Here is a 230,686-nt window from a genome sequence, read left to right on the forward strand (position 1 = left end):
TTTATGGCATTTGTCTCATCGATTGATTCGTAAAATCCTGTCACACAATCTGTGCTTTGTACTCAACAAAAAACTTGGTAATCCGCCTCTTCAGTTTGATTTGCTTATTTCAAGTTGAGAGTGGGGTAAAGTTATATGAATAAATACTAACAGTTGCTATGCGTTGAACGCCAATAAGCGTATACCGTGATACATTGCCACCTATGCAAATTATAACTGGCATTGGCATAAAAGAGTCACGCATCGTGTACCTTTTCAGTTAGTGTATTTGTCTATTATTTTTCTACTAACCCTTACAGCTTACTCGTTAGCAGCAGTCTCGCTGCTAGATTTTGCTGTTAACTCGAGGGTTTTATAATTGTGCTAAAATCTCCGTAATAAAATTAAGCCCAAGGAACCGTCATGCCCTATAAAAACTCTGCAACTAGCTCAGAAAACCAGCCAGCCTCTCAATCAGCCTCTCAATCAGTAACCGCGCAAGCCTTAGTGCAGTTTTGTGATGAGTATTTATCGAGCGCCGCCTTTAAAGACTATGCTCCTAATGGGTTACAAGTTGACGCAGGTCAGCCTATCAAAACTATTATCACTGGGGTCACCGCTTGTGAGGCGCTAATCGATGCCGCTATCGCTGCAAAAGCTGATGCTATCATGGTACACCATGGTTATTTTTGGAAAGGTGAGCCTGAGGCTATCGTTGGTATCAAAGGCCAACGTATTCGTAAGCTCATGCAGAATGGTATTTCGTTAATCGCCTATCATTTGCCTCTCGATGCCCATCCGCTAATAGGTAACAATGCCAAACTTGCTGAAATGCTAGGCCTGACCATCAGCGGCCCATTGTATCCGCATGAGTCTCATCCAGTCGGTAACATCGCTACTTGTGCAGCACAGAGTGCAGAAGATTTAGCGGCAACTATTAGCCAAGTGTTAGGACGGGTACCACTATATATCTCCAGTGACTATAGTTTTACTGATAATCAAAGCTTATTAGACAGTACAACTAATAAAAAAATCAAACGTATCGGCTTATGCACAGGCGGCGCGCAAGATATGATTGAGCAAGCCGCTATTATGGGTTGCGATGCTTATCTATCAGGAGAGATATCTGAGAGAACCACGCATAGCGCGCGTGAATTAGGGCTAGATTATTTTGCTTGTGGTCATCATGCTACCGAACGTGGCGGTATTCAGGCTTTGGGTGAATTAATCGCTGAGCAGTTCAAGCTAACGGTGACATTTGTCGATATAGATAATCCTGCCTAATGGTTAAGATTTTTCACTGTTTTGTTAACCCTACTTGAATGATAATTATATAGACCGCATACAAAGAGATAGTAAGAGACTGTTTTGTCATGAAACTTTTCATCAATGGTAGCTTCCGGTTATAGCATCAGGGGCTCTAGGGCTGGGTGGTTAACTGTTATTTTTTAACAGTAATTTCAACAGTGGCATGGCCCTATAACTATAGAAATAAAGTCAATTTTAACAGCGACCATTTCTATACACCTGATGTTGCAATTGCCCTGTTAGTTTTTATAATCTTTTATACTTGCCTGTACCTAGTTGAGCGTTAACTACATTATTAGCAGGCACTATAGAGGTTTTAGTAGCCAACTTAAAGCAATTCTGGACAAGATCACACTGCTCGAACCTTAATGTTTTTGACTTTTAAGCATCTTATGATAAATATCTTGTTAAAAGTTAACCGCCATTACTGGTCAGTAGCCGGACAACAAATTCGATTTTAGTCATTAATGACAGTAAATCGATATTATTGCCTAGATCTTTGTTTCAATAATTTATTCATGACCTTACCTAAGTAATATACAGCTGTCTGATAGTTATTATTAACTAGTAGTGGCTTTTATATTACCAAATAGTACTACATTCATTGATTCGATGGCCTTAAAGTCGATTGAGGAGTGGTCTACTGTTTAACAGCGTCGTTCAACTGGGCATTTATAATAAGCTCAATAAGTTGAATATCTGTTTAGGGTGAGCAGGATGGCTAAAATTAGGAGACCTCTATGCAGCGTATTACTTATCGTGTCAAAGTATCTGCGCAAAGTGCTAAACGCCGTATTGGTTATTTACTGCGTCCAGCCAAGCGTGAACTTAACACTAAAAGTAACTTCGTTCCTCTCGTTCCTTTCATTCCGCCAAGCCGTTTTTCTAAAACCAAAAAGATCATGCAAGTCACTAGTATTGCCTTGCTGTCCTTGCCTGCTGAAAGTCTGACAACGATGAATAATCAAGTCTCTACTTATGACCATGTCATGATAGATAAGACTTTGACTATTGCTGCTGTGCCTGGCGATAGCACTTATTTCGCTACTGATGGTTTCCAACATGGTTTTGGCTACGACTTAGTACGTAGCTATGCCGATGAGCTGGGGGTCACTATTACGCTAAAAGCTTATGCTAATGAACAAGATGCTTTAAAAGCGTTAAAATCAGGTACTGCTGACATGGCTTTGACTACAGCTAGCACTGAGCTTAGAAATGAGTTGGCCCTACCCTCAATCAATGTCAGCTGTGGTTATGATACTAGCTTAACTAAAAATGGCCTAAACCCTAAAGTTAATTGGTCATTCAAAAATTCTGATGATCCATTGTCGCAAAAAGCCAGTAACTTTTTATGTGACAGTATCAAGCTTGATAATACTCAAAAGCTAGCCTCATTTTATAATCAAGATTTATTAAAAGATGCTTATAGCCAGCAACATTTTCAACAGACTTTGACCGAAAAGCTCCCTGACTACCAGTCATCATTTAAACAGCAAGCTCAGCAGTACAATCACGACTGGGAGTTACTAGTCGCTATGGGTTATCAAGAGTCGCATTTAGACGCTAATGCTGTTTCACCAACTGGGGTGCGCGGTATTATGATGCTAACTAATAGCACCGCAAAAGCTATGGGCGTTGCTGATCGTATTGATCCTTATCAAAGTATCGGTGGCGGTGCTCGTTACTTAGAAGAAATGAAGTCTGATTTTACTGATGTGCCCAAAAGTGATCGGGTTTGGTTTGCCCTCGCTGGCTATAATATGGGTCCCAATGCTGTCAAACGTATTCAAAGCGAGTTGCGTGCACAAGATATCGATGATAAGAGCTGGGCCAATGTCTATGCCTATTTATCTGAGAACAAAGCGGCAAATAGTCGTTATGAACAAGCTATGCACTATGTCAGTAATATCAGAAGCTATTTAGAAACTATCAAAACTACGGCTACTTAAGAACCGTTAACAAGTAAAACTGTTAATAAATAAAACCTGCAATAATTAAAAACTGCCCATAAAAAAGCTGCCCTTATAGATAAGAGCAGCTTTTTTGTCACTAGGTTTTTAGTTCAGCGCTTAAATTAACTTTTAACGATTGGGTACAGTCAAGCGTTGACCACGTTGTATCATCGTATTCGCTGGTATTTTGTTCATATCAGCAAGCTCTTGGGTCGATACCCCATATTTACGAGCTAAGCTAATTAAGTTGTCACCAGAACCGACGGTATAGCTAACTGTCAGTTTAGGTACTTTGATAGTTTGCCCACGTTGCAGTTGCGCATTAACCGCTAGGCCATTAGTAGCCGCTAGATCTTCAACTGATACTTTAAAGCGACCCGCTAAAGCAATTAAGCCGTCACCAGGTTGTACTTTGTAGTTTTCAGTATTGCCTAACTTTTTGCCACTATTACTTGAGCTACTATTACTACTGGCAGCGCTACTACTGGCGCTACTATTAGAGCTGCTGCTAGTACTGGCCGAGCTACTACTACTGCCACCAGCAGGAATAGTAATACTGCGACCTAGTATCAAGTTTGAAGTCGTCGTCAAGCCATTGGCTGATGCTAAGTCACTAACGCCGATGTTATAGCGTTTGGCAACCCCAGTTAACGTATCACCTGATTGGATTTTATAGCTGATTGGCTTATCGTTTAACTTATTATCAACTTGCGCTTTAGAAGCCGGCACTTTGATAGTCTGTCCACGTTGCAAGCGAGCGTTGGCATCAAAGCTGCTGTTAACTGCTGCGACTTGCTCAGCACTAACGCCAATACTATTAGCGATGCCAATCAAAGTATCGCCAGATTTGACAGTATATTTGCTAGTAGCTGCTGAACTTGAGCTGCTGCTAGTATTTGCCGAGCTGCTACTGCTACTGGCACTACTGACATTAGTATTAGCGTTTGCAGGAATTTTTAAGGTTTGACCGACATACAATGAGTCTGTAGTGCCAATATTATTCAAGCTAGCTAAAGCTTCGGTAGAGATATTGAACTGGCGAGCCAGAGCAATAAGGCCGTCACCTGGTTTTACTTTATAATTTTTGGTCGCTACATTAGCCTTGCTAGGCTTAGTCGATGGCGCCGCAGGAGTACTGATTGGAGGCGTCACTTTGCCAGGAATTAACCAAAGTTTCTGACCTCTTAGTAAGTCAGCACGGCTGCTTAGATTATTATAAGTAGCTAGCTGAGTAACCGACAAACCAAAGCGATTGGCAGTACCGATCAGGGTGTCACCACTTTGTACTACGTAGCTGTCAGGCTGGCTGGCAGCACTGCTACTCGTATCACTAATAGGGGCGATAGTTTTAGCGTTGTATAGATATAAAGTACTACCGGATAATAAATTTGTATTAGCATCTATCTGGTTCCACTCGGTAATATCACGCCAGCTAACCCCTGCTCGGCTAGCAATGTTAGATAAGGTATCACCACGTTTTACTGTATAAGTAGTACGTTGACCTTGTGGTTTTGGTTTGCTTGCCGCTTTGGTTGGGAAGCTTAGTTTCTTCTCTTTACCACTAGCTTCTAATATAGACTGCTGCGTCTGTATCGCTGATAACTTAATATTACCATCAATGGAGCTAACAATATCACGCTGCTCAGGAGTCTGCATTTGAATCTGCTGGGCGATAAAGTCACGCTCTTCTTTACTCAGTGGCGGCTCTTGAGTAATAGTGTTGTTGCGAGTAATCTGTGCTGAAGTGGTGGGCAAACTATTACTGCTCTTAAGCTCAGCATTGATTTTGTTAGTCTCTCTACTGGTAATAGGAGGCTCAGTATTAAACGAGGTATTATTACCATAAACAGAGCTACTAGTCGGATTTGGTGTCGGTGTGATATAGCTAGTGGTTTGCTGCGGCACACTGGCGCTAGACGCATATGCCGCTAAGCCGCCACCAGTCGCAGGCAATGAAGAGCTAGGATAGGGCTTACTGTTATAATTAGGAGTGCTAGGCGTTGAGCTAGTGGTTGGGCTACTATTATTAAAAGTAGTCGTAGCAGCGATCACATTACTACTGCCATTGCCTCTTAAGCTACTAAGCTTGGCATCAATATTGACATCGACATCATTAGGAATAATGATCCGCTGTGGACCTGATGAATCAATGCGCGAAGACGTTAACGCCGTATTGAGTCTTTCAAGCTCATCGTAACTCACGCCTGTCACTTGGGCAACTTCAGCCAGACTGACACCATAGTTAGCAGGCACACTACGGAAATGCTGACGGTTAGCGATAGCTGGGAGATAAACCCCAAACTTTTCTGGATTGGCGACAATCTCAGCAACCGCCAAGAAGCGTGGCACATAGTTCATGGTCTCAGTCGGTAATCTAAGCGACCAATAATCGGTAGGTAAGCCTTGCGCTCTATTGGCATCAATGGCTTTTTGTATACGTCCTGGACCCGCATTATAAGCGGCTAAGGCTAGCTCCCAACTGCCAAACTGATTATGTAGCGCCGTCAAAAAGTCATAAGCGGCACGTGTAGATTCGATAACATCACGGCGACCATCATAGGTGCTGCTCTGGTTTAGACCATAGATACGACCCGTACTAGGAATGAACTGCCATAACCCTGCGGCTGCAGCGCTACTAGTACCACCTGGATCATAGGAGCTTTCGATGACTGGCAACAGAGCCAGTTCAGTTGGAATATTACGGCGCTCAGCTTCACGTACCGTATGATAAAGATAGCGACTTGCCCGTGCCGTTAGACGATTTAGATAGTCTTGTCGGCTAGTAAACCAACCCTTTTGACCTTCAATACGTTGATTATAGACTGGATTGCCGCTATTCATGCGATAACCAGCTCGCAAGCGACCCCACAAATCACCGTACTGCTGAATGGCAAGCTTGTTACCTTCAACCATTGTCATATCACTGGCTTCAAGCAAATCCGCTAACTCATCTAAGCTTTCCGCATCTAAATAAGCAGTTGAATAGTCACCACCAGCATTGATATTTGGCTGAGTAGTAGCTGCTGTTTGATTAGCAGGACGCTTAGTAATGACTGGCGATGAATTAGTAGCACCAGTATTTTTGACTGCTGAAGTATTACTACAAGCGCTGATAAGTAGCGTTGATACCGCGAGCGTCAAAGGCAGAGCGATAAATGAGCGAGATTTTACGAACACATTAGACATGATAATTGGCGTTTCCTAGCAGCTAGTATGAGTACCGATATTAATAATTGACAGTATTTATAGTATTGACAGTATAGTATGCAAAGCGAAGCAAAAACCATAGCTATCTTAAAGATATTTAAAAAATGATAACGCTCATTAGGAGCGTAGAAGATTTATAATAATGGTATTGAGCAGTCGACCACAGCAGCGTCTACTTATTACGCTTCAACACCTGTTAGTATAAATCTATTATTACAAATCAATATAAGGCCACTTTAGTATTGCTCAGCTAATCAGCACTAGCATAACTAAGCCACTTTATATTTGAACCCTTTTTATTTTAATAGCTATCGTTCTAATCAATAGTGACTTGTGATACAGCTCGTAGCAGTACCGCATTACCGGTAGCAACCGTTAAGGTCACTCGTGAATTAGTAACGAAAGATACACTCTGGCCATCTTTAACCCAGCTCTCAGTAGTCGTCACGTTAGCTTTGGCTTGTTCTCCAGTAATCACTATATTATTGATACTGATCTCGTAGCGGTAATTTGAAGTTTGATTCCATCCAGTCTGTAACAGTCTTAAATAAGCCTCTTTATCCAAGCTAGTAGACTTGCCCTTTCTAGATAAAGAAATGAGCGCATCATCAGAGACTAGACGTGATACTTGACTGAGGTTTTTACTATTAGCTGCCGCTTTCATAGCCGCAGAATAATTCTGTACTAAGCTTTCATTCATAGTTGCCGCTTGCACACTAACAGAGAACGCACTAGCTACCGCTGCTACTGCAGCAATGCTCGTACCTCTGACTATCACCGTCAGCAATCGTTTTACCCATATATTTTGCATCGTAATCCTTAGCGATAATAGTAATATTAACTATTGATAGGTCGTTAAAATCAATTGGTATCGTTGTGAGCTTATAAAATTTTATTATTAACTGACTGTTATTACTAACTAATAGCGAGCAATGGAACGGATTTTTATAAGCTTCTATTGCTAAATACTAGAGACTTGCAGTCAGTTGAGTAGGCCTTAAGTCATTATTGTTTTAGCCTATCACTAATTTCTAACACTCATGTAACGCCCTAGATGACTATTGATAGGTCATAGCTATAACTACTGTAACATTTTGAAATAAATGCCTATAGACTAGCCGCTATAACCTCAGCATTAGTCTATTAGCAGCTGTATATTTAATTGCTTGTAAGATAAATAGTAATAGGCTTAATTATTATAATCTTCATCATCACTAAGCTTCATACCTAAGCGCTCTACTCGTCTGTCCATCATCTGTCGTGCTAGCGCCTGCATATCCTCAACCCGATCAATCTCATCGACAATCTCTAAGCCCAATAGAGTCTCAAACACATCCTCTAAAGTAACCAAGCCTTTGACTTCACCATACTCGCCTACGGTAATGGCAATGTGAATACGGTTCTTTAACATCAATTCGAGCAGATCAAAAAGTTTCATCTTGGAGAATACAAAGCTAATTTCACGTTGAAACTGAGTTAAAGGCTTGTGTACGGCATGATTTACTTTTGCCAGTAACATGTCTGTTTTTAACACAAAACCCGTTATGTTGTCCAAGTCACCTTCATATATAGGTAAGCGAGAAAAAGTTAATTTTGGTCGATCCGCCATCACTTCAGCGACTGTTTTGCTTTGCTCAAACGCTAGCATAACCGAACGTGGAGTCATAATATCTTCGACTTTTATCGCCCCAAAGGCTAGCAAGTTACGAATAATGCGGGCCTCTAACGGATCGATTTGGCCAGCCTCTTCCCCTATGCTAGTTAAAGCGGCGAACTCACGACGACTAAACACATTGGTATCTTTGCCACCAACCAAAAGTTTAGTTAATCGCTCAGACAACCAAATAATCGGATACAGTAAGATGATAATACCGCGGACGAAATAAGCTACTAACCCGCTTAACTGCCGCCAATAGACCGTCCCTAAAGTTTTGGGTATGATTTCAGAAAAGGTCAAAATAGCCAGAGTCATTAAAGCTGAAAACAAGCCAAACCAAGCACTACCGAATACGATAGTGGCTTGCGCACCAGCACCAATAGAGCCCAAAGTGTTGGCAATCGTATTTAAAGTTAGGATAGCGGCCAAAGACTGATCAACACTATCTTGTTTTAAGCGTTTGAGCATTTTAGCTTTTTTGGGATTGCTCTCTTGTACATCTGCAATGTATGACGGAGTCATGCTAAGCAAAACAGACTCGGCCATTGAACAGACAAAAGACAAGCCTATCGCCATACTGATAAAGCCTATGAGCAGCATGACGTTGCTAGTGCTTGGTTCAGCAAGGGCTTCGGCAGCAAAAGCCGGATAAGGGAACAGCAACAATAGCGATAACAACAACAGCGCAACTATAGTTAAGGGCTTACTAAAAAGCCTAAGATAACTATACTTGCCGCTATGCTGATATGAATAGTTGCCTAAATAGGCAAGCGTCGTCGGGGGAGGTTTCGCGGACGCGGGTTCACTATGAGCGCGCTGACGACATAAACGAGGTACAAACAAAAAAATGGGCAACAAGGTAGGTAACCTGAATATTAAGAGGACTTAAAAAGGATTAAACAATCTACTATTATCGTTCAATATAGACCATTTTAACGTTCTGATAGTAGCATTGATGTTGTGCTTTCACAATAATTTGTCATTTTATCTGAATTTTATTTTTTCAAGTTTCACTTTCACTGTTGCGTATAGAACGACTAATCCTTATATCTAAGTCAAATTGCCTGTCAATATCTTTCAAAACTGTCTGTCTTAGCGTATAAATATACCCTCAGCTTATGATTAACAGTTACCAAGTGGAAGAATTTTTGTTACTATGCGTCTAATTTTATTGTTATCTGCAACTCACTGAGAGAATTTATGAGCTTTTTTATCCAGTCAGCCCACGCTGCTGAAACTGCTGGCGGCGCTTCGATATTCGGTCAAATCTTACTTCCTGTAGCCTTTTTTGCTATCTTTTACTTTTTGGTGATTCGTCCCCAATCTAAACGTACTAAAGAGCATCGCGCTATGGTTACTGCCCTTACTGTCGGTAGCGAGATTATTTTCGCTGGTGGACTAATGGGTCGTATCAAAACTTTAGAAGGCGATTATGCTATCGTTAGTTTGAATAACAATACTGATATTAAAGTACAACGTGCTTCGGTCATCTCAGTATTGCCTAAAGGCACTATTGAAAGCGTTTAACTTGTGTCAACAACGCTGACTATCTAGAAACTTTATTACTGTATTAGCCTGCTCTTATATAATCCTATAAAATGACCGTTCATTACTTACGGTCATTTTGTGCTTACTTGTGGCCCGCATCGCCAATATTTTATTAACATAAAGAAGTGATTATGCAATATCCTGCTTGGAAATACTTCGTCATTATTCTCGTGCTTATAGTCGCTGGTCTTTATGCAGCGCCTAATCTTTATCCTGATGAGCCAGCAGTACAAATTACTAGTGCTGCGGCTGGGACACAGCTGTCTGAAAGTGTGTTGACTCAGTCTCAAAGTCTGCTCGATGAAGCTAAAATAAGCTACAAAGGCGGTAGCTTTGAGGGTAATAGTGCGCTATTACGTCTCGATAACTCTGTTACTCAGCTAAAAGCCAAAGAGGTTTTAATTCAGAACTTAGGTGATGACTATGTGGTCGCCTTAAACTCAGCGCAAACAACACCGCAATGGCTGCGTGATATCGGTGCTAAACCGATGAAACTGGGCTTGGATTTGCGTGGCGGAGTACGTTTTGTCTTAGAAGTAGACATGGATGAAGCGATTAAACAGCGTCTGAGTAGTGCTAGTCGTGATGCACGTAGTAGCTTGCGTGCTGAACGTGTGGCTATAAAAGGTATCAAAACTGAAAAGCGAAGTATCGCTTTGCATTTTGCTGATACTGATACTCGTAATCGTGCTCAGAATATTCTACAAGCAGCGATGGGTAATGACTTTAACTTGCAATCGTCTATCGATGAGCAAGGTCCATCCCTAATAATGGCCTATAACGATGCTAAGCTAGATGAGATCAATAGCTATGCGGTCAATCAAAACCTGAATACTCTACGTAACCGAATTAGCGAGCTTGGCGTTTCGGAAGCTTTAGTACAGTCACAAGGCTCTAGCCGTATCGTTGTTGAGCTGCCTGGTATTCAAGATCCTGCAGAAGCTAAGCGTGTACTAGGTCGTACCGCTAATCTTGAATTCAGAATGGTTGCTAAAGGCAGTGAAAACTTCACTGGTGGTATTGCTCCTGCAGGCACTGAAGCGTTTCCTTTTGAGACCCTCGATGGTCCTCCAGTACTATTAGAGCGTAAAGCTATTGTTACTGGTGAAAAGGTCACGGATGCACAGACCAATATCGATCCAGAAAGCGGTCAGCCTGAAGTCAGTATCACCTTGGATAGTGCTGGTGGTAAGCTGATGCAGAATGCCACTCGTACGGCTGTTGGCGATCAAATGGCGGTATTGTTTATTGAAAATAAGCAAAGAATTACTTATGAAGAAAACCCTACAACGGGTGAGTTGACTGAAATACGTACCCCTTACTCTGAAACTAAAGTAATCAATCGTGCCAATATTCAAGCGGTACTAGGGTCTTCATTCCGTATTACTGGTCTCGATAGCAGTGCTGAAGCTGCAGAGCTGGCACTACTGTTACGCTCAGGTGCACTTGCAGCGCCTATGTATTTCGTTGAAGAGCGTACTATTGGTCCCTCGTTAGGGCAAGAAAATATTGATAAAGGCTTATTCTCAACGCAAGTAGGTTACTTGCTTGTATTCGCCTTTATGATTATCTTCTATCGCTTGTTTGGGGTCATCGCCAATCTTGCTTTGGCAGTGAACGTGATAATTATTATTTCAATTATGTCTATTTTAGGCTCGTCACTAACCTTGCCTGGTATTGCCGGTATTGTATTGACTATAGGTATGGCGGTTGATGCCAACGTGCTGATCTTTGAGCGCATACGAGAAGAGCTAGCCAACGGCGTCCGGCCAAAGAGTGCTATTAGTGCCGGCTTCGATCGTGCTTTTAGTAGTATTTTTGATGCCAACGTCACTACCTTAATAGTTGCTTTTATTCTATTTGCCATCGGTACCGGTCCGATCAAAGGTTTTGCGATTACATTAGCTATAGGTATCATCAGCTCGCTATTCACTGCTATTTTGGTCACGCGCGCATTAGTACAACTTGCTTATGGTAAGCGTAAATCACTCAAACGTTTGAGCATCGGTTAGGAGAAACACATGGCGATTGAAAGTAATAATCCCACCAGTAAAGAAAACACACCGACTTCAAACAGTTCAGGTGGTGGTCCAGACGGCAATAATGGCAATCCTAGTGAAAAAACACGTCGCCGTCGTAATAATCCGCGTCGTGATGGTAAGGGTAGCAACACCCAAACCAATAAATCGACTAGTAAAACAGTAGATCAAACCAATGCCAAGTCTGCTACTAGCAAAACTCGTGGTGAAAAATCTAGACAAGCGCTGACAGCATCGTCATCAGTAGCTAGTACTGATACTAATTACGATCCTATTGAAGCTAGAGATAGCACCGCTGAGCTTGAAGCGGCTAATGCTGAGGGCGGTATCAAATCCCTTGGTGATCAGCGTATCATTCCCTTTATGAGTATAGAAAAGCCGATGGCGATTCTATCGATAATATTGGTTATTGCTAGTATTATTGCTATTGCAGTCAACGGCCTAAACTTCGGTCTTGACTTCACTGGCGGCGTATCAGCTGACATAAAATATCAGCAGCCTGTTGAACAAGCCACCGTAGTAAACGCATTGGCTGACAACGGCTTTGACGATGCGGTAGTGCAGTACTTAGGGACACGTGATGAGCTGTTGATTCGCTTACCGCCTCAGTCGGACGATGTTAGTGGACTCAATACCAATCTCGAAAAAGCCTTAGCATTGCCAAATAACAATGTTGAAATCAATAATGTTAATATTATTGGTAGTCAAGTAGGTAATGAGATTTACCTAAATTCCATTATGGCTTTAGCGTTAGCGTTACTTAGTATGCTGGGTTACGTGGCTTTGCGCTTTCAGTTCAAACTGGCACTTGGGGCTGTGATATCGCTATTTCATGATGCTGTGGTCACGATTGGTGTGTTTGCGCTGTTCGGTTTTCCGTTTGACTTAACAGTGTTAGCGGCTATTTTGGCACTGATTGGTTATTCATTGAATGATACTATTGTCGTCTATGACCGTATTCGTGAGAACTTCCGCCGCGTCCGAGGTATGACTCCACGTCAGACGGTCGATCTATCATTGACTGAGACTCTACGCCGTACCATTATGACTATCTCAACTGTACTGCTAGTAGTATTAGCTATGTTGTTCTTAGGTGGTGATGGTCTATACTGGTTCTCAGTAGCTCTATTTATAGGGTTAATAGCGGGTACTTACTCTTCTACTTATATCTCCAGCTCTATTCCATTGGCGATGGGTCTATCACGTGATGACTTCATAGTAAAAGTAAAGCCTGAGTTCGAAGAAGAGATCGTAAACTTCAATGATCCAAAAATGTTCGAACAAGACTAGATATTGTTTCTTGAGTGTCTAGAGCTAAGCGTTATTGATTATTGATTACTACTTGCCAATCACTAGTCATCAATCACTAGTCATCAATCATTAGCTCTTCATAACCGATATTGATAAAAGCACCTAACTTATAGGTGCTTTTGTCTTTTTAATAGAGTTTATTTTAACAGTATTTTAACTAACAGCTGTTAGAGTGATCGTTTTTATTATGCATTCAATAACAGTTTAAATAGTCATTATTAGCAGCACTTGTGCAACAGCAATTACTTATCAAGTCGCACTATCATTGAGGCTCAAAATAAGATGATAGGCCGTCTATTTTATGTTTTTATCTAAGTGATTCTTCTATGTCCTCTATTCCAGTATCACCCACATTAGCCCCTATAGATACTCGCTATCGGCATATTATCAGTATTGCCGTGCCAGTTATGCTTGCTAACTTGGCTATGCCGCTACAAAGCGTTATTGATACTGCTATTGTCGGTAATATGGATGATGCGGCAAAGCTTGCTGGTATGGGTCTGGCTATTCAATTACTGTCGTTGTTATTAGTAAGTTTTAACTTCTTGCAATATGCCTCCTCTGGCCTATCTGCTCAAGCGTTGGGGCAAATGGCTGATAACCATCATCTAGCTTCTAGTGCTGGCAACAGCACTGCAATTACCCCTTCTCCTCTATTGGCTATACTACAACGAGCGTTGCTATTAGCTTTTATTATTGGCGGCGTATTATTGCTTGCCAAGCCTTGGCTAATTGACTTAGGTTTACGGGCCTTATCGGCTAACCCAGACAGTGCTCTAGCTGCAAAAACTTATCTAGATGTGCGTTTTTGGGGAGTAATAGCTGAGCTGATGAACTTTGCTTTTATTGGCTGGTTTGCAGGGCAAGGTAAAACTCGCTACATGCTCTATCAGCAAGGGTTTATTGCTGTCGCTAACATTATTTTGACCTTGTTCTTTGTTTACGTAATGCAGATGGGTATAGCAGGTGTGGCTTTAGGAACTGCTATAGCCTTTTGGTCAGGGATACTATTAGCGCTATGGCTTAGCAGAAAAAACCTAAAAATAAGCTGGCAACAGCTATTTACCATTGATCCAGAGCACTTTACTAAGTCTAAGATGCTTAGGCTATTTTCGTTAAATAAAGATATCTTTATTCGCACCTTAATACTGACCTTGAGCTTTGCTTGGGTCACTCGCTTGTCGGCACAAAGTGGCGATTTAGTACTAGCAGCCAATGCCATCTTATTGCAGATACTCAGTATTTCAGCTTTTGCCTTAGATGGTGTAGCGGTATCTGGTGAGACTCTAACTGGTCAAGCGGCAGGACGACGTGATTGGCAACGCTTTAGTATTATCGTCAAACGTACTGGTATAGTCAGCTATGGATTGGCAATAGTTCTCAGTCTAATTTGGTGGCTTTTTACACCGATGTATTTGGAGTTAATGACTAATATTGAGCCAGTCCTAACTTTAGCAAATACTTATAAAAATTATGCCATATTATTACCGATAATAGGCGTAGGGGCTTACTGGCTTGATGGAATATTCTTTGGTTTAACGGCTGGCAGTGTGATCCGCAATGCAGCGTTAATATGGGCCGCTATCTTCTTCCCTATTAGCTGGCTGCTGTATCAGCAGTACGCTATGGCTGGTATTTGGCTAAGCGTCTGGTGCATACTAATACTACGTATGCTAGTACTTGGAGTGTATCTATATCGCGCCCAACGATCAGGTAATTATGAGATTTTGCAGCCTGACTTATAGATAAACTAGGTAACCCTTTAAGTTGTAATTTAAGTAGCAATTTAAGCTATGGCTATTAAAAACTAAGCACTAAAACTAAGCACTAAAACTAAGCGGTAAAATAAGTCGTAAAAATAACAAGCCACAGCTAGCGGGCTACCAGACTAACAAGCAATTGATAATCATGATTGGTTTTTTAGTGAAGCATACTGTTTATGAAATTATTAGCACTTAGGACATTCTGTGGATACTTATTCTCAAGGGCAGCCCAGTTATCAATGGGCTGCAGGTTTTAAAAAAAGCGTTCCTGTAGCTATGGGTTACTTACCAGCCGGTATCGCATTTGGGGTACTAGCTCAAGTCGCAGGCGTGCCTATCTGGGCCACTATTATGCTCAGTATTATTCTGTATGCTGGCGCTGCACAGTATGCTTGCTTGCCGATGCTAAGCGCAGGCTTACCTATAGGTAGTATCGCCACTAATATCGCCGCCATCAATCTGCGCCATATATTTTATGGGGTGCCCCTGTTAAAGTATTTGCCCACCAATAGACTGGCTAAAGCCTACTGTTTGTTTGCCTTAACCGATGAGACTTTTTCGGTAATGACAAGCTTACCTGCTGAGTCTCGGCATGCGCTGATATTACCAATAAGCTTATTTAATCAAAGCTGGTGGGTGCTAGCAAGCATCGTTGGGGTGCTGATAGGCAGTGCTCTTGATGATCTAGTACCGCATTTAGATTTTGCCTTAGTTTGTTTGTTTGTCATTTTGGCTTATGAGCAGTTTCAAACTATCAAACGCTACTTCCCTATCGGTATCGCGGTCATCGGCTTAGTGGTTGCCTCGCTATTCACTAGTAACTGGCTATTACTAGTCGCTATCATGATTTGTATGCTGCTAATATTGGCACGTGGTTATTGGCTCAATAAAACTCTTGGAGAGGCTAATGATTAGTAGTTATTTAATAGCGGCAACCCTAGCGATGGCAGCGGTCACTTTTATTACTAGGGCTGTTCCAGCGTTAATCCCGCAAAAATTGATGGATCAGCCTTGGCTGCATCGACTCAATGAGAGTCTACCGTTATCCGTCTTAGTATTATTAGTTCTAACTAGTATTAGCTACCAAGATTTAAGCCTAGCTACAGCCATAAATAGTGCGCAACTGCATTTAGTCTTAGCGCAAATAGGAGCACTGGCTTTAGTGCTATTAATCTATCATATCAGCCGTCAATTGCTAGTTAGTATGGTAGTTGGTATCGCTGCTCTAAATGGTTTGCTGTGGTTATTTGATCGTTTTTTAAGCTAACAGCAGCACAAATAAAAAGGCTGGATTCATATCGAATCCAGCCTTTTTGTTATAACTGCTAATAAAAGCTAATCATTGAGACTTAATCATTAAAACTTAACCATTAAATTTTAAAGCTTAAGTTTTACAGCTCAGCTACTCCCATCATGTCTACTGAGGTATCGGCAACTATTTGCATACCTTTTTTACTAGTTTTAGCGCTTTCGCTACGCTGTTCTTGTAAATGGTCAAGATAAGCTTCATTAATCTGACCAGTGATATAGCAGCCGTTAAATACCGCACAATCGAAGCCTTCAACTTTACTATGCTTAGTGTCTTTTACCGCATCGATTAAGTCGTCTAAATCTTGGAAAATCAAGCGATCAGCACCGATGATCTCGCGTACTTCCTCCACAGTATGACCCGCAGCAATAAGCTCACTACGCACTGGCATATCTATGCCATAGACATTAGGATATATCACTGGAGGCGCTGCACTAGCAAAGAATACTTTGCGTGCACCAGCATCGCGTGCCATTTGAATGATTTCATGACAAGTGGTTCCACGCACGATAGAATCATCCACTAATAACACGTTTTTACCTTTGAACTCTAACGGTACTGCACTGAGCTTTTGTCGTACTGACTTTTTGCGTTGCTGCTGACCGGGCATAATAAAAGTGCGGCCAATATAGCGGTTTTTCATAAAGCCTTCACGATACTTAATATTCATCATCAGCGCCAGTTCCATCGCTGAAGTACGTGAAGTATCAGGAATAGGAATGACCACATCGATATCGTGATCCTCACCCCACTCTTTAAGGATTTTTTGTCCTAACTTCTCACCCATACGTAAGCGTGATTTATAGACCGAAATATTATCCATAATAGAGTCAGGACGTGCAAAGTACACATACTCAAAGATACATGGCGTGTACTCTTTTGGCTCTACGCATTGATGAGTATGCAACTGATGATTAAGGTCAATAAAGATCGCCTCACCAGGTTTAACGTCACGAACAATCTTAAATCCTGAGCTTGATAACGCTACTGACTCTGAGGCAACCATATACTCAGTACCCCCATTAGCGGCTATACGCTCACCAAAGATCAAGGGTCGGATACCATTAGGATCACGGAATGCTAATAGACCATGACCGGTGATCAGTGCTACTACCGCATAAGCCCCTTCAACACGACCATAAACTTCTTTTACTGCAGAAAAAATATCTTCAGCCGTTGCATGGGTTTTGCCTAAACTTTGCATTTCATGAGCAAATACATTTAGCAAAACTTCAGAGTCTGAATCCGTATTAAGATGGCGACGATCTTCAATATACAGCGACTTAGCCAGACTCTCAGCGTTAGTCAGGTTACCATTGTGCGCCAGAGTAATACCATAAGGAGAGTTGACATAGAAGGGCTGGGCCTCAGCACTACTTGAAGTCCCCGCAGTCGGATAACGCACGTGACCAATACCGAACTTACCCACTAGCTTAAGCATATGACGGTTCATAAACACATCGCGAACCATACCATTTTCTTTACGCAGATATAGTCGTCCATCTTGCAAAGTTACGATACCTGCCGCATCTTGACCGCGATGCTGTAGCATAGTTAACGCATCATAAAGAATTTGGTTGACTGGCTCATGAGCTGCAACTCCAACGACTCCACACATAGATATATCCTGTTATTAAACAAATAGTAGTAATGAGGTGATTGTCAATTTGATCACAAAGTAGTGACAGTTGAATCGCTTACTGATTAGGGCTTAGGATTGGTTGATTTGATCCCAAGCAGCCCCTAATACATCAGCAGCTAAAGCCTTACCTATAGGAGCATAAGGCAATAGTTCAGGGGCTATAACTGAAGCTTGCCACTGCGGCGTTTGTACTAATAATGGGGCGCTAATACTTAGTATAACTAAGATAACTAACACGTTTTTTGCGGCGCCTAATACACCGCCTGCCATCTTATCGACTATGCCTAAACGCAAAGTTTTCAGCGCACTTGAGAATATAAAGGCTAGCGAGTGCATCACTGTCAAAATGACAATGACTACTATTAAAAATGCTAAGGCTGTTTGTAAAACTGGGTTTTGCACTATCGCTGATAACTGAGGGGCAACCGAGCTTGCTAAACGAGTGGCGGCGATCAAAGCAATAAACCAGCCAGCTAGACCAACTGCGGTTTTTATTAACCCTACCTGAAAACCGCGCCATAAACCAATTAGCACTACTACGGCAATGATAATATCTATGCCACTCATAACCACCGCCTTATTGTGTTATTGCCTTGACTGAGCATTAGGATAACTCGGTTTCCAACGCATCATAATAACCGCCAATAGCTTGAATACAAGACTGTACTAGACCCGGACCTCGGTATATCAAACCAGTATAAAGCTGTACTAACTCAGCACCTGCAGTGATTTTTTTCACCGCTTTTTCACCGCTATCGATCCCACCGACACCGATTAGTGCTACTTTACCTTCTAATTGATCCGAGAATTGTCTTAATATCTGGGTACTAATGTGACTGACTGGACGCCCAGATAGACCGCCCATTTGATCACCATCACGTAGATCTTCAACCCCTACTCGGCTTAAGGTGGTATTAGTAGCAATCAGACCGTCAATCTCAAAATCTAATAGTTGTTGCGAGATATAATCGACTTGTAACGGCTCTAAGTCAGGGGCTACTTTTAATACTAGCGGTACATAGAAGCCATACTCTGTAGCCAGTTGGCTATGGCGGTTTTTTATACGCTCTAACAGATGAGTCAGTGCTTCACCGCTTTGTAAATCACGCAGATTTTCAGTATTTGGCGAGGAAATATTCACCGTAATATAGGAAGCATGAGGATAGACACGCTCTAGACAATAGACGTAATCATCTGCCGCTTGCTCTACAGGAGTACTAGCATTCTTGCCAATATTAATACCTATATTGCCTTTATATTTGCACTGTTTAACTTTTTCAATCAGATAATCAACGCCATGATTATTAAAACCCATCCGGTTAATAATAGCGTTCGCCTGTTTTATTCGAAACATACGTGGCTTATCGTTACCTAACTGAGGTTTTGGCGTCACTGTACCTACTTCAATAAAACCAAAGCCGAGCTCAGCAAGTGCATCGATATAGTCGCCGTTTTTATCTAACCCGGCTGCCAACCCTACTGGATTGGAAAACTGTAAGCCCATACAAGTGGTCGGCTGCATATGTTGGCCATAGATCAAGCCCAAAGTCCGTGCTCGATGAGCCTTATCCAATAAGGATAGCGTAATATCATGAGCGTTTTCAGGATCCATCTTGAATAACAGCGGGCGTAATAGAACGTAGGACATAGCAACAGTTAACCTAATTAAAAAAAGACAAGACAAATAATATTTGATGCATAACTATAATCGCAGCGATTATATCAGCTAAACAGAACGAAGACTAAAGTTTCATACTCAGCATTGTCAATCAGCATCGGCTGATGAGCCATTCGTTTATAGATAAGAGGTGCTATGGGGTATTAAGGAATAGGACGGTTATCAGTAAGCGCTATCCAACCACGTATAATACGATACAAGTGCCAAATAAAAGCGATGCCAATGATAAATAATCCTAGGCCTGCTATAAAAAACGACCCAAAAGCCATGTTATTGCTTTCAGCCAACATACCAACGCCTAGCACCCCAAAGGCTGATAACACCATGACACTGCCAATAATAAACCAGAAGATGCTGTACCAAAAAGTCTTGATCTGCCAATCAAAATGTGTGGCAAGCCAAGTATTATCAGCATCATGGCGCTTAATATAGTTCATTACTATAGGCACAATCCACAATAGACCAGCTGTAAAGTAGCTCAGTATATACAGCAGATAAGTAATATGATTATAACCAACCAACGAGCGTTGTTGGCTATCAGTCAGATTAGAGCCGGGTTGTTGCGACAAGTCATGGGTGGTTTGCGATCTTATAAAAGAATCATTATAGGCTGGGGTGTGCTCAGCATTGAGCTCAACGTTAGTATCCGGTCGACGATCAAGATGAGGATCAGAATTATTGTTCATAGCGAACATCCCTAGTAAAGTTTCATAGTAAGTTTCAATAGCAAGGTTTAATAGTCAGCGGCAATCACTAATTAGTTTTACCCTTGAGGGCTTTTTATAACTAGTAGCTTTTTATTATTATCTGCAAGGACCAATTGTGGTTGTATGACAATTTAGTTGTATTGCGATTGATGTTGCTACTTTCAAGATCAGCACTAAAAAGAGACCGTCGCTTGCACCTGAATCTGTTTGCTGGCCAGATCTTGCTGCATAGTTAATTGGTTGAACTGTAATCCTTGTTGCTCAAGCTTAGCTAACGCTGCACTCACTAGCGCTTGACTGTCATTAGTGAAACTTAATTGCACTTTGTCACCCGCCGCTACTACTTGTGCATTATCGATCCCCGAACCATTTAATAAAGTATTAACTCTACTAGCGGGTGGCTGAGCACTGCTATCATTTTGGCTGTCGAGCGCTGCTAGTGCCGTACTGTCTATATTCGCAGCTTGCGAGCGCAACCAAAAATAATCTGTGACTTGTTGTTGATAGTCCTCTTTACTGGCTTTAGCGGCTTGATGAACCGTATAGCCGCCATAACCGCCAACAAATAGGATCAAAAACACCATTAAAATACTCAAGGCCAGCTGATCACGGCTTGATAGCGCTTGCCAGCGTGACCATAGCAGATCCTGCTGAAGACTTAAACGTGTTGACCAATTGCTTGCCACTGGCATACTCCTTTTAGTGCGACGCAGTAAAACACTCATCACCTAGCCTAGTGAATGATAGTAAAGACTATTAACACTTTTTCAAATAGTTATTTATAAACCATAAATCTTAGCCAATGCCCTTTTAATAGTCATAACTTTTACTCTAGGGGGCAGCTCTTGCCTAGCGCTTTTAACAACGGCTAGTTTGAGGCCCCCATCAAGAGGCAGTAGCATTGCCTGCTGTGGCTGGAGTAGCTAGAGACTCATTGGCTGAGTTATCCACTATATTGACAGTAATTTGACCACTAAATTGTCCCTGCTCATTGCTACTGATCCGCTCTAAATTAGCATTTAATCCTTGTTCATTCAAAGTAGCGGCGAACTGATCTAAGCTATTACGATCGGGCGCTAGCAAGGTAAAACTCAAAGCTGTCGGCTGTATACTCAGAGATTGCGCCTGTAATGATGATTGCTTGATAAGGGGCGATATCCGTGCCAAAGCCGCCATAGAGGAAGACGCTTGCGTATCAGTGCGTAATTTCGGGCGCAGCTGAGTTTCAAGTTTAGTACGTGGATTTAGACGCTCTTGAGGAAACCAAGCTTGATACTGGGTGCCAATCGTTTGCTGAGTAGCGGTAGCGGCCGCATCATAGCGATACCACTGTACAGCATCAGTGGCGATTTGTAGTACTAGCGCTGATAAAGCCACCATAAGCGCTACTCGTAAATACGGTGAAAGTTTAGCATCTGACGATTTAGTAAAAAAATTAAGGGTATGACGTTGAGGGTGCTCGACAGGTTTAGGCTTGGCTGCTAGTGGGGTTAACAATAGCTGCTGTTCAGCAATAAGCTGGGCGGTCTCAGCTGACACATTGGAATTATCGTTGCCCATAGTAGACAGCGCTAACGGCAAGTCGGTGTTCACTAGTTCAGTTGGGCTATCACTATCAATGATCGGCATAGCGCTGTTAGGATCAACTGAGCTTGCAACAGAGTGGTTAGGAGCATCATTAGTAGCGTTATTAGTAGCGTTATTACTTGCCTCGCTGTCAGACTCAATAGCCGACAGAGTACAAACTTCGCTTAAATGCGCTAATCGATCAAATATTAATGGCAAATAGCTAACGGCTACGCCTTGATAGTCAGCTTGTCGCAATAAAGTGGTAAAGCGGTCTTGATAAAGCACTACTTGCTGTCCGGCACCCTCTTCTGGCGTCGGCAATAATAAAAAGTCTGGTAATAAGGCACCAATAGATAAGTCGGCAAGAGTGGCGCTTTGTTGCCAAGCTTCAATGTCGTGCTGAGCCAAGGCATAAAGATAAGACAGATTAGCTTGAGTGGTCTGCCGTAATACTAACTGTTCTATCGGCGTTAACGAAGTTTCTTCAAACAAGTACTGTTTGCCAGTATTGCCCAACTGCTTAAGCTGCGTGGGGTTTAACGCCGTATCGACTTGTAGCATATGGCTAGTAGGAAAATATAAGCACAAGGTCTTGCTGCTATTGGTCTTATAACCGTTATAACCAACGTAATCCTGCAGTTGCTGCCAGCCCTCAAGCGTTTGCCATTGACTAGTTGCCTCATGCCAAACAGCAAGCGGACTGTGCTGCGCTCTTAACCATACGTGTAACACCAAGCGCATCCTTAAATCAATTTATCAAAACATCCGGTGTAGGGTACGCTATGCGCATCGAATTTTGTCTATAAATCTGTCATAAACAACGTCTTTATAATCTTAACCCTATCAACGCACTTTATCAATCAAAGCCACTTATTATCATTAGCTAAGACTTATTATTGCTAGTTATGACTGATTAAGGCGGCTCAAGGTTGCATAGGAACGAATCGATCACTCTCTGTGGCCATGCCAGTCATAACAAACTCCATCTCGAAGATTCGTGCCTCTGCCAAAGAGAAACTCTCTGGACTATCGCCGGTCAGCAAGCTGGCGATATAAGCCACAATAGACATATGGCAGACTACTACTAAGCACTCAGCGTCAATAGTAGCCAGTGCCGCCAAAGCAGTATGCGCATCATCAGCGGGAGTAATATTGTTCTGGATTTTTACTGGCACATCGATAGCGCGTGACTGTAACTGCGCCAACGTTTGCTGGGCTCTAGTGTAAGGACTGACCACTAGATAATCTGGCGTATAGTTGGCGGTAATATACTCAGCTGTTTGTGCCGCTTGTTGCTGACCAAAATCAGTCAATTGGCGCGCACTATCAGGACGAGTTTCATCTTCTGCTTGACCATGACGCATCAATATAATCTTCATAACTTTCCTTCTATATCACTTGCCAACATTTAACACTTTAGCATTTACGGCTATTTATCATCAGCATCATCGTCATTATTATCTTGTGCAGCTGCTTGCATTTGTGCGCTAAGCGCAGCATTGCTGTGATCATGCGCCATGACGAACTCTACGTCACTACGAAAGCCTGCTTCCATGAGGTGTAAAGCCACCCCTAAGGCTGCTTTGTCTTCATAAATAACCGCATATAAAGCATGAGTAATAGGCATATAAATACCTTGCTTACTGGCCTTTTCATGCACTTGCTGAATAGTATTAACCCCTTCAGCAGTTTGGCCCAGTTTTTTGACCGCAGCATCAATATTCATACCACGACCAAGCATATTACCTATTCGATAATTACGGCTCAACTCAGAGCTACAAGTAGCGTATAGATCGCCAACACCGGACAGTCCTAAAAAAGTCAACGGATTAGCGCCTTCCTCTACCCCAAAGCGACTCATTTCTGCCAGTGCTCGAGTCAATAACATCGCTTTAGTATTCTCACCGACATCGTAAGCGGCAGCCATGCCCATAGCAATAGCATAGATATTTTTGAGCGCGCCGCCTAGTTCCACACCCCGTATATCATCACTAGCAAACACCCGAAAAAAAGCACTGTGTAAAGCGGCTTGTACCGCATGACGTAGGGGTTCTGAATGACTAGCAATGACAGTCGCTGAAGGCATATTCTTCATGATTTCAATAGCTAAGTTCGGCCCTGACATTACCCCAAAGTTCACTTCTGGTAACTCTTCTTTGATGATATCACTCATCATCGCAAAGGTATCTTTTTCCATACCTTTAGTCAGCGACACGATCGATTGACCAGTAATATACGGGGCGATATTCTTTAGCGTCTCGCGAAAGGCTGAACTTGGCACCGCAAGGAATATAATGTCTTTGTCTTTGACGGCAGCGGCTAAGTCATGATTAAACTTGAGGCGGTCATCTAACTTAAATCCAGGGAGATACTTTTTATTCATGCGCAGCTTAGCCATAGATTTTACGATGCGCTTATCTCTTACCCAAAGCGTAGTATCACAGCCATTGCGCGCGGCTAAGTTTGCCATAGCCGTACCAAAACTACCGCCACCCAAAAACGCTAAACGTAATTGTGTTGGACTCTTATGGATTTCTGCCATATTTTTGGCTACTGCTGCTTCTACTTTGCTTGGGACCAGCTTTTTGCGCCCTCGCCCTGACTTCGTAGCACGCTCAATAATGCTAGCCAGCAAGCCACCTTGTTTTTCAGTACTGCCACTAGTGTTATCGTCACTAACATCAGTATCGGTATCGATACTATTAATCTCATTAGCATTAGCATCTTGGCTAGCCGTTAGTTGTTTGGCGGTATTTTTTTTACTAGAGCTTGTCATATCTCATTATCCGATCATCTGATGTTATTTATGCAGCTTATAGAATTGCCATACAAAGGTATAGCTTTATATTAACGCTTTAATCTGAACTTGCAAAAGATAAACTGTCAACCAAGGCTAAGATTCAAAACGTAGTAAAGGCTCTATATCGATAGGCTTGCGCAAATGTTTATCGACAGGACTAGTACCAGTATAGACAAAAGCGGTGACATAATCGTCGGCACCAACGCCAAAGTAAGCCTTTACCGCAGGCTCATTGCACAATAACCCAGTCCGCCATACCGTACTAAATCCTTGCGACTTTAACGCTAAGATTAAGTTCTGTACCGCCGAACCAGCGCTAAGCATTTGCTCGAAGGCTGGCACTTTTTTGTGTTCGTGCATATGGGTGACGACCGTAATAATCATTGGTGCTCGTAGTGGTAAGTTAGCGGTTTTATGCAATGTTTTCTCAGATAACTCTTCACCATCTATGGCCGCTTTATGTTGCGCAGCAGTGACTAAGGCGCGACCCAGCTCAAGGCGAGCATCCCCTTCTGTAACGATAAACCGCCATGGACGTAGTTTTTTATGGTCAGGAGCAGTAGCAGCGCAGCCTACAGCAGCTCGAATTTGCTCGTGAGTCGGTGCAGGAGTATCTAAGTTACCAATACTGCGTCTAGAATTAATCCATTCAATAAGGTCAATATCATTCCCTTGGTTTTCACCTACATCCTGATTGGTTACTTCAATTTTATTTGACTTATCTTTACTATTTTCAATGTCATCAATATTTTTAATTTCAACTATGCTCATTATTTATCCTTAGCTTTAATTTTTAATTAGTCGTTATTATTTGTTGATAGTTATTCTGTCTTAATTAAACAATAAAGCCATACAAAAATTGCTAGTTTTTGTATGGCTTTTGCTGACTATCCTTACCTATTACGGTAACAATGGCTCAATGCTTTGTTCGCTTAAGCGACATCATCAAGGCGATGCTTCATTTTTAGATAGTCCTCTGACTGCATCTCAAGCAAGCGCGAACGCGTACGTTCAATCTCAAAAGCCAGTTTTTCTCCTTGATATAAGTCAAGAATAGACTGCTCGGCTCGAATCAACAGCTTTACTCGCCGATCATAAAACTCATCCACCATATAAATAAACCGGCGGGTAGGATCACGTAAGTCGTCGGTCAAGGCCGGTACCGCATTGACTAGCACGGTACTATAACGATTGGCAATCTCAATAAAATCTGCCGCTGAACGTGGTTGCATACACAGATGACGAAAATCACAAAACAGAATAGTTTCAGTACGGGCATTTATTTTGATCTCCCGTCCATTGACCTCGATAGGCTCACTACTAATCTTAATATTAGCCGATAGACTAGCAAAACGGTTGGCCAACCAGTTATGGTTTTCTCGCGTCATCGGTGATTTATATAACTCAGCTTGCTGTAGCACTCGTAACCGATAGTCTATACCCGCATCGATATTCATCACGGTGGTATTAGTTTCAACCTCAGCAATCGCCGGCATAAAGCGATCACGATGTAAGCCATCTTTATACAATCCTGATGGCTCGATGTTTGATGTGGCTACTAAGGTTACGCCGCGATTAAATAACATGGTAAATAAGTCGCCCAAGATCATAGCATCAGAGACGTTGGAGACAAAAAACTCATCGAAGCAGATCACTACCGCTTCTTTATAGATGATATCAGCCACTTTTTCTAATGGATCCGCTTCCCCATGAATCAGATTAAGCTCTTTATGCACACGTTGCATAAAATGGTGGAAGTGCTGACGCATTTTGCGATCGATAAGCAAGGAATCATAGAACATATCCATCATCCAAGTTTTACCACGTCCTACACCACCCCACATATACAAGCCTTTTGGCGCAGCAGGCTTAGCTTTTAAAAAGCTAAAAAAGCTTTTCTTTTGCCCAGCACTTTCATTGAGCTGATTATACAAATCATCGAGATAACTCATAGCAAGGTACTGCTGCTCGTCTTTAGTAAATCCATCTTTTTCAATGGCTTGCTCGTAACGCTGCAATGGAGATAGACTCATAATGCGACTCATCATTAGACAAAATAAATAACAAAATAATGTGTTGATACCAATAGCCGCTACTAACTTATGACTTTTACACTGAGTGTTGCACTGAGTATAGTCACGGCTACTTTATCAGAATGATCTGGGCCGGTTTTGAGCCTCAGATAGTAATAATACTATTTATACACCCATTCTTTAGGTTAACACGGCTTAAGCTTAGCACCCAAACTTATACTAGGCTGCTATAAATACATACTCGTCAAAGCTAATATTTTAACTAGTAGTAACTAATTACTACTATGCTCAGCTAGCAACTTTTTCAGCTCCGACAAGCGACCGTGAAAAAAGTGCCCCGCTCCGTCTACTACACTAACGGCTATCCCTAAATGTTCAGCAAAGGCTTGCATATTAATAGGGTCAATCACCTCATCAGCACTGCCATAAATCTCAAAAGTTTTATCAATAGGCAAGCTGATATCATCACTAGCGTTTTTCTCTATTGAAGGAGAGATCAGCGCCACGTTGGCTATTTCAAAGTCGCTTAAACCCCAAACGTGTGCCGACATCAACACCTGCTCAGCGACTCGCGCCGTCACGTAACCACCAAAAGAAAAGCCACCTAACCATAATCTACGGGCATTGGTTTGTCCTGCCAGCCATTGTAGCACGGTCATAGCATCCAGCACTTCGCCATCTGCATAATCATGCTCGCCAGTAGATTGACCCACACCGCGAAAGTTAAAGCGCACCACATGCATGCCACTATCACGAGCAAAGCGGTACATAGTCGTCACTACTTTATTATTCATCGTGCCTTCAAATAAAGGGTTCGGATGACATAATAAAGCCACAGTGTCAGTGCTAGCATCATTAGGATTGTCGTTTTGCCAGAGCGCATCGACTTCTAACACGCCAGCAGGAGAAGGAATTAAGAGCATAGGTATGACTACGGGTTAGGAATATAGGGTCAATTATCCTAGAAATAGTTTATATTTCAAGTAATTTACTATTTATATTGTTGATAATTAGGATGTAAAAAACATAAATACCCAGCGCTGCTATTAATTTACTGATACTGCTACGCTTCAGTCATCGTGCCAGTGGTTAAAGCAACGCTTTGACCAGATTGCTTAAGCATAGGCAACACAAGCGTAACACCGAACACAATTGCCCTCTAGACCTTAAGGACACAAATCGGCTACATTCATCTTGTTTTTCGTATAACTTTATCTCATTTTGTGCCATCTATAGGATATGACCCATGAATACTTATTCCAATAAAGCTATCAGTAGTAAAAAAGCTACTAAAACCTTAGCACTAACCTCAAGCCTAGCCGCCGCATTGCTATTGAGCGCCTGTCAAAGTACGCCTTCATCACCAGTAATCCAACGGGCTAATTCTACTTTTGAGACCACAGGAATGGGGGTTACTAAAGTCAAAGCGCAACAAAATGCTATCGATAGCGCCGGCAAGACTTGTCGCAGTAAACAAGTCGTCATCGTTGAAGATAAAGTTAAATATAACGGTATCTTAGATGAGCGTGCTGGACGATTGCTTGGACAAGTTGGCTCTGTTGTTGGTTCAGTATTAGGTAAAGCCTCACCGGATCTATCACGTAATGATGACTACGAATACACTATCAATTTCCGCTGCCAATAAGCGACTAGTAACTCTATAAAACAACTGGCCAATAACTCTATTTTACAATAGGTTTATTGGCTTTTTTATGAATAGTCTTTTTGTCAGCCTACTTTTACGCTAAGCTATTACTCTAAAGCCTCAACGCTAATGTCTATCTGGTCTAATATTATGCGCAAACCCAAACTTATATCGCTTGATAGTATCACTCGTAACAAAGTAATAGTACCCGCTAAAGACTTGGCCACTTTAGAGGCTGAGCTTGCTGAGCAGGAACATAGTCTAGAAAACAGCCTTGAAGATACCGTGCTGCGCCTCAGCGACTATTTAGCAGCGGTAGAGATGGTGATTAAACAAACCTTTGAACATCGGGTATGGGTCAAAGCGGAGATTCGCAATCTATCGACTAAAGGCGGTCACTACTATTTTGAGCTAGCAGAAAAAGACGATGACGGTAAAGTAGTCGCTAGCTGTCGTGGTAATCTATGGCGCTTTAAGGCGACGCGCGTTTTAGCGAAGTTTGAACGAGCAACGGGTATGCCTCTCAATCGCGACTTAACTGTACTGCTAAAAGTCTCGGCCAGTTTTCATGCGCAATATGGCTTCGCTCTTACTATTGAGGATATCGATCCCAGTTACACTCTCGGTGATTTGGCACGCCAGTATGCACAAATGGTCGATCGCTTAACTGGTGAGGGACTGATGACTCTCAATAAGCAGCTGCCAAAACCTTTTGATATTGAGCACGTGATCGTTATCGCCCCTGAAAAGGCGGCTGGACTTGGCGACTTTCAAGCTGATGCTGATCGACTCGCCAGCACTGGGGCTTGTCATTTTCATTATCATAATGCTACGTTTCAAGGCAATCACGCCCCTGCCGAGATACGCCAAGCGATCGTCAGTGCCCAGCAACAATTCTATGCTAGCTACCAGCGCTTACCTGATTTATTAGTTATCATTCGTGGTGGCGGTGCCGTCGGTGATTTGGCTTATCTTAATGATTATGAGCTGGCGGCTATAGTTGCCGAGCAGCCAGTGCCAGTATGGGTAGGTATTGGTCATGAGCGTGACAAAGTCATCTTAGATGAAGTGGCGCACAGCAGTTTTGATACCCCCTCAAAAGTCATAGCGGCTATTAGTGCTCATCTAGCGAATCTAGTCAGCCAAACTTTGCATTATAAAGCGCAAATCAAGCAAGCAGCACAACGTCAGCTCAAGAGCGCTGAACAACAAGCCATACGTCAACTGAGTCAGCTACAATCGCAAACCGTGGGTCAGCTAACCGCACTACAAAAAGACAGTGACTATGCTTGGCGTAGTATTCAACAGAGTGCGCAGCGCCAAGTCAAACAAGCCGAACGCTTAAGCGCTGAGTGGCGAAACCAAATACAAACGGCCGCTTATCAACAGCTGACGACTGCTCGCCTTGATAGCAGTGATTATAAAAAAACTATTATCCAAACAGCTCAGCAGCAGACTCTACAAGCACAACGCCATAGCGCCCATTTACGTGATATCGTGCTGTTACATCGACCTGCACGTGTCCTCAAGCAAGGCTACGCTATGCTCACTAGCCAATCAGGGCAGCAGACTCTAACCAGCAGTGCGCAGCTACATGCGGAGCAGACTATCAACATTATTATAAAAGACGGTAAAGCAACGGCGCGTATCTTAGCAATAGAAACCACTATTAACTACTAACTATTAACTATTAACTATTAACTATTAACTACTAACTAAATATTAGGATCTGTTATGACTACTGAAATCGCTAAACCCGCTACTCGCAAACGTAAAAAAGCCGCCCCAAAGACCTTTAAGGCGGCTTATGATATTCTAAAAACTAATGCTGCCGAACTGCAGCAACAAGAAGAACCCGATATCGATAACTTGATGACTACTGTTGAAGAGTCTATCGCTGCTTATAGAGTCTGTGAGACCCGTATCAATGCTGTACAGCAAGCATTAGATGCCGCATTTGCTGAAGAACAAACTATTACTAGCACTGATGATTAGCAATGAATTAAATAGTCTATAGGCGGCGGTATTTTGAATTGCAGAGTGTGAACCGCTCACTTACTTCAATTCATCGACCTCAAATACTTGACGTAAATAGGCTAGATAAGTATCGTTATTGATCATCGTTTTGCCTGGACTATCAGACAGTTTAGCGACCGGCTGACCATTACATTCAACTAGCTTTAGCACTATATTTAGGGGCGTTAGGCCCATATCATTAGTCAAGTTGGTACCAATACCAAAGCTGGTCTTGATCTGCTCCTTAAAGTATTGATGCAGCTCCCAAGCCTTATCCAAATCTAAGCCATCGCTAAAAGTTAAGATTTTAGTCTTTGGATCTATTTTTAGTTTTTTATAATGAGCAACGGCTTTATCACCCCAGATATAAGGGTCGCCACTATCATGACGTAAGCCATCGAATAGCTTGGCAAAATACAAATCAAAATCACGTAAGAAGGCATCCATGCCCACCACATCGGTCAGTGCGATCCCTAGATCACCACGATACTCATGAACCCAAGCTTCAAGAGCAGCCTTTTGTGAGTCGCGCAGGCGCACATCTAGAGCCTGAAATGCCTGCATAAATTCATGCGCCATCGTGCCTATCGGTGTCATCTCTAAATTCTTAGCGAGTAGTACATTAGAGGTGCCACTGACGATACTTGGCTCAGCTAGATGCAAAGTCTCAACCACATGCGCTTGCCACTGCTTACTAAAGCGGCGGCGAGTACCGAAATCTGCCACGATAAAGGGAGGTGCATCTACCTTTGGATTAGCGGCCTGCTGCTTAGCATAATGATGTAATAGCGCAACTTTAGCCTCTAATCTTCGCTGTCCTTCCTCAATAACCCTAGGATCTGATAGAGCATTGAAATATAGCTCATTGACGATAGCCAATACAAAAACTTCAAAGAACATCGCTTGAATCATCGGTCCTTCAATATCGATGAACAGCCGACCTTTACTATCAGTGCTGACGGTAATAAATCGGCGTTTTAATTTGAATAATTCTAAATAATCGACAAAATCTGAGCGCATAAAGCGCAAGCTACGCAAGTAATCCAACTCATCTGGCAAAAAACGTAATTCACATAAACTATCCAATTGCTGTTCAAGCGCTTCTTTGATAGTCGCTAATGGATAAGCAGCATCACTATTATTACGGCAACGGAACTTATAGACGCCGTGAGTTTGCGGGAACTGATGCAGCATCGCTTGCAACATAGTAAATTTATATAAATCATTATCGAGCAATGAGGTGATGATAGGGGCATAAGTAATAGGGGTAGAAGTGATGCTCATGCAATAACCTTAAATAAATATAAAACTGTACAAAGAGACGATAACAATATTATCTTACGAGTAAATCATAACCATAAGCAATATAGCATTGCATAGGGGCTAATCTTAACTGCCGCTGCATTATCAATAAATCAATAAAGTGCTTAGTATAACTAAGTTTGGTATTGTTTGTGATATTCGCGCCCCATAACAGCAAAAAGCCTACGTTTGATAACAGCTTTTAATACCCTTCAATAGCCTTTAATAATGACAATTAGCATGTTTTTAATGAGGCCACTAACAAAGATAACTCATAAAAAAAGACGCTAAGCTTATCCTTAACGTCTTTTTTTAGATTAAATGATGCTTATGTATAACAGTACTAATAGACAATATTAACTACTGTTACTACTTCACTAATTTGACTAGTGGGCCGTAACCTGACTGGGGCATAACGGCTACTGGAATAAACTGTAAGGCCCCGCCGTTAATGCAATAACGCAAGCCGCCACGGTCTTTTGGTCCATCAGGGAATACATGGCCTAGATGGGAATCAGCGACTCGTGAGCGGATTTCTGTACGCACCATATTATAAGCCATATCATCATGCTGAGTGATCACTTGCATATCGATAGGTTTAGTAAAGCTTGGCCAGCCACATTGAGAGTTGTACTTATCTGTTGACAAGAATAACGGCTCACCGCTGACTACATCAACATAAATACCTGGTGCAAATAGATTGTCATATTCATGACTAAAGGCACGCTCTGTTCCCGCATCTTGAGTAATATTATACTGCTCTTTCGTCAGAGTATTCTTTAGTGCATTCTTATCAAAGCCAGCATAACGCTTAGCTGCCAAGGTCTCTGCTACGGTGTTAACCGGAGCAAGCTTAGTAGTGGCCGTACCGGCAGGCTTATCATCAGCCAAGCTTAAATCGACATGGCAATAGCCATTAGGATTTTTGGCCAAGTAATCTTGATGATACATCTCAGCCAAGTAAAAGTTATCTAACGACTCATGCTCAACTACTATTTTTTGCTCATATTTATCTTGTAGCTTGGCAACCGCTGCGTCTACTACGGCTTTATCCTTACTATCAGTATAGTATATACCTGAGCGATATTGGACGCCACGATCGTTGCCTTGCTTGTTAAGGCTAGTGGGATCAATCACTCGGAAGTAGTACTTTAAGATAGTATCAAGATCGGTTTTATCCGCATCATAAGTGACTTTTACCGCCTCAGTATGCCCTGAACCACGAATAACTTGCTCGTAACTTGGGTTCGGCTGCTTGTCATCGCCATTAGCATAGCCTGAGACCGCATCAATAACCCCTTCAACACGCTCCATATAGGCTTCAACGCCCCAGAAGCAACCGCCAGCCAAGTAGATCGAGCGAGTGTTAATCGCCTTGCCTTTATCATTGTAATAAATACCATCTTTTTGCTTAATAGTTTCAATCTTACTATTATTGTCTAGCGCTTGCGTTGCCACAGGTTTAGCGTTACCCGCTTTTAGTTCAGCGAAATCATTACCTGCATTCTGAGCTAAGGCATAAGCTTGTTCAGCAGTCATATTGCCTTTTACTAAATGTACTAGATTGCCTTTTTTATCCAATATAGCCCAACTGGGATACACTTGTACGCCAAGCTTAGTAATCAGCCCACCAGAAGCATCGACTAATACTGGTAATTTTGGATAATCACCTTGCACGCCAGCATACCACTTTTCAAATTCACCAGAGGCTTTTTCATTAAGCTGGCCGGGACTAGCGACAGTCACTACATTTAGGTTAGCGAACTTTGGATCAGTGCGCCACTGTTCAGTCTCAGCAAGCGTGCCTAAACATAGTGGACACCAACTGGCCCAGAATTTTACTAATGTAGGCTTATTTGGATCTATAACTGCTGCGCCATTCTTACCTAGGCCTTTAGTCAGCTGCGGTAAAGCTTGTATTTGCTTTAGCATATCTGACGGCAACATATCGCGTGAGTTAGTTACGCCGCTGTTTTGATTATTGATTTTTTTGCTAGTGCTAGTGCCATTTTCAGCATTGCTCATCTGACCGCATGCTATCAATAATCCAGCACTTAATACACTAGTCACCCCAAAGGCGCTAACGTTCTTTAACCAACCTGATGGCTTTGAGCTTGTCGCTGAGCCATTATCATGGTCTCTGGGAGTATTATTATTGAGCATAAGAGGTCCTGTTTACGAGAGATAGTATACTGTCTATTTCATTATATTCATTGATAATCAAACTTACTCAAAGGCGCTGTCTATACAGCGATATTGGCTATGTAACGACATTAGTTAATAAGTGCCGGTTAATAGAGGCCATACTACTGATAAATACAGGCTTAAAATAATAGTTGCAAATGCCGCTAATCAATACTAAGTATATCTTAGGAAAAATTAAAGCAAGCTATCATAAAAAGCCGACTATAACGAAATAATTGCTGAGCTAATAATAAATAGGCTCAGAGCTAGACTTTAGAGTGATGGAGAGTGGCGAGATACGTTTGAACTTCAGTAACTTTAGACTAATAATAAAGTTATTATAGAGTAATTACAATTAGATTTTATTAACAATAACTATTTATTATTTAGATAATGTTAATAATTAGTAAGATAATGATACTGTTGTTTACACAGCTGTTAGACAAGAAATAAATAGGGAATAAAACAGTCACTTTAATAACTAAATAGCTATTAAAGCGGCTTGTTTATTACCTATTAACTAGCAGCCCTTATAGTCAGTATTAGGCTCGACTGCTATTAGTCTATTGACCATTAGCAGAGGTCATTGCGGTCAGAATCAGCACTCTAGCTAGTAAAGTGCAGGATTACAGGATTACAGGAACAGACAGGTTTAGCCCTGCTAATGCTTAGCACGCATAAACTGCGCCACATAATCATCAGCTGGATGCTGACGTAGCTCTTCAGGAGTACCAGTCTGTACCAACCGCCCGCCATTTAAGATACTAATACGCTGCCCCACTTTAATGGCCTCATCAATATCATGAGTAATAAAGACGATAGTTTTATTAAGACGTGCTTGTAGCTCAAGCAATTGATCTTGCAGCTGATTGCGAATCAGAGGGTCAAGTGCAGAGAATGCCTCGTCCATGAGCAATATAGGAGTATCAGTAGCTAAAGCTCGGGCCAGCCCAACCCGTTGTTGCATTCCACCCGATAATTCATCAGGATAGCTGCTTTCTAAGTTAGGTAAGTTGACTTCATTAAGCCAATGCTTAGCAGTTTCATGGCGCTCACTGATACTCATCTTACGTACTCGCAGTCCATAAGCGACGTTTTGTAGCACTGTCATATGCGGCATCAAACCAAAATGCTGAAATACCATACTGATAGTTTGCTGACGATACTGCTGTAGCTCTTTATCATTGAGCTGCAAAATATTGATAGTTGACTCTGCAGTGTGCAGCGTCTCTGTTTTTATCGAGGCTAATGGTGTTGTACTATTAATAGCCGTATCCACCCATATTTTGCCACTAGTAGGATCGATCAGGCGATTAATATGACGTATAAGTGTCGATTTCCCCGAACCTGACAAGCCCATAATACAATGCAATTCGCCAGCTTTTATAGTCAGATTGATATCATAAAGACCTACTGAATAGCCAGTCTGAGCTTTGACTGCTACGCTATCCATGCCTTCAGCCAATAGTGCCAACGCTGACTGTGCTTGGCTATCCGTGGCATTATAGATTTTGCTGATGTTCTCTAGTTGGATATGATTCATTATTATTCTCTTTTAAGCAAACCTTTAAGACAGTAGTGTCGGCACCCAAATTTTAGCTATTACCCTGTAGTAGCCGAGCGCTTAGCCAATATGATGACGACCAGCTGCGATGGTTTTTTGCCTTGCACGGCGACCTTGACCGAACGCTTGGGTAATGCGGTCAATAATAATGGCCACGATCACAATAGCGGTACCAGCTTGTAGACCCTGACCAATATTGAGGGTTTGAATCGATTGTAATACATCTTCGCCTAAACCTGGCGCACCAATCATAGAGGCCAATACTACCATGGCCAATGACATCATGACTGCTTGGTTGACACCAGCCATAATACTTGGCAAAGCTTGCGGCAACTTAATCCAAATTAACAACTGCCAATGGGTTCTACCAAACGAGCGTCCCGCTTCAACCATCTCATGATTAACTTGCGTGATACCCAAAGTGGTCAAGCGAATCAGTGGCGGCAGGGCATAAATAATAGTAGCGAATAACGCTGGGACTTTACCAATACCGAACAGCATAAGCACCGGTATTAGATATACGAAGCTGGGCATAGTCTGCATCACATCTAGTATTGGGGTGACTATTTTGCGCAGTAGATTACTGCTCGCCATAGCGATACCAATAGGGACGCCGATCACCACCGTCACCAATACCGATACGATCAATAGAGCAAAAGTAGCAATCAAAGCTGCCCATAAACCGAACGAGCCAATCAAAAACAACCCTGCGCCACAAGCAAGCGCAAACCATATTTTACGCACCCCAAACCAAGCCAATATCGTCACTGCCAAGATAATTAGCCAAGGCGGAATCACAGTTAATAAGCGCTCAATAGGCAATAATAGATAAGTTAATGCCAAATGACTGATACTGCGAAAAACATCGCCATAGTTTTTGACCACAGCGGACAAGGAGCGGTTTAGCGGACCTTCAAGCGACCACGAAGGAAAAGTGGATGACCATCCTAATAAGGTATTAGGAGCAGGTGAATTAACCGAACGGGTGCTGCTGGTATTATTAGAGCCGTCCTCGCTAAGACTAATGCCCAATTCGCCCGCAAGCTTGTTAGCGGCAGTTTCAGACAGCCAAGCTTGCCAGACATTAGGATTATCACGTAAAAACTCAAGCGCCTGCTCATCCCCACTACGCTTGTTCTCGCTCATTGCTAAGATAGCACCGTTGAGCTGATCAGCAGTGAACTGTACTTTTTCATAGACCGCGGACAACTCTGGATTGGCGCTAATAAAAGGCGCAGAGACAGCAATCGCTAATGGGGATACTGGCGCACCAGTGACACAATCAGAGCTACCATCGGACAGTAACAAGTCTTGCCAGCAGGCATCATCATGAGCGGGAAACTCTATCTGAGCGAAGTCATATTTAGCGATTAAACCTGTAGGCTGCCAGTAGTAGAACAATAACGGCTTACGCTGCTCAAAAGCCGAAGCAATCTCTGCATCCAAAGCGGCACCAGTACCAGGATGAACATTATTAAAAATGCTGTCTAGGCCCGTATTCTTCAGCAGACGAGTATTAAAAATCTCACAAGCCCAGCCAGAGGGACAATTCATAAAGCGTGATTTACTAGGGTCTTCGGGGTCTTTAAATAGGTCTTTATATTTAGGCAAGTCTTGATAACGGCGTAGACCTGGATTGTCATCCATCACATACTGCGGCACATACCAGCCTTGAGTAGCACCGCCTTTGAGCGTATCGCCAATGACCATCACTTTATTATCAGCAATAGCTTTTTCCATGATAGGAGAACGCCCTACCCACTGCTCACCAATGATTTGAATATCATTTTGAGATAAGGCTGTCTCTAACGCTGGCCCGGCTCCAGGTACTTCTTCGATCTGACAACCATAACCACTCTCAGTTATATACTTGAGCACGCCAGTAGTAAACTGACCACTCTCCCAAGTCAAAGCACCAAATTTTATAGGAGTGCTACACGCTGCTGCTGATGCGGTTAGCGGTATTAGTAATGAGCTTAATAATAATAAGCTTAGCGCAATCCATTGACGCATAAATTATCCTATTTATTGATATTCCGGTGGTCAGCGTTAGTAGGCTGTAGCTGTTGAACCATAACAAATAAAGCTTAATAAAAATAATAACTGCTCGCAGCACTTATAGAAGCGCCCTAATAAAAGCAGCCTAAACATAAAGATAAAAATTAATATTCACTTTAGTTACTATCGTAGCTCTTACTCAGGATTCTAGCTGCTTATGCTGTTGATAACCAACCTTTATTTGGTAACCAACTGGCTACCGATGTTATTAGCACCGACTTGCTTGCTAAAAAGCTCATCAAAAATTATAAAGATTCATTACAAGTGGTTAAAAAAATATCAAAAAAAGCGCCTATGGTAATAAGCGCTTTTACAGTTAGCAAAATAAGGGTTATGCAATATCAGCTGTTTCAAGAGACCATTACTTTACACGGTTACTTTAGAAATATACCCATAGCTCTTTTAAACAATCCCTCATAAGGCGGTAAGAACAGATTCAGACCGTTTATTTTAGCTTGCACAAACACTGGCTTCATATGACTTAAACGTTCAAAGCCAGCCTTGCCATGATAAGAGCCCATGCCTGAATGACCAACCCCACCAAAGGGTAAGTCGTGTTGCGCCACATGGATAATCACTTCATTGATGCAGACGCCTCCTGATACGGTATGTGTCCGTAATTTTTCAATGCTGCGATCATCATTACCAAAGATATATAGCGCCAAAGGACGTGGACGAGCATTAACAAACTCAATCGCCTCATCTAGGGTCTCATAATGCATTAAAGGTAATACTGGTGCAAAGATTTCATTCTGCATCACTTTGCTATCAGCTGCCGGCTCGGTGATAATCAGTGGTGGCATTAATCGACTGTCATTATTAGCATCAACATCGGTAATCTTGTGCACTTGATCGGTAGGTAAGCCTGCTACATACCCTTGTACTCGGTTAAACTGCTCTTTATTAATGATATAACTATAATCTTGGTTATTGGCGATATTTGGATAGTGCTGTTGCATCCAAGCAGTGGCCAATTCAATAAAGCGCTGATGATACTTACGATGAATCAACACATAATCAGGGGCTATACAAGTTTGGCCGGCATTGATGGTCTTGCCCATCATCACTCGATTAACTGCTGACTCTAGATTGACGTCATCTAAGACAATCACTGGTGACTTACCACCCAACTCTAGGGTCACTGGTGTCAAGTTTGGTGCAGCGGCCGCCATTATTTTTTTGCCCACTTCTGTAGAGCCGGTGTAGAGTAAATGGTCAAAAGGCAGCTTACTAAAGGCTTCGGCAATATCGACCTCCCCTAATACGACACTTACCATATCTGAGGAGAAATAATGAGCCACTGCTTTAGCAAAAGCTTCAGCAAATTTAGGGGCGGCTTCACTCATCTTCACCATTATTCGATTACCAGCAGTCAAAGCATCGATCATCGGCCCAATCGCCAAATATAGTGGATAGTTCCAAGGCACTATAATACCGACAACCCCTAAAGGCTGAGGTTGAATCTCATTGTGAGCGGGCAAATATAAAGCTGAGATAGAAGCTCGGCGCGTTTTCATCCACGATTTGCCATTCTTTTTGGCATGACTGATACCGGTAAAGCTCGGAAATAGCTCAGCGAACTGGGTTTCAGAAGTACTGCGATAACCAAAATCAGCGCTGATAGCTTGCGCCAAACTGTCTTGATTATCGCTTAGTAGCGCCTCTAAGTTATCCAGCTGATCGAGGCGAGTGCTCCACTCTATTATAGGCTGGCTACGACTCAATTTTTGTAGATGTAAAAACTGCTTTTGCAACTCATCTATGCTGGCTATAATGCTTGGGTTATGTTTAGTCACCGCTTGGCTGCTGGTATTTGAGCTATTGGTAGCTTGGTCATTGAGCGGTTGCTCGTCAGTGCTTTGGGTATTATCAATCATTAGTAATCCTTGTGGTCATAAACTATAGAGCCAATATATTATGGGGTTAGTCATTCATTAAGAAGGCCAGTAAAAGACGCTCAACTCATGACAAATGTTATTTGGATGCCGTTTAATGTAGCCTATTGATTAGCCAATGAAAAGCCTATTTAGGATACTGATAGGTTTGGCATAAGTTACAAATGCTACAGGCTCGCTCGCTGCAACGTCATGATTAGCTAATAGACCCTCGACTTATTCTATAGTCAGTCCTAAGTAAAACAAATACAATGACCTACTACTAGGATTAAAAACTGCTAAACTAGAGGCTCAATGATTACTTCTTATCTGTGGCACAATCCACGCTATTTATTATCACAGCAAAATCATAAGACGCTTACGCTCATGACCTCATCAGCCCTACCTACCCTTTTAGCTACTGACCCCAGCATAGTTGACCTTGCCATTGCTACGAGCATCGCTATTAATGGCACTGTTGCTAATAATACGGTTATTAGCGAGACACTTATCAGTAGATCTTTGAGCGCGGCTGAGTACAACTCTACTCATGAAGCGATGCTGGCGCGCACTCTACAGCGTATCGCCGTCAAAAAAGAGCAAGGGCTACGCAGTCCTGACGAGCTATGGATTGTCGATCATAATGATGTCTATACTTTAGGACAAGCGAGTAAAAAAGAACATATCTTGCAGCACACAACCACTCCTATTATTCAAACTGATCGCGGGGGTCAAGTGACTTGGCATGGGCATGGGCAGTTGGTGATTTATTGGTTATTTGACTTGCACAGTCTGGGCTGGAGTGTGCGCCATTTAGTCTCTCATGCTGAACAAGCAATTGAAGATGTGCTTAATGACTGCCTAAAGGCAACTGAGTCAAATGCGGCTGTCAGTACTAATACTATTAGTGCTCATGCTCGCCGCGATGCCCCTGGGGTCTATCTATATAGTAATGCTGGCCCTGATGCTGATACTGATACTGATACTGATACTGATAAAGACAACACTATTATGCTCGGTAAAATTGCCTCTCTAGGCTTCAAAATCAAGCATGGTTTTAGCTATCACGGCATTGCGCTGAATATCAATTGTGATCTAGCAGCGTTTAATGCTATCAATCCTTGTGGCTATGCTGGCATGCAGATGTTACGAATAGCTGATTTTATTAGTATGACTGATAGTATTGACGACGCTGTTGCCAACAGTGCTAATAAGAACAGTAATGAAAGCGATAAATCATTGAGCTATGAGCAAGTGACCCAAAAGCTTATTGATAACATTGCTCAACGCCATGCCGGGCTGATAGAACTACGGGCTATTGGTACAAAATAATTTTTTGCTACTAATAACAGCTAATAATGACTAATAAGAAGCAATAGCTGATAATCATAACTTATAAGCAGATAAGGTCTGTTACCTTGTTATTATAAGGTCTTTAAGTCCCATAAACGATAACCTGTTAATAGCTTAGTTAGCCATTGAGTCCAATTTTGCATAATATCGTGCCTGCTTTGACTTAAGCATAACAAGAAAAACCTACTCAAACTTGCTATACTCGCACCCGATATATTAATAACCCTTGTTGTTTACTGCATTCTTACTATTTTGTGTAGTCGACGACGAAAAATAGATAACCTTATCTTCAGTAACCAATAAAAATATAGGAGCCTCTTATGGCAGATTTTAATAAAATTTTGGACGCAGGTGATGTTGACGGCGGTATTATTAATGTAGTCGTTGAGATTCCAACTGGCAGCAGCCATAAAATAGAATGGAATCGTGAGTTGGCAGTATTTGAGCTAGATCGTATTGATCCACAAATATTCGCTAAGCCTTGTAACTATGGTTTTATTCCACAAACTCTAGACGAAGATGGTGATGAGCTGGATGTGTTGATCATCACTGAGCAACCTCTGACTACTGGCATTTTCTTAAAAGCTAAAGTTATTGGGGTAATGAAGTTCGTCGATGATGGCGAAGTTGATGACAAAATCGTCGTTGTGCCTGCTGATGATCGCAATAACGGCAACGCTTATAACTGCTTAGAAGATTTGCCAAAACAAATCATCGAGCAAATACATTTCCACTTTAGCCATTACAAAGATCTAAAGAAAAAAGGCACTACGGTAGTAGAGTCTTGGGGTGATGTGAGCGAAGCTAAAGAAGTGATCAAAGAGTCTATCCAACGTTGGAAAGATTTATAAGACGCGACTTACTAAGATCAATAGAACTACTAGTGAGTTAGTCAAAGATTTAGCTAGTAAAATATTCGGTTGGTAAGAGACCAGTGTTATAAAAACCGCAGTCATATCAATGAATGCGGTTTTTTTACGTTCATTTTTTAATTATAAAATTGCTATAATATAAAGATACTTTTGCCTGTACTCTATATATCGCACTAAAGCTGTCCATTAATAACCGCTTGTTATCAATAAGGATTTTTATGTTTGACTCCGACCCTAGTGCCAAATCAGTGAACGCTAAACTGCCTCGTGCGGTCGTTATGATGATCGAAAAAAACAATCTAGTGATGGCGATAAAAACTTTAGCGGCAGAAGAAAAAATAAGCATGGAGGAGGCAAAAGCACGTATCGATGCTTATGAAACTAAGCTAAAGGTCAAACAACAACAGAAACTAACCATTATCGCCAATAAACAAGGCATACCTAGCAGCGCTCTTAACTTCGATACAGAGCAAATTGAAGACAAGTTTGAGCCGCTATCTAAAGATTGTGTCAAGACCACACCAAGCCAACAAGGCTTTAAGAGTCTGCAAGCTGGGCTCGATAGTCAGCTCGACAGTTTAGGTTATAAAAAACCTCTACTACCTCATTGGGCCAAGCGTTTGCTGGTTATTGGCATTGTCATGCTAGGAATTTTTTGGATTCTATGGCGGATTTTTGCTCAATAGCCTCATTAATAACAGTAACGGACTGGTCTGGACTTAAGATAAAATAATGCTAAAAAAAGGATGCCGAAGCATCCTTTTTTATGACCATAGCGCTAGTGATAGACAAGTACTTAGTGATGTTCACCTGGTAATATTTTGGCAAAAGCACGCTGGGCTAGATTGGGTTTAATACCAGTAATCTGCGCCGCTGATGAGCTTGGGAAAATACGATAGCCGATAGACTGCACACTAACGTTGAATGCTGGAATTAGCGAATAGGTAGCCGAGGCAAATTTGCCCATACTACTAGCTATGCTGTGCGGCTGATCAACGATGGCTTGAGCTACCATTAATGCTGCCTCGTCAGGCATAAGCGCTGGCATATAACGATATAGTTTAGTAGGGGCAATCATCGGGGTACGTACCAACGGCATAAAGATATTAGTCACTTTAATATTATGACCTTTCACTTCAGCAGCTAAGCAACGGCTAAAGGCATCCAACGCGGCTTTTGAGGCCACATAAGCTGAAAATCTTGGGCTGTTTGCTAATACTCCAATGGAGGAGATGTTGACGATTTGACCAGATTGTCTGGCGATCATAGTCGGCAAAAAGCCAAGAATAATTTTGACGGCGCCAAAATAGTTAATTTCCATAGTCCGCTCAAAATCATGAAAACGGCTAAACGATTCATGAACTGAACGACGGATTGAACGTCCGGCATTATTCACTAATACATCGATATGATCGAAGTCTGCTAATATTTTATTACTGGTGGTTTCGATGTCATCCATATCAGTCAAGTCACAAGGATAGTAGCTGGCTTTGCCGCCAAGCTCCTCGATAGCCTCTTTGACAGCTTTTAATTTTTCTTCAGTACGGGCCAATAAGATAACGTGCGCGCCACAGTCGCTAAGTAAAAAAGCGGTACGTTCACCGATACCACTTGACGCCCCAGTGATGAGAATAACTTTGTCTTTTACCGCTTTAGTGATTGCTGCTTTTGAAGGAGTAGCCATAAAAATTCCCTTTTAATTATTCAAGTTCCATGAATGTTTAATATCAGTATAGCAACAATGCCTCTTACCTACCTAGCAGAAGCACTAGATGCCTAGGAGTGGCTTGTAACTTGATTCTAACCCCAGACTACTACAAAGCTAAGAGCATATATTATCACTATCACAAAATGAGGGTTAGTCTATTATGCCGTTATTCATAAGCCGTCAAAAAGGTCTCAACCGCTCTAAATTGTCCAGCAGTACTCTCCTCGCTATACATTGCTTGTCGAAAAGCGTTAGAGTTAGGAATACCAGTGGTATACCAAGCTATATGCTTGCGAGCAATGCGACAGCCAGAGTATTCACCATAAAATTCATAGAGCTGTTGTAAATGAGCTAAGACGATTTGTTTGATTTCACTAACCGTTGGTGCAGCTAAGCTCTCACCAGTGCGCAAGTAGTGCTCAATATCACGAAATATCCACGGTTGGCCTTGTGCCGCACGTCCGATCATTACTGCATCGCAACCCGTCAACTCATAAACACGTTGGGCCTTTTGCGCGCTATCAATATCACCATTAGCAATCACTGGGATACTGATACTTTCTTTAACCTCACGGATCAAATCATAACGCGCCTCGCCGTTATACATATCTTCACGAGTACGCCCATGAATAGCGATAGCAGCGATACCTGCTTGCTCAGCACGACGCGCCACTCGTAAAATATTCTCACGACCATTCTCATACCCTAAACGAGTCTTTAAGGTTACTGGGGCATTGACGGCATTGACGGCTGTATCGAGTAATCTAGCCACTAAGTCTTCATCCTGCAACAGCGCTGATCCTGCCAGCTTACGACAAACTTTTTTGGCTGGACAGCCCATATTTATATCGATAATCTGCGCCCCATTATCGATTTGATAACGAGCAGCTTCGGCCAGTTTATCGGGCTCAGCCCCTGCTATTTGCGCTGATATTGGCGCAATCTCACCATCGAAATTGGCACGATAAAGCGACTTTTTGCGCGCATAAAGAGCAGTATCGGCGATAATCATTTCACTGACCGCATGACCAGCACCAAATGATTTGCACAATTTACGAAAAGGATTATCAGTGACCCCAGCCATCGGGGCCACCATTAGACGGTTTTCGATAGTCAGGCCACCTATAATTAATGGCTGCAATAAGGGATGATGAGGGTTATTCATTACTGGGGAAGCGGCAGCATTAGCCCTAACTTCCCGACTCACTAAAGTATCTATAGACATAAATAACCACTTGCATCCTGATGAAAATCAAGCGGTTATTTTAAGCGTTATTACTGTTATTGCAAGGTATTAACCTCAGCAACTTAGATAAACCCCTATTAAGCATCAATAGCTAATCAGTCTCAATGAGCTAATAGAAGAAGCTATTTATCAAAAACGCTACCTTGTTCCACAGTGATATCATCATCGTGAACTTGCATGCGCCATGGCAGGCTATTAGGAGACTCATTCAAAAAGTGCAAGTATTTTTCGAACTGGTCAATGATATCATTAATAATCGATTCTGCTTGATAGCCATACAAATCGTAAGTTTGTGCGCCCCGACGTAGATACACTTGCGCTCGATAAAAGTGCTTTTGCGACAAGTCACTTTTGGTGTCTTTTGCATAGTAATTGGGCTGGTCACGATGTGATAAGCGCACTTCATACCAGAACTCTACATCATCACCGCGCTGTAGCTCTAGTACCGCTCGATTATTAGTATCATCATAATTGACTTCAGGTAGCCACCCCGTTTCGGCAAACTTCTCCGCCACCTCTGTCATTGCTGATATTACCGTGCCTTGAATATAGCTCAATACTTCCTCACGGCTTGGCTGTTCAGTAATGTAATCGATACGTTCACGCCATGAGTCCAGTTTCAGCAAGTGCGGTGGCAGATGATTGTCATTCGCTAAACTCTGATTGCGATGACCCTCAATACGTAGTGCCCGCCACATCCCAAACATAGCTATTAAGATGATAATAGTGAATGGTAGCGCGCTGACGATAGCCGCTGTCTGTAGTGCTTTGAGGCCACCTGCAAGTAAAAGTACCGCAGCAACAATACCTAATGTTACCACCCAAAACGTTCGCTGCCATGCAGGGGTATCACTTCGGCCTCCTGCTGCTAGTGAATCGATCACTAATGAGCCTGAGTCAGATGAAGTGATAAAAAAGGTCATGATAAGCACTACGGCTAGCGCAGATACTACTTGGGTAAAGGGTAGATTCTCTAGTAGTTTGAATAAGGCAATCGCTTGGTTATTCTGTACTTCGGTAATTAAGGAATCATAGCCTTGAACCATAATCATATTGAGCGCTGTATCACCAAATACTGCGAACCAAAAGAAGGTGAATAAAGTTGGTACTAACATCACCCCAGCGATAAACTCACGAATAGTACGACCGCGGCTGATTTTGGCGATGAATATACCTACGAATGGCGACCATGAAATCGTCCATGCAAAGATAAATAACGTCCAACTAGTGATCCAATCACCTTGCTGATAGGCCTGCAAGCTAAAAGTACGCTCAACAATATTACCAAGATAACCGCCAGTATTTTCCATAAAAGCATTTAAGATAAATACTGTCGGACCAACGATGAACACAAAAGCCATCAACGCTGTTGCCAGTGCCATATTGATAAGCGACAGCCTTTTCACCCCTTTATCCATTCCTGCTAGTACCGATATTAGTGCCAGTCCGGTAATAACTGCAATCGCAATAACTTGTACTGTAGTATTTACTGGGATACTTGGTAATAGATAATTTAGACCCGTATTGATCTGCGAGACTGAAATACCCAGACTAGTTGCTAAACCAAATAAAGTGCCCAAAATCGCAAACACATCGACGGTATGGCCTATGGGACCATAGATTTTGTCGCCAATGAGTGGATAGAGTGTTGAGCGCATCGATAAGGGCAAACCATGACGAAAAGCAAAATAAGCTAAGCTCAAGGCTACTACCCCATTGATTGCCCAGATATGAAAACCCCAATGAAAATACGCAATCTGCATCGCCTCTTTAGCAGCAGCAATAGTCTCAGGCTCTGAGAGAGGCGGCAGCGCAAAATGAGTCACTGGCTCCGCCACCCCATAGAATAGTAACGCTATGCCATAGCCTGCCGAAAACAACATGGCAAACCATTCGATAAAGTTATATTGCGCATCGCCATGATCAGGACCAAGCTTGATATTGCCATAAGGAGAAAAAGCCAAAGCCACAATAAATATCAAAAATAGCGCCGTTGCCAGCATATAAAACCAACCGAAAGTCTCAGTGGTAAATTCAAGCACTTGCTGAAACAATCCGCTAGCGGCTTCTGGGCTAACTGAGGTGCCAATCACTAATAAAATCATTACCACTGCTGTGGGTATAAACACAGGCATTAGGATAGTAGAGCGTAGCTTATTACTCATAAAACGGTCTCGTAAAACAGACTTTTGAAGTGAAAGTTTGGAAGGGATCTTTAATATAGGTCTCTATAACTTTAACAGACTTGCTAAAAGCTAATAACTAATAACTAATAACTAATAACTAATAAATCGTAACTGGAAACAATAGTCTTTAGTTATAGCGAACAATAAAAAAGGCGACTTATTCGCCGCCCTCGGTATATATTAGAAATCCTAGGGCATTTAAGGCTAGGCATTTAACACTAAAATTTGTAAAAAATCAAATAAATAGCAATAAAATCAAAGCTTAGTCAGCACTTTGTTACTTAATAATTATTACTCAGCAATGGCAGCTGCAAGCTGCTTGGCGGTCTCAGCAAGCTCTACATGGTCCGCAGGTTTAGTGGCATGACGCCCTAATTCATGAATACTGTTTGGAATAAGGTGCACGTGATAATGAAATACCGTCTGCCCTGCTTGCGCACCATTTAACTGCATTTGAATAATACCTTCACGCTCAAACACTTGACGTTGCGCTTGCATCACCTTTTTACAAGTCATCAATACTGCTGCTGCATACTCAGGTTCAAGATCAGACAAATCAACTGCTTTTTGCTTAGGAATGACCAATACATGACCTAATGCTTGCGGCATGATATCCATAAAGGCGAGGGTTTTATCGTCTTCATAGACCTTATGGCAAGGGATATCACCATTAAGCATCTTGGCAAAGATGTTATTGTCGTCATAAGTGTTTTGTACTTTAGCCTGACTCATTGTTTTACTCCTTTAGTGAATATTGGGGTTAAGATGAGAGTTTACATTCTACGATATAGTGAAGCAAAGGCGGATTGAGTACAAGTTATCGTCCGAACATAATTAGCCAGTCGTAAATGAGAGAAACACCATAAGGCACTACTAGGATTAATTTTTCTTGCTCGCTGTGTTTGAGTAGACAGAGGCTATCAATCTCAGTAGCACGCTCCTGTTTTAAACACAAATCGCCTATGTCAGTGCCGATTAAGCGCTTATTTGAGAAACTAAATTCTATTTTTATAATGAAAGCTTATACTTTACCGCTAAAACATCAAAGCTCAATAAAATATAGCTTTGCCGAGCAAAAAACACTAAACTCTTGGCGAGATCGAAGACAAAAAATGTTATATTAGTAGCCTACCATTTATAATAGCAAGCTTATGGATTTGACTACTTTGCCAACTCAATCATCAGATTATACTGACGCTTCTACAACTAACGCTATTGCTGGCAGTAGCACTCATGATGAGACATTGCAGGCTACTATAGACGATAGCCCAGCTATAACCCTTAGCCCCAATACTATGGTTTTGGCTGAAGTCTTGAGCGATGAAACCCTCAACTGGCGTATTCATAACTGCAAAATCAGCGAAAAGACGGTCACTCAAGACTTGCCAATGCTGTTTTTATACCATTATGATAGTCTAGATGACAGTATTAAGCAGGCTTATCCACTAACTCCCTCCTTACTTGCCAAGTTCAATACCCCAATGACTGCCAGTGAGGCAGCAACTTTTATTGGTATTGATAGCAAGTTAATAGCTAGCCCTTGGCAGGTAAAAGTTATTGGCTCATTAGTGGTATTTAGTGAAGCGTTACAACTGGCAGTGCGTCTGCATTGGACTAATACTGGCAAAACCACCGAACAGCTTTATACCAAAGACGCCGCTGAGGCACTAATCGCTGCCTTTAAAGAATGGCAGTTCTTTGGTCGTATTGATGTACTGTATAAAAACCAACAGCAGACCTTAGTCAGCATCGACGAGCACAACGCCAGTGATCAGCCACTTCTGACTTTCAGTCCCAGTACTGAGTATCACTACTTGCCAGCAAGCCACGCCTTAACCATTATCGCTAAATTAGAAGCGGATAAAGTACAGCTACCTTGGTTTGAATCAGCAATTCTAGAGCGGCTTGGGTAGCACTTTGTGCTGATTGTTTGATATTATCTGCGTATTATTTTAGCTACCTTCCAGTTACCTATAGCTAATGGTATGGTAGCGACCTAGTATTATTCACTAGTACTCACTGTTGATAAAAAGCACACTATTACTATCCCCCTACTGCTGCACACTTTAATAAATCTCGACTAATTGTAAGGACTATCGCATGGACTATCGCTCAAAAACCTCTACCGGCGGCCGTAATATGGCAGGTGCTCGGGCATTATGGCGCGCCACTGGCATGACTGATGGCGACTTTGGTAAGCCAATTATCGCTATTGCCAACTCTTTTACCCAGTTTGTGCCGGGTCACGTGCATCTAAAAGACTTAGGTCAACTAGTCGCCCGTGAGATTGAGCGCGCTGGTGGCGTGGCCAAAGAGTTTAATACTATTGCGGTCGATGATGGTATTGCGATGGGTCATAGCGGTATGCTGTATTCCCTACCAAGTCGCGACTTGATTGCTGATTCTGTAGAATATATGGTCAATGCTCACTGCGCCGATGCGCTAGTTTGTATTTCTAACTGTGATAAAATTACCCCCGGTATGTTAATGGCGGCGTTGCGCCTTAATATTCCAGTAGTATTTATCTCAGGTGGCCCTATGGAAGCCGGTAAAATTCTAGCCAGCACTGTTGCCAAAAGCCACAATAATGATGATGACAGTAGCCCTAGTGCAATTCGTAAACTGGATCTCGTTGACGCGATGATGGATGCTGCAGACGATAACATCAGTGACGAAGATGTCGCCGCTATTGAAGCCTCAGCTTGTCCTACTTGCGGTTCTTGCTCTGGTATGTTCACCGCCAACTCTATGAACTGCTTGACTGAAGCCCTAGGTTTAGCATTACCAGGCAATGGCTCGCTATTGGCGACTCACTCACTTCGTCGCGAGCTATTCTTAGAAGCGGGTCGCACTATTGTAGCGCTTGCCAAGCGCCGCTATGAGCAAGATGATGATTCAGTGCTACCACGTTCAATTGCTACAAAAGCGGCTTTTGAAAATGCGATGACCTTAGATATCGCAATGGGCGGCTCAACCAATACTATCCTGCATTTACTAGCCGCTGCTCATGAAGCAGAAGTAGACTTTAAAATGCACGATATTGACCGCTTAAGTCGTGGTGTTCCGTGTTTAGCTAAAGTTGCCCCAGCTTCGCAAAAGTATCATATGGAAGATGTGCATCGTGCAGGTGGAGTGTTTGCGTTATTAGCAGAGCTAGATCGTGCTAATTTACTCAACACTGATATACCAACTATTCATAGTGCTACTATGAAAGAAGCGATTGATAAGTGGGATATTATGAATCCTGACAATCTCGAAGCGCGTGCACGTTATATCGCCGCCCCAGGTGGCGTACGTACTACCGAAGCTTTCTCACAGTCAAAAGAATGGTCAAACTTAGACGTTAACCGTGAGTCAGGCTGTATCCGTAGTGCCAAGCATGCTTATTCAGAAGATGGTGGTTTAGCGGTGCTGTATGGCAATATCGCTGAGCGCGGCTGTGTGGTCAAAACGGCTGGGGTTGATGATAGTATCTTAGTCTTTACTGGACGCGCACGTATTTTTGAATCGCAAGACGATGCCGTAGCCGCCGTACTTAATGATGATATCATCGCTGGAGATGTCGTTATTATCCGTTATGAGGGGCCTAAAGGTGGTCCAGGTATGCAAGAGATGCTCTATCCGACTACTTATTTAAAGTCCAAAGGCTTAGGAAAAAAGTGTGCACTACTAACCGATGGTCGCTTCTCTGGTGGTACTTCAGGCTTATCAATTGGACATGCTAGCCCAGAAGCGGCTGAAGGTGGCGCTATTGGACTGGTTCACGAAGGCGATACTATCCATATTGATATCCCTAACCGTACCATCAATATGCAAGTGAGTGACGCTGATTTAGCTGAGCGACGTCGCGAGATGGAAAGCCGTGGTAGCGCTGCTTGGAAGCCTACTAATCGTGATCGCCATGTTACTCCTGCCCTACGCGCTTATGCCGCTATGACTACTAGCGCCGATACTGGTGCCGTACGTGATGTGAGCCAAGTTGAGCGCTAAATGCTGACAGTTATTGTTCGCTAATCTCACGATTTCTATTTAAAACGTCCTCTAAAAAGCCAGCTAAATGCTGGCTTTTCCATCAAAAAAATACCAAAAAACAACGTTTTTTTTATTATGATAACGATTATTTGCGAAACGACTTATATTTTCCAGTCATTATAAGCGACTTTTAATTTTTATAAAAACTACTGGTGCTCATAAATCTTATGATCGACAACTATAACTTACTTTTATTAGTCTGTGGCATTGCATTCTTGTTCGGTGCCTTGTTTCCTATTATATTCGGGCGCACGCCTATCTCGTTGCCTATGCTGCAAGTAGTTTTTGGTATGGCTGTAGGTTACTGGTGGACCTCGTTATCATTTTTAGATCCTATAGACAATGGCATAGCTATTGAGAAGCTCACAGAAATAGTAGTGTTAGTCTCTTTAGTTGGTGCCGGTATAAAGATTGATACTCCGCTACTTTGGCGGCTCTGGCGGCCTACCTTACGTTTATTGCTAATCACTATGCCCATCTGTATATTTGCAATGGCAGTGTTAGGTTACTATGCCTTTGGCCTCAGCTTAGGTGCTGCTATCTTACTAGGAGCAGTGCTTGCCCCTACTGATCCCGTATTGGCCTCTAGTATTCAAGTAGGGCCACCGAACACTGGCGGTGAAGACACTACGCGCTTTGCCTTAACCTCAGAGGCTGGTCTCAATGACGGCTTAGCCTTTCCGTTTGTGTATTTAGCTATAAAAATAGCCGAGGCCTACGGTCAAGGGCAAGATTTTACTACTGAGATGCTTTGGTCATGGTTTACCCACGATGTACTATGGCAAATCGGTGCCGGAGTGGTCGTTGGTGTGATAGTGGGTAAAATTTTGGCAAAGCTAGTGTTCTCTAAACACACGCTTAATACCACTATATCTCAAGGTTATGTGGTGATTGCCCTTACGTTATTAGCTTACGGCTTGGCGGAATATATCCACAGCTATGGTTTTATAGCGGTGTTTATAGCAGCGTTCACTTTCCGGCGCTCAGAATGCGAACATGACTATCATTACAAGCTACATGACTTTGCCGAGCAGTCAGAAGGCTTACTAATGTCTCTAGTATTAGTAAGTTTCGGTATCTTGATTGGTCAAGGCTTACAGTCTGGAGTGGAATTGACTTGGCGCGTCTATGCTGTCAGTTTTGCTTTTTTAGTACTCATACGTCCCTTAGCTGGCCTCCTTGCCCTATCAGGGTTAAAGATGCATCGAACAGAAAAATATGCTGTGTCAGCTTTAGGTATTCGGGGCATCGGTACTCTGTATTACTTGTCTTACGCTATTAATCAAGGCTATTTCAATGATCAAGATGCACTTAAACTATGGATAGTATGCTCTATCGTCATATTGGCTTCGATATTTATCCATGGCATAAGTGCCCCATGGCTACTAAAAATGACCCCTAATAAATCCCACCATTGATTGTCATTATTGAAGAATTTTAATAGTGCAGTTTAATGATGAGGCTAACTGGCTATTGATCAAATAAAGCCAATACTGCTTCCGTCAAAGCGAACTGTCTAATGTCATTGAGCATAGTGACATCGAAATTATGCACAAAGGCAAAAGACAGTTGTCGAGTAGGCTCACACCAAGCTACTGAGCCGTTATAACCCATATGGCCAAAACCTTGTTGTATAGTGTTAGGGTTATTGCTATGACTAACGCTATTTTTACAAACACTAAACAAGCGATGATAGCCCAAGCGCCAATTCATCCTAGCTGGCATGACCGCATCCATACCTGTCTGTTGTACTATTGATAGCTGCTCAAAGGTTTGACTATCTATCAGGATTTTGCCTTGCCAGACACCACCATTAGCGAGCATGGCATAAATAGTCGCTAACGCCTGTGCTGACGCCACACCATTAACCGCTGGCATAACTGCTTGTAGAGTCTGCTGGTCATAGTAATCGATAGGCTGCTTGCTGGCAGGAAATAAAGCTAACTTATAGTTGCTAGCATTTATACTACTAGGATCAAAATAAATAGCATTAATTTGACTAGAAGTTAAGGCCGTTTTATCACCCATTGCTAGTCTTTGCCAGCAACCATAACTTGCTAACTTTTGATAAGTAGCTAAAGTAGCTATAGAATCCGCTCTTAAGGTGGGTTTACGGCGTTTACTACTCGGTTGTGACGGTGACGGGCTAGTATCAGGAGCTGTAAAGTCTTTAGCCAACTTAGCTACCTCGTTCACTCGCTCGGCTGGTACACCAAAATAACAACTATCTGCTATACCTAAAGGCTCAGTTAAATAATGGCGTAGCGCTGCAGCTAAGCTCATATCTGTAACTTTTTCTATCAATGCCCCCAATATCCAGCCATAGACTAAGGCACTATAAGCACTGTCATAAGCTTCGGCATTATCAGGCTTAGTGATTGCCATGGCAGCAACTTTGCCAACCATCTTATCCCAATCAAGCAAAGTTGCAATGTCCGCCTCGATAGTGTTAATAGCGAATAAGCCCGCTTGATGTGACATCAGCTTTCGTAGGGTAATATCAGCTTTGCCATTGACCGCAAAGGCTGGCCAGTAACTAGCAATCGTCTGGTCATAGTCAAGCAATTGCTGTGAGACTAAAACATGAGCCAAAGTAGCGAGTACTCCTTTGCCAGTAGAAAAATTCAACGCCAAAGTAGTGGGTTGCCAAGGGACATTTTGTTGGGCCATACCGACACTAGCTTGCGCTATACAGCTACCTGCATGATAGACCGCTAGTGCGCCCCCTGCTGGCGCATCATCTAGTTGCAGATCATTCAATAACTGCTGCAAGCCTTTCTCGATTTTGAGCTGAGTTGCTTCAGCAACTGTACTAATGTCATTATCAATATTGCTATGGCTAGTTTTATTATCGATCATCATCAAGGCCTTATAGTGTGCAAATAGTATTGAAGCAATAGGGAAGCAGTATTTAAGCAGTATGGAAGAAATATTTTTAAGGTTAGCACTAGCTATCAATTACGGTTAACGATGGACCGTTAATAGTAAAACAGGCCACCCAAAGGTCACCTGTTTTATAACTAATTCACTACGCGCTATCGCCAACTATTACCGAGGCACTAATAAGCGCTCGTGAGTCTCTTGTTCTAGCATTTTCGTCAACCCGTGACTATAGCCTCTTGCCATCGCCGTTTCCATCTTACGACCACGCAACCAGCCAGCACGTAGAGCAGTTGCTGCACCGACTCTACCACCAGACTTGCAATGCATGGCTATTTTTTTACCTTGATACTGACGCAAGATATTATCAAAGGCTAGTATTTTGAGCTGCTTAAGATCAGCAGCACCATTGATCGCTAACTGCTCATAAGCCATGCCGGCTTGAGTAACTGCTGCACCCTCATCAAAGCTTAACTCCTCATCAGGCTGCAAATTAACGACTAGCTCAACCCCAGCTTTAGCCAACGCTTGAACTTTTTCCTCATCAAGCGCCCCGCAAACGATAGTCTGCTCATCAGGACGATAATAAGGCGTCAGTATAGAGGCCAGATCGATAGAGTTATCCGTGTCAAAATGGTCAGTTTTAATATCCGCAGTTTGCGGACTGCTGGTTTGCCAATCATTATTAGGGTCTTCGTTATTAAGGGCACCATTAGCTAGAGTACTCGTAACAGCCTCAGGGTTAACCTTAGCTTCAGTATTACTTGGGGTATTAGCAGCAGTATCTTGGCTTGGCGAATAGTCTGAGCTTTGGGCAGAATTATAAGGGGTCATAATCATAGTTTTCATGATGGCTAATGGAATTTAAGGCTAATAGCGCCGTGTTTGATTACACAATTGTGGCGCTACTAAGGTAATTATATGAGCATTTAAGCTTTTTTCTCGTCCACTAGAGTCACATGACCGGCAAGATGGGGTTTGTCATTTTTGGCACTGTACAAGCCAAACACACAACTGTCATCAGTACTCTCAAGCTTAGCAATAGGTTCAGCGATCAGCTCTACTTCCGCTGGCAAGAAGATCGGTAGCTTAAAGGATACTTGGGCAGAGCAAGCTTCTGGCAACTCGCCCATCATCGCCAAGCATTTGGCTTTAGACCACATACCGTGAGCGATAGCTTTAGGAAAACCAAACGCACGTGCTGATAGAGGATGTAAATGAATCAAATTAAAGTCACCTGACACAAACGCATAACGGCGACCGATATCTTCAGGAACTTCAAATATTTTATGTACGCCTTTCTCATCTACCATCGGCTTGACGGTTACTGGACGCGGCTTACTCTTAAGGCCAGCATTGTCCTTTTTATCACTACGAGCTAGATAAGTAGAAGTACCTTCCCAAATCACATCTTCTTGCGATTTCACTGTAGTGACAAAATCAAACTGTTGACCTTGCGCATGGTCACGTAGATTATCAAAAGTAACTGATAAGCTAACCGTCTCACGCTCGCCAATCTTACGATACTGAGTGACTAAATTGTCGACATGAACTAAGCCTAACATCGCAAATGGGAACGGCTCTTTGACCATCATATTCATCTGCAGGGCTTGGGATAGCACTGAAAAGTAAGTAATAGGAATCTTACCATCGTCCATAAAACCACAAATCTTGCGGTAGTCGTCAAGGTTGTTTTGGTCAATATGTAAGTTATCGACAGAGTAAGTCGCTTGTGGCAATTGATCTTTGCTAACTTTACCGCTATTACCAATAGGTAATAAGCTTTTTATAATATTGGCATAAGTAGTATGCGCTTTTGGTAGTGCATCAAAATGTTTATCTGACATAAGTTAATCCTAGATAATACGAAGTAAATTTTAGGGCAGCTGGTTACTGACCAGTTGTTAAAAGCTTATCCAATAGTTATTAGCGGGCAATTAGACTGTTATGGTACTCATTTTACAGCATTTTATAGTAGTTTTCATACTAGGTTTTATAGTACGACCGTGCGCATTACTCAGTCATTAGCTTAGCTATAAAGTGCTCGCTAAGCCTTTAAAATAAAATATAACTATCATCAATAACAGCCGTTCGGCCAGCTATCGAGTAGTTTATAGCTTGCAATAATAAACCTAAATACCTACTAGGCTCAGTCAAGCTAAAGGCTTTTTCATCTTTATAATAGTATTAATTTTTATCTTTATAATTATATGAAAAAAGCCACCCACAGGCAGCTTTATCAATATTAATTAACAAATTTTTGGTAAGTATTTATTACTACTAGAGCCATTTTAAGCAATGATAATCCAATCAGTTACTCAAAATCTGGGCTCAGCAGCGTTTAGCTAAGTGCGGTAAGACTAGGCACCTAACAAGCTTTGACCACAAACCCGTACTGTATTGCCATTGAGACCACCAGAAGCTGGAGAAGCTAACCAAGCGATAGTTTCAGCAACATCTATTGGTAGTCCGCCTTGACTCATAGAGTTCATCCGGCGACCCGCTTCACGGATAGCAAAAGGAATCACTTCAGTCATTTGAGTCTCAATAAAACCTGGGGCTACTGCATTAATAGTAATACCTTTATCACCACTTGCTAACTGTTTAGCAGTAGCATCTACTAAGCCGATAACGCCAGCTTTTGAGGTAGCGTAGTTAGTCTGACCTAAGTTACCAGCGATACCTGAAATTGATGAAACGCAGACTATACGGGCATCTTGATTGACAACGTCATGGCTAAGCAGATATTTATTAAGTTTGGCAATACTAGCCAAATTAATATTAATAACCATATCCCACTTTTGCTCATCCATATTGGCTAGAGTTTTGTCACGCGTGATGCCAGCATTATGGATAATAGCATCCAGTCCGCCACGCTTTTGTGCTGCATCTGCGATCTGCTCTCCAGCATCATCAGTAGTAATATCAACCAATAAAGTTGAGCCACTAATCTCGCTGGCTACTTTTTGTAAGTCCGCTTGTTGTTGTGGGACATCTAAACAAATAACGTGTGCTCCTTCACGAGCTAGTACCCGAGCGATAGCTTCACCAATACCACGACTGGCACCAGTCACAAGCATAGTCTTGCCGCCTAACGGTTGAGTCCAATCGATATCGATAGCGGTGCCATTACCCACTCGGATCACTTGACCTGATACATAAGCTGAGCGCGCTGAAGTAAAGAATCTTAAAGTTGAATCTAAATTCTGTTCAGCACCTTGAGCCACATAGATAAGTTGAGCAGTAATACCGCGTTTGAACTCTTTACCTACTGACTTGATAAAACCTTCAAGTGCTCGTTGAGCCAAAGCCGTTTCGATATCGTCGGCAGCTTCTGGCGGACGACCGATAATGACTACTCGTCCTGAACGTTCAACGCGACGCGCAACGGCATGAAAGAATTCATAAACTTGCTTAAGCTCACTAGCGTTACTGATATTACTAGCGTCAAATAATAGAACTTTGTACTTGTCTTCACCACTAGTGCTGGCTTTAGCTTCCATGCCAGCATCAGCAAGCGCCTCTTTAATACCATCGTCGCTATTAACAAAAACTTCGACATGCATCTCTGATAAAATTCGAGCGATAGCTTGGCTGACACGACTATCATCGCCAGTAGCTGAACCAATCAGCGCACTACCACGTACCAAACGCTGACCACTCTCAAACCTATCTAAACCTACTGGTAGTGGTAATCCTAAATTTTTTGCAACTTTTTTGCCAATAGACGATTTAACAAAATTGCCATAACGGTCTGACATAACATAATCCTGTGGTTGAGATCAAAAGGGTGAACATTAAGGGGCTAAACATATAAAGGTGATGGTTAGGCTCTGTTAAATACTGACAAATTTATATGGCTAATAGCAGATAGCTTAGCAAATTTATATTTCACAAGAGCGACAAAACCCAGATAATTATAATAATAATTTGTAAAAATTTTTGATAAACGACTTTTTACTAATTAGGGTTACTGGGGCGTATGCAACTTTTGCTAGCAACTACTGCTAAATAAAGCTGTGGAGTAATCAATACTGGTGAGTGAGTTTTAAACTTTATCAACTATACACGCCCCTACTAGACATGTCCAAAAAACAGCCTTGTCTATAGCAATCTGTAAACAAACCAGTATACAAGATAGCCCACTAGCTTATCATCACCTTAGCAAGGCTTGTGTTAAAATCAAGCCTATAGGTTATAGCTTATGTGAATAATGATAACAATATATTATCAAAACTGCCATTATGCAACTTTGGTTATAGATACTGAGTAGTTCTGTAGCGCTATATTTTTACTCTCTCCTAAGGATCATTTTTTTGCAGTGTTAATTTATGGTTACTTACAGCACTACAGCCGTTACTCGATTTGCTAAAGACCTACAATAGCATGATAAAAACTTATTATTATAGGCAACTATAATATTCACCATTATTAGTGCTGCTCAACGTTTGCTATTCCATTAATCCGACTATTATGTTTATTTTGGCTTATGAACGTTTTTAACAAGCCATCTTTGGTTTACTATTAATGATATGCAAAGCAAAATATTGGATACCTACTGGATACTTAATGGCTTGATGCTAGCAACTTACTGTTGACCAGTTGATTTATAATGCTAAGCGTAGCGCCCTTATCTATACTACTGTTTACTTTATAAAACTAGAAGCATAGCGCATGACTTAGTAGCTTTATATATTTTTTGTATGACCTGATATACAGCCTGCATTTTTTAACTTTGTACAATTAACTATATCTATATACCTAAGGAACCTATTATGAGTAACCCAAAAGACAGTCCAGTCATCGACAGTACCGTAGTAAAAAAAGGGGCCGTAGCTACTGCTAGTAAAACGGTTACTACCCCAAAAACTGAAGATAAAGATAATAGCGCCCATTACGACTCTATTGCTGAACTCAAAAAAGCTACTGATATTGTTGATGCTGTTGGCAAACCGGTGCAAGAAACTGCTGAAAGTGATCAAGCGGCTAAAAAAGCCAAACTAAAAGACCAATTGATCAGTGAAGCTAAAGAGCTTGAACAAAATACTGCTGTTGAGAGTGTTAATAAAGCAGCGAAATCAAGCGCAACTGACACTGACAAAGATAGTCAAACCACTGATACAGTAGATGCTGATAAAAAAGCCAGTGCAAAACCTGACAGTAACAGCAATGATGAAAAACAACTAAAAAAAGCTAGCGATAGTAAAGAAGAGCCGAAACCAGCAGAGAAAGCAGAGCCGAAACCAGAACAAAAAGACGATAGCAAGCAACAAAAAACTACCGCTACTGATAGTTCTGCGACTAAGCGTTCTACTGAGGAAAGTGCTACGGATAAAAGTACGGCTACTAAGAGCCCTGCCGCTAAGAAAAGCACTGCAAAAGTGGTCTCAGGCCAGCATCGTGTAGCTATCTTAGGTGGTAACCGTATTCCTTTCGCACGCTCTAATGGTGCTTATTCAGAGGCTAGTAATACTGATATGCTTACTGCGGCCTTTAACGGCTTAATCGAGCGTTATAACTTACAAGATGAGTTATTAGGTGAAGTAGTTGCTGGGGCAGTCATTAAGCTTAGCCGTGATATTAACTTGACTCGCGAAGCCGCCCTAAATACCGCATTAAATCCACAAACACCTGCTTATGACATCTCACAAGCTTGTGGTACAGGCGTACAAGCAACCTTCGCTTCAGCGAACAAAATTGCTTTGGGTATCATCGATTCAGCCATCACTGGCGGTGTGGATACTACCTCAGATGCCCCTATTGCTATTGGTGATGGCTTGCGTAAAGTCCTACTAAAGCTGGGCTCTGCCAAAAATATGAAGCAGCGTCTTCAAGCATTAAGCAAGTTTGATCCGAAAGATTTAATCGATGCGCCACAAAATGGTGAGCCACGTACGGGCCTATCTATGGGCGACCATCAAGCGATTACTACGCTTGAGTGGAATATCAGCCGCGAAGACCAAGATGAGCTAGCCTTTAACAGTCATAAAAACTTAGCACGTGCTTACGATGAAGGTTTCTTTGACGATTTATTAACGCCTTATAAGGGCTTAACTCGTGATAATAACTTACGTCCCGATTCAACTATAGAAAAACTGGGTAAATTGAAGCCAGCCTTTGGTAAGAACAATGCCAATCCAACTATGACAGCGGCCAACTCAACCCCATTAACTGATGGTGCTTCTTGTGTACTATTATCTAACGAAGATTGGGCTAAAGAGCGTGGACTTAAGCCGTTAGCTTATATCGTTCATCAAGAGACCGCAGCGGTAGATTTCATCGGTAAATCTGGTGATAAAGAAGGCTTATTGATGGCTCCTGCCTATGCAGTGCCACGTATGCTTGAGCGTGCAGGTCTGACTCTACAAGATTTTGACTTCTATGAGATCCATGAAGCCTTTGCCTCACAAGTATTGTCTACTATGGCAGCTTGGGAAGATGAAAGCTTCTGTAAACAGCGCTTAGGTCTTGATGCACCTTTAGGCTCGATAGACCGTAGCAAACTAAACGTTAACGGCTCATCACTTGCTGCCGGACATCCTTTTGCCGCTACGGGTGGTCGTATATTAGCCACTGCTGCTAAGCTACTTGATCAAAAAGGCTCAGGCCGTGCGCTAATCTCAATCTGCGCTGCTGGTGGCCAAGGAGTTACTTGTATCTTAGAGAAGTAAGCTTTTAAGATAGAATATTCGCCTACTGTTATTTACCCTTTAATCGCCTGATTAGAGGGTATTTTTTTGTCTACGGTTGAAGCTGTCATCGCTTGATGGTTATACTAATTAGGCGTTAACAGACAAGCGCTTATTACACAGCAGCTTTGAAGGTATACTATATAAGTAGAGCTGAAAACCATAGACTAAGTCTAAGTCCGCTATTAGGAGTTTATTATGGCTAAGATACCCTCATCCATTGATCCAAAATCATTGACCGTACAAGAGCTTAGCGAACTAAGCGCCGCTGAATGTGATAACTTTATTGAACGAATGGATAAGGAAGTTTTTGATGATGAGCTACGCCGTAAGATGCATCAGGATTTGATCGATGATTATGATGAAGAGCTCGAAAACGAGATAGATGACTACATAAATGACTCTCGTTTTGATGGGCTAGTGATGACTGAACAAGAAAAGCTTGATCGCCGAACTTATTTTCAACAGTTAGTGCGCCTACAGCGCGAGCTGATAAAACTACAAGATTGGGTAGTTGATCGCGGTGAGCGTATTGTAGTAATCTTTGAAGGACGTGATTCAGCTGGTAAAGGCGGTGCTATCAAACGTATCACTCAGCGCTTAAACCCACGTGTTTGTAGAGTCGCAGCTTTGCCCGCCCCTACCGAACGTGAGCAAACCCAATGGTATTTTCAGCGTTATGTTGCTCATTTACCAGCGGCCGGTGAAATTGTATTATTTGATCGCAGCTGGTATAACCGCGTAGGTGTTGAACGAGTGATGGGCTTTTGTACCGATGCACAGTATGAGGAGTTTTTTCAGTCGGTGCCAGAATTTGAGCGCATGCTAGTACGTTCAGGTATACGCTTAGTCAAGTATTGGTTTTCGATCACTGATGATGAGCAACATTCACGCTTTATGAGTCGTATTCATGATCCTCTTAAACAGTGGAAACTGTCAGCGATGGACTTACAATCTCGTCGGCGTTGGGAAGATTATACTAAAGCTAAGGAGACTATGTTTGAGCGTACCCATATTCCAGAAGCTCCATGGTGGGTAGTCGAGGGTAATAATAAAAAACGTGCCCGTCTTAATTGTATTGCTCATCTACTAGAGCAGATACCTTATGACGATGTCCCTCGTGATGAAGTTCAACTGCCTGAACGCAAGCGTGATGATGAATACTATCGTGAGCCTATTCCTGATGATATGTATGTACCTCCACGCTATTAGCATTTTTAGCCAATAAAACAGCTATTATTTTCCCATCATTTAAGTAAAAGAAATAATAGCTGCTAAGCTGTAAATCATAGTGCCCATACTAACTTATACATTGAGGAACTAACTGGTATTTAGCAGCTATGTAATATTTAGCACTGATAGCTAGGACTACTAGTCAGCAATTAGCAATCACATAGTATAAGTCGCTTGCTGGCTATCAAGTTTACCGGCCAGCAAACGCTCAACTTCGTTTTTGATCTTCTGGCCACTAACATCTTTGCCTATTTGTACCGCAAAACCTGCCGGACGATTGGCCTGAGCCTTACGATTAAGCCAAACCACTTTGCCATTCATCGGCAACCGCTCACTAGAATTAGGTAGTGTCACGGCAACAAATACTTCATCACCCAATTGCTGAATGCGCTCGCTTACTACAAATAATGCTCCATTATCTACAAAAGATAAGTAGCTGGCATACAGCATTGCTATATCTGTAATATGACAACTAAGAATTCCACCGCGACTTGGCATTACCATCGTTAGCTCCTAATATAAAAGATAGGTTTAAGCTTGGTTTATGACCAGCCTTAATCATTAAAATACTTAGTTACTGCTGTGCTTAACTAGCATAGATAAGCTTATAACTGTGCTAACTGCTGCATCAGCTTATCATAGGCGAATTTTTCTTGCACATTTTGTTGTAGAGCTATCTTCACTTGCTGTAGTTGGTACAGCATAGCTTCAAGCGCAGCCTCACTAGGCTGATAAGTGGTGATAGCTTTTGGCAACTCTATATCTTGCTGACTGCTTGTTAGCCCTAAACAGACCCGCTGAATATCCAATATCATCATTTCAGTCAACTTTATAAAATCAGCTATATCCAGCTGACTCTGCCAGTAATCACTAGCTGCTATAGCGCTACGTTTGCCACTACGTAAGGCTTGCCATGTGGTTAGCCAAAGCGCGCGCTTACTATACCAAGCGGCTTGCGCTAAATCTATTGCTGCTAACGGAGCGCCATTAGCCAACTGCAATAACTGCGCTATTTGCGAAGATCCAATAGCTTCACGGTTAATAGTGCTACCTAGAGCTTGGGTAACATAATGCTGGGCAGCGCTAGCTTCTATTTGTTGCAATGGCAGCTGCTGCACCCGACTCTTAATAGTAGGTAGCAGCTGAGTTGGCGTATCACTGATTAGGAACAAATGCACTTGCGCTTGGGGTTCCTCAAGGGTTTTTAGTAGAGCATTAGCAGCAGCAATAGTCATCTGTTCGGCATAATCTAAGACACAAATACGTATACCCTGCCCACCTTGATAGATAAAAGGTTGCAAGGCACGAATATCGTCAATTTTTATGGTGAAGGAAGCTTTAGCAATCGCTTTGGCCGACTTTTTGCCGGTTTTAGTTGCCAGCTCAGCGGCTTGACTGCTGTTGGCGCTCGCCACACTAATAGGCATTTGCGTTAATGGCAGTACTTGTAAGCTTGGATGGGTACCTGATCTGAGCCACTGGCAACTGACACAATGACCACAAGCGCCAGCTGGATGTTGATCACGCTCTCGACATAATAGCCAAGCCACTAATCGCCAGACAAAAGCGCGCTTGCCCATACCTTGCATGCCAGCCGCTAATAAGGCATGTGGTAAAGATGATGATGGCGACAACACTCGTGCTGTTATTTGCTGCCATAATTGGTGTTGCCAAGGTAATAGCTCTGCAAAATAAATGTCGTCGGTAATCTCGTCCACGCTTGATATCCCTTTATTCTTTTAATCTAGCTAAATACAAAATATATTGCGCCGCTGACTACTATCATTTTTGGCTAGTATTAATGTTTATAGTGATGTTCTTAAATACTAGTATTTATAATAAAGCAGATATTTGCTTAGGCTATTTACTGGCCAGTATAGTCTTTAAAGTCAGCTAAACTCATAGCATTTAAGCGTTCTAAATCTTCCTGAGTATCTACTCCTGCTGGCAGCTTGAGGGTTGCTGCTTGGATAGCAATTGCGCCCCCATTCTCCAAAACGCGTAGTTGCTCTAGGCTCTCTAGGGTTTCTAAGGCGGTAGGTAGCCAATGTACAAACTGCTGCAGTAAGCTGACTCGATAAGCATATAAGCCTAAATGACGCTTAGCATTTTGTGGTGCTGCTGTTACTTGTAGGTTTTCTGCCAAAGCACTATCACGATCACAAGGAATTGGGGCGCGGCTAAAGTACAGTGCCCGCTGACACTCAGTACGGTTAGTACTACTATCAGGACTATTTCCGGACTGATAGCTACTAGGGTAAGTCGCGCTTACTACTTTGACTACTGAAGGTCGTCTAAAGGTTTCGTTATCTTCAATAAGCTCATACAAAGTTGCCATAACACTAGCTTCATCTCGTACTAGTAAATCTTTGACTTGCTGCAACAATGATGGGGGTACTAAAGGCTCATCGCCTTGCATGTTGATGACGATATCTTGCTGTGCCCAACCCTTTATAGCGGCCACTTCTGCCAAACGATCGGTGCCAGATATATGGTCACTACGAGTCATCACCACTTCAAACCCGGCATCACGACAAACCTCAGCGATACGTAAGTCATCAGTAGCAATGCACATGTCATCAGCGAAATCTGCCGCTTTTGCTTTTTCAGCGACCCAAAGTATCATTGGTTTACCGTGAATAGCTAATAACGGCTTACCAGGTAGACGAGTACTTTTAAAGCGCGCAGGAATGACGATATGAGTCTTAGCAGACGATGAGACGATCGACATGATTGAATCCTATTTTTTTGAGATCTGTTTTTTGAAATGATGATAGTGGCAGCAAGCTATTATAAATCATTGCATTTCGATCAATACTGACTATAGCTTCAGCCCCAGACTATTTAATTGCTGCTGTAGCTCATCATAGCAACTAGCCGATAGCTTAGCAGTCACTGGTAATACCCAAATTCTAGCAAGCAAAGCTTCAATGTCAGTTTTGCTTACCGTTGAGGCGGGCATACTCAGTTGATCGGCCAAGAGCACGCTTATTTTTACTGCATCCTTACTAGTGACAATAATAGGATACTGCTGATACTGCAATAAATCTGCCAACTCAAAGTCATAGTGGTCAGGGTAAGGGTGAGCGATCACTACTAACCCTAAGCTCTCAGCAGTAGCAAAGAATCGCTGCGGATAGCCGATACCACTAACCGCATGTACAGTGCTACCTGCTACAGGCGCATCACTCTGTATTATCAGCGAAGAAGATTGCTCATTGCGATTATTAGCGACTGAACTGCCCCGCAACGCCCGCAAAGTATTCGGCTGCAACTGCATAGTTAGATGATGAGCGGCAAACTCAGAGTCAGCACTATCGAGCTTTTTATGCTCAATAACCGTCGCCCCATTGAGCCTTGCCAGCGGCTCACGCAAAAACCCAGTAGGTAATAGCTGCTGATTGCCAAAGCCGCGAGCCACATCGACTACTATCCACTCTATATCTCGCTGCAAGGCATAATGCTGCAAACCGTCATCAGCGATTATCAGCTGTAAGTCAGGATGCGCTTGCAATAAAGTAGCAATGGCTTGCTGTCGATTCGGGCATACCGCCATCGGCACCCCAGTCATACTGACGATTAAACTAGGCTCATCCCCTACTTCATTTGGCAAGCTAGTCCTAGTCACTAGAGCTGGCATCTTATCACTATCACCACCATAGCCACGACTGATCACACCCACTCGTAGCTTGTGCTGTTGTAGATAATCAACTAATGCCATAATGAGCGGAGTCTTACCACTACCGCCAACAGTAATATTACCAATTACCATTACTGGAATAGGCGCACGGTAGCTTTGCAACCAGCCAAGCTTATAGCCTTGACGACGTATTAGACTGAGCAAACCATACAGCCAACTCAGGGGCAATAGTAACCACAGCCAAAGCGCTTGACGTTGCCATGCCTTAGTAATCGCCGTCTCCAGACTCATCTACTAACTCTCACTCAATTATCCAGTTGGTTGGTCGCTCAGTTAATATTTTGTCGCACTATTTAATGGTTATAAACCTTTAACTGTGCCAGCGTTTATTACTTAACTCACTACTGAACTATGCCATTACTTAAAGTCACGCTCATACATCTGCGCATAGTAACTCTTATTCTGTAATAGCTCGTCATGAGTACCAATCTCCACAATCCTACCGTTATCTAGTACGGCAATGCGATCGGCGGACTCAATAGTAGTCAGACGATGGGCAATCACTAAAGTGGTACGATCTTTCATAACGTTATCGAGGGCTTGTTGAATATAATGCTCGGACTCATTGTCCAAAGCACTAGTAGCCTCATCTAATATGAGAATAGGTGAGTCTTTTAGCAAAGCACGGGCAATAGATAAGCGCTGACGCTGACCACCAGATAACTGTAGGCCTTCAGCACCTATTTCACTTTGATAGCCTTGTGGCATCTTAGTAATAAAGTCATGAGCAAAGGCATCTTTGGCAGCTCGTTCTACCTCAGCTTGCGACTTACTGGCCAAACTACCATAAGCAATATTATTAAATACCGTAGTATTAAATAATACTACTTGTTGATTGACCATAGCAATCTGTGAGCGCAGGCTCTCCAAAGTGATGTCTTCAATAGCCATACCATCCATAGTGATCTGCCCTGAAGTGGTGTCCAAGGTACGAGTCAATAGATTAACTAATGAGGACTTGCCAGCACCACTTCGGCCCACCAACGCGATGGTTTCGCCAGCACGGATATCTAAGCTGAAATCTTGTAAGGCAACAGTTGAATCGGGATAGACCAAACTGACTTTATCCAGCTTAATCTCACCAGAAAGTACCGGACTGAGTACACCAGTGTTTTGCTCTTCAGGCTCATCTAGTAGCGCAAATATAGACTCACCAGCGGCGAGGCCTTTTTGCAGCTTTTGATTGATATCGGTTAATGAGCGTACTGGCTTACTAAGTAGCCCTGCAGCAGCAATATAAGAGATGAATTCTCCTGCTGAGATATTATCAATCACTGCAGGGCGCAAAGCTAACCATACCACCACCGACATCGCTATCGCCATTAATAGCTGCACAGCTGGGGTGTTGATACTGTTGGTCACCACTATCTTCATACCTTGGCGCAAGTTGCGCTTAGAAGTATTATCGAAACGTTGCGCTTCGTAGGCTTGACCGCCATAATTTTTGACAACTTGATAACCCGTGACGACCTCATTGGTAATATGACTGACATCCCCCATTGTCTGTTGAATATCTTTTGAGAGGGTCAAATAGCGTTTTGAGGCAACCCGAATAAGCCATAGTATAGGCGGTAACACTAAAAATAAAATTAGAGTTAAACGCCAGTTGCTATATAGCAAAAAGCCAATCAACGCTACTACTGTCAAGCCATCACGTAGCAGAGTCTTCATTGAGTCAGTACTAGCTGCGGTAACTTGCTCAACGTCGAAGATAAGTTTAGAGGAAATAGTACCAGAAGGATTGGCTAGATAAAATGAGCTAGGTAAGCGCAAAAGTTTATTAAATACTTGCACGCGCAGCTCATAGACTAAGTTACGCGACACTAGAGCCGTATAATAGTTACCCAAAAAGCTACCCACACCCCGTACGAAGAACAACAGCACAATAATCAGCGGAAACAGATTTTGTTTTGCTTGGTCATTTTGATTAATGGCGTCGGTGATGTATTGTAATAGTTTAGCAATCCAAATCTCAGTACCAGCATTGATAGCGAAACCAATGATCGTCAATGCTAGCGCCCACCAGTAGGGCTTTAGATAAGCTAGCAGACGGAATAGAGTTTTATGCTTAGGAGGGGACGGTAGCAGTAATTCCGACTCTTGCGGATTATTAGCAGAGGTTTTGATTGTATCAGCTTGCAAAGATTGGCTCATAGAAGCCTCAGTTTAAATAATGTTTTGTGAGTTTTTCACTTATATAAGGTGGTTAGTCCAATGCAAACCACAGCAATAGCGAGTGACTTATACAATTAATAAATTATGACTAATAGCCTAGGATTAACCCAATAAACTATAAGACATAAAGTTAGCAAAAGCACTAGATTGTAGCATTCCACTATTTACGCTATATTGCTTTAATATAACGATTATTGACAATATTTAGCGCCAGCTACTATTCATATATCAATTATATATAAAGGCTACGCGGTGTTGAACAGTCATCAATGATCAGTCATCAGTGCCGATAATTAATACTGCTCTACGGTAGCTTACTAGAGCTTATAATGGCATCAATTAGCCAATAGCCATACCGCACTACTATTTAAGCTTAAAAACCCTAGCTTGCCTGCCACATCCATTACTAGGGCCTGATGAGATGGCTATCTGTTAGCCAAAATATTTATCATTAAGCTTAATGCTGTGCCGCCAACTGTTCAATCAAAGCCACTAATTGCTGTTGATCATGGAAAAATATCTCTACGCTACCTTGACCATCTTTTTTATGTTTAAGCTTAACTTCAGCTCCCAACGCATCCGTTAAACGCTGAGTCATACGCTGAGCATCGTGGCTTACTACTGCCGCCACAAGATCAGCTTTTACTGGAGGTTGTAAAATAGATTTAACCAATTTTTCAGCTTCACGAACGGTCATACCACCATCAATAATTTTCTGGGCAATAATCGGTTGTTGTTCTGAGGATAGGGCCAATAGCGTGCGAGCATGACCCATATCTAAAGCGCTATTGGCTAAATGGTCTTTAACTGTGTCATGGAGCTGATTTAGGCGTAGTAGATTGGATACTGTAGTGCGGGCTTTACCAACCACTTCGGCAATCATCGCATGACTCATGCCGAATTCTGTATGGAAACGTTGCAGAGCAGCGGCTTGCTCAATCACCGATAGATCTTCACGCTGAATATTCTCAATCAACGCTAAGGCAATAGCTAGCTCATCAGACAACGCTCGTTCAATCGCTGGAATGACCGCTTTACCTGCCATTTTTGCTGCACGCCAACGCCGCTCACCAGCAATAATTTCGTGAGTAACTATAGCCGTGCTTTTATCTTCAGTTGCTAGCAATGGTCGAATAACAATAGGCTGCATCACCCCATGCTGCTCAATAGAAGAAGCTAGTTCTGCCAATGCAGTCTCACTCATATCACGACGGGGCTGGTATTTCCCTGCTTGCAACTTCATCACATCAATCTGTATCAGACTGATCTGATCTTCACTAGCGCCAGTATCAATCTGACTACGTACTTTAAGAGTGCTAGTTTTACTATTAGCACCACTATTACGTACTGTACGAGTGCGATTAGCCGCCTTTGCAGTTTTACTATCGGTTTTAGTACTTAGTGTATCAACGGCTGACTGCTCAGCGCTCCCATTACTACCTTTAGTAGGCTTAGAGTCGATAGCCTCTGACGAGACACTTAATGCTGTAGCTGGCAAGGTTTCTTCTACTGCTAGGTCATGATGCACAACCCTATCATCTCGTAAAGCAGAGGCGGTGATTTGCTTTTCTTTTTTGATTGATCCCAATAGGGCATCTAGACCTCGATTGGCAGCCAAACCTCGTTTTTTCGCCATGATTACCTATCCTTTAATACTAAAATAAAAGCCGCTTGCTGGTTAATAACGGCTTACTAATGACTACAGTAGTTACTGTTAAATATGTTCGCCACTTAATCCGTTATTTAGCGGGTTTTTTTGGGCTTTGCTTAATCACTTCTGCTGCCAGTTGTTGATAGGCCATCGCCCCTTTTGAGCTTTTATCAAACATCAATATCGGCATGCCATGGGCAGGCGCTTCTGCCAAACGAATATTTCTTGGGATATGGGTTTTGTACATAATATCGCCAAAATGGGCTTGTAGCTCAGCAGAAACATCGTTGGCTAAAGTGTTACGAGCATCAAATAAGGTTCTGACTACACCGCGTATATATAGAGGTGGGTTCAGCTCTGTCAAGCGCTCGATAGTCTGCGATAGATCGGCTAAACCTTCTAGTGCATAATATTCGCACTGCATCGGAATAATCACGCTGTCAGTAGCAATCAAAGCGTTAATAGTCAACAAGTTCAAGCTGGGCGCACAGTCCATAACAATATAATCATAGGCCTTTTTTTGCGCTTGCTGTTGATCAGCTACTAATACCTGCATAGCTGTCTTTAATAATTCGTGACTATTGGTCTGCCCCATCAAGGTAATATCCATACCGGCCAGCTCACGATTGGCACCGATTACATCGAAACCTGCTGGACTTCTGACGGTGGCTTGCTGCAAGGAAACCCCATCGAGCAGAACGTCAGCTATAGTCAGCTCCAAATCGTTCTTGTCCAAGCCTGTCCCTGAGGTTGCATTGCCTTGTGGGTCTAAGTCAATCAGCAGTACACGCTTGCGCTTGGCCGCCAAACTGGCCGTCAAATTTACCGCCGTTGTGGTCTTACCAACGCCGCCTTTTTGATTGGCAATTGCTATGATTTCCATACACTCACTCAATTTGATTAATTTGGCGCTTATCACTAGCGCCTGTTTTATTATTAATAGGTTTATTCTACTCGGCAGTATACTTGCTCTACAGCGGCGCACTTAGTAGTATCACCCTAACTTTAACGTTAAAAACAGCTTATAAAATGGGCTATCAGCAAAAGCTGGTTAGTCGAACTATTAAACAGGCAGTAGCATACGCTAGCCTATTTTAAATAGTTCAATCAAATGCCGACTGTCATCTAAACCAGGAACCGTTAACTTAATCGTATCAATTTGCCACTGTTGATCTAACGCTTGCAACTCTTCAATAGTTGGCGCTTTACCTTTCATAGCACATAAATGACCACTTGCAGCTAGCTTTGGCTCAGCAGCCAATACAAAATCAGTCAAACTAGCAAAAGCCCTAGAAGTTACTACATCATATTGTCCTTCATGGGCTTCAATACGTGCGGCAATTGGCTGTACATTATGTAAACCAAGCTCACTACTGACTTGCTTAATAAAACGAATCTTTTTTTGATTGCTATCAAGAGCGCTACACTGGCGTTCAGGCTGACAAATAGCAATAATAACTGCTGGTAGTCCAGCGCCTGTACCGATATCCAACAAAGCCCCAGCTGGCAAATGCGTTATAATAGCCAAGCAATCGATAACGTGCTTAATTAAGGCCTCTTTAGGCTCAGTAATAGCCGTCAGATTATAAGCTTTGTTCCATAACAGTAGCTGGTCTAAGTACAATAACAATTGACGCTGTTGATTATGGTCTAATGACAAACCCAGCGACTGTATTGCTTGCGCTAATATATCAGCTAAATGAGGCAATTGTGCAGCAATTTTTACAAACCCAGTAGTGTCGATAGCCATGTTGGCCTGCTGACTCGCTGCTTGATTGGTAGTATTATTCGAGGGTGTAAAAGGGCTTTTAATAGCGCCATTAGCAGAAGCTGACATACAACGAGTTATCCTGTTTTGACACGTGAACCGACTATTTTATCATGCAGGCTGCCCCTTGAATAGTTGCAGATTGCCTCAATGTCCGACATCTTATACTATCTACGCTTAGATTGACGATTTATTCGGTTTTAATCCTCTTTACAAGCTAAAAACCGTACTAGTAGACCTACTGATTTTAGCCTCTATAGTAGTTTTACTTACTCAATGTTTAATGCTACGACTTTTAACCTTTAACAACGCAAGCTTTATCTACTAAGCTTTACAAATTTTGAGATAGTTTACCGCTTATGATTGAACAGCCTTACACCGCGATTACCCAAACATCAGCTAACACTGATATTAATGATAGGCTCACTAATGATACAGCTATAACAGAAACTATAGCTGCTGAAGTGAGTTCGGCAGCTGAGTCATTACCGCATCCTATTTTGGCAGAAGTCAATGACCGTTGCTTTATCTCAGAGGAGCATCTAAAACGCTATACTGACCCCAGCCAACTGCCGACAGACACTCGTACGGCAGATGATCTAGACGTGGGTTTTGGTCAGCAGCGTGCTATTAAAGCCTTACGGACAGCTTTAGATATTAATGCTAGTGGCTATCATGTGTTCGCTGCTGGTGAGAATGGCTTAGGTAAGCGCACTATTATCACGCGTTTGCTACAACGCATCGCTAGTGATGCACCAACGCCTGATGATTGGGTCTATGTGCATAACTTCACTGACCCACGTAAGCCTTTGGCCTTACGACTGCATACCGGACAAGGGATACTATTACAGCAGCAAGTCAATACCTTGTGGCAACAAGCCAGCAAACGCTTGAATCAACGTTTCCGTAGTGATCACTATCAAAGTAAAATAGAAGCCATCAACAATACCTCCCAGCAGCAAGAAAGCCAAGCTTATGAGGCACTCAATGCTGAAGGCAAAGCTTATGACTTAACCTTGAGCTTTCGACCTTATGATAATAAAGCAGTCTTTGTCCATCCTAGCCAGCTAGCAACTTCGTCTGATAGCGCGGCAGCTGACAATGCCATGACTGCTGAGTCAGTAACTGAGCAAAGTTACGAGAGTAAGCTGGATAACTTCGTCCAAAAAAACCACATGCAAAAGCGTCTTAGTCAGCTGACTATCACTTTAGAGCAATTAGAAGATGAAGCCAACGCTAGCATTGAAACGCTACATCATGACATAGCGCAGCGTGCTCTTGAGCCTCTATTCACCCCTCTTTATGAGCAGTTTTCGGCTCAGCCACTAGTAATAGACTATTTAAAAACGATGCTTGCCGATATGATTACTCATGTTGAGCGTATCGTTAATGCTGATGATGAGAAATTTGTCGCAGCAGTATTGGGGGCTACGCCTAGCCGTTATACCGTAAACGTTATGGTCAGTCACCAGCCTGATGAGGGTGTACCGGTTATCTTTGAGAACTTACCCACTCATCTCAATCTATTAGGTCATGTTGAGCAAGTCACACAATCAGGGACGGTTATCACTGATGTCAGTATGATACGGGCTGGCGCTTTGCATCGTGCTAATGGCGGTTATTTATTACTCGAAGCTAGCCAAGTTCTTGAGCATCCTTATGCTTGGCAAGGGCTCAAGCGTGCTTTGCAGACTCGTAAAATAAAACTATCAAGCCTTGAACAAATTCTGGCATTGACTGGTAGCTTATCGCTAGAACCATCGCCTATTGAGCTTGATATAAAAGTAATCCTGTTAGGAGAAGCTGATTTATATTATGAGTTATTAGAGCTTGAGCCTGAGTTTGATGCGGTGTTTAAGATTCGTGCTGACTTCCATGATGATGTCATCCGTACTAGCGAGCACGAATTAGCGCTAGTGGCTAAAATGGCTGATATTATTGATTATGCTGACCTTTGCCCTTTTGATAGTGAGGCACAAGCTACTTTACTAGAGCACTTAAGCTTACAAGCTGAAGACCAAAACCGCTTGAGCCTACATAGTGATCGTCTCATCAAGCTATTGCATGAGTCTAACCGCCATGCCCGCTTACAAGATCAGGAGATAGTCACCGCTAGCCATGTTATCCAAGCCATCGCTGATATGGATGAGCGCTCAGGATACTTGCGTGACTTGTATTGGCAGGAGCTCAAAAACGGTCAGCAACTTATAAATACTGATGGCGGAGCTGTCGGACAAGTCAATGCGCTGACCGTAGTCAGCTATGCTGATAGCGAATTTGGCATGCCCGCACGTTTGACCGCCTTGATTCAGCCTAATATTGGTACTGGTGATATTTTAGATATCGAGCGTGATGTCGAACTGGGCGGCAGCTTGCATGCCAAAGGTATGCTGATTATGACTAGCTATCTGCGTGCCTTGTTCAGTCAGCATCATGCGTTGAATTTTAGTGCCTCCTTAGCCTTTGAACAAAGTTACGCTCATATCGATGGTGACAGCGCTACGGTTAGCGAAGCTTGTGCCCTGCTCTCAGCACTGGCCAACGTCCCTATTAACCAAGCCTTTGCTATTACTGGCTCGATGAACCAGCTGGGTGAAGTTCAAGCGGTTGGCGGCATTAATGCTAAGATCGCCGGCTTCTTCGATGCCTGTCGTGAGCAAAGCTTAACTGGTCAACAAGGGGTAGTGATTCCAATGGCCAACGTCAAGCACTTGATGTTACGTGATGATATTATTGAGGCAGTTGCAGCCGGACAATTCTATGTTTATGGGGTCAATACTCTTAGCGAAGCACTGACGCTAATGACTGGACTGCCTATCGATACTATGAACAAAAAAGGCCGCTATCGTAAAGAGACTTTATTTGGTAAAGTATTGCAGCGCTTGATGTTATGGGATGAAAATCAAGCCAACGCTAATACCGATGATCTAGAAGATAAAAAGTCTAAGAAAAAGAAAGCGGCAAAGAAAAAAGATAAAAACAAGAAAAAGTCTAAAAAAAAACCTGAAGATAAAGCAGTTGACTTAGATCAAAAAAACCACGGTAAAGCCGAGAATGATGAGGGTAATATGCACTCTAAACAGCCCCATGCAGATAATACTTCTGCTTAAGCTAAAAGGTCAGTAATCTAGCCTAGACGCTACTGAGATTTTCTGCGCTGATAAAATCATCTAGCGCTAAGCCAGATTAATCTATAAAGGTAATCTTTTTATGACTGAGCAAGATAGCAATTCTATTAGTGCTGACAGTACCAATAATAGTAAAGATAGTGATAGCCGCAAGGATGCTGCCAGTCGCCATGGCGCCGCTACTACTGCCCGTCAATGGCAAGTGCTATCGCAGCTGCAGCGCAATCGTTGGGTAGGCACTACTCATGTTTATGAGCAGCTTATGTTGGCAGGTTTTGATATCAGTTTGCGCACCGTACAAAGAGACCTAAACGCCTTAGCCAAACGCTTTCCTATCGAAAAAAATAATGCCAATCCGCAAGGGTGGCGTTGGTGTGATGATGCTCCATTGCAGAGCCTACCGCATATGAACTTATCACAAGCGGTTGCTTTTAATATGGTTGAGGCCAATCTTACCCAGTTATTACCACCCGCTATTTTAGATGAGCTATTTCCTTGGTTTGATCTGGCGCGGCGACAACTCAAAAACAGTAAAGTCACCCATTCTTGGATTGATAGAGTACGTATTGAACCAGCTACTCAACCGCTGATTGCCCCGAATATAGACTTGCACAGTAAAGATAACATCTATCATGCGCTGTTTTACCAATTGCAGATTCAAGCTTGTTATACCCGTAGCAATAAATCACAAGCTAGCGAATATACCCTCAATCCTATTGCTATTATTCAGCGCGGAGTTATTATTTACTTATTAGCTACTCGTACTGATGATTCAGAAGCCATTATTCGTACTTTTGCTCTGCACCGCTTTGCTAGTGTTGAGCTGTTAGAAACAGCAGCAAAAACTCCTGACAACTTCCAATTAGATAGCTATTTAGATGCAGGCAGCATGGGCTTTACCCACCCTCTACTTAGCCAGTTACCGGATCACGGAAAGAACAGCGCCATTGAGCTGCATTTTACTCAAAAAGCTGGTAGAAGTCTGACTGAAAGTAAATTGAGCGATGATCAGACGGTGACAATGAATGATGACTATACGCTGACGATAACAGCAACCGTCAATTTGACCTCGCAGCTAGTATGGTGGCTACGTGGATTCGGTAAAGGGTTATTAGCCGCCAAGCCCCAACTACTTTATCAAGCGGTCTCTGATATAGATCTAGAATAACAGCGCACTAAAAGCTTCTCTATAAAAATGCCTGTCTATACTAGTCCCTACTAAAATCAATAGTCAGTAAAATCAATACTCAGTAAAATCAATAGCAACTAAAATAAATCAGCTTTAGCAAGGAATATTATGACGACCCCTACTCCTTCACCTTTATTATCAGATAGCTTGTCTGCGCTTGGTCTGACTGCCAAAACTTTGTTTTTTTCGTTGAATTTTGACTTCTCTGCGCCTAAGCCTGAGGGTAAAGATAAAATGAAACGTTTTAAGCAAAATCAAGGGGCGTTAGATCTCGATATTGCTTGTGTGCTCTATGATGATAAGTGCACTATTAAAGATCTAGTATGGTTCAAACAGCTGCGTGATGAGGCACAGTCAGTACGTCACCAAGGCGATAGTCTCAACGGCAAAGATCGCGGTCAGCAAGCGCTGTACGATGCTCCATTAGACCAAGAACAAATTCGTCTTTATTTGGATAAAATACCAGCTCATATCACTAATATTGCCATGATTGCCAACTCCTATTATGGGCAAGCCTTTAAAAGGGTTCATGCTGGCGAAATCCATTTGAGCGATGATGAAGGCAATCGTGCTTTTGAAGTTAATTTAAAGCAGCTGCCTGCCGACTGTCATACTTTATGGGTAGCTAGTTTGCGCCGTGAAGTAGATGATTGGCATTTAACCTTACAAAACCTGCCCCTACCAGCCAAAAACCTCTCTGACGCTGCACAACAAGTCGCTCATGAGCTGGCACGTGCCTTGCCTGTGCAGCTCTCACCACTATCAGCTAGATAATCACTTTTGCTTATCGATCAATTAGCTGTTAGCAATCAGTTAGACTACCGTATTATTGGACTATAAAAATTATTAGACTATAAAAATTATTAGACTATAAAAATTATTAGACTATAAAAATTATTAGACTATAAAAATTATTAGACTATGAAAATTATTAGACTATGAAAAGCGAAAGGGCTAGTTTCTATTGAGTAGAAGCTAGCCCTTTTTTATTGTATATCCTATCCCTGGCTACTTAAGCTCCTTAAGCTACTTAAGCTACTTAAGCTACTTATCCTAAGCTATTAACCGCTACATGCTAACGGCTACTTGCTGACCAGAAGACTTAGTCTAAGCCCTCGCCACAGTGAGGACAGAAATTCTTTTTACGTACTTCTTTTTCGCGTTGTTCAAGCGCCTGTTCACGTAGTACTTGCAGCACGATTGCCTGCGCTTGTTCTTTATCTAACCCTAAATCACGACGTATCTTATCAATCATAGTCTGATTCTGTACTAAGTCAAAATCACCATCAACTAAAAACTCACGAAACTGTTGCTCAATCTCATCGCGACGTTGCTCCAGCTCATTGGCGAGACCAGTAGCTAGAATACCTGCCGGTAATGCCGCTAAGCCTACCCCCAAAATAGTAATCACAGCACCTAAAAACTTACCCGCATTAGTGATTGGAGTCACATCGCCATAGCCTACTGTAGTCAAAGTGACCACCGCCCACCACATAGCTTTGGGTATCGATTCAAATTCTTCAGGCTGAGCATGATTCTCCACTAAATAAATACCACTAGAAGCAGTGACTATCATAATGAGGAGTATAAAAATAACTGCTTGGAAAGACCCCTTCTCTTTGCTAATGACCACCAATAAAATGCGCATCGAAGCAAAGTAGCGGGTAAGCTTGAGAATACGGAACAGGCGTAGTATACGTAAAAATCTTAAATCGATACTGACAAAGAAGTTTAAGAATGCTGGTGCAATAGCGATTAGATCGATTAAAGCTGATGGGCTCTTTAACCATTGCCAACGTTGGCGCCAAGTGCTGTTGGTAGGTTTAGCTTCAGCAACGCTCCATAACCGCAATAGATATTCAACGGAGAAAACCACGATAGAAAAGCGCTCAAACCAAGTGAAATACTGTTGGTAAGGGTAATACCATTGATCGACTGACTCAGCAATGACTGCCGCTACATTAGTCATAATTAATAAAATTAAAAAGTAGTCAACACAACGACTAAACAAAGTGTCATGTTCATCATTTTGCAGAATATTATAAACAAAATGCCGCGAACGCTTTATAGCTTGGAATAACATGCTGACCCTAAGTTAGGTTTTAATCATAATACCAAGATGAATTTGATTAGCAACTCTCAATGTTACTTAATATGCGGTTGCATCCATAGCTAGTAACTAGCAGTTGAGTTGAATGCCGACTGAACTAGGAGAGTCAACACGCCCTACCTAGTTAGTTAGTTAGTTAGTTTATTTGCGCTAACCCGTGTGTCAATTATACAAAATTTGCGTAGTAAATATAGGTCAATACCAATAACAGCACTGCAATGATGACCAGCCCCATACCTATAAATTGCTGTTCTTTATAGGAGCTGCTGCTCAAATTATTAGTAGGTATTAAAGACAAGCCACAATCAGCACAACAATTGTCGTCCTCAGACATTATTAGCATCAAGCGGGCGTTATTGCAGCGTAAAGGGGAGTTACTGCAGTATCCAGTCATATTACTTACCCTTTGTTTATTGGTTTTCTAAACCGTTATGCAGTCAAGAGCGGTTACGAATTTAGAAACATTGATTTAGCTAAAGTATTTTACAGTATTTATGAAGTTAGAAAAATTATGGTTTTAGATTATATAAGCAGCTACCTGTAAAAATAATCTTTAAAGAATTGTTTAGGGCTTGTTTGTTGTTCATAGCTTTATTTATGGCTTGTTTTTAAATCATTACTATTTGTAGGGATTTAATGTATAATAGTAAGTATGAGCTACTAGTTGTCTTTTTATAGTAACTCTATCTCTCAGTGACCGATGTTATCCCTCATCCATAATTACTGAAAATCATTTATCTTGTTAAGGATTTAATCCGATGAAACTACAATCCCTAGTTTTAGCCGCTGCTACTGCACTTACTATGACTACTGCCTTTGCTGTACCTGCTGGTACTTGGTCAGTGGCGGCTGGTGCCCACTATGTTGACCCTAAAAGTGATAACGGCACTGTCAATGCCGGTGGCACTGATTATGCGGTTGATGTTGACGGTGATGTACGTCCAACGATTAGTGGTGAGTACTTTATCGCTAATAACGTTGGTATCGAACTATTAGCAGCGATTCCTTTTCATCATGACTTTACCTTAACCGATAATCTGGGTAATCAACTTACTGGTAAAACTCAACACTTACCACCTACTTTGTCACTACAGTATCATTTCGATGGCTATAATATGCCTATGAACCTAAAACCATTTGTTGGTGTTGGGGTTAACTACACTACTTTCTTTAAAGAAAGAGTTTCTACTGGTGGTGACTTAGATCTTGACGATAGCGTCGGTGTAGCTGGTCATATCGGTGTTGATATCCCATTTGCTGCTACTGAAGCTTTCCGTATCGATGCCCGTTATATGGACATAAAAACTGATGCTACTTTAAATGGTAATGATATTGGCCAAATTGATATCAGCCCTTGGGTCTATGGCGTTGCTTTTGTAAAACAGTTCTAATACGGTCTAATATAGTGATCTAATTACTAACAATCGCAGTAAAAGAAGCCAGCATAATAGCTGGCTTCTTTGTGTCTACTATCAAGGACCGTTAACGCTAAACGGATAAAACCAACACCAAAAAAAGACCATCCGTAGATGGCATCTTTTAATAAAGCCTGATAAAACCTGATAAGCTCAAAGCCTTTATTTTACGTGCCTTTAGTGCTAATATGTCACTTGTGATAACGTTAGTGCAAGTGTGAAAAAGCCGATTAAATGGCTACCAAAATGGCTACCAGTTTGCAGGTGATAAGATGACAATCAAAACAGACTTAACAACCGATACCCAAATCAAACGGGCAATCAAAAACACTATCCAAACTGACAAGACTATAAGTTACGCTATAGCTGGCTATAAAGGCCTAGAAGTACGCATAAGAACACACAAAGATAGCTCAGACGCTACAGCCGATTTTAGACACCGTTACACCCACCCCATCACTGGCAAACGCCCTTACATGACGCTAGGACAATACCCAGCGTTAAGCCTTGCCGATGCCCGTCAATATCACAGCGACAATATGCAACTGTTAGCTAAAGACATAGACCCAATAGAGCATAGAGAAAGTCAAAAGCAAAAAGACATAACAGATCGTCAAAACACGTTAAATCATTTCATCAATGAATGGTTAGAAATACAGCACAGCAAAAACTTATCACCTTCTAGTATCAAAAATATTAACATTGCGATAAAGCCAATCCAGCAAAGACTTGGCCATATGAAAGTGACAGATATCAGCCCTAGTATCGTCATTAAGTTTATTAAGGACATACAAAAAACATATTCATATAAAGGCTTGCAGGTCAAAACTATATTAAAAAGTATTCTACAGATTGCTAAGGCTCATATGATTATTGAGTACAACCCAGCCAGCGACCTACAAGGAACACTTATTAATCACAAAGTAAAACATCATGCAGCACTAACAGACCCTAAAGAGTTTGCCGAACTGCTAAAACATATTGACCGCTTAGACGATGCAAGCCAGCTACACAATAAGCGCATATTGCAGCTATTAGCATTAACGTTTGTTCGAGTTGGTGACATGTGTGCTATGAAGTGGGCGGATATTAACTGGTTTAAAAAACAATGGGAACTTAAGCCACAGAAAGCTGGCAACAGGGCTGACATGGTAGCCAGTATTGTTATACCACTAGCACCGCAAGCCATTGCCCTATTAGAGCAGATGAAGCCACTTACAGGTAATAGCGATTATGTATTTCATAACCCTAGACGCAAAAAAGAGCTTTATCACCATACGCAAGCAATCAACAAAGTATTGAATAGTGATCTAATGAATAACGGACAAGGCTATAAAGATATTCACAGCCCACACGGTTTTAGAAGTAGTGCCAAGACTATGCTAATGGAGCGACTAGGCTATGATGAATTGATAACTGAACTGGCACTAGGCCACCGCATGCTAAACGCTTATGGTACAGCATACAACCGCATGACTGGACTAGAGCAAAGAGCAGATATGATGACAGCATGGGCCAACTATTTAGACGATATAAAGGCTGGCAAGTTTGATAACGTGATACGTGCAGACTTTAAGAAAGCAGCCAAACAAAAACACGCCTAAAGCCATATAACAAACAGATTAACCAGTTTTGATAGCTCAACGGCTATCAGCAATAATTGCAAGGCTAGGACTAATTACCCGAACGGCTGCTATTCACACACCTTAAAGCAGCCAGCGCCTTGCACCTATTTTTATTAAGGTGTGTAAAGGTGTGAACATGACAAATGACAACCCAAGTTATGTACCTATATCAAACATCAATGATGACTTGTCTCTAAGTTTATCGAGACGGTTGAGATTATCATATTATTTAGACTGGCTTAGGTTTTTCAGTTATGCCTCAGATAAAGAATCGCCTCATTCAGAAGAAATAATTGAGTTTATCTACTTTTGGCGTGAAGAAATTAGATATATAGTTGAAGAAGCTATTTTTAACCAAAGCGATTTTGATCAAAAAAGAGTGGCATACCATCGCTGTTATGAAGAAATAATGTCAGACTTTAATAGGTTGAGTTATATTCCACAGTCAATATATAAAGTTGAAACCATCATAAGAGCTATAGCATCTCTTCAACTTGCTTATACTGCTTTTAATAATACAGACTTCTATATTAGTCTATGGTATCAGCAAGCGTATGATTCTAATACGCTACAACTTCGAAGGTTCAATGGTTTTGATTCTAACGAAGTACAAGATAAAGGTTGGCGTAAACCTAATAGAGGTAGCAACATAGCACAATATGAACTGATGGATAAAGGAGTAAGTATTGCTTTAAGCGTGCTTAATGATGATAAAGAAAAGAACTTAACAAGCACTGATATAGCAACAATCGTAAGAAAATGCCTAAAGTCTATACAAGACAACAAAGTGCCTGATATTAAGCAGATAAGAGAAAACTGGCTTACTGACAAACGCTTTGACGAGAGAAAGAAAAAAGGCAGACCCAAAGGTAAAGCAGAGGATAGAGAAAAAATCAGAGAAAACATAATTAAAAATATAATAAATAACTACCAGCACGGCGTAGGGTAATTTTTTAGCATAATCTCACGGTATAGACTTCACTTACACCTTAACAGACGTTAACTAGGAGTAAGTGAAAATGTCTAGCATACCTAGCAGTAACCAGCTCACTACAGAACAACCCACCCCATTAAACCCTCAAGGCTATTCACGCATTCAGCCAACAGCCGAACTTATCGGACTTCATCACCAAACACTAAGACGCTGGTGGAAAGCGGATAAATTCCCTAAGCCAATTAATATAAACGGTATTCCTATGTTTAGGAATAGCGATATTTTGCGCTTTATTGAAAATCAGCAATCAGTTAGCGAGGGGGTTTAATTATGACTACTACAGCCACCAGCACCGCCCCAGTGACCAACGAGCCAGCACCTAAGACACAAATAGAGATTGTTAGAGCGCACCTGATGACAGGGGCAACAATCAGCACATGGGACGCATACCGCCTTTACCAAATTACATGCCTAGCTCAACGCATACATGACTTACGCCTAACAGGGCTAGTTATTCAAAGTGAGATGGTCAAACACAATAAGAAATGGTTCGCCCTTTATTGGCTTGATGAACACACATTACTTGAAAGCGAATTATCTAACAGTGAGGTGAACTAAATGAGCCAATCAAACGACATATTAGAGCAGCGCCTAGTGGCAGTAGATAGCTATTATTTATCTGTCATCAATGACCGCATACAAGACCTATCAAACGATAGCGAGCACCTATCAATGGCGCTTGATGCTATCAAGACCGATGATGACACAAGTAAGGGCGTGATAGTCGCTGTGAGATCCGCCTTACTCGCTAATAGTGAACTGGCAACCCTTTTAAGCGAGATGATGGACGGGCTTATATCACTGCCAACAGTGGAGGTAATGCGCCATGAGTGATAGCACCTTTATAAACCAAGTCATGGACGGGCTAAAAGAACAAGGTTATTTGATGATAAACGATGACTTTATTGACCACCTAATCATTACCTTGCACGCCAATGTGACTGCCATTAATAGCCTGATAGAGATGGTAGAAGTAGAAAACAAATTACTAGCGTTACGTGGCTCGCTACCGACAGGCAACCGTCAAGTAGAGTCATTAAAAGAGCTATCGACACGCATAGCAGAAATAGCCTTTAACGTGGAGGACGTAAGAAATGAGCAACGATAAGCCGCAAAGCACACGCAGTAAGCGAGGCTTTATATTTTATATGCTGCTATTAACTGGCTTGATGATCTTGTTATTACTTGTAGCTTGCGAACCAGTAAACGTCAAAACACTAACAAAATTAGAGGTAACTAATCATGCGTAACTTAAGCAGCACACCAGAGATATTCAAAGATGGTAACAGCGTGCTATGCCCGTCTGTGGGTAATGGCACTTACAAGCTATTCAATGATAAAGAATATGACTGTTTAGGCCTTACTGCCAACGGCAAAACATACCACTATCGGACTGATGGCAATGTAAGCCGCAATGATGCCGCCCAGTCATTATTCCATGACACGCCAGCAAACCGCCAAGCGATAGCAACATTATACAGGGGCAATCAATCAATCCAGCGCACAGTTATAGACACCACCGAAGCAGACGACAAAGAAGTTATTTTAATATCTGCTTTTGATTTATCCGATATTGTTTGTGACATTGAGAGCGCAGCAACGGTTATTAGTGACATAGGTAAGCTATTAGCACTCATTCACTACGAAAAAATAGACACTAACACCGCTATATCAATGGCGAGATTGACGCATGATACCACTGTAACGTGGGACGACTTATTACAAAGACAGGTAAGCTCAATCAAAGAAACCCTAGCAATGACCCGTTACGGTAAGGAGGGTAAACAGTGAAAACCTACCCACCAAAGCAAAGCCGTAAGCACGCTAAGCGCAAAAGCTACTACAAGAAGTATAGAGAGCAGCGCAAACCGAACCAGTCAGAAGCAAGGGGGTACAGATGACCACCCCACCAACCGACAGCCAAGAAAAAACCCACGGCAAGGTGGGCTTATCTGGCATTTTAGGCGACTATCCAATAGCAACTATTGAGGCGCTATCAGGCTTTACTATTTTAGCCCAAAACTACCCGTTATTGAACCCTAAAAGCTTAATAGTTATTGATGACAGGGTAACCGTAACCAAAGGAGAAAATGCAGGGGACAAGCTGGACACAGTAGGCACTATAGGAATGATTTTGCATAACAAAAACTATGAGGCGGTGAGCTTACTATGCTTATATGCTGATAACCATATCAAGCCAATCATAACCGATACTAGCCAGCCGTCTGCTTACTTTATTGGCCAATCGAGCAATGATAGCGAGCTTATCGCAGCAAGCAACCTTGATGATGGTATGGCGTTAGCTGAATGCTTGAAAGCTGACCATGTAACAATGGCTATCAGTCCTAATGAATGGCTTTTTAATGACACCGTTAAGCACTTATCACAAGATAGGCCCGTTACTGTTTTTACGACATTAGACAAGGCAGACGAAGTAAGCAAGCCGCTGGCAGGTCATAACGTAAAGGTAGTAGTGACCAGTGACAGAACAGTATTAGAGCACTTAGAGTATGGCGGCTTAAGTTATGCCGATATATTAGCCCTTGATGATACAAAGATAATCGACCTTAAAGCTGTGGCATGGCCCACACCTGAACCGCTTGCAAATGACCCTAGCAAACCGACACGCTACCCAATAGAGGCATGGGACGGACTACTACAAAGGGTTATTAAGAAAATAGCTTATTATCAGCAAGTACCTGATGCTATGGCCGGTCAATGTATCTTAGGCGCCCTAGCCCACATGGGACAGGCCCACGTTGATGCACCTATTGGCTATAAGCACATGCCGGCAAGCCTGATATTAATTACTGAGGGTGAGAGTGGCAGCGGCAAAACGCAAGCTATGGACTTAAGCCACCATAAAATAAAAGAATATGAGCAGAAACAGTATGAGCAATATATAACAAGGCATGAGGAGCACAAAGCACAGCTTGCCAGCTTAAAAGGTGCAGAACTCAAAGACTACCAAGCCAATGAGCCAGCACCTCACAACCCCGAACGGCTATTTAAAGATGCCACTATTGAGCCGGTACTCGATAAGTTTGTTAATGGTGAAATTACAGATGCATCATGGTCCACTGATGACGCAGCCCAATTCTTTAATGGTCATACTATGAAAGGTGACACAGCCGGTAACGCACTGGCAGCAATCACAGACCTTTATAGCGGCGGCGAAGTGAACCGGACACGATCACAAAAGAATGCTTATGCCAACCCACGCACCAAAGCCTACAACGTGCGTATGACGTTAATGCTAATGGCTCAACGTATCATCTTAGAACCGGCCTTAACTGATGACATGATGAACCAGCAAGGCTTTTTAGCAAGGGCCTTAATTGCTTGCCCTAACAGCTTGCAAGGTTATAGAACATGGGACGATATAGAGCGCAGACAGCAAAGCCCAATGCTTGACCCTGATCTAATAGCTTACTGGGACAGATGCAACGACCTACTAGACCCCGTGGACAGTAATGCGCCCACCGATGAGAAAGGAGCACCCAAACGCTTTAAGATGCGCTGGCAAGACAAGCAGACAGAACAAGTATTTTATGAGCACATGCAAGCAATAGAGAATCAGCAAGCCAAGAACATGCCGTTAGAATACTTAAAAGCGTATGCCTCACGTATGGCAGAAAATGCCAGCCGTATAGCCACACTGATAGCATTCTTTGATAAGCGTAAGACCATTACCACAGACGATATTAAACGGGCCTTTATGTTGGTTAGTTACTCAACCGCCGAACGCTTGCGCTATCAAGATGCAACGCCAACAGGTGAACAAACCGACATTGAGAAGTTAAGTCACTGGTTAATCACTAAGGCCAAAGCTTACAACCCAGCGGTATTGAACAAGTCTTTTGTGACACAGCACGCACCCAATGCGTTAAGAGGTAAGAAGCTTAATTACTTACTTGATGATCTTGAAAGTATGGGACACATTAGGCTTGAAAGTGAGGGGCGTAGGCGCTTAGTTTATGTTAACCCTAAGCTTATTATTAATTAGCGGATAGAAAAACCCGCTAAACTTGCTAAACTTGTCTATAGCCCTTACCAGTTAAGGGCTTTGCTTTAGCTGGGGTGCTGCTAAGCATTGCTAAACTTGCTAAACTTGCTAAACTTTAGCTAAACTTAGCGAATATCAAACGAACTTTAGCGGAACTATAGCAACTTTAGCGACCCTTAGCAGGTGGCAAGCTAAGCCAAACACTCTATAAACAAAGGCATACAATGAACTTTAGCAACTTTAGCGACTTTTTGTAGGTATAAAACTGTATTGGTGGGCGTTTAGCGTCTGCCTTTTTTTGTGCCTAATGTTTATAAAAGCTAAGGTTAATATAATTCACAATGATATAATAAAGATGAAATTTACTAATGATTTAGATAACAATTAGAGATCATCATGCCAGCCCTTGCCACCACCCACAGCCTTAACGACTATTCAAAGCTGAATATCTCAACATATCGCAATCAGTTAAAGCAAACCAAACAAGATTTTATAGAGTTTAATTACTCATACCGTGGCAAGGCTTATAACTACTCTATCCAAGTATCAAAGACCCCATGCAATTATGGTCATTACCGCCATTGGTGGTTATGCCCTAAATGCTCAAGCAGGACATCGGTATTATATTGCGCTGGTACTTACGTCTGTAGGCATTGCATAGGAGCAAACTATCAAACACAGCTACAGCAACCCATTGACCGCATTTATAGCAAGCTAAACGCAATCAGGGCACGTATGGGCTGGCAAGTAGGCGTTATTCATGGCATTGGTGAACGTCCTAAAGGAATGCACCACAGCACCTATAACCGACTGCTTAACGAGTATGAGCAACTGACAGACAAACTACTAAGGACATTCAAACAATGAGCCAATCATTAACGCTCGATGACTTAATAGCAGACTTGCAAACAGCCAAACAGATAGCGATTGATGACCGCAATCCGAACGCCATAGTTACCGCTACAGTCGCACAAGCTAAATTGCTTGGCATGGATAACATGAGGGACGTAACGCCAAACAGTAATGGACTAGGATATATTCCTGATCTAACCCCTGAAATAGCACTGGCAATCAGTAAGCGATTAGATGAGGAGTATTGAACCATGAGCAGACTAACACTTGATGACTTACTCAATCAGTTAGAACAGGCAAGGCAGATAGCGATTGAGGAACGTAAACCCACCGCCATGATACAAGCCACTACTACTATGGCAAAGCTGATAGGGTTAGATAAGCCAGTGCTGAAAGATGTTTATGCAGACAACAAGCCAGTAGTTTTTAATATTACAGGTATATCACCTGATGAGGCAGCACAAGCCTATCAAGATATTATGAGGTAAAAGTGAAAATGAGTATTGATGATCTAATGACAGAATTAGACGATGCTAGATTGACTGCTAAGGCTAATGGACAGGCATCTGCTATGGTTGCTGCTACGATGAGCAAAGCAAAGCTGCTAGGGCTATTAGACAAGCCACTAATGAAAGATGTTGAGCCAATAGTAAACAGACCTACAGTGATAAGACTGGTAGCACCGACATTGGATAGTAACGGTAAAGCGATATAAGTAAACGCTAAAGAAGCTCGCAAAGATGACAAGTAACAGCTAAATAATTACATCACCCTACTGCTATCAACAACCAAAAATTAAAGCTACTGGCTACCAAAACGGCTACCAAATAAAACCTACATAAAAATATTACTAACAATAACAGTTACTTAACGCAATAAAAAAGACCATCCGTAGATAGTCTCTTAATAAAATATTTTGTTTAGTTAAACAAAGCTAGCCGCTCTATAGCAAGATACGACGTGGATCAGCCAGCAGACTCGCCACATAACGAGTAAATACTGCAGCATCAGCACCATTAATGACACGATGATCATATGATAAAGAGAGCGGCAACATTAAACGTGGCTCAAAGGCTTGCTTACTAGCGTTCCAATGCGGCTGCATAGTCGCCTCTGATGCGCCTAAGATAGCTACTTGCGGCCAATTCACTAAAGGAGTAAAAGCCGTACCCCCTAAGATACCTTGGCTTGAGATAGTGAAACTAGCACCTTGTAGATCTTTAGTACTTAGTTTCTTATCGCGAGCTTTTACAGCCAGCTCACCAATCTCAATAGCGATCTGCTTGATACCTTTGTCTTGAGCATTCTTAATAACCGGTACGATTAGACCATCATCTGTAGCTACCGCAATACCCATATGCACGCTCTTACGCAAAATAACTTGGGTATTGTCATCACTTAAATGACTGTTAAAGCGTGGATGCTGAGTTAAAGCATAAGCCGTTGCTTTGACAATAAAGGCCAAAATAGTCAGGCCAATACCTTGCGCTTTCATACCACCTTTAAGCTCACCACGTAGTTTTTCCGTCTCGGTGATATCTGAGAGATCAAACTGGGTAACTTGTGGCAGATAGGTATTGTAATTAAGCTGCGGTATCGAAACTTTCTGAAGACGGGTAAGGTCTTGAGTTTCAGTCTCGCCCCAAATCTCAGCATTGCTCATATCTGGCAATGTAGGCAAGCTTGCCCGCGCTGCGCTACCAGTAACAGCGCTTGCAGCGGCTGGCTTAGCAGTCAGACTATTTTTGACATAGGCAAACAAGTCTTCTTTTAAGATACGGTCATTGAGCGCACTGCCACTAACTTGAGTGACATCTACCCCTAATTGACGAGCAAGCTTACGTACCGCAGGACCTGCATATACTGCGGCTGACTTAACATTTACTTGAGCTTCTGTTAATTTACTAGCCGTGGTATTGTTAGGCGCGCTATTGACCACAGGAGCAGGTTTAACAGCGGCCTGCTTTGGTTCCCCTGTGGTTTGCGCTACCGGCGTGGCAGCCTGTTTAGAAGTTGTAGCTTCTTTAGCCTTGGGGGCTTCAGCTTGCTCATTACTAGCGCCAGCTGCGCTACTAACGATAACGATAAAGTCTTGACCGTTAGCTACCATGTCACCAGCTTTTACCAATATCTTCTCAACTCTACCGGCTACTGGCGCAGGTACTTCAACTGAGGCTTTATCAGATTCAATCAACAAGATTGACTGATCAGCAGTGACCATATCGCCTTCGCTGACCATAATCTCAGACACTTCTGCCTCATCAACACCTAAATCTGGTAGCGCATAAGTAGTCGCCGTCGCTTCTTCAGCTGCGGACTCTGAAGTGCTAGGCTTAGTAGCCGCACTAGCATCATCCGTTTTTTCGTTAGCAGCAGAGGTATCAGTATCAGCTTTATTGGTTGCCGCTTCTTCAGGCACTTGTTCAGCTTCTTCAGTACTTACCTGTTGGTCAGCATTGTCAGCATTGTCAGCTTCGCTATCAACCTCAATAAGTACAGTGCCTTCAGTAACTTGATCGCCAATAGCAACATTGATCTTAGTGATTTTTCCAGCAGCTGAGCTTGGTACTTCGACCGATGCTTTATCAGACTCTAATAAGACGATATTATCGTCCTTTGCAATGACATCACCGACTTGCACCATAATCTCACTGACTTCGGCACTATCGACACCCAAATCGGGGGCTTTAATTTCCATCCTATTTCTCCTTGTCTTATGTTCGTCTTATAGGTTTTATTCTTTGACGTCATCATCGTTTAATAGCTCGGCATCGGCTTGATCTTCAGCACGGCCTTCACTAGAGATTTCGTCATCGTCTTCACTGACAAACTCAGGTACAGGAGTCGGATTCACATTATCAGCTGCTGGTGCTGGTGCATCTGGAGAATGGTCATAATAAGGCTGTTGCTGCCAAGCAGGTGGCTGATCTACATCAATACCCAAGCTTGAAATGGCATCTTTTACTAAGCGCATTTCCACTTCACCTTCGTCGGCCAAACGTTTAAGCGTGGCGACAACAATATGCGCTGCATCAACGTTGAAAAATCTACGTAGGTTCTCACGAGTATCAGAGCGACCATAGCCGTCAGTACCCAAAGTCGTATAAGGACGACTATCAGGTAACCATGCACGGATTTGTTCTGAATAGTTGCGCATATAATCAGTTGCTGCTACCACGATACCTTCATGTGGAGCTAACTGCTCAGTGATCCACGAAACTTTTTCTTCTTCCATAGGGTGCAGACGGTTGTAATCATCACAAGCCATACCATCACGAGTCAGCTCGTTAAAGCTGGTCACACTCCAAACGTTGGCGGTGATATTGAACTCATCTTTTAATATCTGCGCCGCTTTTTGTACTTCACGTAAGATAACCCCAGAACCTAATAGCTGCACTTGTGTTGAGCCATTATCTTCCAACAGGTACATACCACGCTTGATACCTTCTTCAGCACCCTCTGGCATAGCAGGCTGATCGTAGTTTTCATTCATTAAGGTTAAGTAATAATAAACACGCTCGCCTTCACCATACATCCGGCGCAGGCCATCATGCATTACTACTGCTAGCTCATAACCAAAGCAAGGATCATAAGTCACACAGTTAGGCACAACGTTGAACAAGATTTGTGAATGACCATCTTGATGCTGTAAGCCTTCACCGTTCAAGGTAGTACGACCAGCGGTCGCGCCTAACAAGAAGCCTTGTGCTTGACAGTCGCCTGCCGCCCAAGCAAGATCCCCAACACGCTGGAAACCGAACATTGAGTAGTAGATATACATAGGGATCATAGGTAGGGCGTTCACAGAATAGCTGGTTGCTAAAGCAATCCAAGTACTCATCGCACCCGCTTCATTGATGCCTTCTTCTAACATGTGACCGTCGATGGCTTCTTTATAACCCATCAAAGCTTCACTATCTTCTGGGGTATATTTTTGACCAACAGCAGAGTAAATGCCCAATTGACGGAACATACCTTCTAGACCAAAGGTGCGCGCTTCATCAGGGACGATAGGCACTACGCGATCTTGGATATCTTTATTTTTTAGCATTGCAGATAGCAGACGTACGAAGACCATAGTAGTCGACTGCTCTTTGCCTTTACTACCTTGCAATACCCGATCAAAGATAGACAAATCTGGAATATTCAATGGAATATGTCCACTACGGCGATTAGGTAGATGACCACCTAAGGCTTCTCGGCGACCTTTTAGATATTTCATCTCTGCTGAGTCTTCAGCAGGACGATAAAACGGTAGGGTCTCTAACTGCTCATCAGTAAACGGCAAATCGAAGCGATCACGGAAATACATTAAGGCTTCTTGATCAAGCTTCTTAACTTGATGAGATTTGTTAACTGCTTGAGTTTGAGTAGATAAACCATAGCCTTTAACTGTTTTAACTAAAATAACGGTTGGCTGACCTTTGGTTTTCATAGCTTCACTAAAAGCGGCATAGACTTTCATCGGATCATGACCACCACGATTTAAGCGTGAGATATCATCATCAGATAGCGCATCAGCCATCTCTTCTAACTCAGGATATTTACCAAAGAACTCTTTGCGAGTGAACTCAGGGGTACGGGCTTCATACAGCTGATACTCACCATCGACCGCTTCTTCCATACGATGTTTCAATACACCAGTATGATCATTGGCCAGTAAGCTATCCCACTTACCGCCCCAAACAACTTTAATCACTCGCCAGCCTGCGCCACGGAATACTGACTCTAGCTCTTGGATGATCTTGCCATTACCACGTACTGGACCATCGAGACGCTGCAAGTTACAGTTAACTACCCAAATAAGGTTATCCAGCTTTTCACGACCGGCCAGCGAGATGGCACCTAAGCTTTCTGGCTCATCAGTTTCGCCATCACCTAAGAAAGTCCAGATTTTACGACCTTCTTTTTCGAGTAAACCGCGGTTTTCCATATAGCGATGCACATGAGCATGATAGATCGACATGATCGGGCCTAGACCCATAGATACAGTCGGGAACTGCCAGTAATCAGGCATCAAGTACGGATGCGGATAGCTAGATAAGCCTTTACCACCTACTTCACGGCGGAAGTTATCCAGTTGCTCTTCAGTTAAACGACCTTCTAAATAAGAACGGGCATAGATACCAGGTGCTGAATGACCTTGGTAATAGATCATATCGCCGCCAAAGTGATCACTGGCTGCACGGAAAAAGTGGTTAAAGCCGGTCTCATACAAAGTAGCACTAGAGGCGAATGTCGCTAAGTGCCCCCCTAAATCGTCATCATTTTTATTGGCACGCATTACCATAGCTAGAGCATTGTAGCGAATCAAAGCGCGAATTTTACGCTCGATAGACAAGTCGCCTGGATACATCGGCTCATCTTCAACAGCGATAGTATTGATGTAAGCGGTGTCCAAACGGTTAAACGGTAGATCTTCTTGCACCGCCATGTTGTATAACGCTTTTAGTAAGAATTGAGCACGATCTTTGTCAGCATGTTTAATCACGGACTCAAAAGCATCCAGCCATTCTTGAGTTTCGGTGCTGTCAGCATCCTTATAATAATTCATCGGTAAATATCCTTTTAAATCAATCTTCCCTGCATCATAACAGGGTGTTATTGAATAGTATGATGAGACAATAGTTGGCTTAGCGACGTCCTTGCTACATTTAAGCAACCCATTGTCCAACGAAATAACAAATCACGCCATATGAGCGTGCTTGTTGTCAAAAGTGATAGGTCTAACTAGAGGTGACATAAGTAGCCATGCTGAGACAGCGATAAAAAAGCAGCTGCATTAACATAACTATAAAGGCTAACTATAAAACTAAATACTGTTATCTGCAATATAAGCGGGCTATATCTAAAGGGTTTAGAGCTAAGCTAATATCATTGGTGAGAACTGATGATCCGGTAAAGTAGAAGCTTGTCGGCGAATCAACAAAAATGCCAACTGTTATCACCAGTTAACAAAGTATTTATTTGGTTAGTTGACTATAACATATCGTGGGCAAACTCTAACTTTATATAGTGAAATCTAAAACTATAAAATATCGCAGCTCACTATTATAAACTATCCTTACGCCATTAGTTATAGTTGCGAATAAATACCATTATGATAAGTATTTATCAGATGAATAGTAGGTCTATTTCGGCTTAGTCTAAGGCCATTTAGCAAGCCCTTGCCTGCTAAGTACTAACCCTCCTTGCTAAGCGACATTTCATTGGAGCCAATCTCTTACAGACTAATGCTCTGAGTCTACATGGCAGACTTATTGCTCTGACAAGCTATCTATGGACTACCGGTATAACTTAACTCATTGATAATACTAGAGCTTAATATTATCAGGCACCGACACTGATCATTACTCTATTGTCTACCGTTTTTTATACCTCAGAGCCTCAACTAAATTTTTACCTATCGCCCACCCTTTTACCTTCAAAACAATTCTAGCTACCGCTTGTCTACTTTATAGTGACTTTATGTTTATCTTTTGTAAAAATGATCTTTAAAAATCAATAAATTTCTGCCAATGCCATCATTTATGCCTAGGGCGCATTCAACCTTTAACCACAGCACTGACAGAGACTATTTTTTAGGCGATCGAAACTTAAAAGTATCTAGCCAATGCCTATGTCTTACTGTCGATTGTGACGATAACTAAAATAATTTTGGCTATCAGCAGTGCTTAGTTATAAAGGTTCAAAACACCCTAACAGTGAGTTCAAAACTAATCTGTTTTTCAGTTTTAAACTCACTAGCAGCTACTATAAAGTTAGTATTATTTCAATAGAATGATCTCATAGGAAATATCGGATGACATACGTAAAGTCTTTGCAGAACACTTTAGTCGCCAGTTTAGGCTGCGCATTTTTACTCAGCGCAGCTCATGCTGATCAGGCCTTGAGAATGCAGCTGACAGCCAACCAAGTAACAATTAATGATGCCGGTAAAGTTATTTACACGCCTGTAAGTACTGCGCCTAAAGGCTCTGTTATTCAATATAAAGCCACTTACTCCAATATTATTAATAAAGATATCAAGGATTTAACAGTAGTACTCCCTATTCCTGCTAATATGACTTTTACTGGAGAAGCTTCACCTGCCAGTGCCCAAGCCAGTATCGATGGCAAAAACTATGCTGATATGCCCTTGCTGCGCAAAGTGGATAGCAAGCTGATGAAGATTCCTTATTCTGAATATCGTACATTACGTTGGGATATCAAATTATTACCAGCACAAAAATCTGCTGCCGTGGCTTTGAATACTATTATTGAATAACTAACGGCCGTTTAAGAGCTGACAGCCATATACCTTAACCCCTTACCCATTCTATTACCTTTTAGTTTCTGACTATAGCCACTCATCTAATCTTAGACTCCTAATATTACACCTCTATAGAAGAATAAACCTATTTAACCCAAGCCTTTTGTCTGTTAGCATCGCAGCAGTACTAGGATGACTAGCGCTATGGCGCTTGCTAGCAGCAACCCGATCACAATAGAGGTAAAAATAAACAACATAAATGGTGCCGATTATAAAGTGGGTAATACTACTCACCACCAGTAAAGTCTAGCGAAGTGGTTATTGCAGTATCACAGCAAGTGCAAGCCTCCTTACCCTAAAACAATGCAGATGTAACCTCTGGTAACGACTCAAATGCCAATGAATTATCGGAAACATATCAATCATTCATTCTTGTTTTGGTGGATAAGCGCCAAATGACTCAACCCATAATGACCCCTTCTAAGCGTATCGCATTGCGTATAAGGAAGATTTCTGCGCGGTCATTAGCAATGTTGCTTATGCAATCAAATATGGCAATGGCAGTTGGAGTACCAAACCTTGCCCTAAATTCTGATTTACAGATTATCCATAATATTGCCAATGCTAGCGATAACACTAGTTATAACATCGATAGCCAAACTGACCCTACTTTCAGCTCCACCTCTCATACCGATCAAATCAAAGCTGCTGCTGTAGCCGAATATGGGGTGATGTTAACCAGTCCACAGATAGCAGCTCCTGATATCAAATTCACCACCGCTGAATTTGAGGACAGTAAAGAAACCTCGCAAATTAGCAATGATATTTATATCCAAGCCAGCTATGCACAATGTAATGTACAGCTCAACAAGCAAGATCAAACTTGGATAACTATCACCTCCTCGTTAACTGGTGACAAATACTCGCTAAAAGCCCTAGAGACTGGTGAAAACACTGGCAAGTATCAGCGGTTAGTAGCTACTGAAAATAACGCTAATGCTATCTTGACTGATCACATTATTCAAACCTTACAAGGTGATAAGCTAACCGCTACTTTGGACGCTTGTATCTCACCTGAGGTCGGCACTGACCCTAATGATCTACCTAATGTCGAAACTGACTTTCCGATCCGTATTGATCATATTAGTAGCCAGATTAACATTATTGATAATAACCCTAACCTACAAGTCATTAAAAAAGGCGATGTTAGAACAGCATCGTTTGGCGATTATGTTAATTACACTATTCAAGTAACAAACAGCGGCAAAACCACCGCTTATGATGTACAGCTAAAAGATACTCTGCCACGGGGCTTTGACTATGTCGAACATAGTGTCCGTATGAGCAGTAAAAAAAACCGAGTAGATATCAAGCAAGCCCGAACTACTGAGTTTAAGAGCGAAGGCAAATATCAGGTTTTAGGTTTAGGTGATCTTGCTGTCAATGAGAGCAAAACCTTTACCTATAGAGTGCTAATAGGGTCTACCTCATTAAGCGGTGATGGTATAAACCGTGCTGTCGCTGTTGGCCGTGACAGTCTGCTGAGTACGAGTAAGTTACTCACTTCAAGAGAAGCCCAGTGGAAGATTGAAATTGAGCGTGGGGTGACTAATACTGACGCTATTATCATCGGTAAGGTCTACTACGATATCAACCGCGATGGCATCCAACAAAAAGACGCTGGCGAGCTCGGTGTAGCTGGGGTACGTATCTATATGGAAAACGGTAACTTTGTAGTGACCGATCCACAAGGTAAATATAATTTCTATGGGGTTAGCGCCAAAACCCATGTCCTAAAAGTAGACCGCACTACTATCCCTATTACTACTGAGCTAGTGTCACAGAGTAACCGCAATGCTGGCGATGCTGGCAGCCGCTTTGTTGATCTAAAATATGGTGAATTGCATCGAGCTGACTTCGCTATCGTTGCCGATAACAGGACTAGTACTGAGCGCCTCAACGCTGAGTTACTAACTCGCAAAAAAACCATTGGTGCTAGCAACGATGCACTCGAGCAAGCAGTCAAAACTAAATTGGATCTATACCCCATTTATAATCGTAATTATAGAGACCACATTGATGCTAGTGGCTGTAAATCAAACGATAGCCTAGATCGAGGTATCAAGTGTGACTCAGCGATAGTTAATAATATGGCCAACCCTATCGCTGATCGTATCAATCTGACGGTCAATAAAATCGTGCAACCACCAACAAAATTGCTAGAAGAGTATCTAAACCAAGTAGATAATAATGACGTTGCTTTTATTAATTTAAGCCAAGATCAGCAGTTAAGCACTTATAAGCAGACCATCCAAGTGCAAGCACCTTTAGGGTCATTATTCACCCTCTATGCAAATGGTGCAGCAGTATCAAACGATCAAATTAGTAAAACGGCTGAGCAAGAAAGGCAAAACGTTAGCGCTTTTGATTTTTATGCAGTAGATTTAAAACATGGCCTTAATACTCTACGCGGGGTTGCCACTGACGTTAACGGTAAAACCATCTCTGAAAAAACTATTACAGTGACTACACCCGATAGCTTACACACCATCGACTATCGTACCCAAGAGCAGTTAGTACAAGCGGATGGTATCAGCGAATACCAGCTTGTTATTAGTCTAAAAGATGTTGATGGTCGTCCTTATTTGGCTCCTACACTTATTACTATCGATACTAATATTGGTCGCATTAATCTAAAAGATAGTAATAAAGATAAAGCGGGAATCCAGTTTATTGTCTCTGGTGCTGAGCTACTGATACCAGTTGTGGCCCCAAAGGTACCAGGCAAAGACCAGCTAGTTATCGATACAGGGACTAGCAAACTAGTAGTTCCATTACAGTTCATTGCTAAGCTGCGTCCACTAATAGTAGTAGGTATCGTTGAAGGAGCGCTATCGCTAAAAGACTTTGACGGTAGTCAAGTGACTGACGCTCAAGGCGCGTTTGAAAAACAACTGCATGAGTTGGCTGCTCATGATGACTATTCGACGACTGGTCGTGCAGCGCTGTTCCTCAAAGGTAAAGTGCGCGGTGACTATCTATTGACCTTGGCTTATGACAGTGACAATAAAGGCGAGCGTTTATTCCGTGATATTCAACCGGGCGAATATTATCCAGTCTATGGTGACTCATCAGCCAAAGGCTTTGATGCTCAATCTACTAGTAAGCTCTACGTGCGCGTTGACAAAGGTCGCTCATTTGCTATGTATGGCGATCTAAAAACCCAAATAAACAGTGATGAGGGTATTAAGCTTGGTCAATACCACCGCACTTTAACGGGTGCCAAAGCTCAGTATGAAGATGCTAATACTCAAGTTACAGCTTTTGCTGCTGAGACTAGATCATCACAACGTGTTAAAGAGACTCGCGGCTTAGGTATCTCAGGTCCCTACCCTCTTGCTCATAACTTTGAGCAAGTTTTAGAAAACTCTGAAACTATTGCAGTGCTCACTCGCGCCGCCAATAATCCTAGTCGCATCATCCTACGTAAAACTTTAACTCGCTTTGCAGATTATGAGATTGATCCTATTAGTCGTAGCTTATATCTCAAATCTCCGATTGCTAGTCAAGACCTACAAGGTAATCCTATCTACTTACGGGTCAGCGTAGAAGTGGATGAAGGGGGCGAGAAATATTGGGTTGGCGGTGTTGCTGCTAAGCAGCAGCTAACCAGTAAAATCGCTATCGGTGGTAGCTATGTCAACAGTGATAACCCTGTTAATAAGGAAGCGCTGGCGAGTATTAACAGTATCATTAACTTCAACGATAAGTTCAAATTAGTCGCTGAATATGCGATGAGTAAAGCTGAATATATTGATAATAATGCAGAAATAACTGCTGATAATTTCAATAATCCTAATTATCAACCAAACGATAAAATAAGCAATCAACCAAGCAAGCAAATCAGCACAAAGTCATTAAACAATAGTAATACTAAAGGCAATGCCTTACGCATTGAGCTTGCCTATGATGATAAGAAGAACACTCGCGCCAAAGCTTATTACAATGATGCTGATAAAGGTTTTGTCACTGCGGCCTCACCACTTAGCGCTGGGCGTACTGAATCAGGAGTAGAGATGACTCGTCTACTCAATGACAAAAAAACAGCGTTAAAATTAGAGGCTGTACTTATCAAAGATCATACTACTCAAGCCCGTCGCCAAGATGTTCTAGCTAGTATTGAACAGCAGCTTAGCAAAAACATCGTTGCTGAAGTCGGCTTTCGTTATTACCAGCAAGACGCTACTGCCGCCTCACGTCATTTACAACGGGCCACTGAGGCCATTAACGTTACTACTAATAGGCTATTCAATGATCGTATTATCAATCAATCAGCGCTAAACCGTTTGAGTGCGGTGGATGAAGATGTCGAAGGTATCGAAGGTACGACTGCTCGTGCTCGTCTAACAGCGCGACTGCCTAAGTTTAACCAAGCTTTAGTATTTGCAGAATATGAGCAAGACATTGACAATAGCAGGCGTAATGCTACTTCTATCGGTGGCGAGACCCCTATCGGCAAGTTAGGTCGCTTATACGCGCGTCATGACCTAATCAGCAGTTTATCTGGTAGTTATGGGCTTGATGATAGTGATGAGCGTCAACGTACTGTAGTCGGAGTTGATGCTAATTATACCAAAGATGGAAAAGTCTATAGTGAGTACCGGATGCGTGATGCCATCAGCGCCCGTGAGGCAGAAGCAGCTATTGGTCTAAAAAACCAATGGTATCTACAACCTGGTTTAACCTTAAATACCTTATTTGAGCGTATTGTATCTATTGAAGGCGATGCTAATAATAGCGCTACGGCAGTCGGGGTCGGCGCTGAGTATGTTGCTAAAGAAAACTATAAAGCGTCAGGTCGATTAGAGAAGCGCTGGGGTAATGCTAGCGACACCTTACTAGGCACTGCTGGTATAGCTTACCGCTATACTGATGATATTACTTTATTAGTTAAAGACATCTACTCACGCGCTGATCATACTCAAGGACTGCGTACTGTTAATCGCTTTCAACTGGGTGTTGCGTACCGTGATTACCATAGTAATAAGCTTGATATGCTGGCTAAACTTGAGTATCGTTTAGATGATAACCAAACCGGTACTACTGCTTATCAAAAAGACGCTATAGTTTGGTCTTGGAGCGGTAACTACCATCCAACACAGCCTTTAACTTTGTCTGGGCGCTATGCCGGTAAACATAATGCATATCAGGCTAGCGGTATCACTAGCGATAACACTGCTCATGCTGTCTATACTCGCGGTCTTTATGATCTTAGCGAACGTTGGGATCTGGGCTTACAAGCAGGTAGTTATTGGAATGCAAAAGCCGATGATCGGGCTTATATGCTAGGAGCTGAGGTTGGCTATAGCCCTATGACTAATCTATGGTTATCGCTTGGCTATAACTTGATGGGCTTTGAAGATGAAGATATCGCCTATGATGATAGTACTCAGCAAGGGGCTTACTTTAGGTTGCACTTCAAATTTGATGAAGGATTGTTTAAACGTAATGTCTTGGGTAAAAATAATCGCTTAGCCGATGAGCCTAGTCTATAATACTGAACTGATCATTGTTCTGTAAGGCCCACTTTATGTTTGCTCCTATAACTTTGCTAACTAAGGTTTATCACCCTCATTTATCATTCGCTACTAATACCTTATCAGCGCTGCTATTAGTCGCCTTTGCATCGTCTGCGCAAGCTGCAACCTCAGACTCAGCTGTCAGCGGCCGCTTTGAGGAAGCAGCGGCTCCTTGTGCTAGCCAAACACAAGCATTACCAGCAGAGTCACTGAAATCTTTAAGCGCAAATCGCCTTGTTATCGACTGTAAGCGGTTACAACTTAAGCGCTATCAAGCTGAGCAAGCCTTACATAGCCGTACAGTAGAGCAAGCAGCCCGTCAACAGTATCTAATTTATAAAGCGCGAGCTTGGCTCGACTATGCTAGCTACCAAGATACTGTAGACAGCCGCTTTGTTGCCGGAACACAAGCGCTACAAGCCGCTGATACTATTTTGCAAGCGCTGCTAACTTCTACTGAGCAAAATCTGGCGCTAAACCCAGATATACCTACAAGCTCAGCATTAATGCGCCCTGACCTTTGGGCTATACTAACGGCCTTAAAAGATAGTGGCGGTATAAATTATGCACCCAAAGAGTTAGCATTTAGTGAAGTTGGCTTGATATGGGCGGCAGCAGATCACTGTGCGCATGGTTCGAGTCAGTTAGGCTCGCGTTTTACAATGGCTGATCGCTGGCTTGAACAGGCTCGTGAATCCTATATCAATGTGCATGATTCAAAAGTAAATGTTGCTCTTGAGCAGCTAATTAACCGCTACTATAAGCAGTATGCCTCTTTGGATCCTAGTGATGATAGCTGTCATGGTCAATCCTTTTTAGCCCCTATTCCAGACGCTGATACCCTTTAGGGATTAGTCACTAGTAAGGCTTTAACTAATGTAGAGACTTAAGTTATTGGTAAAGATAAAAAGCTCTCGTGCAGCAGGCATTACGGCTACTAGAATAACGGCTACTCATAGCATCCTTGAATAGTTACCTTTACTAAACTAACAGCCATAAAAAAGCCGACATAAGCATGTCGGCTTTTTTTATTTTTATCGTAACCATTGCTAATAACCACAGCTTAACGGTTTTTATGCGGTAGTTTTTCTGGTAAGTAACAGCGTAAATAAGCAATAGAAGCGGTAGTCGCTTCTTGTAAATAGTTATCAGTGATACTGGCATGACGACGATAAGATAAAGTAAATATACCGTTTATAATGCTATAAGTTACTAACAAAATATCTTGTATATCGTCATACTTAGGCATCTCATAGCCCTCAGACAATCTTTCATAGATTAGCTTTACGATTTGATGATCGATATCTTCACCAAAACTATCACCTTCAAAATCTGGTGTATTAGTATCGTATATTAGCTTAGCTTTGGTTTGATCAGCATGAAATATATGCACACAACGTTCAATTAACGCGGTCAAATATCCCTGCCATCTATCATAATTTACATTTTCTACTGTGCCTAATACTTCTAGAATTTCAATAGCATTCAAGAAACGTAAAGCTAGGAATATCGCTTCAATATTTGGAAAAAAGTGATAAGCTGAAGCTCGCGGAATACCCGCTTCTTCACATACTGCAGCTAAAGTAATATCATTAATAGGGTGAGTTTCACTTAGCTTTTTAGCACCCATCAGTAATTTCTGACGGCGAATACGACCTTGTTGACTGGTAAATTTGAATTTATTAGGCACTAGCTTTTTTGCCAGTTCCGAGTCTACTAACACATCTTCTATCTTGTCGTCTTTATAGTCGCTCATTACAAACCTCTTAGTTTAATACTCTTTTTTATGATTAAGCCGTTATTGAGCAACATCAACACTCAATTTGCGTGTTAACGGTGGCTTATAATTAAAATATAACTGCGGCCACGCTCAATACAGGGCATCATAAACCCTTGTACATTGGCAAGCAAGGGGCATGAATAAGTTACCAGATAATGTACTGATTAATCATGTCTTTGATGCCTATTCCAATCTTATTTTTGCTCGTACGATACCGTGATCAATGACTCTATCTGGATAGTCCCATTTGAGATGGTCATTGAAATAATCTACTCTCTCAATGTTCCCAATAGTGAATTTACTATCGGGTAAGAACTCTTCTGAAACGAATAGCTGATCGATAACTTCTGGTATTCCTTGATAAATGTGGGTATAAGCCACGTCTTTCATCCAACCATAGCGAGACTGAATACGTGCTGCATCGAATAGTGCGACATCACGCATACTTTTATCATAGTTCACTTCTCCTGTTTCGGCCATTAATTGAGTAGTTACGCTCCCTGTGACATCATTCATATCACCCAGCAAAATCAATGGCTCACGAGTATGCAGTAGGCGCTCAATAATTGTCATTCTAATCGATGCAGCTTCTGCTGCGCGCATGCATAAACTGCGAAGCTTAGCACGCACTCTGATATTAGGATCATCCATATCTTCGAGCAACTGCCCCTTGTCATCTCGCAAAAAGAATGCTCGTTTGCTTTTGAGATGCGCGGTAATGATAGTAATAGGCTGGCCATAAGCATCGACTCGTAGTAACAATGGCGGGCGCTTAAAGTGAGTATAAGGTCCGATATCAGGGATATCTATTACGGCCTCAGTGACTACGTTTTCGAGTAATTGACTCTCTAGCTGATCGAAGCGAGTTATAATCCCTACCGCTGGAGTGCCTTGAGCGCCATGACCTTTAGTGTGTAAACTTGCACTATCATTACTAGCTAGCGGAATAACTACTTGTTCAGGGCTAAAACCTAAATTCAGGGCGATCTCCTCGATTGCTTTGCTGTCCCAAACCTCTTGTACCGCAATAATGTCAGCATGAGCCTTAGACAATAGCTCAGTAATACCGGTTATCTTGTGCTGGTAGGCCTGCTGGTCATAAGCAGGTGCATTTTCATAAAAGATACGCTTAGGATTAGCAAGATTAAGCAAGTTAGCAGTAGCAATATAAAACTGTTTATTGCCCTCTGAATTATTATAACGAGTCATATATTACCTCTTATTATTGGTTGTCTTATTATTAGTTATTCTAGGGCTTGTTGAACCCTCTCAAGAAGGCACTGCTGGTAGTAAAAAATTGCTCATAACTCATTAAAAAGTAAACGGTGAACTAATAATGTGACTCGCAAAATCACGTCTAGTAATAGCTAAATAGCTAAATAGCTATCTAAATAAACAATCAACAGGCCCAATTTTGACTGAGGGCTAGGTAGCTAATTTATATTGTAGTTTTTGCTGTGCTAAGCAATTAGGGGTTACTGAGCTGATAATTTTCAACAGCTATAAAAAAAGCCCCTAGAGTTCTCCCTAGAGGCTTTAACATAGCATAACTAATATTCTTATATTATCTACGCACTTAATTGGCTACATTTAGTCTCAGTAATTTACAAAAAATTAAGGTTCTACAATATTTACTTGCTTATTGTTGTCTAACTCAGCACTTATTACCAATATGTATAATATAAATTATCGATAAGTATTAGTTTTGCTACTCAACTATCTTGCCCGATTCCAAGCATCACGTGAAGCCATGCGTGCATCGTCCCATTCCATCCGTGACTCTCCTTTGACTTCTTCCCATGAGCGTCTTAAATCTGCTTCATGATCATCAAAATTTGCATCAACAGGATAGCGAGCACGGTTAGCATAACCTACTGCATAGGCCGGATGCATATCACGGTCAAATTCATAACCGTCTTTATAATAATCGACATTAGCATGTTGAGCGCGCCAGTAAGCTTCTTCATGGGTCGGATCAATAGCTTCTGCTGAGGCATGACCTGCAGTACCACCAGTAACCGCACCAATAGCACCACCAATTAAGGTTCCTAACGGACCAGCCATAGACCCAATAGCAGCTCCTGCTATCGCACCGCTTACGCCACCTACAGTAGTCCCTACTGGATGTGAACCTGGCTCACCAGTAATAATATCGGCATTCAAATCTTCTCTAGTTTCTTTTGACATATGCTTTACTACATTACCATCAATGTTGCTAGGGTCGTTAGTGACCACTCTTCTATCAACGACTTCTGGGTTGGCCATTCTACGAGCATTGTCATCGATAATACGCTGTTTGTCAGCTATTTCCATATTATCGCTAGTGAGGACATGATCAGTTTCAGTGATGACACGGCCGTTAGCGTCAACTCTATGAGTAGTGTTATCTATGATATTGTCATTGTCTTTCATAATAGTATCCCTTCATTCATTATTATTGATTTACACGAAATTGAGGCCCTATCAAAACGGGCTAATTAGAGACGAACTAATTAAATGTAGATAAGTCATCTTTATGTTCTTTAGACACTCTACTTATTACAGCTTAGGTTTATTAGAGCCTAGGCTTACCTTCCTTAGTATAGGGATACTATAATATCGACTGCTAGATTGATTATGTAACCTATGTCAGCATCTCGATTATCTTGCGTTACAGCTTGTGTACTTATGACAAAATTGCATAACTAGCTCGCATTTAAAGTAAAATGAGCTATTTAGAACCCTTTATTATCTTAATCCATCATGGCTCTTCTGAGCGCTCGCTGCCATTTTTCCAGATGAGTATCTCGCTTATCTTGAGCCATATTGGGCTCAAATATTCGCTCTACTTTCCAAGACGACGACATCGTCGATTGATCATATAAGCCAGTTTTTAGCCCTGCCAGTAAAGCCGCTCCTTTTGCAGTAATCTCGGTATCCTGTGGCCGCAGTACTGGCACGCCTAGTAAGTCAGCTTGAAATTGCATCAGCAGATCATTATTAGCAGCACCGCCATCGACCCGTAGCTCAGTTAGGGGATGCGGACTGTCTTTTTGCATAGCTATCAGTACATCATAAGTTTGATAAGCTATTGATTCGAGTGCGGCGCGAGCAATATGGGCTTTAGTAGTGCCACGATTCATCCCACTGATACTGGCACTAATATCAGAGCGCCAATAGGGAGCTCCTAGACCAGTAAAGGCTGGTAGCAATACCACCTCTTCACTACTCTGTACTTGCTGGGCTAAAGTTTCGACATCGCAACTTTGTTCAATCATACCTAAGTTATCTCTCAACCACTGGACAATTGCTCCTGCCATAAACACACTGCCTTCTAAGGCATAAGTGACTTCACGCTCCGGCTTAAAATTTGAAGCTTGTAGCAAGCGCTTACCTGAATGCATGATCTGACCAATAGATGAGCTATCTGCTTTGCTTGTGTTGGCTTTGCGTTGCCAAGCGACTGTAGTCAACAGTTGATGCTCGCTAATTTTGGCAGTATTACCAATATTCATTAGCATAAAACAACCTGTACCATAAGTGTTTTTTGCCATGCCAGCCTCTAGACAGCCTTGACCAAATAAGGCGGCCTGCTGATCCCCAAGTACCGCTTGAATAGGAATTTGTTTGGCAAACAATCCTTTTTTGGTTTTACCAAAGTCGCCATCGGAAGGTAATACTTTAGGAAGTATTGACTGCGGAATATTAAAAACAGTGCACAGCTCATCTGACCAAGCTAGCTTATGAATGTCATATAATAAAGTGCGCGAAGCATTAGTGACATCTATAACATGCTCAGCGCCTGTTAGCTGATAAATCAACCAGCTGTCTATAGTGCCTACGGCAACCTGCCCGATTCGATCGCTGTTGACTAGCGCCCTAATCTTCGGATTATGCTCCAACAGCCACGCAATCTTACTGGCGCTAAAGTAAGGATCTAAACGTAATCCAGTAATACGCTGCACTTGATTTGCTAAGTCAGCGTTGCCCTTATAAGCATTATGGTCAGCCAATTTTTGGCAGTAATCTGCGCTACGTCTATCTTGCCAAATAATCGCTGGTGCCAAAGCATTACCCGTTTTTTTATCCCAAATAACGATAGACTCACGCTGGTTGGTAATAGCAATACTTGTCACATCAGTTGCTAGCAGTCCCGCTTGGTTAATCACATCATGAGCACAGCTAATTTGAGTCTGCCAAATTTGACTAGCATCTTGTTCGACATAACCGGCTTTTGGCGTCTGTAGGCTGGTAGGCTTCTGTACTATTTTAATAGGTCGTGCTTGATCGTCATACAAGATAGCTCTGCTGGAAGTAGTGCCTTGATCCAATGCTAATATATAGCCTGCCATTATTTTCTCCTCGTTTTTTTATCTATTATTAATAGCGCTGAGTACATTAAAAGCAATTACTGGCTATGCCTGCCACTGTAGCAAAACCCAATGCTAAGCTACTAATAAATTTTTATGGCTTAGTTAATAATAATGCTATTATTAAGGCTGCAATTATTGAGCTAACACAATCGATATTTTTATTCAATGCGTAAACAGAAACTAATGAGCATTGACCCGTCACGATTGTCGCACTACAGTGTACGCTTGGTTATTCACCTACGCTTTTTAATTATCGGCTTCTCATACTATGAAACTTGCTTTATCTGCACTCCCTGCTGCTATAGCGCTGATTGTGCTAGCAGGAACGTCAAGTCAAACATCAGCTAGTAGCTCTTTCGGAGCGCTCCCTAGTATCAGTACTAGTAGCTATGATAACGACGTACAAGACGGGGTAATGCCAGTGGCAACTACTCAAATTACTGACAGTGATTATGATAGCCATGCTGACAGACTACCGAGTGCTGCCAATAATACACGGCTTCTTAATAAGGCAGACGTTGCGCTGACTAGTACGCTGGCGACTTTAAGAGACCCTATCACTGATAAGTATATTGAAAACAGCTATCCCTTGGAAGTTTCTAGCTTTTTAAGTCTAGAGCAAGCCCAAGCAGTTCTGCTGCAAGTCTCCCCAAAAATTGCTGCTAACGAGGCCGCTATTGCTGCCAGCAACTATCAAACGGATGCGCTCAGCACTATTGACAAACCTTTTGTTTTTGCGCAAGTTTCAGCCAGTGCTTATACTCTACAAGGAGATGTAGACCTCTCCGATATTAAGAACGGCATCATTAATGGCGTCAATAATGCAGGGGGCAATATTGGTGAGATTATTCCCCCTATTCCCAATTTACCCCAACTGCCAAACTTCGGTGAACTGGTTGGCGATCGTCTACCAGACTCCTTTGAATTTAAACGCTCAGGAACACGTACAGGGGCAGGAGTTGGCGTAGCTTGGCCAGTCTATACCGCTGGGCGCACAGAAGCGCTAGTAGGAATATCAGATGCCCGCACTCAAGAGGCGGTTGCTGATAGTATCTTAGATAAGAATCAGCTTTATAATACTTTAATTGAGCGCTACTTTAAGGCGCAGCTAGCTATCATTGCCGCCTATTTACGTGAAGATGCTTACGGTACTTTGCAGCAGACTGATCATATGGCTCAGCGTTTGTTTGAAGAAGGCTTTATATCACGTGTGGAGCGTTTAGAGGCACAATCAGCACTTGCTGACGCTAAAAGCGAGGCTATCAATGCCAATAATGATGCCCGTTTGGCGATGATCGCTTTACAGCGTTTACTACGTACCAATTACCGCATTAAGCCGACTACTCCGCTATTCGTGTCTAGCAAACCACTGCCTGATGTCAGCTACTTTCAAGAGTTAGCCCTAACCAATCATCCAGGATTACAAAAAGTTGCGGCCAAACGCGCGCAGGCTCAGCAACTGCATGCCTTATCGGATACTGGATATAAGCCGACCGTGCTGCTGTATGGCTATGGTCAATTAGAAAGAGACCCAAGCTGGGTTGCTGGGATCTCAGCCAGCTGGAAGCTTTGGGGTGGGCTGGATAAAAACGCAACCTTAGCCTCTAGTAACGCGAAGATACGTCAAGCGGACTTATCAGAGATCGAAGTTGGTGATAATTTGTTATTACTGGTCGAAAAAAACTGGCACGATGTTAATAATGCGCAATCACGCTATCAAGCGCTACAGAGCAATGTTGATTTAGCGGCTGAAGTGTTGCGTTTACGGCGCTTGGGTCTACAAGAAGGGGTTAATACTACTGTCGATGTGGTACAAGCCCAAACCAAGTCACTTAAAGCCCGTACTGAGCAGGCACAAGCAGCAAATGATTATGTACAAGGGTTAGCCGCATTAATGCAAAGCTGCGGTACTCCTCTGGCATTTAACGCTTATGTGAATGCTGCTGATATTCGCCTACCGGCTTTGTATAGCCAATAATATGGCCTGTAGCAAACTTATAGTCAGCACCTTATAATGCCCTACCAAAATTCTGTAACCTTGACCCTTATATCGATTATTAGAAGGCTAACAAAATGTGCTCTAAAAACTTTATCATCATCCCTGATAACTTTACCGCGTTGCCAATACTATGACTATGAAACATCCCCAAATATCGAAATGGATGCAAATGCTTGTGCCAGCATGGCGCAATACTAGTAACTCTAACGTCTGGGCACATTGCGCCAGCGTAGGGTTTTTTGGCTTTTTGTCTATTTTTCCAGTAATGGCCGTATTTGTGCTGATTTATGGCCTAGCTTTTTCACCTGCCGAGATGCAGGAACAGATTTCATTTTTGCGACCTTTTATACCCACCACAGTATATGAAGTACTGGATGCGCGTTTGAGTCAGCTTATCTCTAATACTACTACTCGGCTTACCTTTAGCCTAGTGGTCTCAACCTCGTTAGCTCTTTATGCCGGCTCTCGTGGTATCAAGAACTTAATCATTCTAATCAATCTTGCTTTTCATATTGGCGAAGAGCGCAACTTTCTGCAAAGTCTTATCAGAGCGATCGGTCTGACCTTTGCAGCGCTCATAGTATTTATTATAGCGCTGTCCTCTATCGCTGCGCTGCCACTAATAGCTGGTTATTTTCCTTTTGGACCAGTTGTGAAGACTATCGCGCTTTGGAGCAGATGGCCGATCTTGACTATTATCATATTCTTTAGCTTTTTGGGCCTTTATCGCTTTGCGCCAAATCGTGAAACCGTAAAGTTAAGCCAACTAGTGCCAGGCTCCCTGTTAGCGACTGTTCTTTGGATACTACTATCTGGCCTATTTTCAATCTATGTACAAAACTTTAATAATTATAGTGCCGAGTTTGGTGCGCTGTCAGCTGCGGTAGTAATAATGATGTGGTTATATTACTCAGCATTTATCGTGGCCCTTGGGGCTGTTTTTAACTTTGAGATTGCCGAAAACGCTAGACCCCATGCTTTTCGAGTCTATCCTTAGAGCCCCTGCTAGACGCTTGATTAGGCCATAAAAAGCTACTGTAAAAAGTCATGCTTACTGTCTAGGGATACTAGGCCGTTAAAAAAACTTAGCACTATTATTTATAGCGCAATCATTATCTATAAAGTACTTATTTAGCTTTTGTAATAACCCTTTTGTTATCCACTTTACTGCTCTAGGAAGTTCGCTATTATGCCTGAATCTCATGATGAATCTGACCACTTAAATGACGCAGACATCGTTGATAACGAACCAACGGTTAGTACCTCTGATCCTAATAGTACGGAGCAAACAGTGCCTGCCTATGACCGTAGTAAGGGACAGCCTAAAAAACCCTCGTTAGTCAAAAAAGCTATCTTGGCACTATTAGCTATAATAGTACTAGGCGTGATCGCATACGGACTGTTCAAGAGCAACCAAAGCAAAGAGCCAGAAGTGGTTACTCTACAAGGGCAAATGCAGATGCAGCAAACTTCTATTGCCGCAAAAGTACCCGGCCGCATTGCCCAAATATTAGTTACTGAAGGCGATACGGTGGAGGTAGATCAGCAACTCATCGAGATGGATTCGCCAGAGATTAATGCTAAGATTAATCAAGCGCAGGCTGGTAAGGAGTTAGCACAAAGCCAACTGGATAAAGCAGAAAATGGCGCACGCCCGCAAGAGATTGCGCAAGCTAAAGCGGCATGGCAAGCCAACAAAGCTGCCTCTGATTTGGCAGAAAACACTTATCAACGTATAAGTCGCCTGTATGAGGAGGGGCTAATGGCACGGCAAAAACGTGATGAATCATTTGCCCAGTACCAAGCTACCCAAGCACAAACGGAAGCGGCCCGCTTGCAGTATGATATAGCGATGGAAGGGGCGCGCAGTGAAGATAAGTCTGCTGCTACAGCGCAAGTGGCGCAAGTGGATGCTAAGTTAGAAGAAGCCTTAGTCGCTAAGCAAGAAGCCAACTTAAAAAGTCCGATTGCTGGCATTGTAGATAGTGTGATTGTCAGTCCTGGTGAGGTTATAGGTCAAGGCGTCCCTTTATTAACCTTAGTCGATACTAATAAACAGTGGGTAGTGTTAAACGTTACTGAGACTTATCTTAATCAATTCGCTATTGGTCAGCAGTTCACTGGCACTATCCCTGCTCTGTCCTCTACCGAGCGCCCTTATACTAAGCAATTTACCGTCTATGCAACCTCTACTCTATCTGACTTTGCTACGTGGCGACCAACCAATAATGACGATGGCTTTGATGTACGCACCTTTGAAGTCAAAGCACGACCAACAACCCCAGACTCGCGTATTCGCTCGGGTATGAGTGTTATCATTCGCATTACTCCGCAAGTGGCCAGTCCATCAACTAGTAAGCAGACCCCAGAGTAAATGATGCGTTTGACTCAAGCTTTTGTGCGTAGTGCTGCTTATGAGCGGCGATTTTTAGCCAAGAACCCATGGGATTTGGCAATGGTGCTGTGGATTCCTTTGGCAACTGTATTGCTGATTTGGTGGATATTTTCGCAAACTCAAATCAGTGACTTGCCTATTGGGGTGATTGACCAAGATCAAAGCCCTATGGCTAATACGCTAGTGCGCTACTTAGAAGCTAGTCCTGACATTACCATCGCTAACTTCTATAACTCGCCAGCTGCGGCCAAGGACGGGATTTTGCAGCGTGATGTCTATGCACTAGTTATTATTCCAGAGAACTTCTCGCGTAATATTTTATCTGGTAAGCTGTCACCTATCATCTTGCAAGTCAATGCTCAATACGGTACCCATTCGGGTATTATCCAAAAAGGCGTACAGTCAGTAGCCGGTACTTTGTCCGCAGGCGTTGAGATTCAGCGCTTAATCAAACAAGGTATCTCTCCTACGCAAGCCGCTATCGCCTACTCACCTATTAATATCCAACGTACTAGCCTATTCAACGCGGCGACTAACTATCAGCAGTTTTTGGCCTCGACGGTTATTCCGGCGTTGTTGCATATTTTGGCTATGGTGATTGGTGCAACGACTATCGGTCGCGAGCTACGTGATAAGCAACTGGGCCGTTGGTATCGCTTTATAGAGGGTCGATCTTCTAAATTGAGCTTAGCTACAGATGATATTCTAAGCACTAAAAACTCAGCAAATGACCATTTAACAAGCAGTTCAGTGAGCAATAGCAATAACATAAAAGATCAGTCAGCCCGCACTAACCTAACGGCGCCAATAGCAGCTGTGACAAAATCAGTCAGTATCTCAGTATTGCTAGCAGGTTTAGCCGGTAAGTACTGTTGGCCAGCTCTGGCTTATAGTCTCTGGGCGCTCCTAGCAATTTGGTTAGCCACTCCGCAATATCCTACTGCGCCGAGCTCCTTACTAGCGACTTATATTGGCTTAGTATTATTAATGATGCTTTCGCTTTGGCTGGGGGCTATCTTTACTTTAGCCTCTTTCTCACTGCGTGCAGGCTTATCGGCTACTGGCTTTATTTCTGCCCCTTCCTATGCTTTTGCTGGCGTTACTTTTCCTTATATTGCTATTAGTGATGGCGCTAAGCATTGGTCGGATATGCTACCTTTAACCTATTATCTCAAATTACATATAGCACAATTACAAATGCACGCCCCACTCGCCGTTTCTTTGTCTATCGTTTATGGATTAGCGCTAGCCACTATCATTGCCATGTTGCTGACTGCATTGCTGAGCAAACGTGCATTGGCAAATCCTCAACGCTGGGGAGCACGCTAATGTCAGCCGCTAACAATACTAAAGATACTAAAGACACTAAAAATACGAAAAACGTTAACCAGCCTAATAATCTGAATAAAGTCTCCTCGCCAACTACTTTTTGGGCGAGCTTTTTGCAAACCTTTAAAGATGTCTTTAAGGACAGCGGTGTGGTGCTGATGCTGCTTATCGCTCCTGTTATTTACGGTTTCTTTTATCCATGGCCCTACTCCAGTGAGGTAGTCAACCATGTGCCAGTCGGCATTATCGATAACGATAACAGTCAGCTATCTCGTACTATCATACGCTATGCTAATGCCAGTCCGCAGTTAGATACTCAAGGCTTTATTAATGAGCAACAGGCTAAAGAGGCTATTTGGTCTAATGATATCGCTGGCTATATGATTATTCCAAGCGGTCTTGAGCGGCAAGTGTTGTCCGGTAAGGCCGCTAGTGTCAGCGTCTTAGGTAATGGCGGCTATTTTATTTTAAATAAGAACGTACAGTTAGGATTTTTAAAAGCGGTAAGTACTGTATCAGCTGGTATCGAAGTCAAAAAAAATGTCGCTCAAGGCGCTTATCTAGCAACAGCAGCCAGTAATACTCAAGCGGTGCCGCTACAGATTATCCCACTGTATAATCAAACCGAAGGCTATGGCGCTTATGTAGTGCCAGCAGTGGCTATATTGATCCTTCAGCAGACCTTACTGATGGCGACAGCTATGTTAATTGGTACTTGGTATGAGCAGCGTCGTCATGCTACTAGCGTGCGCGGCTGGCTGGGTCGTATTATGGCGCTGAGTATGCTCAGCTTCGTTGTAGGCTGCTTTTATTATGGCTGGGCGTTTGAGCTGCATCATTATCCGCGCGGCCAGAATATACTGGGTAGTTTGCTATTCTTGACGATTTTTTGCCCAACGGTCGCTACGCTTGGCTGCGTACTTGGCTTATGGTTTCGCCAGCGTGAACGTAGTTTGCAGATATTAGTCTTCAGCTCGCTACCCATATTCTTTGTTAGCGGCTATCCATGGCCTGCCAATCAGCTGCCTGAAGTATTACAGATCATCCGCTGGCTAGTACCCACTACTCCTGGGGTAAACATGTCAGTACAAATGAATCAAATGGGGGCTAGCGTTGCCCAAGTGGCTACTGGCTTTTATGCACTGGCAGGATTGTGGAGTTTTTATTTTATCCTTTTACTTATCTTTCGCTGGCGTACTCAGCCTAGCAGTGAAATGCGTAAATAATCTTAATAGCCGTAGGTTAGCACTTACGCTACTTATCGAATAAATTTGTATTTTGCATAAAGCCTGTCTTTTTGCATGACGGAATCCACCCTATAAAGACCCTAACCGCTAAGCAAAAAAAGCGCCTGTAAAATATACAGACGCTTTTTTATTGCTATCAAATTGGCTTTTTAAGGGTTAAAACACGCGGTTAAGACCATTCAATGCTGCTACCCGATAAGCTTCTGCCATCGTTGGATAGTTAAAGGTAGTATTGACAAAATACTCAAGCGTAGCATTACACTTCATCACCGCTTGACCAATATGAATAATCTCTGAGGCATGGTTACCATAGCAATGAATACCTAATAGCTCTAGCGTCTCACGGTGGAATAAGATTTTCAGTACTCCAGTACGCTCACCAATGATTTGAGCACGTGCCAAGTCTTTAAAGAATGCCTGTCCTACTTCGTAAGGAATCTTATCATCAGTAAGTTCTTGCTCAGTTTTACCGATACTCGATATCTCAGGAATAGTATAAATACCCGTTGGTACACTAGAGACTGGCTCTGCATCACTATCACCGACCATAAATGCAGCTGCACAACGACCTTGATCATAAGCCGCTGAGGCTAGAGATGGCCATCCAATGACATCACCAGCAGCATAGATATTATCTACATCAGTACAATAAGTATCATCGACTTTTAATTGTCCACGGCTATTGGGTTTAAGACCAAGCGCTTCTACATTCAACCCTTCAGTATTTCCTGAACGCCCATTACACCAAAGAATAGCATCGGACTTAATTTTTTTACCGCTCTTTAGGTGCAGAATAACATAATCATCATGAGTTTCTAGATGATCGATCTCTTCATTGTTACGAATGACTACCCCAAATTGTCTAAAGTCATGGGCAAGCGCATCGCTGATCTCACTATCCAAATAGCTAAGCAGTTGGTCGGTGTTATTGATCAAGTCCACTTTGCAGCCAAGACCAGTAAAAATAGAAGCATACTCACAGCCAATAACGCCTGCACCATAGATTATGATTTTTCTGATCACATAATCCATTTGTAGTATTTTATCTGAGTCAAACACCCGTGGATGATTAAAATCTAATAGGTCAGGACGATAAGGACGGCTACCGACAGTAATAATAGCTTTGTTAAAAGTGATGGTCTCAAAGACGCTTTCTTCGGTCTCAACTTTTACGGTATGCGCATCAACGAAGCTGGCCCAGCCATGAATAACTTCTACTTGATTACGCTCATAAAAGCGGGTGTGAGTAGTGACTTGGCGACGAATGACCTGACGAGCATTAGCTAGTACTTTATTTAGGGGGACTCGGTGGTAATCCAAAGTTTTAGTGAACATCGGATCACGACGAAAGTTAATCAGGTTAAACACCGATTGGCGTAGTGACTTACTTGGTATAGTACCGACATGAGTACAGTTACCGCCAACTTGATCACGGGGATCAATGACAGCGACTTTTTTCCCCGATTTAGTAAGCTTCATAGCGGCCGCTTCACCTGCAGGACCTGCTCCTAATATTAGGACGTCGTAAGTATACTCGTGCTTATCTTTTTTTAAGCGCTCAGAATCTTTACCAAAGCCTGATTTAACATAGACTCGTGTGTCATCTAGCGGACTGACTAGATCAGGATGATGCATGATGTCATCAGTGACTTGCTCATGAGTTTGTTCGATTTTTTCTTGTTTATCCATGCCCTTGGTTTTTTCCGGCATAGTAATCGGCGCACTGCCGTTGTTGTTATTAGAAACTTCGGTTTGCGTATCTTTGCCAGTATTATTAGTGGCACCATCTTTGCGTTTGCTTACCATTTGGTCCTCTTTATTCATTCGTTCATTTAAGTAGCAGCTACACTGCTATATCTACGCTTTAATTTTTAAAATAAAGTATGAGCTATAAGATTGCTAATAGCGATTTGATAGTGATGGTGTGTCATTGAGCTGTATTATCAGCTCAGCTTACTCTTTTATCTATTAAGCCTCATTTTCATGAGTTAAAACCTTGCTTAAAAATTTTTGGGTAAGCTATATTTAAGAGCTGAGAGCGGTATTGAAAAGCCGTATTTAACAGCTGTAGCTCAAAACTATAGCTAAGAGCCATAGTTAAAAACTAGGTTTGAAAACTAGATTTGAAAACCAGACTTGAAAACCAGGTTTGAAAATCAAGTTTGAAAGCTAGGTTTGAAAATCAAGTTTGAAAGCTAGGTTTGAAGAACCTAACTTACTGTAATTTAGTATTGAGCAAGTATTCTAACTTACCCAATTCGGCGTTTAAGACCCGTCATTTGCAAGATTCGAGTAGCAATCTCTTCTACCGACATCTCTGAGACATCAAGGCTTGGAATGCCTTGCGATATGTATATGCCTTGGATGGCACGCTGCTCTTGCTGAACCTGCTGATAGCTAGAATAGCGACTACCGGCACGGCGCTCTTGACGGATTTTTACTAGACGGTCGGTATTGATAATAAGACCAAACAGCTTATCCTTATGCTCTCGTAAAGATTTTGGTAGCTGATTGTCGTATAGATCATCTTCGGTCAGTGGATAGTTGGCTGCACGAATACCAAACTGTAATGCTAAATATAAAGAAGTGGGCGTTTTACCTGAACGCGAGACGCCAATAAGAATAATATCAGCCATACTATAATGACGCGTACGCGCCCCATCATCATTGTCTAAAGCAAAGTGTACCGCATCAATACGGTCTTTATAGTTTTCAGAATCGACATTATCATGAGCGTTACCTGTATGACCATCAGGCTCGACGGCAATCTCTTCAGCAATACGACCAATCAAGCCTTCATACATATCCAAATTACAGCCCTGCGCCGAATTGACCTTTTCACGAATCTCAGGATTGACAATAGTATCGAATACTAATGGTAATAGACCATCACGCTGATAGGCAATATTGATCTGCTGTACCGCATCCTCAGCACGCTCTAAGCTATCGACATAAGGCAATACTCGAGTCTCAAAAGGCACCGAAGCGAACTGACTTAAAATAGAACGTCCAAGCGTCTCAGCAGTGATAGCAGTACCATCAGAGATAAAAAACGCACTCCTCACGGCTTGTGAGTTATCCAACCTCAAAGCATGTCGATTTTGGATAGTAGGCATGTCCTGTTCAGATGGACTATTAGAATACATAACTAAAGGACCTCAATAATTGACTTTATTTAACCAACCAAAAATTAACTTGCCACTAATGGACAATTACTAATGGATAATCACTGAGCCATTGCTGAATTATTGTTCGACGCAGCTGTCGACGCACGCTTGATATTTTATGCTCTACATTATACCCATAATAGCGACTCAATAGGAATCAAAGTTGCTATAACTGGCAAAACACTAGGCTGAATTGAGCGCATTTCTGATACGATCTTATACTATCTAGGTATAGCTATTCTAGCTAAGCATCGATATTCTAAGCATCAATATTATAGATATCGGCATTATTTTAGACTTGCCTGTAGTTTGAAACACTGATTTACTCCTTTAGCCCTGTTTACTGGTAAAAGCTCAATACTCTTGTAGCAACCCTAACAAAATATTGTTAATAAATCGATCATCGTGCTAATCTTTTTAGCTAGCCTATAAGCATTTATTACTAAGCCGCCAGTGTCAACTAATACTCATCGTTATAAGATAACTTTAAAGAAAAACAAATCACTGAAGCATAATTCACTTAAAAAACATAAAAATTTTAACATTTTGAGGAGTTTTTTGCTTTCACCCCTCGAAATTAGCAAAATATAGCGGTATAATCACCCCTTTATAATCCTTACTAAATAACCTTATTTTCTGGAGTTATCATGGCAGAGCAATCTTCAGCACTTGTAGTCAATCTAGATCAGCTAGGAAAACACGACGTTGACACGGTGGGTGGCAAGAACTCTTCGCTTGGCGAGATGATCAGTCACTTATCAGATTTAGGCGTAAGTGTCCCCGGTGGCTTTGCAACAACTGCCGATGCCTTTAATCGTTTCTTGACTGAAACTGGTCTGTTGGAAAAAATCAACAACGAGCTTAGAGACTTAGACGTTAATGACGTTAATAAGTTGGCCGCTACTGGTAAAAAAATCCGCGGTTGGATTATCGACCAAGAATTACCAAGTGACCTTGAGCAACAAGTGCGTCAATCGTTCGAAGAAATGAGCAATGGTCAAGATATCGCTGTTGCCGTACGTTCTTCTGCTACTGCTGAAGATTTGCCAGATGCCTCGTTTGCTGGCCAACAAGAGACTTACCTAAACATTCGTGGTATCGATAACGTCCTTATTGCTATTAAAGAAGTGTTTTCATCACTATATAATGACCGTGCAATCTCTTATCGCGTGCATAAAGGCTTTGAGCACGAAGGCGTTGCCCTATCTGCTGGTATTCAGCGTATGGTACGCTCAGAAACGGGTGCTGCTGGTGTTATGTTCACTCTAGATACTGAGAGTGGCTTTGATCAAGTGGTGTTTATCACATCAAGCTACGGTTTAGGTGAAATGGTTGTGCAAGGCGCAGTCAACCCTGATGAATTCTATCTTTCCAAAAAATTGCTAGCCAATGGTAAGCCGGCCGTTATTCGCCGTAACTTAGGTAGCAAACATAAAAAAATGATCTATGGCGAAGAAGGCAGTACTGCTAAATCGGTGAAGATTGTAGATGTTGAAAAACAAGAACGTATGCAGTTCTCTTTATCTACTGAAGAGCTGACTTCACTTGCTAAGCAAGCGATGACCATTGAGAAACATTACGGTCAAGCGATGGATATTGAGTGGGCAAAAGATGGCGATACTGGTGAAATCTTTATCGTTCAAGCCCGTCCAGAAACTGTCAAAAGTCGCCAAGACAGCAACGTTATGGAACGTTATGTCATTAACACTACCAATGCTAAAGTACTTTGTGAAGGTCGTTCAATCGGTCAACGTATCGGTGCTGGCAAAGTGCGTATCGTTAGTGATATTAGCGAAATGGATAAAGTTCAAGATGGTGATGTTTTAGTTTCTGATATGACTGATCCGGATTGGGAACCAGTAATGAAGCGCGCATCAGCTATCATCACTAACCGTGGTGGTCGTACTTGTCACGCTGCTATTATCGCTCGTGAGCTTGGCGTACCAGCTATCGTTGGTTGTGGTAATGCCACTGAATTGCTAGTTGACGGTCAAGACGTTACTGTCTCTTGTGCAGAAGGTGATACTGGCTTTATCTACGAGACTCAGATTGATTTTGAAATTCAGACTAACTCTATCGAATCTATGCCAGAGCTAGCCTTCAAAATCATGATGAACGTTGGTAATCCAGATCGTGCCTTCTCATTTACCCAAATGCCTAATGAAGGTATTGGCCTTGCACGCTTAGAGTTCATTATTAACCGCATGATTGGTGTGCATCCAAAAGCTCTACTCAATATGAATAGCTTACCACGTGAAGTGGCGCAAGCAATCAATGAGCGCATTGCAGGTTATGCCTCACCGATCGATTTTTATGTTGATAAATTGGTTGAAGGTATCGCCACTTTAGCAGTAGCCTTTATGGATCAGCCGGTTATCGTCCGTATGTCAGACTTTAAATCGAACGAATATGCCAACCTACTAGGTGGTAAATTATACGAGCCGTCTGAAGAAAACCCAATGCTCGGTTTCCGTGGTGCTAGCCGCTACGTCTCTGACAACTTCCGTGATTGTTTCGAGCTTGAGTGTAAAGCCCTTAAGCGCGTACGTGATGAGATGGGTCTGACTAACGTTGAGATCATGATTCCATTCGTACGTACGGTTGGTGAAGCTAAGCAAGTTATCGAGTTACTTGAGAAAAATGGTCTTAAACGTGGTGAAAACGGTCTGCGCGTCATCATGATGTGTGAGCTACCAACCAACTGTTTATTAGCAGAAGAGTTCCTAGAGCACTTCGATGGCTTCTCTATCGGCTCAAACGATTTAACTCAGTTAACTTTGGGTCTAGATCGCGATTCAGGTATTATTTCGCATCTGTTTGATGAGCGTGATCCTGCAGTCAAAAAACTATTGGCGATGGCGATTGCTGCTTGTCGTAAGCAAGGCAAATATATCGGTATCTGTGGTCAAGGTCCATCTGATCATCCAGACTTAGCTTACTGGTTGATGGAGCAAGGTACTAGCTCGGTATCGTTGAACCCTGACTCCGTACTAGATACTTGGTTCTTCTTAGCAGGTGAAGAAGCAAAGTAATCGGCTAAAAGCGCCAAAGTGTGATACTGAGCCATTAGGGTTTGTTTGCTAAGCATCGGTAGTTTTGATGCCTTAGTGAACAAACCCTAAGCCGTATTTAGTATTCAGTTATAGTGATATCATCATTTTACTTGTGAATAGTAAATACGCCCTAATATAATAAAATAAGATATGACTAACTATACAGGCAATTATGCAGATTTTCCTTGCTCGAAATAATGTCCAGGCCGGTCCTTATACCTTAGATCAGCTCAATATCATGCTGACCTCTGGTGAGGTAACGCTTGATGATTTGGTGTGGCATGAAGGCTTAGATAAGTGGCAGCGTATTGGTGATTTAACGGGCAATCAACACACCTATCGCCCTACTAATACTGCGTCCACTACTACAGTCGTTGCCAATGATTCTATTATTAATAATGTCACTGTATTCCCAGAAGACTCTGAAACTAATGCTCTCTCAAAGAGCCCGGATGGCAAAAAAGTATCCATAGATAGACTTTATGGTAAGCCTGAGTCAAAGCCGAATACTAAAGTGGATATGACCAGCAATCGCCAGCATACTCCTGGTAATATGTCATTGAAAAAGCCTAACGCTGTCAAAAACGCTACAGCGAAAGACGTGGTAGTCGGTGATGTCATACTAGCGCCTATTATGTCGCGAATATTGGCTACAGCGATAAATGCTTTGATGTATCTGTTGGCAATATTTCCCTTAGTATTGGCCTTGAGCAAGATGAATGTAGATTATACTAAGTTTCAAAACATTCAAAATATGGACGCCGCTTATCAGTATTCTTTGACCCTAATGGAAGCTATTCCTAGTGGGACTTTGATGATGTCGCAGGTATTAGTATTTGGCTTGTTCGCTCTACAGCTGATATTTATTACTTTACGGGGTCAATCATTAGGTAAGGTTATTACTGGTATTCGAGTAGTGGATCAGACCACACACCGCTTGCCTTCTTTTATTAAGCTCATCGGTACTCGGACCTTGATGCTGTTTATTATTTATAACTTGTTATTCTCTTTTACTAGTTTTTTGGGATTTGTGGTTATTGCTATTCATTACTACATGGCCTCAAGAAGCCCAGAGAATATCGGTTGGCATGATAAACTAGCCAAAACCTTAGTAGTCAAAGCTGATAATAGCCAGTTAGTTAAACACCCTAAGAGATAGTTTAAAACAGTTTATAGGTCAACAGCTTTCATAGTTTAAGAGATAGCAAAAAGCAGCGCCTAGTCGTTGCTTTTTTATGGTCAGTAGCTTAGTTTGCTTCTAGCCGTATTATCTTAAATAAATACTATTTATATATATTTAATAGTAGCTGCTTATTAAGCTTTGTATTAATAGCCAGTTACTGTTATAATACGGCGCTTTATATACTAAGCTTATTTGTTACTTTTTTTAGCTGATTTTTATTTTTTAGCTGATTTTTTTGATATTAGGTTTACTTTATAAATCTCCTTGCTATTAACATAGGGTTGATAGCTACTAATCCGTAAGGAGTCCAAATGCGACATTACGAAGTGGTGTTAATTGTACACCCAGACCAAAGCGACCAAGTGGTCGGCATGGTTGAACGCTATATCAAGTTGGTTCAAGACAACAATGGCGTTATCCATCGTTTAGAAGATTGGGGCCGTCGTCAACTGGCTTACCCAATCAACAAGATTCACAAAGCTCATTATGTCCTTTTCAATATCGAAACTGACGGTGATACTTTAGCTGAACTTGAAGAATTGTTCCGTTATAACGACGCGATCATTCGTAGTCTAGTTATGCGCCGTGACGAAGCTGTCACTGAAGAGTCGCAGTTAGCCAAGAATGCCGATGAAAAACGCGCACGCAAAGCTACTACTCGTCGTCCAGATCGTGATGATAATGACGACAACGACAACAACAGTGATGACTAATTAAAGGAGAATACTCATGGCACGTTTCTATCGCCGTCGCAAATTCTGCCGTTTCACTGCTGAAGGCATCACTCACATCGATTATAAAGATGTTGAATTGCTAAAACAGTATATCAGTGATAATGGCAAAATCGTACCAAGTCGTATTACTGGTACTTCTACTAAATATCAGCGTCAGCTAGCTACTGCTATCAAGCAGGCTCGCTATCTGTCTCTATTACCATACACTGATAACCATCAGGGTTAACCGTTAACTAGGAATGACTCATGCAAATTATTTTGTTACAGCGTATCGTCAACCTTGGTAGACTCGGTGAAACTGTCGATGTAAAACCAGGTTACGGACGTAACTTTCTTATCCCTCATGGCAAAGCTTTGCCTGCGACTAAAGTTAACATTGAAAAGTTCGAAGCACGTCGTGCTGAGCTTGAAGCTGAAGAAGCAAAAGAAGTCAGCGTAGCTCAAGAACGTGCTGATGCCTTGACTGATGTTAATGTTATCATGCGTGCAAAATCAGGCGACGAAGGTAAACTATTTGGCTCTATCGGTACTCGCGATATCGCTGAAGCGTTAACCAACTCTGGCCTAGAAGTTGACCGTGCTGAAATCAAACTTCCAGAAGGTACTTTGCGTCAAGTGGGTGAATATAGTGTTGATATTCAACTACATCATGACGTTACTGCTACTATCTTAGTTACTATCCTATCTGAAGATGGCGATGACGAAGATCTAGAAGAAGATGCAGCAGACGAAAGCGAAGACTATTCTGAAGAGTAATCTTTAGCATAGCTAGTTTAAGTCTAAAAAAAGCCAGTAACTTTACGTTGCTGGCTTTTTTTATGCAGCAGATTTACTATGGTTAGGCTACTTATTATAGATCATTGCTGATTGCTGATTTCTGATTGCTGATTTAATGGGCTATTGCCTATTAGGGGATATTTTAAATTTGCATAACGGTTTATAAGTTCATCTACTCGGCTAGCGCTATCGATTTATCAGCAAATAGGAGTTCTTATGACCTTTTATTCAACGCCTCATTATTCTGAACATTTACAGGGGTGGCTTAAGCGTGGTCGAAACTGGCACATTGAGTATGGAGGTTATCTATCTAATCACCTCACTCATAATTGGATAGCTCTAGATGCTGCTGGCGCGGGCTATGAAAAAATGCAGTGGTGGGAACAAGTTTATACTAATAAAGCGACTAATAGCTCAAGCAACAACACCCCTATCAACCCTGCAACAGAGCTGTCAATGCTAGAGGCTCCTCGTAATAACCCGATAGACTATACACAAATAACAGACGTCAACTGGCTCAATAACTTGCAATCCACCCATATTGGCTTTGAGTCGTATCGAGACTTTTTCGATGCAAAAATAGTAGAGCTAGGCTTAAGCGCTTGTCTTAAACGCTACTACCCTACTTTGTCTGAAGGCCTAGCAGGAGCAGCGCTACATCCAGTCATCCATACAGGCTGGGCAGTCGATGTAGAGTGTAATGATATGGCCGCCGAAGGACTAGCTTATATGGCCACAGCCTTTCAGCCATTAGCAACTGGCGCAAACCATAGTAACTATCAACCTTGTCAGCTATGGTCACCTGATGCGCCAAATATACTCGAAGCACTTAAGCAAATTCTAACTGATGATAGAACTGTTAAGCTGACGGAACAAGCTTATATATTAAGTAAAACTGAAGATTATAAAAAGTTAAATAGAGGTAAATTTCAGCAGCGCTTGATTACTTTTGACAACCCTGATGAACCTATGGCACAGTTTCTTAACAACATGGTGACACTAAGGTTACCTGAGATTGGTGAAGATTTAACGGCTTCTATTGAAGTGCTAACAGTTATTGCAGCGGCTACGGTGTACGCTAGCGATAATGAGTTCTTTATCGTACATGGATTAACCAGCCTACATGCAGTATTGTGCGTGCTGCCACATCTCGATGACCATGCACAGCGTAATGCTTTGGGATATTGGTTTAGAGCGCTAGTAGCCGTCGTTATCGTTCAAGGCAGTCCTAGCGTGACAGATACTATTATAATGTTGGAACAATGGAATGCTCGTAAAGAAAAGGGAAAGACTAGCGGTTACCAATTAAATGAAGAACTAAAGACGTGGTGGCTACAAATCTTGCAATCAACTACCGAGAGTCTAGATGAGCATGTACCAAAGACAGTATATGTATTGAAACGATGGGCGGAATGGCAAACGTTTTCGAAAGCTTCACATGATATATTTGCAAAAGCTGCGCGTCATATCACCACCCCTAATAAAAGCGGCGGACTTGAAGATAATCTTTGGTTTGGTCGGTAAGTTTTGATCCTATTTATGTCAACTCATTATAAGATGAAACAGCCAAAAAATAAGCCAGTAACTTTGAGTTATTGGCTTACTTTTTTATTTAGCGATCTGCTATTTATGCTTTATTTTTCTTATCATATGCCTCAAAGGCTTCTTTGCTTTTTGCATCTGGGCAATATACGACTTCGACACCTTGCTGACCAAAGTCTTTTTTGAGTTTATCATATAAAGTCTCTGTGCCCCATCCATAAGCATCACCAAGATCATCATCTGCTGCAAACACTATCCGTGCTATCTTTACATTCAGCATAGCAGCCATACACATAGCGCAAGGCTTACCACTTGCATACATAGTAAACCCAGAATCTTGAGCTAAGCTCAACGCTTTGCCAGCCTGACGAATGGCTTGCATTTCTGCATGTGCCGTAGGATCATAATCGATATAAGCCTCATTGACCGCTTCTGTGATAACTTCTTCGCCTTTGGTCAGAACAGCGCCAAAAGGTTCGCCGCCTTTATCTACGTTTTCAATAGCAAGCTCAACAGATCTTGTTATCATCTGTCTATCAAAGTCAGTTAATTGATTTTTCATTATTTTGTCCTTTATATTTTAGGTAAAACAAAAACGCTAGCCATGATTATCGCTACTAGCTTATAAATACGCTTAAAAAGCCTTAATTATTTAGTGAACTAAGTTGTTATTGGACTACTTTTTGTTAGTTTGCTCAAAGATAACTAAGCTTCTCTGCCGTTCCAGCAGGCATAGAGTATTGCCATCCCTATGTCAATTGTCAAGCCAACCGAATTCAATTCAAAGCCCCAGCTAATACTTCATAAATTCTCGCATTAGACGCTTGCGCCACATTGAACCGCATAAAATTCTGCGCATTCTGTGCTTGGCTAAAAGCATTACCCGGCGCTAATACTACCCCTTGCGCTAAGCAGTGAGTTGCCAATTCAGCCGCACTGTTATCATCCGGTAATTGACACCATAAGAACATACCTGCCTGCGGTACTAGCCATGGTACGATGCCCAATTTGGCCAGTCTTGGCACTGTCTGCGCACGAGCTTTTGCTAAGCGGGTATGAACCGTATTGATATGCTTACGATAGCCACTATCAGTCAAAGCTGACAGCACGACCGCCGCTGCTAACTGACTACCACCAAAGCCAGTAGCTATCTTTAGATCCAATAAGCTCTCGACCCACTCTTTCGGTGCTGCAATATAGCCACAGCGCAATGACGCCGATAAAGTTTTAGAGAAGCTGCCGATATAGAACACTTGTGATAAACCATCCAATGCTGCCAATCGTGGCGCTGGTGTAGTCTCAAAATCAGCAAAGATATCATCTTCAACGAGGTATAGACCCGCTGCTTGCGCTAGTTGTAAAACTTGGTAAGCAGTGGCTGGTGATAAAGTCGCCCCTGTAGGATTATGAATAGCTGCGTTAGTTATATATAGCCGTGGTTTATGCTCTGCTAATATCGTCGCAAAAGCAGCTACGTCTGGGCCAGTCGCTGTGTATGGCACCCCGACTACTTTTACCCGATGGGCTTTAAGTAGCGCATGAAAGTTAAAGTAACAAGGATCATCAACGACTACCGTATCGCCAGGCGTTAATAAGAAGCGAAAGATTAAGTCTATCGCTTGCGTACCAGAATCGGTCAATATCACTTGCGAAGGCTCTGCCTCGATACCTAAGCCCGCCATACGTCTAGTCAGTAATTGACGTAACTCCAATAAACCTAAAGGCGTGGCATACTCGCTCATTACCTTAGCATCAGCTCGCGCTACAGTCTTTAATCCACGACGCATACCTTGCTCATATAACCAGTCCGGCGGTAACCAACCACAGCCTGGCTTTAAGATATCGTCAGCAGGTTCAAGCGCCTGCCGTGATATCCATAATGGATCTACCGCCCGATCAAGATTAGGTCCGATATCCGCTAGCGACAAGGGCGCTATAGAGTCAGCGACATAAAAACCAGCGCCAGGACGCGAGTATATTATCCCTTGCGTTTGCAGACGCTCATAAGCTTCTACTACTGTCGAAGCTGAGAAGCCATTAGTCTTAGCAGCGGCACGCACAGAGGGCAGGCGTGTACCCGGCATATAGATCACTGTGGCTATTTTTTCTTTGACTTCAGCCATCACGATTTCGATTCTTGTTAACTCAGCTTTCATATTTTACTCATCTTAATAGCCGCTACCTTTTAGCTTATAAGCTTGTCATCAGCTTTGTTGCCTGTCGTAGACTGGTGCTAAAAATAATATAAAAATCAGCTTTAAAACCGCCCTGTATGGGTTAAACATACCAAACAGTTCTGCTTAATTGTACTGGATTGTATATAGATAACCTACCCCGCTTTTGTTTTAATCATCCTCTTAGACTCAAGCTCAAACCCAAAATCAAATACAGGATGATATTTATAATGAAAAACAGCGCTCAAGGCTGGCTTAGTGGCTTTATTGGGGTAGTTATTTTTGCCGGCTCCCTACCAGCAACCCGTTTAGCGGTCATGGGACTCGACCCTGTATTTCTTACGAGCGCCAGAGCCGCTATTGCCGCCTTACTCGGTGGCGCATTCTTGCTACTACTCAAACAGCCTATGCCTACTAAAGCTGATCTCCCTAGCTTAGCTATCGTTACTTTTGGCGTAGTCATCGGCTTCCCCTTACTCAGCGCCTTAGCATTGCAGTACGTTACCTCAGCACACGCTATCGTATTCTTAGGAGTTTTGCCGCTGTTTACAGCTATATTTGCAGTTTGGCGTGGCGGTGAACGTCCCCCATTATTATTTTGGCTATTTGCATTGTTAGGTAGCTCATTTATAGCAGGGTATGCGGCAATAAGCAGTGCTCATAGCTCGTTGTTAGGAGGCTTACTGATGCTAGGCGCTGTGATAGTCTGCGGCTTAGGTTATGCTGAAGGCGCACGTCTATCTAGAACACTTGGTGGCTGGCAAGTGATTAGCTGGGCCTTGGTTTTATCGTTACCTATTATGCTCCCTATTATCTGCTTAACTTGGCCTGACTCTTTAGCAGAAGTCAGCGTTACTGCTTGGGTTGGCCTAATGTATGTTTCGATATTTAGTATGTTTATCGGCTTTGTTTTTTGGTATCGAGGCTTAGCCTTGGGCGGTATTGCGGCGGTCGGTCAACTACAGCTGTTACAACCTTTTATGGGGCTAATGCTCGCCGCATTACTCCTACATGAGACCGTCAATACAGGTATGCTGATAAGTACTTTAGGCGCTATCGTTTGTGTGATTGGCGCAAAGCGATATGCGGTATAAAGTTATGATTAACATAGCTTTTAACTCACGCTAGCAACTAACGCTGCCATCTCATCCGCCCTTAAAGTTTTAAGCTGTTTAAGAGCTAGAACCACACCAGCTTGATTTTCAGTAGTTTTATTCTGACTCAGCTTAAACTGCGCTTGAACATTGGTGATATCAACACGAATACCAACGATGGCGCGGCACATAGCTTGAATGTACTCTACGGGTGCATCATTAAGCGACCATGGCTTCGGTTGATTGGCTTCAAAATCAGCGGTTTGTTTTGATAATATCTCAATAAGCGCCTCTGGTTCAGTTAATACGCTGACATTACCGGTAATATGTACGCTGTGATAATTCCACGTCGGTACTTCTTTGTGGGTCGCCGCTTTACTCGGGTACCAGCTTGGACTAATGTAATGGCCCGCACCTTGAAAGACAACCAACCACGGCGCGCTAAGATTAGCAATATCATTTAGCGCATTTACCTTAGCAATATGACCATATAAACAACCAAACTCACTGCCATCATCTTGCCAATACATCGGAATATGACATGCCTCTAACCCTATAGCTGTTTGCGCAATAATGGTCGCTTGCGGATGAGTTTTGATAAAAGCAGTTATTGTAACGAGGTTTTCTTCCTTAAAAGCTCTAGGGGTAAACATCATGGCTCCAAGTCATTGTGTTATATACGGAGTAATAATACGACTTCACTACATAACCGTACCGATGCATTTTTTAAAATTCTCAGCAAAGTGTATAGTTGCATAGCCCTTAACAATTATGGGCATAATATGTGAACTCTAATAAGCCGGCCACGTTATGAATGATACTTACACTCTCAATCCTAATATTAGTAAAACAGCAGCGGTAGTCGAGTGGATTCAACAACGTATCGATAGGCAGATTTATCAGCCTTATCAACGCGTGCCCTCGGTGCGTAAGTTAACAACAATGTTGGATGTTTCGAGCTTTACAGTGACCCAAGCTTATGAGCAATTAGTCGCGACCAATGTACTAGTAGCAAAACCAAATTCAGGTTATTACGTTTTACCTCAAATTACTCAACATAGAAATATAGAGGTTTTGGTTAAAGAGCCTATGGTTGATACCAACTGGCTTGTACAGCAGATGTTTAATGACATTCCCGATTATCGCGCCCCAGGGTCAGGTGAGTTGCCCGTTGAGTGGGTTAAGAACGATAGGATGCAGTGGGCAGTTAGACAGGTCAACCAAGATATTGACAGCTTTATTTATAACTATGGTGAGACGCAAGGCTATTTACCTTTACGTGAGCAATTGACTCAGTATTTAGATTTGCTAGGTATTCATACTAGCGTTGATAATATTGTTACCACAACGGGCGTGTCACAGGCTATCTTAACCGTTACCCAACTGCTTTTAGAAGCAGGAGATACGGTTGTAGTAGATAGTCCAGGCTGGTATTGGACATCCAGCACTTTGCAACAACAAGGCTATCAGGTTGTATCGGTTGCCCGCGATCATCAAGGTCCGAACATTGAACAAATGAAACAGGTTTTGGAACAATATCGTCCCAAGTTATATATCACTAACAGCGTACTACACAATCCAACGTCTTATAATTTGCATCCTGCCCGCGCCCATCAAGTCTTAAACTTAATGCATGAATACGATACTTATATATTTGAAGATGACTTATATGCCGCCTTTTTAGCTGATGATAAGCCGCTTCGATACGCCAATATAGACCAGTTTGAACGGGTGTTTTATGCTACTGGTTTTTCAAAGTCGATGGCATCAGGCTGGCGTATAGGCATGTTAGTGAGTCCTGATAATTTTATCAATCAAGTGCTCAAGCTTAAGACCCTTAGTAATATGACCTCACCAGAGTTTGGTGAGCGTGTGATTCATAAACTATGGACGCAAGGAGAATATCGGCGTCAGTTAAGAAAAGTTCAGCAAAAACTTTACCTCGCTCATCAACATATGCGTGAAGCACTGTCAATAATAGGTCTATCTTACCCTGAACATACCCATCCTGGTATTTTCGTTTGGCTTGACACTGGAGCGGATTCTGGAAAGCTTGCAATGGACGCTTATAAGGATGGTTGGCTAGTCGCGCCTGGTCAGCTATTCAATCCAAGAGCGCAGGCATCAACGTATATGCGGTTGAACGTGGCAACGACTAGTGATGAGTTCTTAGAATGGCTAGGTAATTATTTAATAGTAAATTCTACTCATATTTAATTAACCAATCTCAAACAGTAAACATATTAATGTACATGACACAAGTTTTCCACACCCATAAAAAAACCAGCCCCCTAAGTGACTGGTTTTTCTATTAATATTTGGTGGAGATGGCGGGAGTTGAACCCGCGTCCGCCAGCATTACGCTCATGAATCTACATGTTTAGTTTCTGTCTTTAATTTTAGTCTGCACCGATCCGACAGTCAGGATGGATTAGCCGAGTCTCTACTTTTGAACCCAAAGGATTGAGACAATCCCTTGTGGCGATCCTACATGCGGACGCTTCAACTTAGTTGACCAACTGTAGGTGATCAGCAACCAAGTAAACAGGGTTTAAGCTGCTAGAGCGTAATTTTCGTCGTTTGCGACTATAACAATATATGTTGGATTAACGAGAGGACATATACTCTCGACATGCATCATTGAGTTTCATCACCAGCGTCGAAGCCAGAACATCCCCAATAGAAGAGCGTATTATATAGTAAGTCACTATCCTATTTCAATCGATAACTGACAATATTACATCACGTTACATCTACTGCTGTTTAGACTTGCTTGCCAAGCTGACTTGATAGCGTTGACTAACCTAGCAGACTAATAGCTTTATTGGTTATAACTTACTTTATAGTATTAGCTCACTGTATGTAGCTTACTCTATAAAAGTATCTTATTTAACCAAACACCAATGCCCTGAATCTGTGGCATGCATACTTGATGGGCCATAGGATAAGTACGGTAGTCGACATTATAGCCTTTAGCGGCTAAGGTTTTGGAGGCCTGCTCACCTAGCGATACTGGCACTACTGGATCATGAGTACCATGCTCGATCAATATCGGCAGCTCTTTATTGGCTGCACTGTAATCAATAGTATCATTGGTGGCCAAATAAGTAGATAAGCACAACAAGCCAGCCAAAGGCTTAGGATAGCTCAGCGCTAAATGATAAGCTACTGCCCCACCTTGCGAAAACCCAGCAATAACGATATTTTCAGCAGATATCCCACGCTCTATCTCACGGCTAATGAGATCTTGAATATACTGAGTCGACTGCTCGATTTGTGCCACATCTACTTTGCGATCCAAACTCATCTCAAATATATCGTACCATGACGGCATGATCATGCCACCGTTGATAGTAACAGGACGCTTAGGAGCATGCGGAAATACAAAGCGCACAGCCATGTCATCGTTCAAGCCCAATTGCGGTACTACCGGCTCAAAGTCATGGCCACTAGCACCCAAACCATGTAACCAAATAACAGCGCAATCTATCTGCTTTTGGGCGGGATTGTGCTCAACTATGACACACTCTAAATAGTTACTCATAAAACATCCTTTAATTATATAAAATTATCCATCAATTTTTCACAACTTTTGGTGGCTAAGCAAACAATACTGAACGGCTTTTATGCTACGATAATTTAAAGCGCTTAAAGCCACTAACAGCTCACTGCTAAAGCAATTAGCAATTTATGGCCATTTAGCCATTAGCGTTTTATGATGCTTTATCCTCAGTTTTCAATGTCTATTGTTAAATGGCTTTTTTTAACTGACTGTTGTTGCCAGTATATTTTAAATATCCATCCACTAACGTCTTAACGACTAAGTAGCGCTCATGACTCATATTTTATTGGTAGAAGACGATCCAGCTATCGCTATGTCATTAAAAGTCACTTGCAAACGTGAAGGCTGGCAAATCACTTGGTTAGACAATGCTAGTAGCGTATTGCCCATGCTACATACTGCTGAGGCGCAAGATCTATCGGCAATAATACTCGATGTTGGTCTACCAGATGGTGATGGCTTGAGCCTCTGTCAACAGATTCGCCACGCTCCTGATATTCACCAGTTAAAAGACACGCCTATCATTTTCTTGACCGCTCGTAGTGATGAGGTCGATCGTATCTTGGGCTTAGAGATGGGCGGTGATGACTATTGTGCCAAGCCCTTTAGTCCCCGAGAGTTAGTAGCTCGACTCAAAGCTATTTGGCGTCGGGAGCAGCTACTTACCCAGCAGTCTGCCAAGCAACAGAATGCCTCTGTAAGCTCGCTCGATTATAACTCAAGTCAGACTGTTAATAGCAATACTACCACTGCAGCACAAGCGCTAACTTTTGAGTGCCTAGCAGGTATTTGGTACTATCAGCCGCTTAATTATTCGCTGACATGGCAGCAACGAAAGCTGGAGCTTAGCAATACCGAACGTAAAATCTTATTGACCTTATTACAAGCACCCAATCAGGTCTTTAGTCGTGAACAACTCTTAAATGCCGTTAGTGACTATCCCGACCACCGTTTGGCGCGGACTATTGATAGCCATATCAAGTCTATTCGCAAACAGCTGGCTACTATTCGCCCAGACATTGATGTCATCCATACCCATCGCGGCTTGGGTTATGCGTTGTGCCCTGCGTAATGGCTGACGATAATCAACACCCTCATAGCCCTACTAACTCGCAGTTGAACCAGAGCAACTGGTACGCCAAACTGCATCCGATAGGTAGTACCCAGCAGCAAGATGCGCCCCCTAAGCGCTTGCTCAACTTGAGCATATTTTTTCGGATTTGGCTGGCGGTAGCGCTAGTGCTTATCATCTGCGGTATCGTAGTATTTACTCAGCTGTTCGGTCACGTCAAACCTACCGCCCAACAAGTCATTGAAGATACTTTATTAGATACTAGTAAGCTGATGGCGGCCAATCTACGCCTGCCGTTGCAGTCCGGACAGCTCTATACTGACGTTTATCAAAGCCAGCTCGATAGTGCTTTTGCCAGCACGCCAGCGACAGCTAAAGCGCTGAACACTGATAGCAGCGTGGCTAACCAGGGCGCTAATTATCAGCAGCAACCTGCCTATCGACGAAAAAAATTCAGTAGCTTTCGCATTTATGTCACTGATAGTGCTGGTAAAGTCATTTATGACTCCTTGCCCGCAGCTACTAATGCTGAAGGACAGGATTTTAGCCAATGGAATGATGTGTATTTGACCTTGCGTGGACTATATGGCGCTAGAAGTACTTCTGATACTTATAGTGGACCTGATAGCTCCATTATGTATGTAGCGCAACCTATCAAAGATGCTACAGGCCAGATTATCGGGGTCGTAAGTGTCGGCAAGCCTGTCGCCAGCGTGCTGCCCTATTTGGACCATACTCGGCGACAGATGCTGATTACTATGCTCATCATTAGCCTAGCGGCGCTGATCTTAGCCGGACTAGTCGCTTGGTGGCTAAAACAAAGTATCACTTTAGTCACTCAATATACTAGTGCCTTAGCAGAACAAACAAAAAAGCCTTATTTCTATCTAGGCCATGAGCTCAACAGTTTGACTGACACTATCGAGACCATGAAGCATCGACTAGAGAATCGAGCTTATGTCAGCGACTACGTGCATACCCTGACTCATGAGCTTAAGAGTCCGCTGACCGCCATCCGTGCCAGTAGCGAATTGCTAGAAGACGACTTGCTTGATGCTGAGGATAGGCAGTTATTGAATGAAACTATCGGTGAGCAGAGTATCAAGATGCAGCAGCTGATTGATCGGCTGTTATTATTGGCGAAAGTTGAGCAGCCCAGTTTTAGATTAAACCGTCAGCCTATAGCTTTACTACCGCTACTCAATAGCCTTATCAAAAACAGCAGTCCCAAGTTACAACAGCGGCGTTTAGCAGCCATTGAGCTGAAAATAAATCACCAGCAACTAGCAACTATTACTGAAAATAGCGCTGTACAAGCACAACTAACTGCCAAGACTACGGTTTATGCTGACAGTTTTTGGCTACTACAAGCTCTGCAAAACGTGCTGGATAATGCGATTTACTTTGCGAATCATAAAGTTATTTTTGCTATCTATACTAACGCCGAACACACTGTCACTATCACTATCTTCAATGACGGTAAGCTACTGCCAGACTACGCGCTGACTAAAGCTTTCGATCGTTACTTTAGCTTATCTCATCAAAGCATTGCTTATCCCAATACTAGCGATCTAAACCCTGATCAGCCAAACATTGCTCAGCCAAGTAATGCTCAGCCAAGTGATACTCAGCAAAACGATTACCTCCAGAGTATGGCGCAGAACCAAGCTGTAGTGTCTAGCCCTATGCCCAAAAAAGGCACTGGACTGGGGCTAACCTTAGTCAAGCAAGTCATTGAGCATCATGGTGGTACAGTAGCTATTAGCAATACGGCTGCCAACCCTATGCTCAATCAGCTCGCTGGCGTAACCTTTAGCATTACTTTGCCATTAGCTAACAACTAGAACTGAAAGCTAAAAAGCCAATCGAAATAGTAGAGGGTTATTTTCACTTTAAATGACTCTATTGCTATAGTCGATTCACTACAAAATATTAGCTTAACAAATGATGTGCTACTGCGATGAATTTTGTGCAGCCTCTAAGAACTCAGCACGTAAGGAGAATTTATACCATTAGCATACCTTAACGGCTGTCCTGTTTTTATTGAGGATTAACCATAGCAGTCCCCTAAGCTTAGCTACTAATCCATCAAATCTCCATAATGCTTACATCAGTTTTATATCTAGGTATCCTAAAATGGTGTTAACCAACTCATTATTAATAAAACACTTAACTATAGGCCAGTAAGCTCATGAAAAACTCCTCTATCGCCAGTAAATTTACCAGTAATTGCTTAGGCTATAGTCGTCATGACTGTATCCAAGCCTTATTAACTCAAGGTATAGACAGTGTCGACTTTGGTCACTGGTTGGCAATTCCTAGTGAAAAGCTATTACTAGTCTTCAGAAATCAGCACTGTATAGCTATTGATGGCTATCAAGCGCTCGCCTAAGCCCTTCAATCAGTGATAGCTTAAGCGCATTCACAATATCTAGCCGATAAAAAACCCTCTACCTTGTAAGATCAAAGTAAAGGGTTGTTTAAGGATAACTAGCTTCAATAGCGGTTTGACTAGCGCCTAATGCTAACGCCCAATTAACAAGCAATAAAGTCCTAAGTAATTGACGTTACTGGTGGCTCAACATCGGCGTTTTGACCACGGTTACGTAGATAATGATCTAGCAACACGATAGCCAGCATTGCCTCAGCGATAGGCGTTGCACGTACTCCAACGCAAGGATCATGACGACCCTTAGTCAACATATCAACCGCTTCGCCTTGAGTATTGATACTCTTGCCAGCAGTAGTAATACTAGAGGTAGGTTTCAGCGCAATGCTCACACTAATATCTTGTCCTGAAGAAATACCGCCTAGGATACCGCCGGCATGATTGGCAGTAAAGCCGTCTGGCGTCATCTCATCACGTGCCTTGTGACCGAATTGTTCAGCGACTTTCATCCCATCACCAATCTCAACACCTTTCACCGCATTAATACTCATCATCGCATGAGCAATATCAGCATCCAAGCGATCAAATACTGGCTCGCCCAAACCAACTGGCACACCGCTGGCAATAATCTCTAAACGTGCGCCACAACTAGTACCTTCACGGCGTAAGCTGTCTATTAGAGTCTCAAAACGTCCTACTGCCTCTTTATCAGCACAGAAGAACGGATTGCTATTCACAAACTGCCAATCAATAATGCTAGGATCGAGCACTTCGCTACGCTCGTTACCTATTTGAGTCACATGACCACGCACTTCAACACCTAAGCGCACTCGCAAGTATTTTTTGGCGATAGCACCAGCCGCTACCCGCATAGCCGTCTCACGTGCCGATGAGCGTCCGCCACCACGATAGTCGCGAAAGCCGTACTTCATGCTATAAGTATAGTCGGCATGGCCAGGGCGAAAAGTATCTTTGATTTCGCTATAGTCTTTAGATTTTTGATTGGTATTACGAATAAGTAAACCAATAGAAGTACCCGTAGTTAATCCTTCAAATACACCAGAGATAATTTCGACTTCATCAGACTCACGGCGCTGAGTTGAGTATTTAGAAGTACCAGGCTTGCGACGATCTAAATCGATTTGCAAATCCTCCGCACATAACTCAAGACCAGGTGGCACACCATCTACAATGGCCAATAAACCTGCGCCATGCGATTCACCGCAAGTAGTTACACAAAAAAGCTTACCAATACTGTTGCCTGCCATGTCTATCCTTAACAAGTAAAATTTATCTTTAGGTATTAAACTAACTATCGAACCCACTATTAACCCAACTACCGAATCAACTATTAAAATCTTGCTTACTAGTAACGATAGCCGTGCTCATCTAGCATCAATAAGCATCAGATATCAAGTATCGAATGCTCTAATAGTAGAAGGTTCAATACCATCAAATCCTGCCATCATAAATATTAGCTAGCATCATTATTGACATAACGAGCAAACAGTGCACGATGCTCTACTAGCTCATCAAAGGTTATAGCGAACACTCCATGACCACCGTGAGCGAATTTGAGCCAATCGAACTGAATATCAGGATAAGCTTGGCTTAACGCCCACTCACTGTCACCAACTTCGCAAACTAACAACCCTTCAGGGCTCAGATAATCTGCGGCTTCAAACAAGATATGATGAACTAAGTCTAGGCCATCTTGACCAGCAGCAAGAGCTTGTTCAGGCTCATATAAGAACTCAGGCGGTAAGTCAGCCATGATAGCAGCATCGACATAAGGGGGATTGGTGACGATTAGTTCGTATTGATTCTCAGCAGGTATCTTGGCGAACAAATCAGACTCAATCACATTGACTTGATGATTGAGATTATGATGATCAACGTTGACCATAGCGACTTCTAGCGCCCCTTTATCGATATCCACTGCATCCACTAATGCATCGACAAAACGGGTGGCCAAGGCAATAGCGATACAAGCAGAACCAGTACATAAATCTAATATGCGCTCTGGATGTGAGAGCTGCTTCATCTCTAAACCATGCTCATAAAAAGCTGTAGACTGCTCATTGACTGTTGTGCCTAAAGGTTTGGCCAGCTCATTAGCATCAAAATATGGATAGAACTGCTGACGAATCAACTCAGCGATTGGTGAGCGTGGTATCAGAACTCGCTCATCAACATAAAAAGGCAAATCACAGAAATAAGCCAAATTAACCAAATAACTCAATGGCTTACGCTCAGCTATGCGCTCTTCTAACAAGCTCAATACTGTTTGCTTCTCACTAGAGGTCAGACGACAATCTAGAATCTGTTCATTAGCAGACCAGTCCAATGCTAACGAGTGCAATACAATCGCCGCGGCTTCAGCGAATTCGTCTGTTGTTCCTTGGGCTACTACTACATCATAGTTGCGCAGTTGGGTGACAGCAAAGCGAATAAAGTCACGGATGCTAACTAGCTCTTGGCGAGCTTCTTCGAGCTCTGCTGGCAAATTAGCAAACTCATTTTCCTCATCGCTCTGTAAATTATCCAGATTAAAATCATCAACATCAAAGCCATATTGATCTTGAAACTCTTCGGCGCTCATAGTCTGTTCTTCTGGCATATCGTACCTTATTAATTACATGTTGATTGCGTATGGATGACGTGTTCATTGGTGAGGTGGGAGTAGAGTGAATAAACGGCTGAAGTTTTATGGTTTGACCGTGACTAGCTGTGCAAATAACAACTTAGCAAGCAGATAAAAAAGTCTACTAAAAACTATCCCCTATTATAGACGCAAATCAATAGCAGCGCCAATAACTGTAGTCGCTATCTAGTATGATAGTAATTTTAGGCCTTTTTTGCTTTTATGCCCTAGCGAGTAGTCTATTGTTAGCTACTTATAAGTTATTAACAGAAAAATCGTCTCAGCTCCTGTGATTACAAGCTTACTAAAGTAGAGAAATACTGCCAAATTAGGGAAAAACTTGACTCAATTATCACGGTATTGTAGTGAATACGTCAGTTATTGACGTCTAACATTCTATTGCTTTAAAAAGATGTATCAAAAGTTTGCGCAGCGTCTCAATTATGCGCATAATAGTCCCATTAGTAGCAACCTTGTGATCAAATATTATGAAGATAAAGTTAATCGTTACCTCGATGTCAATAGCCGCACTTACCGCTGGTATCAATATCAGCGCTATCGCGGCTCCTACTGATAGCGCTCGCACTTTACCAGTGCGCACGGCAGCGGGTTTGCCGGATATAGCGGTGTTGGCTAGTCTTAAAGTTGAAGAGAACCGTAATCGTTCTATCGATGCCAACTCTACTGCTAGTAAGCCCTCTAAAGCTAAAACCGCTAAGACTACGGATAGCATGGGTAAACTGATTGATAATCAGCGTACTCAAGTAGCACCGAGTGTCAGCGCTGATAATATGAGTGTTGAAGAGCTGACTCGTAAAGATCAGCAGTCTCAAAGCACTGACGACATGAGCGACGGACAAGCGGTTGCTGGCCCTAGCGCCGCCTCACTTGCTTCGGCTGACTCTTCATCTTATGAGCTTGCAGAGAGTCAACCAAGTCTAGACGCTAGTACCGATTCTTCTATCAAGAGTATCGAAGATGTTGATGGCAAAACTCATACTACTTTGAACTTGTCTAGTTATGCTAAACAAGTCAACGGTTCCACTTGGTCGCCGAATATGAACGTCAATTCAGCAATGACGATCAAGATACAAGCATTGTTGGATTGGAATCATGCTTCTCCTGGTCCGATTGATGGCGGCTGGGGCATGAACAGTAAAAAAGCTTTGATCAACTTTCAAAATATGAAGGGCTTGCCAGCGACTGGTAAAATGGATCAAAAAACTTGGGATGCTTTAGTTAAAAACATTCCTGCGAACAAACCAGTATTAGTAACTTATACTTTGACTGATGAAGATCTCAAAACTAACTTTGCCACGACTCCTACTGGATCAGAGGCAAAATCAAAGGTTAAAGGTCTTTATTATCAAGATATAAAAGAGATGCTAGGTGAGCGTTTCCATATGGATGTGCGTTATCTAGATAAGCTTAACAAGAATAAAGCTTATAAAGCTGGGGAAACGATTACGGTATTGAACAATCGTGGGCCACTTAATCAGCGTATTAACCGAGTAGTTGCCAATAAAGCCGATCAAACTTTGTATGCTTATAATGGTGACAAGTTAGTGGCTACCTATCCGACTACTGTTGGTAGTAGTAGCACGCCTTCACCACAAGGCACCTTTAAAATCGTCAATAAAGTCAAAATGCCGTGGTATAAAGCAACTGTTGGCGAGGGTGATCAAAAGAAAGTACATATGCTACCACCAGGACCTAATAATCCAGTAGGCGTAGTATGGATGGGGTTATCTAAACCTTCTTATGGTTTGCATGGCTCTCCTACCCCTGAAGGCATCAGCCGCCAAGCGTCAGCAGGTTGTGTGCGCTTGACCAACTGGGATGTACTTGAGGTTTATGCCAATATCGAAAATGGCGCTACTGTAGTACTACAATAATTGGTTATAGCTTTACAGCAGATTAACTATTATCTCAGCTCAATTAGTAATAAAAAAACAGCTCCTTTTTTGGGAGCTGTTTTTTATTGGAATAATTTCTATTAGTATAGTTAATGACTATGCATATTAGTTGCTCTATTTATTAATAACTATGCGTATTAGTGCTATGTCTCTCGTTCAACATGCCCTAGTTTAACAGGCTCTAGTTCCTCAAACTTCGCTACTATTTAAACTTGTCCCTCTTAAACTTGTCCCTCAAAAGATCGCAGTGAGCGCTTAAGCAATAATGTCTTTATAGCCTTCTTCGTTACCAGTAATACTACCTATTTTTTTAGTGAAATATAGTCCTGCTGGTATAGAGACTAACAGACCTATTGCTACCGCAATTTGAATATGGGGAATTTCATTGAAACCCGTGACTAAAGCGGTAATCATGAATATTCCGACGATAACCGTAGACGCCATAGAGTAGATTACAGAAAATAATGGCCAGTTCATAATTTAATCCTTATTTAAGTTGTGTGTTTATCTTGTATATCTACTTTATACCTTATATCCACACAATTAGTAAGTATTTCCAATAGACGCTACAGCCTTTTATTTTCAGTGACTCCTATCTAAAACCATGATAAGATTAGGGAGTTATTTGAGGTGCAAAAAAATATCTCTAGTAACCACCTTTTACTCAGTATTAAACCTTAGCGATAACTTTGTTACTATATAATCACCATAAAGTTACTAAATAGTTAATGAATATTTAATGAATAGTCACTGCGTGATTACTTTATAACTACTTTTACCATGCCTCTAACACCTCCGCCTTTTAGCTTCTCTTTATACTCCTATTGTTAACAGAACCTCTGCTATCGAGTCATAAAAATATAGACATCTTTTGAGCTTTATCATTACAATAAGAATTTTGTCTTATTCTATGACTAAAGTGACCTTATCATGACTTCACCCTCTAACCCTCAGCAACCATCCGTAACACAGACTGATAATAGCGACGGTTACGAAGACGCTAATTTGCAAAGTGCACAGGCCGAGAATGAAGATTATGCTAATGGTGATAATCTGCTAAGCACTCAAGACGATTTAGCCGCCCAACCCTTTAAGTTCAAAGTAAAAATGACCTCACCTAGTCCCGATGTGGTTATCGCTACTGTAGAGCCTGAAATCGAAGCTGTTGCAAGCTCTAGTGATGAGTTAAACGCAGGCTTAGATACAAGCTTAGATACAAGCTTAGATACAAGCTTAGATACAGAGTTAAATGATGTTATCGACATAAACGCTGAAGATAATAGTCATACCACTGTCGATAGCACCCTTGATAGCTCCCTCGCTAAAAACGGCGCTGACGATATTTCTTCTAATAGCCCTGCTAATGGCCCTTCTAATAGCACTCTACTAGCGGCAGCAGACCGTAAGAAAAGCAATGCAGCGCTAGAGTCAGAGTCTATAGCTTCGGTGGAATCTGCAGAACAGGAAGAGGAAGAAGAAGTTAAAGAAGTCAAAGAAGCTAAACTCGAGTCCTACAAACAGTTTATCGCTAGACAATTTAGCGATAAAAAAATAGATTATCCGGAAGTACGGGTTACTATCGAAGCTAACGCCTTACCTAGCAAAATGTATTTCGTGATGAATGTCTTGTCAGCGATCATTGCCAGCTACGGGCTAGTGACCAACTCTGCGGCTGTAGTCATTGGTGCTATGTTAGTTGCGATGATGCTCGGCCCTATTACTGGCGTGGCGCTAGCTATCATTGATTACCGTATGCCACTACTACGCAAATCGTTAATTACTGTCTTGCTTGGTATATCTTTAGTAGTGCTAGTAGGTTTTGTGGTCGGCTGGTTACATAAAGATCAAGCGCTGACCGCAGAGATTTTATCGCGTACTCAGCCTACCTCGATGGACCTAATGATAGCGCTAGCTGGTGGTACGGCAGGGGCTTATGCCATGGTATCGCCGCACTTATCGGTGGCGGTAGTGGGAGTGGCGGTAGCTACCGCTTTAGTACCCCCTTTAGCCGCCAGCGGTATCTTATTCGCCAATGGCGAGATGCAGCTTGGACTGGGCGCTTTACTACTAGCCATTACTAACATCATCGCTATCCAATTCACTAATGCGCTGGTGCTATGGTTCTTAGGCTTTCGCCGTTTAGTAGATGACGATTATAAGTCGAATACTTATTTAACTTTTTTGCGACGTAATGCGGTTACTTTATTGTTGTTAGTAGGCTTAGGTATTTACTTAACTATCAACCTCAATACCAATGCCAAGCAGCAAACCTTTGAGAACAATGTGAAAGACTCGATTAACAGCTACTTTATAGATAAAGGTAATGTATTGACTAATACTCAGTTTGATAAAGCCAATGGTTACCAAACCATTCGTGCGGTTATTCGTGGTGAGACTACGCCTAGCTCTTACGATGTCCGTCAAATTGAAGCCACTATCACTCAAAATATGGCTGATAACTTTCCCGATTACTTACCCATTAAGCTGCAGCTGCGTTATCTACCAGTGCAAGTTATTGAGTCCGATCCTCTTATTGCCGACCAGCTGGATAGAACGGATGCCGCTATCTTGAGCAACTAATGACGTTGTACTTTACAAAAACTAAGCCTAAGCTATTAGCAGTAACATTTACTGCTAAGCGTAAGCGTGAATGGTCAAACACCTTATAAGCATTTGTGCTAAAATCGCTTGCAAAATTATTTAATCAAATTTTGCGCCATTTTCACTTCGTTCTACTTCATTTGTCACTTATTCTATCCGCCAGTAAGGAGCCGCTGTGAGCCAGCCATTTCGCTCAGCCGATATTCGCCAAGCTTTTATCAATTTTTTTGTGAGTAAACAGCACACCTCAGTACCCTCATCGAGCTTGATTCCTCATAATGATCCGACCTTGTTGTTTACTAACGCCGGTATGAATCAGTTTAAAGAGACTTTTTTGGGTATGGAGCCGCGCGATTATACTCGTGCAGTGACCTCGCAAAAGTGTGTACGCGCTGGTGGCAAACACAATGACTTAGATAACGTTGGCTATACCGCACGTCACCATACTTTCTTTGAGATGCTAGGTAACTTCTCCTTTGGTGACTACTTTAAGCAAGCAGCTATCGCTTATATCTGGGAATTTTTGACTGCAGATGATTGGTTAGCTATCGATAAACAGCGCTTGTATGTCACAGTCTATGAGACTGATGATGAAGCCTTTAACATCTGGCATAAAGATATCGGTATTCCAGTAGAGCGCATCATCCGTATTGGTGACAATAAGGGTGCCCCTTACGCTTCTGATAACTTTTGGACTATGGGTGATACAGGTCCTTGCGGCCCTTGTACTGAAGTGTTCTATGATCACGGTGCTGATATAGAAGGCGGCTTACCTGGTACTCCTGAAGAAGATGGTGACCGTTATATTGAGATTTGGAACTGTGTGTTTATGCAGTTTAATCGCCAAAAAGACGGCACGATGCTGCCTTTACCTGCTCCTAGTGTCGATACTGGCATGGGTCTTGAGCGTATCAGCGCTATCATGCAAGGCGTTCATGGTAACTATCAAATCGATTTATTTGAGCATCTGATGGATGCAGCTGCTGCTGTTTTAGAGATTAATAATGAGCAACAAGCCTCGCTTAAAGTGATCGCTGACCACATACGGGCGGTATCGTTCTTAATTGCTGATGGCGTGATGCCTAGTAATGAAGGGCGTGGCTATGTGTTACGTCGAGTCATTCGTCGTGCCGTGCGTCATGGTAACAAGCTTGGCGCTGAGAGTGAGTTTTTCTATAAAATGGTTGCGCCTTTGGTTGCTGAGATGGGTGCTGCCTACCCTGAGCTAACTGAAAAGCAAAGCATCATAGAAAACGCTATCCAAAAAGAAGAAGCGCAATTTGCTAAGACTCTAGCACAAGGGTTACGCTTATTGGCTACTGAGCTTGATGGCTTGCAAGATGGTGACGTACTCTCAGGTGAGGCCGCTTTTAAACTTTATGATACTTATGGCTTCCCACTAGATTTGACTGCTGATATCACTCGTGAGCGTGGTATTCGCATCAATGAAGATGAGTTCGATGAACACATGCAAGCGCAGCGTACTCGAGCGCGTGATGCTGGCAAGTTCGATGTTGATTATAGCAGCGTCATTCAAGTCGATAATCCTACTGAATTTATCGGCTACGAGCATTTAGTAGATACTGATGTCGAAGTTATCGCTGTTTATCAAGACGGTAATCCAGTGACTAGCTTAGCTGAAGGCGACGAAGGGGTTGTGGTACTCAATCGTACGCCTTTCTATGCTGAGGGCGGTGGCCAAGTCGGTGAGCTTGGCGAAATTCGTACGGCTTCTGGGGTTTTTGAAGTCCAAGATACCAAAAAATCTGGCCAAGCGATCATCCATTATGGGGTGGTCAACATGGGTACTATTAATAGCAACCAGAGCGCAGAAGCTCAAGTGCTCTCTAGTATTCGCGCCGCTAGTGCTAAGAACCACTCTGCCACTCACCTATTACACGCCGCATTGCGCGAGGTACTAGGCGATTTAGTCAGTCAAAAAGGCTCTATGGTCTCCAGTGATGTGCTACGTTTTGACTTTGCTTATGATCAACCAGTAACTGCTGCTGAAATTAGCCGAGTCGAGCGCTTGGTTAATGAACAAATTCAGGCCAATACCACTGCTCATATCGAGAGTATGTCTATCGATGAAGCTATGCAAAAAGGCGCTATGGCTTTGTTCGGCGAAAAGTATGGTAGCGATGTTCGAGTGCTAACTATGGGTACTGATAGCATCGTTAATGGCAAACCGCAGCCTTTCTCTATCGAGCTATGTGGCGGTCTGCATGTCAAACGTACTGGTGATATTGGCTTGTTTAAAATCACTAGTGAGTCTGGTATTGCTGCTGGCATACGCCGTATTGAAGCCGTTACGGGTATGGGTGCTATTAAGTATATTCAGCAAAATGATGAGCAGTTAAGTACTCTTGCCAGCCAGCTAAAAGTCAAACGTCCCCAAGTTGCCGAACGGGTACAGACTATGGCTGATAAGCAGCGCGATTTAGAAAAACAGCTGGAGCGTTTACAACAGAAGCTAGCCAGCGCTCAAGCCGCCGATTTACTTAGCGAAGTACAGACTATCGCCGGTATTCCAGTATTGATTAGTACTTTAGCTGGCATTGACGGTAAATCGATTCGTCCCTTGATGGATGATATCAAGTCAAAACTACCTGATAGCGTTATAGTGTTAATCGGTGATAAAGAGGAGCAGCTGGCCCTCTCAGCGAACGTTGCTAAGTCAGTCACTAGTCGTATAAAAGCGGGTGATATCATTCGTCATTTAGCTGGTGAGCTTGGTGGTAAAGGTGGCGGTAAGCCTGACTATGCTCAAGGCGGAGCACCAAAAGCAGCTAACACTGTAGCAGTTATCAGCGCACTACCCGCTTGGATAGAAACGCAACTGGGCTAAGCTGTAAGCTGGCTATCCTGAGATAGCTAACTTGCTACAACCGTATGGCTAAGCAGTATGACTAGATAGCATGGCTAAACAGTACCAAGCGCTCAGATAGGATAAATAATAACGGCTACTAGGATTGGTTATGATTGTCTATAACCAATCGCCATGTATCTAACTATACTTGCGACTTAATTTTGGCGTGCAAATATGGTATAACGTACATGGCCTATCTGTATATCAAAGCATGACTAGCAAAGCTAATACAAGCTGGCAGAGCTAGGCTAGCACCCCATTCTTATAATCCGGCTTTATCTGTCATTGATGTCGATGCGGAATCCTATTGGTTTTAATCGACCATGATAGATAGCCCTTGGTGAATAATAGGTAAGAATTTTTATGGCATTAATAGTACAAAAATACGGCGGCACCTCAATGGGTAGTATTGACCGCATCAAAAATGTCGCTAAGCGGGTCAAACGTTGGCACGACCACGGTCATCAAATCGTGGTCGTAGTCTCTGCTATGAGTGGTGAAACTAACCGTCTGATCGATTTGGCACGCCAAATTAGTAGTCAGCCTGACCCACGTGAATATGATCAAATGGTGTCAACTGGTGAGCAAGTATCGATCTCGCTACTAGCTATGGCGATTAAAGAGCTTGGCATTGGCGCACGCTCATTCACTGGCCGTCAAGTAGCGATAAAAACGGATGCTGCCCATAATAAGGCTCGTATTGAGTCGATTGATGATAAGAATATTCGTGAGCAATTAGATGCGGGCAATGTAGTGATAGTCGCCGGTTTTCAGGGTATCGATCAGTATGGCAATGCTACTACCTTAGGTCGTGGTGGTTCTGATACTACTGGAGTCGCTATTGCTGCCGCTCTGGGCGCTGATGAGTGCCAAATCTATACTGACGTTGATGGGGTCTATACTACTGACCCACGCGTAACCTCAAAGGCCAAAAAGCTTGAAAAAATAACCTTTGAAGAGATGCTAGAGATGGCCAGTCTCGGCTCAAAAATATTACAAATCCGCTCCGTAGAGTTCGCGGGCAAATATGGCGTGCCGTTACGAGTATTATCGAGCTTTGACACAGACACTGATGGCAGCTTTGACGAGCATTTCAAAAACAACGTTGGCACTCTAATTACCATAGACGAAGGAGATAGTATGGAACAGGCAATCATTTCAGGTATCGCTTTTAACCGTGATGAAGCAAAAATTGTAGTACGCGGTGTTCCTGATCACCCAGGTATTGCTTCCGCTATCCTTAGCCCTATTGGACGTGCCAATATCGAAATCGATATGATCGTACAAAACCTATCGACTAATGGCACCACTGACTTCAGCTTTACTGTTAATCGCAGCGACATGGACAAAACCATGAAGGTGCTTAATGAAGAAGTTAAAAATGAGATTGGTGCTACTGATGTACTAGGTAACAGCGATGTGGTCAAAGTGTCACTAGTCGGTGTTGGCATGCGCTCTCATGCTGGTGTAGCTAGTCTTATGTTCCAAACTTTGGCTGAAAACAATATCAATATTCAAATGATATCGACCAGCGAAATAAAAGTATCTGTCCTGATTCAAGAACAATATTTAGATAAAGCAGTAAAATCACTACACACCGCTTTTGGTCTTGACCGTGAAGACGGTGAGAGTATTGTCGCCGGACAATAGACTTACTAATAGAGTTTATAAAAGACTTATAGCCCCAATTTAATAAAACAGGATTGTTTATAATCCTGTTTTTTATTATTAATTGTTACTGATGGCGGGTTTACCTACCAATTTTGTGAAAATCAGTGACAGCCCTTACTAGGCAACTTATAATAGACGCTTCATCTGGGCAAGATGAATTTTTTAATTATTATCATCGTTATTCGCACTATTTTTCAACAATCTACTGAACCTTAATTTTGGTTATGATTAACAAGTTAAATCACTCTGTTTTTCATAGTTTATAACTATTGGGCTAGTTTTTGGTAGCGATGGTATACTGCAACTGAGATATAACACCATGCATAATAGTTTATTACTGCGACATAAGGAGTGTGACGTATGTTGATTTTGACCCGCCGCGTTGGCGAGACATTGATGATTGGCGACGAGGTTAGCGTAACGGTCTTAGGCGTTAAGGGCAACCAAGTACGTATCGGGGTAAATGCACCGAAAGATATTGCGGTACACCGTGAAGAGATATACCAGCGTATTCAAGATGAACGTTCGGTGCAGTCGCAAATGCAGCATTTAGAGCAAGGCAATTTTGCACCGTCATTTGATGATGAGGACTATTTTAATCGTTAATAATCGATTGCTATAGAGTCTTATTAAGATCTTTCATTTTTAACCCTAACTAATAAGCATCTATTAAACACTTTTAATACTAATTAGTTTAATTTGCTTTAAGGTCATCTACTTATGAGTATTCGCCAGTCAGACGTATCAGCTCTGCTTAATGGTTTGAGTAAAAGAGCTCTTGGATTCAATGATGTTATCAGTTTTATTGATGACTTCTATCGTTACGCTCCTAAATCATTCACTAATGGCATGGTTCATAATGCTGCTGGTGATAACGAAGGTAGTGCCAAAATTTTTGGTTTTGCCCTGCATCATGGTCTTAGCCAATTAGACACTCTCAAACTATTTGGTGAATACTATAACCAAGTACTAGAGACGCCTAATGGTACTGATCACGCCAATATTCGTAACTTTCTACATTGGGGCTGGCAAGGATTCTTGATGCAAAAGAATCCACTAACTGTACGTCCAAGCGTCGATACTACTGCGCTTTAGCACTGTACTAGCTTAAAGTTAATATCAAAAAGAGCCAAGCTATTAGTAATAGCTTGGCTCTTTTTAATGGTTCTAGATTATTAGCACTCTAAGCCTAAACGATTAGCAATAATATTGGCTTAACAGGTAAAGATTTAGCGCTATATCTATTTGTCGCGGAATTTTACTGGCTGTATTGCCCCTTTGGGATTGGGCATATTAGGATAATGATGCTCATGTTCCACATCACATTCAGCGCCTACCGTAGAGCCATCTGCCGCTACTGGCTTATGTATGTAGCCAGTGCGCTCAGCAGGGGCTAAATGTTCATGCTCCCATATCATTACTGCTTGCATACAAGTCTCACGCTGATCATCAGTCAACTTGCGCCCATCAGGCCATTTTCCCAACTCAATAGCCATACGAAACTTGTCAGCAACTTCTGGGGTTAGACTGGCTAATATGCTTTGTTTATCCATGTTATTTGCTCCACTTACTTTTTTACAGGCTACTATTAAAGACGTTTATTGACCTTCTATAATATCATCATCATCATCAAGATCGAACTCTTCAGCATGGACGTTCCAGTGTAGCTTAGTACGACAAGCTTCATAGAACTCAAAGCCAGGCGGATGCAATAAGGTCAGCTTATCAGGATGCTTACGGATATATAGACGCTGCTGCTGATCTAAGGCAATGCTGGGCTTACCATCAGCGCTCACCATAGGCTGAGTGCGATTATCTTCATGAATACGGATGCAAATTTCACTGTTGCCACTGACCACGATAGGCCGACTCGACAGGGTATGCGGATGCATAGGTACTAGACAAATAGCATCCATACTAGGGTGAACAATAGGACCGCCCCCTGATAACGCATAGGCCGTTGAGCCAGTGGGCGTTGCTACTATTAGACCATCGCTATGCTGTCGATAAACGTCTTGACCATCAATTTTCATCTGAAAGTCAATCATATGTACTGACTTGCCAGCATGCAACACGATGTCGTTAAGCGCCATATCTTCATGAATGATCCTATCGCCTTCTCGTATCTCCATAGTTAGTAAGAAGCGATGATCGAGCTGGTACTCACCCATTAATACTTGGCGTAGCTTTAAGGCCACCTCATTAGGTTTTACATCAGCTAAGAATCCTAGACGACCACGGTTGACCCCTAGTACTGGTACCCGATAGCGAGCGAGCGCTTCAGCAGCATGCAAAATAGATCCATCGCCACCAACTACAATAACTAAATCAGAAATCTCACCGATTAAACTACGCTTGACGATTTTAACTTTTTCGATTTCTGTTAAGTCTAAAGTAGGCAGTTCTGCGGTTTCTACATCCATGATCAAGGTCAAACCCATCTCATTAACGATATTTGCAACTTGTACTAAACTTTGGGTCACACTACGCTTTCCAGCTCTACCCATTAAACCAATACGGCGAAATGCTGGGTTCTTTATAGCGTGAAATAGCTCTGATTGGTGTAAATGCGGCAATCTTGTCGACTGCGCTGAGTTTTCCATAGATGACTCGGCATAGCGTTGAGTGGGCAGACAATAGTAAATTGCCTGATGAAGGTACATCGCTTTATTGATAACAATGATAACGAGAAATAAGCGCTTAGACCAGCCCGTTTTATCAATCATCATTGTTAATAATGATAATAACCCCCATATATTGATTATCAAATATCTATTTATGAAGCATTATACTGCTACTTAGTGTCTGCTCAATGCTACTAATCTATTTATCTCGCTGCTTATTTATCTGAGTACAATTATTAGTTAATAGTAGGGAAGTTAGTAGCTAACCTCAAGGTAAGCAGGCGACTTGAGCGCTTAAAACACTCACGCAAACACCGTTGACAATAATTACGGTTTTGCTAAAGTAGCAAACATCTATATTATTTTTTTATTTCTTATTAAGGATACAAGTATGGCAAATCCTATTGTCAGTCGCGCAGAACTTGCGATCGGCGGTGAGCCAATGACCGTCAAAGGTGTAATACAAAAGACCAGTTTATTACTGGGACTGGCGGCTATCACTGGCGTCGGCTTCTTCTTTTATGCGCTTATGGCTGGTTTATCGCAAGGTTTTATTACCATGGCCGCTTTTGGTAGTATGTTTGCCGCCTTTGGTTTAGCTTTGTTTATTACTTTTAAACCTCATAAAGCCAAAACCTTTGCCGTACCTTATGCGCTATTAGAAGGTATTTTCTTGGGTGGTATCTCACTATTCTTTATGAGAATGTACCCTACTGTACCTGTAACCGCGATGTGTGCTACTTTTGTCACGGCCGCAGTAATGCTTGGATTATATCGTTCTGGGCTGATCAAAGTCACGCAAAAGCTCCGCTCAATCGTAACTTCAGCGCTTATTGCTATTATGCTAGTTTATGTGGCGCAATGGGTGTTATCTCTAGCTTTTGGTTCAAGTCTCCCTTTCTTGTTTGAAGGCGGCGCTATCGCTATAGGTTTTAGCTTATTTGTGATTGTTATTGCTTCTTTTACTCTATTACTCGACTTCGATAACATCGATCGTGGTGTAGCCGCTGGTATCTCAGAAGATTATGAGTGGTTATTTAGTATTGGTATTTTGGCTACTTTAGTGTGGATGTATATCGAATTTATGCGTCTACTTAGCTATTTACAAGACTAATTGAACGACTAGTATTAGCAGTATTAAATAATAAAAACCGTCGATAATTAGATTATCGACGGTTTTTTTATGGCTAAAGGTTTTATCTTTATAGTAAGTACCGCTATTAACCAAAGGCTATCAAATAACCTCTAGATTAAGCGCGTTTTAAACGTAGCGCATTTAACACTACCAACAGTGAGCTTAGCGACATGCCAATAGCAGCCAACCAAGGGGGTACATAGCCAAATATAGCCGGTATTAGCACAATGCCGTTATAAGCTAAGGCCCAGCGGAAGTTTTGTCTAATAATACGCTCAGTTTTATCAGCAATACGCTTAGCCGCAGTGATAGCTTCGATCTGACCATTAAGAATAATACTATCGCTTGATACTTGTGCTAAATCTGCAGCACCAGCAATGGATGTAGAGACATCAGCTGCTGCTAATACTGGTGCATCATTGATGCCGTCACCGACCATCAACACTACCCCGCCTTGCGCTTGTATCTGCTGAATATGATCGACTTTACCAGTAGGTGACAAACCATTATAAGCCGACTGCATCCCTAAAGACTTAGCCATAATTAGTGCTTGCGGACTAGGATCACCCGTCAGCATAACTGACTCTAGACCAGCAGCCTTAAGGGCATCAAGCATGGCTTGTGCAGTGTCACGTACCTTGTCGTTAAAATAAAAACAAGCTAGTGCTTGCCAGCTAGCTACTGGTTCGCCAGTAGTCGAAGACATCTGTTCGTTAACTTGCTGACAAGAGAGCACTACTGCTGAGCTGGCCCGCTGACTGACTAAGTCGATAGTGACTTTATCGCTAATTACTTTATCGCTGATTACTTTATCGTTGGTCGCTGAATTTTTAGAATTAGCATCGCCGCTATCTAAAGCAAAATCAAGATGACCGATTCGGTATCTTACCCCATCGAGTAGTGCCTCGACCCCGCCAGCTGGATAATGAATCAACTGTTGGGTTGCTGGTAAATGCAGTTGATAAGCAGCCGTCAGTAACGCATGAGCAATCGGATGACGACTACCGACTTCTAAAGCTGCGGCAATCGATAACCACTGATCTTTTTGTACTGCTAAGTCCAGCTCATTATTAGGCTTTAGTAGCTCAATATTTAATAAGTTAGGCTTACCATAAGTCAAAGTACCCGTCTTATCAAAGCCTACGTGGGTAATCTCAGCTAAAGTCTGCAAAGTATGACCACGAGTAGTTAGGAATCCGTAGCTTGCCAATCTATTGGTGGCTACCGTTAAAGCAATCGGGGTGGCTAAAGATAATGCACAAGGACAAGTGGCGACTAGCACTGCTACTGTCGCCCAAATCGCTTGACTAGGATCAACGATATACCAGCCGACAAACACGAATACTGATAACACTAGTATCCGCGCTACAAACCAGCGTGCTAGTTTATCTGCTTGCTGGGCCAGCTTAGGTTTTTCACTCATCGCCCGATTCATTAACCGATCAATCAGCCCGATCTGACTATCTGCTGGCAAGGCCGTAACTAACATCTGAAATGGTTGACTATCGTTTTGCGCCCCACCAATAATATAATCGCCTTGGGTTTTTATAATCAAGTCGCCCTCGCCCGTTAGCAGGCTTTGCGAGACTGTTGCCGTTTGACTGAGTAAAATACCATCACTGATAATCTCAGCCCCAGCTTCAATCATAATAATGTCACCGACTTGCAAGCTATGAGCGGTCACCATTTTCTTGGCTACTGCTGGCTCTGCTTGTTGCAAAGCGCTGTTGCTAGCTAGAGCTTGCTGCTTATTCTGCTGCTGCCAAGCAATGGCAACACACTCAGTGATAGCATACAGCTTACTATCCATCCCTTGCATAAAGTTTGCCGCTACATCCATAGTCGGCGAAATAGCTAGAGTAGCAGTCGCCTGGTTAGCAGCTGTGGTCATAGCGGCATTAGTATTAATATTAGCAGCGCCGTCGATATCAGTAGCAGCGCTAGGTGCAACCGGCTTCGTTGAGCTCATCTGTTGCAATATAAGGCTAGCAGCCTGTTTATCTTCGGCTATTTTCTCTACTAATATAGGCTCGATGACTACTAAATCATTAGCCATAGTAGCAGCTTTTAAGCGTGCATTGTGCTCGATATAGCGTCCAGCTAATAGGAAGAAAATAAACATACTAACCGAATCATAATAAGTCTGGCCGTTGCCAGTGATAGTGGCGTAGAGACTAGCAAAAAAAGTAACTATCAGTGCCACACTGACCGGCACATCCATATTGACTTGCCGAGCACGAACTGCTGACCAAGCGGAGGTAAAGAACGGCACGCCAGCATAAAAGAACACCGGTATGCTAACGAATAGAGATACCCAGCGCAAAAAGTCGCGTTGCAGTATTAACATACCGCTATGCTCACCAAAGTACAGCGCCACTGCATACATCATCGCTTGCATCGCCCCAAGCGCCGCAATCCCTAATCTCAATAGCATTTTATTATTATGTTTGGCGAGCATAGCCTCATGGGTGTCTTGCCGATACGGCTTGGCCTCATAACCGATTTCGTTGATGACTGCCAAGATACGACTGATAGGTAATTTAGCTTCGTCCCAAACGATGCGCATGCGCTGATTGGTCAGATTGACCTGACACTTACTGATACCGTCAATCTCATACAGTCTCGACTCGATCAACCAAGTACAAGCGGCACAGCGTAAATTATTAACAGATAACTCAGCGACGGATAGACCATCTTGCGCATAGACGAACTGCGACTTAATCTCTTGGTGATCATAAGCTTCTAAGCGCGTCAACTGGATAGGCAAGCTAGCCGTACGGTTAATCTCTGAGCGATCCAAATAATACTGCTCAAGACCGGCCTCAACGATACTTTGTGATGCCAACTGACAACCCATACAGCACATCTCACGTGCGCTACCTAGTACGTCAGTATGGAACGGTGGACGTGGTACAGGATCCCCACAATGAAAGCAGTGGCCAATTGGTGGCAATACTAGCCCTTGAGTAATCGAGTGATCATCGTAGTTAAGGGTATTCGATGGCAGTGATGAAACGCTAGACATGGTATTTAGTATTTCCTTTAGACAAATTTGCTAAGCGATCTACTGCTGTTAATTCATAAAAAACACATCATAACAGCGCCGATAAGTTGCTATTTTATATACTGTTTATAGACTAAATTAACGGCCTTAAGCGCTTTATTCAAAGCCAACTGGCATTTAATGCTATTATGATAGCGCTAAAGTCATAACTAGCAATGGTTATTATACACCCTCACAGCTCAAAGCTAATCAATAGCTATGGTGATGATGATAGATTGAAAGTTTTATCAATTTACGTCATTATAAAGCAGTTTTTTATATCCAAACGGTGCGTTATCAGTGCAAAAACCCTATTCTACTCCGCCAAAATCAGCCAAAATGGTAATAAGCACTCTGCCCTCGCAACAGCGCGGTTTAGTGATTAGCAGCATTTTGTTGATTATTGTCATTGCCGGTATGGTGCTCTTTGCCCTCTACTTAGTCAAACTTGATCGCACTATTACTAAAAAGTTTGAAGGCAAGCGTTGGGATATCCCAGCCAAAGTGTACTCGCAGCCCCTTGAACTCTATCAAGGCGCTAACGTCGATAACGATACTATGAAGAGTTGGCTTGAGCTGCTAAATTATCGCAGCAATACAGCTTATGACCGTACTGGTAGCTATCATAAGTCGGGTAATAATTACTTTATTCATACTCGTGGCTTTAGTTACAGCGCTAATGACGTTGATAAAGAACAAGTTATCAAGATGACCATCTCTGATAATAAAATCTCAGCCATTCAAAGCACTCAGCAGAATAAAACTGGTATTATCCGCCTAGAGCCAGTGAATATCGGTGGTATCTACCCTGATAATAACGAAGACCGCATGGTGGTCTCTTTAGAAGATGTGCCGCAACCACTTATTGATGCTTTAGTAGCGACTGAAGATCGTGGTTTTTATGAACACAAGGGCGTCTCTATACGGGGTATTGCGCGGGCATTCCTTAATAATTCCTCCGGCGGCGCTCGGCAAGGTGGCTCAACTATCACCCAACAGCTGATAAAGAACTTCTATCTGAACTCAGATCGCACTTTAAAGCGTAAAGCTAATGAAGCTTTGATGGCGGTATTATTAGAGTTACATTATACCAAGGACGAGATCCTACAAGCCTATCTAAATGAAATCTATTTAGGTCAGAATGGCAACCGTTCGATTAACGGTTTTGGTTTGGCCTCGCAGTTTTATTTTGATCAGCCTCTTAATGAGTTGCGGGTTGATCAACAGGCTTTATTAGTCGGTATGGCCAAAGGTCCTAGTGTTTATAACCCTCGTCGAAACCCTAACGATTCTAAAGCGCGCCGTAATACTGTGTTAAATAACATGCTGACTATTGGGGTGCTAAATCAACAAGAGTATGACGCCGCTATCAAGAAACCTTTAGGCGTGGTTGATAAGCCGGTAGAAGGTAAGAACCGTTTTCCTGACTTTTTAGATATCGTCAAACGCGAACTCAATGATGTTTACTATTCCGATGATCTAAAGAATGAGGGTTTGATTATTATCAGCACCCTCGACCCTATTGCTCAAATGGCCGCTGATAAAGCCGTCAGCAACAAACTTAGCGATTTGCGTCGCAATAGTAGCAAAACTAAAGACTTACAAAGTGCCTTAGTTAGTGCTAATCCTGAAACTGGTGAGCTAGTTGCCGTGGTAGGTAGTGGTAGTGAGTTTACTGGCTTTAATCGTGCTGTCGATGCCAAGCGTCAAGTCGGCTCGTTATTGAAACCGATAATTTATATGACCGCTTTAGAAAGTGGTCGCTATAATTTGGCAAGCTCTGTTGATGACTCTCCTATTACTGTCAACTTAAACGACGGCACTAATTGGAATCCAAAAAATTATGACAACCGTGATCATGGTTATGTCCCATTGACTACGGCCTTAGCCAAATCCTATAATCAAAGTGCGGTACGCTTAGGTATGGAATTTGGGCTAGATTCATTTGCCAAACAGTTACGACGCTTAGGAGTTGAAGAAAAAACCCCTCCTTACCCGTCAGCATTGTTAGGTTCTTTCAACCTTAGCCCGATGGATATGCTCGGTGTCTATCAAGTGTTTGCTACTGGTGGCTTTCGCACGCCTATTCATAGTATTCGTACGGTTGTCGATGATCGTGGACGTATTTTACAACGCACTGGGTTAAATACTCAGCGTAGCGTACCACCTGAAACCAACTACTTAGTTAATTATGCGCTACAACAAGTGGTTAAAGACGGTACTGCTAAGAGCATTCAATCTCTAGGTAGTAACCTCAATCTAGCCGGAAAAACAGGAACCACTAATGACTTTCGTGATGCTTGGTTTGCTGGCTATAGTGGCAACTATGTGAGCGTAGTTTGGGTAGGTCGTGATGATAACAAGCCTATAGGTCTCAGTGGTGGCAGCGGTGCGCTACCGGTTTGGGTCGATTATATGAAGCGCTTAAAGTTGACGCCAGTGTCTATGGCTGAGCCTGAAGGTATTGAGTGGTTATGGCTTGAAAACAACTCTGGTAAGCTCTCTAACGAGCGCTGTGCTAATGCCCGCTACTTACCGGTTCTCTCTGCTTATTTGCCAGAAGAAGCTAGCAGTTGTGCTCTTGACTTATATCAGCAAGATCGGGATCGTGAACAATCGCAGCTGGAGGGTGAACAAGACGCTATCAATCGCCAACGCCAGCGTGAAGGGTTAGATACCCCTAATGGCGATGGAACACAACAAAATGATAATCAAGCAGGTGGCGAAGGACAAAGAAACGCCGACACTTGGTATGATCGAGCCCTTGAGTGGTTCTAGTGCTTGACCCACTAGTAACTAATGACTCTAGCAGCTCATTAGTCTAGTAACTCATTAATCTAAGCAGCAGTCATAGAAAGTTATGACTGCTGTCTCTACACGTATTAAAATAAATATTTTATCAAAAATGTGGTGAGAAAAGGGTGTCAACATGGCAATATTTAAGCAATCAGCAGTGCCTATAGCTATAGAATATAACAAACCATCTATCCGCTTATCGGCTAAGGTCAGGCTGACTCAAATAATTATTGCTGAGACTACTACTGGCCACACTACAACTAATAAAGCCTTACTTTGGCAAACAAGATGCTCTAAAGGATTACTGTCCATAAGCGTATTGTGTGGCTGCTTGCTATTGGGTGCCTGTCAAACTGCGCCACTTTCGTCAGCAACACCTTCCGTGACTCCTTCAGTAAAAAGCCCCGATGCTTCAGTGACAGTAGACTCTGAGTCTACAGTACAGCGCACTATAATTATCCCTAGCGCCGATGAGTTAGCACAAGCTGATAGTGACTACACTATTGATGAGGATAGCTACGCTAATGACGATTACTCTGACGATGGCTATTATAGTAATGACGACTACGCGGATGATGCTAACGACTATACTATAGAGCCGTACATACCACCTGCTGCTAGTAATACTACGCCTTCTACTCCAGCACCTCCTAATGCGGCTGTTAATCAGTCAATTAATCCACCAGTGTATGAGACCAACACTGTGCCAAGTGCTGCTGCACCTTCCAACCGTGATCCGGTCAGCTCAAGGCTACCGCCTCTGCCCTCGCACAATGATCTATTAGAGCGTGCACGGCAAAATTCTCAACAGCAAACTCGTCAAGCCACTGCTAACAGTAGTAGCTTGCTGGCGTTTCGTAACTTGATGCAAGTTGGTATCAGTCAATTAAAAGCTGGGCAATTGACAGCAGCAGAGAGTAGCTTTACTCGTGCTCAACGTCTGGCCCCTAAATCTTCAGCGGTCTATTTCTATTTGGCACAAGTTGCCCTGAAGAAAAATCAGCCTCGTAAGGCAGAAGCTATGGCGCGTCGTGGTCTAGTCGTTTCTGAAGATGCCAGTCGTCGTCATGCTCTTTGGCAGATTATCCTAAAGTCTGGACAAGCGCAAAACAACACCCGAGTGATTAATGAGGCCAAACAAGCCTTGCGCTAACCACTAAGGTGCTAAGGCAAATACTTTACCTATTTTTATACTAATTTTAACTGAGGTTATCTTATGGCATGGCAACAACTACACTTACAATGTGAAAAAGCGAATGTTGATCTTGCTGAAGCGCTACTGCTAGAAGCAGGCGCTTTATCTATCGCTCTCGATGATGCTGGAGATCAGCCTTTGTTTGAGCCGCTTCCTGGTGAATCACCATTATGGGATGAGGTAATCTTAACGGGGCTATTTGACGCTAGTGCAGAGAATGGCAGTCGACAAGCCGTTGAACAACTAAGTCATGAGATTGCTGCAGAAGTTAATGCCAGTCGTATTTGGCTTACTGCTGTTGCCGACAAGGATTGGGAACGTGAGTGGATGAGCCATTATCATCCTATTGAATGCGCTAATGATCTATGGATTGTACCTAATTGGCTGACCCCACTTAAACCTGAAGCTACTAATATCATCATGGATCCGGGTCTAGCTTTTGGTACTGGCTATCATGCTACTACGCGTTTATGTCTAGATTGGCTGACTGAACAAGACTTAACCGATAAAGTAGTGATCGACTATGGTTGCGGTTCAGGTATCTTGGGAGTGGCTGCTTTGTTATTAGGAGCAAAGCATGTTTATGCCGTAGATATCGATCCACAAGCGGTACTTGCCACCAATCAAAACGCTGCTCGCAATAATGTTGAAGGTCAGCTACAAGCGTTTTTACCTGACGATTTCCGAGCCTTCTGTGCTGAGCAGCAAGTCAGTGCGGTTAATGTGATTGTGGCTAATATTTTGGCCAAGCCATTAATAAGCCTAGCTCCTTATTTTGCCACCCTAATTGCCGATAAAGGTCGAATCGTGTTGGCAGGCTTGATTGAGTCGCAGACCCAACAAGTTAGTGACGCTTATAGCCCCTATTTTGCCTTAGATGCCAAGCATGCCTATACGGCACAAGAGGATCAACATTGGCAGCGCTTATCAGGGACTTTTACAGGCTAGCAACATCTGATTACATCTGTTACGATAGTTACTCAGCTAAAGTTTATAAATTTAACACTATAATCTGCCTATAAACTTTTTTTAGGGCAAATTACTAGAGATTCTGTCTTAGGGAGCAGCATTCGGTAAACCATACTATTGCTTTATCTTTTAGGATTCAATGACATGACCCCTTCGACTCAAACTCTCTGTCCGCATTGTCTTAGTGGTTATGACTTGCCAGCAGCAAAGTTAGACCAAGCGGCATATAGGGGTCATTGTAGTGACTGTCAGCAGATTTTTTTAGTTAATAAAGCCTTATTTGATACTAGTGTTTATAAAGCTTCTAAATACTGTAAAGCTTCTAAATATAATGGAGTCAGGGCTAACCAAATTAACTCTGCTGTTGATATGGTCAGGGGTATACAGGGTGTTACTGATGTTGATGTTGATACTGCTAAGCTAAATAGTATTAATAGCGCTAAATTTCATTCTGAATCGATAGAGCCAATTGACTCTATAGCTTGTCAGCACTCAGCAATTGATGATGGTGAGACTAATGTGTGGCAAACCCTGTTAGATGAGGCATTGAGTGAGGATATAGACAATGTTCACCCTTATCAGGCTACTGATAAAGTCGCTGAACCCAGTGCGGTTACTCCTTTGCCAACTAGTAAAAACGCTATAGACTATTCTCAATCCATAGGTCAACAGTCTAGAAGTAATGCGCAAGCTCGTAGTCAACCTATAAAGGCAAATCCACACACACCTTTAGCTTCACTACTATGGTTAGTAGGTTGTCTGGTACTAGTGCTATTACTATTTGCACAATACGTTATTTTTAACTTAAACACTTTGATTAAAAACCCAGCTTATGCTGCAAGACTACAAGCCCTTTGCTCGGTAGCCATTTGTAGCTTGCCTAGTGCTAACTTAGCTATGTTTAGTATAACTAAGCAGTCTTATAGCAGCAGTCAAGTAAATACAGGCAATAATTTTAGTGATATAAAAGCAAATATAATCAATAAAAGTACATACAAACAGCTACTGCCTAGTTTAAAAGTGACTGTTTATGATAAAGCTGGCTTGCTTGGCGCTTTTATCGCTATGCCAGAGGATTATTTACTCAGTAACCAAAGCCAAATTGCGGGTAATAAGAGTAAATCATTAATGTTCACTATCCCAGTAGCGGTACAGAAAATTCAGCAAGTTACTATCGAGGCTATTTATTAGTTATTAGGTCGCTGATTGCTGCTTACCGACTATCAATAATAAGACCTTTTGCTTGTTACTGACTCTGTCATCTTATAACCCTATAGTTTATTATCAGTGTTACCTGCTGCTCATCTCAAGGATATTACTTTATGGCATCCCATGCACACAACTCTGACCATTTTGCTCATAGTGCTGATGCTACTACTGATCACAACTGCCCTAGTCAAACTATGGCCGCTATAATCTATGAGGATAGCAATAAATCCCTAGAGGCAACTAGCGCTATAGAAAGCGTAGTACCGCTACATATCCATGTAGAACATGCTGTGCGCCAGTATTTTAATGCTCTAGGCGATGAGCTCCCGACTGACTTATACGAGCTTATTTTGAGGCAAGTAGAATTACCGCTACTAACTGTAGTCCTTGAGCAAAGTCGTGGCAATCAGTCCAAATGCGCGCAAATTTTAGGTCTCAACCGTGGCACGTTACGCAAAAAACTAAAGACTTATGGCTTGATGGCATAGAGTGACTGTTTATAAATTGCTTATAGATTATTTATAAACGCTCATCCACTTTTGTATAAAGTGCTTAAATGTTTTATGATGCTTACTCGTTTTCCCTCGTTCTCCTTTGCCAGACACCGTGTCAGGCTTTTTTTATGGAAATTTGTCTTATGGGTACAACAGCACTTGCACTACTCTCGGTCTCTAACAAATCCGGTATTGTTGAATTTGCTCAAGGTCTAATCAAATCAGGCTTTGGCTTATTATCAACTGGTGGCACTTATCGCTTACTTAAAGAACACGATATCGCCGTTACTGAAGTGTCGGATTATACCGGCTTCCCTGAAATGATGGATGGGCGTGTTAAGACACTACATCCTAAAATTCACGGTGGTATTTTGGGTCGTCGTGGTGTCGATGATGAGATCATGAGCGCACATGCGATCGATCGTATTGATTTAGTAGTCGTTAATCTATACCCGTTTGCCGAGACTATTGCTCGCGCTGATGTGACTATGGATGAAGCTATCGAAAATATCGATATTGGTGGCCCAACTATGGTACGTGCAGCCGCGAAAAACCATGCTCATGTGGGTATTGTGACTGACCCTACTGACTATCAGCGAGTGCTTACTGCCCTAGGTGACGATACCAAATTGAGCGCTGAATTACGCTATGATTTGGCAGTAAAAGCCTTTGAACATACCGCTCAATACGATGGTATGATTGCCAACTTCTTAGGCTCTCGTGTTAATGAAACACAGCAACCAGAAGCCTTTGCGCGCACTTTTAATCTGCAGCTCAATAAAGTTCAAGACCTACGTTACGGCGAAAACCCTCATCAACAAGCCGCCTTTTATGTTGAGAGTCAATCAGCAGCTAGTCAAGCTTCCATCGCCACTGCTAAGCAGCTACAAGGTAAAGCGCTGTCGTATAACAATATTGCCGATACCGATGCTGCTCTTGAATGTGTCAAAGCGTTTAGCACCCCAGCTTGTGTCATCGTCAAACATGCTAACCCTTGTGGTGTCGCTATTAATAACGATCAAGTAGCGGCTTATCATACCGCTTTTAGTACGGATCCTGAGTCATCATTTGGTGGTATTATTGCGTTTAATACCCCATTGACGGTGGCTACTGCCAAAGCTATTATCGATAGTCAGTTTGTAGAAGTTATCATTGCCCCTAGTATTGAAGACGGTGTATTGCAAGTAACTGCTAGTAAGAAAAACGTCCGCGTACTAGTCTCAGGTGCGCTACCTACTCCAGCTGAGCGTCATGCGCAACTAGATTACAAGCGGGTAAATGGTGGTTTACTAGTACAGCAGCAAGACTTAGGTATTATCACTGCTAATGAGCTTAAAATTGTCACTGATATCCAGCCTACTGAGTCGCAAATTGCCGACTTACTATTTTCATGGACCGTGGCTAAGTATGTGAAGTCTAATGCTATTGTTTATGGCAAAAACCAGCGTACTATAGGCGTGGGCGCAGGACAGATGAGTCGCGTTAACTCAGCTCGTATCGCTGCTATCAAAGCTGAACATGCTGGACTTGCTACTGCTGGTGCAGTCATGGCCTCAGATGCTTTCTTCCCCTTCCGTGATGGTATTGATAATGCGGCAGCAGTCGGCATTTCTGCGATTATTCAACCGGGCGGTTCTATGCGTGATGACGAGACTATCGCTGCTGCTAACGAGCACGGTATCGCTATGGTATTTACTGGCATGCGTCACTTCCGTCATTAAGCTGACAGCAATAAGTTAGTAGCAAAAGCGTTTAGCTAGTTACCGCTTAAACCTTAAAACCAAAAAAGCCACTGCGTTAACGCAGTGGCTTTTTTATAGGCTTCAGTTAAGGTAGCGGCTGACTTAGCGGCTAGTAATAGCACTTATTAGCGACCTTGGGCACCAGACAAGTTACTTTCGTTAACCTCAACTTTATACACTAAGCGTAAATACTCTAGATAATCTTGTAGTTGATCTTGACCTAAATTATCACGAATGATGCGTGCTGTTTGTGCTTTCTCAAGCGCTGATAACTGCGCTTGTTGTTGAGTCTTAATCTTGTCACCGACAATCAAAGTAGCCCCTGTTTCGGTGATGCTGGCTAAGGTTACTACTCCGTTATCAGGTGCTTGCTTACTGAAAGCTAAACCACGTTCTTTTTCACTCAATAAGGTGGTTTGACGATTCACTTCACCTAAGAACTGAAAGCCTACAGCTTGCTTATTAATATCAGCTGTAGATTTGATGCCAGCTGCTGCTTTGTTAGCGTCTTCGAGTGCTAGAGCGCTGGCTTTTTGCTTGAGCAACGTCTGAGTAATACTCGGAGTAGCAGCAGCCAAGCTCATAGTCTTAGTAGGCCGATAATTAGTTGATTGTACCCATACTGTTCCGGTACCTATATCGATACTAGTAGTAACCGCTTGATCCTGAATAGTAAACTCATCAAAAGCTTGTTTAACTACTGCTGGTTGCGATAATACTGAGGTATTATTGTCTTTGCGATAATCTTTAATACGCTTTAAAGCAACCGCCTCTTGTTGAGCAATGTCTTCGATGCTTAAGCCATCAGCAGCCAAATCGTTAATCGCCATTACTTTATCAGCATAAACACTCTGACGCTTATAGTCTTGGGCTTTAGCAACTAGCTGAGGTCGTACACTCTGCATAGTAGGGACTTTACTACCACTATCTTTAGTCACTGTAAATATCTGATAACCAAAGCTGGTTTTGATTGGAGCACTGATACCACCAACGCTCAGGCCTTCTAAAGCTTTAGTTACTGCCTGTGCATCCTTACCGAATACTGCAGGGTTAAAGCGACCAATTGCTCCACCATCAGCGCCTGAGGGATCATCAGAGTCCTTTTTAGCAACTGCAGCAAAAACTTCGCCTTTATCCAAACGCGACTTAATCTTAGTGGCACGATCTTTAGCGTTCTCGCCTGTAACTAAAATCTGACTTATCTCACGCTCATCAACAACTTCTAAACCTTGCTTATAAGCTTCGTACTGCTGCTTGATTTCTTCTTCAGTCACCGTATCAACAGGGATAGTAGCTGGATCTAATTGAATATAAGCCAAATCTACCACAGCGGCACTTTTTAGCGCCTCTTTATTACGGTCATAATAGCTTTGTATATCTGCTTTGCTCAGCTTTACTTGCTGTTGATAGTCTTGCCAATTGAAGCGATGTACCCACAAATTTCGTGACTCTAATTGCAAACCGATCAGCTGACTGACTGACTGCATAGGATAGATAGCGGTACCGACGATGCTAGCATTTAGCTGATCCAAACTTAACTGATTGCGGAACTCTGTAAACAATTGCTCCTTATTCATGCCGCGCTGACGCAAGAAGTTGGAAAACTGATCATTAGAGAACTCGCCATTGGCATCTAAGAATATCTGCTCTTGACGCAGCAGACGATTAATAGTGTCATCGGATACAGTCATCCCAAGCTTACCGGCTTGCTGTTCTAGCAAAGTGCGATCAACTAGACCTTTTAGAACTTGCTGATGCAGTACATCTTCATTGAGTAAGCTGGCATCATTCAATTGCTCTAAAATCTCAGAACGTCGGCTGTTCACAGCGCTTTGATACTCTGATAGCCCTATACTTGCATCACCCACTTGGGCGATTTGGTTGGGATCATTGGAGCCGCCAAAGTAGCTCTCAATCCCTAAAAGTGCGAGGGGCGATAGGCATAGGATCAATAAAATGCGACCAGGCCAACTTTTCAGAAAATCGCGCAATTTATCCATAATTATTTCTGCTTCTTAACCTATAGTGATGAGGACCATTGCAACAATAAATGCACTCTTGGCGGGCAACGGCATAGTGAGAAACGTCAGTATGCTATAAAGCAGTAACAAAATCTATGCCAGCGATACTAATGCGCCGACTATGATACGTGAATTTTAGTCGATACTCAAAATATTCATCTATTGTTAGCTAAAATTTATTAATAAAAAAAGCACCTCGATTAAGGTGCTTTTTTATACAAATTATTAGGATTATCAATAGTGGCGACTTAGTTCAAGCGCTCTTTTAGGTTTTTGCCAGCTTTAAAGCTTGGTACTTTACTAGCTGGAATAGCCAACTCTTCACCAGTCTTAGGATTACGGCCAGTGCGCGCTTTACGATCTTTCACGCTGAAAGTACCAAAACCTACTAATGAAATGCTATCGCCAGCTTCTAAAGCTTGGCCAACACTTTCCATAACCGCATTCAAAGCATCGCCAGCTTGAGTTTTATTTAGACCACTTTTTTCTGCAATGCTATCGATTAATTCTGACTTATTCATAAATTTTCCTTCAAGTTTAAGGGCTGTAATAAACGCTACCGCCAATTATTGTATCGCTCTCATGAAATATAAGCAATATAAACAATATGCGCAACGCCTATCTGTCGGTAACGAAGTATTAACGTCTTTATAGCAAGGCAGGCAAGGCAGTGCAAGCGATTTTACATTTTTTAATGGGCGCTACTACCTATTTAACACTTAAGGTTACGCAAAACTCCTGTAAACCGCTACTATCTGTCCTAGCAAATCAATAAGTTATCAATTAATGGGTTATTTGCTATGGATAAGGCCAGTAGTAGCAATACTCATACTGACTATAACCAACGCTGGTGGTCAGTTACTACTACCTTCTATCCATTTATTTTTTGGTAGCTATGCTAAATATTTAAGCATGGCCTCTGTTAGAGTCTTTATTATAGCCCTAATATAGGCTATTACTTGGCGACACTAAGCTAAATAGGTTGAGCTGCGTTGAGCTACATTGAGCTTAGTATCGCCGCCAATAGTTATGGCAAATAGCTATTTTTGCAGCGTAGCATGTAAACAAACTTATAACAGGCCGTTACTAGCTAAAGCAACAATACACAAACTGACAGAGAGATACATTACTTTTTATTATGAAACCGTTATGATGAGCACTGTTGCACAGGATGGGCTTTATTTCAACCTGCTTATCGGTTATTTTTAGTCAGCCAAAGACTATTTTATACCCTTAGTTATATATATTTGTTATATAGATTTTATTTTATAGAATCGATTTTACTAAGTTAACTATTTGGGCATTTAGCACTATCCTGGAATACTGTTTATAGCACTATTATTAACTGTTGCGTCTGCTTATATCTATTTTGATTCGAGCCGTTACTGTTTATGATGCTATTGATGTACGGCTGCCTTATCTACCTTTAGCTTTTGTATTACTACTTTTTTAACCTGCTAAATTTAACGGATTATTCATATGAAGCGTTCTACGTTGTCTCACTCTCTTCTTAGTATTATCTTAGTCTTCATTGAGTCTGCACTGACGCTGCTATTACGTTTAGACTCTGATCTGCGCAAAGCCGCTTATCCCCTTGCTAAGCAAGGTACTGTGGTTTGTTTACGCTTGTACTTACCACACGTTCAAGTTTTTGCGACTTTTAGTTATAAAGGGGTATTACTAGATGCTAACTTACCTGCTGAGCGTAGCGAACCAGACGTCATCATTAATGCCTATAGTGTCGAGCTTTTAAAAGCGCTAGCAACGCATGACAGCGCTACTACCGATAAGCTGCAAATGCGTGGTGAATCCGAAAAAGTACAGTTAGTGAGAGGATTCATTGCCCAAGTAGGCATGGGTGGCCTGATTCAGAGTTTATTAAAAAGATTTAAAGGCTCAGACAGCAAGAATAAGCCAAACACGGCGGACAAAGAAGAGAAAAATAATAACTATAAACTACGTATTGCTGAGCAACAAACTCAAATTAACACCCTCACTATCAAAAATCGCGAGCTTGAAGCCACAGTGAAAGAGCAACAAAGTAAACAGAAGACGGTCACTATTGCTGCAGTGGTTGCTACTATCATCGCTATTGGTGCCCTTATTGCTTTGCTTATCAATTAACACTGTCTGCAATCTTTTAGGTAACCAGTTAACCGATACTCTAATGGCTCCCTTATTGATCTAACTGCTTGATAAGGGAGTCAATTTAGCTAACTGGTCATCAAACGCCTAAAAACTAATTGCTAAAGACTTATTTATTATTAGTCTTTAGCTGGTTTATTATCTTAGTTTAATAGTGTTTTTAGCAGAAAACAGTATTAATCCTACGATTACTTTTGTAAATAACAGTCATCTATCACGTTAATCATCAGCTACCATTTTAATCTTGACTAAATTAGTCGGGATTCAGTATAATAGCCGTATCGCAGCACATATTACACGCAACATACCTTATATTCAGGTTCAATAGTCTATTGTTTAATTGCAATAACAGGTGATTTAGCTTCTGTATTAGGTGCTCACGATAAGCTGTATTTCTATTATAAAAATCATAGGTCTATTCAATAAAACCTAACACAGAAATAAGCTCGTTATTGAATTTAACTTACTATGACTCAGTTGGGGATATATTATGCGCTTGACTACCCGAGGTAGATACGCGGTTACCGCCTTGTTAGATTTAGCATTACAAACCAGTCAACAAGACTGCGCAGTTTCCCTATCTGACATTGCCAAGCGCCAATCCATCTCTATCTCCTATCTTGAGCAGCTATTTTCTAAATTGCGTAAGCAAGGATTAGTTACTAGTATTCGCGGGGCATCTGGTGGCTATTATTTAGCCAAGCCGCTTAACGAAATCGATGTCATGACTATTATCTCTGCAGTTGATGAGTCAGTTAATGCGATGCAATGTGAAGGCCGTGGGGATTGTCAGGGCGGTACTATGTGCTTAACTCATGATCTTTGGTGCGCATTATCCAATCACATTGAACATTACTTAAAGAACATTACCTTAGCACAATTACTAGATATGGAACACGTACAATCTATCTCAGAACGTCAACAGATCTCTGTTTTAAAAGACATTAATACTATTACTTTATCGACCAGCGAGGCAAACCCAGCATGAGCCAACATAACCAACTTATTTATTTAGATTATGCCGCCACAACGCCAGTTGCCAGAACGGTAGCCGCTAAGATGAGCGAATATCTAACAGTAGATGGCATCTTTGGTAACCCAGCATCACGTTCACACGGCTATGGCTGGCAGGCCGAAGAAGCAGTAGAAACTGCTCGCCAGCAAGTTGCTGAAGTAATCAACGCTGATCCTCGTGAGATCGTCTTCACTTCTGGTGCTACAGAGTCAGATAACTTAGCTATCAAAGGTGCTGCGCATTTTTATCAATCACGTGGCAAACATATCATTACCAGTAAAATAGAACATAAAGCAGTGCTAGATACTTGCCGTGAGCTTGAGCAAGAAGGTTTTGAGATTACTTACCTTGAGCCACAAAAGAGCACAGGCTTAATCTTACCAGAACAAGTTAAAGCCGCTTTGCGTGAAGACACTATCTTAGTATCATTGATGGTAGTTAACAATGAACTGGGTACTTTGACTGATATTGCCGCCATTGGTGAACTCACCCGTGCCGCCAACGTAGTATTCCATGTTGATGCTGCTCAAGCGGTTGGTAAAGTGCTTATCGATGTGCAAACTACTAAAGTCGATTTGATGAGTTTCTCAGGTCATAAGGCTTATGGTCCTAAAGGTATCGGTGCCTTGTTTGTCAGTCGTAAACCTCGTATTCGTCTAAAAGCAGAGCAACATGGTGGTGGTCATGAACGTGGTATGCGTTCAGGTACTCTACCTACTCACCAAATCGTCGGACTTGGCGCCGCCTTTAGCTTAGCTAATGAACGCCATAAAGAAGACAATGCTCATGCAGCAAAACTACGTCAAAAGCTTTGGGATGGTTTACAAGATATTGAAGAGATTTACTTAAACGGTGACCTCGAGCACAGTGTGCCTAATATCGTAAACATCAGCTTTAACTTCGTAGAGGGTGAGTCATTAATGATGTCACTCAAAGATTTGGCAGTATCTTCAGGTTCAGCTTGTACCTCAGCTACCTTAGAGCCCTCTTATGTACTACGTGCTATTGGTCGTCCAGACGAGTTAGCGCACAGCTCTATTCGCTTTAGTTTCGGTCGTTATACTACCGAAGAAGACATCGATACCGTTATCAGTCAGATGCACTCTGCTGTAGATAAACTACGTGCCCTATCACCACTTTGGGATATGTATCAAGAGGGTGTTGATCTAGATTCAGTCGAATGGGCTGAACATTAAGAGCTGACCGTAAACAATTATTTATCAGACAATACCGTCAATTACGAGTAAATGTTTGACCCCAATTTAGATGAGCAACCAGCTGCTTAGCACCATTGCTCATCATCTAACCAGGAGAATACTCATGGCCTATAGTGACCAAGTTATTGATCATTACGAAAATCCACGCAATGTTGGCAACCTTGATAAAAATGCCAAAAACGTTGGTACCGGTATGGTTGGCGCTCCAGCTTGTGGCGATGTAATGCGCTTACAAATCCAAGTTGATGACAACGGTATCATTGAAGATGCACGTTTTAAGACTTACGGTTGTGGTTCAGCTATCGCTTCAAGCTCACTAGTAACTGAGTGGCTTAAAGGTAAAAGCTTGGATCAAGCAGGTGAAATCAAGAACAATGATATCGCCAAAGAGCTTGCGCTACCACCAGTGAAAGTACATTGCTCTGTACTAGCAGAAGATGCTATCAAAGCCGCTATTAGCGACTATAAAGGTAAGCACAGCGCTGCTAGCACTGAAGCGAAAGAAGCTGCAACTAGCTAAATAGCTCAAAGTAATTAGCACTTGATTACCGTATAAGTTATAACAAGCTGCTTGAGCTATAGAGGTGACAATAACGTTTATGTAATTGTCACCTTTTATTTTATGCTCATTCTTAACAGCAAAAATTTCTAAAAAACAAGCTATTAGTACTAGCCGTTACCTTGATTGGTTACTTGAATTTTAGTCTTGATAGCACAATATTATTATCAATAATTAATAGGAGTTGGCATGATTGAAATGACAGAACGCGCCGCTCAGCATGTTCGAGATTTTTTGGACAATCGCGGCAAAGGTGAAGGTATCAGAGTCGGTATTCGTACTGCTGGTTGCTCAGGTTTGGCTTATGTCTTAGAGTTCGTGGATACCCCTGACGACAATGACACTCGTTATGAAAGCCGTGACGTTAGTATTTTTATAGATCCAAAAAGCTTAGTGTATTTAGATGGTCTGTTGATGGATTATGAAAAAGAAGGTCTTAATGAAGGCTTTAAGTTCACTAATCCTAATCAAAAAGGTGAATGTGGCTGCGGCGAGTCCTTTACAGTATAGAATCCGTTTGCCTGTACAGCGCACATGCGTCAGGTTACTGTAAAAAATCTAGCCCTGTTTAGGTTAACTATTTCTCAAGGCTAAGCACCGTTTAGTTTATTGCAAAGCTCATTTACATAAGGCCGCTAACATGACTTCAGTTACTACCTCTCAGTTAGATACTTCTATCACTGAAACTAACCTTCCTGAGGCTCAGTTCGATAATTTTTTTGCATTATTTGAGCAGCCGGTACAGTTTGAGCTGATACAAAACCAGCTTGATCAGCGTTTACGTCAACTGCAAAAGCACTATCATCCTGACAATGTTGCCAAGAATAGCATTGAAGCTAATGTTGCCAAGTCTCTACAACAAGCCGAGCAAGCTTCTGCAATTATTAATCAAGCCTATCAAACTTTGAGTAGAGCAGATAGCCGAGCCGGTTACCTACTGGATATGGCTGGGCAAGCACAAACGCTAGAGAATTCAATCGCTGACTTAGATTTTTTAGAAGATGCTATGGATCTGCGTATTGATTTGGATGAAGCCATTGATAGTAAGGATAAGTCAACCTTACAACAGTTACATCCACAGATAGCGGACCGTCTAAGCACTCAAGCTATGTATTTTAATCAAGCTTATACTAGTCAGGACTGGCAAACGGCTATCGATGCTACGCAAAAGCTAAAGTTCTTAGTGAAACTAGACGCTGATATCACTATAGCCCTTGATAATTTGGCTGATAGCCATCAAACAGATGATGACTTGTACGTTTAATTAGCTTCCAAAGCTATTTAAAGTTGTGCTTGAGGTTAAATAGCGGTTACCAATACCGTATAATCTGCAAAACGTTATAGCAGTCTAATTACGATATTCTACTGCTACAGTTAGTTATTATTTTTGGCAAGTATTTTGCCCTTATATTTTATTCATTCTATCTTTGAGTTGTCTTATGTCTTTATTACAAATCGCTGAACCCAATCAAAGTGCACAGCCACATAAGCATCGTTTTGGTATCGGTATAGATTTAGGAACGACGCGCTCATTAGTAGCTGTGGTTCGCTCAGGTAAAGCGCAAGTACTAGAGGCCAATAACCCTAAAGATACTTTATTACCCTCTGTAGTTTACTATCCAGCGACTGGTACCCCTCTAGTCGGTGATGAGGCGCTAAATCACTTATCTAATGATCCTCAGAACACTATCATTTCAGCTAAACGCTTTATGGGTCGTAGCCAAGCAGATATCAAATTCTCTCATCCTTATCAGTTAAGCGGTGATAAAGAAGATATGCCAGCCTTTGTGACTGCCCAAGGTGAAGTGTCTCCAGTAGGGGTCTCAGCGCGAATACTAGCGGCACTTAAGCTGCGTGCGCTCAGCGCTCTACCTGAAGACAGTATCGAGGGGGCGGTGATCACTGTTCCTGCCTATTTTGATGAGGCGCAGCGCCAAGCTACTAAAGATGCGGCGCAAGCTGCTGGTATCAAGGTACTGCGTTTACTCAACGAGCCTACGGCAGCAGCAGTCGCTTATGGCCTCGACAAAATAGCTCAGCGCACCGATAGTACAGCGGATAGTAGTGCAGAAAACAATAGCGAACAGTACTATCTTATTTATGATCTCGGTGGTGGTACTTTTGACGTGTCTATCCTTAAGCTAACCGATGGGGTATTTGAAGTCTTAGCCACTGGTGGTAATAGTGCGCTTGGCGGTGACGATATTGACCGCCTGTTAACTAACTGGTTGATTAAACAGCTTGATATCGCGCCTAGTGATGTCAGCTTGCATGACAAATCGCTACTAGCGCAGCAAGCTAAGCAGTATAAGCAAGCACTGACCGACCATCAGCAAGTCAATATCAATATCACCATCAACGATCAAGCCTTTCAAGGGGTATTGAGTCGTGAAGATTTATTGACTATCGCTGAGCCAGTCAATCGTCGTACCTTAGCGGTATGTGAGCAAGTACTGCGTGATGCCAAACTTAATATCGACGCATTAGACGAGGTGATATTAGTCGGTGGCTCTACTCGTATGCCAGCCGTACAGCAAATAGTCACTGAGTTTTTTGCTAGAGAGCCTTTGTGTCGTTTGAACCCTGATGAAGTTGTCGCTTTGGGTGCCGCCCAAACCGCGCATCAGCTAGTTAATGGTGACAGTAACAACAACCTACTGCTACTCGATGTTACGCCTCTATCGCTTGGCCTTGAAACTATGGGCGGTCTGGTTGAAGTGCTTATCGCGCGTAATACCCCTATCCCAGTCAAGAAGCGCCAAGTATTCACAACATATCAAGATGGACAGACGGGTATGGTCATCCATGTAGTGCAAGGCGAGCGTGAGACCGTAGATAACTGCCGTTCGCTTGGACGCTTTGAGCTGTATGGTATTCCGCCGATGAAAGCTGGTTTTGCGCGCATTGAAGTTACTTTCAGTATTGATGCTAATGGTCAGCTGACGGTTAGTGCGCAAGAAACCACGAGCAAGACTGAAAGTAAAATTGAGATCACTCCTGCTTATGGTTTATCAGATGAGCAAAAAGAGCAGTTATTGATTGCTGGCTTTAAATATGCCGAAGAAGATAAAAACGCGCGCTCATTGATAGAGACTAAAGTAGAAACTGAGCGTGAATTATTGGCTTTACAATCAGCACTAACTGACTTTGCCCCCTTATTAGACGCAGAAGAGCAGCAGACTTTAGCCACGCAGATGCAACAAATGCAGACGGCTTTAAGTACTGGTGACTTAGCGTTGATTGACGCTCAACGAGCTAAGCTCAAGCCACACAGTGATAACTTCGCTGCCCGTATTATGAACCAAAGCGTCAAAACCAGTATGGCTGGAACTAAAGCTCAAGATTGGTAAATCCTAAATCGGTAGCGGATGATCGCTACTTGATGTTATGTCATTATTTTTATATCTCACTTTTTTTGAACTCATTAGCAGCGGATAATTAACCCATGCCAAAGATTACTATATTACCACATTTTGAAATATGCCCAGAAGGGATTGAAGTTGAACTAGAGTCTGGCAATAACCTATGCAAAGCATTATTAGAAAAAGGCATCAGAGTTGAACATGCCTGCGAGATGTCAAAAGCTTGCACCACTTGTCATGTAGTCGTGCGTAAAGGTTTTGATAGTTTAGAGGAAATGGATGATATTGAGGCTGACTTGTTAGATCGTGCTTGGGGTCTAGAGGCAGATTCACGCTTATCTTGTCAAGTAATGATAGAAGATGACGACTTAACCATCGAGATTCCTAAATATACTTTGAACCATGCTAAAGAAAATCATTAATTACATAAATTGCTGTTGATTGGATTATAAAAGCGGGTTAAGTTAATCGCCTATATTTGTAAAATCAGTCATAAAAAAGCCTACTATAGTTATGATAGTAGGCTTTTTTAATCGTCTTAAATAGCTTCTTTTGCTTATTAAGCACCTCAATTATAGTCTCGCTTTTCATCCTAGCGGCTATTTATCAGTCTCAGGTACTATTTATTAGTATCAGGTACTACTTGTTGCTCTGCTGGCTAGTAGTTGCCGCATTACTCTCTCTTTCAATGCGTTCAAGAGCAAAATTCAGCCTACTTCTGATCTCTTGATAATCCTCATCTTGCATGTCTTTAAAGTTTAGATGCAAGTTAAAACCAGGTAAAGTATGATCGACCCACTTCGATAATTGATCTTCATTGGCGCTAGGATCTAGTACTTGCCAAGTTTCTATTTCCTTGTTAAAACCTTTTAGCTGAAAAGCACCCACATACTTACACTCGTAATCGTGACAAACATAGTCATGAGTGCGTCTACTGATCAGAATCTCTCCTTTGCCAGCCATAACCTCTAAGCGAGCTGCTAAGTTAGCTTCTCTACCAATAACCGTATAACTGAGACGATTATCACTGCCAAAATTGCCCACATGACAGTAGCCAGTAGTGATTCCTATACGTACATATAACCCCTCAAAGCCCATTAACCGCCACTTCTGTCTTAAGCTACGCATCTCTCGGCGCATATCAATAGCCATAGCTACACAGTCTAGAGCATCTTGACGGGTACCACGGCTACTAGGCTCACCAAAGAAGCAAACCATCCCATCACCGATAAACTTATCGAGAACCGCTTCATGCTTATGAGCAATGGCGGTCATACACTGCATATAAGTATTTAGGATTTCTGCTAAGTTATCCGCACTTAGACTATCAGACAACTCAGTAAAGCCAGCGATATCCGAAAACATAATGGATAGCTTGGCACGTTTATTATCTATAGAGACCGGTTTATTTTCTTTTACAATCGGTTGCCATACTTGCAAAGGTATAAAAAGCGTTAACTTATTAATAATCGATAACATCGTTTTAGCTTGCCCTGTGGCTTGCTTGGCAGTGGTGTTATAACTAAGATACTGATGATGCATATGCCAAAACTGCTGCAAGATCACCGCAATACTAGCCAGCAATACTGAAGATGGTAGCCACCCTGTATTACAATCGAGTTTATTATCATTTAAGGTAATACTGACATAGTAAAATATCCATATACTGACCATAGAGATGATAAGTAATCTTAATCGACTATCAGGCTCACTAGTCAAAATGCGTACGCCGATCAATAAGCTTAAACTAAGCGATAACACTACACAAAACTGCATAGACCCAATAACAGTAGATAATAAAATCACTACTATATTAGAAGTCCAGAAGCTAGTTTGACGCCGATAGTTGTAAATCAAAATCATCAAACTAGGAATGCTGACAGCCACGAATAATGCCATCGATTCGGGAGTAAACTTGGAATGTAGCACTATGAGAGTCACAGTAAGCAACAATACTAGGACTTCTGGATAATCAAAGCTACCCACAGTATGGGATTTGGACGAGGGATCAGGTTTCAGTGGCTCTAAAACGACCATACTATTGACTCGTTATTACCAAAAGAAAATAAGGAGAAGGAGTTGCAAGACATGTCTTTTGATAAGGCTTTATCAGCTTATAGATTATAAGGATATAATCATATAGATAATCTACCGTTTGTCACAAAAAAAACGCCTTATATCAAATAATTTAGCTAAAAAATCCTAAATTATCGATAACGGCGTTTAATATATCAAACGAGCGGCGCAAAAAAGGCTCTATTCCCTAGTTATCTAGCGCTTACAGTACAGCAGTCGCCTCTCACATTTGCCAATCAAAAGGCATTTGATGATGTCCACGTAGCGCCATCATCAAAGTTTGCTGCATTTGTGCCATAACTTCTTGGCTATAAGGTATCGCAGGTATACCCCATACTGGGTTTGGCCATTGACTGTCATTTTGGTAACGTACAATATGATGAAAATGTAATTGTGGCACTTGATTACCAAGAGCTGCGACATTCATTTTATCCGCCTGAAAAGTCTTAGCTAACTGGCTCGATAACCAGCTTGACTCACGTAAAAACTGCGTCTGATCGCTCTCAGACAACTCATAAAGCTCCTTAATGCCTGATACTCGTGGTACCAATATCAACCAAGGAAACTGACAATCATTAATCAAACGACAAGTTGATAACGGGAAATCGCCCACCAAAAAACTATCGGCAGCAAGCTTAGGATGTAATTGGAACATAATGACGGTTTCTCTTGTTATAAAGTATTAATAAAGGAAATAAAACCCACAAAAAGTCTACTGATGTCATTTTATCAGTTATCTAACAGATAAAATAGCGTCATTGTCATATCTACCTTAACTGTACTAGGGTTAAATATTGTTAGAAATTATCTAATAGGCCAGTACAACCAAGGCCATTATTCATAGTCGCAATGACGACCCAATCAAACAACAAGCTTTATCCTATAATAAGATAGACAACTTTACAAATAACCCTTAGCGTTAATAAGGGCTACCCAGCTAAGTTTATAGTCTAAATGCCTAAGCTATAGTAAAACCTCTATGCAGGCTCTACTACTTTATGATTATCAAAATAGCGTAACAAGTCTTGGACCGCCGTTACCCGCTGTTGCGCAGTTGCAAGTTTAGCCGAGTCACTATAACGAATACCTGATGCGCCATTCATACGATAACGCTGACCATCAGTCTGAATCAATTTTATAATAGCTAAAGCGTCAACTGGCGTATCAGGAGCGAACTCTAAAGTCATACTATTACTATTAGCATCGATCTTATTAATCATCAAGGGCTCAGCTTGGATACGCAATCCATGTACTGCAAATAGCTGCTTAGTTTGATCGGGTAAAGTGCCAAATCGATCAATCATTTCAGTACGAATATCGATTAAAGCTTCTCGATCATCGGCATTACTAATACGCTTATAGAACAGCAAACGTTGATGCACATCATGCAGATACTCTTCAGGTATCAGCGCCGAGCTATGTAAGTTAATCTCACTAGTCAATGATAACGGGGTATTTAGATCGGGCTCACGACCAGCCTTGATCGCTTTAGTAGCACGCTCTAGCATATCCATATATAGGCTAAAGCCTATCGCTTGCATATTACCACTCTGCTGCTTACCGAGTATCTCGCCTGCTCCGCGAATCTCTAAATCTTCGCTGGCTAGCATAAACCCTGCCCCTAAAGTATTAGCACGCTCGATGGCATGCAAGCGCCGCTTAGCATCGCCTTTTAGCCCCTTAAGTGATGGCACAAGCAAGTAGCAATAGGCTTGGTGATGGCTACGTCCCACTCGACCACGCAACTGATGCAGTTGCGCTAAGCCAAATTTATCAGCACGCTCGATAATGATAGTATTAGCATTAGGAACATCGATACCCGTTTCGATGATAGTAGAGCAGATCAGCACATTGAAGTTCTTATGGTAAAACTGCTCCATAACTTGCTCAAGCTGACGCTCCTGCATCTGCCCGTGTGCAACCCCTACTCTAGCCTCAGGTACTAGCTCACGGATAGTTTCTGCCATACGCTCAATACTAGCTACATCATTATGCAGCAAATAAACTTGCCCGCCTCGTAGTAGCTCACGTAATATAGCCTCTTTCATCAAAGCATCTGTTTTTTGCATCACAAAAGTCTTGATAGCCAAACGACGTGCTGGCGGGGTGGCGATAATAGACATATCTCGCATACCTGATAATGCCATATTCAGAGTACGCGGAATAGGAGTAGCAGTCATTGACATGCTATCGACATCAGTCTGAATAGCTTTGATACGCTCTTTGTGCCGGACACCGAAACGATGCTCTTCATCGACAATCATCAAGCCTAAGTTAGAAAACTTAACATCAGGCTGTAGCAACTTATGAGTACCGATAACAATATCAACTTTACCCGCTGCTAAGTCAGTTAACACTGTCTGTTGATGCTTTTTGCCCCCAAATCGCGATAAGGTTTCGATACGTACCGGCCAATCAGCGAAACGATCACGGAAGTTATCTTCATGCTGTCCTGCCAGCAAAGTAGTTGGCACTAATACCGCCACTTGATAACCAGCACTAACCGCGATAAAGGCTGCTCGCATAGCGACTTCCGTTTTACCAAAACCCACGTCACCACATATCAAGCGATCCATTGGCTGATTTTGTTTCATATCCTCCATCACCGCATGAATAGCATTGGCCTGATCCGGAGTCTCTTCAAAAGCAAACTGACTAGCAAATAGCTCATATTGCGAGATATCAATTTTGAAATGAATACCAACTTTGGCTTCACGTCTAGCCTGTATATTAAGTAGCTCAGCAGCAACGTCATGTATCTGCTCGAGGGCTTTTTGCTTGGCCCTATCCCACTTCCCACTGCCAATCTTATGTAAAGGGGCAAGCGCTGGATCACCGCCACTATAGCGGCTAATCATTTGCAAATTAGCAACTGGCACATAAATACTGGCTTCATCAGCGTATTTTAAGTGAATAAACTCTTGGTCACCATCACCGACATCTAAGGTAATCAAACCGTTATAGCGACCGATACCGTGCTCAATATGCACAATAGGGCTGCCTTGGGTCATTTCAGTAACGCTCTTGACTAAGAACTCTTCTGACACCCCACTCTGGCGACGGCGACGAGTTTGCAACACTTGCCGGCCAAACAGTTGCGTCTCACTAATAACTACTAAGCGCTCAGGGACATAAACACCGCGCTCAATAGGAGCAACTGTGAGCCCGACATGAGGACGTTGGTTGTTAGTATTTAAAGCACTAGAGTGTTCAGCCGCTAGAAATTCTTTGAAAGTTGCATATGCAGTCACATCAATCTTGCCCTTAAACAGCTCAATCAAAATCTCTCGACGACCCGCAGTTTCGGCAACGATCAATACCGGGGTCGCAGCTTGTGCTTGTAACCCTAAAAAAGCTAATAGCTCAGCTAGCGGTTCAGACTTCTGATGATTGACTGCTAGCTGCGGTGGTGGTTGAACATTTAAGGTGACTAAACCTTGTTGTTTATTTACAGTTAAAGCTGATGGCGGCTCTGATACTGAGCTCTCGTTATCAATTGAAGCCACATCCGTCATCTGCACTAGCTCATTACGCGCGCTTAGGATAACTCGCGGATAACGGTTCAGATGCTCGTTTAGGGTATTAGATAACAAATACAATAATTCAGGAGCAACGATAGGCTTATCAATATCATGGCGACGCTCTTCATAACGCCGTTGAATCTGTGACCAGTACTCAACTTGATGCTCGCTAATTAGCTCATCAGAGATTAACAAGGCATTACTAGGCAGATAAGCGAAGAGGCTACTCTCCTGAGCCCAGTCTTTTAGATCAAAAAATAACGGCTGGTAATATTCAACACCACTACTAGAGATACCAGCCATTACATCTTTATACAGCTCAAATTTGCGACTACTGGTATTAGGGAACATCGCCGCAAAGTTCATCCGAAAGGTTTCTCTACCTTCTTCTAGTGGGAACTCTTTTGCTGGTAGAATCTGGAACTGTTGAATAGGCTTAGAGATATCAGGTAGCTTGTGTAATAGCGATATCGACTCTTTACCCATACTGCTATCATTGCCAGATAACATCGCTTTAAGATCATCCTCAGTAAGCGTACGCTGGGTTTGTGGATGAAAAAACCGAATAGTCTCAATCTCGTCATCGAACAAATCTAAGCGCAGTGGAAAGGGTTGGCCCATCGCAAAAATATCAATGATACTGCCACGTACAGCAAACTCTCCTGGCTCAAATACATTTTCGACCGCTCGGTAACCGGCTTTTGCTAATAACTCACGCTGGGTATTAATATCGAATTGATCGCCCACACTAAGATCAAAATGTTGACCTATTAACCAGCTTGGAGGTGCAACACGATGCATCAAAGCTTGAATAGATATCAACAGCACCCCTGAAGTTGGCATATCAGTCAGCAGGTTAATACGTTCGCTGACAATATCTTGATGCGGTGACAACTCATCGTAGGTTAAAGTTTCCCAATCAGGAAACACATAAGCGTCGACGCCACAAAACGCCAACTCAGTCTCAATTTGATTAAGCTGATTTTGATCGCGAGTGACTACTACTTTTAGGCGCTCTGCCACATCCCAAAATGGTGATTGAATCAAGCTTGCTAGCCATAAGCTACTGACAGCACCATGCACCGGCGTCAGCCAGCGTCGCTGCGCATTGTCAATGGGGAATAGCTGCTGGTTAATAGGGGCAAAAGCATCAGTCAGAGCAGTAATAGGCATAGATAGTAGGATCTAAGTTAAAAGTCAGAGGGTTATTATACGAATTTTTTGCCGTTTGACCAAAATGTATGCCGTAACGGTTTGTGATTAAGATGACAATTCGTTTACTAAAGCAAAAATCCCAGCCGCTAAGCTGAGATTTATAACCTGCTGTATTTTATCAGTACTATACTTGCTAAGTATTACGTTGTTATAAATACTACAGGTAAGCAATATAATAACGAATAAAATTATAGGCTATATCAAGGCTCTATCGCTAGCAATGATCCCATTGTTATCTGCATATATAAACATACCCGAATTAAGGGTCAAGTCACCAAAGCTAATTTCAAGATCGGTTTGACCTTCATCGCGGCGGTTAGATTTGCGTGGGATGCAACCCAATGCCATAACGCCAAGTTCCATTTGAGCCATATCATCAACATCACGCACACAGCCATAAATGATGATGCCCGCCCAGTCATTGTCTATCGCCGACTGCGCAATCATATCGCCTAGTAGCGCACAACGCATAGAGCCGCCACCGTCAACTACTAGCACTTTACCTTCGCCATTGCTGTCTTTGCCATCGCTATTAAGCAAAGATTTGACACGACTATTATCCTCAAAACATTTTACTGTGACAATCTCGCCACAAAATCTATCTTTGCCACCAAAACTGTAAAATGACTTACCCTCTATATTTGGCAGGCAAACTTGCGACTCAGGATTGGCATCTAAAAGATCACAAGTGACAAAATTCTCTTTATTCATAGTAGCTTCTGACATCTATACACTCCTTGTTGATAATTATTATTAAGCTTTATCTTAAAGCACTTCTAATAGTGATTATTATTGATAATAGCGTTGTTACTGTTACTGTTACTGTTACTGTTACTATAACTATTGATACTTAGGCTATTTTTAGCTTGTATGTCTATTTATTGCTACTGAGTAGTTAGCTTAATGTTTTACTCGCGTCATCGCAAGCATCTGCTTATTTTCGATAACAGTGACATTATTGATACTAGGTTCAGGGCGGTACTTGTTGCGCTCATATATATCGTGAGCGCTCATCGCCATAGCACTAGCGACACGTTTGGCAGAGATAGGATGTAGCGGTAGGGATTCAGATAACAGCGGCGAAATCAGCTGAAAAGCTTTTTGACTGATGCTCTCTAACGGACGCCCTTTGTGTTTGCCAAGTAATAATGAGGGACGAAATATTACCAACTGGCTAAAATCCAACTCAGTTATCGAGTTTTCTGTCTCAGCTTTCACTTTATTGTACAAAAAGCGGCTATCAATATCAGCATTCATTGATGAGAGTAAAAAGAAGTTTTCCACACCCTTGCTATGACAGAGCTTAGCAAAGTTAACATTATAATCATGATCAACTTTACGGAAGACTTCATCACTGCCGGCCTGTTTTTTAGTAGTGCCAAGGCAACTAAAAGCGTCAGTACTCTTATTTACCCCAATGCTAGTAAACACTTCGGTTAAGTTGTCAAAATCATTAACTTGATAAAAATGCATACTGGCATTGATATAGCGCGGTGGACGCCGTGCAATCACGATTAAGGTATCGTAAAGCTCACTAAGCTGCTTGACAAGATGTTGTCCTACCAACCCTGTCGCGCCAATAACTATTGCTTTTCGTTGCATATCTTGTCCATTTTTAGAGTCGTGAGGTCTACCGACCTAATTGTTAAAAAGGTAAGCCCATAACAACCATTGTTACTAATAAAAGCCACCAATGCAATTGGCTACTAAAAGTATGGTATTTCGGTGAGGAGATATTAATATCATACCTAAGTTGGCGAATAACGGAGTGGTTTGTTGACGATTTATTGTAAGGGATTTTATCAGCTAAGTATATTAGGGTCATATTTGCTAATCATAGCCGTATTACGCCAAATACTAGCTAAGTATTGCACTTGTTTACGCATTGGCTATCAAATATATTGTTCTAAGCGCAATAATTTGCTAAGATAACCGCCTTTACACGTTAAGACTATTTAATTATTCCAAATAGTCTCAGCGTTTGCGATGGCTTATTTATATTTGTCATCGATATTATTAATAATGAAACGGCTGTTCATTACTAATGATGATTAAGCCAATTATTGCAACTCACATTCATATTTTTATCTGTCTTTATCAAGGAGATACGCGTGGCTAATACTGCACAAGCTCGTAAACGCGCCCGTCAAAACACTAAACGTCGTCAGAACTCTGCGTCACAACGCTCTATGGTTCGTACTTACTTAAAGCGTGTTGATGCGGCAATCGCAGCTAAAGATTATGACGCGGCTACCGAAGCTTACAAAAAAGCGGTACCGGTTCTTGATCGTATGGCTGACAAAGGTATTATTCATAAGAATAAAGCGGCTCGTCGTAAAAGTCGCCTAAACAAAACTATCAAAGGCCTACAAGCTTAAGACTGTTTTAGTTTAGACTGTACGAAAAAAAACCTTGTCCTAGTGACAAGGTTTTTTTATGCCGATAAAAAGCTATTTAAATACTGCTAATCACCTTAGTTAATGCGTTAGTAAACAAACCGCAGACTCAATCAGTAAGCTTAATGCCACTTAACTTCAGGTGGTAGTAATAACTTGCTCTGATGGCTCTGAGGATAGCCTGAAGAGTAATAATCCTCCAGCAAGCTGCTCACGGTACGGCTATGGACTTTACCACGCCAGACGAGATGAACGCTAGTTTCAATAAAAGGTTTATGATCGAACCACAAAAACACTCCCTCCATCATCTTTGGCCAATCATTCCAGCCCACTTCTTTGATGTCGAACATTACAGCCAAGAATGCGGATAATAAAGTGTCATGACTGACTGCAAGCATTAAATGACCTTGCTCTGGCTGATGCTGATAAAACAGCGACAAGATATCTATGCCACCTTGATAAGAATTCTTGGTGCCTTGAAGATTACCTTGCAAAAACCTATTGATGAAATTTAGTACCCCAATCTCTTTAAATACCTCACTAACCGTTTCAGGCTCAGTCACTAAGCTGCCAGGCTCTACTAATAATGACTGATGAGCTATGCAACGTTGCAAGCCTGCACCTTCTTGCATCAATTGTGCGGTGTCAATGCACCGTCCTATAGGGCTTGAGATGCTATCAACATCAAGGGAGTAAGGTAGATTACCGTCTAGCCAACGCCCCCAAGACTTAGCCAGTACCCGACCCTTAGCAGTTAGTGGCAGCTGATAGCTAGTAAAGCCGTTACCATCAGAACGCTCACGTAATGAGTGTCTAGTGAATAGAATCAGTCGTTTGTCAGTAGGCAATAAGCTAACTGAAGGCACCATACTATCGGGCAGATGCGCAGGTGCTGATATGTTCAATACTGGCTTTACCAGCATTTCAGCTGATAATTCAGCACTAGATGATGTAGGGTATTTGCTCATAATAGCTAGCGTAGCAGATTTTTTGTCTGGAGTGAACGAAATACAAATTTGGTAGCAATATAACTAAAGATACCTGAAAATAACTAACGCTGTTAGCATTATTAGTAATTAACCATTAATACCCGGTAATACGCTCTAAATCTCGATCACTCTATCCCAAGCAAACTCAATATCGGTACTACTAACCTCATTAGGATAAGCCCGAGGATTAACGATGACTCTAGTTTTATCAATACGATAATCAAAGGCTTCATGGGTATGGCCATGCACCCATAATACTGGTGCCCAAGACTCACTCATCCATGCCGATAAATCACTGACAAAAGCGGCATTACTAGGTAAGGTGGCATACTTCTCTGACACTGATAGAGGGCTAATACTGTGATGACTCATCACTATCGTTTTTTTGCCTAATTGCTCAGCCGTGATCAGCGCTTGCTGAAGCCAGTGACGCTGCTTAGTATGTAACTGTATTGATAACTCAGGCGAGAATAGATCCGTACCAGCATAGATTTGCTTATAATCACGCATAAAGCGTCGGGCCGTTGCCATAGTGTCTTCATTGGCTTGATACTGATAATCTGTCCACAAGGTACAGCCTAAAATACGTACTTCACCTATGTCTATATGCTGACATTGCAGCACCCTAACGCCTTGGTTGCTCACTGCATTATAGTTGTCCCAAGTAGCCAGCTTCTGATCGAAATGTAGCACGTCTTCATTAAAATACTCATGATTACCAGCAACCGTAATTAGCGGTACTTGCAAGCGTTCTGCCTGCTGCTGCAGCCACGGCATGCCAGTATCACTGTTTGCAGTATCACCAGCCACTAACACTACATCGGCATCCGTCTTTGGGATGTGACCTAGCTCTTGTGATTGTCTGGCGTAACTGTCTATATGTAAGTCGCTTAAAATCTGTAGTTTCATACTATCCAATATTAATAAAAAATGTTAATTAGTTAACCTACCCCCTATTTATATAGGGCTAGAAACTAAAAAAGACAACTTTAAGCGTTGTCTTTTTTAATTATAGGCTTATTTGCAGATCAAATACTGTGCAATATTTGCTGTAACTTGGCGGTTGGATTAACTGCTTGAGTGATCGAACGTCCGATAACCAAATAGTCAGAGCCTTCTGCAAGTGCCTGTTTAGGGGTGCAGATACGTTGCTGATCATCATTACTATCTTCTGGCAGACGTATACCGGGCGTAATTAGCTTAAAGTCATGACCACACAGTGCCTTGATCACTTTTGCCTCTTGCGCTGAACATACTACCCCATCAAGACCTGAGCGTTGAGTTAACTGAGCTAAGCGACTGACTTGAGTATCTAAATCACTTTCCACTCCAATCTGCGCTAGCATAGTCTGATCCATAGAAGTCAGGACTGTGACAGCGATGAGGAGCGTCTGATAATTGCCGTCTAGCAGACGTCGCTTAGCTAATGACATAGCTTTTTCGCCAGCGCTAGCATGGACATTAACCATCCACACTCCCATGTCAGCAGCTGCTAGAACTGCTTGTGCTGTAGTATTGGGAATATCATGGAACTTTAAGTCCAAAAAGACTTCAAACTGACGCTGATGTAGAGCTTCTACAATAGCAGGGCCTGAACGAGTAAATAACTCTTTACCTACTTTTAAGCGGCAAAGCGTTGGATCCAAGCTATCTGCTAATGCTAGAGCCTCAGCTATTGACGCGCTGTCTAAAGCCACAATAATTGGAGAAGTTATCTGCTTAGAAATTTGTAAATTATCAGTCATAGCGATGCCGTTCTATATCATATTTTAAATTAATATTACGCTAGGACATGTTGAACCTTCGATTACAGCAATGACTACCTAGGAAGATTCAACACGAATAAATAGTAACTATAACTATTAGTCAAGTTTACGTTTGCTCAGTACTGTTGCATCTGAAGGATTAGCAATTCTATTACTGTCATTATCGATACGAACATTAGAGGCACCATAAACCGCCTCTTCTACTGTTGGTGCGTTAGCTTGTCTATCTATAACTACCTTGGCCTGATCTAACTGCTCTTGTAGGCTATTATTCTGCTTTTGTAAGCGCGATATTTCCCACTTGTTCTGCAAGACTCGGAACATTAACAACGCTAATAGCATGCCGATGATAATACCTAAAATCATACAAAGTATGAGCAATAACCCTAAATTCATAGCAGGGGCTTGCGAGAATAGCAGGTTTACACCTATATCAGCATTATTGGCTAAGACTAAGCCTAATGCATAAGCAAAGCTCAAAAATAACAATATAAATAACAGAATACGCATGGTATAAACACCTTAACAGTAAGTATTAGAGACTAATTTAAAACAACTCGTTACCAATAAAAAGCCAATAGTTAAGCTATGGTGTCGTTTACTGCCTCACGCAAAGCTTTACCGGGTTTAAAATGAGGAATAGCTTTAGCCGGTACTGGAACGGTTTCTCCCGTTTTTGGATTACGACCCATACGAGCTCGACGATGATGAAGACAAAAACTACCAAATCCACGAACTTCTACTCGACCATCATTCGCTAAGGTATCTACCATCAAGTTTAGTATTTCGCGTACAGCATCATCTACAACCACATCAGTCATAGTGTCACAGTTAACACTTAAGTTATTGATAAAATCAGATTTATTAATCGTTTGTTGCATTGTTACGCTTGCCTTATTAGTAAATGGTTACGTTTGCCAATGGAATTTTGACTCAAGCAAAATTTAATTAGAGAGGTTAAAAATTTCTCTAAAGATGTATATTTACTATTTTACATTTAGTTACTAGTATTGTACATAGTAATAGGAAATTCGGTCAATATCAACAGAATATCATGATCTTAAACAGCCATGGTTTTTGGCCTTAATCCTATAAAAGAGTTAATAATCGTAAAATACAAATGCAAAAAGAGCGACCTAAGTCGCTCTCTTATAGTATTACTTATTGATCAGTGGTTATTAAAAAGCAGCTTATTGCATTTGCTCTTTGATCAAGTCACCGATAGTTTTTGGCTGAGCATCAGAACCTGGAGCAGCAGCAGTAGTGCTTGCGCCGCCAAGATCTTTAATTGCTTGACGCTCTTCAGCTTCATCTTTAGCTTTGATTGACAAGCTGATGTTACGAGTCTTACGATCAACACTGATGATTTTAGCTTCAACATCATCACCAACAGTCAGATGCTTAGTAGCATCTTCAACGCGGTCACGTTGGATCTCAGAGGCACGTAGATAAGCTTCTACTTCGTCTGCAAGCTCAATAGTTGCGCCTTTAGCATCAACTTCTTTTACTTTACCATTAACGATAGCACCACGGTCATTGTTAACCAAGTATTCGTTAAATGGATCTGAACTTAGTTGCTTAACACCTAGGCTGATACGGTTAGCTTCTGCATCTACAGACAATACCATAGCTTCTACGGTGTCGCCTTTATTGTAGTTACGGATAGCGTCTTCGCCAGTCTCATTCCAAGAGATATCAGATAGGTGTACTAGCCCATCGATACCGCCATCTAGACCAATGAAGATACCAAAGTCAGTGATTGACTTGATAGTGCCAGAGATTTTATCACCGCGCTCATGTTTCTTATCAAACTCATCCCATGGATTAGCAAGAGTCTGTTTGATACCTAAGCTGATACGACGACGTTCTTCATCGATATCAAGAATCATTACTTCAACTTCATCGCCCACTTGAACTACTTTAGATGGGTGGATGTTTTTGTTAGTATGATCCATCTCTGATACGTGAACTAGACCTTCGATACCTTCAGAGATTTCAGCGAAACAACCATAATCAGTAAGGTTAGTTACGCGAGCTTTAACTACGCTACCTACTGGGTAAGTACCGCCAACGTTATCCCAAGGATCAGTACCAAGTTGTTTTAGACCTAAGCTTACGCGATTGCGCTCACGATCAAACTTCAATACTTTAACTTTTAGGTCTTGACCAACTTCAACGACTTCAGATGGATGCTTAATACGACGCCATGCCATATCAGTGATATGCAATAGACCATCGATACCACCTAGATCTACGAACGCACCATAATCAGTAAGGTTCTTAACGATACCTTCGATCTCGATACCTTCTTCAAGCTTGTTCAATAGCTCTTCGCGTTCAGCTGAGTTTTCAGCTTCCATAACGGCACGACGACTAACAACAACGTTGTTACGCTTTTGATCAAGTTTAATAACTTTAAACTCTAGCTCTTTGCCTTCAAGGTGCGTAGTGTCACGAATAGGACGAACATCTACTAATGAACCTGGTAGGAACGCACGTACTGAACCGATATCAACAGTAAAACCGCCTTTAACTTTACTTGAAATAATACCTTTTACAATCTCATCATTGTCAGAGATTTTTTCAAGGATATTCCAAGTTTCAACGCGTTTGGCTTTTTCACGTGACAGTAAGGTTTGACCCATACCGTTATCAACCGCTTCAACCACAACGTCGACAGTATCGCCAACTTCAACTTCAAGTTCGCCTTCTTCGCTTAAAAACTCTTCACGAGCGACAATACCTTCAGATTTCAGACCAGTATCAACAGTGATCCAGTCGTTATCGATGGCCACAACAGTACCTGTAATAACCGAGCCACGCTCGATATCAAGACCTGTTTCTTCAATGCTCGCTTCAAATAGTTCAGCAAATGATTCCATTATGTCTACCTTTGTATAGCCGTATCCTGTCCAGCACAGTACGGATCAAATTTATGAATACATAAAACGAGATACTGGTTTTATATCCTACATATTCATATAATAAAACAGTTGTTGCTAGTAAGTTTAAAGCGGTAACTCACTAGCAACAACAGTCTCAGCCTACTCAAACTCTATAATGCGGTTATGTATTTTCTACTAAATAACCCTACGCAAGCTATGTCATTCTAATTACTGCAATTTTATAGTAAAAACCCTATCTTTAGAAGATGTTTTACGTAGCTATTGCATTTATTTTTATACTACTAAAAATCTTTAGCTATTTATAACTAATCGCAACAGATACCCTTGGCTTGACAATGGCTCTTTATCTGCTGATAAACTTGTTGTGCATTTAGTGCTGAGCTATCGATTACTAGTGCATCTGCTGCCGGCTTCGATGGCGCAATCGCGCGATTCTCATCACGATCATCACGAGCTTTAATCGTTGCTAAAATTGAGTCATAACTTGCATTCTCTCCAGCATCCGTCAACTGGGTTACTCGGCGCGCTGCACGGGCTTGGGCACTAGCAGTCAGAAATACTTTAGCGTCGGCATCTGGAAACACTACCGTCCCCATGTCACGACCATCAGCGACTAATCCTGAACGACTGGCCATATCTTGCTGCAGTTGCAATAGCGCCTGACGAACTTGTGGGAATACCGCTACTTGTGAAGCATAGCCACCAACAGTTTCATTACGAATATCAGTACCGATTAAAGTGCCATCAACTAAAATATCTACATTGCCAGTGGCTTCGTTCGGCTTAAAGCTAATAGCTAACTTTTGAGTTAAAGCCGCAATAGCTTGTTCATCTAATAAGCTATCTGCTAATAGGCCAGCTTCAAAAGCCTTGAGTCCAACTATGCGATATAAAGCTCCCGAGTCTAGGAGTTGGTAATCCAGCTCTTTGGCTAAACGCCATGCTGCCGTGCCTTTACCTGCACCGCTTGGCCCATCAATACAAATAACTGGATAGCGTAGCACTTGGCTACTTTTATCAGCAGCTTTAGTATCAGATAATGACGTAAAAGCAGTCATAGAACTCACTTATAGGCACTCAGGGTAATGTTAGCTATATATTTTTCACAGCCAAATAGGCGCATATTATAGCAAATAAATAGGACTACCACTAGCCTAGTGACAGCAATTTTGTTTATTAATATTATTGTGGTTTATTTTTCTTAGCTGCTTTTCGGCGCTGACGAAAGAAGGCTTTTAGCAGCTGAGCACTAGACTCGTTCAGCAAGCCTCTATTCACCTGCAATTGATGGTTATAAAAATCTTTACTACTCAAGTCCATTTGACTACCTACCATACCTGCACGAGGCTCAAAAGCGGCATAGACCAACCTATCAACACGGGCATGAATCATGGCCCCAATGCACATTGTACAAGGCTCTAGTGTCACATATAAAGTAGTCTTTGGCGCTAAGCGGTAGTTATTCAAATGCTGACAAGCTCCCCTAATTGCCACGATCTCTGCATGAGCTGTTGCATCGTGACGGCCTATAGGCTCATTAAAGCCATTACCAATAATGGCATTGTCATGAATCAACACGGCCCCTACTGGCACCTCACCACAAGCGGCACCTTGTTGTGCCAGCGTCAAAGCATAATGCATCCATTGAACATCTTGCAATGACCAAAACTTACTATTAGCGAGCGACTGGCTTATTGATGGCCAGTCATTTGGCAATCGTCTAAGGTGCTGAGAGTTATTATTCATCATTGGCTACTGCGGTAATTGCCAGTCAATAGGGGTTTTGCCATATTGTGCTAAATAGTCGTTAGTCTTTGAAAAGGGTCTAGTACCAAAGAACCCGCCACGATTGGCTGCTAGTGGTGAGGGGTGCACGGCAGTTAAGATAAGATGCTTATCAGTATTAATATATTTACCAGTTTTTTGCGCTTTACTGCCCCATAAAATAAATACTGTATGCTCGGTTTGTTGATTTATCACTTCAATAACCGCGTCAGTGAACTGCTCCCACCCTGCGTTTTGATGGCTATTAGGCTCGCCTTCACTGACCGTTAAAGAGCTGTTTAGCAATAACACTCCTTGTTCAGCCCAATACGTCAGATCGCCATGCTTAGAAGTAGCAGTACCGATATCCTGAGCCATCTCTTTTAGCACATTATTAAGCGAAGGTGGTTTAGGAATGGTCTTAGGCACTGAAAAAGATAAGCCCATAGCTTGACCTGGGCGATGATAAGGATCTTGGCCTAAAATGACTACTTTGACATGCGCTAAAGGCGTTAAGTTAAAAGCATTAAACATCAGATTGGCTGGCGGATAGATATTAGCCTCTGATTGATAGGCTTGTTTTAAAAAAGCACGCAATTGATCCATATTGTCAGAAGTTAGCTCTTCTTCCAAGGCTATTTTCCAGTCCTGTGGTAATCGCACATTATCCAAGATAGCTTTTTTTTCTGCTGCTGTTTTATTATTACTGACAGCTTCATCGTCATTTTTATCAAACAAATTCATAGCCTTATTCCTTTATTTATAATTTTATAACGGAGCGAGTTTACAGTGGCGCTAGGATAACGCTTTTTAGCCAGATTTACTGACATTTGCAAGTGCATTATTAAGCTAATTATAGTAGCAAAAAAATCGCTTGTTTTTCATTATTACCCTTAATAATTATAGCCAATAGTTGTATTTCATAGCTATATTAAATAACTATATTTAATAATAATAAAAACTTTGATACGACAAAAATCTGATACAAGACTGTTTGAATATAACCCTCTAGTAAGACAAATTATCTTAAGGCTGGGCAAATAGCAGCTATAAAAAAACGGCTACCGTAGTAACCGTTTTTTATAAAGCAAAAGCTCTAGCTTAGCTTGCTAATGATTCAGAGTCTGAACGTGGCTCATGGGTTTCGACTACTGTGAGTATAATACGGCTATCCGCTGAACCTTTATCACTATTTTTATCAAGGTTAACCGAGTCTGTATCCGCCGTTTTCTCTGGCTCTAAAGTGAGATGTACTACCCCACCGTTGACCAAATCACCAAACAAAATCATACTCGCCAACGGCTTTTTGATTTCGTCTTGAATCAGACGCTGCATTGGACGTGCGCCCATTAAACGATCGTAGCCTTTGTCCGCTAAGTACTCACGAACCTCATCATCAATCTCTAAAGTAACTTGCTTATCATCAAGCTGAACTTGCAATTCAACTAAGAACTTATCAACTACTGAGACAACCACTGATGCATCTAAAGCATTAAACTGGATAATTGCATCGAGACGGTTACGGAATTCAGGAGTAAAGACCCGTTTGAGTGCTTCATTATTATCACGGCTGTGATCCTGCTGAGTGAAGCCCATAGAAGAGCGACTAATACTATCAGCACCAACGTTAGTGGTCATAATGACAACCACTTGTTTAAAGATAGCTACTCGGCCGTTATTATCAGTCAAAGTACCATGATCCATGACCTGCAATAGCAAGTTAAAGACATCTGGATGCGCCTTTTCAATCTCATCAAATAACAAGATACAATGCGGATGCTGATTGATCTTTTCAGTAAGCAGGCCGCCTTGATCATAACCAACATAGCCCGGTGGTGCACCAATTAAGCGTGAAGCAGTATGAGCTTCCATATACTCTGACATATCAAAGCGTACTAACTCCACACCCAACAAATTGGCCAATTGACGCGAGACTTCTGTCTTACCAACCCCAGTCGGGCCAGCAAACATAAAGGAACCTATAGGCTTATCAGGTGATTTAAGACCGGCACGTGACAGCTTAATGGCGTCAGCTAGATTAGCAATTGCCTCGTCCTGACCAAATACTAAACGTTTTAGGTCACGGTCTAAGTGCTGAAGGATACTCTTATCATCACTGGATACTGACTTGGGTGGAATGCGTGCTAGCTTAGCGACGATAGCTTCAATATCACTTACATCGATTTTTATAGGTGCTTTATTACCCTTAACTTTACCAAGACCGGCTTGCTGCGTATCGTTATCAGAACTAGAATCATCGTTTGCTTTAGCAGCAGTAGCATCATCAAGCATCTGGTTTTCGATATCATCATCTTCATCATAATCTGACTCATCGATCTGTTTTTCTAAGTCAGCGATAAAGCTTTCTTCAGCTTGAATATCGTCGGCATCAGGAATCACTCCTAAACGCTTATAAGCACCCGCTTCATCGATAACATCAATTGCCTTATCGGGCAAGAAACGCTCATGGATGTGCTTAGCGGATAGCTGTACTGCACTTATCAAAGCTTCATCGGTATACTCAACATTATGAAACTCTTCATAACGCGGTTTAAGACCTCGCAAGATATCGATGCTCTCATCGATAGTTGGCTCTTTTACATCAATCTTCTGGAAACGACGTGACAATGCATGATCTTTTTCAAACACTTGACGGTACTCAGTAAACGTCGTTGAGCCTACACAGCGTAACTCACCGTTAGCAAGGGCGGGTTTGATAAGGTTAGACACATCCATATTACTGCTCATTGACGAACCAGCGCCAATAATCATATGAATTTCATCGATGAATAAAATAGCGTTAGGCTTGTTCTTTAGTGCATCAAGTAAAGACTTCATGCGCTTTTCAAAATCACCACGATATTTTGTACCGGCGATTAGTGCTCCTATATCTAGGCTATAAATCACACAGCCATTTAGCGGTTTAGGGGCTTTGTCATTAATAATCAACCAAGCTAAACCTTCAGCGATAGAAGTCTTACCAACGCCCGGCTCACCAACCAATAGCGGATTGTTTTTACGGCGGCGGCATAATACTTGAGCCGCACGTTCAATCTCTGGGCCACGACCAATCAACGGATCAGTCTTGCCTTCGGCAGCACGCTGATTTAAGTTAGTAGCAAACTCGACCAACGGATCTTTACTAGTCTTTTCAGAAGCACTACGACGTTCGCCAGTGCTCGATGCACGCGGCTCAGTTGACTCAGCCTTATCTTGACCATGTGACAAGTATTGAGTGAGTTCCAGACGACTGATACCTTGCTTTTTGAGCAAATAGACAGCATAAGTATCATGCTCTGAGAACATAGAAACTAAGATATCTGAGCCTTCAACTAAACGACCACCACCAATAGATTGCACGTGAAATATTGCCCGCTGCAAAATACGATCGAAGCTTTGAGTAGGTTGTGGTGACTGCTCTATGTCGACATCCACAGTCGGCGTATGCTTATTAATATAAGCTTCAAGTTCCGTGCGCAAACTTGAGACATTAGCATTACAAGCCGTTAAAGTATTAACAGCATGGGTGTTTTCCAGCAGTGCTAACAACAGATGTTCGACGGTAAGATACTCGTGTGATTTTTGACGCGCAAGCGTCATAGCTAAACGTAAAGACACTTCAAGATGACGACTTAACATAACGGATTCCTACGGTTATACTTATCTTTATAAGCGGATAGCTTTATGAGTTACTTGATTGTTAAATCAGGGCGGTAAACAGTTTGTTCAAGGGCGATGGCATCATTATTACGTAATAGTATCAAACGAGAACACGTTACTAACCGCGTTAATAATTATCATAGCAATGACAATAGACATGCATTCATATCAACATGATAAACGCTTAGAGTCAATCTTTTAAGCGCTGCTAAAGTGTATCAAAGCTTGTAACTAATGGCACAAGTTAGATTAGGTGTTGCTAATTTGTAGAAAAAATCAGCTATTAGAGTAGCAATGCTAGAGAACTAAAAAGATACTTTTATGAAAACTAGATAATGAAACTAAAGAGTAAAAAGTGGAATAATCGAACAGATAATAACGAATGATACTTATGCTGATGACAAGTAGTATATAAGGCTGTTTGGTGAGGAAATCAAGAGTAAATAATACGCTTATTATCAACCCTTAGTGTCAAGAAGTTAAGTTGGTTTGTGACAAGGATAAAGGACTTATAGATACAACACTTAGATAAAAAGCAACACTGATGACCGTGAGTCATGGCTAGCGAGGGCGCCAGCCATCATAAACTGGCATAGGTAACGAGATGAGCATGACTATGCGTGCAACCAACTACTATTAGCGAACGTTACTAATTACTCGCCTTGATGTGGTTCAATTTGGGTCAATAAAGGATAGCCTTCACGATGGGCTAGACTGTTGACCTTTTTGGCTTTGGTTTCGGCGATATCTTTTGGATATATCCCAGCGATACCTTTGCTGGTATTGTGAATAGTGAGCATAATTTCAACAGCAGAGTCTACATTATGACGAAATTCTGACTGCAAAATGTACACTACAAACTCCATCGGAGTGTAATTATCGTTGTACATCACCACGGCATACATTGGTGGCTTAGCTACTTCTGGCTCAGCAACCAATACATCTGCCTGCGGAGTAGTCTCGCCTGCAGGGTCGCTATCTTGGGCACGCTGATCTACTGGTATATTTGGAAAATGCCAGTCAGCTACGGTTTGCTCATAAGTCATTAAGGTCTGCTTTGTCATAAAATCAATTCAAAATTTATTGTTAAACAAGAGTAATAAAGCAGATAGTACCAATGGCCATTAACAAGTAATGACTATTATAAAAACATAACTATGGCTACTGCGACTGTTGCGGATTTTTTCCGTTGATACTGGCAAGTTTTTCACTACCTATAGGGCTTTGATCAACTTCTGGTAAGTCCATTAACGACAACGGCATACTATCTACCATAGCCCCTACTGTCCAGTTATAAAGCTGCTCAACCTCTTCATTACCCGCCTTCAAACTAAGCTTAACTTGTAGAGGCTTAAACCCAGCTGGCATCACAAAACGACCACGAATACGTACAATACCTTGGATAGAAAAACGCGAAGGATCTAAAGGTACTTCTACAAAATCGTCTTTATTTTGTAAGGTTAACACAGCGGTCAGAGTCTTAGCTGAGGCATCTTTACTAAGCATACCTATATCAAAACCGTATTCAAAAGCATTCTCTGGCAAAGGTTCAATTTTTGCACCAAGTACTTGCAAAGGCATCCCACCCTTTTCACTGATAAAATCAGCGTAGAACTCATTAAGTTGGGCTACTTGTTTACTCTCAACTTCTAACTCCTGCTTGCTTTGACGCAGCTCGTCTAAATTTTTCAGACTAATCGACAGCTCTTGTTTGGCTGTAGCCGCTGTACTAGCAAGAACTTTATTGCTCATACGCAAGTCTTTGAGCTCAGTAGTAGCCTGTTCGCTGTTCTCAATCACTTGCTTATTTTTAGAAGCTTGAGAGTAATAACCACTCTGATAACCTAGCTTGTGACCTAGCAATACTGCAACAATCGAAGTTACTAATATAGCGACCACGAATAAGGCTAACAGCAAAGTACTAGCACCGCTTTGTTGCCTACTAATACGGTGATGGTAATTGCTATTATAAGCAGTAGAAGGCATGCAGCTGTCTATTGTAGCGTCTGACACTAAGGTATCATCAGCAAGCGCACTAACTATAGTATTGGGTGCAGCAGTTGATGCTGTAGATGCAGGAGCGTAACACAACAATCGTGCAGGCTGCGAATGCAAGCGTAGGGCAGTCTTAACACGCATTTATACGGGTACTCTTAACAGTAAAGGCGAAGTATTATAACGGAATTTACCGTCAATACCTAGCATGAGGCTGTAACCACAGTGACTAAAGCGTAAAAGAGATTCAGTCATCAAATCCCCTATTTCATTAGTCATCAGCGCTTACAGTCATAAAAAATCTATCTAACAAACTATATAAAGCAACAACTAGCAACTTAGCGTTAAGGAACAATAGGGGCCGCATTTAGTCCCAAGCTTTCATTGAGACCAAACATAACGTTCAAGTTCTGTACTGCTTGCCCTGCTGCGCCTTTGACCAAATTGTCTTGCACGACCATTATAGTCAGCTCAAGCCGCTCATTATCTTGATGGACAGCTATACGCAAACGGTTGCTAGCACGCACACTACGGGTATCTGGATAGCTACCGCTCGGTAACACATCTATAAACCCTTCTTGTGCATAACTATTCTCAAATGCTTGCTGCCAATCGACAGCAGTGCCTGCCGCTGTTAGCTCTAAATGAATAGAGCTGAACATACCGCGTATCATCGGCACTAAATGGGGTAAAAAGCGCACACGTTGGCTGAATTTGCTGGCCAGTAATTGCTCAATGCCTTGCTCAATCTCTGGTAAATGTCTATGACCGGTGACTCCATAGGCTTTGAAATTATCAGTAACTTCAGCATAATTGAGTGCCAAACTTGCCTGCCTACCGGCCCCAGAAACCCCAGACTTTGCGTCGATTATAATGCGCGGCTCAATCAAACGCTGAGACTGCTCATTTTGCAAAGTAATAATCGGCTTTAGACCTAAAATAGCAGTCGTCGGATAACAGCCAGGATTACCTACTACTAAAGCGTTAGCAATCTTGTCACGGTTCAATTCAGGCAAGCCGTAGACCGCTGTCTTTAACAGTTCAGGACAAGCATGCGGCTGTTGATACCAATGCTCAAAATCTACCAAAGACTGTAAGCGAAAATCAGCCGCTAGATCTATGACTTTAACACCAGCTTGCGTCAGTGCTTGAGCTTGTTGCATAGCCACTCCATGTGGAGTAGCAAAGAATACCACATCGCATTTTTGTAAGGCAGCTAAAGTATCATCGCCCAGATCACTAAATACGATATCTGAGATACCGCGAAGGCTGGGGAATATATCGTCAGCGCGTCTGCCCGCTTCACTACGTGAGGTTAATAAGTCAATAGACACCTCAGGATGAGCAGACAACAAACGAATAAGTTCAATACCGGTATATCCTGTACCGCCGACTATAGCTGCTGAAATCATAAGTCTTCCTATTACTTATTTATATTACTTAACAAAATAATAATTAATAAACTACTGAGTTATATAACCCATAAAAGCTACAGTTTATAATCGTGTACGGCATCGATGAAGACTTTGGCGTTTTCAGGATTAACCCATTGAGTAATACCATGACCTAAATTGGCAATATAGCCTGTTTTTTCACCATTAGCATAAGCTAAGTCTAACATAGCGTTGACTTCTGCACGTATAGTCGCTGGTGAGCCATAAAGCGTTGCTGGATCTAAATTACCCTGAAGAGCCTTGCTACGCTGTACTTTTTTATTTTGCTCAGTAAGATGGCGTTGACTTTCAGTTAAGACTTGACGAGCGCGATCAAGTGGCATCGTCCAGTCTAGTCCTAAGGCATCAGCTTCACTATCAGCTTGCGTCTCTAGCCAGAGACCACCGCCTTTAGTAAATAACACTACAGGAGTATGCGGATGACGAACTTTTAGTTCAGCAACGATACGCTTATTATACGCATGCGAAAATTCAATAAATTGACGATGGCCAAGCGCTCCGCCCCAACTGTCAAATATCTGTACGATTTGGGCACCAGCAACGATCTGGGCATCTAAATAATCAACCACCGAAATAGCTATCTTATCAAGCAACTGATGCAAAAACTCAGGCTTACTATATAAGAAGCCTTTAGTATAACGATAATCTTTTGAGCTGCCGCCTTCAATCATATAAGTAGCAAGCGTCCAAGGGCTACCGGAAAAACCGAACAAGGGTACTTGGCCGTTTAGAGCCTTACGGATACTAGTCACCGCACGCATCACATAATCAAGCGAATCATTCACATCGAGCGTTGGCAGACGATCAAGATCTGCTTGCTCACGGATAGGATACTTAAATTTAGGACCTTCGCCAGCCTCAAAGTATAGACCTAGCCCCATTGCATCAGGAATAGTGAGGATATCGCTGAACAAAATTGCAGCATCTAAGTCCATACGACGCAATGGCTGTAGCGTGACTTCAGTAGCACGTGCAGTATCTTTGCACAAGCTCATAAAGTCTCCCGCCTCAGCACGAGTAGCTTTATACTCTGGTAAATAACGCCCTGCCTGACGCATCATCCATACTGGAGTAGTATCTACTGGCTCAAAACGTAGCGCACGTAGCAGTCTATCGTTCTTTAAAGGGGCGAAATCATGGTTAGACGTAGAATTTTGTTCTAAGACGCTCATGCCTAAATCTCCAAAATACAATAATATTTATTATTGTCAGAATTAAAATACTTATTATTAAAATAAAATCATTATCAAGACGGCTGCTATACAGTCGCTGCAATGGTCTTTACATAGATAAAGCTAAGTTATCGCGATGTACCATAACGATACGCTCTTCATTATTACCGAGAATTCTATCAAACTGTCCAGTGCGCTCACGAGCCACTCGACGTGCATCACTCGATGAAAAATTCACTTGGCCTACTGCTAAACGCTCACCAGTATCCTGATGAATAATCTGTACTACTTCACCTTCATCAAAATCGCCACGAACTTCAACGACCCCGACTGGTAATAAGCTTCTATTATTTTCAGTTATCGCTTTAGCAGCGCCAGCATCAATAATCAAAGTACCGGACATGCGTAGATGTGCCGCTATCCACTGTTTACGAGCAATAATTTTGTCTTGATCGTTAGTAGTTAGCAAAGTACCTACTGCTTCACCAGAAACTACCCGGGTGATAACATCATCGATAGCACCACTAACAATAACGGTCGGACAACCACCCATAGCCGCCAAACGACCAGCACGGATTTTGGTTAGCATACCACCACGACCTAATTTACCGCCGTCGCCAGCAATATCAAATAGATAGTCAGCCATAGCTCGTTCTTGACGAATCATTCTAGCATCAGGATTGTTACGTGGGTTATCAGTGAACACCCCTTCTTGATCGGTTAGAATGATGTATAAGTCAGCATTAACCATCGCTGCTGCCATCGCCCCTAGAGTATCGTTATCACCAAATTTGATCTCATCAATAGTAATAGTATCATTTTCATTAATGACTGGTAATACTCGCCACTCTAATAGCTGAGTCAGGGCGCTGCTGGTATTCAAATAACGACTACGGTTAGACAAATCATCGTGAGTAAGAAGCAGCTGAGAGCTTTGAATACCGTGTTGGATCAATGCCGACCACCAAGTTTCAATCAGACCCATTTGGCCAATAGAAGCACAAGCTTGTAGAGCGGCTAATTTCTTAGGGCGCTCATCAAGGTTCATGCGCACTACTCCTTCAGCTACGGCACCTGATGATACTAAGAGTACTTCTATCCCTTTGTTGTGCAATCTTGCAATCTGTTTTGCCCACTCGTAAATGGCAGTACGATCGAGACCCCGACCATTATTAGTTAATAGCGACGAGCCAATCTTGACAATAACGCGATGAATATCAAAGTTACGATCTTGTTTGATGAACCTTGCCTCTTCGGTCGCCTGTTCCCTGTCAACTGCCATAAAAACTCCTGTATGTTGCAAAAATTAAATCTAAAAATAGCTTATAAAAATTAACTCAACCATCATAACAGCAGTCTTAAGCAAGCTAGCTAGCAACTGCTGTTGATAGCAATAGCTTAAGGACTATAGACGACTTCAACACCGTCATCATCATCATCAAAACCTTCGTTATCATAATCAAAACTACTATCTTCTACTTCTAAACCTTCACGCTGGGCTTTACGAGCGGCACGATAAGCTTCACGCTGAGCTTCAGTATTGCGGCGCACTTCTATCTCTAAGCGCTCAAAACGTGCTTTTTGGGCTGCAGCAAATTCTGGATCTTCTTCTTCACGCTCACGCTCAAGTTCAATTTCATTCATCAAGTGGTATTTGACAGCGTCAGTACCTTCGCCCGTTAAGGTAGAAGTACGGAACACATCGCCAGTCCAACCAAGTTCAGCTACGATATGATTGCATAGCTCATCTAACTCTTCTGCATCGATAATTTGGTCAATCTTATTCAAGACTAAGATCTGTGGCAAATTAGCCAATTCAGGTGAAAAACGCTCAAGCTCATTAAGGATAATACGAGCATTGTTGACGGGATCAGTAGCATCAATAGGCTGGACATCGACAATATGTAGCAAACGGCGCGTACGTGCCACATGCTTTAAAAAGCGAATACCAAGACCAGCGCCTTCTGAGGCCCCTTCAATAAGACCAGGAATATCAGCCATGACAAAAGAGCGATGACGGCCGATATCAACTACGCCTAAATTAGGCACGATAGTGGTAAACGGATAGTCAGCAACCTTCGGTCTAGCAGCAGACACTTGACGAATAAAAGTGGACTTACCAGCATTAGGTAATCCAATCAACCCAACATCTGCAACAACTTTTAGCTCAAACTTAAGTACTTTAAGCTCACCTTCAAAACCTGAAGTGGCTTTACGTGGTGCTTGGTTGGTCGAGCTTTTGAAATGGGTGTTACCTAAGCCACCATCGCCACCTTTGGCAATCAACAAAGTCTGATCAATCTCAGTCATATCACCAATAACTTCATCAGTCTCAGTATCAATAATCGTAGTACCAATAGGGACTGGTAAGAAAATATCATCTGACCCTTTACCAGCACAGTTTTTGCTGTGGCCATTCTCACCGCGCATCGCATCGTAGCGGCGGGTATAACGATAATCAACTAAAGTATTAGTATTGTCATCAGCGATGACATAAATGTCTCCACCAGTGCCACCGTCACCACCATCAGGGCCACCACGAGGAACGTACTTTTCTCGGCGGAAACTGGCGATACCATTGCCACCGTCACCCGCTTTTACCGTTACGACGGCTTCATCAATAAATCGCATGTTTCAATCCTTAATTGTCAATCTTACTTATAATCTATCAGAACAGTCATTGACTCTCTCATAGCGTTACAAGCTTAGAATATTGCAAGTTTTGGTAGCGCTACACTCAATATTGGTGTAGATAAAAGCTACCCTTTTTATACTAATAAAAGCTTTAATATTTAGAAAGTACTTAAAAATAAAATTCTCAACACTTAAAAATAAAAGCCTCAATACTGGAGTTCATAATCGAGCTAAGCAGCATAAATACAGCACTGCTATAAAAAAACAAACTAGCTGTATGATTAGCTATTATTATCAGCGAGTTTTTTGACGATTTGTAGTAGTTTATTTTAACAACAACTATTAACAAATGCTCCTAACAAAAATTACTACAAAAACACCCGATAACCAATCTGACTATCGGGTGCTATCTATTCTATCAATTTGCATCGATCATAGTATCACTAGTATAACATTGAACGGTAACATTGAAACGCTACCGACCGATCATAGCTAGCAATAAAATAGCTGACTGTTATTGACAAGCAAGCATCGGCTATCAATTAAGCTGGAAGCTGTGCGTAATTGATACCACCCATTTGGGTCGCCAAACGCAATACTTGCGTGCTGTAGCCGACTTCGTTGTCATACCAAATATATACAGTGGCATGATTATCAGTAACGATAGTCGCTTGAGCATCAACGATGCCTACATGCTTAGTACCAACAAAGTCAGTAGACACTGCTTCGGTAGAGTCAGTATAAGCAATCTGTGATTGCCAAGTGCTACTGTTAGCGATATTACGTAAAAATTCATTTAACGCATCAGCACTAGCTGGAGCAGTTTTTAGGTTTAAATTCAAAATGGCTAGGCTCACATTTGGCGTTGGTACACGGATAGCATTGCCCGTCAGTTTACCGCTAAGCTCTGGTAATGCTTTACCAACAGCTTTGGCAGCGCCAGTGCTAGTAATAACCATATTCAACACTGCACTACGACCACGACGATCGGCTTTATGATAGTTATCAATAAGGTTTTGATCGTTAGTGAAAGAGTGAATAGTCTCTACATGCCCATTCTCAATACCGAACTCATCGTTGAGTACTTTTAAGGTTGGGGTGATAGCGTTGGTAGTACAGCTAGCCGCACTCACGATAGTGTCATCGCCGACAGTATCGTTATTGACTCCATAAACAACGTTTTTGATATCGCCGCCAGCAGGGGCAGTCAATAATACTTTACTTGCGCCTTTTGACTGCAAATGCTTACCTAAGCCATCTTCGTCTTTCCAGATGCCCGTATTATCAATAATCAACGCATCGTTAATACCATAAGCAGTATAGTCGATTTCACTTGGGTCTTTAGCATAGATAACTTGTACAAAACGGCCATTAATCAGCAAGCCATTATTGTCTTCATCGACGCTAACACTACCTAAAAAACCACCATGAACTGAATCACGCTCAAGTAATGAGGCGCGTTTGGCCAAATCACCAGCAGCGGCAGGACGCACAACGATAGCTTTTAGCTGTAAGCCCTTGACGCTCGATGCTTGTGAAAGTAGCAAGCGAGTCAATACTCTACCGATACGACCAAATCCGTACAGCACTACATCAGTAGCACCATTTACAGTATTATCATCTTTGCTCAGCGCTTGTAATACTTGCTGGATATCGCTGCCATTAGTAATTAACTGACCGACATCAACACGAGTAGCTTGGATATCACTAGCCGCTAAAGCTTTGACCATTGCTAACGTATCAGCAATCGCAATGGCTTTACTGTCTTGATGACGGATAGCTGCTTTTTGGTGCAGCGCTAGTACTTGGTTGATTGAGGTGGTATCAATAGCCTCACCAAACAAGGTAACTTGTACGTCTTGCTCATTATAGAGCTTATTAAGTAGACCGATTAATTCGATCACTTGTTGTTCTTGATTATTATAATCGTTCAAACGGTCTTGATGTAATTGGCGTAAGGTATTAGCATTGCTCACGAGAAACATCCTTATAGTCAGTAAAATGAATAGCACAATTAAGAGATAGGGTATAAATAGTTAAAACGCGGTAAAAAATGAGGCAAATAGCCTTGAGGGGAATAGCATTATTAATGTAGCTATAATAAGACAGCAACGAGGTCTAAATCATCACTGTCAGGGCCATAACAGCCTCTAAATCGCCTAGATTTTAGCCTAAAATGCCTTATTTTGCCAGTGATAACCGTAATTACTATTCTTTATGGGGGATAAAACCGCTTATTATCAGCATTGGCAAGCTAAATGAGGCAACTAAGTGGCGATAAACAGCAGGTAGCATGCGGATAACCAACCAATAGATAGCTGATAAATCTTAAGGCACTAAGTTAACAGTCTGACTACTTTGATGAGTCAACTTAAACTCTCTTAGATCGTAACCTTGTTGCTGAGCAATCTGACGATACTTAGCATAAGTTTGCTGACTAATATCAGGCGTACGACCTAGTAACCAAAGATAATCTTTGTCTGGGGTGCCTACTAAAGCTGTTTGATAATTAGCATCGCGCGCTAGTACCCAATAATCAGCACGGCCTACTGGCAACCAACGAATCCAAGAAGGCAAAAAGGTAACTTTTAGCTTACTACCAGTACTATCTACTGGTTTGGCTAAGCCATCTGCGGCAATCCCCTTGCCATCTTTACCCACACATTTATTGGTAACAACGATACCTGAGCCATCCGTTTTGCTAGTATAAGTAGCCGTCACATCGCGATCACAATTACGCTGAAAATACATGGGTAAACGGGCTATCTCATACCAAGTACCAGCATACTTTGCTAAATCAACACTATCCACTGTAGTAGGATTAGTAGCAGATTTATGCATAATATCAGCAGGCTCAACCGCTAAGGTTGCCGCCTTCATACTAGCAGTAGGGATACTACCAGTAGTAGTACTGCTAACTATGTTAGCTGGTGCTGCATAAGCAGAAAAGGCAGCTAAAGGTATAATAATTGCTAACGCAATAGCGGTATGCTTAAGTAAACCATTCATGAATATACGCTCTGGGATGTTGTTATGTTGTTGGTTGACGACTTGTTTGCACCCTAGCTTCGAGGGGTTTAACTTATCAGTATTTGTAATATTGCTATTAATTTTACTATTAATTTTATTATTATTGACAAGATTGCGGTTGCCACGGCTATTATGCATAAGGGGTTCAGCATTGTCAGCTTCAATATTTACCTGAATACCGCTAGTAGATGTAAAATCTTGAAAATCTTGCTTAATTTTTTTGCTTAGTGCATCGTTGCTATGTGCTATAGAGTTGCGAGAAAAACTAGTTTCGCTAGTCGCTTTTTTATAATCACCATTTATGTTCATAGCTTTTTCGACATAAGGCATACCTGATACACTGGCGGTATGCGCGTTTTTTTTATTAGCAATAACTTTAGCCATTGCTTGTGAAACTTCATTTTCGTAGCTGGCATCATTGCTGGCACGGCCAGTCTGGTGAGTGTTATCGCATCTCAAGTATGGACTACTGGCTTGGCTAAACTGATGCGACTGAGAACCAGCTGCCTGTGAATCAGTCCATACTGAATCAGGTAATCTATTGGTTTTCATAAAAAATACCATTATCAATTATACAATGAGTTATTAGAATGGCTAAATGACCTTCGGTTGCTAGCTAACAGTATTAGTAACTCACACTGTCATCAACTAAAGTCTATTCATTCTATCTGCATTTATGAGATAGAAAATGCTATCCAATTTCAAATTCTATAGTAGGCGCATGGTAGTCAGCTAACTAGTGTGGCAATGTAGGGAAAAGCAACGGTTTGTAAATAACAATGCACTGCATTCACAATTAGCAGTCACTAGTAACGGCTTTGTAATTTTTAGCTAAAACAATAACTTAAATTATAGCTGTACAGTATTTTACTATTGATTTTTATTATTGAACCATTCAGACGCCAGTGTATGTCACCTAGTAGCTCATGGCTCAAGCTAAAACTGGTGCTAGATTAATGCATTAAAAATTGACGGATTCCTGCGATACTTGTGGCGCCGTGGCTAGTTGCAACTTGATTTAACTTTGGCGCTAGCCCCCCTAAAGCGATTACTGGCATATCAGCTAGTTGGGCTAACGATGACCAAGCTTTCCATCCTAACGGCCTAGTACCAGGATGGGTTGCCGTTGCTAGTACTGGCGCTAAAAAAATACCGATAACCGGCGGCTGTTTATGTTGCAAGCGTATCGCAGCTAATTTATTAGCGATTTGAATACTAGCTACATCGTGGCAACTGACTATCAAGGGATAGGCGGTAGTCAAGGGTTGCCTATCTTTAGCACTATGTTGGCAAGAATCAAACCACTCTAATAGCTCGCTATGGCTAAGATGCACAGCATTGACTCGCCCATTTAGGCCTTGATCATCTGAGGTGTTACTAGTTTCAGGGCTGATTTTAACATTGTCTTGGTTGGGCACTATGCTATAAATATCAGCTCTAGATGCTAGTAGCTGCTCGGCAAGGGAAGCTGAGTGGTGATCTTTGACCCTGATATAGACCCAAGCGCCTCTGGCGATATGCTGCTCATGGTAGTTTAACCATGCCTTACGGCTATTATCAGCTGAGTGAAAGTGCGCTAAAGGATAGCTAATACTTATCTGTGCTGGCAGTCGCAACCAAGCCAAGATCGTCTGATTAGCTGCCGGTAATGGATACTGCCCTGCTAACAGCTCAGCTTCATCGACCCAAGTTAAGGCTTGCCCTTCTGACCCATAAGTATCATTTTTGTGTCGTTGATATTGCTCGCTACTAAGCGCCACTTTATAGACCTGCAAGCATACTTTTTTATCGCCATAATCATGATACAAACGACCCAGTTTAACTGCGACATTGATACTAGTATTACTGATATCAATAGCAGTCTCCTCGCTCACTTCCCGTATCAATGCCGCGCTTGCATCCTCACCCTTGTCTATCTTGCCGCCAACGAACTCATAGCGATCACCTTGATGTTGGTTACGGTTACGAAACCCTAGCAAGTACTGTTGTTTATAATGAATAACCGCTACTGCCACATTGATAACCGTAGCAGCTTGATCATTATTTGGCTTATTAGTATCGATAGCGGCTTGCTGCGCTACAACTTCACCTTGCATAAATCACACCTAAAAAATTTATAATTAGCCTGAGTACGGTTTTTTTGTAGTAGAAAAGTCCGTAGTAGTACTCATTATAAAGGCTTAAATACATCAGTTTAGTTAATTGCTAATATTTATTTATTTAATTGCTTGCAAATTACAAAATAGTAAATGATAATGATTATCGTTACTTAAGCAAAGTTAGTGTTTTCCAACTTCTGTCTTTACCCTATTTACTCAGCTTATTTAGCTAGCTTGGCACTGATTTTTATCCCTATAACTCACACCCTAGCCACTCATCAAAAGGAATTTATTATGAGCATCGTTATTTCTCGTTATCTAAACTACCGTGACAACCGTTTGCCTACTATGCAATCTCAGCACTTATTTGCGCTGACTAATGAGGTGCGTATTGAACACGAAGGCGAAGAATATCGCTTACGCCTTACCCGTAACAACCGCTTGATTTTGACTAAATAGCCGCGTAGATGACTGAAGACGGCCAATCTTTACTTATTGAGAAAAAAGCTATCAAAAAAAAGCTTTAAAAGTCAGTATAAATATTATTAGTTAGCCAATAAAAAACGCCTTTAACTAGAAGGCGTTTTTTATTGGCAGCTTTTATTGGCTGTTCTTATTAATCAACATCTAACCTGCGTCTATACCGTTTATGCGCTACCTTGCTGAGCTAGGACAATTGCAAACTAATACCATTACCAGCGATTAAAATTGCAAGCTGTACACTACATCGACTGCATTTTCAGCAGCTGAGGTTGCTTCGACATAGATACGGCGAGTCAGCTGATAACGGATGGACAGACTACTTTGGGCGTTGAACACCCCGACCCCATAGCGTATATATAAATCAGGAGTAACATAACCTGTGACGTTAACGTTAGTATCTTCACTATTGCCTGAGGCTTCAACCGTTAAGCTCTGTAGACCAAAAGCTTGACCTATTTGATTAGTCAGACTGCGAGTACCACTTAAGCCAAAGTTCAAGCCAGCAGCGGCTAAGTTATTGGTGACTTGTGATTTGAATCCTTGTTCACTAATCTGAGAAGGACTGCCATCATTGATACGACCAGTAACTAAAGCATTCATAGCTTGCTGTTGGGTTAAGCCGGCGTTATTGAATACTATAATATTAGGGCTTTCTATAGACCCTGTAACTCGCACACCCACCGTATTATCACTGATAGTTTTAACCGCTTCGATACTTAAGTTAGGCTTCATAACGTCACCATTAAAACGCACTTGACCATAATTGAGTTCGAGACTCTGTCCAAAAGCGTCAATACTAGTACGACGTGCTACTTGAACCACCCCTTTCGCTCGCATAACGCCTGTGCCATTTTGGGTGACATTAATAGCGCCAGCCAAAGGAATAACAGCACCGAAACCACGGAAGTTGATATCATCACCCAAATCTATACCAATATCAGCATTGATTGACCAAGGTTTAGAGATCGCTAGTACTTCCTCAATATTACCAATTAAACGTCTATCTAGCACCACGGCGTCTTCAGTCTGAGTGATAATATCTTCACTAGCTTCTGGCGGACGAATAGTAGCGGATGGCACACTGATAGCCCCAGCAATATTGACATAACGATCACTAGGTCGCACGATGATGTCTATATCTGGATTGACTTCAGCTAGTAGTAAAGGTGGCTGAGTCAACACTAAGCGCTCACCAATAATACTTAGCTTAGCTTGCAGCTTTTCACGCCAATCGATAGCTCCTGTCAAAGTACCTGCCCCTGTACCACTATTGAACTTACCATCGACAGTCGCTTGGGTACCACGAATCTTAGCAGTAGCCCCAATTTTGGACAGATTGACTGGTAAGTCTAGCATCGCTACACGACCATCGACTAGTTTGACATCCCCATAGAACTGCGGTTTATCTAAAGTTCCGCCTAAGCCCCCTGCCATAGTAATATTGCCTTCTAATACCCGCATACCTGGGAAGAAAGGCTTAAATACTGCTAGATTTAACTCGTTAAGGACTACAGCTCCTGAGATAGGTTTTGGGGTTTTATAAGGATCAACAATGACCTCAGCGTAGCCACGAGCCCCGCGCCCTGTATTGATATCTGAGCGCAGCTTTAAACCTTCAGGAACGGATAAAGCAATTAGCGATACCCGCTGGTAGGGCAAGGTTACCGGTTCAGCATCTCCGTCTTGAATCAAACCGATTTTGCCGTTGTCCGAGTATAAAGTAGTATTAATAGTTGGCGGCTTACCACGTTGCCAGCCAACAATTGCCTTACCATTGATTTTGCCATGCCAATCAATATCGTCCGGCAAAAATATAGCAAATAATGAAGTATCAATCTTCTGTACAGTGAGGTTGACTTGGCCTGCGGCAGCAGATGCTATTAAGTTTTCGCGCAAACATAACTTACCAGTCTGATCTGCAGCCTGCCAGCAATGCGCTGCCAACTGTACTTTTAGATCGCTATTATTATTACTTGGCAAATTGACGATCAATTGTGCTGGTTGTACTTGATCTAGAGTGGCATATTGAGACTTAACTCGACCGTTCCCTATAGCTCCGGACCAGCTAAGCTTGGCACGGTCAAACCCGCCTTTGAGTCTAGCAGAGATATCAAGCTGATCATTTGCAACAGCAAGATTTAGGGTATGTGCCTGCTCAGTCCCATTAAAGGCGGCATTGACATTTTTGAAACTCTGACCAGAGACGTCTAAGCCTTCGGCACTGATAATCAGCTGGCTTGGACTATTAGCCAGATTGACTAGCTTACCGCGTATCTGACCTTGACGTAGGATAATGCCAGGTAACGAAATACGCTCGCCTACCAAATCGATATAAATTGTTGGTAGCGCCTCTCCGTTGGGCTGCGATAAAGTGGCCCCGCCAGTTACTTTACCCGCTAATTTATCTGAGAGCTGATCGAGGCTAGTGATGTTGATTTTTGTTTCTAACTGCTTAGCATTACCATTAGCCGTCAGGTAATTGTCTCCCCAACGCAGTACGACATCATTAGCATTCAAGCTCTCAATGAGGCCATTAACTTGATTATATTGCGCTTCAGCATCTTGAGTTTGTAGACGCTTAAAGTAACTGGAAAGATCTGCTGGTAGATTGAGCTTAGCTGACAAGCTACCTTTGGCCGTCAACGGCTGTCCTTTCAAACTTCCGCTTAAATTAAAGCGCTTTAAATTAACAACTTGTTTGGTTTTACCCCAACTACCATCAGTATCAATGGTTCCTGTGATCACACTAGGGGTATCTTTGAGGAAATACCCTAGATTAAAGCGATCCATAACCGCATTAATATTCCACGCTATTGCTTTACGCACATCTACGGTGCCTTTAGCATCGATACTACCGGCAGCACCCACATGACGGAAGCGCTTGATACGAATAAGCTGTGAGTCGCCACTAGCATCTAGGGTTAGCTTACCGGCTGGCAATTGCTCAGCATCAAGTATCCCATCAAAGTTGATAGCAAACTGCTGTAACTTACCTTTAGCGTTGACTTGGTTTTTAGGGGCTGACTGCCACTCACCGCTAGTCACTAAGTCACCAGTCACTATAGCTGGATTATTAGGCAAGAAATAACCTACGTTAAAGTTATCAAAACGCCCAGTTAGTTTCCAGCCTAGGTTTTTGCGGAGATCAACCACCCCTTTGGCTTTTACCGCTCCCGCTTCACCAGCATAATTTAATTTACGAATATTAACTAGCTTGGGCGTGCCGGCAGCATCGATAGATAAACGGCCTTTTGGCACATCAGCGGTATCAATTTGCCCCTCAAAACGAGCATCAAATACTGACAGCTCACCACCGATAACATCAATACTAGCATCACCACCGCCAACGATGCCTATAGCACGACTGTCTTGAGTATTATCAAGATTGACTTGCAGGTCAGTATTATTAAAGCTGATGATATGACGCTGACCTTCTACTCGGTTTTTACTAATATTGAGTAAACGCCCGCGAGCATTAATACGTCCTACTAAGCGCTCTATCGGTAAGTCGCTGCGATACTGTTTAGGTAACAACCCTTTAGTACGAGCATCTATCTGCCAAGTTAGCGGACGCTGTTTGCTGGCCAATTGAATCTGACCAGTACCTGAAAGGTCGCCGACAATACCTTTATAATTCAAACGATCGATATCGATTACGTTAGCCACTTTGCGCATGCGCACATCGTAGTTACCTTTTGGCGCTATGTTCAACTCATTAATAACCGCGTTAGAGTCGACAGACAAGCTTGAGCCACGAACAGTAACCTTTGCTTTCCCACTTGGACTGTCAACATTACCTATATTAGGAAGATCCTGACGTTTTAGGTTTTGCCAGCTGGCATCGATATATAAAGGCGCCGGCTGCTTAGATCTAACTGGTTTTTTACCGCGTATAATATTAGCATTGACATGCTCGCCGTCACGCTGGCGTAGATCCGCATCTATCTCTAAGTTACCAGCGCTATTATTATGCTGATAATGAAAGGATAGCTCTCCATTGAGCTTTTTGGGTGCATAGACTTTATATTCTGCATACTCTTTAGGAATAACCCGTCGAATATCGAAGTTACTACCGGTAGCGCGCAAATTGGCATCAAAACTGTTTTTCCAGTCCAGAACTCCTTGTACCAATAAGTTTCCAGCAGGTACACTAGCATTGAGTTGCCCAATACGCAGTTGGCTGTTAGCGACTATACCGCGAGCTTGATAATGACCTGAAGGGATGTCTTTAGCGGTCAATTCTGTATTAATGCGCAACTGTATCTCGGAGAGAACCCCTGAGGCAGTAAGCAGACCTTGTTTCAGATGGATTTTTTGCTCATCAGCATAAGGAATAAGCAGGTCATCCCACTGTAATTTGGCTTCAAAAGGCGCACCAGCATCCAGGCCTTGTATCACTACTTCGCCACGTACATCACCTTCGTTATAACGGCTACGCACTTTACCTACGGTACGCTTTAAACTACCAGTCGCTGTGATATCAAGCGGAGCTACATAAGCTTTTTCTAAGGCGCTGACTTCAGCGATGGCGCTGAAATCTAATGGGTAATCCCCTTGTAAATCAATACTACCTTTCAAAGCACTGACTTTGACAATATCAGCATAGCGCAAATCACCGCCGCCTACCGTCACTTGACTGCCAACCCAAGTAAGATCACGCGCAAAAATATCATGGATTACAATAGGGTCTTTGCTGACTTGTTGATAAACTATGGTTTTTACTTTTGCTTGATCAAAACGCAAGTTGACGGGTAACTTAAGAGTTTTATAGTCAAAAGGCTCGCCAGTTGGCATTTTTTTATTGATAATATCAATACGCTGGATATTGGCATCACGCAAATGAACTTCTTTAGCAAAAACTGCCCGCCAGCCTATTTTTACATAGGCTTTATCCACCAATACTTGGATATCTTCAGTGGCCTTGATATCAATATCAGTGACCCAAATACCATCACGTAAATTACCGCTACCATATTTGAACCCAATACCAGTCTCAGCACTGATCTTCTTTAGTAGAAATTCAGTACCTGACTCAGTACCTGCCATATAGAAAAAAACCGCAAACATGATCACTAATACGGTAAGGATCAAAATAAGCAGTTTTAATAGGAAGGACAGCGGGTACCAATGACGCAGTAAACGGGCATCTCTTTGGGCCGGATCTTCATCCATAGGGTTTTTAGGAGGCGTGGTATTATTGGTCAACATTATACTCAACTGCATTAAAATTCTAATTACTAACCAAAGATTAGCGCGTTTTTTGAAGCCTTGCTAGGCAAGATTACTAGCGATAAAAAGGTAATAACTTGCCTAGACTCAAAGTACTTAGTTGATCTCACCTATAGGACTCAGCATCACTTTATCACTAGTATTCTAACAGCTATAAAGGGGAACCGATAAAGAAGTGTAATCTTATTGGAATGCTCTCTTCAGTAACTCCGGCAGCGACATCGACTCGCACGGTACCTACTGGTGACGCCCAACGTATACCAACGCCAACGCCGACTTTGGTTTCAGTATCAAAGTTAGTATCATAAGCATTACCTACATCAGTAAAAAATGCACCGCGAAAACCTGGTTTAAACTCATAATTATATTCAGCACTACCTACCGCCAGTATTTGACCCCCTGTCAGATAGCCATTCTGTAGTGGCGATAAGCTTTCGTAGTCAAAGCCACGAATACTTTGGTCACCGCCAGCGAAGAAACGTAGCTTATAAGGTACTGCTTCGAATTCGTCAGCCCAAATATAGCCAGTATTAAAGCGACCGATCAGCTGGTGCTTATCATCTTCACCAAAGCTATATAGCCCACTAACCCCTGCTCTGACAATCGCCATATCAGTATCGCTTAGTAAACTCTTACTGCCCGCTTCAACACTATAATATTGGCGAATACCACGTGTAGGATTGAGCACATTATCGACATTAGTCTTATTAACACCATAACCGAACAGCAATGCTTCTTGAGTAGGATTTGAGGAAACAAATCGTATAGGCAAATCTTCTAGATCAGCCCCTTCTAACCCTGTCTCTAGCTTGTCCGAGCGATACTTAACAAAGTAACTTCGATTCCAACCATTTTCGTTGCGAATATTACGCGCTAATGCCGCTTTTAAGGTTTGAGTAGACAAGTCAAAGTTACCTTCACCTTGGTTGATAACCTCTTCCTCGTAAGTCAAACGTGCCTCAAGTTTATCATTGAGTGGGTGCTTCCATGGTCGACTACCGTATAGCGTAGCATTTTTGGTAACACTAGAAAGCTCAACCTCAGCCCCTGCCTGATAGCCTTTACGATTGATTAAATTGTAATCTATTTTTGCTGTGGCTCGTATTCCAGTATCTGTACCATAACCGAGACCAACTTGCGCATCACGAGGCTTATCAGATGATACAAACACATATAGTGGTACTTTTTTGCTCTGCAGTACTTGTTCAGGGGTTATACGGCCTACAAGGGTTGGGGCAACGAAGTTTTCATCTGTAAAAGGTTTCTCACCATCAGGGAATATGCTTTTGACCACGCTACTAATAGAGTCGCTTATTTTGCCTAAGATGTTTTCGGCTTTATCTTGCTTTTCATCTAAAACTCGATTGTTTGGCAGCTGAGTTAAACGCGTGGCTTTTTGCTTGATAGCTTGTAGCTTTTCACTAGTTTGCTCATCGACTTCGAATTCAATGGGGGCAATATCCGCAGAATCTACTCTGGCACCAGTATTGGCGACAACACTGTCATCGCTAGCGCTTTTTGCATTATTAGCAGCATTACCACTCTCCTCATTAGTAGTCAACTTACTGGCAGTAGCGGCGCTATTAACGTCCTCATCAGTAACACTGCCCTCATCTTTAGATGGGGTATTGTCAAAGGCTAAGGTACTGTTTTCGTTACGCTCATCTGGCGGTAGGATTGACTCGACATTGACGGTATTAAAGTAGCGAGTAGCGGACAAGTCATTACTGAATTTGGTAATGTCCGGACGATAAAAAGGATCACCAGCTTCAAAATCAAACAATTGCTTCAATAACGACATCTCAACAGGCAATTTAGCAGGGTCACTGGTCAAAGTGCCTGTTGCCTCATCATAAGTAAAGAATATTACTTCATCAAACTGATAACGATCGCCAGTATTATAGACTAGCGATACATCGGCTGTGTTATCAGGTAAGATGATATCAACAGATTTGTTCAACCAATATTGATCAAAATAACCATAAGTATTACTTAAGGCTTCTAGCGCCGCCTTACTACTTTTATAGACTCGATGATTAAAGATATCCCCTTCTTTGGGCGGTAGATTGGACTGCAATGCTTGGAATTCTGGCTGGTTGCTACCTTCGCCACGTATATCGACGATGCTACTATCAACCCGCACCGGCTCGCCTAATCTCTCGATAATAACATCGATAGTATCACTGTTAGGCTGGCGTAAGCTTAGAGCAATATCATAATAGCCAACCGCTCTAGCCGCATCTAGTGCCGACTGACGTAAGCGTGGCAACGCGGCAGTAAAATCAACCACAGACTGTACTGTAGTATCATCTAACGCCGCTTTTATATTATTGATAGGTTGAATCTTGTCGTCTGCTTTAACTAATTTTACTGGGCTATTATCATCTTTGCTGCTTGACGCTTGCTGTAGATAAACCGTAGTCTCGACATGCGGTAGCGCCGTGACCCCACCATTAAAAAACCTATTGTAAGCGCGCTTAATAAAGCTTTCTGGATTACGAGCGCTGGTCTTAAGTTTTGAGCCTTGCTGCAAACTTTCACTGATGGCTTGCTTTTCGGTGCTTACTTGATAGTCCGGTAGATAATCATCAGGATTTATAACACTACCTTTACGTTTTGGTCTATTAACTCCAGTACCCGTTTTAGGATCAACATCGGGTGTTTTGCCGGCATTAATCTGAGCTACAGTATCCTGCACCTTATCAGTGGCACCAGTGACAGGCTTAGCTTGCTGCTGCCTTAAAACTTGCTCTGGGTTTGACTGCTGATTGATATTAACGCCTGAATCAACCCGACCGCTACTTACCGCAGCACTCACATTGATTGGACGCGCTATAATCTCAGCAGTTTCAGCACGATCTTGCTGATTCTGAGGCTTGTTAAGGGTATCAAGATTACTAGGCATTGGTAGAGTAGATTGATCTAACTCAGTATCTAGACCAATAGGAGGCTGGCGACTGTCTAAGGTAGCAATGGGCCGATTAAAATCATTACCCGTGATAAAAATATCTTCATTAAAACCGTCGCCGCCAATGCTATTGCTAATATTGTTATTAGCCTTGTTATTAAAATTACTGTTATTAAAATTACTGTTATTACTATTTTGTCCACTATCTAATATGTCTAAGGCTGCCAGCTCATTTTCGATCTGCTCAGGGGTCATCATCTGATAGCCACGCTGCTGCATCTCTGCTACTTTTTGCTGTAACTCTGCATCCGATACCTCAGGAGCTGTATTATTGTTGCTATTACTATTGTTATTACTGTTATTAGATTTATTGCCTAAAGTCTGTTGGGCATATTCCTCTAGTACCGAGCGATCAATAATCCCTTGTTCAACTGCTTGCTTAAGACGCAGCGCATCAAGTACATTATCTATTTCAGCATCAGAGCTGATAGCTGCAGAGCTATTATTAGCCTTAGTATTAGAGGTAGTAGCCGCCATTGCTGGGCTCATACTTAAACCTACAAAGCTAGTAGTAAGCGCAGTAAATAATGCTGAGCGAGCAAAATGCTTATAAGGATAACCAACCCCTAAACGCTGAGTATTAGGGCTATCTAGTACTTCTATATTATCTTGTATAGTATCTTGCGTCGGCAAGCGCAAGCTGCCAAATGCTGGAGTTGGGGATAGACCACTCATGTACTTATTTCCTATCACTTCATTTGGCATAATAAAACTATGCTTATAAATCGTTGCAGACGCAGACTAAAGGGCAAGCTTACAAATAATAACTTAGTTAATTATTAAATCATAGCATCGAGGATATATATTTCTAGCAAGCAATTGCTATTATACGGCTTAACATCGGTAAATCCCATCTTATATTTTTATAAGTTTTTGATAGTAATAGCTATTATTTACAATCCTTAGCAAGCTTGACAAAGCGGGCTCGTTTTAGTGCTGCCTATTATATTTGATATAGGTTATATTTAGCTTATCCAACCCATTACAAGCGGTACACTTGTAGGAGCATTCATGGCAAGTCAGTTTCAATTATTTAAGCGTAAGCGCTTTAGTTCTATGTTTTTTACCCAGTTTTTGGGAGCCTTTAACGATAATATTTTTAAGCAAGCGTTGATATTAGTGCTGACCTATAGCGCGGCTAGCCAGTTGGGTGTAGAGGTTAGTATTTTGAATAATTTGGCAGCTATGCTATTTATTCTACCTTACTTTTTGTTTTCGGCAGTAGCAGGTCAATTGGCTGATAAGTTTGAGAAGTCAAAGCTGACTCGCCTTGTAAAGCTACTAGAGCTAATTATTATGGCGATAGCGGCCGTAGGCTTTGTATTTGAATGGTATGCTTTATTATTTGTAGCGCTGTTTTTAATGGGTACTCACTCGACTTTTTTTGGCCCTATCAAGTACGCTTATTTGCCTCAGGCTATGAAAGAAGATGAGTTAGTAGGCGCTAACGGTCTGTTCCAGATGGGCACTTCACTGGCTATATTGCTAGGTATGATTATCGCTGGGGTATTAACCCAGCTGCCGCAGTCGCTATACTGGATTAGTGCTACGGTTATAATAGTAGCTGTATTAGGCTATATGGCGGCGCGCTTTATTCCCGCTACCCCAGCCATGCAACCTGAGCTTAAAGTAAACTGGAATATTTTTACTACTAGTGTATCAATAGTACGTTACTTATACTCTTTACCGTTTTTGTTCTTCATAATCTTAGGTAATAGCTGGTTTTGGTTTTATGGGGCGACGTTTTTGACTCAAACTCCAGAAGTCAGCAAAGTTATCCTACACGGTGACGAGTCAGTAGTTATATTTTTGCTAACGCTGTTCTCAGTTGGGGTATCAATAGGCTCTTTATTATGCAAAAGCTTAACCAAGAATCAAGTTAGCTTGCGCTTGCTGCCTTTCGGTATTGCCGGTTTGAGTGTCTTCGCTATTGATTTATATTTTTCACTGTCAGCGTTAACTATAGATACTACTAACAGTGAGGCTTTATTAGGCATCACTAGTTTACTGGCTATCAATGGCAGCTGGCGAGTGTTCGTAGATTTATTCTTTTTGGGCTTTAGTGGTGGCTTATATATCGTACCTTTATATGCTTCTATGCAGGCCTATGCACCCAAAAGTCATAGGGCGCGTATCATTGGGGCTAATAACATCTTTAATGCTATCTTTATGGTGACCTCAGCTATATTTGCGATCGCCGTCTTGAATGCATTCGCTATGAGCCTACCGCAGCTGTTCTTAATTACTGGATTATTAAACATCGCTTTTGGGATATTTTTATACTTAAAACTGACGAAACATATTCAGAATGCGGTTATGCAAACTCACGATGATTCTGACACCCTCAATGCTAGTGATGCATAGCTAGTGATGCATAAAGGGGTAAGGCGTGAGCACATTTGAATTTATTATTATCAGTTAATAATAAATGGTATCTTTGCTCTGCCGACCATCCCTATTATTTGTTATAGTGGCGACTAATAACAGAGTAGTAGTTTTTTGATACCTTTTTAATTATCTTTTAATTGCCTTTTAATAATAACAGACACCCTCATTAGGAGTTGGCCATGACCTTGCGTTCCTTATCCAAAGTTGATCGATTGTTGCTTGGCGTTGACAAGGCACTGCGAGCCGTTGTTCCCCATTCAAATCCTAGTACTCGCCCGCTGCCGGTCAGCGATGATAGTATTCCTGAATTGAGTATCACTGAGTCTCGTCACGTTGCCGGCTTGATGCGTATCAATCACACGGGTGAAGTATGCGCTCAAGGGCTATACCATGGTCAGGGCTTTGCCGCCAAGAACAGCGGCGTTAAACAAGCTATGCAGCACTCAGCTGAAGAAGAAATCGATCATTTGGTTTGGTGTGAGACGCGTCTTCATGAGCTTGGCAGTCATCCAAGCATTTTCACCCCGCTATGGTATGGGATGTCGTTTGGACTTGGTGCGGTTGCTGGGGCTATTTCTAATGAATTTAGCTTAGGTTTTGTTGCTGAAACTGAAGCACAAGTTAGCGAACATTTACAAGATCATATTGGTCGATTGCCGCCGCAAGATAAGCGCTCAAGAGAGATATTGGCACAGATGGATATTGAGGAGTTGCATCATCGTGAGCTTGCGCTACAAAGTGGAGGAGCCGCTTTATCGCCTCCTGTTCGTTATACTATGCGATTACTAGCTTACTGTATGAAAAAATCCTCTTATCATTTCTAGTAGCTATGCTGATGACTGTAATTCTTACGGATTTGAAGCGGTCAATAGTTATAATATTGCAGTGTTGACATCGGCGCTACAGTTCTGCTCCTTTGGGTCATCAGTTTTGCTAATGTATGTATAATAAGATCTATAAAAATTCAGTTTTATAAATATTTAGTACGCTACAGTAAGATATCAATAACAAACCTACTATTGAGCAAGTTTATGCTGATTTGTTAGGGTAACGATAATTTGTAATATTATTGGCAATAGTCATTATTTTTTAGGGGCTTTAAGTCAATTTTAATCTTGACAGCTAAGTGTCATAAACAAGCTAAGTGTTATAAACAACTGCTATGCATAGCGCTAACCCTAATTTTAGTTACTAAATTGTTATTAGTAGTTCTTTATGTAGTTATTCACAATCATCAAAATAAAGGTAGTTTCCTATATGAGTCATTCAGCCAGCCATAGATTTGCCACCCTAACTGCTTTAGCAGCCGCTTGTAGTTTCATGTTCGCCGCTCCTGCTATTGCCGATACACCTCAGGCACCGTCTAACCTAACCGTTCCGAGTGCGACTGACTCGAGTCAGCGTGTGGTTCGTCGTACCACTCAGCCCAGTGCTACTGTTAGTACTGCGCAGTTAACACCGCAGCAAGTTACTGCCGCGATACCTGAACCTACGGTCCGTACTTACCAGCCAAGCCCAATTACGGCTACTGGTGTCGATATCGGTCGCGGTCAACTGACTAATATTCCAACGCCACAAGCTCGTGTCTCTGACGTTAGCTTTATAAAAACTATATTAATTGATCAAGACACCCGTGGTAATGATAAGCTTGATGTCAGCTTACTCGATGATTTTATCGCTGAGGTCTCACCTAACGCCCGCCATTACCCACCTAACTTCCCTAACCGTACTCAGCGTTACAATGCCCGCGAAAAAATCAAGGTATTAGCTGAATGGATAGAGCCTTATGCTAAAGCGCCTAATGCTTCGTATGACGTGTTGCTACGTGCTGCTAAACTGAATGGCATGGGTCGTAACTTAGATTTGGGTAGCGAATATACTGTACGTGGTGGCGCTTATATCGATCGTGCTATCAAAAGTAAAACCGACAGTGGCGAGGCTAACTTTTTATACGGTATGATGCTAGCTGAAGGTGGTGGCTTTAAAGAAGGACAAAAATACTTAGATCGCGCCGTAACTCTTGGTTATACTGAAGCCGAGCAAAGCCTAGCTCAGTCTGATTTATTGAGCGATCGCCGTAGCGAAGCATTAGATCGTTTGCGCCGCCTTCAACGTCAAGATCCTAGCAACAGCATTCTTTCGCAACAAATAAAATTGGTTGAAGATGGTAAATTCTATATTTGGGATTTGCCAGCTCCTAACGTCAGCGTTAAGCCTAATATGTAAGGCTTAGCTTATAGCGGTAAATAATCAAAATAGCCTTGCTATTTATATAGCTACTATGATTATTAATATCTCTATAAAGATTTTGCTAAACAGCACCTTAGTTTGTTATTGATGACCAGTCAATCATACAACTAAGGTGCTTTTTTGTACTTATAGCTAAGTTATTTTATCCCTCAAGATAGTCAGCCCCGCTTCATTAAGCGCTTATTGACTCTATAGTCTAATATGCAACATCTTATAGTGTAACGTTAAAAGTTACGCTACACTTACTCTGCTATATCAATAGCCTTTTGCTGCTTAAAATTTATGAGTAACTGTTATTTACTGAGCCTATCCATGATTCCTGTCCGCTTTTTCGCCGCTATAAAAGACTATAACTATCCAACAACCCTATTGCGTAGCCCTATAATCTTATTATTTACGGTGAGCTTAGTGCTATTAACGGCTTGTAGTACCGTATCGGTGAATAAACAAACTTCAGCAAAAATCATCACCGCTCAGCGTGGCAATATAGCTACCAGCAATAAGTTCAGTACTAGTACCAGTTCAGCATTGCTATCAGCTGGCCTAGATCAGCAAGCGTGCTTACAGAAATTCGATCTGTGTTTGGATCAGTTAGGCGATAGCATGCTTAATGAGAACTACCGCTCAACACTAGCTATCTTCTCCGAGCTTTATTATGCTAAAGCACGGCAACTAGCGACCTCTACTGCTTGTACTGATGCTACAACACGTCCGCCACTTGACCCTTACTACGCTAATGCACCTTTGAATGCTGAGCAGATGCAAGCTCAAAAGCTAGGCGAAGATAGTTGTATACTCAGTTATCAAACCAACTTATTCAATGCCATCAAGTCGAGCTATAGCTATTTATTTTATGACAGCTTAGAGCACGACTTCGTTGGCGCAGATATCGATAGCAATCAGCGCCTACAGCAGCATCGCATCCCCAATGATACTGATATTCAAACTCAAGATATCTACAATGCTGCCAGTAGCGAAGTAATCACCCAGTTATATAAGTCAACCAATACTGCCAGTAACATTAGTGCTGGTAATAAAATAAAATATCTCTCTGCTATCGATTCTGTCGATGAGAGTCATAAAGCAGCGATAGCCAACCGCAGCGTACTACCGGGTAAGCCTACTGATCAGATTAATGTGATGCAGATAGCCGTAGACAACTATAACCTCAATGTATATCTGCCTAACGAGAGTAATTATTTAAAAAATGCCGATAAAGATACCTCAGCTTTAGTAGATTTGATGTCTACCTATGAGCTACGGTTAACGGGACTGAACTCTATTAGTAAGCGTCCAGGCTTAGGGGTGAGCTTTGTGGCATCACTGGATGATCGCTATACCACTACTGTGCGTCAGCTATTAGCTTCCTCGTTATCTGGTAAATTATTTAAATCTATACCTGATGGGCCTGTCGATGATACTGAGCCTACAACCCGTATCTATCCTACTGGTCACCTGCTTTTAACTGGCCTGATCCACCCCGTAGGCAACAGTATTCTCGATGTTTTGAGTAGCGAAAATCTTAATGTGCATTTATACAATCCTTATCGTAGTGAGAGTGTGCAGATACTAGGAGATGATTATCCGCTAGCTGCTAACTTTTCGGCAGGCTACGGGCTGTGGTTATCGGAGAACCAATTGGACAGTGTGGGCTATCTAAACCTACTGACCCGTCAACAACAAGCCAGTCTGCCTAAGTTATTTATGCTTGAGCCTTACGATCCTGATAAACGCGTGCTCATCATGATTCATGGACTGGCCTCCAGCCCAGCGACATGGGTTAATTTGACTAACGATATTTTTAATGACAAAAAATTGCGTGAGAACTATCAAGTGTGGCAAATATTTTATCCCACTAATTTACCTATCCTAGAAAACCGCTACCAGATTCAGCAACTATTAGAAGCTACTTATAAGCAAACAGATCCCAGTGGCCACAACCGCGCCAGTAGCAATAGCGTTATCGTCAGCCATAGTATGGGTGCCCTAATTGCACGAATGATGGTCTCTGATGACAATTTAGCTGACGGTCTTCAAACGCTAAAAAGTGCGGATGACAAGCTATTACTCAACAGTGACGAGATAATGATCAATACTAAGCTCCAACAAGCTTTAGGAGATCCGGAGCTGAGTTCACGTCTTAAGCTTAAGACCTTGCCACAAGTCGATACCACCGTATTCTTATCAGCGCCCTTTCGTGGAACTGATTATGCTGATCGGTGGTTTACTCGTGCGCTTCGCCGCATAGTCTATCTTCCTGTAGGTTTGGTAAAAACTGTCACCGACAACTTAGCCACTATTGCCTTTAAAGGCGACTTGGCACAGAATCCTTTTGGTGCTTTGTACTTACAAAATGGCGCCAGTCAGCTTAGTAACAAGTCTTCATTTATTGAGTTGACTAGCGATATCGCTATCAATAAGCGTATTACCTATCACTCAATCATCGCTAATAATGATGCCGATATAACCCAAGGACTGGCACAAATGCAGCCTAATGGTGCCAAAATCGACTTATCAAAACCGCTGCCAGACAAAGACCCTGCCAAAGATGACAACTCAGCACAGTCAGTCAGCACAGAAAATAGCGTTATCCCTAGTGCCGCGCTCGTCTCTGCTGTCACCGTCAATGAAGAGATCAGCCAAGCCCTCACTGAACGCTTATCAGATGGTATTGTCCCTTATACTAGCGCCCATCTTGATGGTGCCGCTTCTGAAACTATCATCAATGGTGGTCATAGCATTCAATCGAATCCGCAAACTATTTTAATTTTACGGCGAATATTACATCAGCAGCTACAAAACTAAACATAACCATAAAGGGCCTATTGTGCCCCAAAAAGCTAACTTGGTTGCTGTTGCAGTGCTGCTTAATGGCCTGGAACTTAAGCACTCTTTAATATATCTTAAGAAAGCCTAGTCATTGTTCAATAGCTAATTTATGACTGCGAGGTACGCACTGAGGGAGAAAGGCTAGCTTGCTTGATGCTTGCGGTAAGCGCATAATATTCTGATGTTAAATCTTATTAGAATTTAGATTTAAATGCTAAGTGTTGGTAGTTTATATGGATATAAATTATTTAATTCAGCTAAACCGCCCATAAGCAATCTTTAGCTAAATAACATTTATGATTAATAATAATTGGCTATTGCCCGTAATATTTACCGCCTTATTTATTAGGTGATTACGGACCGTTACTTAAGCGTATCATGGAAGCTAGCGCCAGTCAGCTAACAGATAAGGGTAACCGTTTATGTTCGCAACATTTATGATCGATCAAATGGATGCGCTGGTACTTGCGCGTATCCAATTTGCCTTTGTTATCTCCTTCCATATTGTCTTTCCTGCTTTTTCTATCGGGCTTGCTAGCTTTTTGACAGTGCTTGAATTTCGCTGGCTTAGAACCGGCGAGCCTATCTATGCCGAAGTTTATAAGCATTGGGTAAAGATATTTGCAGTGGTTTTTGGTATGGGGGTAGTCTCTGGGGTAGTAATGTCTTACCAGTTCGGTACCAACTGGGCGGTATTCTCTGATAAAGCCGGTAACGTCTTAGGGCCTCTATTGGCCTATGAAGTCCTAACGGCCTTCTTCTTAGAAGCTTCCTTCTTAGGTATTATGCTGTTTGGTTGGGGACGAGTCAGCAAACGTATGCACTTTGCCTCAACCGCTATTGTGGCTATCGGAACCCTAATTTCGGGATTCTGGATTTTGGCTGCTAACAGCTTTATGCAGACTCCCCAAGGCTTTATGGTCGGTGCTGATGGCCTGCTATATCCTACCAACTGGCTTGAGATTATTTTTAATCCCTCGTTTCCATATCGCTATGCCCACATGATGACAGCTGCATTTTTGACTACTGCTTTTGTTATCGGTGGTATTGGTGCTTATTATCTACAGTCTAAACGTCATACAGAACATCGTAAACATGGTCGCGTGATGTTAGGCATGGCAATGGTTATGGCTATATTCGTAGCTCCTCTACAGATAGTATTAGGGGATATGCATGGTCTTAACACCCTTGAGCACCAGCCAGCTAAAGTAGCGGCGATGGAAGGATTATGGGAGAACGAACGTGGTGCGCCATTAGTGCTGTTCGCTATCCCTGATCAAAAAGCAGAAAAGAACCATTTTGAAGTCAAAATCCCTTATGTCTCTGGTCTAATCTTGACCCATTCATTAGATGGTGAAGTCAAAGGTCTCAAAAATTGGGCGCCAGAAGACCGGCCCTTCGTCCCTATTGTATTTTGGTCATTTCGAGTCATGGTAGGTATTGGGAGCTTAATGTTACTAGTAGGCTTATTTAGTGCCTATAAATTCTTTAGAAAACAACAGTTTAATCCAGAAAGCAAATGGTTCCATCGCGCGTGGATGATGATGACCCCGCTAGGTTTCATAGCCTTACTAGCTGGCTGGTTCGTTACAGAAACTGGTCGTCAGCCTTGGACTGTGTACGGTGTGATTCGTACAGCTGAGAGTATGTCACCATTGGCAGCTCAACAAGTAGCGACCACGCTAATTGGTTTTATTGTGCTCTATATCCTAGTATTTGGCGCTGGTAGCTTCTATATCTTACGCTTGATCGCCCATGGACCTAAACCCTATGAAGATCCTGCTGATGATAACTTTTATGAGCATTCAGTAACTGAAGGTCAAGGCCGTACGCTGAGCGGTGATAGTAATGCTGCTGAACATACTAGAAAAAATGATGACGTAGATCTAGACACACCGGCTAGTGATAAAGATGAAGGGGGTTTACGCTAATGTTTAATTTTGGCGATGTTTTAGATTTACCTCTGATTTGGGGTGGCTTAATTGCCTTAGCAGTATTCATCTACGTCTTGCTAGACGGTTTCGATTTAGGCTGTGGTATTTTGTTCCCATTCGCAGGCTCGGATAAAAACCGTAGCCGAATGATGAACTCCATTGCGCCTTTTTGGGACGGTAATGAGACTTGGTTGGTATTAGGAGGTGGTGGTTTGTTTGCCGCCTTTCCAGTAGCCTACGGTATCATTATGACTGGACTCTATTTGCCGGTTACTTTTATGCTGTTCGGTCTGATTCTACGCGGAGTAGCTTTTGAATTTCGTTTCAAATCTTCTACTGGCCGCTACGTATGGGACACCGTATTCTTTATTGGCTCAATCAGTGCCGCTTTTTTCCAGGGCGTGATGTTAGGGGCTTTAGTACAAGGTCTTAAGGCTAGTAATCGCTTGTATAGCGGTGGTCCATTCGACTGGCTAACCCCTTTCGCTATCATGTGTGGTATTGCAGTCATTATCGGTTATGCTCTACTTGGCTCTACTTGGTTGATCATCAAAACTGAGCATAAGCTACAAGTATGGGCAAGAAAAGTCTCTGGATGGCTGCTAATGGCACTCATATTAGCGATGATCGTAGTGACTATATTCATGTATTTCTCCGATATCAAGGCACTCGAAGGCTGGTTTAGCTTCCCAGGAATACTATATCTTGCACCGATGCCAATTATCGTGGTGCTACTGTTTTACTTTATGCGTAAAGACCTCAGTAGTGAGCGTGAATATCGTCCATTCTTATTGACAGTGGCCCTGTTCTTAATGGGCTACATTGGGGTTTGTTTTGCGATATTCCCTTATATTGTCCCTTATCAGATGACTATTTATGAGGCAGCCGCTGCCGATACTTCGTTATCCTTTATGTTAATTGGTGCTGGCATTATGCTACCGATTATCTTGAGTTATACCGCTTTTGCTTACTATACCTTTAAAGGTAAATCTAATCACGAGCCTATGTATTAATAGTTAGTGCTAAGAGTACTAACTGACAGGACTAACAGGGGTTGTTGATAACATAGCTGTTAGTCAGTAACACGGCTATGAGTCATTATGAAGAGGTTATAATGAAAAATCTAAGTAAAAAACAATCGCAATGGGCCTGGTTCGTTGGTTTATATTTAGCTGGGTTTTTGACTATCTTTACTATTGCGCAGTTGATCAAATTGGCAATGGGTGTCTAGTAGTTAAGCTAATAACTAACTGGGTTAACATAAAAATGCAGCGCTAATGATCTCATCAGCGCTGCATTTTTGTTTATCGTTTTTAACAGCGAACTATATTAGATCTAAGCTAACCTCTAAATTCAATCAAGCACCCCGATGAGCGCCTGCTCCTTTAGTGTCAATAAAAGTATTTATCTGCTCTAGACGGGCCGCTGTACCGACATCTATCCAGTTATCAACAATAACTTCAGCTGTGACTTGAAACTTGATCATAGCCTTGCGTAACAAAGGTCCCAGCGCTGAAGCTTGACCAGTCACTAGGCCATCGAGCAGCCTTGGTGATAGTACACTGATGCCAGAAAAAGTATATTTATCAGCACCCGCCACAGCGTGCTCGCTGGCTAAACCATTATTGATAGCAAAATCACCATTATCATTATGCTCAGGATTATCAATCAATAGTAGATGAGCCTGTTGATCAGGGCCTAAAGTATAGTCGACCAGCTGCGAAAAATCATAGGTTGTCCATATATCAGAATTAACTAAGACAAAGGGCGCATTTTGCAGTTTTCCCGTCTGTAGGGCCTGAAATATGCCACCAGCAGTTTCAAGTGGTTCATCTTCCTCGACTGACCACTGCAGCTTAACGCCATACTGCGCGCCATCGCCTAGCGTGGCCATTAGCTTATCAGCAAGCCAAGAAGCATTAATAGTGATATCGGTAATACCTGCCGCTTGCAATGCTTTGATATGCCAAACTATTAGCGGCTGCCCCCCTACCTCAACTAAAGGTTTTGGGGTATCGAGAGTCAGTGGCCGTAAGCGTGTACCTTTACCCGCTGCCAAAATCATTGCTTGCTTTATGACCGACATAAGCGCTCCTTATTTTTGTAAAATTAGATATATTGCTGAGCAAACCTACTTTGATAAGCGGGCAGAACGCTGTCTACTAACCAAGTATTAAATGGCAATACCGCGCGTTTGATGTCATCTGTACCATGAGCACCCAGCCATTCAAGCTCGAATATTAAATCAGTCATCACTTTTGGGATATCAGCTAAGTAACGGCTCTTACCATCACGCTCATATAGACGAATAAAAATCCCCAGCACTTTTAGATGGCGCTGAACCCCCATAACATTCACATCGTTTTCAAACTGTTTAGCACTAGGCGCAGTGACTAATTGCGCTTGCTGCTGGCGCTGCCAAAAGTCGTGGATCCATTGCGTTATTTGAGTCTCTGGCCATTCAACATAAGCGTCGCGCACTAGTGACACTAAGTCATAGCTATAAGCACCTACTACTGCATCTTGAAAATCAATAATACCTAACTTAGCAGGATCTGCCTGATCTTGCATTAGATTGCGACTGTGGTAATCACGATGAACGATCACTTGCGGCTGTGCCAAAATATCTTTGATCAAAGCCAGCTTTAAAGTATCCCACAGCGCTTTATCCAGCGTAAGCCCAATATAAGGTATAAACCAGTCACTGAACAAGTCCATTTCACGATCTAGCAGTGCGGTATCATAATCTGGCAATTGATATTGATTTTTAGCGACCTCTACAGGCACCTGTTGCAACTGTATTAAGGTTTGCATAGCCAACTGATAGTATTCATCGATTTGCTCAGCCCTAGCATCCGTCAGAAGATAGGCAAACTCTATCGAGCCAAAATCTTGTAATACTAAAAAACCTTGTGCTAAGTCTTGAGCAATAAGCTTGGGTACATTTACCGCTGGACTCATCAGCTTAGCGACGGCAATGAACTGCTGCATGGCGTCTTGCTCATCAGCCGAATCCATAACCATATAATGCTCTGGCGGTTGCTCACCTGCATCGAGTAATTGTAGACGATGGTATTGACGAGCGCTGGCATCCCCAGGCAAGCTGACTAAAGTAAAAGGTTGGCTGCCAAATACTTGTTGTAGCCAAAGCTGTAACTGCTGTAAGCGATTATCGTCTATACAGTCCGCACTTTTATTAGAGGAAAGCGCCGCTGCACTAGGGGTAGTATCAATACTAAGGGGTATATTAGTCATAAAGAACATCGCCGGTTAAATATAGTGATAAATCAGGCAAATACTTGCTAAAATGGCAAACTATCTACAAATAGTTAATGGTTTAATTTGGCCTTGACAATAAAGGTCAAAAATTAAAAGCTTAGTCAGTAATGCTTGCTAATAATATCAAGTATAAAATTTCAGTTATAAAAATTGATGAATAGTGTAGCTGATTTGATTTTTTTTGACTATCATAAGTCGTCAACAATCATATATTGGCTAATCATTAAATAGCTGCCGGTTAATTATTTGATTCAATATTGGCTCATTAACTATATAATCCTCAAATAGAGGACTATATCGATATAGACTAACACTGTTTGCTATTGTGAACAGTATAGATAGCATATAGCCGTTGTTGAAGCGCAAATAACCGTTAAAGCTTGTTAAATTTGTGGTTAATAAACAGTACTTGCGGCTAATAAATAGTAAAAGTAAGTCGTCATCCATTAGACTTTGTAATCATAGGTGTGCCCTTGTTATATTCTCCGCTTTACCAAAGCATTCGTCTGATTTTATTTGGCGCCTTAAGTTTGACTGGGTTGAGCGTAAGCGCAGCTGAGTTAGCAGCTGCAAATCCGCAAATAGCGGCAGCTTTAGTGGCGGATAGTCCTACTATTGCCAGTACTAACTTGCAAAAAGACTCTAATGCTAACCGTTCCTACACGGATAACAGCTACTTTGATCAATCCTATAATCAAAGCAATGCTAATACTGTGGCGCTTGCTACTGAAGAGCTAAACGCTGCTGAAGAATTGAGCGCTGAAAACAATATAGCAGTGACGGCTATTACAGAGGATACTAGCGAAGCTAATGTTAATACTAACGATATAGCTGAGCAAGGCAAGCGCTCTTCTACCCCTAAAGCACAGACTACTGCTGCAAGTAAATCGTCGACTACCACTAGCAGCCGTCTCAATGTAAAAGATGAAAGCGTGCAAGAGAGCCTCGTGCGTTTAGCAGAGTTCTATGAATTAACTCCAGATTCGAAGTTCGATAAAGGCTTAAATAAGCCTACTACTAATACCCAGTCAAATAGCGAAACGTTACGCCCATTAGGTTCTGACCTAAAGCTACTTCCCAACTCGGTAGATAGTGCGCAACGTTGCGAAGGCCAATGGGTCTACCCTACTAACAACCCAAACTACCAACGCGCAGTTAACGAAGCTAATGGTAATTTAAACAATAATCAAGATAACTTTGCGCCGAATGCCAACTCCAATACGGCTCCTGATGGTAAGTCTGCGCTATTTGCAGAAGCCGATTACGGCTATTATGACAATGTTGATTATGCTGAGCTTTCAGGGAATGTCATCATTGACCAAGGGATGCAGCATATTGAGGCCGAAAAAGTAGTACTAGACTTAACTACCGGTGTAGCTGCCGCTCAAGGCAAAGTGTTGTTCACCAATAAAGCGACCAGCAACAATAGTAGTAGTAATAGTAATAACAGTGTTGGCAGCAATAGTGGGCGAAATATCTTTGCTAACCGCAATAGCCAACCTACGCTTACCGAAAAAGCTTCTGATGGTGGCCTGATTGGGGTAGCCGATAGCTTAGCTTATAATACAGAATCGGGACAATCGACAGCTTACGGGGTTGCATTTGCTAGTGTACCTCTACAAGCGCACGGTTATGCTGAGCGTCTTAATCGTCCTAACGATAGCCAATATGAGCTGGACAATGTAATGTTCAGTACTTGTCCGCCTACTGATCGTAAGTGGCAGCTGGAAGCTAAGAGCATTGATTTAGATACGGATACTGGTCGTGGTAAGGCTTATGACACCACCTTCCGCATAGCTGATATTCCAGTATTTTATCTGCCTTATTTTAACTTCCCTATTGATGCTCGTCGTAGTAGTGGCTTCTTACTCCCTAGCGCTAGTATCGGTAGTGAGAACGGTCTTGAGATTGATGTTCCTTATTATCTCAATCTAGCTCCTAATTATGATGCCACTATTAATACTCATATTTATACCAACCGTAATCCTATGCTCTCAGGTGAATTTCGCTACCTGACTGAAGGCTATGGTGAAGGGGTATTCAGCGGTTCTTACTTACCCAATGATAAAAACTATGACGGCGAGGATCGCAGTAGCTTTTTTTATGATCATTACTGGTCCTCCTCTAGCATTCCACGCTTAAGCGGTGATGCTAAATACAGCTACGTCTCAGATTCAGATTACCTGAACGACTTCGATACTTTAGGACTGTCAGACAATACAGTCAATCTACCTACACGGGCACGACTCAACTATTATAATGACTATGTGAATGGTGAGCTTAAGGTTGAAACCTTCCAGACTCTAGATGCCTTTAATGATAATGGTCAGGCGCTACAAGACAAAGATAAGCCCTACTCACGCTTGCCACAGTTGACTCTAGATTACCGTTTGCCTTGGGCGAAGAGTTTCGACATTACTGGGGTTCACGACTCCGCCTACTTTAAAAAATCTATCAATGATGGCTCAGAGGCGGAAAAAAGCGGATTGCGTGTCTATAACAAACTTAGCGCCGCTTATCCGATAGAAAAATCTTGGGGCTATATCAAACCTAAAGTTAGTTTGCAGCATTTATATACCTCCTACGATCAAGACAGCTTAGCCGATAACTCGCTGGATCAAGAGAATGGCAGTCAGTCAGTATTTGTACCTCAAGCCAGTATTGATGCAGGGCTATATTTATATCGTGCAGGCTCGCCATTCGGCGCTTTTGATAACACTATGGGCGGCTACCAGCTAGTAAGTCCTCGCTTGAAATATACTTATTCACCGTTTGAAGATCAGAACGATATCCCTAACTTTAACACCCGTATTGCCTCAGTTAACTATGACCAACTGTTTTCTGATAGCTGGTTCTTAGGCCATGATCGCTTGCAAGATTTGCATGCTATCACCCCTGGAGTTAATTATCGTTACATCGATGCAACGGGTGTGACACGTTTTGATGGTAGCATTGCAGAGCAGTTTTACATCGATGATGGTCGTGTTACCCTCGATGGGGATAACCAGCTGTTTAATACTTCATCATCAGGAATGGTCTGGAATAGTAGTTTGCAACCTTACAACAATGTCTGGGTTGATTTGAGCGGAGCGCTCGACAACAGTTATAATCTAAACTTTATCACTACTGAACTACGCTATCAGCCTTCTAATAACAGTCTATTCAACATCGGTTATGTCAAGCGTCAAAGCGATGAAAACACTAATCAGTTGCCGTTATCAGCTGTTACCGCTTCTGCTATCTTCCCTGTAAATAACAATTGGCGGGTGATAGCACAAGGTCAATATGACCATCGCCGCGATAAAATACTAGATGCTTTAGTTGGGGTGGATTACGAAGATTGCTGCTTTGGTTTTGCCGTTTATGGCCGTCGTTATTATAATGACTTGAATGTCAGAGATGAACCTACGCAAGCAGTAATGGCTGAAATTAGATTGAATGGTTTGGGTAGTGGTAATAGTCGCCTGACGCGTCTGCTCTCTGACAAGGTGTTAGGCTTTGAGCCGGTACAAACCGCTTGGAAAGATTAATAAGCCGTTAAAGGATAGTTCAATAGCTATAGGCTTATAAAATAGCTAAAGTTTCATTGACTAGCTAAATGGTCTATAAAAAGCACTAATGTTATGAGGGTTGCCAACCTTTAGCGACTCAATGCCTTTGTTGTATTAAGTTATACTAAATATTTTTAATAGCTAGCTAAGCACTGATAGTTAATTAAGCCTTTATAGATACAGTCACACAACTCCCATCTTATAAGATGATAGTGATCAGGAGCATTATGAGAATTTTTTGTTTACGTCAGACCAGTAGTGCGGTGTTATTAGTAATGAGCGCTGGACTTGCTTTGAGTCTTAATGCTCAAGCAGCAACCGTCAAAAACCAAGCTGCTGCGACCAGTAGTAGTACTAGCGCTAGTCAAAGTACTAGCAATCGTCTGACTGCTAGTAACAGTACCGACGGTATTATTGCGCTAGTTAATGACAATGCTATCTTAAAGAGCGATTTAATCAACGCGGTCATTCAGACTCAATTGCGTGCAAAAAATGCCGGTCAGCCGTTACCCAATTCTGCTCAGCTCCAGTCTGAAGTATTAAATTCCTTAATTCTGCGTGAGTTACAGCTGTCATTAATTAACCGTGTTGGTATTAAGCCTGATGAGGCAGCTATTAATCAGCGCCTAGCAAAAATCGCTGAAGCCGAAGGCCTCGATAGTCTTAGCGCTCTACAACAACGTATGGATTCCCAGCAAGCTGGTGGCTACGCTAGTCTACGTAGTAAGCTGATTGAGGACGCTGCTATTCAAACCTTACAGCAACGCCAAGTCAGCAATCGTGTGCGCATTAGTGAACAAGATATTGATTCATTCTTGGCCTCACCTGAAGCCAAACGTCTCAATCAAAGCGAATATCAAACTATCCACGTGCGTGTGCCCTATATCGATGATTATAACCGCTTATCACCAGCACAACGTGCTGAAGCTTTAGCAGTAGCAGAAGCATTGCGTAAGCGCTTACAAGCACCAAATGTAGACGTAGATGCTGCTGTTGCTGCTGTTCAAGGTAGCTATGCTATACCACTACAAGGTGGTGATATGGGCTTTCATAAAGCAGCGGCGCTACCTACTGAGTTATCTAGTGAAATCACTAAGCTTGCCGTAGGTGAAGTTAGTGCACCGCTTGTAACCCCTGAAGGCATCGATATCATAAAGCTGGCTAATAAAAAAGACAGCGATAGCATGATTGTGCCTCAGTGGCGTACTAGTCATATCTTAATTAAAGTTGATGACTTACAAACTGATGCTCTTGCTGAACAAAAAATTAATGACCTTTATAATCAGCTGCGCCAAGGAGCTGACTTTTCAGCACTAGCGGCTACTTATTCTGACGATCCCGGCTCAGCAGGACGCGGTGGTGATCTAGAATGGGTTAGCGAACAAGATATGATCGGTCCGTTTGAAGCGGTAATGAAGAACACTAGCGTTAACGATTATTCTGCGCCCTTTAAGACTCAGTTTGGCTGGCATATCTTAAAAGTGGCAGACAAGCGTCAGTATGATGCTAGTAGCGAGTATCGCCGTAATATGGCTCGTCAAGCTCTATACCAGCGTTTAGCGCCACAAGCCCAAGAAGATTGGTTGCAAGAGCTACGTGCCGGTGCTTATATTCAAGTGCTTGAGTGATAGCTAGATAATAGCTAAGCGGTGTTGAAGATTCACAACTAGACACTGCTGAGAGTTAACCATTAGGGCCTATATTATTATATAGGCTCTTTTTTTATGCTAACCGTTATCACTTTGAAGCTATTTGATCTCATTAATTTACTGACAAGAAAAAACCCAAACCTTGGGCAATAGGTTCGGGTTTTAGTTTATTTAGCAGATTGTTATTATTTTATCCTTGCTGACTCATCCTAAGTCATACACGCTAGTTTGTAACAAAATAGACTACTCTATAGTCATGCTACCAGCGTCTCAACACCGCATCCTTACTTATCCTTGTGTCGATGAGGGTATTGTAATGCAAAGCTAAGGATTCGCCTAGACGCTAAAAGCCCCAATCGATGTAAGCATTTGCTTACAATATTTGGATGAGTTTTTAATACGGCTTAGCTAATAAAATAAAACACCAGTCATCTTAACCAAAATCGTTATTTATTAATTACTATCACTACCTTAAGGTGATGATTGGTTTTTTATTTAGCTTCTTCTGCATGCTCTTTAGAAACCTTACGTCCCTCTTCCTTGCCAGCCTTAATCTTATTTTCAGTTTCTCTGATGTCTTCAGCTTCGGGAGTTGGGGCGTTCTCTTCTTGCTTAGCGGTTTCTTCAGGCTGGTACTGTAAGGTAGTCAATACTGGAAAGTGATCTGAGCCGATAGAAGGCAGGCGTTCTATATCAACCACAGTAAAACAGGCACTATGAAAAATATGATCCAAAGCCCATCGTAAAAACGGATACTTTACATGGAAAGTGTTGATGAAATGTCGACCGATACGGGGGTCTAATAGCCCTGAGATACGTTGGAAACGACGAGTAGTCTTTGACCAAGCCACATCATTTAAGTCACCCGCTAAGATGGCGGTTTGTTTATTTTTCTTGATATGTTGACCAACCATCAGCAGTTCAGCATCACGAGTAGTAGATTTGTCCGCTTCAGTTGGACTCGGCGGCATAGGGTGTAGACAATATAGCCAAATGACTCGACCACTCGGTAGACGTAACTGAGTGTGAATCGAAGGAATGTCATCAATCATCAGGTACTTCACTTCAGGATCTATCAACTCCAGCTTAGAATATAAGTGCATACCATATAAATTATCTAATGGCACTTTGACTGTATAAGGGTAATCAGATTCAATCACGCTCATTTCCTGTTGCCATTCGCCATCAGTCTCAAGAGTAATCAAGATATCAGGCTGTTTTTGGTTGACTAAATCGACTAGCTTTTGCTTATTCTTATTGGGGGTCAGCACATTTGAGACCATGATTTTGAGCTGGTTTACTTTAGCTTCAGAGCTATTGTTAGCGCTCTGCACTTCCTTTTTCCATAGCCTTGTATAGGGCAGTATCATTCTGATCTGAAAGGCGACACTAGTAGTTAGCGCTATAAATAGTAGCCATTGCCACAGCGACCATTGTGCCCAAAATAATAATAGACCTAGCCAAGCTGAGAACCCCAGCACCATAATTTGGATACGCGGAAACTCAACGCCGCGCACCCACCAATTGTCTAATGGTAGCCAGCCCCAAACCGTCACAAAAATAATCAGCCCTGCGAGCAGCTGGA

The 230,686-nt window shown here is 42.2% G+C and carries 169 protein-coding genes, 1 other RNA gene and 3 pseudogenes (1 of these 173 cut by a window edge); 87 read left to right on the forward strand and 86 right to left on the reverse strand.

Going from position 1 to position 230,686, the window contains the following annotated elements; all coding sequences use genetic code 11:
- The 3 genes and pseudogenes from JMY09_RS03330 to JMY09_RS03340 form a co-directional block, all read left to right on the forward strand.
- Positions 1–118: pseudogene (locus tag JMY09_RS03330) on the forward strand (IS982 family transposase); the annotation flags it as partial.
- Positions 119–402: 284 nt separating this feature from the next.
- Positions 403–1,263 carry a Nif3-like dinuclear metal center hexameric protein gene (locus JMY09_RS03335; RefSeq protein ID WP_201622184.1) on the forward strand — a complete coding sequence of 287 codons (861 nt, stop codon included), beginning with the start codon at positions 403–405 and terminating at the stop codon, positions 1,261–1,263.
- A 764-nt stretch (positions 1,264–2,027) separates the two neighbouring features.
- Positions 2,028–3,236 carry a transglycosylase SLT domain-containing protein gene (locus JMY09_RS03340; protein WP_201622185.1) on the forward strand — a complete coding sequence of 403 codons (1,209 nt, stop codon included), beginning with the start codon at positions 2,028–2,030 and terminating at the stop codon, positions 3,234–3,236.
- A 132-nt stretch (positions 3,237–3,368) separates the two neighbouring features.
- Here JMY09_RS03340 and JMY09_RS14760 read toward each other — a convergent pair whose 3' ends face one another.
- From JMY09_RS14760 to JMY09_RS03355, 3 genes are all read right to left on the reverse strand, one after another.
- Complete coding sequence (locus tag JMY09_RS14760) at positions 3,369–6,425, reverse strand: LysM peptidoglycan-binding domain-containing protein (protein WP_201622186.1); 3,057 nt, start codon at positions 6,423–6,425, stop codon at positions 3,369–3,371.
- A gap of 337 nt (positions 6,426–6,762) precedes the next feature.
- A complete protein-coding gene (locus JMY09_RS03350) occupies positions 6,763–7,257 on the reverse strand; it encodes a hypothetical protein (RefSeq protein ID WP_201622187.1) in 495 nt (164 codons plus the stop codon).
- 378 nt (positions 7,258–7,635) lie between these two features.
- Positions 7,636–8,679: a CNNM domain-containing protein gene (locus JMY09_RS03355; RefSeq protein ID WP_218689034.1), complete on the reverse strand. Its 1,044-nt coding sequence runs from the start codon at positions 8,677–8,679 to the stop codon at positions 7,636–7,638.
- Between the two features lie 624 nt (positions 8,680–9,303).
- On the opposite strand from JMY09_RS03355, the gene yajC reads away from it, so the two are divergent.
- From yajC to JMY09_RS03385, 6 genes are all read left to right on the forward strand, one after another.
- Complete coding sequence (yajC, locus tag JMY09_RS03360; RefSeq protein ID WP_201622188.1) at positions 9,304–9,630, forward strand: preprotein translocase subunit YajC; 327 nt, start codon at positions 9,304–9,306, stop codon at positions 9,628–9,630.
- A gap of 152 nt (positions 9,631–9,782) precedes the next feature.
- Positions 9,783–11,663: a protein translocase subunit SecD gene (gene secD / locus JMY09_RS03365; RefSeq protein WP_201622189.1), complete on the forward strand. Its 1,881-nt coding sequence runs from the start codon at positions 9,783–9,785 to the stop codon at positions 11,661–11,663.
- A 9-nt stretch (positions 11,664–11,672) separates the two neighbouring features.
- A complete protein-coding gene (secF, locus tag JMY09_RS03370; protein ID WP_201622190.1) occupies positions 11,673–12,980 on the forward strand; it encodes a protein translocase subunit SecF in 1,308 nt (435 codons plus the stop codon).
- A gap of 347 nt (positions 12,981–13,327) precedes the next feature.
- Entirely contained in the window at positions 13,328–14,746 is a 1,419-nt protein-coding gene (locus tag JMY09_RS03375) for an MATE family efflux transporter (RefSeq protein ID WP_201622191.1), read from the forward strand.
- 294 nt (positions 14,747–15,040) lie between these two features.
- Positions 15,041–15,679 (forward strand): AzlC family ABC transporter permease, encoded by a 639-nt coding sequence (locus JMY09_RS03380; protein ID WP_201622362.1) that lies wholly within the window; start codon positions 15,041–15,043, stop codon positions 15,677–15,679.
- Positions 15,672–16,031 carry an AzlD domain-containing protein gene (locus JMY09_RS03385; protein WP_201622192.1) on the forward strand — a complete coding sequence of 120 codons (360 nt, stop codon included), beginning with the start codon at positions 15,672–15,674 and terminating at the stop codon, positions 16,029–16,031. Before JMY09_RS03380 ends, JMY09_RS03385 begins: the two co-directional genes overlap by 8 nt.
- A 124-nt stretch (positions 16,032–16,155) precedes the next feature.
- Here the strand turns inward: JMY09_RS03385 and purF are convergent, their stop codons facing one another.
- The 11 genes from purF to JMY09_RS03440 all read right to left on the reverse strand — a co-directional run bounded on the left by purF (position 16,156) and on the right by JMY09_RS03440 (position 27,425).
- Positions 16,156–17,691 (reverse strand): amidophosphoribosyltransferase, encoded by a 1,536-nt coding sequence (purF, locus tag JMY09_RS03390; RefSeq protein ID WP_201622193.1) that lies wholly within the window; start codon positions 17,689–17,691, stop codon positions 16,156–16,158.
- Between the two features lie 93 nt (positions 17,692–17,784).
- Positions 17,785–18,282, reverse strand: a complete 498-nt coding sequence (locus JMY09_RS03395; RefSeq protein WP_201622194.1) for a CvpA family protein — start codon at positions 18,280–18,282, stop codon at positions 17,785–17,787.
- A gap of 37 nt (positions 18,283–18,319) precedes the next feature.
- On the reverse strand, positions 18,320–19,363 hold the full coding sequence (locus tag JMY09_RS03400; RefSeq protein WP_201622195.1) for a quinone-dependent dihydroorotate dehydrogenase: 1,044 nt from the start codon (positions 19,361–19,363) through the stop codon (positions 18,320–18,322).
- Positions 19,364–19,536: 173 nt separating this feature from the next.
- Entirely contained in the window at positions 19,537–20,079 is a 543-nt protein-coding gene (locus JMY09_RS03405; protein ID WP_227677143.1) for a DUF4870 family protein, read from the reverse strand.
- A gap of 194 nt (positions 20,080–20,273) precedes the next feature.
- Positions 20,274–20,825 carry a type II secretion system protein GspM gene (gspM, locus tag JMY09_RS03410; protein ID WP_201622196.1) on the reverse strand — a complete coding sequence of 184 codons (552 nt, stop codon included), beginning with the start codon at positions 20,823–20,825 and terminating at the stop codon, positions 20,274–20,276.
- Between the two features lie 160 nt (positions 20,826–20,985).
- On the reverse strand, positions 20,986–22,401 hold the full coding sequence (gspL, locus tag JMY09_RS03415; RefSeq protein ID WP_201622197.1) for a type II secretion system protein GspL: 1,416 nt from the start codon (positions 22,399–22,401) through the stop codon (positions 20,986–20,988).
- 191 nt (positions 22,402–22,592) lie between these two features.
- The gene (sixA, locus tag JMY09_RS03420; protein WP_201622198.1) at positions 22,593–23,048 is read right to left on the reverse strand and encodes a phosphohistidine phosphatase SixA; all 456 of its coding nucleotides are present in this window, start codon (positions 23,046–23,048) and stop codon (positions 22,593–22,595) included.
- 50 nt (positions 23,049–23,098) lie between these two features.
- Positions 23,099–24,445 (reverse strand): NAD(P)H-dependent glycerol-3-phosphate dehydrogenase, encoded by a 1,347-nt coding sequence (locus JMY09_RS03425; protein WP_201622199.1) that lies wholly within the window; start codon positions 24,443–24,445, stop codon positions 23,099–23,101.
- Between the two features lie 117 nt (positions 24,446–24,562).
- On the reverse strand, positions 24,563–25,240 hold the full coding sequence (locus JMY09_RS03430; protein WP_201622200.1) for a nitroreductase family protein: 678 nt from the start codon (positions 25,238–25,240) through the stop codon (positions 24,563–24,565).
- 161 nt (positions 25,241–25,401) lie between these two features.
- A complete protein-coding gene (gene zapE / locus JMY09_RS03435; RefSeq protein WP_201622201.1) occupies positions 25,402–26,502 on the reverse strand; it encodes a cell division protein ZapE in 1,101 nt (366 codons plus the stop codon).
- A 272-nt stretch (positions 26,503–26,774) separates the two neighbouring features.
- Complete coding sequence (locus tag JMY09_RS03440) at positions 26,775–27,425, reverse strand: alpha/beta hydrolase (RefSeq protein ID WP_201622202.1); 651 nt, start codon at positions 27,423–27,425, stop codon at positions 26,775–26,777.
- 323 nt (positions 27,426–27,748) lie between these two features.
- Here JMY09_RS03440 and JMY09_RS03445 point away from each other — a divergent pair, with 323 nt between their 5' ends.
- The 3 genes from JMY09_RS03445 to xseB all read left to right on the forward strand — a co-directional run bounded on the left by JMY09_RS03445 (position 27,749) and on the right by xseB (position 30,142).
- On the forward strand, positions 27,749–28,147 hold the full coding sequence (locus JMY09_RS03445; RefSeq protein ID WP_201622203.1) for a hypothetical protein: 399 nt from the start codon (positions 27,749–27,751) through the stop codon (positions 28,145–28,147).
- 150 nt (positions 28,148–28,297) lie between these two features.
- On the forward strand, positions 28,298–29,827 hold the full coding sequence (gene xseA / locus JMY09_RS03450; RefSeq protein ID WP_201622204.1) for an exodeoxyribonuclease VII large subunit: 1,530 nt from the start codon (positions 28,298–28,300) through the stop codon (positions 29,825–29,827).
- A gap of 54 nt (positions 29,828–29,881) precedes the next feature.
- Positions 29,882–30,142 carry an exodeoxyribonuclease VII small subunit gene (xseB, locus tag JMY09_RS03455; RefSeq protein WP_201622205.1) on the forward strand — a complete coding sequence of 87 codons (261 nt, stop codon included), beginning with the start codon at positions 29,882–29,884 and terminating at the stop codon, positions 30,140–30,142.
- A gap of 60 nt (positions 30,143–30,202) precedes the next feature.
- Here xseB and pncB read toward each other — a convergent pair whose 3' ends face one another.
- The 5 genes from pncB to JMY09_RS03480 all read right to left on the reverse strand — a co-directional run bounded on the left by pncB (position 30,203) and on the right by JMY09_RS03480 (position 39,148).
- A complete protein-coding gene (gene pncB, locus JMY09_RS03460) occupies positions 30,203–31,447 on the reverse strand; it encodes a nicotinate phosphoribosyltransferase (protein WP_201622206.1) in 1,245 nt (414 codons plus the stop codon).
- Positions 31,448–31,834: 387 nt separating this feature from the next.
- Positions 31,835–33,628: a bifunctional peptide-methionine (S)-S-oxide reductase MsrA/peptide-methionine (R)-S-oxide reductase MsrB gene (msrAB, locus tag JMY09_RS03465; RefSeq protein WP_201622207.1), complete on the reverse strand. Its 1,794-nt coding sequence runs from the start codon at positions 33,626–33,628 to the stop codon at positions 31,835–31,837.
- A gap of 682 nt (positions 33,629–34,310) precedes the next feature.
- Entirely contained in the window at positions 34,311–35,192 is an 882-nt protein-coding gene (locus JMY09_RS03470; RefSeq protein WP_201622208.1) for an ATP-binding cassette domain-containing protein, read from the reverse strand.
- An 81-nt stretch (positions 35,193–35,273) separates the two neighbouring features.
- Positions 35,274–37,226, reverse strand: coding sequence for a glycine betaine ABC transporter substrate-binding protein (locus JMY09_RS03475; RefSeq protein ID WP_201622209.1), 1,953 nt, complete (start codon positions 37,224–37,226; stop codon positions 35,274–35,276).
- Between the two features lie 419 nt (positions 37,227–37,645).
- Positions 37,646–39,148 carry a coniferyl aldehyde dehydrogenase gene (locus JMY09_RS03480; protein ID WP_201622210.1) on the reverse strand — a complete coding sequence of 501 codons (1,503 nt, stop codon included), beginning with the start codon at positions 39,146–39,148 and terminating at the stop codon, positions 37,646–37,648.
- Between the two features lie 555 nt (positions 39,149–39,703).
- Here JMY09_RS03480 and JMY09_RS03485 point away from each other — a divergent pair.
- The 3 genes from JMY09_RS03485 (at position 39,704) to JMY09_RS03495 (ending at position 42,056) form a co-directional block, all read left to right on the forward strand.
- The gene (locus JMY09_RS03485; protein ID WP_227677156.1) at positions 39,704–40,477 is read left to right on the forward strand and encodes a lipoyl protein ligase domain-containing protein; all 774 of its coding nucleotides are present in this window, start codon (positions 39,704–39,706) and stop codon (positions 40,475–40,477) included.
- A 341-nt stretch (positions 40,478–40,818) separates the two neighbouring features.
- Positions 40,819–41,349 carry an inorganic diphosphatase gene (locus tag JMY09_RS03490; RefSeq protein WP_201622211.1) on the forward strand — a complete coding sequence of 177 codons (531 nt, stop codon included), beginning with the start codon at positions 40,819–40,821 and terminating at the stop codon, positions 41,347–41,349.
- A 239-nt stretch (positions 41,350–41,588) separates the two neighbouring features.
- Complete coding sequence (locus JMY09_RS03495; protein ID WP_201622212.1) at positions 41,589–42,056, forward strand: hypothetical protein; 468 nt, start codon at positions 41,589–41,591, stop codon at positions 42,054–42,056.
- Positions 42,057–42,166: 110 nt separating this feature from the next.
- On the opposite strand, the gene JMY09_RS03500 is transcribed toward JMY09_RS03495, so the two are convergent.
- From JMY09_RS03500 to JMY09_RS03515, 4 genes are all read right to left on the reverse strand, one after another.
- Positions 42,167–43,054, reverse strand: coding sequence for an SDR family NAD(P)-dependent oxidoreductase (locus tag JMY09_RS03500; RefSeq protein WP_201622213.1), 888 nt, complete (start codon positions 43,052–43,054; stop codon positions 42,167–42,169).
- A gap of 190 nt (positions 43,055–43,244) precedes the next feature.
- Positions 43,245–44,243 carry a tRNA dihydrouridine synthase DusB gene (dusB, locus tag JMY09_RS03505; protein ID WP_201622365.1) on the reverse strand — a complete coding sequence of 333 codons (999 nt, stop codon included), beginning with the start codon at positions 44,241–44,243 and terminating at the stop codon, positions 43,245–43,247.
- A gap of 203 nt (positions 44,244–44,446) precedes the next feature.
- A complete protein-coding gene (locus JMY09_RS03510; RefSeq protein ID WP_201622214.1) occupies positions 44,447–46,489 on the reverse strand; it encodes a BCCT family transporter in 2,043 nt (680 codons plus the stop codon).
- 312 nt (positions 46,490–46,801) lie between these two features.
- A complete protein-coding gene (locus JMY09_RS03515) occupies positions 46,802–47,242 on the reverse strand; it encodes an HIT family protein (protein WP_201622215.1) in 441 nt (146 codons plus the stop codon).
- Between the two features lie 419 nt (positions 47,243–47,661).
- On the opposite strand from JMY09_RS03515, the gene JMY09_RS03520 reads away from it, so the two are divergent.
- The 3 genes from JMY09_RS03520 (at position 47,662) to JMY09_RS03535 (ending at position 51,960) form a co-directional block, all read left to right on the forward strand.
- Complete coding sequence (locus JMY09_RS03520) at positions 47,662–48,423, forward strand: hypothetical protein (protein ID WP_201622216.1); 762 nt, start codon at positions 47,662–47,664, stop codon at positions 48,421–48,423.
- Between the two features lie 187 nt (positions 48,424–48,610).
- Positions 48,611–50,500, forward strand: coding sequence for a dihydroxy-acid dehydratase (ilvD, locus tag JMY09_RS03525; protein ID WP_201622217.1), 1,890 nt, complete (start codon positions 48,611–48,613; stop codon positions 50,498–50,500).
- A 209-nt stretch (positions 50,501–50,709) separates the two neighbouring features.
- On the forward strand, positions 50,710–51,960 hold the full coding sequence (locus JMY09_RS03535; RefSeq protein WP_201622218.1) for a cation:proton antiporter: 1,251 nt from the start codon (positions 50,710–50,712) through the stop codon (positions 51,958–51,960).
- Positions 51,961–52,012: 52 nt separating this feature from the next.
- On the opposite strand, the gene JMY09_RS03540 is transcribed toward JMY09_RS03535, so the two are convergent.
- From JMY09_RS03540 to JMY09_RS03555, 4 genes are all read right to left on the reverse strand, one after another.
- On the reverse strand, positions 52,013–53,401 hold the full coding sequence (locus tag JMY09_RS03540) for a serine hydrolase (protein WP_379606726.1): 1,389 nt from the start codon (positions 53,399–53,401) through the stop codon (positions 52,013–52,015).
- A 189-nt stretch (positions 53,402–53,590) separates the two neighbouring features.
- A complete protein-coding gene (locus tag JMY09_RS03545; protein ID WP_227677144.1) occupies positions 53,591–54,271 on the reverse strand; it encodes a protein-tyrosine phosphatase family protein in 681 nt (226 codons plus the stop codon).
- Positions 54,272–54,351: 80 nt separating this feature from the next.
- A complete protein-coding gene (locus JMY09_RS03550; protein ID WP_201622220.1) occupies positions 54,352–55,269 on the reverse strand; it encodes a MaoC family dehydratase in 918 nt (305 codons plus the stop codon).
- 513 nt (positions 55,270–55,782) lie between these two features.
- Entirely contained in the window at positions 55,783–57,183 is a 1,401-nt protein-coding gene (locus JMY09_RS03555) for a 3-oxoacyl-ACP reductase (RefSeq protein ID WP_201622221.1), read from the reverse strand.
- A 1,569-nt stretch (positions 57,184–58,752) separates the two neighbouring features.
- Between JMY09_RS03555 and JMY09_RS03560 the strand changes: the two are divergent.
- Positions 58,753–60,093 (forward strand): annotated as a pseudogene (locus JMY09_RS03560) (acetyl-CoA C-acetyltransferase); the annotation flags it as partial.
- Between the two features lie 216 nt (positions 60,094–60,309).
- Positions 60,310–61,323, forward strand: coding sequence for a polyphosphate kinase 2 (gene ppk2 / locus JMY09_RS03565; protein WP_256932777.1), 1,014 nt, complete (start codon positions 60,310–60,312; stop codon positions 61,321–61,323).
- A gap of 177 nt (positions 61,324–61,500) precedes the next feature.
- On the opposite strand, the gene JMY09_RS03570 is transcribed toward ppk2, so the two are convergent.
- From JMY09_RS03570 to rsmG, 8 genes are all read right to left on the reverse strand, one after another.
- A complete protein-coding gene (locus JMY09_RS03570) occupies positions 61,501–61,848 on the reverse strand; it encodes a PilZ domain-containing protein (protein WP_201622222.1) in 348 nt (115 codons plus the stop codon).
- Positions 61,849–61,949: 101 nt separating this feature from the next.
- Entirely contained in the window at positions 61,950–63,071 is a 1,122-nt protein-coding gene (locus JMY09_RS03575) for a DNA polymerase III subunit delta' (protein WP_379606728.1), read from the reverse strand.
- Between the two features lie 137 nt (positions 63,072–63,208).
- Positions 63,209–64,075 (reverse strand): 3-deoxy-manno-octulosonate cytidylyltransferase, encoded by an 867-nt coding sequence (kdsB, locus tag JMY09_RS03580; protein WP_201622223.1) that lies wholly within the window; start codon positions 64,073–64,075, stop codon positions 63,209–63,211.
- Positions 64,076–64,165: 90 nt separating this feature from the next.
- On the reverse strand, positions 64,166–65,275 hold the full coding sequence (gene lpxK, locus JMY09_RS03585) for a tetraacyldisaccharide 4'-kinase (RefSeq protein ID WP_201622224.1): 1,110 nt from the start codon (positions 65,273–65,275) through the stop codon (positions 64,166–64,168).
- Between the two features lie 126 nt (positions 65,276–65,401).
- Positions 65,402–67,198, reverse strand: a complete 1,797-nt coding sequence (gene msbA / locus JMY09_RS03590) for a lipid A export permease/ATP-binding protein MsbA (protein WP_201622225.1) — start codon at positions 67,196–67,198, stop codon at positions 65,402–65,404.
- Positions 67,199–67,676: 478 nt separating this feature from the next.
- Entirely contained in the window at positions 67,677–68,855 is a 1,179-nt protein-coding gene (locus tag JMY09_RS03595; RefSeq protein WP_201622226.1) for a ParB/RepB/Spo0J family partition protein, read from the reverse strand.
- Between the two features lie 103 nt (positions 68,856–68,958).
- Entirely contained in the window at positions 68,959–69,753 is a 795-nt protein-coding gene (locus JMY09_RS03600) for a ParA family protein (RefSeq protein WP_201622227.1), read from the reverse strand.
- A gap of 201 nt (positions 69,754–69,954) precedes the next feature.
- Positions 69,955–70,620, reverse strand: a complete 666-nt coding sequence (rsmG, locus tag JMY09_RS03605; protein WP_201622371.1) for a 16S rRNA (guanine(527)-N(7))-methyltransferase RsmG — start codon at positions 70,618–70,620, stop codon at positions 69,955–69,957.
- Positions 70,621–70,997: 377 nt separating this feature from the next.
- Between rsmG and JMY09_RS03610 the strand changes: the two genes are divergently transcribed.
- The 3 genes from JMY09_RS03610 to JMY09_RS03620 all read left to right on the forward strand — a co-directional run bounded on the left by JMY09_RS03610 (position 70,998) and on the right by JMY09_RS03620 (position 75,729).
- A complete protein-coding gene (locus JMY09_RS03610; protein ID WP_201622228.1) occupies positions 70,998–73,748 on the forward strand; it encodes an ATP-binding protein in 2,751 nt (916 codons plus the stop codon).
- Between the two features lie 100 nt (positions 73,749–73,848).
- The gene (locus tag JMY09_RS03615) at positions 73,849–74,934 is read left to right on the forward strand and encodes a helix-turn-helix transcriptional regulator (RefSeq protein WP_201622229.1); all 1,086 of its coding nucleotides are present in this window, start codon (positions 73,849–73,851) and stop codon (positions 74,932–74,934) included.
- Between the two features lie 129 nt (positions 74,935–75,063).
- On the forward strand, positions 75,064–75,729 hold the full coding sequence (locus JMY09_RS03620) for a TerD family protein (protein ID WP_201622230.1): 666 nt from the start codon (positions 75,064–75,066) through the stop codon (positions 75,727–75,729).
- A 328-nt stretch (positions 75,730–76,057) separates the two neighbouring features.
- On the opposite strand, the gene JMY09_RS03625 is transcribed toward JMY09_RS03620, so the two are convergent.
- Positions 76,058–77,038, reverse strand: coding sequence for an ion transporter (locus JMY09_RS03625; RefSeq protein WP_201622231.1), 981 nt, complete (start codon positions 77,036–77,038; stop codon positions 76,058–76,060).
- 785 nt (positions 77,039–77,823) lie between these two features.
- Here JMY09_RS03625 and JMY09_RS03630 point away from each other — a divergent pair.
- From JMY09_RS03630 to JMY09_RS03690, 13 genes are all read left to right on the forward strand, one after another.
- Entirely contained in the window at positions 77,824–78,456 is a 633-nt protein-coding gene (locus tag JMY09_RS03630; protein WP_201622232.1) for an OmpW/AlkL family protein, read from the forward strand.
- Between the two features lie 296 nt (positions 78,457–78,752).
- Entirely contained in the window at positions 78,753–80,084 is a 1,332-nt protein-coding gene (locus JMY09_RS03635) for a tyrosine-type recombinase/integrase (RefSeq protein ID WP_201622233.1), read from the forward strand.
- Positions 80,085–80,241: 157 nt separating this feature from the next.
- A complete protein-coding gene (locus JMY09_RS03640) occupies positions 80,242–81,054 on the forward strand; it encodes a hypothetical protein (protein WP_201622234.1) in 813 nt (270 codons plus the stop codon).
- 70 nt (positions 81,055–81,124) lie between these two features.
- Complete coding sequence (locus tag JMY09_RS03645) at positions 81,125–81,367, forward strand: helix-turn-helix transcriptional regulator (protein ID WP_201622235.1); 243 nt, start codon at positions 81,125–81,127, stop codon at positions 81,365–81,367.
- Between the two features lie 2 nt (positions 81,368–81,369).
- Complete coding sequence (locus JMY09_RS03650; protein WP_201622236.1) at positions 81,370–81,657, forward strand: helix-turn-helix domain-containing protein; 288 nt, start codon at positions 81,370–81,372, stop codon at positions 81,655–81,657.
- Positions 81,658–81,933: a hypothetical protein gene (locus JMY09_RS03655; protein ID WP_201622237.1), complete on the forward strand. Its 276-nt coding sequence runs from the start codon at positions 81,658–81,660 to the stop codon at positions 81,931–81,933.
- Positions 81,926–82,207, forward strand: a complete 282-nt coding sequence (locus JMY09_RS03660; RefSeq protein WP_201622238.1) for a hypothetical protein — start codon at positions 81,926–81,928, stop codon at positions 82,205–82,207. The genes JMY09_RS03655 and JMY09_RS03660 overlap by 8 nt, the downstream gene beginning before the upstream one ends.
- A 134-nt stretch (positions 82,208–82,341) precedes the next feature.
- Entirely contained in the window at positions 82,342–82,890 is a 549-nt protein-coding gene (locus JMY09_RS03665) for a hypothetical protein (protein WP_201622239.1), read from the forward strand.
- A gap of 106 nt (positions 82,891–82,996) precedes the next feature.
- Positions 82,997–85,105: a DUF3987 domain-containing protein gene (locus JMY09_RS03670; protein ID WP_201622240.1), complete on the forward strand. Its 2,109-nt coding sequence runs from the start codon at positions 82,997–82,999 to the stop codon at positions 85,103–85,105.
- Positions 85,106–85,501: 396 nt separating this feature from the next.
- The gene (locus JMY09_RS03675; protein ID WP_201622241.1) at positions 85,502–85,972 is read left to right on the forward strand and encodes a hypothetical protein; all 471 of its coding nucleotides are present in this window, start codon (positions 85,502–85,504) and stop codon (positions 85,970–85,972) included.
- Complete coding sequence (locus tag JMY09_RS03680; protein ID WP_201622242.1) at positions 85,969–86,205, forward strand: hypothetical protein; 237 nt, start codon at positions 85,969–85,971, stop codon at positions 86,203–86,205. The genes JMY09_RS03675 and JMY09_RS03680 overlap by 4 nt, the downstream gene beginning before the upstream one ends.
- A 3-nt stretch (positions 86,206–86,208) precedes the next feature.
- Positions 86,209–86,445 carry a hypothetical protein gene (locus tag JMY09_RS03685; protein ID WP_201622243.1) on the forward strand — a complete coding sequence of 79 codons (237 nt, stop codon included), beginning with the start codon at positions 86,209–86,211 and terminating at the stop codon, positions 86,443–86,445.
- Positions 86,446–86,453: 8 nt separating this feature from the next.
- The gene (locus tag JMY09_RS03690) at positions 86,454–86,672 is read left to right on the forward strand and encodes a hypothetical protein (RefSeq protein WP_201622244.1); all 219 of its coding nucleotides are present in this window, start codon (positions 86,454–86,456) and stop codon (positions 86,670–86,672) included.
- 228 nt (positions 86,673–86,900) lie between these two features.
- Here JMY09_RS03690 and JMY09_RS03695 read toward each other — a convergent pair whose 3' ends face one another.
- Both JMY09_RS03695 and aceE read right to left on the reverse strand, forming a co-directional pair.
- Positions 86,901–88,655, reverse strand: a complete 1,755-nt coding sequence (locus tag JMY09_RS03695; RefSeq protein ID WP_201622245.1) for a 2-oxo acid dehydrogenase subunit E2 — start codon at positions 88,653–88,655, stop codon at positions 86,901–86,903.
- A gap of 36 nt (positions 88,656–88,691) precedes the next feature.
- Positions 88,692–91,511 (reverse strand): pyruvate dehydrogenase (acetyl-transferring), homodimeric type, encoded by a 2,820-nt coding sequence (aceE, locus tag JMY09_RS03700; protein ID WP_201622246.1) that lies wholly within the window; start codon positions 91,509–91,511, stop codon positions 88,692–88,694.
- A 1,248-nt stretch (positions 91,512–92,759) separates the two neighbouring features.
- Between aceE and JMY09_RS03705 the strand changes: the two genes are divergently transcribed.
- From JMY09_RS03705 to JMY09_RS03715, 3 genes are all read left to right on the forward strand, one after another.
- Entirely contained in the window at positions 92,760–93,224 is a 465-nt protein-coding gene (locus tag JMY09_RS03705; protein ID WP_201622247.1) for a hypothetical protein, read from the forward strand.
- A 440-nt stretch (positions 93,225–93,664) separates the two neighbouring features.
- Positions 93,665–98,764 carry an SdrD B-like domain-containing protein gene (locus tag JMY09_RS03710; protein WP_201622248.1) on the forward strand — a complete coding sequence of 1,700 codons (5,100 nt, stop codon included), beginning with the start codon at positions 93,665–93,667 and terminating at the stop codon, positions 98,762–98,764.
- 35 nt (positions 98,765–98,799) lie between these two features.
- Positions 98,800–99,636: a hypothetical protein gene (locus JMY09_RS03715; RefSeq protein ID WP_227677147.1), complete on the forward strand. Its 837-nt coding sequence runs from the start codon at positions 98,800–98,802 to the stop codon at positions 99,634–99,636.
- Between the two features lie 215 nt (positions 99,637–99,851).
- Here JMY09_RS03715 and JMY09_RS03720 read toward each other — a convergent pair whose 3' ends face one another.
- The 4 genes from JMY09_RS03720 to glpK all read right to left on the reverse strand — a co-directional run bounded on the left by JMY09_RS03720 (position 99,852) and on the right by glpK (position 104,899).
- Positions 99,852–100,544: a TetR/AcrR family transcriptional regulator gene (locus JMY09_RS03720; protein WP_201622249.1), complete on the reverse strand. Its 693-nt coding sequence runs from the start codon at positions 100,542–100,544 to the stop codon at positions 99,852–99,854.
- A gap of 207 nt (positions 100,545–100,751) precedes the next feature.
- Positions 100,752–101,777, reverse strand: a complete 1,026-nt coding sequence (locus JMY09_RS03725) for an endonuclease/exonuclease/phosphatase family protein (RefSeq protein ID WP_201622250.1) — start codon at positions 101,775–101,777, stop codon at positions 100,752–100,754.
- A gap of 507 nt (positions 101,778–102,284) precedes the next feature.
- Entirely contained in the window at positions 102,285–102,833 is a 549-nt protein-coding gene (locus tag JMY09_RS03730; protein ID WP_379606729.1) for a hypothetical protein, read from the reverse strand.
- Between the two features lie 467 nt (positions 102,834–103,300).
- Positions 103,301–104,899 (reverse strand): glycerol kinase GlpK, encoded by a 1,599-nt coding sequence (gene glpK / locus JMY09_RS03735; protein ID WP_201622251.1) that lies wholly within the window; start codon positions 104,897–104,899, stop codon positions 103,301–103,303.
- Positions 104,900–105,188: 289 nt separating this feature from the next.
- Here glpK and JMY09_RS03740 point away from each other — a divergent pair, with 289 nt between their 5' ends.
- The 5 genes from JMY09_RS03740 to JMY09_RS03760 all read left to right on the forward strand — a co-directional run bounded on the left by JMY09_RS03740 (position 105,189) and on the right by JMY09_RS03760 (position 111,869).
- Positions 105,189–106,898: a TolC family protein gene (locus tag JMY09_RS03740; RefSeq protein WP_201622252.1), complete on the forward strand. Its 1,710-nt coding sequence runs from the start codon at positions 105,189–105,191 to the stop codon at positions 106,896–106,898.
- Between the two features lie 151 nt (positions 106,899–107,049).
- Positions 107,050–107,916 carry a YihY/virulence factor BrkB family protein gene (locus JMY09_RS03745; RefSeq protein ID WP_201622253.1) on the forward strand — a complete coding sequence of 289 codons (867 nt, stop codon included), beginning with the start codon at positions 107,050–107,052 and terminating at the stop codon, positions 107,914–107,916.
- A 192-nt stretch (positions 107,917–108,108) separates the two neighbouring features.
- Positions 108,109–109,293, forward strand: coding sequence for an HlyD family secretion protein (locus tag JMY09_RS03750; RefSeq protein WP_201622254.1), 1,185 nt, complete (start codon positions 108,109–108,111; stop codon positions 109,291–109,293).
- Entirely contained in the window at positions 109,294–110,643 is a 1,350-nt protein-coding gene (locus tag JMY09_RS03755; protein WP_227677148.1) for an ABC transporter permease, read from the forward strand.
- Complete coding sequence (locus JMY09_RS03760; RefSeq protein ID WP_201622255.1) at positions 110,643–111,869, forward strand: ABC transporter permease; 1,227 nt, start codon at positions 110,643–110,645, stop codon at positions 111,867–111,869. The genes JMY09_RS03755 and JMY09_RS03760 overlap by 1 nt, the downstream gene beginning before the upstream one ends.
- A gap of 177 nt (positions 111,870–112,046) precedes the next feature.
- On the opposite strand, the gene sthA is transcribed toward JMY09_RS03760, so the two are convergent.
- Together sthA and ppsR are read right to left on the reverse strand one after the other, a co-directional pair.
- A complete protein-coding gene (gene sthA, locus JMY09_RS03765) occupies positions 112,047–113,579 on the reverse strand; it encodes a Si-specific NAD(P)(+) transhydrogenase (protein ID WP_373416567.1) in 1,533 nt (510 codons plus the stop codon).
- 560 nt (positions 113,580–114,139) lie between these two features.
- The gene (ppsR, locus tag JMY09_RS03770) at positions 114,140–115,006 is read right to left on the reverse strand and encodes a posphoenolpyruvate synthetase regulatory kinase/phosphorylase PpsR (protein ID WP_227677158.1); all 867 of its coding nucleotides are present in this window, start codon (positions 115,004–115,006) and stop codon (positions 114,140–114,142) included.
- Between the two features lie 698 nt (positions 115,007–115,704).
- Here ppsR and ppsA point away from each other — a divergent pair.
- The 6 genes from ppsA (at position 115,705) to JMY09_RS03800 (ending at position 122,328) form a co-directional block, all read left to right on the forward strand.
- A complete protein-coding gene (ppsA, locus tag JMY09_RS03775) occupies positions 115,705–118,089 on the forward strand; it encodes a phosphoenolpyruvate synthase (RefSeq protein WP_201622257.1) in 2,385 nt (794 codons plus the stop codon).
- A 193-nt stretch (positions 118,090–118,282) separates the two neighbouring features.
- Positions 118,283–119,269 carry an RDD family protein gene (locus JMY09_RS03780; protein ID WP_227677150.1) on the forward strand — a complete coding sequence of 329 codons (987 nt, stop codon included), beginning with the start codon at positions 118,283–118,285 and terminating at the stop codon, positions 119,267–119,269.
- 335 nt (positions 119,270–119,604) lie between these two features.
- The gene (gene rpsF / locus JMY09_RS03785; protein ID WP_201622258.1) at positions 119,605–120,006 is read left to right on the forward strand and encodes a 30S ribosomal protein S6; all 402 of its coding nucleotides are present in this window, start codon (positions 119,605–119,607) and stop codon (positions 120,004–120,006) included.
- A gap of 16 nt (positions 120,007–120,022) precedes the next feature.
- Positions 120,023–120,253 (forward strand): 30S ribosomal protein S18, encoded by a 231-nt coding sequence (gene rpsR / locus JMY09_RS03790; protein WP_010198808.1) that lies wholly within the window; start codon positions 120,023–120,025, stop codon positions 120,251–120,253.
- 20 nt (positions 120,254–120,273) lie between these two features.
- The gene (rplI, locus tag JMY09_RS03795) at positions 120,274–120,783 is read left to right on the forward strand and encodes a 50S ribosomal protein L9 (RefSeq protein ID WP_201622259.1); all 510 of its coding nucleotides are present in this window, start codon (positions 120,274–120,276) and stop codon (positions 120,781–120,783) included.
- Positions 120,784–121,020: 237 nt separating this feature from the next.
- Positions 121,021–122,328 (forward strand): questin oxidase family protein, encoded by a 1,308-nt coding sequence (locus JMY09_RS03800; protein WP_201622260.1) that lies wholly within the window; start codon positions 121,021–121,023, stop codon positions 122,326–122,328.
- A gap of 103 nt (positions 122,329–122,431) precedes the next feature.
- On the opposite strand, the gene JMY09_RS03805 is transcribed toward JMY09_RS03800, so the two are convergent.
- Positions 122,432–122,908, reverse strand: a complete 477-nt coding sequence (locus JMY09_RS03805; RefSeq protein WP_201622261.1) for a nucleoside deaminase — start codon at positions 122,906–122,908, stop codon at positions 122,432–122,434.
- Between the two features lie 214 nt (positions 122,909–123,122).
- Positions 123,123–124,502, reverse strand: a complete 1,380-nt coding sequence (locus JMY09_RS03810) for an aminotransferase-like domain-containing protein (protein WP_201622262.1) — start codon at positions 124,500–124,502, stop codon at positions 123,123–123,125.
- 248 nt (positions 124,503–124,750) lie between these two features.
- Between JMY09_RS03810 and JMY09_RS03815 the strand changes: the two genes are divergently transcribed.
- Entirely contained in the window at positions 124,751–125,614 is an 864-nt protein-coding gene (locus tag JMY09_RS03815; RefSeq protein WP_201622263.1) for a DMT family transporter, read from the forward strand.
- Between the two features lie 20 nt (positions 125,615–125,634).
- Here the strand turns inward: JMY09_RS03815 and JMY09_RS03820 are convergent, their stop codons facing one another.
- The gene (locus JMY09_RS03820; protein WP_201622264.1) at positions 125,635–126,270 is read right to left on the reverse strand and encodes an FMN-binding negative transcriptional regulator; all 636 of its coding nucleotides are present in this window, start codon (positions 126,268–126,270) and stop codon (positions 125,635–125,637) included.
- 154 nt (positions 126,271–126,424) lie between these two features.
- On the opposite strand from JMY09_RS03820, the gene JMY09_RS03825 reads away from it, so the two are divergent.
- Positions 126,425–127,831 carry an aminotransferase-like domain-containing protein gene (locus JMY09_RS03825; protein WP_201622265.1) on the forward strand — a complete coding sequence of 469 codons (1,407 nt, stop codon included), beginning with the start codon at positions 126,425–126,427 and terminating at the stop codon, positions 127,829–127,831.
- A 102-nt stretch (positions 127,832–127,933) separates the two neighbouring features.
- Here the strand turns inward: JMY09_RS03825 and ssrA are convergent.
- Positions 127,934–128,292: a transfer-messenger RNA gene (gene ssrA / locus JMY09_RS03830) on the reverse strand.
- A 194-nt stretch (positions 128,293–128,486) separates the two neighbouring features.
- Positions 128,487–129,158: an alpha/beta hydrolase gene (locus JMY09_RS03835; protein WP_201622266.1), complete on the reverse strand. Its 672-nt coding sequence runs from the start codon at positions 129,156–129,158 to the stop codon at positions 128,487–128,489.
- 289 nt (positions 129,159–129,447) lie between these two features.
- On the opposite strand from JMY09_RS03835, the gene JMY09_RS03840 reads away from it, so the two are divergent.
- The 3 genes from JMY09_RS03840 to JMY09_RS03850 all read left to right on the forward strand — a co-directional run bounded on the left by JMY09_RS03840 (position 129,448) and on the right by JMY09_RS03850 (position 132,640).
- A complete protein-coding gene (locus tag JMY09_RS03840; protein WP_201622267.1) occupies positions 129,448–130,248 on the forward strand; it encodes a response regulator in 801 nt (266 codons plus the stop codon).
- Positions 130,248–132,092, forward strand: coding sequence for a two-component system sensor histidine kinase CreC (gene creC / locus JMY09_RS03845; protein ID WP_201622268.1), 1,845 nt, complete (start codon positions 130,248–130,250; stop codon positions 132,090–132,092). Before JMY09_RS03840 ends, creC begins: the two co-directional genes overlap by 1 nt.
- A 347-nt stretch (positions 132,093–132,439) precedes the next feature.
- Complete coding sequence (locus JMY09_RS03850; RefSeq protein ID WP_201622269.1) at positions 132,440–132,640, forward strand: hypothetical protein; 201 nt, start codon at positions 132,440–132,442, stop codon at positions 132,638–132,640.
- 161 nt (positions 132,641–132,801) lie between these two features.
- Here JMY09_RS03850 and aroC read toward each other — a convergent pair whose 3' ends face one another.
- Positions 132,802–133,905, reverse strand: coding sequence for a chorismate synthase (gene aroC / locus JMY09_RS03855; protein WP_201622270.1), 1,104 nt, complete (start codon positions 133,903–133,905; stop codon positions 132,802–132,804).
- A gap of 206 nt (positions 133,906–134,111) precedes the next feature.
- On the reverse strand, positions 134,112–135,257 hold the full coding sequence (gene prmB, locus JMY09_RS03860) for a 50S ribosomal protein L3 N(5)-glutamine methyltransferase (protein ID WP_201622271.1): 1,146 nt from the start codon (positions 135,255–135,257) through the stop codon (positions 134,112–134,114).
- Positions 135,258–135,769: 512 nt separating this feature from the next.
- Between prmB and JMY09_RS03865 the strand changes: the two genes are divergently transcribed.
- Positions 135,770–137,176 (forward strand): L,D-transpeptidase family protein, encoded by a 1,407-nt coding sequence (locus tag JMY09_RS03865; RefSeq protein ID WP_201622272.1) that lies wholly within the window; start codon positions 135,770–135,772, stop codon positions 137,174–137,176.
- Between the two features lie 276 nt (positions 137,177–137,452).
- Here the strand turns inward: JMY09_RS03865 and JMY09_RS03870 are convergent, their stop codons facing one another.
- Entirely contained in the window at positions 137,453–137,674 is a 222-nt protein-coding gene (locus tag JMY09_RS03870; protein WP_201622273.1) for a hypothetical protein, read from the reverse strand.
- Positions 137,675–138,127: 453 nt separating this feature from the next.
- Here JMY09_RS03870 and JMY09_RS03875 point away from each other — a divergent pair, with 453 nt between their 5' ends.
- From JMY09_RS03875 to JMY09_RS03895, 5 genes and pseudogenes are all read left to right on the forward strand, one after another.
- Positions 138,128–139,777, forward strand: coding sequence for a DUF389 domain-containing protein (locus JMY09_RS03875; protein ID WP_201622274.1), 1,650 nt, complete (start codon positions 138,128–138,130; stop codon positions 139,775–139,777).
- A 196-nt stretch (positions 139,778–139,973) separates the two neighbouring features.
- Positions 139,974–142,646, forward strand: coding sequence for an alanine--tRNA ligase (alaS, locus tag JMY09_RS03880; protein ID WP_201622275.1), 2,673 nt, complete (start codon positions 139,974–139,976; stop codon positions 142,644–142,646).
- Between the two features lie 384 nt (positions 142,647–143,030).
- The gene (locus tag JMY09_RS03885; protein WP_201622276.1) at positions 143,031–144,317 is read left to right on the forward strand and encodes an aspartate kinase; all 1,287 of its coding nucleotides are present in this window, start codon (positions 143,031–143,033) and stop codon (positions 144,315–144,317) included.
- A gap of 381 nt (positions 144,318–144,698) precedes the next feature.
- A pseudogene (gene csrA, locus JMY09_RS03890) lies at positions 144,699–144,866 on the forward strand (carbon storage regulator CsrA); the annotation flags it as partial.
- A 192-nt stretch (positions 144,867–145,058) separates the two neighbouring features.
- Entirely contained in the window at positions 145,059–145,433 is a 375-nt protein-coding gene (locus tag JMY09_RS03895) for a HopJ type III effector protein (protein WP_201622278.1), read from the forward strand.
- Positions 145,434–145,579: 146 nt separating this feature from the next.
- Here JMY09_RS03895 and JMY09_RS03900 read toward each other — a convergent pair whose 3' ends face one another.
- Both JMY09_RS03900 and JMY09_RS03905 read right to left on the reverse strand, forming a co-directional pair.
- A complete protein-coding gene (locus JMY09_RS03900; protein ID WP_201622279.1) occupies positions 145,580–145,891 on the reverse strand; it encodes a YeaC family protein in 312 nt (103 codons plus the stop codon).
- A 45-nt stretch (positions 145,892–145,936) separates the two neighbouring features.
- Positions 145,937–146,941 carry an NAD(+) kinase gene (locus JMY09_RS03905; protein WP_201622377.1) on the reverse strand — a complete coding sequence of 335 codons (1,005 nt, stop codon included), beginning with the start codon at positions 146,939–146,941 and terminating at the stop codon, positions 145,937–145,939.
- Between the two features lie 412 nt (positions 146,942–147,353).
- Here JMY09_RS03905 and JMY09_RS03910 point away from each other — a divergent pair, with 412 nt between their 5' ends.
- Positions 147,354–148,076, forward strand: coding sequence for a Bax inhibitor-1/YccA family protein (locus JMY09_RS03910; RefSeq protein ID WP_201622280.1), 723 nt, complete (start codon positions 147,354–147,356; stop codon positions 148,074–148,076).
- A gap of 136 nt (positions 148,077–148,212) precedes the next feature.
- Here the strand turns inward: JMY09_RS03910 and JMY09_RS03915 are convergent, their stop codons facing one another.
- Positions 148,213–151,122 carry a heavy metal translocating P-type ATPase gene (locus tag JMY09_RS03915; RefSeq protein ID WP_201622281.1) on the reverse strand — a complete coding sequence of 970 codons (2,910 nt, stop codon included), beginning with the start codon at positions 151,120–151,122 and terminating at the stop codon, positions 148,213–148,215.
- 357 nt (positions 151,123–151,479) lie between these two features.
- Here JMY09_RS03915 and mrcB point away from each other — a divergent pair, with 357 nt between their 5' ends.
- The 6 genes from mrcB (at position 151,480) to purH (ending at position 159,524) form a co-directional block, all read left to right on the forward strand.
- A complete protein-coding gene (mrcB, locus tag JMY09_RS03920) occupies positions 151,480–153,918 on the forward strand; it encodes a penicillin-binding protein 1B (RefSeq protein ID WP_379606730.1) in 2,439 nt (812 codons plus the stop codon).
- A 151-nt stretch (positions 153,919–154,069) separates the two neighbouring features.
- Entirely contained in the window at positions 154,070–155,089 is a 1,020-nt protein-coding gene (locus JMY09_RS03925; RefSeq protein ID WP_201622283.1) for a tetratricopeptide repeat protein, read from the forward strand.
- Between the two features lie 63 nt (positions 155,090–155,152).
- Entirely contained in the window at positions 155,153–156,079 is a 927-nt protein-coding gene (prmA, locus tag JMY09_RS03930; protein WP_201622284.1) for a 50S ribosomal protein L11 methyltransferase, read from the forward strand.
- A gap of 165 nt (positions 156,080–156,244) precedes the next feature.
- On the forward strand, positions 156,245–157,291 hold the full coding sequence (locus JMY09_RS03935; RefSeq protein WP_201622285.1) for a DUF3426 domain-containing protein: 1,047 nt from the start codon (positions 156,245–156,247) through the stop codon (positions 157,289–157,291).
- A 212-nt stretch (positions 157,292–157,503) separates the two neighbouring features.
- Positions 157,504–157,797, forward strand: a complete 294-nt coding sequence (locus tag JMY09_RS03940) for a helix-turn-helix domain-containing protein (protein WP_227677159.1) — start codon at positions 157,504–157,506, stop codon at positions 157,795–157,797.
- Between the two features lie 149 nt (positions 157,798–157,946).
- Positions 157,947–159,524 (forward strand): bifunctional phosphoribosylaminoimidazolecarboxamide formyltransferase/IMP cyclohydrolase, encoded by a 1,578-nt coding sequence (purH, locus tag JMY09_RS03945; protein WP_201622378.1) that lies wholly within the window; start codon positions 157,947–157,949, stop codon positions 159,522–159,524.
- Between the two features lie 146 nt (positions 159,525–159,670).
- Here purH and JMY09_RS03950 read toward each other — a convergent pair whose 3' ends face one another.
- Positions 159,671–161,545, reverse strand: a complete 1,875-nt coding sequence (locus tag JMY09_RS03950) for a SurA N-terminal domain-containing protein (protein WP_201622287.1) — start codon at positions 161,543–161,545, stop codon at positions 159,671–159,673.
- Positions 161,546–161,814: 269 nt separating this feature from the next.
- On the reverse strand, positions 161,815–162,087 hold the full coding sequence (locus JMY09_RS03955) for an HU family DNA-binding protein (protein ID WP_201622288.1): 273 nt from the start codon (positions 162,085–162,087) through the stop codon (positions 161,815–161,817).
- A 958-nt stretch (positions 162,088–163,045) separates the two neighbouring features.
- Here JMY09_RS03955 and JMY09_RS03960 point away from each other — a divergent pair.
- The 8 genes from JMY09_RS03960 (at position 163,046) to fdx (ending at position 170,286) form a co-directional block, all read left to right on the forward strand.
- A complete protein-coding gene (locus JMY09_RS03960; protein WP_201622289.1) occupies positions 163,046–163,690 on the forward strand; it encodes a hypothetical protein in 645 nt (214 codons plus the stop codon).
- A gap of 511 nt (positions 163,691–164,201) precedes the next feature.
- Positions 164,202–164,699: an Rrf2 family transcriptional regulator gene (locus tag JMY09_RS03965; RefSeq protein ID WP_201622290.1), complete on the forward strand. Its 498-nt coding sequence runs from the start codon at positions 164,202–164,204 to the stop codon at positions 164,697–164,699.
- Entirely contained in the window at positions 164,696–165,922 is a 1,227-nt protein-coding gene (locus JMY09_RS03970; RefSeq protein WP_201622291.1) for an IscS subfamily cysteine desulfurase, read from the forward strand. The genes JMY09_RS03965 and JMY09_RS03970 overlap by 4 nt, the downstream gene beginning before the upstream one ends.
- 124 nt (positions 165,923–166,046) lie before the next feature.
- Positions 166,047–166,463, forward strand: coding sequence for a Fe-S cluster assembly scaffold IscU (gene iscU / locus JMY09_RS03975; RefSeq protein WP_201622292.1), 417 nt, complete (start codon positions 166,047–166,049; stop codon positions 166,461–166,463).
- Positions 166,464–166,691: 228 nt separating this feature from the next.
- The gene (iscA, locus tag JMY09_RS03980; RefSeq protein WP_201622293.1) at positions 166,692–167,012 is read left to right on the forward strand and encodes an iron-sulfur cluster assembly protein IscA; all 321 of its coding nucleotides are present in this window, start codon (positions 166,692–166,694) and stop codon (positions 167,010–167,012) included.
- Positions 167,013–167,142: 130 nt separating this feature from the next.
- Positions 167,143–167,766: a Fe-S protein assembly co-chaperone HscB gene (hscB, locus tag JMY09_RS03985; protein ID WP_201622294.1), complete on the forward strand. Its 624-nt coding sequence runs from the start codon at positions 167,143–167,145 to the stop codon at positions 167,764–167,766.
- A gap of 175 nt (positions 167,767–167,941) precedes the next feature.
- A complete protein-coding gene (hscA, locus tag JMY09_RS03990) occupies positions 167,942–169,852 on the forward strand; it encodes a Fe-S protein assembly chaperone HscA (protein WP_201622295.1) in 1,911 nt (636 codons plus the stop codon).
- A gap of 95 nt (positions 169,853–169,947) precedes the next feature.
- Positions 169,948–170,286 carry an ISC system 2Fe-2S type ferredoxin gene (gene fdx / locus JMY09_RS03995; RefSeq protein ID WP_201622296.1) on the forward strand — a complete coding sequence of 113 codons (339 nt, stop codon included), beginning with the start codon at positions 169,948–169,950 and terminating at the stop codon, positions 170,284–170,286.
- Positions 170,287–170,503: 217 nt separating this feature from the next.
- Here the strand turns inward: fdx and JMY09_RS04000 are convergent, their stop codons facing one another.
- The 5 genes from JMY09_RS04000 to JMY09_RS04020 all read right to left on the reverse strand — a co-directional run bounded on the left by JMY09_RS04000 (position 170,504) and on the right by JMY09_RS04020 (position 178,278).
- Positions 170,504–171,901, reverse strand: coding sequence for an adenylate/guanylate cyclase domain-containing protein (locus JMY09_RS04000; protein WP_201622297.1), 1,398 nt, complete (start codon positions 171,899–171,901; stop codon positions 170,504–170,506).
- A 262-nt stretch (positions 171,902–172,163) separates the two neighbouring features.
- A complete protein-coding gene (locus JMY09_RS04005) occupies positions 172,164–172,595 on the reverse strand; it encodes an HIT domain-containing protein (protein ID WP_201622298.1) in 432 nt (143 codons plus the stop codon).
- A gap of 322 nt (positions 172,596–172,917) precedes the next feature.
- Positions 172,918–176,634 carry a transcription-repair coupling factor gene (gene mfd, locus JMY09_RS04010; protein WP_201622299.1) on the reverse strand — a complete coding sequence of 1,239 codons (3,717 nt, stop codon included), beginning with the start codon at positions 176,632–176,634 and terminating at the stop codon, positions 172,918–172,920.
- Between the two features lie 237 nt (positions 176,635–176,871).
- Positions 176,872–177,387 carry a ribonuclease E activity regulator RraA gene (rraA, locus tag JMY09_RS04015; protein WP_227677160.1) on the reverse strand — a complete coding sequence of 172 codons (516 nt, stop codon included), beginning with the start codon at positions 177,385–177,387 and terminating at the stop codon, positions 176,872–176,874.
- Positions 177,388–177,576: 189 nt separating this feature from the next.
- On the reverse strand, positions 177,577–178,278 hold the full coding sequence (locus JMY09_RS04020) for an NAD-dependent epimerase/dehydratase family protein (protein ID WP_201622301.1): 702 nt from the start codon (positions 178,276–178,278) through the stop codon (positions 177,577–177,579).
- Positions 178,279–178,787: 509 nt separating this feature from the next.
- Here JMY09_RS04020 and rpsT point away from each other — a divergent pair.
- Positions 178,788–179,054: a 30S ribosomal protein S20 gene (gene rpsT, locus JMY09_RS04025; RefSeq protein WP_010200097.1), complete on the forward strand. Its 267-nt coding sequence runs from the start codon at positions 178,788–178,790 to the stop codon at positions 179,052–179,054.
- A gap of 140 nt (positions 179,055–179,194) precedes the next feature.
- Here rpsT and JMY09_RS04030 read toward each other — a convergent pair whose 3' ends face one another.
- From JMY09_RS04030 to JMY09_RS04120, 19 genes are all read right to left on the reverse strand, one after another.
- Positions 179,195–180,040, reverse strand: a complete 846-nt coding sequence (locus JMY09_RS04030; protein WP_201622302.1) for a histidine phosphatase family protein — start codon at positions 180,038–180,040, stop codon at positions 179,195–179,197.
- Between the two features lie 135 nt (positions 180,041–180,175).
- Entirely contained in the window at positions 180,176–180,970 is a 795-nt protein-coding gene (locus JMY09_RS04035) for a metallophosphoesterase (protein WP_201622303.1), read from the reverse strand.
- A 119-nt stretch (positions 180,971–181,089) separates the two neighbouring features.
- Complete coding sequence (pyrF, locus tag JMY09_RS04040) at positions 181,090–181,806, reverse strand: orotidine-5'-phosphate decarboxylase (RefSeq protein ID WP_256932770.1); 717 nt, start codon at positions 181,804–181,806, stop codon at positions 181,090–181,092.
- 117 nt (positions 181,807–181,923) lie between these two features.
- Entirely contained in the window at positions 181,924–182,337 is a 414-nt protein-coding gene (locus JMY09_RS04045) for a LapA family protein (RefSeq protein ID WP_201622304.1), read from the reverse strand.
- A gap of 71 nt (positions 182,338–182,408) precedes the next feature.
- Complete coding sequence (locus JMY09_RS04050; protein ID WP_201622305.1) at positions 182,409–182,708, reverse strand: HU family DNA-binding protein; 300 nt, start codon at positions 182,706–182,708, stop codon at positions 182,409–182,411.
- A gap of 309 nt (positions 182,709–183,017) precedes the next feature.
- Positions 183,018–184,709, reverse strand: coding sequence for a 30S ribosomal protein S1 (gene rpsA, locus JMY09_RS04055; protein WP_201622306.1), 1,692 nt, complete (start codon positions 184,707–184,709; stop codon positions 183,018–183,020).
- Between the two features lie 329 nt (positions 184,710–185,038).
- Positions 185,039–185,791, reverse strand: a complete 753-nt coding sequence (gene cmk / locus JMY09_RS04060) for a (d)CMP kinase (RefSeq protein ID WP_201622307.1) — start codon at positions 185,789–185,791, stop codon at positions 185,039–185,041.
- A gap of 124 nt (positions 185,792–185,915) precedes the next feature.
- Positions 185,916–186,479: a tRNA adenosine(34) deaminase TadA gene (gene tadA / locus JMY09_RS04065; RefSeq protein WP_201622308.1), complete on the reverse strand. Its 564-nt coding sequence runs from the start codon at positions 186,477–186,479 to the stop codon at positions 185,916–185,918.
- A gap of 6 nt (positions 186,480–186,485) precedes the next feature.
- Positions 186,486–187,241 (reverse strand): uracil-DNA glycosylase, encoded by a 756-nt coding sequence (locus JMY09_RS04070; RefSeq protein ID WP_201622309.1) that lies wholly within the window; start codon positions 187,239–187,241, stop codon positions 186,486–186,488.
- A gap of 357 nt (positions 187,242–187,598) precedes the next feature.
- The gene (gene clpA, locus JMY09_RS04075) at positions 187,599–190,136 is read right to left on the reverse strand and encodes an ATP-dependent Clp protease ATP-binding subunit ClpA (RefSeq protein WP_201622310.1); all 2,538 of its coding nucleotides are present in this window, start codon (positions 190,134–190,136) and stop codon (positions 187,599–187,601) included.
- A gap of 674 nt (positions 190,137–190,810) precedes the next feature.
- Positions 190,811–191,221, reverse strand: coding sequence for an ATP-dependent Clp protease adaptor ClpS (locus JMY09_RS04080; RefSeq protein WP_201622311.1), 411 nt, complete (start codon positions 191,219–191,221; stop codon positions 190,811–190,813).
- 97 nt (positions 191,222–191,318) lie between these two features.
- On the reverse strand, positions 191,319–192,296 hold the full coding sequence (locus JMY09_RS04085; RefSeq protein ID WP_201622312.1) for a hypothetical protein: 978 nt from the start codon (positions 192,294–192,296) through the stop codon (positions 191,319–191,321).
- Positions 192,297–192,496: 200 nt separating this feature from the next.
- Positions 192,497–193,564, reverse strand: a complete 1,068-nt coding sequence (gene argC / locus JMY09_RS04090) for an N-acetyl-gamma-glutamyl-phosphate reductase (RefSeq protein WP_201622313.1) — start codon at positions 193,562–193,564, stop codon at positions 192,497–192,499.
- Between the two features lie 77 nt (positions 193,565–193,641).
- A complete protein-coding gene (gene hemE, locus JMY09_RS04095) occupies positions 193,642–194,778 on the reverse strand; it encodes a uroporphyrinogen decarboxylase (RefSeq protein ID WP_201622314.1) in 1,137 nt (378 codons plus the stop codon).
- A 109-nt stretch (positions 194,779–194,887) separates the two neighbouring features.
- A complete protein-coding gene (proB, locus tag JMY09_RS04100; protein ID WP_201622315.1) occupies positions 194,888–196,060 on the reverse strand; it encodes a glutamate 5-kinase in 1,173 nt (390 codons plus the stop codon).
- A 116-nt stretch (positions 196,061–196,176) separates the two neighbouring features.
- Positions 196,177–197,409, reverse strand: a complete 1,233-nt coding sequence (gene cgtA, locus JMY09_RS04105; RefSeq protein ID WP_201622316.1) for an Obg family GTPase CgtA — start codon at positions 197,407–197,409, stop codon at positions 196,177–196,179.
- A 545-nt stretch (positions 197,410–197,954) separates the two neighbouring features.
- On the reverse strand, positions 197,955–199,397 hold the full coding sequence (locus tag JMY09_RS04110; RefSeq protein WP_201622317.1) for a glyceraldehyde-3-phosphate dehydrogenase: 1,443 nt from the start codon (positions 199,395–199,397) through the stop codon (positions 197,955–197,957).
- Positions 199,398–199,740: 343 nt separating this feature from the next.
- Positions 199,741–200,994: a lipocalin family protein gene (locus JMY09_RS04115; protein ID WP_201622318.1), complete on the reverse strand. Its 1,254-nt coding sequence runs from the start codon at positions 200,992–200,994 to the stop codon at positions 199,741–199,743.
- Between the two features lie 401 nt (positions 200,995–201,395).
- Positions 201,396–202,538: an NUDIX domain-containing protein gene (locus tag JMY09_RS04120; protein WP_201622319.1), complete on the reverse strand. Its 1,143-nt coding sequence runs from the start codon at positions 202,536–202,538 to the stop codon at positions 201,396–201,398.
- 297 nt (positions 202,539–202,835) lie between these two features.
- On the opposite strand from JMY09_RS04120, the gene hemP reads away from it, so the two are divergent.
- On the forward strand, positions 202,836–203,000 hold the full coding sequence (gene hemP / locus JMY09_RS04125) for a hemin uptake protein HemP (protein WP_201622320.1): 165 nt from the start codon (positions 202,836–202,838) through the stop codon (positions 202,998–203,000).
- Between the two features lie 243 nt (positions 203,001–203,243).
- Here the strand turns inward: hemP and JMY09_RS04130 are convergent, their stop codons facing one another.
- Positions 203,244–208,232, reverse strand: coding sequence for a translocation/assembly module TamB domain-containing protein (locus JMY09_RS04130; RefSeq protein ID WP_201622321.1), 4,989 nt, complete (start codon positions 208,230–208,232; stop codon positions 203,244–203,246).
- Positions 208,233–208,404: 172 nt separating this feature from the next.
- The gene (locus JMY09_RS04135) at positions 208,405–211,896 is read right to left on the reverse strand and encodes an autotransporter assembly complex protein TamA (protein WP_227677151.1); all 3,492 of its coding nucleotides are present in this window, start codon (positions 211,894–211,896) and stop codon (positions 208,405–208,407) included.
- A 336-nt stretch (positions 211,897–212,232) separates the two neighbouring features.
- On the opposite strand from JMY09_RS04135, the gene JMY09_RS04140 reads away from it, so the two are divergent.
- The 7 genes from JMY09_RS04140 to JMY09_RS04170 all read left to right on the forward strand — a co-directional run bounded on the left by JMY09_RS04140 (position 212,233) and on the right by JMY09_RS04170 (position 221,853).
- Positions 212,233–213,585, forward strand: a complete 1,353-nt coding sequence (locus JMY09_RS04140) for an MFS transporter (protein WP_201622322.1) — start codon at positions 212,233–212,235, stop codon at positions 213,583–213,585.
- 209 nt (positions 213,586–213,794) lie between these two features.
- Positions 213,795–214,433, forward strand: coding sequence for a 2-polyprenyl-3-methyl-6-methoxy-1,4-benzoquinone monooxygenase (gene coq7, locus JMY09_RS04145; RefSeq protein ID WP_452596424.1), 639 nt, complete (start codon positions 213,795–213,797; stop codon positions 214,431–214,433).
- A 433-nt stretch (positions 214,434–214,866) separates the two neighbouring features.
- Complete coding sequence (locus tag JMY09_RS04150) at positions 214,867–215,835, forward strand: tetratricopeptide repeat protein (protein ID WP_227677152.1); 969 nt, start codon at positions 214,867–214,869, stop codon at positions 215,833–215,835.
- A gap of 336 nt (positions 215,836–216,171) precedes the next feature.
- Positions 216,172–218,664, forward strand: coding sequence for an esterase/lipase family protein (locus JMY09_RS04155; RefSeq protein WP_227677153.1), 2,493 nt, complete (start codon positions 216,172–216,174; stop codon positions 218,662–218,664).
- A gap of 446 nt (positions 218,665–219,110) precedes the next feature.
- Entirely contained in the window at positions 219,111–220,619 is a 1,509-nt protein-coding gene (locus tag JMY09_RS04160) for a cytochrome ubiquinol oxidase subunit I (protein WP_201622324.1), read from the forward strand.
- Positions 220,619–221,635, forward strand: coding sequence for a cytochrome d ubiquinol oxidase subunit II (gene cydB / locus JMY09_RS04165; protein WP_201622325.1), 1,017 nt, complete (start codon positions 220,619–220,621; stop codon positions 221,633–221,635). The genes JMY09_RS04160 and cydB overlap by 1 nt, the downstream gene beginning before the upstream one ends.
- 101 nt (positions 221,636–221,736) lie before the next feature.
- Positions 221,737–221,853 carry a DUF2474 domain-containing protein gene (locus JMY09_RS04170; RefSeq protein ID WP_201622326.1) on the forward strand — a complete coding sequence of 39 codons (117 nt, stop codon included), beginning with the start codon at positions 221,737–221,739 and terminating at the stop codon, positions 221,851–221,853.
- Between the two features lie 126 nt (positions 221,854–221,979).
- Here the strand turns inward: JMY09_RS04170 and murU are convergent, their stop codons facing one another.
- Both murU and JMY09_RS04180 read right to left on the reverse strand, forming a co-directional pair.
- On the reverse strand, positions 221,980–222,708 hold the full coding sequence (murU, locus tag JMY09_RS04175) for an N-acetylmuramate alpha-1-phosphate uridylyltransferase MurU (RefSeq protein WP_201622327.1): 729 nt from the start codon (positions 222,706–222,708) through the stop codon (positions 221,980–221,982).
- Between the two features lie 23 nt (positions 222,709–222,731).
- Positions 222,732–223,802 (reverse strand): aminoglycoside phosphotransferase family protein, encoded by a 1,071-nt coding sequence (locus tag JMY09_RS04180; RefSeq protein WP_406947581.1) that lies wholly within the window; start codon positions 223,800–223,802, stop codon positions 222,732–222,734.
- Between the two features lie 572 nt (positions 223,803–224,374).
- Here JMY09_RS04180 and JMY09_RS04185 point away from each other — a divergent pair.
- Both JMY09_RS04185 and JMY09_RS04190 read left to right on the forward strand, forming a co-directional pair.
- Positions 224,375–227,431, forward strand: a complete 3,057-nt coding sequence (locus tag JMY09_RS04185; protein WP_201622329.1) for an LPS-assembly protein LptD — start codon at positions 224,375–224,377, stop codon at positions 227,429–227,431.
- A gap of 248 nt (positions 227,432–227,679) precedes the next feature.
- Complete coding sequence (locus tag JMY09_RS04190; RefSeq protein WP_201622330.1) at positions 227,680–229,080, forward strand: peptidylprolyl isomerase; 1,401 nt, start codon at positions 227,680–227,682, stop codon at positions 229,078–229,080.
- 512 nt (positions 229,081–229,592) lie between these two features.
- On the opposite strand, the gene JMY09_RS04195 is transcribed toward JMY09_RS04190, so the two are convergent.
- A protein-coding gene (locus JMY09_RS04195; protein WP_201622331.1) for an endonuclease/exonuclease/phosphatase family protein crosses the window boundary here: on the reverse strand, positions 229,593–230,686 show its 3' portion. 28 nt of this gene lie beyond the right edge of the window; only the last 1,094 of its 1,122 coding nucleotides appear in the window; its start codon lies off the right edge, out of view — the gene reads right to left on this strand; the stop codon is at positions 229,593–229,595.

Origin of the sequence: Psychrobacter urativorans, from assembly GCF_904846695.1 — a bacterium.
GTDB classification, from domain to species: Bacteria; Pseudomonadota; Gammaproteobacteria; order Pseudomonadales; family Moraxellaceae; genus Psychrobacter; species Psychrobacter urativorans.

Bases quoted from the DNA above. Each gene is read 5' to 3' on its own strand.
- JMY09_RS03335 (WP_201622184.1), top strand. From the start codon at position 403: ATGCCCTATAAAAACTCTGCAACTAGCTCAGAAAACCAGCCAGCCTCT.
- JMY09_RS03340 (WP_201622185.1), top strand. From the start codon at position 2,028: ATGCAGCGTATTACTTATCGTGTCAAAGTATCTGCGCAAAGTGCTAAA.
- JMY09_RS14760 (WP_201622186.1), bottom strand. From the start codon at position 6,425: ATGTCTAATGTGTTCGTAAAATCTCGCTCATTTATCGCTCTGCCTTTG.
- JMY09_RS03350 (WP_201622187.1), bottom strand. From the start codon at position 7,257: ATGCAAAATATATGGGTAAAACGATTGCTGACGGTGATAGTCAGAGGT.
- JMY09_RS03355 (WP_218689034.1), bottom strand. From the start codon at position 8,679: ATGGCGATAGGCTTGTCTTTTGTCTGTTCAATGGCCGAGTCTGTTTTG.
- yajC (WP_201622188.1), top strand. From the start codon at position 9,304: ATGAGCTTTTTTATCCAGTCAGCCCACGCTGCTGAAACTGCTGGCGGC.
- secD (WP_201622189.1), top strand. From the start codon at position 9,783: ATGCAATATCCTGCTTGGAAATACTTCGTCATTATTCTCGTGCTTATA.
- secF (WP_201622190.1), top strand. From the start codon at position 11,673: ATGGCGATTGAAAGTAATAATCCCACCAGTAAAGAAAACACACCGACT.
- JMY09_RS03375 (WP_201622191.1), top strand. From the start codon at position 13,328: ATGTCCTCTATTCCAGTATCACCCACATTAGCCCCTATAGATACTCGC.
- JMY09_RS03380 (WP_201622362.1), top strand. From the start codon at position 15,041: ATGGGTTACTTACCAGCCGGTATCGCATTTGGGGTACTAGCTCAAGTC.
- JMY09_RS03385 (WP_201622192.1), top strand. From the start codon at position 15,672: ATGATTAGTAGTTATTTAATAGCGGCAACCCTAGCGATGGCAGCGGTC.
- purF (WP_201622193.1), bottom strand. From the start codon at position 17,691: ATGTGTGGAGTCGTTGGAGTTGCAGCTCATGAGCCAGTCAACCAAATT.
- JMY09_RS03395 (WP_201622194.1), bottom strand. From the start codon at position 18,282: ATGAGTGGCATAGATATTATCATTGCCGTAGTAGTGCTAATTGGTTTA.
- JMY09_RS03400 (WP_201622195.1), bottom strand. From the start codon at position 19,363: ATGTCCTACGTTCTATTACGCCCGCTGTTATTCAAGATGGATCCTGAA.
- JMY09_RS03405 (WP_227677143.1), bottom strand. From the start codon at position 20,079: ATGAACAATAATTCTGATCCTCATCTTGATCGTCGACCGGATACTAAC.
- gspM (WP_201622196.1), bottom strand. From the start codon at position 20,825: ATGAGTGTTTTACTGCGTCGCACTAAAAGGAGTATGCCAGTGGCAAGC.
- sixA (WP_201622198.1), bottom strand. From the start codon at position 23,048: ATGAAGATTATATTGATGCGTCATGGTCAAGCAGAAGATGAAACTCGT.
- JMY09_RS03425 (WP_201622199.1), bottom strand. From the start codon at position 24,445: ATGACAAGCTCTAGTAAAAAAAATACCGCCAAACAACTAACGGCTAGC.
- JMY09_RS03430 (WP_201622200.1), bottom strand. From the start codon at position 25,240: ATGAGCATAGTTGAAATTAAAAATATTGATGACATTGAAAATAGTAAA.
- zapE (WP_201622201.1), bottom strand. From the start codon at position 26,502: ATGAGTCTATCTCCATTGCAGCGTTACGAGCAAGCCATTGAAAAAGAT.
- JMY09_RS03440 (WP_201622202.1), bottom strand. From the start codon at position 27,425: ATGCTCTTAATTCCTTCTCCTGCTGGCGTGTTAGAAGTCGATGCGCTC.
- JMY09_RS03445 (WP_201622203.1), top strand. From the start codon at position 27,749: ATGAATACTTATTCCAATAAAGCTATCAGTAGTAAAAAAGCTACTAAA.
- xseA (WP_201622204.1), top strand. From the start codon at position 28,298: ATGCGCAAACCCAAACTTATATCGCTTGATAGTATCACTCGTAACAAA.
- xseB (WP_201622205.1), top strand. From the start codon at position 29,882: ATGACTACTGAAATCGCTAAACCCGCTACTCGCAAACGTAAAAAAGCC.
- pncB (WP_201622206.1), bottom strand. From the start codon at position 31,447: ATGAGCATCACTTCTACCCCTATTACTTATGCCCCTATCATCACCTCA.
- msrAB (WP_201622207.1), bottom strand. From the start codon at position 33,628: ATGCTCAATAATAATACTCCCAGAGACCATGATAATGGCTCAGCGACA.
- JMY09_RS03470 (WP_201622208.1), bottom strand. From the start codon at position 35,192: ATGAATCATATCCAACTAGAGAACATCAGCAAAATCTATAATGCCACG.
- JMY09_RS03475 (WP_201622209.1), bottom strand. From the start codon at position 37,226: ATGCGTCAATGGATTGCGCTAAGCTTATTATTATTAAGCTCATTACTA.
- JMY09_RS03480 (WP_201622210.1), bottom strand. From the start codon at position 39,148: ATGATTGATAATACCCAAAGCACTGACGAGCAACCGCTCAATGACCAA.
- JMY09_RS03485 (WP_227677156.1), top strand. From the start codon at position 39,704: ATGCTGGCGCGCACTCTACAGCGTATCGCCGTCAAAAAAGAGCAAGGG.
- JMY09_RS03490 (WP_201622211.1), top strand. From the start codon at position 40,819: ATGGCAGATTTTAATAAAATTTTGGACGCAGGTGATGTTGACGGCGGT.
- JMY09_RS03495 (WP_201622212.1), top strand. From the start codon at position 41,589: ATGTTTGACTCCGACCCTAGTGCCAAATCAGTGAACGCTAAACTGCCT.
- JMY09_RS03500 (WP_201622213.1), bottom strand. From the start codon at position 43,054: ATGGCTACTCCTTCAAAAGCAGCAATCACTAAAGCGGTAAAAGACAAA.
- dusB (WP_201622365.1), bottom strand. From the start codon at position 44,243: ATGAATAACCCTCATCATCCCTTATTGCAGCCATTAATTATAGGTGGC.
- JMY09_RS03510 (WP_201622214.1), bottom strand. From the start codon at position 46,489: ATGAGTAATAAGCTACGCTCTACTATCCTAATGCCTGTGTTTATACCC.
- JMY09_RS03515 (WP_201622215.1), bottom strand. From the start codon at position 47,242: ATGAGTCAGGCTAAAGTACAAAACACTTATGACGACAATAACATCTTT.
- JMY09_RS03520 (WP_201622216.1), top strand. From the start codon at position 47,662: ATGGATTTGACTACTTTGCCAACTCAATCATCAGATTATACTGACGCT.
- ilvD (WP_201622217.1), top strand. From the start codon at position 48,611: ATGGACTATCGCTCAAAAACCTCTACCGGCGGCCGTAATATGGCAGGT.
- JMY09_RS03535 (WP_201622218.1), top strand. From the start codon at position 50,710: ATGATCGACAACTATAACTTACTTTTATTAGTCTGTGGCATTGCATTC.
- JMY09_RS03540 (WP_379606726.1), bottom strand. From the start codon at position 53,401: ATGATCGATAATAAAACTAGCCATAGCAATATTGATAATGACATTAGT.
- JMY09_RS03545 (WP_227677144.1), bottom strand. From the start codon at position 54,271: ATGAAAACTATGATTATGACCCCTTATAATTCTGCCCAAAGCTCAGAC.
- JMY09_RS03550 (WP_201622220.1), bottom strand. From the start codon at position 55,269: ATGTCAGATAAACATTTTGATGCACTACCAAAAGCGCATACTACTTAT.
- JMY09_RS03555 (WP_201622221.1), bottom strand. From the start codon at position 57,183: ATGTCAGACCGTTATGGCAATTTTGTTAAATCGTCTATTGGCAAAAAA.
- ppk2 (WP_256932777.1), top strand. From the start codon at position 60,310: ATGGCTAAGATACCCTCATCCATTGATCCAAAATCATTGACCGTACAA.
- JMY09_RS03570 (WP_201622222.1), bottom strand. From the start codon at position 61,848: ATGGTAATGCCAAGTCGCGGTGGAATTCTTAGTTGTCATATTACAGAT.
- kdsB (WP_201622223.1), bottom strand. From the start codon at position 64,075: ATGTCGATCGTCTCATCGTCTGCTAAGACTCATATCGTCATTCCTGCG.
- lpxK (WP_201622224.1), bottom strand. From the start codon at position 65,275: ATGAGTCTGGAGACGGCGATTACTAAGGCATGGCAACGTCAAGCGCTT.
- msbA (WP_201622225.1), bottom strand. From the start codon at position 67,198: ATGAGCCAATCTTTGCAAGCTGATACAATCAAAACCTCTGCTAATAAT.
- JMY09_RS03595 (WP_201622226.1), bottom strand. From the start codon at position 68,855: ATGGCGAAAAAACGAGGTTTGGCTGCCAATCGAGGTCTAGATGCCCTA.
- JMY09_RS03600 (WP_201622227.1), bottom strand. From the start codon at position 69,753: ATGGAAATCATAGCAATTGCCAATCAAAAAGGCGGCGTTGGTAAGACC.
- rsmG (WP_201622371.1), bottom strand. From the start codon at position 70,620: ATGGCTATCGACACTACTGGGTTTGTAAAAATTGCTGCACAATTGCCT.
- JMY09_RS03610 (WP_201622228.1), top strand. From the start codon at position 70,998: ATGATTGAACAGCCTTACACCGCGATTACCCAAACATCAGCTAACACT.
- JMY09_RS03615 (WP_201622229.1), top strand. From the start codon at position 73,849: ATGACTGAGCAAGATAGCAATTCTATTAGTGCTGACAGTACCAATAAT.
- JMY09_RS03620 (WP_201622230.1), top strand. From the start codon at position 75,064: ATGACGACCCCTACTCCTTCACCTTTATTATCAGATAGCTTGTCTGCG.
- JMY09_RS03625 (WP_201622231.1), bottom strand. From the start codon at position 77,038: ATGTTATTCCAAGCTATAAAGCGTTCGCGGCATTTTGTTTATAATATT.
- JMY09_RS03630 (WP_201622232.1), top strand. From the start codon at position 77,824: ATGAAACTACAATCCCTAGTTTTAGCCGCTGCTACTGCACTTACTATG.
- JMY09_RS03635 (WP_201622233.1), top strand. From the start codon at position 78,753: ATGACAATCAAAACAGACTTAACAACCGATACCCAAATCAAACGGGCA.
- JMY09_RS03640 (WP_201622234.1), top strand. From the start codon at position 80,242: ATGACAAATGACAACCCAAGTTATGTACCTATATCAAACATCAATGAT.
- JMY09_RS03645 (WP_201622235.1), top strand. From the start codon at position 81,125: ATGTCTAGCATACCTAGCAGTAACCAGCTCACTACAGAACAACCCACC.
- JMY09_RS03650 (WP_201622236.1), top strand. From the start codon at position 81,370: ATGACTACTACAGCCACCAGCACCGCCCCAGTGACCAACGAGCCAGCA.
- JMY09_RS03655 (WP_201622237.1), top strand. From the start codon at position 81,658: ATGAGCCAATCAAACGACATATTAGAGCAGCGCCTAGTGGCAGTAGAT.
- JMY09_RS03660 (WP_201622238.1), top strand. From the start codon at position 81,926: ATGAGTGATAGCACCTTTATAAACCAAGTCATGGACGGGCTAAAAGAA.
- JMY09_RS03665 (WP_201622239.1), top strand. From the start codon at position 82,342: ATGCGTAACTTAAGCAGCACACCAGAGATATTCAAAGATGGTAACAGC.
- JMY09_RS03670 (WP_201622240.1), top strand. From the start codon at position 82,997: ATGACCACCCCACCAACCGACAGCCAAGAAAAAACCCACGGCAAGGTG.
- JMY09_RS03675 (WP_201622241.1), top strand. From the start codon at position 85,502: ATGCCAGCCCTTGCCACCACCCACAGCCTTAACGACTATTCAAAGCTG.
- JMY09_RS03680 (WP_201622242.1), top strand. From the start codon at position 85,969: ATGAGCCAATCATTAACGCTCGATGACTTAATAGCAGACTTGCAAACA.
- JMY09_RS03685 (WP_201622243.1), top strand. From the start codon at position 86,209: ATGAGCAGACTAACACTTGATGACTTACTCAATCAGTTAGAACAGGCA.
- JMY09_RS03690 (WP_201622244.1), top strand. From the start codon at position 86,454: ATGAGTATTGATGATCTAATGACAGAATTAGACGATGCTAGATTGACT.
- JMY09_RS03695 (WP_201622245.1), bottom strand. From the start codon at position 88,655: ATGGAAATTAAAGCCCCCGATTTGGGTGTCGATAGTGCCGAAGTCAGT.
- aceE (WP_201622246.1), bottom strand. From the start codon at position 91,511: ATGAATTATTATAAGGATGCTGACAGCACCGAAACTCAAGAATGGCTG.
- JMY09_RS03705 (WP_201622247.1), top strand. From the start codon at position 92,760: ATGACATACGTAAAGTCTTTGCAGAACACTTTAGTCGCCAGTTTAGGC.
- JMY09_RS03710 (WP_201622248.1), top strand. From the start codon at position 93,665: ATGACTCAACCCATAATGACCCCTTCTAAGCGTATCGCATTGCGTATA.
- JMY09_RS03715 (WP_227677147.1), top strand. From the start codon at position 98,800: ATGTTTGCTCCTATAACTTTGCTAACTAAGGTTTATCACCCTCATTTA.
- JMY09_RS03720 (WP_201622249.1), bottom strand. From the start codon at position 100,544: ATGAGCGACTATAAAGACGACAAGATAGAAGATGTGTTAGTAGACTCG.
- JMY09_RS03725 (WP_201622250.1), bottom strand. From the start codon at position 101,777: ATGACTCGTTATAATAATTCAGAGGGCAATAAACAGTTTTATATTGCT.
- JMY09_RS03730 (WP_379606729.1), bottom strand. From the start codon at position 102,833: ATGGCCAACCCAGAAGTCGTTGATAGAAGAGTGGTCACTAACGACCCT.
- glpK (WP_201622251.1), bottom strand. From the start codon at position 104,899: ATGGCAGGCTATATATTAGCATTGGATCAAGGCACTACTTCCAGCAGA.
- JMY09_RS03740 (WP_201622252.1), top strand. From the start codon at position 105,189: ATGAAACTTGCTTTATCTGCACTCCCTGCTGCTATAGCGCTGATTGTG.
- JMY09_RS03745 (WP_201622253.1), top strand. From the start codon at position 107,050: ATGACTATGAAACATCCCCAAATATCGAAATGGATGCAAATGCTTGTG.
- JMY09_RS03750 (WP_201622254.1), top strand. From the start codon at position 108,109: ATGCCTGAATCTCATGATGAATCTGACCACTTAAATGACGCAGACATC.
- JMY09_RS03755 (WP_227677148.1), top strand. From the start codon at position 109,294: ATGATGCGTTTGACTCAAGCTTTTGTGCGTAGTGCTGCTTATGAGCGG.
- JMY09_RS03760 (WP_201622255.1), top strand. From the start codon at position 110,643: ATGTCAGCCGCTAACAATACTAAAGATACTAAAGACACTAAAAATACG.
- sthA (WP_373416567.1), bottom strand. From the start codon at position 113,579: ATGGATAAACAAGAAAAAATCGAACAAACTCATGAGCAAGTCACTGAT.
- ppsR (WP_227677158.1), bottom strand. From the start codon at position 115,006: ATGCCTACTATCCAAAATCGACATGCTTTGAGGTTGGATAACTCACAA.
- ppsA (WP_201622257.1), top strand. From the start codon at position 115,705: ATGGCAGAGCAATCTTCAGCACTTGTAGTCAATCTAGATCAGCTAGGA.
- JMY09_RS03780 (WP_227677150.1), top strand. From the start codon at position 118,283: ATGCAGATTTTCCTTGCTCGAAATAATGTCCAGGCCGGTCCTTATACC.
- rpsF (WP_201622258.1), top strand. From the start codon at position 119,605: ATGCGACATTACGAAGTGGTGTTAATTGTACACCCAGACCAAAGCGAC.
- rpsR (WP_010198808.1), top strand. From the start codon at position 120,023: ATGGCACGTTTCTATCGCCGTCGCAAATTCTGCCGTTTCACTGCTGAA.
- rplI (WP_201622259.1), top strand. From the start codon at position 120,274: ATGCAAATTATTTTGTTACAGCGTATCGTCAACCTTGGTAGACTCGGT.
- JMY09_RS03800 (WP_201622260.1), top strand. From the start codon at position 121,021: ATGACCTTTTATTCAACGCCTCATTATTCTGAACATTTACAGGGGTGG.
- JMY09_RS03805 (WP_201622261.1), bottom strand. From the start codon at position 122,908: ATGAAAAATCAATTAACTGACTTTGATAGACAGATGATAACAAGATCT.
- JMY09_RS03810 (WP_201622262.1), bottom strand. From the start codon at position 124,502: ATGAAAGCTGAGTTAACAAGAATCGAAATCGTGATGGCTGAAGTCAAA.
- JMY09_RS03815 (WP_201622263.1), top strand. From the start codon at position 124,751: ATGAAAAACAGCGCTCAAGGCTGGCTTAGTGGCTTTATTGGGGTAGTT.
- JMY09_RS03820 (WP_201622264.1), bottom strand. From the start codon at position 126,270: ATGATGTTTACCCCTAGAGCTTTTAAGGAAGAAAACCTCGTTACAATA.
- JMY09_RS03825 (WP_201622265.1), top strand. From the start codon at position 126,425: ATGAATGATACTTACACTCTCAATCCTAATATTAGTAAAACAGCAGCG.
- JMY09_RS03835 (WP_201622266.1), bottom strand. From the start codon at position 129,158: ATGAGTAACTATTTAGAGTGTGTCATAGTTGAGCACAATCCCGCCCAA.
- JMY09_RS03840 (WP_201622267.1), top strand. From the start codon at position 129,448: ATGACTCATATTTTATTGGTAGAAGACGATCCAGCTATCGCTATGTCA.
- creC (WP_201622268.1), top strand. From the start codon at position 130,248: ATGGCTGACGATAATCAACACCCTCATAGCCCTACTAACTCGCAGTTG.
- JMY09_RS03850 (WP_201622269.1), top strand. From the start codon at position 132,440: ATGAAAAACTCCTCTATCGCCAGTAAATTTACCAGTAATTGCTTAGGC.
- aroC (WP_201622270.1), bottom strand. From the start codon at position 133,905: ATGGCAGGCAACAGTATTGGTAAGCTTTTTTGTGTAACTACTTGCGGT.
- prmB (WP_201622271.1), bottom strand. From the start codon at position 135,257: ATGCCAGAAGAACAGACTATGAGCGCCGAAGAGTTTCAAGATCAATAT.
- JMY09_RS03865 (WP_201622272.1), top strand. From the start codon at position 135,770: ATGAAGATAAAGTTAATCGTTACCTCGATGTCAATAGCCGCACTTACC.
- JMY09_RS03870 (WP_201622273.1), bottom strand. From the start codon at position 137,674: ATGAACTGGCCATTATTTTCTGTAATCTACTCTATGGCGTCTACGGTT.
- JMY09_RS03875 (WP_201622274.1), top strand. From the start codon at position 138,128: ATGACTTCACCCTCTAACCCTCAGCAACCATCCGTAACACAGACTGAT.
- JMY09_RS03885 (WP_201622276.1), top strand. From the start codon at position 143,031: ATGGCATTAATAGTACAAAAATACGGCGGCACCTCAATGGGTAGTATT.
- JMY09_RS03895 (WP_201622278.1), top strand. From the start codon at position 145,059: ATGAGTATTCGCCAGTCAGACGTATCAGCTCTGCTTAATGGTTTGAGT.
- JMY09_RS03900 (WP_201622279.1), bottom strand. From the start codon at position 145,891: ATGGATAAACAAAGCATATTAGCCAGTCTAACCCCAGAAGTTGCTGAC.
- JMY09_RS03905 (WP_201622377.1), bottom strand. From the start codon at position 146,941: ATGGAAAACTCAGCGCAGTCGACAAGATTGCCGCATTTACACCAATCA.
- JMY09_RS03910 (WP_201622280.1), top strand. From the start codon at position 147,354: ATGGCAAATCCTATTGTCAGTCGCGCAGAACTTGCGATCGGCGGTGAG.
- JMY09_RS03915 (WP_201622281.1), bottom strand. From the start codon at position 151,122: ATGTCTAGCGTTTCATCACTGCCATCGAATACCCTTAACTACGATGAT.
- mrcB (WP_379606730.1), top strand. From the start codon at position 151,480: ATGGTAATAAGCACTCTGCCCTCGCAACAGCGCGGTTTAGTGATTAGC.
- JMY09_RS03925 (WP_201622283.1), top strand. From the start codon at position 154,070: ATGGCAATATTTAAGCAATCAGCAGTGCCTATAGCTATAGAATATAAC.
- prmA (WP_201622284.1), top strand. From the start codon at position 155,153: ATGGCATGGCAACAACTACACTTACAATGTGAAAAAGCGAATGTTGAT.
- JMY09_RS03935 (WP_201622285.1), top strand. From the start codon at position 156,245: ATGACCCCTTCGACTCAAACTCTCTGTCCGCATTGTCTTAGTGGTTAT.
- JMY09_RS03940 (WP_227677159.1), top strand. From the start codon at position 157,504: ATGGCCGCTATAATCTATGAGGATAGCAATAAATCCCTAGAGGCAACT.
- purH (WP_201622378.1), top strand. From the start codon at position 157,947: ATGGGTACAACAGCACTTGCACTACTCTCGGTCTCTAACAAATCCGGT.
- JMY09_RS03950 (WP_201622287.1), bottom strand. From the start codon at position 161,545: ATGGATAAATTGCGCGATTTTCTGAAAAGTTGGCCTGGTCGCATTTTA.
- JMY09_RS03955 (WP_201622288.1), bottom strand. From the start codon at position 162,087: ATGAATAAGTCAGAATTAATCGATAGCATTGCAGAAAAAAGTGGTCTA.
- JMY09_RS03960 (WP_201622289.1), top strand. From the start codon at position 163,046: ATGAAGCGTTCTACGTTGTCTCACTCTCTTCTTAGTATTATCTTAGTC.
- JMY09_RS03965 (WP_201622290.1), top strand. From the start codon at position 164,202: ATGCGCTTGACTACCCGAGGTAGATACGCGGTTACCGCCTTGTTAGAT.
- JMY09_RS03970 (WP_201622291.1), top strand. From the start codon at position 164,696: ATGAGCCAACATAACCAACTTATTTATTTAGATTATGCCGCCACAACG.
- iscU (WP_201622292.1), top strand. From the start codon at position 166,047: ATGGCCTATAGTGACCAAGTTATTGATCATTACGAAAATCCACGCAAT.
- iscA (WP_201622293.1), top strand. From the start codon at position 166,692: ATGATTGAAATGACAGAACGCGCCGCTCAGCATGTTCGAGATTTTTTG.
- hscB (WP_201622294.1), top strand. From the start codon at position 167,143: ATGACTTCAGTTACTACCTCTCAGTTAGATACTTCTATCACTGAAACT.
- hscA (WP_201622295.1), top strand. From the start codon at position 167,942: ATGTCTTTATTACAAATCGCTGAACCCAATCAAAGTGCACAGCCACAT.
- fdx (WP_201622296.1), top strand. From the start codon at position 169,948: ATGCCAAAGATTACTATATTACCACATTTTGAAATATGCCCAGAAGGG.
- JMY09_RS04000 (WP_201622297.1), bottom strand. From the start codon at position 171,901: ATGGTCGTTTTAGAGCCACTGAAACCTGATCCCTCGTCCAAATCCCAT.
- JMY09_RS04005 (WP_201622298.1), bottom strand. From the start codon at position 172,595: ATGTTCCAATTACATCCTAAGCTTGCTGCCGATAGTTTTTTGGTGGGC.
- mfd (WP_201622299.1), bottom strand. From the start codon at position 176,634: ATGCCTATTACTGCTCTGACTGATGCTTTTGCCCCTATTAACCAGCAG.
- rraA (WP_227677160.1), bottom strand. From the start codon at position 177,387: ATGAATAAAGAGAATTTTGTCACTTGTGATCTTTTAGATGCCAATCCT.
- JMY09_RS04020 (WP_201622301.1), bottom strand. From the start codon at position 178,278: ATGCAACGAAAAGCAATAGTTATTGGCGCGACAGGGTTGGTAGGACAA.
- JMY09_RS04030 (WP_201622302.1), bottom strand. From the start codon at position 180,040: ATGAGCAAATACCCTACATCATCTAGTGCTGAATTATCAGCTGAAATG.
- JMY09_RS04035 (WP_201622303.1), bottom strand. From the start codon at position 180,970: ATGAAACTACAGATTTTAAGCGACTTACATATAGACAGTTACGCCAGA.
- pyrF (WP_256932770.1), bottom strand. From the start codon at position 181,806: ATGACTGATAATTTACAAATTTCTAAGCAGATAACTTCTCCAATTATT.
- JMY09_RS04045 (WP_201622304.1), bottom strand. From the start codon at position 182,337: ATGCGTATTCTGTTATTTATATTGTTATTTTTGAGCTTTGCTTATGCA.
- JMY09_RS04050 (WP_201622305.1), bottom strand. From the start codon at position 182,708: ATGCAACAAACGATTAATAAATCTGATTTTATCAATAACTTAAGTGTT.
- rpsA (WP_201622306.1), bottom strand. From the start codon at position 184,709: ATGGAATCATTTGCTGAACTATTTGAAGCGAGCATTGAAGAAACAGGT.
- cmk (WP_201622307.1), bottom strand. From the start codon at position 185,791: ATGACTGCTTTTACGTCATTATCTGATACTAAAGCTGCTGATAAAAGT.
- tadA (WP_201622308.1), bottom strand. From the start codon at position 186,479: ATGAATAATAACTCTCAGCACCTTAGACGATTGCCAAATGACTGGCCA.
- JMY09_RS04070 (WP_201622309.1), bottom strand. From the start codon at position 187,241: ATGAATTTGTTTGATAAAAATGACGATGAAGCTGTCAGTAATAATAAA.
- clpA (WP_201622310.1), bottom strand. From the start codon at position 190,136: ATGTTAAGTCGTCATCTTGAAGTGTCTTTACGTTTAGCTATGACGCTT.
- JMY09_RS04080 (WP_201622311.1), bottom strand. From the start codon at position 191,221: ATGACAAAGCAGACCTTAATGACTTATGAGCAAACCGTAGCTGACTGG.
- JMY09_RS04085 (WP_201622312.1), bottom strand. From the start codon at position 192,296: ATGCGTGTTAAGACTGCCCTACGCTTGCATTCGCAGCCTGCACGATTG.
- argC (WP_201622313.1), bottom strand. From the start codon at position 193,564: ATGATTTCAGCAGCTATAGTCGGCGGTACAGGATATACCGGTATTGAA.
- hemE (WP_201622314.1), bottom strand. From the start codon at position 194,778: ATGAGCGTCTTAGAACAAAATTCTACGTCTAACCATGATTTCGCCCCT.
- proB (WP_201622315.1), bottom strand. From the start codon at position 196,060: ATGGCAGTTGACAGGGAACAGGCGACCGAAGAGGCAAGGTTCATCAAA.
- cgtA (WP_201622316.1), bottom strand. From the start codon at position 197,409: ATGCGATTTATTGATGAAGCCGTCGTAACGGTAAAAGCGGGTGACGGT.
- JMY09_RS04110 (WP_201622317.1), bottom strand. From the start codon at position 199,397: ATGTTTCTCGTGAGCAATGCTAATACCTTACGCCAATTACATCAAGAC.
- JMY09_RS04115 (WP_201622318.1), bottom strand. From the start codon at position 200,994: ATGAAAACCAATAGATTACCTGATTCAGTATGGACTGATTCACAGGCA.
- JMY09_RS04120 (WP_201622319.1), bottom strand. From the start codon at position 202,538: ATGCAAGGTGAAGTTGTAGCGCAGCAAGCCGCTATCGATACTAATAAG.
- hemP (WP_201622320.1), top strand. From the start codon at position 202,836: ATGAGCATCGTTATTTCTCGTTATCTAAACTACCGTGACAACCGTTTG.
- JMY09_RS04130 (WP_201622321.1), bottom strand. From the start codon at position 208,232: ATGTTGACCAATAATACCACGCCTCCTAAAAACCCTATGGATGAAGAT.
- JMY09_RS04135 (WP_227677151.1), bottom strand. From the start codon at position 211,896: ATGAGTGGTCTATCCCCAACTCCAGCATTTGGCAGCTTGCGCTTGCCG.
- JMY09_RS04140 (WP_201622322.1), top strand. From the start codon at position 212,233: ATGGCAAGTCAGTTTCAATTATTTAAGCGTAAGCGCTTTAGTTCTATG.
- JMY09_RS04150 (WP_227677152.1), top strand. From the start codon at position 214,867: ATGAGTCATTCAGCCAGCCATAGATTTGCCACCCTAACTGCTTTAGCA.
- JMY09_RS04155 (WP_227677153.1), top strand. From the start codon at position 216,172: ATGATTCCTGTCCGCTTTTTCGCCGCTATAAAAGACTATAACTATCCA.
- JMY09_RS04160 (WP_201622324.1), top strand. From the start codon at position 219,111: ATGTTCGCAACATTTATGATCGATCAAATGGATGCGCTGGTACTTGCG.
- cydB (WP_201622325.1), top strand. From the start codon at position 220,619: ATGTTTAATTTTGGCGATGTTTTAGATTTACCTCTGATTTGGGGTGGC.
- JMY09_RS04170 (WP_201622326.1), top strand. From the start codon at position 221,737: ATGAAAAATCTAAGTAAAAAACAATCGCAATGGGCCTGGTTCGTTGGT.
- murU (WP_201622327.1), bottom strand. From the start codon at position 222,708: ATGTCGGTCATAAAGCAAGCAATGATTTTGGCAGCGGGTAAAGGTACA.
- JMY09_RS04190 (WP_201622330.1), top strand. From the start codon at position 227,680: ATGAGAATTTTTTGTTTACGTCAGACCAGTAGTGCGGTGTTATTAGTA.